Raw genomic sequence first — 227,951 nt, 5'->3', positions numbered from 1 at the left:
CGAGGGTGTCGTCACCATTGCCGGCGTCCGCCTGAACGACCTCGGCGAGGACGAGCTGACCCGACTGCGGCGGGACCGGATCGGCTTCGTGTTCCAGGCGTTCAACCTGGTGTCCACACTGACCGCCGCGCAGAACGTCGAGTTGCCGGCACGCCTCGCCGGTCGCCGTCCACCGGCCCGGGACGTCGCCGCCGCGCTCGACGCCGTCGGCCTCGCCGACCGGGCCGGGCACCGGCCGGGCGAGCTGTCCGGTGGCGAGCAGCAGCGCGTCGCCGTGGCGCGGGCCCTGCTCACCCGTCCGGCGGTGCTCTTCGCCGACGAGCCCACCGGGGCGCTCGACAGCGCGGCGTCCCGGCAGGTGCTGCGACTGCTGCGCGCGCTTGTCGACGACCACGGGCAGACCGTGGTGCTGGTGACCCACGATCCCACCGCCGCCGCGTACGCCGACCGGGTGCTGCTGCTCGCCGACGGGCGCGTGGTCGACGAGATGACCGACGGGATCACGGCCGCTGCGGTCGCGGCCCGGATCGCCGAGCGGGAGACCGCCGGGGAGCCGTCGTGGTGAGCATCCGGCGTTCGGCCAGCGCGTTCGTGGCCGTCGCCATCGGGGTCTCGCTGGTCGCGGCGGCCACCCTGCTGCTCGCCTCCGGGCGTTCCCAGGTGCCGAACCGCCTGGCGCGGGCGGCCGTCGTGGTGCAGAGCCCGGAGGCGGGCGCCGCCGCCGACTCGTTCGTGCCCACCCGCCCCTGGTCGGCGACCGTGACGGCGACCCTCGTCACCCGGCTGGCCGCCCTGCCGGGCGTGACGGCGGCGGTACCGGACCGGACCTTCTACGCCCAGCCGCTCGTCGACGACCGTCCCCCGGCGGTCGACAGTCGCCGCGAGGACGCCCACCAGGGGCACGGCTGGTCCAGCGCCCAGCTCGGTGGACTGCGTCCCACGACCGGCGAGCCGCCCCGCAGGGCCGACGAGGTGGTCCTCGACCGTGCGCTCGGGCTGCCGACCGGCGCGTCGGTCACCGTGCTCACCGCCTCGGGACCGCGGCCGTACACCGTGAGCGGTCTGGTCGACGCGCCCGGCGTCCACGTCGCGGACGAGGTCGCGGCCGAGCTGGCCCCCGGCGTCCGGGCGATCGGTCTGCTGCTCTCGTCCGACGCCGATCCGTCGGAGGTCGCCGTGGCGGCCCGGGGCGTCGTCGGCGGCGACGGGCGCGTGTTGACCGGCGACGAGCGCGGCGCGCTGGAGCCTCGCGGTGACGCCCGCAGTCGATGGATCGGCATGCAGGTGCTCACCGCCACGGCGGCCCTCGCCGGCTTCGTCACCGTGTTCGTGGTCGCCTCCACGTTCGCGTTCACCGTCGGGCAGCGCCGCCGCGAACTCGGCCTGCTGCGCGCGGTGGGCGCCACCGGACGCCAGGTCCGCCGCATGGTCTACGCCGAGGCTCTCGTCGTCGGGTCGGCGGGCGGAGTCGTCGGTCTGCTCGTCGGCGCGGCGCTCGCCCCGGTGGTGGCCGGTCTGCTGGTCGACGCCGGTCTGGAGCCGGTGACGTACGCGGTGCGCTACCAGCTCTGGCCGGTCGCGGTCTCGCTCGTCGCCGGGCCGGCGATCGCGCTGCTGGCCGTCTGGTCGGCGTCCCGCCGGGCGGCCCGGGTCCGCCCGTTGGAGGCGTTGCGCGAGGCAGCGGGGGAGCAGCGGCCGATCGGGCGGGCGCGGGTCGTCACCGGGGCGCTGCTCGTGACGACGGGAGTCGCGCTCAGCATCGGCACGGCGACCGCCGACCAGGCCCGGATCGCCGCACAGTACGCCCTGTACGCGGTGATGGCCCTGGTGGCCGGCGCCACCGTGCTCGCGCCGGCGGTGGTCGGACCGGTCGTACGGCTCCTGCGTTCCCCGGTGCGGCTGCGCGGGGGCGCCATCGGGATGCTGGTCCGGGGCGCCGCGTTGACCGCCACCCGACGGACCGCCGCCATCGCCGCGCCGGTGCTGCTCACGGTCGCGTTCGCGGTGCTGGTGTCCGGGATGGTGCGGACCACCAGCGCCGCGTACGCGGCAGGTCGGGCGGACAACGTGAACGCCGGCTGGATCGTGCTGCCCGACTCGGGGCCCGGCCTGTCGGACGCGGCGGTCGCCGAGACCGGCGGCACCGCCCTCCTGCCGACCACCGTCTACCGCACCGACCCCGGGGCGGCGTTGCCGGCGAACCGTCCACTCACCGCGCTCGGGGTGGACCCGGCGGGCTTCGCCGCCGCGAACAAGGTGCTCACCGTCGTCGCCGGCTCGCTTGACGACCTGCGGGGCGACGACACGGTGGTGGTCACCGCCGCGACGAACCTGCGCCCGTCCGCGCCGTACGAGGTGGTCTTCGCCGACGGGACGACGGTGCCGTTGCGCGTCGTCGCCGTGGTCACCGACGACTCGCTCCCCGGTGACCTGCTGCTGCCCCGGGCGGTGGTGCGGACGCACGACCCCTCTGCCCTGACGTCCACGGTGTACGTCCGGGACCGGATCGCACCGCCCGTCGGCGCGCGGGTCGTCGACGTGGCCACCTGGGCGGCCGAGGCGGACGCCGCCGAGGACCGCCTGGTCTGGCTGTTCACGGTTCTGCTGATCGGGGTGTCCGCCGGATACGGGGCGATCGCGGTCGCCAACACGTTGGTGCTGGCCGCCGCCGGTCGGGCCGCGGACCTGCGGCTGATCCGGCTGGCCGGGGCCACCCGACGGCAGGTCGTCTGGCTCGTCACGGCGGAATCCACGCTGGTGGTGCTGATCGGCGCGCTGCTCGGTGGCGCGGTCGCGTTCGTCGGCCTGCTCGGCATCCGGGCCGGCCTCGCCGAGCAGGTCGGGGCCCCGGTCGACCTGGTGGTGCCGTGGACGGTCGTCGGCGCGGTGGTGGGGCTGTGCCTGCTGCTGGCCGTGCTCGCCAGCGTCCTGCCGACGTGGCGGTCACTGCGGCGCGGCCCAGGTCGGTCCCCGCTCGGCGTGGTCGCATGACCGGACCCAGGATCGGTCTCGCGACCCGGTCACTCCGCGACCGGCAGCACGACCTCGTTGCGGCGCAGGAACCACGGTTTCCACGGTGGGTCGAAGCGCGCGTACCGGATCGCCCCGGCGGGTTGCAGCCCAGCGGCGGTCACCGCGCGGCCGAGCATGGTGGCCCGCTGGCCGAACGCCCGCTCCGTCCACCGGCCGGAGAACCGCATCGCCGCCGCCAGTTCGGCCGCGACCTCGTGGATCCGCACCCGGGCGTCCACCGGCTCGGGCACCGTCGCGGCGGTGACGGTGGCCGGCAGGACGAACTGGATCAGGTACGCGCCCGGCCGCTCACCCTCGACCTGGACGACCGGCAACGTCATCGGGATCTTCGTCGCGCCGTCAGCCGTCGACGTCGCCGGCACCGCCGAGCCGACCGGCTGCCGGGCCCGGTTGGCGCCCCCGACGTACGCGGCCAGCGGTCGGAACGCCTCCATCGGCGCCCGGGTGAACGACGCCTGGACCCGCATCTCGGCCACCAGGTGGGCCGGATAGCGGCGCAGCTCGAAGCCGGGGTGTCGGGACACCGTCCGGTACGGCTGCTGCTCGGTCATCGCGCGCTCCCAGGATCTCCTGGGACTGACGCTACCGCCCCTCCGGCTCCCGCTCGGCCGAAGTCGGCCGTCCCGCCTGCCCGGCGACGGTCCGCCAGTACTGGCGGCGGCCCTCGTCGCGCAGCACCACGCCGAGCCGGCCGAGTTCCCGGCGCAGCTCCCGCGCGTCGTCGCGGCGGTCCCGTTCGAGTGCCCGCTCGCGGGCACGCAGCAGCGCGTCCGCGCCGACCGGCAGGCCGGGCAGGTCGGGCACCCACAGCCGGTACGCCGCGCGGTGCGGGTCGTCGTCCGTCCAGGCCCAGCCGTGCGCGCGGAACGCCGCCGCCAGGTGGGTCGCCGGCAGGTCGGTCGACTCCCGGACGAGTTCCGCGCCGTCGCCGTCGAGCAGCACCAGGTGCTTGTCGGTCAGGAAGGCGACCCTGGTGTCGGCCCGTGCGACGGTGCGGACCTGGTCGGCGCGGCGCAGCCGGACCTGCGTGGAGTCCACGGTGACGATCAGCCGTTCGGCCGTGCCGACCCCGGCGACGACCAGGCCGCCCAGGACGCCCACGGCCACCGCGCCGAGGGTCGCCTGCGGCTCCGGCAGCCGGTCCAACCAGCGGATCAGGTCGCCGAACGGCACCCAGGACAACCGGGTCAGCCACCCCGTCGACGCGGCGAGGAGCCAGCCCGCCCCCGCGCCGAGCAGCGGGAAGCCACCCCAGAGGACCGCCAGTTCCAGCGGGCCGCCGCTGACGGTGGTGCGGGGACGGTAGCCGGCGGTGTCCATGGTCAGGACACCTCGCGGCGCAGCGTACGGACCAGTCCGGCGGCCAGCGGAAGGACCATCCAGACCAGCAGGGACACCGCCAGCCGTCCCCACTGTTCGCCGGTGAGCGCATCGTTGCCGAACAGCGGCTCCATGGTCCGGCTGGTGTCCAGCCACTCGGCCGGACCGCGCAGCGGCCGGACCATCCCGCCGAGCACCGACCAGAGGGTCGGCAGCAGCAGGTAGCCGACGATCGCCAGCGGCGGGTTCAGCAGCAGCAGACCGAAGGCGGCACCCATCAGCACTCCGGTCACCTGGACGAGCGCCCCGTTCAGGATCAGCGTCGCGTCGACCTGCCAGGTGCCCGCACCGCCCGTGGCTGACGCGACGAGCGTCCCGACGGCCGCGACGGCCACGGTGACCAGCAGGGAGGCGAGCGCGGCCAGCACCACCGCGAGCAGCTTCGCGGTCACCACCCGCTCCCGGCGGGGTACCAGCGCGTACGTGGTGAGGGCGGTGCGTTGGGACCACTCGCTGGTGATCGACAGGATGCCCAGCACCGGCAGCAGCACGTTGACCGGTAGCAGCGAGGTGACGAAGAACGTGAAGAAGGTCTGCTCGGCGTCCTCGGCGTAGATCAGCAGGAGGGTGACGACCGCGACGACGATCAGACCGATGGTGATCAGCATCCAACGTCCGGCCCGGGTGTCGACGAGCTTGCGCAGCTCGACGGCGGTGAGTCGGAGCAGTGACGGTCGGCGTACCCCGGATTGGCGCCGGGGGGCGACGGTGCCGGCGGCGGGTGCGGTGGTGGTGGTCATCGGACGGCCTCCCTGGTGGATTCGCCGGCGGTCAGGGTGAGGAAGAGCTGTTCCAGGCCGCCGCTGCCGGCTGCGCGCAGCTCGGCCAGCGCGACGCCGGCGTCGGCCGCGGCCTGGCCGACGGTCTCGGCGTCGGCCTGCACGAGCAGGCCGTCGGCGCTGTCGGTGGCGGTCAGGCGAGCCGCGTCCAACGCGCGGCGCAGCGCCGCGTCGTCGCGGGCCCGCACCACCGTGCCGCCGCCGGCCAGCAACTCGTCCTTGCCGCCCTGGGCCACGATCCGGCCACCCCCGATCACCACCAGCCGGTCCGCGACCGCCTCCACCTCGCGCAGCAGGTGGGAGGAGAGCAGCACCGTGCCGCCCCGGTCGGCGAAGTCGCGCAGCAGCCCGCGCATCCAGAAGATCCCCTCCGGGTCCAGGCCGTTCGCCGGCTCGTCGAGGATCAACACCCGGGGGTCACCGAGCAGCGCATGCGCCAGGCCGAGCCGCTGGCGCATGCCCAGCGAGTACGCCCGTACCCGACGCTTCGCGGCCACCGCGTTCAACCCGACCAGGTCGAGCTTCGCGGCGACCTCGCGCTTGTCCAAACCCATGGTGTACGCGGACAGCGTCAATGCCTCGCGGCCCGTGCGACCCGCGTGCTGGGCGGAGGCGTCCAGCAGCACCCCGACCTCCCGCCCCGGGTTGGGCAGCTCCCGGTAGAGGTGCCCGGCGACGGTGGCGCGACCGGCGGTCGGTGTGGTCAGCCCGCAGATCATGCGCATGGTGGTCGACTTGCCGGCGCCGTTGGGCCCGAGGAAGCCGGTGACGGTGCCCGGCTCGCACTGGAACGACACGTCGTCCACCGCCGGGTGCGGCCCGTACCGTTTGGTGAGGTTCTCCACGGTGATCATGCGGTCGAGCCTGCCGCCGCCGCCCGGCCATCCGCTGCGGCCGCCGGTCGGCGTCGCGTCGACCTTGGTCGACGCTCGGGTCGAGACTTTGGTAGCTGGTTGTCGACGCCTGTTGCTGCCTAGCATGGGCGCGTGACCAGCATCGCCGTCCCCGAGCACCCCTGGCTGCTGCCGGGGGAGCTGGTGGTGCCGGCGGAGCCCGAGCGCGCCCGTCCGCGGCGCACCACCCGCGACTGGGTGGTGGACAGCCTGGCGTTCCTGATCAGCCTGCTCTGGGTGCTGTTCGCCACCGCCGACGGCCTTTCGCCCACTCCGGAGGCGGCCGTCCCGCTACCGCACGACTGGATGGTGGGTGCCGACGCCCTGATCGGGCTGGTCTGCTGCGGTCTGCTCTGGCTGCGCCGCCGGTGGCCGCTCGGGCTGGCGCTGGCCACCCTGCCGTTGAGCACGTTCTCGATGGCCTCCGCGATCCCGCTGCTGATCGTGTACTTCACCGTCGTGGTGCACCGCCGCACCGCCGTCGCGGTGGCGGTGACCGGTCTCGGCCTGCTCACCAATCTGCTGTTCAGCTGGTTCCGGCCGGACCCGGTGATGCCGTACTGGCTCACCGCCACCTGGGGCGTGGTGATCACCCTGGCCGTGCTGGCCTGGGGGATGTTCGTCCGGGCCCGGCGACAGTTGATCGTCTCGCTGCGCGAACGCGCCGAGCGGGCCGAGGCCGAGCAGCAGCTGCGGGTCGCCCAGGCCCGCCACCTCGAACGCACCCGCATCGCACGGGAGATGCACGACGTGCTGGCCCACCGGATCTCCCTGCTCAGCCTGCACGCGGGCGCGCTGGAGTTCCGCCCGGACGCGCCCGCCGAGGAGGTGGCCCGCGCCGCCGGGGTGATCCGGGGCAGCGCCCACGCCGCCCTGCAGGACCTGCGGGCGGTCATCGGGGTGCTCCGGGCCGAGGGCGACGACTCCGGCGACGCGCCCGAACCGCCGCAGCCCACCCTCGCCGACCTGCCGGCCCTGATCGACGAGTCGCGGACGGCCGGTGTGCGGGTCAACGTCAGCGACAGTGTGGCCCGGTCGGAGGAGGTGCCGGCGGCGCTGGGCCGGGCGGCCTACCGGATCGTCCAGGAGGGGTTGACCAACGCCCGCAAGCACGCGGCCGGCGCGGCCGTCACCGTGGACGTGACCGGTGGTCCGGGTACCGGTCTGACCGTGGCGATCGCCAACCGGTGGCCGGTCGGCGTCCCGGCCGGCGGCACGCTCCCGGGCGCGGGCACCGGTCTGGTGGGCATCAGCGAACGGGTCACCCTGGCCGGCGGTCGACTCGCCTACGGTCGGGACGACACCGGTGACTTCCGGCTGGCGGCCTGGCTGCCGTGGCCGGCGTGACCACTCCCGGCGGCGGGCCGGCGCCGGTGCGGGTGCTGATCGTGGACGACGACGCGCTGGTCCGGGCGGGGCTCTCGATGATCCTCGGCGGCCTGCCGGACCTGCGGGTGGTGGGCGAGGCCGCCGACGGGGGCGAGGTGCCCGCGGCGGTCGCCGCGTACGCCCCGGACGTGGTGCTGATGGACATCCGGATGCCCCGGGTGGACGGGCTGGCCGCCACCGAGGCGCTGCGCGCGCAACCGGACCCGCCCGAGGTGCTGGTGCTGACCACCTTCGACGCCGACGAGCAGGTGTTGCGGGCCCTGCGCGCCGGCGCGGCCGGATTCCTGCTCAAGGACACCCCGCCGGCCGACATCGTGCACGCCGTACGCCGGGTCGCCGCCGGCGAGACGATGCTCTCCCCGTCGGTGACCCGCACGTTGATCAACCACGTGACCGCCGCCACCCCGGGCCCGTCCGGTCCCGACCCGCGACGCGAACGGGCGCTGCGCCTGCTCGCCGCGCTCAGCGAGCGGGAACGGCAGGTCGCCATCGCGCTGGGTCGGGGCCGCACCAACGCGGAGATCGCGGGGGAGCTGTTCATGAGCGTGGCGACGGTGAAGGCGTACGTCTCCCGGCTGCTGAGCCGACTCGACCTCAACAACCGGGTCCAGGTCGCCCTGCTCGTGCACGACGCCGACCTCGTCTGAGCCCGACCGTCGGCGTGCTGTCGCCGGAGGATCTGCTTACCGCGTACCGGAATTGAACCTTCGTCCGACTCCGGCCGTACCACTGCCCGAGGATGTCGGTGCGGTGGGTCCGCCGTACCGCTGCCGAGCTGCGGGAGGCCTGCCGTGCGTGTTGGTGAGCAGTCGACGGATCCCATCGACCAGGTGCTGGGTGAGGTGCCGGTGCCGGCGCCACTGACCCCCGAGGATGTCCGGCTCGCGGTCCGGGCGGTGGTCGTCCACACCGCCGAGGAGTGGCCGACCGGGCCGCTGTGCCGTAACGACGGCGCGTCCTACCCGTGCCGGCTGCACCGCTGGGGGCGTCGGGTGCTGACGGAGCACGGTCTCAACGAGCGGCAGATCGAGGCGCTGATCCGGCACGGCAACCCGTTCGTGCACGTGCCCTTCCCGTTCACCGCGACCGGGCCGTCGTCCGCGCGCCCCGCCGGCGCGCGACCGGCCACCACCCCCGGATATCCGGCGCCGGCGCCTGGCCGGGCCGGGCTGCCCGGGCGACACCAGGCCGCGCGGGCCACCCCCACCGGGGTACGACCCGCGCCTTCCGGCCGGCCGGTGAGCCCCGGTGTCACCGCGCCGCGCTGGCCCCGGGCGAGCTGAGCGGCGTCACCCCACGGCCCGCTCTGCCCGGGGCGACACGACGTCGGCCCGACGCGGAGGTTTCCCCACCCGCGTCGGGCCGACGTCACGCCCACCGGCCGGTTCAGTCGTTGCCGGCGCCGATCCCGCAGTCCGGAGCGGACCAGCTCGTCGTGTTCAAGCTGCGGTCGCTGTTGTTCTCGCGGCGCGAGTCGACGTGCACGTGGTCGTCGTGGTCGGGGTAGCCCGGCCCGTAGATCCCGCTGAAGCCGCGGTTGCGGGCGTCCCGGGCCACCGTGCACAGCGACGACGTCCGTGAGGTGACATCGGCCGCGTTGCCGTACAGGTGCTGGCTGTCCGACGCCCCGCCCACCTGGTTGTTGCAGGCCCGGCTACGGAAACCGCTGGTCACGTTCAGCGGCTTGTCGCCGAGGCTCTTGCGCAACGCCTCCAACTTCCACATGGTGCGCAGCGCGTTCTGCTTGGTCTGCGCCGCCGACAGTGGGCCGCCGCTCCAGCCGCTGCCGCCGCACCCGTTGTCCAGCTCGGTGTAGCTGAAATGTGCGGGCGTGCAGTCGTTGTCCTGGAGTTGGTACAGCTTGGCGTACGTCTGCGGGCCGGCGACGCCGTCGGCGCGCAGCCCGTACGCCTGCTGGAACCGCTTCACCGCGGCGGCGGTCTTTGGTCCGTAGCGGCCGTCGTTCTCCACGATGTCCCGGTAGCCGGCCCAGCCGGCGACTCGGATCTGCAACTGACGGACGTCGTCGCCCGAGCGCCCCTGGTACAGGTTGCGGTTCCAGGTGTAGCAGCCGTCCGCGTACGCTGCCGGCGCGGCGACCACCGACGCGATCGCTGCCCCGGGCAAGGCCAGGGCGAAAGCGACAGCAACTCGCTTCAAGGTGTTTACGCGCACAGAAAGTCCTCCCGATAGGAGAGCGATTGGGGTGGCTTTGGGACATCGACCGGGACGTCCCGCGATTTCCACCATCGCACTGATCAGTGCGCTTGGCGGCAATAACGAGAATTGTCCTCACGATTCGCCCTGTTCCTGGGCACCGCCTGTGAATTCGGCTGATTTGCGAAACAGCCATTCCCCCCGATCGCCCCGAGAGCGCGGGAACCGCACCGAACGTCGCATTCGGCAGCACCCAGGGTGATGTTGCTCGCCGCCGGAGGGCCGGTAACGTCAGCCCCGGGCGGCGGACTGGCGGAGGTGCGGGTGGCACGCGGTGGCGTCTTCTGTGTCGAGGGTCAGTGGCACCGTGACCTCAACGAGCGCGGCTCCGTGCTGCCCACCCTCGAACTGCTGGAGCGGCTCGGCAAGATCCGCTTCATCCACAAGGACGCGGCCACCCGCGACGAGTTGTTCTACTTCCTGGACCGCTGGCTGCTGAAGCAGTACGCCGACCACCGCGTCGGCTTCTTCGCCATGCACGGCGAGCCGAGCCGGCTCTGCCTCACCGACTGGCAGTCGGTGGAGTTGAACGAGGTGGCCGAGTTGATGGCCGGCCGCTGCGAGGGGCGGCGTCTCTATTTCGGCAGCTGCTCGGTGCTGCGCGCGTCGGACGCGGTGCTGCGCGAGTTCCTGGAAGTCACCGGAGCGGCCCTGATCTGCGGTTTCACCCGGGACGTGGACTGGGTCGAATCGGCCGCATTCGAAACCGTCCTGCTCGACGTGCTGGCCAACGGGCAGCGGCACAACGCCGCCGAACTGCGGATGGGCTCGGCGCACTGGGCGCCACTGGCCGCGTACCTCGGCTTCCGGGTCATCTATGCCAACGGCCGGGCGTGGCGGCCGGCCGGCCGGCCCCGCGTGCCCGCCCAGGCGGTGCACCGCGCCGCCGCCGATCCCCGGTGATCGACCCCCACCGCCCGCGGACCCGCCGCCGGCCTGGTAGGAACGGGTGATGGCGCGCAGCATTGCGAAGAACACCCGGGTCGACCGGGACACCCTGCTCGACTTCCTCCGGCCGCGACACCGGGTCGTGCTGATGACCACCCGGGCCGACGGCCGGCCGCAGTCGTCCCCGGTCTCCGCCGGCATCGACGGCGAGGGCCGGCTGGTGGTGTCCACGTACCCCGAGCGGGCGAAGGTGACCAACATCCGCCGTGACCCCCGGGTCTCGGCGTGCGTACTCTCCGACGACTGGAACGGCCCCTGGGTGCAGCTCGACGGCACCGCCGAGGTGCTGGACCTGCCCGAGGCGCTGGAGCCGCTGGTCGAGTACTTCCGGAGCATCTCCGGCGAGCACCCGGACTGGGACGACTACCGGGCGGCGATGGTGCGCCAGGGCAAGTCGCTGATCCGGGTCACCATCGACGCCTGGGGTCCGATCGCCACCGGAGGCTTCCCGGCCCGCCTCGCCGACTGACCGCGCACTCCGCTCAGTCCGCCCGCCCTGGCCAGGCAGGTGCGCTGTCGAGCTGCCCCAAATGTGGGGCGGGCGACGGTGCTGGGGTTCGGGTGTGGGGCGGGCGACGGTGCTGGGGTTCGGGTGTGGGGCGGGCGACGGTGGTGTGGGTTCGCGGTGTGGGGGTGGCGTCCTGTCGAGCTGCCCCGGATGTGGGGCGGGCGACGACGGTGCCGTGCGATCCGCCCGGATGCGGGCGGACGCGGGTGCCGGTGCGGATGCGGATGCGGCGAGTGCCGGTGCGGATGCGGCGAGTGCCGGTGCGGATGCGGATGCGGCGAGTGCCGGTGCGGATGCGGCGAGTGCCGGTGCGGATGCGGATGCGGATGCGGCGAGTGCCGGTGCACGGGTGCCGTGCTGTTGCCCGCGAAAGTCCTCTCCGGCCTCGCGGCGTCTGCCCCATATTTGGAGCAGCTCGACAGGGGCCGACCGCCGACCGCCTGGCCGCCGACCGACCCGCCCGTCAGTAGGCGGCGGTGAAGCGGGTGTTGACGTACCGGGGCTGCTCGATCTCGTCGACGATCGCGACCGCCAGATCCTCGTAGGTGAGCACCGACCGGCCCTGGTCGTCGGTGACCGGCTCGTCGGTGCCCGTGCGGTAGTGCCCGGTGCGGTCGCCGGGGTGGAACTCCAACGGCGGCGGCGAGACGTACGTCCAGCGCACCCCGTCTGCGGAGCTGCGGTAGTACTCCAGCGCGTCGGCCTGGCCGAGCGCGGAGTCCCGGTACTGCTCGGGGAAGTCCGGCTCGTCGAGGAAGCGGGTGCCGCGTGGGGTGAGCAGGGTGGACCCGCCACCCAGGTGGATGATCCGGGGCGCGGCCGGCAGGGACCGCAGGGTGGTCACCAGGGTCTCGGCGGCCGAGCGCCAGAGTCCGCGCTCGCCGCCACCGATGGCCACCACCAGCGCGTCCGCGTCCGGTGCCAACTCCCGGACGCTGCGTTCGCTGGTGGCGTCGCCGGTGACCGTGCGCACCCCGTCCGGCAGGTACGAGGTCGCCTCCGGCCGACGGACCGCGGCGATCACCCGGTGCCCCCGGTCGGCGGCCTCGGCGACGACCCGCGACCCGGCGGTGCCGCCCGCGCCAAAAACGACGATGGTGCTCACCAGCCCAGGCTAGGGACCGGGCCCCTCGCCCGCCGGTCAAACGGCGATCCCGGTCAGTCGACCAGGGCGGCGTAGACGAGTTGGCGCAGCTGGGAGCGGAGTGGGTAGGTGCTCGACGGCAGGAGCTGGGTGAACAGCAGCGCGGTGATCTCCTCGGTCGGGTCCACCCAGAAGGCGGTGCTGGCCACCCCGCCCCAGTAATACTCGCCGACGCTGCTCGGCACCCGGCTCGGGATCGGGTCCTCGACGACCGCGAAGCCGAGGCCGAAGCCGACCCCGTCCAGGGTGCTCTCGGCGAAGCCGCCGGTGGACAGGGTCCCCAGGTCCTGCCCGCCGGGCAGGTGGTTGCGGGCCATGAAACGGACCGTGCGCGGTCCGAGCAGACGTACGCCGTCCAACTCGCCGCCGCGCAGCAGCAGCTGGGTGAAGCGGTGGTAGTCGGCGGCGCTGGAGATCAGCCCACCGCCGCCGGAGAGCAGGCCGGGCTTGTGGTGCGCGAGGGCGCCGAGGTGGTCGTAGCGGACGGCCTGCCCGCTGCGCGGGTCCGGCGCGTACAGCGCGGCCAGCCGCTCGGCCTCGTCGCCCTCGACCCACCAGCGGGTGTCCGTCATGCCCAGCGGGGTGAAGATCCGGTCGGCGAAGAAGGCGTCGAGGCTCTGTCCGGAGACCACCTCGACCAGCCGACCGAGCACGTCCGTGGCGACCGAGTAACCCCAGGCCGAGCCGGGCTGGAACAGCAGCGGCAGTTCGCCGAAGGCCGCGCAGGCGGTGGCCAGGTCGACGTCCGCGGGCGGGTACAGGTCGTAGCCGGCGGCCCGGTAGAGCCCGTCGACCACCGACGTCTGCATGAAGCCGTACGTCAGGCCGGCCGTGTGGGTGAGCAGGTGCCAGACCCGGATCGGCTCGGTCGCCGGCACCGTGTACGGCTTGAGCGTCGAGCCCTTCGAGTAGACCCGCATGTCGGCGAACTCGGGCAGCCAGCGGCTGATCTCGTCGGTCAGCTCGAAGCGGCCCTCCTCCCACAGCATCATCGCCGCGACCGAGGTGACCGGCTTGGTCATCGAGTAGATGCGCCAGAGCGTGTCCGCCTCGACCGGCGCACCCGACTCCCGGTCCCGCAGGCCGTACGTCGAGGAGTGCGCCACCTCGCCGCGGCGGGTGACGACCACCTGCCAGCCGGCAAGCCGGCCGGCGTCGACGTACCTGCCGAAGTGTTCGTCGATCCGGGCCAGCCGCGCCGGGTCGAAGCCGATCTCGTCGGGGTCCTTGCTCCGCGCCACACTCACGCCGCCGAAACTACTCGCCGGTACGCCGCCATCGGAAGGGGGCGGCTCCCCGGTGGTGTCGGTCGCCGGCACTAACCTGGCCGAATGCCGGAGTCGACCGAGGACGTGACCTTCCGCGACGAGGACTGGTACGGCGAGGAGCTGGCCGACCGTCACTTCGTGGCCTGCGAGTTCTTCGACGTGGACCTGACCGAGGCGATCACCCGGGGCGCGGTCTTCACCGGCTGCACCTTCGGCAACGTGCGGTTCAACGCGTCCCGGCACCTCGACTCGGCGTTCACCCGCTGTGTCTTCACCCGCTGCAACTTTTTCGAGGCCGAGTTCACCGGCTGCAAGCTGGTGGGCAGCACCTTCGTCCAGTGCGAGCTGCGCCCGTTGCGTGTCGACGGCGGAGACTGGTCGTTCGTCGCGCTGCCCGGCGCGGACCTGCGCGCCGTCCGGCTGACCGACGTGCGGATGCGCGAGGTCGACCTGACCGGCGCTAACCTCACCGGGGCCACCGTGACCGGCGTCGACCTCTCCGGAGCGCAGCTTCAGCGCTGCCGCCTCGGTGGCGCCGACCTGCGGCGCAGTGATCTCACCGCGCTGGACCCGACCTCGGTCGAGCGGGCCGGCGCGCTCGTGGACGCCGAGCAGGCGCTCGTCATCGCACAGGCGCTCGGCTTCCGGATCGGCTGACTCCCGGTCGGCCAACCGCTGTCCCATACCGTCCCGATCCGGACTGGACACGCCATGCTGTCCCGATTTAGCGTGTCGACCACGCCGGTGCAATCGTGAACGACCCACAGTGGACGGTCGATCCGTCATGTGCGGTGGCGGTCGGGCGGCAACGTGGAGGAGTCGGTGGCGGACGAGGACCGTACGCGGGATGGTTCGCGGGCCGGGGACGAGCCGGCAGCTCGACCGGCGTCGCACCGGCCGCGATCCGTCGCCGGCCTGAACCACCGAGCGCTGCGCCGGCTCGCCCGCTCCCGCCAACGGCGGCTCTGGGCGCTGGAAGGAGTCGGCGCGGTCGTCTGTCTGGTGGTGCTCGTCGCGTACCTCGGCACCCGGTCCGGCCCGGATTCGGGTGACGGGACGATCGGCGGCTCGGGTGGTGTGCCCGCCGGCGCGGCCCGCCCGACCGGCCTGCCGGGCGCGGACGGACGGACCAGCGAGGCCGGCCCGGCGCTGCCGGGTCTACGGCCTCGGCAGCGGCCGCCCTCGCCCGACCCGAGCCCGTCGACGAGCCCGCCCGCCGCCGAGACGGCGAAGCCGTCCGCGCCGCTGCTGTCGGTGACCCGCGCCGAGGTACCCGCCGAGGTCGACCTGACCGCCGTGGGCACCCGGGACTGGATGCACTGGGGGCTGCGTGGCGGCAACTCGACGGTCCGCAAGAGCGCCGGCTCCGGGGAGATCGTCGACGGGGGCGGCAAGGGCCGCCGGATCGGCTGGGACGGCAACCAGGAGGTCGTCCGCTGGTCCGACGGCGCGCCCGACCGGTGGGACCGGGGCAGCTCCGACGGGGTCTACACCTGCGGCGTGGGCAACGGGTTCAGCCTGACGGTCGCCGGCAGCGGGGCGCCGCGCACCGTCCAGGTCTACGCCGGTATCTGGATGGCGCGGGGTCGGCTCGACGTGCGGTTGTCCACCGGTGGGCCGGTCAGCACCCTGCGCCTGGAGGATCCGTACACCAGCCAGAGCGCCCAGTTCGTCATCCGCTTCGCGGCGCCGAAGGACGCCCGGCTGGTGGTGACCTGGACGGTCGAGAAGGTCTTCACCGAGCACTGCGGCAACGTCGGCCTCCAGGCTGTCGCGCTGCGCTGAGCGGGACAGTTTGTCCGTCGCCCTGCGTCGCCGGCGACGTAACTTTCTGCTGTCCCCGTCCACCTTCCACTGTGGAGGCAGCGCAGATGAGCAGCGGTACCGCCGTTTCCCCCGGCGTCGACGACCCGGAGGTGCTCCGCGACATTCCCCTGCCGCCGTACGTGACGGGCGAGGACGCCCAGTTCGCGGTCCGCGCGGTGGTGGTGCACGCGCCCCGGCGCTGGTCCGGTGGGGTGGTCTGTCGCAACGACGCCAGCCCGCACCCGTGCCGGCTGCACCGCTGGGGTACCCGGGTGTTGACGCTCCGCGGGCTGCACGCCGCCGAGATCGCCGCGCTCATCGAACGCGGCGACCCGGCGGCGGTGCCACCCACACCGAAGCGTCCGGCCTGACCGGGTCCCGTTGTCAGCAGGTGATCGGCTTGACCCAGGAACATTCGACGCCCTCCGGCGTACGCGGAGCCTGGGGCACCTCGGGCGCGGCGACCCGAGCCGTGCTCGCGCCGTCCTCGTGGTGCCCGGCCAGCGTCACCGCGATCTGGTCCTCCAGCGTCTTGACCGACGCCGTCAGGTAGTTGTTGAGCAGGATGGAGAACGCCAGCAGGTGGCCGTCCGCGCTGGTGACGTAGCCGGACAGCCCCGATACGCCGGTCAGGCTGCCGGTCTTGGCGTGGACGTTGCCCGCTGCCGGGGTGCCGGCCATCCGGCTGCGTAGCGTGCCACCGACGAACCGCTCCGGTTGCCCCGCGACGGGCAGTGCCTCGTACCAGGTGGCGAACCAGGGTTGGGCGCGTACGGCGGTCAGCAGGTCGACGAACTCCGCCGCCGGCACCAGGTTGCGGCGGGACAGGCCCGACCCGTCGCGTTGGCGCAACGTTCCGGTGTCCATTCCGGTGTCGGCGACGTACTCGCTGATGGCGGTGAGACCGGCGGACCAGGTGCCGGTGCCGGAGAGCACCCGGCCGATCTCCTTGGTCAGGACCTCGGCGTGCCCGTTGTTGGAGAGCTTCAGGAACGGCGTCATCAGCTCGCCCAGGCTCATCGATTCGTGGCTGGCCACCGGGTGGGCCGTCGTCGGGGTGGGCTGACCGAGCACGGTCCGGCCGAGCACCCGTACGCCGTGCCGGTGCAGCGCCGCCCGGAACACCTCGGCGGCGAGGCCGGTGGGCTCCCAGACGGTCACCCAGTCGCTGGCGGGTTCGTCGCCGACGGCGATCTGTCCGGTCACCACGATCGCGTTGCTGCCGTGCTCGCGCTCGATGGAGATCGAGGTCTCGCCCGCGCTGACCGTCTCGGCGCGGTTGTCGACGCGGAGGTAGCCGGTGGGCGGCGTGGTGGTGACCACCGGCGGGGCGCCGGCCCGGTCGGCCGGCGCGGCGTGCACGATCACGGTGCCCGCGTCGTAGTCGGTGTCCGGGGCGACGGTCAGCGCGGAGACCTGCGCGGCGTAGTAGTAGGGCTCGTCGTCCCACGTCCAGTCGGGTCCCAGCCGGGTACGGTCGTAGCGGGTGTCGTCGGCGACCAGGTTGCCGGTGACGACCCGGACGCCGGTTGCGGCGACCTGCGCGGCGAGCGCGTCGTAGTCGGCCGCGAGCATGGTCGGATCGCCGCCGCCGCGCAGGTAGAGACTGCCGGCGAGCAGCCCGGCGCGGCGCGCGCCGGTGCTCTGCACGTCGGTGCGGAAGTGGTGGCCGGGACCGAGCAGTCCCAGGGCGGCGGTCGAGGTCAGCAACTTGGTGTTGGAGGCGGGGACGAGCCGCCGTTCGCCGTTGCGGTCGTAGAGGGTCTCCCCGGTGCTGGTGTCGACGACGACCACCGACGTCTGTGCGCCGGCGAGCCGACTGTCGGCGAGGATCGCGTCGATGGTGGCGCGCAGCCGGGTGGTCGCGGGGGTGGGCGACTCGGCGGTGGCACCGGACGCGCCGACGGTGGCCACGGTGGCGACCAACGCGAGCAGCGCGACGGCGCGTGGAAAGAGACGACGATGCATGCGCCGATGCTGCCATGAAGGTAATCGCCGGAAAAGAGGCGCGGACGAAGGTTATTGCCCTTCGCGATGTCCCGGTCGGCCGAGCGCTCGCTCGTGGCCGCCCCAGTAGTGCCGTTGCCCGCCCATCACCAGCGGCGCCACCAACGCGGCGAGTGCCCCGCCGAGCAGTGGAAAGACGATGAACACCCAGAGTTGGCGCAGCGCCGTGCCGCCCTCGAAGACGGCCGGACCGAAGGCGCGGGCCGGGTTGACCGCCGCGCCGGTCAGCGTCAGGCCGACGAGTTGGGTGGTGGCCAGGGCCAGCCCGATCGCCACGCCGGCGATGCCGGGGTTCTCGCTGCGGCTGGTCACGACGAGGACGACCAGGACGAACAGGAAGGTCAGCACGATCTCCAGCACGGCCGCACCACCCCGGTTGATGTGCGCGCCGTACCCGTTCGAGCCCAGCGCCCCGGTCTGGTCCACGACGTCACCCCAGCGGGTCAGCGCCCAGAGCAGGAAACCGGCCACCGTCGCCCCGGCGAACTGCGCGATCCAGTAGGCGACAGCGCCGAGCACCGAGATCTTTCCGGAGAGCAGGACGCCCAGCGTCACCGCCGGGTTGACGTGACTGCCGGAGAGCGGGCCGATCGTGTAGACGAGCGCCAGCAGGACGAACCCGAAGGCCAAGGCGACGACCACCACGCCGCCCTGGACGCGCGCGGCGACGGCGGCACCCACACCGAAGAAGACCAGCAGCAGCGTGCCGAGGAATTCGGCGGCGGCGCGACGGGCGTCATCCATCATTTACTCAGCGTAAGGATAGTTCCGCTCATTGGTGGGCAAATGAAGGCCGTGACCAGGGCTGGAGCGGGTGCTGGACTGATCCCGCTCTATTTGACGGATCGCGCGGCGGCGGGCACCGTGGGCAGGGAAGGGGCCCGTCAGCTGCCCCGATTCGATGCGACGGCGATGACCGTCCGTTCCCTCCCGTCGCCTCCCACGCGTGCTCGTACGCGGGCCGATCTCCCGGTCTGCGCGACTACCGACCGCGAGCCGAGAAACCACGAGGAGTTCCACCGATGCTCACCATGACCGACAACGCCGTGCTCGTCATCCGTGACCTCGCCAACCAGCAGGACGTGGCCCAGGACGGTGGCGTGCGGATCGCCGCCGACACCGACGCCGGATCGCTCACCGTCGAGCTGGTGCCCGAGCCGGAGCAGGGCGACCAGGTCGTCGACAACCAGGGGGCGCGGATCTTCCTCGACCCGGACGCCGCCGAACTGCTCGGTGACGCCTCGGTGGACGCCACCGTCGACGACGAGGGCATCATCCAGTTCGGCTTCACCGAGAAGCAGTAGGGGTTCTCACCGGGGCGATCGACCCCGCTGCGGCGGTCCCGGCCGGGCGTCCCACCCCGACCGGCCGGGGTCGTCGGGCCGCAGCAGTGCGGCGAGCACGTGCGCCAGATGGTGCGACGTGCTCCACGCCGTCCAGTTCGCGGCGGACCCGGCCCCGGCCCCTCGGCGGGCACGGCGCAGCAACTCGTGGTCCCCCCAGGACAACGCCGCCCCGACGCTCGAGAAGTGCGGCGCCGCCACCAGCGTCCGGCACAGGTCGGCGAAGCGGTCGTCGCCCCGGCCGCCCCGGCGCGACCAGCGGTAGACCCACCAGCCGTCGTCGGCGGTGTACCGGACCGTGGGTAGCCGGTCACCGGGGTCGCCCGAGTCGGGCAGCGCCGAGCCGACGCCGTAGTCGCCGTAGTCGACCCCGACGTCGGCCAGTCGCTGCCAGAGCTGCCAGTCCCAGCGTTCCAGCCGTACCGGCTCGTCGGTGGGTAGCCGGGACAGCGTCGGCGGCATACCGCCCGCCGCCACCGTCGCCGACCGCCAGGCGTGGCGACGGGCCCAGTCCAGCAGCCGTCGTACCCGGGGTTCCGCCACCCGCACGTCCGCCGGGCAGCAGACGTCACCCGCGTCCACCAGCAGATGGCACTCCTCCGGCGCGAGGCCGGTGTACCGCCAGATCCGCTCGACAGCGGTCGTGTCCGCGTCCGGGCCCGCCCGGTCGTGCGCGGTCCGCACCCGGACCAGCGCCCGCCGGCCGTACGCCCGGGCCGCTGCGCCGTGCGCGACGAGCCGCCGCTCACTCTCCGCGAGGCCGATGACGGGCATCAGCGGTACGCCCCACCGGACCAGCTCCGTGTCGATCGAGTCGGGCAGGGCGCTCACGTCGATGGCCGGCAGCAGGCCGACCGGTAGTCGCCGCAGACCGTCCATCGTGGACCGGTCGACGGTGTCGACCTCCAGGATCGGCGCGACGAGCGGGGCGGTCGCGGGATCGAGGTGGGTGAGGGCTTCCAGCTCGCCGCGTCGGCGGCTGGCGAGGATGGGGCGGTAGACCGGCGCCACTGCCCGGCCCCCGTGGGCGGGCACCATACTTCAATCTAGTCAGGCATTCGCATGCCTACCCACTTTCTGGTACCGAAAATCTGCTGTCCGGCTGTCGGTTCGGCGACTACGCTCGCCCGATGTCCGCGCCGCCGTACCGTTACCGCTCCACCGACGAGGACAGCGCCCGCTGGGTCGGCTTTCCGTTCCGGGCCGGCGACATCGTGATCAGCACCCGTTCCAAGAGCGGCACCACCTGGATGCAGATGATCTGCGCGTTGCTGGTGCTGGGGACTCCCGAGCTGCCGGCGACACTGTCCGAGTTGTCGCCCTGGCTGGACTGGTTGGGCGAGCCGCGGGACGTGGTGTACGAGCGGTTGGCCGCGCAGCCGCACCGCCGGTTCATCAAGACGCACACCCCGCTGGACGGGGTACCGCTCGATCCCCGGGCGCACTACGTGGTGGTGGCGCGGCATCCACTGGACATGGCCGTCTCCCTCTACCACCAGGCGGGCAACCTCGACCGGACCCGGGTCGCGGAGCTGACCGGCCAGCCGGCGCCGGCGGGGCCGCCGCGCGTTCGTCCGGTGCTCGGGCAGTGGCTGCCGAGCTGGGTCGACCACGAGGTGGACCCGCGCGCCGAGTTGGACTCCCTGCCCGGGGTGTTCTGGCACCTGCGGGACGCCTGGGACCGCCGGCACGAACCGAACGTCACGCTGGTGCACTACGACGATCTCCGGGCCGACCTGGGCGCGCAGATGCGACTGCTGGCCGACCGCTGGGGTGTCGAGGTGCCCGCCGGGCGCTGGCCCGCGTTGGTCGAGGCGGCCACGTTCGACCGGATGCGGGAGCGCGCCGACCAGCTCGCCCCGGACACCCTCGGGGTGTTGCGGGACCGCCGGGCGTTCTTCCGGCGCGGCGGCTCGGGGCAGGGCCGTGACCTGCTGGACGCGGCCGCCCTGGAGCGCTACGAGCAGCGGGCGCGGACGCTGGCCCCACCGGATCTGCTCGCCTGGCTGCACCGCGACGCCTGAGGCGGACGGGAGAACGAGCGCGCGGCGCCGCTCCGACCGGTGGTCGCAACGTCGCCGCGCTCTGGCCGTCTCCCACCATCGCAGCCGTTCGGCGGTACGCCAGTGGGGACCTGGCTCGACCGGCCGTCCGCGCCGGTCAGCGTTGTCGATCCCCGGTCGGAGCGGACTCAAACCTGCCGAGCGTGGGGAATTCCACCATCTGCCAGTCCCGGCGTGACGCGGGACCGAACGGGGTATGAGCGGGCCATGGAGCATTTCACGATCGCGACCGTTGCCGAGAAGAGCCCCGACTTCCGGCGGGTGCTGTGGACCGGCGAGCACACCCAGTTGGTGATCATGACGATTCCGCCGGGCGGTGAGATCGGCGAGGAGGTGCACGAGGGCATCGACCAGATCCTGACCTTCGTCAGCGGAACGGGCGAGGCCCGGGTCGCCGGTGCGAAGCGTGAGGTCGTCGCGGGTGACCTGGTCGTCGTGCCGTCCGGCACGAAGCACAACTTCGTCAACACCGGCCCGAACCCGCTGGTGCTCTACACCGTCTACGGCCCTCCCGAGCACGCCGACCAGGCGGTGCACCACACCAAGGAGGAGGCCGACCGGGCCGAGGAGGCCGGCGAGGACGAGCCGCCGACCGCGTGACGCCGGCGGCCTGAACCGGGCCGATCCGGGTACGCGCGGTGGGTGACACAGCCGCCGATCTCCGACTACGGGTTCCTCTCGGACTCCCGTTCCGGAGCGCTGGTCGGCATCGACGGCTCGATCGACTGGTGGTGTCCGCACCGGTTCGACGGCGCTTCGGTCTTCGGCCGGCTGCTCGACCCGGACGGCGGACACTTCCGGTTGGCGCCGGTCGGTGCCGGCGGTCCGGGGTACCGGGTCGAGCGCGCGTACCGTCCGGACACGCTCATCCTGCGCACCGTGCACCACACGCCGCACGGGAGCGTGGCGGTGACGGACGCGCTCGCCGCCGAGGTGGGTGCCCGAGCGCACGAGCTGGGCATGAACTCGCCCGCCGTGCTCGTCCGAGTGGTCGAGGGCCTGTCCGGGCGGGTACGGATGGCGCTGGACTTCGCCCCGCGCCCCGAGTACGGGCTGGTCACGCCCTACCTGCACGAGCGGCCCGGCGGCGCGGTGGTGGCCAACGCCGGCCCGGTGATGCTCGTGTTGCGCGGCAGCGGCCTGCCGCTGCGGGCGGGCCGCGACCGGGTGACCCACGAGTTCGAGGTCGCCGCCGGCCAGGTGGTGGGTCTCGACGTGGCGTTCGGGCAGGTGTACGGGAAACCGCCGGTCGAACTGGACCCACTGACCGCCCTCGCCAACACGACCCGTACCTGGGAGGCGTTCCGGGAGACGCACCGGTACCGGGGCCGGTACCCCGAACTGGTCCGTCACAGCGCGACGGTGCTGGCCGGTCTGACCTATGCCCGCAGCGGGGCGGTGGCGGCGGCGTTGACCAGTTCGTTGCCGGAACAGATCGGCGGCGACCGCAACTACGACTACCGCTACTCCTGGTTGCGGGACTTCTCGTTGACGATGCGCGCCCTCTGGGTGGCCGCCTGCCCGGACGAGACGTCCCGCCTGTTCGCCTGGGCGGCCCGGTCGATCGGCCAGTTCGGCGACGAGCCGGTGCCGGTGCTCTTCGGGTTGGAGGGCGAACGGGACCTCTCCGAGCACCACTGCACCCACCTGCGCGGGTACCGCGACAGCCGCCCGGTGCGGGTCGGCAACGACGCCTGGAAGCAGCGGCAGCTCGACGTGCCGGGTGAGGTGCTCTCGGCGGTGTGGCGGCTGCGCGACTACCTCGGCACGGAGTTCGAGTCGGAGCTGCGGGAGATGGTGCTCGGGCTGACCGAGCAGGTGGCGGCGACCTGGCACCTGCCGGACCGGGGGATCTGGGAGACCCGGGAGGACGAGCGGCACTACCTCTCCTCGAAGGTCTCCTGCTGGTTGGCCATGGACCGGGCGGTGGGGCTCGCCGACCGGCTCGGTGAGCGGGCCGACCCGCGTCGCTGGGCCGTCGTGCGGGACGAGATCCGCGAGGCGGTGCTGCGCGACGGCTGGAACGACCGGATCGGCGCGTTCACCGGCTCCTTCGGCTCGGCCGAGCTGGACGCCTCGGTGCTCGCCCTGCCGGTGGCGCACTTCCTGCCGGCGACCGACCCCCGGATGCGCTCGACCATCGCGATGGTGGAGCGGGAGCTGGGTACGGAGGACGGGCTGGTCCGGCGCTGGACGAGTGACCCGGCCGGGTTCCTGCTGTGCTCGTTCTGGCTGGTGGAGTGCCTGGTGATGGCGGGTGAGCCGCGACGGGCCGAGGAGTTGTTCGAGCGCGTGGTGGGCCACGCCAACGACGTGGGCCTGTTCAGCGAGCAGATCGACCTGAGCACCGGGGCGCAGCTCGGCAACATGCCGCAGGCGCTGTCCCACATCGGGCTGATCAACGCCGCCTGGCGGCTCACCGAGCCGAACAGCTTCTGAGCCGGGCCGCGGAAATCCTGCAACAGACCTGCAAGCGCCAGGCATTGACGCTGCTGTGTGGACGGTCCTAGCCTCGGAGAGACGGGAAAGCCCTTTCCCAGGGCTTTCGTCCCGCTTCACCCCGCTGTCGGATCCGGGCGTCCGACGGGGCACACCGATTCCCGCTCTCCCGCCAGCGCGCCGTGCCGGCACGTCCCCGCGCGGCCGGATACCGGGATCGCCACCACGCGCGTCAAGGAGGACAACCGTGCACAGGAGACGACGACCACTGGTGCTGGCGGTCTGCGCCGGCGTGACCGTGGCGGCCCTCGCCGCCACCATGACCTCGGCCTTCGCGGCCACCATCTTCACCGACACCTTCAGCGACGGCGACACCTCCGGCTGGTCCAAGTCCGGCGGCACCTGGGCGGTCGACGGCGCCGGGGTGTTGCAGCAGTCCAACGCCGGCAGCGAGCTGGCCCGGCAGTTCGCCGGTGACACCGGGTGGACCAACTACTCGGTGCAGGCCCGGGTCCGGCCGGCGAGCTTCGGCTCGTCCAGCGCCCTGGTCGGGCTCGCCGCCCGGTCCACCAGCAGCACCAGGATGTACCGGCTGGCCCTGCTCGGCTCCGGACGGGCCGAACTTCAGGCCGTCAACGGCAGCAGCGTCACCGCGCTCGGCTCGGCCTCGCTCGGTGTCACGACCGGCACCTGGTACACCCTGCGCGTCGAGGTCAGCGGCAGCACCATCCGCGGCTACGTCAACGGCACCCAGATCGCCTCCGGCAGCAGCAGCCTTGCCGCCGCCGGGCGGATCGGCCTGGTCACCGCGTACGCCAGTGGCGGCTTCGACGACGTGGTGGTCGACTCGTCCGGTGGCGGCACCCCGAGCACACCGCCGGCCACCACGGCGGCGCCGACCACCCCGCCGCCGACCACCCCGCCGCCCTCCGGGTGGCCGACCCCGACCAGCAGCCAGAAGGTGGACGCGACGATCCCGGTCTCCGGCACCTTCGACGGCGGGCTGAGGCGCTACTACGGCATCGGCGACGGTGGGCAGAGCGAGAGCCAGGACCCGATGTTCGAGCTGGCCGCCGGCGCCACCCTGCGCAACGTGATCATCGGTGCGCCGGCCGGTGACGGCGTGCACTGCGAGGGGAACTGCACCCTGGTCAACGTCTGGTGGGAGGACGTCGGCGAGGACGCGGCCACCTTCCGGGGCGGCACCACGTACACCGTCGACGGCGGCGGCGCGCGGTCGGCCAGCGACAAGGTCTTCCAGCACAACGGCACGGGCACCGTCTACATCAGGAACTTCCGGGTGGAGAACGCCGGGAAGCTCTACCGGGCCTGCGGCAACTGCTCCACGTCGTACCAGCGGCACGTGGTGATCGACAACGTGGTCGTCCGGGACACCGACACAATCGCCGGCATCAACACCAACTGGGGCGACACCGCCCGCTTCAGCCGCGTCACCATCGTCGGCGACCCGGACCGGGAGACCTCGATCTGCGTCAAGTACAAGGGCGTACCCAAGGGCAGCGAACCGACCAAGATCGGCGAAGGGGCCGACGGCGTCAACTGCCTCTACACGCCGTCCGACATCACCTACCAGTAGGGCACGGCACGCCGGCATCCCGCGCCGCGCGGGATGCCGGCTCAGCCCAGCACGGGTACGCCGGAGACGTCGACCGTCTCCGGATACTTCAGCCCCGCGCCGGTGTTGAGCACCACCACCCGTTCGCCGGCCCGGATCCAGCCACCGGCGCGCAGGTGGCGTGCCGCGGTCAGGCAGGCCGCGCCCTCCGGGCAGAGCAGCAGCCCTTCCCGGGCCGCGAAGTCCCGCAGGTCGGTCAGGATCTCGGCGTCGTCGACGGCGACGGCGGTGCCGGCGGACGCCCGCAGCGCCGCCAGGATCAGCTCGTCACCCAGCGGCGCCGGCACGGTGATGCCGAACGCCACCGTGTGCGCGTCCTCCCACGGGCGGGCCCGATCCTCACCCGCGGCGAAGGCCCGCACGATGGGAGCGCAGCCGGTCGACTGCACCGCCACCAGCCGGGGCAGCTTGTCGCCGACCCAGCCCAGCTCGCACATCTCGTGCAGCGCCTTGTGGATGCCGATCAGGCCGACCCCGCCACCCGTCGGATAGACGATCACGTCGGGCACCTGCCAGCCGAGCTGTTCGACGATCTCGTACCCCATCGTCTTCTTGCCCTCGAGCCGGTAGGGCTCGCGCAGCGTGCCGGCGTCGAAGATCGCCCCGTCCGACTCGGCGACCAACTCGGCCACCCGCCGGCCGGCGTCGCTGATCAGTCCGTCGACCAGGCGCAGGTCGGCGCCGGCGGCCACGCACTCCCGCCGGCAGATGGTCGGCGCCGCCAGCGGCATGACGATGGTGGCGCCCATGCCGGCGCGCGCCGCGTAGGTCGCCCAGGCCGACCCGGCGTTGCCGTTGGTGGGCATCGCGATCCGCTTGACACCCAGCTCGCGGGCCCGGCTCACGCCGACCGCCGCGCCACGGGCCTTGAACGAACCGGTCGGGATCAGCCCTTCGTCCTTGACCATCAGGTCCGCGATGCCGATCTCGGCGCCGTACGCCGGAGCGCGCAGCAGCGGCGTCCAGCCCTCGCCGAGGGTGGTGACGTGCCGGGGGTCGGTGACGGGCAGCAGCTCCCGGTACCGCCACAGGTCGGCCGGGCGCAGCGGGAAGCGCTCCGGGGTGACCGCCTTCGCGACCGCCGGCAGGTCGTAGCGGGCCAGCAGGGGCGAGCCGCAGTCGCAGAGGTTCTGCACCTCGTCGGCGGCGTACTCCAGGCCGCAGCGCGGGCAGTCCAGGTGGGTCAGGTACACGTCGCTCCTCGCCGTCAGGCCGCGTCGATACTCCACCAGCGCCGACTCCGTGCGCCCGGCTCGTAGACCGAGTCGAGTCGCTTTGCGATCACACCGGGCAGCCCCTGCTCCCGCCCGGTGCGCAGGGCCTCGTCGCCGGCACCGGAGAACCACGGCGGAGTCTGCCAGTGCGTACCGGCCAACGCCAGCCCATCGAGCAGTTCCCGGCGTTGCGCGTACGGGACGTCTACGCTGCTCACGCCCTCCAACCAGAGCAGGTCGACGAGGAGGAACTGCGCGCCGGCCGGCACCCGACCGCCGCTGGTCGGGCGGGCCGGACGCACCCGGCCCGAGCCGTCGACGCGGACCAGCACGCCGTCGAGCACCGCCTCGGTCGGCGCCAGCGCCTCGGCCATCGCACGCAGCCACGGGTACCCGCCGGTGATCTCCTCGTCGGTCGCGGAGAGCAGCCGCAACCGCCCGCCGGAGACGTACGCCATCGCGCGGACCCCGTCCCAGCGCAGCTCGTACCCCCATTCGGCGGCGTCGCGCGGCAGCCTGGCGGCGGGCGTGGCGTGCATCGGGCGGACCAGCTCGGGCATCGGTGTCCAGCCCGGCGGCGCGGGATCGGTACGGCGGATCATCCAGTCCCGGCCGCCGGTGGCGAACAGCGCGTACCGGCCCTCGGTGCGCTCGCCGAAGAGCGTCACGACGACCTCGTCGTCGCGCCACTTCTCGCGGCGGTACGTGCCCCGGTCGTGGATGACCATCCGACCGCCCCCGTACTCGCCGGCCGGGATCTCGCCGGCGAAGTCGAGGTACTCCATCGGGTGGTCCTCGGTGTGCACGGCGAGGTGGTTGCGGCCCGGGTCGCGGGGCAGGCCGCGCGGCACCGCCCAGGACGCGAGCACACCCTCGTGTTCCAACCGCAGGTCCCAGTGCAGGCTGCGGGCGTGGTGCTGCTGGATGACGAAGCGCGCGGTGCCGCCGTCGCCGTCGGCCGGTCGGGGCGTCGCCGGCGGCACGGGCTCCGGCGTGCGGGCCGCGTCGCGCTTTCGCCGGTACTCCCGGAGCCGGTCGGTCACCTCCGCATTCTCCGCCACACCGGCGGGCCGCGCTGGCAGCCGGAGTGTCCGGTTCGCTCGGCGTCGGGGCGCGTGGCGGGGTAGAACGGATCACATGGATCTCAGCGACCAGCCCACCGCACTGCTCCCGGGCGACGTGCGGATGCCCCTGCTCGGCTTCGGCACCTGGCAGGCCACCGGCCAGGCGGGCTACGACGCCGTACTGGCCGCGCTCGACACCGGCTACCGCCACCTCGACACCGCCACCGTCTACGGCAACGAGCACGAGGTGGGCCGGGCGGTCCGCGAGAGCGGGCTGCGCCGGGAGGACGTCTTCATCACCACCAAGCTCCCGGCGAACCGGGTGGGTCAGGAGCGCGCCACGCTGGAGGCCAGCCTGGAGGCGCTCGGTGTCGACCAGATCGACCTCTGGCTGATCCACTGGCCGCCGTCGTCGCCGGCGGACAGCATCCCGCTCTGGCGGGAGCTGATCGCCGCGCGGGACGAGAACCTCACCCGGGCGATCGGTGTGAGCAACTACAGCACCGCGCAGATCGACGAGCTGATCCAGTCGACCGAGGAGAACCCGGCGGTCAACCAGATCGAGTGGAGCCCGGCGCTGTACGACCGGCAGCGGCACGCCGAGCACCGGGACCGGGGCGTGGTGCTGGAGGGGTACAGCCCGTTCAAGACCAGCGACCTCAGCGATCCGGTGCTGGTCCGGATCGCCGCCGCGCACGGTGTCTCCCCGGCGCAGGTGGTGCTGCGCTGGCACATCGACCACGAGATCGTCGCGATTCCGAAGTCGGTCACGCCGGAGCGGATCAGCGCGAACTTCGACGTCTTCCACTTCTCGCTGACGGCGGAGGAGATGCGCGACATCGACGCCCTCGGCGACGCCTGAGGCGGCATATTTCTTCAGGCTCGGGCTGCATGGTGAAGGGTATCGACATCGACGTGCGTGACGGTATAGCGTGCCGTCATCACGTTCGTCGATCCCTTCCCCACCCGCCCTCGCTGGAGGATCGCCATGGCCCGACCACCGTCCATCCGTCTGCGCCGTCGTGGGGTGCTCGGCATCCCCGCCCTGGTGGCCGCCGCCCTGACCGTCGTGGTCCGGCCCGCCCCGGCGAGCGCCGCGCCGAAGGAACCCGAGTGCCTCGCCGACCTGCTCGGCGGGTCCTGATGGCCACCATTCCCTGGCTCGTGGACGTGCTGCGCGGCGCCGGGGTGCAGGTCGTCGTCGAGGGCGACTGGCTCAATCGGATGCGGCCCGGCTCCTTCGACCCGATCGGGGTGCTCTGGCACCACACCGCCTCGACCTCCAGCGCCAGCAACCCGCACCCCGCGCTCGGTATCTGCATCAACGGGCGCACCGACCTGGCCGGCCCCCTCTGCCAGGCGCTCGTCGACTACAACGGCGTCTTCCACGTCATCTCCGCCGGCCGCTGCAACCACGCCGGGGTCAGCGGCGGGAGCGGACCCATCCCCGCGGGGGACGGCAACACCCTGATGATCGGGTGGGAGATCGACTACAACGGCGTCGACCAGCAGATGACGACCGCGCAGTACACCGCGTCGATCGCCGCCACGGCCGCCGTGCTCACCCGGCTGGGCCGCGACAGCAGCTACGCGCGCGGGCATCGGGAGACCAGCACCACCGGCAAGATCGACCCGTCCTTCATCGACCTGAACGTGATGCGGGCCGACGTCGCCGCGAAGATGGCCGGCGGCAGCACGGCCTGGTCGTCCATCGTGGACAACACGACCTCCGGGCGCTTCACCGCCAGCGCCAACTGGGGTGTGTCGACGTTCTCCACCCAGCGGTACGGCGCCGACTACCGCTACGCCGATCCCGTCGCGGCCAGCGACCCGGCCTGGTACCGGTTCAACGTCCCGGCGACCGGCAACTACCGGGTGGAGGCGTGGTGGCCGACGAACAGCGGCTACAACAGCGCCACTCCGTACATCGTCGCCACCACCACCGGCAACCGGACGGTCTACGTCGACCAGCGGGCGACCGGTGGGCAGTGGCGCGTCCTCGGCACGTTCACCCTGCCCGCCGGGGACGCCAACCGGGTGGCGGTGAGCCGCTGGAGCAACGCGACGGGGCTGGTCATCGCCGACGCCGTACGCCTCACCCGCGTCTGACCCGGCGTGACGCGTCCCGTCCCGGCGTGACGCGTCCCGTCCCGGCGTGACGCGTCCCGTCCCGGCTTGATCGACTCGACTTCCCGGACGTCGGGGTGTCCCTCGTGCGAGGATGCCCCGACCTCACGGGATCGGAGTGTGCCGGGGCGGCGGCAACTCGTGACGGGTCGGCCCCTGCGCATCCGCAGACCGACGACCCCGAGTCACGCACGGGGAGGTGCGTTTGCCGGTGCCGAGCCCGTCGGTGCCCGCACGATGCAGCCACGAGCCGTGCACCTCGCTGACCCGGACGCTGCCACCGGACCTCGTGTAGGACGCCTGCCAGTCGCGGATGGCCTCGTAGGCGCCGTGGTCCAGATAGTCGAGGTGAAGCTCGAGTGCGACGTGCTGCCCCGGAGGCAGGGCGGCCAGTCGGCGGGTCAGTCGTCCGCAGGCGACGAAGGCGAGGGTTCCGGTGATCGACACGAGCCAGGCGCCGGGGTTCGGCTCGGTGACGTGGATCTCGCAGCGGGCCAGCCGCCACAACATGAACAGCGCCGCCGTCGCCATGCCCAGCCCGACACCGATCAGCAGGTCCGTCGCGGCCACGCCGACCGCGGTGACCACGTAGACGGGCAGCTCCCGGTGCCGGGCGTACGTGCGGATCTGGGCGAGGCTCACCAGCCGCAGACCGACCACCACGAGGACGGCGGCGAGGGCGGCCATCGGGATCATCTCCAGCAGTACGGCGCCGGCCATCACGAACCCGGCGATCCAGACGCCGTGCAGGATGGTCGACGCGCGGGTGCGGGCTCCGGCGGCGACGTTTGCCGAGCTACGCACGATGACGCCGGTGACCGGGAGGCCGCCGAGCGTTCCGGAGACGGCGTTCGCGGCGCCCTGGGCGATGAGTTCGCGATCGAGGTTCGCCCGTGGGCCGTCGTGCATGCGGTCGACAGCCACCGCCGAGAGCAGGGATTCCACGCTCGCCACCAGGGCGATGGTGACGACTGCCGGGAGGACCTCCCACGCCGGCGAGTCGGGCCAGCGGGGGAAGGTGAGCGCACTCAGGGGGTCGGCGGGCAGGTTCACCCGCTCCACGTCAGCGTCGAGAACCGCCGCGACCACGGTGGCGACCACCACCGCCACCAGGGTCGCCGGCAGCATGGTGGTCTTGACCAGACGTGACCAGACGAGCAGCAGCGTGATGGTCAGCAGGCCGAGCAGCACGGACACGCCGTGGTGGTCGGCGACCTGGCCGGGTAGGTCGCGCAGGTTCGCCCAGGCGGAGCTCTGCGGCGCGCCGCCGAGCGCGACGTGCACCTGGCTCAGCGCGATGACCAGGCCGATGCCGGCCAGCATTCCGTGTACGACCGTCGGCGACAGCGCGAGCGCGGCCCGCCCGAGTCGGGTGATGCCCAGCACGATCTGCAGCAGTCCGGCGACGGTCACGATGGCGGCGGTGCCGGCGAAGCCGAACTCGGCGATGGTGCCCGCGACGATCACGGTGAGCCCAGCCGCCGGTCCGCTGACCTGGAGCGGCGCGCCGCTGAGCATGCCGGCGACCATCCCGCCCACGACAGCGGCGATCAGCCCGGCCAGCAGCGGTGCCCCGGAGGCGGCGGCGATGCCCAGGGACAGCGGGATGGCGATCAGGAAGACCACGATTGACGAGGGGATATCGTGCCGAAATAACGCTAAAGCCGACATCTTTGGAAAGATACTGAGATAATATTAATGCATAGTTAAGCGTGATTCTTTCACCCTCGATACGGAACGGGGCGCGACCGCTTGGGTCGCGCCCCGTCGTTGTGCCGTCGACTCAGTTACGCGTACAACTCCTGCCGTTCAGCGAGAAGCTGCTCGGGGACGAGTACGACCCGCTCAGCGTCCCCTGGTAGCCGAAGCTGGCCGTACCGCCGGGGGCGATCGACCCGTTGTGGCTCACGTTCCGGGCGGTCACCGCGGATCCGCTCTGGCTCACCGTGGCGTTCCAGGCGTTGGTGACCGTCTGCCCACCGGGCAGGTTGTAGGTGAGCGTCCAGCCGTTGATCGCGCTGGAACCGGTGTTGGTGATCTGCACGTCGGCGGTGAAGCCGTTGTTCCACGAGTTGGCCGTGTACTTCACCGCACAGGCGGAGGTGCCGCCCGGCGGCGGGGTGGTCGGCGGCGGGTTGGTGGGGTTGCCGCCGCCGTTGACGTTCGCCGAGAACGAGGTCACCGCGAGGCCGACGCCGCCCTGCCACGGCTCGAAGCCGGCCTGGATGCTGGTCAGGTACCAGGAGTTCGTGATCGCGCCCCGGTTGCGGGTGTCGTTGATGAAGTCCATGACGCTGAAGTTCAGGCTGGAGATCGCGGACGACGCGACGTACGAGATGACGTTGTTGGAGCCGTTGCTGCCCCGCCAGACCTCCCAGGTCCGGCCGGCCAGGTTCGTCGTGCCGACCACCGAGCCGATGGGCTGGATCGGACCCTGGCGGTTGAGCCAGATCATGATCTCCATCTGGTTCACGCCGTCCCGCTTCGGCGACGGGTCCAGCCAGATGTCGTACGACGCGTTGTAGGTCGCGCCGCTCACGTACCGGTAGCTGATGCTGCTGGTGGCGCTGCTGATCTGCGACACCTGGATCGGCAGGTTCGTGCCGGGGGAGCAGTTGGTGTAGTGGCAACCGAAGAAGATCGAGGGGTACGCGGTGGGCGCGCCGTTGGTGGGGCTGCTGCCGTTCAGCGTGGTGATCTCGAAGCCGTTGCTGGTGGCGTTGATGCACTGCTGGGCGGTGGTGCCCCAGCGGTTGTTCTGCACCACGTAGCGGCCCTGGATCACGGTGGAGCCGTACTGCTCGCAGATCAGGGTGTCGGCGGAGGCGCTGCCGCCGAGGGCCACGGCGACGAGGGAACTGGTGAGCAACAGCCCGGCGGCGGCCAGGGCTCGGAGGTGACGTTTCATGACGCTCCTTGACTCGGCGCAAGCTGGGCGCCGGCTGTGGTGGGGTGGTGCGGGAGCGCTCCCACGCTCAACGACACATTTACATGTCTGAAACTATGGCGCAACTGCGCAGGTCAAACTGGCGAATTGTGAGGATTGCCACGCCCGCTCCGGACGGCTGTCGGTCGACGTCCCGGTCAGCGACGACGGCCGCCGGCGAGCGGTTCGCGCCGGGCCGATCGGCTCTGGTGTGCGTCGATCGCTCCGAGTAGCGTGTTGCCTCCAACGCGTGCCGTTCCCCTCCGGAGGCGTACACCACCATGCGTAGCTCCCCCCTGCGCATCCTCATCGTCGGCGCGGGCCTCGCCGGCCTGGCCGTGGCCCGGGCCCTGCGCCTGGCGGGCTTCCGGCCGGATGTGACCGACAAGCTGCCGGCAGGGGAGTCGACCGATGCCGGTCTCTACCTCCCCGGAAACGCCGCCCGTGCACTGCACCGGCTGGACCTGCACGATCCCGTCCGTCCCCTCGGGCAGGTGATCCACCGGCAGCGCTTCTTCGACGCCGCCGGGGCCCCGCTCTGCGAGGTCGACCTGGACGCGCTCTGGGCCGGCGTCGGGGAGTGCCGGGCGTTGCCCCGCGGCGACCTGCACCGGGTCCTGCTCAGCGGCGCCGGGGGCGCGGTCCGGCACGGCGCCGAGGTCCGCACCCTCGAACTGCTCCCGGGCGCCGTCGGCGTCACCTTCACCGACGGCACCCGCACCGAGTACGACCTGGTCATCGGCGCCGACGGGCCGCGTTCGTCGGTGCGCACCCTGGCCGCGCTCGGCGGCCCGCCCCGCCCGGCCGGGCACGTCGTCTACCGGGCCGTCCTGCGCGACGGACCGACCCTCACCGACTGGACCGGCCTGCTCGGGCAGCGCTGTGGCCTGCTGCTCGTGCCGATCGGGGAGGGCCGCCTGCACTGCTACGCCGACGAGGCGGGCACCGAGCCGCCCGCCGACCCGCTGGCCCGACTGCGGGAACTCTTCGCCGACTACCGGGGCCCGGTGCCCGAGGTGCTCGACACGCTCGACCGGGTGGACGTCGGGATCACCGACGAGGTCGACCTGGGCCGCTGGCACCGGGGCCGGGTGCTGCTGGTCGGCGACGCCGCCCACGCCACCGCGCCGACCCTGTCGCAGGGTGCGGCGATGGCCCTGGAGGACGCCGTGGTGCTGGCCGAATCGCTGCGCGCGGCCGGCAGCGTCGAGTCGGCGCTGGTGGCGTACGAGAGTCGTCGTCGCCCGCGTACCCGATGGGTGGCCGACCGGACCCGGGACCGCAACCGGACCCGGGACGTGCCGCCGGCGCTGCGCGACCCGTTGCTGCGCGGACGCGGCGGACGGATCTTCGGGGAGCACTACCGGCTACTGGTCGGCCCGCTGTAGGCCCGTTGTAGATCGTGTCACGCCACCCCACGCGGCGCTGCGACCTGCCGGGGACTATCCTCCTTGCGGATGACGGCCCGCCGATAAACAGCGTGAGCCGAGCGGGACAACCGAGAACCGGAGGCCACTCGTGACCACCGTCGCACCCAAGCCGGTCGTGACCCGGCCCTGGCCGGTCCGGGAGCCGGTCAAGGGGTCGGCCATCGCGCGGCTGCTGCGAACCACGGACGCGAAGCAGATCGGGATCATGTACATGATCACCGCATTCGTGTTCTTCCTGATCGGTGGCGTGATGGCCCTGATCATGCGGGCTGAGCTGGCCCGACCCGGGCTGCAGTTCCTGTCGCCCGAGCAGTACAACCAGCTCTTCACGATGCACGGCACGATCATGCTGCTGTTCTTCGCGACGCCGATCGTGTTCGCCTTCGCGAACTACATCGTGCCGATCCAGATCGGCGCGCCCGACGTCTCCTTCCCCCGCCTGAACAGCTTCGCCTACTGGCTGTACCTGTTCGGCGGCACGATGGCGACCGCCGGCTTCATCACCCCGGGTGGTGCCGCCGACTTCGGTTGGTTCGCGTACGCGCCGCTGAGCAGCGTCGAGCACTCGCCCGGCGTCGGTGCCAACATGTGGATCATGGGTCTGGCCATCTCCGGTCTGGGCACCATCCTCGGCGCGGTGAACATGATCACCACCGTGCTCACCCTGCGTGCGCCCGGCATGACCATGTTCCGGATGCCGATCTTCACGTGGAACATCCTGGTCACCAGCCTCCTGGTGATCCTGGTCTTCCCGCTGCTGGCCGCCGCGCTGTTCGCGCTCGCCGCGGACCGCATCCTCGGCGCCCACGTGTACGACGCGGCGACCGGTGGACCGATGCTCTGGCAGCACCTGTTCTGGTTCTTCGGGCACCCCGAGGTGTACATCGTCGCGCTGCCGTTCTTCGGCATCATCAGCGAGATCATCCCGGTCTTCTCCCGCAAGCCGATCTTCGGCTACAAGGGCCTGGTCGCCGCGACCGTCGCGATCGCCGCGCTCTCCATGAGCGTCTGGGCGCACCACATGTTCGCCACCGGCCAGGTGCTGCTGCCGTTCTTCAGCTTCCTGAGCTACCTGATCGCGGTGCCGACCGGTATGAAGTTCTTCAACTGGATCGGCACCATGTGGCGCGGCCAGATCAGCTTCGAGACGCCCATGCTCTGGGCGGTCGGCTTCCTGGTCACCTTCCTCTTCGGTGGTCTCACCGGTGTGCTGCTGGCCAGCCCGCCGCTCGACTTCCACGTGTCGGACTCGTACTTCGTGGTGGCGCACTTCCACTACGTGCTCTTCGGCACCATCGTGTTCGCGGTCTTCGCCGGCATCTACTTCTGGTTCCCGAAGATGTTCGGCCGGATGCTCGACGAGCGCCTGGGCAAGGTGCACTTCTGGCTCACCATGATCGGTTTCCACACCACCTTCCTGGTGCAGCACTGGCTCGGCGCCGAGGGCTTCCCCCGGCGGTACGCCGACTACCTGCCCGGCGACGGCTTCACCACGCTGAACACGATCTCCACGATCGGCGCGTTCATCACCGGTATCTCCACGCTGCCGTTCATCTACAACTGCTGGAAGTCGTACAAGACCGGCCCGGTGGTCGAGGTGAACGACCCCTGGGGTCACGGCAACTCGCTGGAGTGGGCGACCAGCAGCCCGCCGCCGCTGCGCAACTTCGACCGGATGCCGCGGATCCGCTCCGAGCGGCCGGCGTTCGACGCGAAGTTCCCCGAGCTGGCCGCCGGCCAGAGCGTGGCCGGCCCGCCGGAGGGTGGCGCCAAGCCGCTCACCAGCGAGTCGGACGGCGGCGCCACCTACACCGAGGACACCGCCAGCAACGTCGACCGCAACTAGAGCTCAACCCAGCTCGTACGACGGGCGCCGCCCCCGGAACCCCCGGGAGCGGCGCCCGTCGCGTTGCCCAACCGCCCTCACCTCGCCGTGTAGCCCCGCCCTCTGCCCCCGCCCCGGGTTCTGCCCCGCGCTCTGCCCCGCGCGCTCGGCGCGCCGCGCCACCCGGGCCCCGCGCTCTGCCCCGCGCTCTGCCCCGCTCCCCGCGCCACCCGCTCCGCGCGCCGATCTTGCACTTTCTGTCCTCACCAACGGGGATGAAGCTGGCAAAACGGCGACAGTTTCTGCAAGATCGACGCGGGGGAGGGTGGGCCTCTCGACCGTGGGCACGGTCCCGGGGCAAGATCCGCGCAACTTCAGGGATGTTGCTGCCTCCCGCGCTCACGAAGCAGCAACATCAGGGAAGTTGTGCGGATCTTGGTGCCGGGTGCCGGGTGCCGGGTGCCGGGTGCCGGGTGCCGGGGTGCCCGGGGTGCCGACGTGCCGGTGTGCCGGGGTGCCGGACGTGCCCGGGGTGCCCGGGGTGCCGAGGCATGCCCGCGGTGCCTGGGGTGCCGGGCGTGCCCGACGTGCCGGGCGTGCCCGACGTGCCAGGGGTGGCCGGGGTGCCGAGGCATGCCGGCGGTGCCTGGGGTGCCGGGTGCCTGGGGTGCCGGGGTGCGCGGGGCGCTGGGGAGAGGGCTAGTGGATTGCGGGGGCGGGCTCGTGGTCGATGGGGGTCGGTGCGGGCGGGGTGTCGGCGCTGCGGCGGCGGCGTAGCTCGACGGGGAGCACGGCCAGGGTGGTCAGCGCGCCGAGCGCCCCGGTCACCACGAAGCCCCACAACGGCGCGCTGGCGTCGATCACCGCGCCGGCGAGTGGTGCGCCGATCGCGATGCCGACGGTGACGGCCGAGCCGTGCAGGCCCATCGCCTCGCCGCGTACCTCGGCCGGGGCGAGCCGGCTGACGGCGTCGGCGGAGGCCGCGATGGTCGGCGCGCAGAGCGCCCCGGCCGGGATCAGCGCCAGGCACAGCAGCCACCAGTGTGCGCCGCCCAGCCCGACCGGGATGGTGCAGAGCGCGAGCGCGGCGGTCAGGGTGAGCGGGGAGAGCGAGCGGTGCACCGCCCCGTAGGCGAAGCCGCCGATCAGGGAGGCGATCGCCCAGCCGGCCAGCACGGCCCCGGTCCAGCCGGCCTCTCCGCTGGCCCGCAGGACGGCCACCACCGCCACGTCGGTGCCCCCGAGGACCAGGGTTGCGGCGGTGCTGAGCGCCAGCACTGCGAGCAGCCGGGGCGTCAGCCACTCCCGGCGGGACACCTGGCGTCGTGGGCCGACCGGCTCGGCAGCGCCACGGATCGGCGGGTTCAGCAGCCACAGGGCGGCCCCGGCGGCGACGATGCCGCCACCGACGAGGTACATGGTGGTCTGCGCCGAGATCGCGGTGACCAGGGCCACCGCCAGCGCCGGGCCGATCATGAAGGACAGTTCGACGGACATGGAGTCGAGGGCGTACGCCGGCCGCCGTTGATCTTCCGGTACCAGCGCGGCGATCGACTGACGGACCACCGAGAAGATGGGCAGGGCCAACGAGCCGGCCACGAACGCGGCCGGCAACAGCACCGGGTACGCCAACGAGGGCGCCGTGGTCCAGAACACCGCCTCGGCGATCCCGGTGAGCACCAGCACCGGCCGCAGGCCGCGCCGGTCGACCAGGCGGCCGAGCAGCGGGCCGCCGATCGCCGCACCGATCGTGATGGCGGCACCCACCAGGCCCGCCGCGCCGTAACCCCGGTCGAGGTCGAGCACCACGTGGAAGGTCAGGGTGACCCCGGTGGCCGTGAGCGGAATGCGGGCGAGGACGGCGACCAGCAGCAGTGACCGCAGGCCGGGCAGGGCGAGCGCTGTCCGGTAAGGCTTGATGTTCACGTTGGTCCGTACCTCCGGCGACATCCTCGACGGATCGCGGACCGTTGGCCAACCAATTACCGCGTCATGCGGTCCTGATCACAGGTTCACCGTGCAGGACCACTCCGGCGCCGTCCATCGCGCGCAGTGCCACGTCGGTGGTCTCCGGGGCGACCGCGGCGGTCAGTTCCAGCAGCACCGTGGTGGCGAAGCCCTCCCGGGCGGCGTCCAGCGCGGTGGCGCGGACGCAGTGGTCGGTGGCGATGCCGACCACGCCGACGGTGTCCACGTCGTGCCGGCGCAGCCAGTCCGCCAGGCACTCGCCGTCGTCGGCGTGCCCCTCGAACCCGGAGTACGCGGCGGCGTGCTCGCCCTTGTGGAAGATCGCCTCGACCCGTCCGGTCTCCAGCTCGGGGTGGAACTCCGAGCCGCTGGTGCCGACCACGCAGTGCCGGGGCCAGGACTCCACGAAGTCCGGCGGATCGCCGAAGTGCGCGCCCGGATCGATGTGGTAATCCTTCGTGGCGACCACGTGCCGCCACCGGTCCGGCTCGCTGGCGAGCAGCCGGGAGATACCGGCCGCCACCCCGGCGCCGCCCGGGACGGCCAGCGAGCCGCCCTCGCAGAAGTCGTTCTGCACATCAACGATGATCAGTGCGTTGGTCATCGGGGTCCCTTCGAGTTCGGATCGGCGGGCTCAGCCGGCGGGTACGACGGTGACCGGCACGGCGGGGTCACCGGCCGAGAGCTTCAGCCCCTCCCACGGGATGGAGATGAGGCATTCGCGCAGGTGCTCCCGGGACTCGTCGAGGGTGGGCAGGGCCACCGGTTCGCCGTCGACCACGTACGAGCGCTGGAGCATCCGGTCGTTGGCCTGCCGGTCCGGCACCCCCTGCGGGACGATGATCTCTTCCGTGGCGGTGCCGGTGGGCTTGTGCCGGCGGACCGCCACCTTGCGCCCCCCGATGGTGGCCTTGTGCTCGGAGCGCTTCACCACCGGCCGGCCGTCGACCTCGACGAGCTTGTAGACCAGCCCCGCGGTGGGCGCACCGGAGCCGGTGACCACGGCCGTACCCGCGCCGTAGATGTCGACCGGCTCGGCGGCCAGCGCGGCGATGGAGTACTCGTCCAGGTCGCCCGAAACGATGATCTTGGTCTCGGTCGCGCCCAGGGAGTCGAGCAGTTCCCGGGACTGCTGCGCGATCACCGCCAGGTCGCCCGAGTCGATCCGGACCGCTCGCAACTCCGGGCCGGCCACCGCGATGGCGTTCCGGATGCCCTGCGAGATGTCGTACGTGTCGACCAGCAGCGTGGTGTCCTTGCCCAGCGTGGCGACCTGCGAGGCGAACGCCGCCCGCTCGTCGTCGTGCAACAGCGTGAACGCGTGCGCCGCCGTGCCCGCCGTGGGGATGCCGTAGCGCTCGCCGGCGGCGAGGTTGGAGGTGAACCGGAAACCGGCCAGGTACGCGGCCCGCGCCGCCGCCACGGCCGCCTCCTCGTGCGCCCGCCGGGACCCCATCTCGATCAGGGCGCGGCCCCGGGCGGCGGTGACCATCCGCGCGGCGGCGGCCGCCACCGCGCAGTCGTGGTTGAGCACGGAGAGCGCCACCGTCTCCAGCACCACACACTCGGCGAAGCCGCCGGAGACGGTCAGGATCGGCGAACCGGGGAAGAACAGCTCACCCTCGGCGTACCCGTCGATGTCGCCGGTGAAGCGGTAGTCGGTGAGCCAGGCCGCCGCCGCGTCGTCGACCACCCCGGTGCGGCGCAGGAAGTCGACCTCGGCCGGGTCGAACCGGAAGTCGCGGATCAGCTCGATCAGTCGCGCGGTGCCGGCGACGACGCCGTACCGCCGACCGGTGGGCAGCCGCCGGCTGAACACCTCGAAGACGCACCGGCGGTCGGCCGTGCCGTCCTTGAGTGCCGCGCTGACCATGGTCAGCTCGTAGTGGTCGGTCAGCAGCGCGGGGCGGTGGGTGCTCACCGTCCCAGCCTAAGGTTCAGCCGGAGTCGTCGCCCTCGTGGCCCGGGATCGACCGTAGCGCGGCCCACAACTCGGCCCGGCCGGTCACCCCGAGCTTGGCGTAGATCCGCTGCAGGTGGTTCTCCACGGTGCGGGCGGACAGGTACAGCCGTTCGGCGATGGCCTTGCTGGTCGCGCCGTGCGCGGCGAGACGCGCCACCTGCCACTCGCGTTCGGTCAGCACCGGTGCTCCGGCCCGCAGCGCCGGCGTCCGGATCAGGTCGCACCGCCCGAGCAACCCGGCGAGCCGTTCGCGGGCCGCACCGGCCGCCGTCGAGTGCTGCTGACGCAGCCGGTGCAGGGCCTGGGCGGTGGCCTCGGCGGCGTACACGGTCAACTCCAGCGCCGCGTAGTCGTCGGCGACCGAGAGTAGGTCCGGGGCCGAGTCGGTCACCGCCGCCCGGGCGTGCCGGGCCAGCAGCGGCGGCAACACCCCGTCCACCTGCTCGGACAGCTCGGCGAGGCGCTGCGCCACGGTGCGCCGCCCGCCGTCGGAGCAGGTGGGCCCGATCGGCGCGCCGGCCTGCTCCAGCCGGACCAGGTCGTGCAGGACGTGCACCTCGTGCCCGGCGAAGCCGTCCGCACGCAGCCGGTCGGCCAGATCGCTGAGCTGCTTCACCGCGCCGGGCAGGTCACCCGACGCGGCCAGCACTGCGCCCCGGGCCTGCTCCAACCACGGGTAGAGCACCGCCATGCCCGGCGCGTGGGTACGGTCGGCCTCGGCCATCGCCTCGGTAGCCTGCTCCGCGTCGCCGCGCAACGCCGCCGCCTGGGCCCGCTCGGCCTGGGCCAGGCCGGCGTAGACCCGGCTGGTCGCCAGCACCGCGCAGGCGCCCAACGAGGTACGCATGGCCGCGTCGCTCTGCCCCCGCAGCCGGGCCGCGTACGCCGCGAGGATCGCCAGGTAGCCGGTGCCGAGCCGGAAGTCGCCTGCGCCCGCCAGGTCGGCGAACTCGTCGGCCACGATCGCGTCGATCCCGACGAGGTCGCCGGTGAGCATGAGCCGGGTGCCGCGTGCCAGCTCCAGGGCCAATTGCAGGTACGGCATGTCGGTGCGCCAACTCGCCGCGGCGGAGTGCACCTGCGCGATGGCCGCGCCGCTGCGCGTCAGCTGACCCTCGGCGGCCTGGACGTACGCGATGGTGCTGCGGGCCAGCTCGCGGGCGGCGATGCTGGCCGCCGGCCGGTCGAGCACGGTCTGGCTGAGCCGGACGGCGGTCGCCGTGTCGAGTCGGTGCAACCGCATGATCGCCTCGAAGGCGTGCACCCGGGCCCGGTCGGCGGAGTCGCCCAGCTGCTCGACGCGGCTGGCGATCTCCTCCACCGTGGACTCCCGGCTGAGGCCCCAGTAGCTGACCATGCCACGGACGGTCAGCCACCGGCAGAGGCGGCGCTCGTCGCCGGGCTCCAGGGTCACCGCGTCGAGAACGGTGAGCGCCTCCTCCGGCCGGTCGGCGAACATCAGGATGGTGGCCAGCAGCTCCGCCGCGTCCGAGCCGCCGTCGGCGTGCAGCGCCGCCCGGGCCAGCCGGGTGGCCAACGGCACGTCGTACCGGGTGAACGCCTGCATCGCGGCGTCCACGAGCAGGGCGGCGTCCTGGGCGGTGCCGGAGTCGAGCCGCCAGACCGCCACCCGCAGCAGGTCGTCGCGGCGGCGCTTGCCGACCTGCTCCAGCAGCTCGGCGAGGTGCGCCTGGAGGCGTCGGGTGCGGCTGACCGGGCAGCGGCGACGCATCACCTCGCCGTAGAGCGGGTGCGCCAGGCGTACGTTGGTCCGCCGGTCGTGCTGGACGACCGTGATCAACCCACGCTCCTCGGCGAACTCCACATCGGACTGCTCGGCGGCCTGGTTGAGCAGGTGCAGCCCGAGTGGCTCGCCGAAGGCGACCAGCTCGACGACCGTACGGACGCCGTCGGTGAGCTGCCCGACGCGGGTGTCGATCAGGTCGGTGAGACTGGGTGCCAGCTCCAGCCGCCCGGTCCACTTCCAGATGCCGTAGGTGCGCTTGAGCTCCGCGCTGCCGTTGGCGGCGTGCACCAGCTCGCGCAGCAGCAGCGGGTTGCCCGCCGACAGCCGGCCGAGCCGGTCGGCCGAGTTGGCGTCGACGGGCCCGCCCAGTATCTCGGCCAGCAGGCCGGCGGTCTCCGACGGTGGCATCGGCGTCAGCTCGACGTGCTCGACCAGATCGTCGGTCCACAGCGCGCGGATCGGCAGCGGGATCTGCTCACCGTCGCGCAGGGTGCCCACCACGGTGGCGTTGTCCGCGCGGGCGACCAGGTGCACGAGCGCGGCCGACGGCGGATCGAGCAGGTGCGCGTCGTCGATGGCGAGCACGATCCGCCGGCCGGCGGCCTGCTGTTGCAGCACCCCCAGCGCCCAGCGCAGAATGCCGGCGGGGGAGAGGCCCTGCGGCTGCTCCGCCGGGAGGACCTGCACCAACCCGCCGAACGGCAACGCCGCGGTGGTGGCACTGGCGGCGATGGACCAGATGGCGTACCGGTCGGTGGGCAGGGTGTTGACGCCCTCGCGCAACAGCCGGCTCTTGCCGATGCCGGCGCTGCCGCTGAAGAAGAGCCCACGACCGGCCTCGCCGGTAACCGCCGCCAGCAGGCGGTTGAGTTCATCGGTCCGGCCGACGAACTTCCATCGACTCATTTGGGCAGCATATCCATCGAATTCCGTCCGCGCCCGTACCATCACGCAGCGAAGTTGAGTAGTCGCACAATTACCGGTGAGTATCCATGGTGTTCGGCCTGGTCGGCGGGCCGCACGTACTCTTCGGGCATCCGGGTAGCGTTACCGGAATTTCCGCCCGACCGGCGTGCCGGTCGCCAGCCCCGGGAGGCCACCCGATGCAGCAGGGCCCTCTCCCCTCGCTCGACTCGCCCGGCGACATGGCCAGCTCAGCCGACCTGCCGAGCTGCGGCCCGCTGCCCACCGAGCTCCAGATGGCCGATCCCCGGGCGGACGAGCCGCTCGGCGTGGTCGCTGTCGGTCCGGCCGGCGCCGACCGGCGTGCCGTGCTCGCCGCCCTCGTCGGTCTCGACCCGGTGATGCTCACCGTGCCGGCGGGCAGTTGGCTGGTGGTCCGGCACGCCAAGGTGCCGACCCGGGCGGCGTTCGTCCCGGGCTACCGCCAGCCGCACTCGTACGGCGCGGACCGGGACGCGGCCGGCCCGGCGTTGGCCCGCCCGCCCCGGCGGGTCGAGTTGAGCGTGCCCGAGCCGCTGCTGCGGCACTTCACCCTGATCGACACGCCGGACACCGGCGCGCTCGGGGTGGCCGGCGTGCGGGTGTTGCGGGACGCCGTCGGCCGGGCCGGCGCGCTGCTCTTCGTGATCGCGGCCGACCAGGCGTTCACCGCCCAGGAGTTGAACCTGCTCGCCGAGGTGGCCGCGGCCCCGGTGGAGGTCGTCTTCGCGGTGACGCCCGGCACGGCCGGTTGGGCACCGGTGGCCGACGGCACGGCGACGACGGAGGACACGGGGGCGTCCGTTCCGCCGGCGGTCGGTCGGTCGGGGGAGGTGGACCCGGTGGCGGTGACCGTCGCGGCGCACCGGGCGGCGCTGCTGGCCGCCGTACCCGCCCTGGCCGGCGCGCGCTGGTTCCCGGTCGACGGCGTCGACTCCGCCGCCGACCTGCGGCGGGCGCTGGTGGGGTGGTCGGCGACGGAGGGGTTGCAGCGGGCCAGCGCCGAACCGCCCGTGCTGCCCGGGCAGCACGATCGGGTGGCGGTCGCCGCCGACCCGGGAGACTGGTCCGAACGGCTCGACCGGCAGACCCGCTCCTGCTCCCAGCGCATCCGCCAGCACCTCGCCCTGGAGCTGGCGAACATCCATCTGCGAGCCGTTCAGGAGATCGTCTTCGGGGTCGGCTGTGCCGGCCTGCCCGACCTGCTCGACCGGGAGATGGCGGCGCTGTCGCTGCTGGCCACCGCGCAGTGCGACCACGCGGTGCGGGGCATCGTGGCCGACACCACCGCCCAGGTGCTCGGCGCGCCACCGACGGAGGGTGTGCGGCGGCGGATCGCCACCGCGGTGCAGTACGGCCTGACCGACCACCGCTCGGGACGCGACCTGGACCGGGTTCTGCTGGTCACCAGCACGGCGGGGGTGGCCGGACTGACCGGCGCAGAGGCGATCGACGCGCTGGCCGGTTATCCGACGGCGACCCGTGACGAGGTGCTCCCGCCGATCGCGGTGGCGCTCTCCGGCGGCTGCTGGCAGCAGTGGCGTACCCCGGGAAACGACGACCACAGCGCGGCGCGGGCCTGGTCCCAGCGAGCGCTGCGGGAGGTCGAGCTGGAGCTCTCCCGCGAGATCTCCCGGCGGTTCGAGGTGATCCGTCTCTCCCTGGGAGTGGTGCTGTCCGATGCGGTCGACCACGGCATCCTGCTCGCCTGACAGCGTGCCCGCCGTACGGCTCGACCTCGCTGGGTGCCCCGCCTCCGGGCAGGCGCGAGGCGGCTCGGCGGTGGCCACGACGGGCGATCCGCATTCGTCCGGCGTTCCGGTTCCTCGGTTCCGGGAAACCGGTGGCACGATGGGGGGCATGGCGGCTCCACAGGTTGCACCGGTCGAGACGCCGGCTACTGATGAGGTGCCGGCGCCCGACCGGCAATGGGTGACGATCGTGTGGGACGACCCGGTCAACCTGATGACGTACGTGACCTGGGTCTTCCAGAAGCTGTTCGGCTACAGCCGGGAGAGGGCGGAGCAGCTCATGCTGGACGTGCACCACAAGGGCCGCGCCGTGGTCTCGACCGGCGCCCGTGAGCGCATGGAGCACGACGCGTCGCAGCTGCACGCGTACGGGCTCTGGGCAACGGTGGACCGCTCGTGAGCATGTTCCGGCGGCAGGCGGGCCGTTACGTCGCCACCTTCGCCGTGGACGAGGTGCGGGTGCTGCGCAAGGTCGCCTCCGAGGTGGTCGGTCTGCTCACCGACGGCTTCGACCACACCGACCCGGTCGTCGGCCGGCTGTTCCCGGCGGCGTACCCCGAGGACGCGGCCAGCACCTCGGAGTTCCGTCGTTACACCGAGGGCGACCTGAAGACCGCGAAGATCGACCAGGCCGGGGCGATCCTGGCCGCGCTGCCCGACGAGGCCGGCGGCGAGGTGCGGTTGGACGCCGAGGCGGCCGAGGCGTGGCTGCGGGCGCTCAACGACGCGCGACTGGCGATGGGCGTCCGGTTGGATATCAAGGACGGCACCGACCTGGGCGAGGAGTTGGACGACGCGGTGACCGAGGATCCGGGTTCCAGCCGGGTGTTCCAGCTGTCGGTCTACGCGTACCTCGGATATCTCCAGGAGTCCCTGCTCAACGCCTTGATCGACTAGGCGTGACCCGCACCACTTCAGGGCCCGCCCGGTAGGCGTTAGGCTGGTCCGGTGCTGAGCATCGACCGGTCGATCATCGACGCGATCGTCGCCCACGCGCGCCGGGATCACCCCGACGAGGCGTGCGGCGTCGTCGCCGGTGCCGTCGGCAGCGACACCCCGACCCGGCACATCCCGATGGACAATGCCGCGCGCTCGATGACCTTCTACGAGTTCGACTCGATGGAGCATCTGCGCGTCTGGCGGGAGATGGACGACCGCGACGAGGAACCCGTGGTCATCTACCACTCGCACACCGCCACCGAGGCGTACCCGTCGCGTACCGACGTCTCCTTCGCCGGCGAGCCGAACGCGCACTACCTGCTCGTCTCGACCCGTGAGCCCGACTCGGAGGAGATCCGCTCGTTCCGGATCGTCGACGGCGTGGTGACCGAGGAGCCGGTCCAAATCGTGGAGGCCGGGGTCGACCCGCACGCCGTGCAGTCCTACATGTTCGGGCAGAGCCCGGCGACGGTCGACTACGAGTGTTCCGGCCGCTGACCCGTCAGCGTCCGCACCCGTTTCCTCCCGTCACCGTTGGCACACCCGATCAAGGAGCACGACATCATGGCCATCGAAGTTCGTATCCCCACCATCCTGCGTAGCTACACCGGCGGCGCCAAGGTCGTCGAGGGCGCCGGCGACACCCTGGCCGACCTGCTCACCGACCTGGACTCCCGGCACGCCGGGCTGCGCGGCCGGCTGGTCACCGACGCCGGGGCGCTGCACCGCTTCGTCAACGTCTACGTCAACGACGAGGACGTGCGCTTCCTCGGCGCGCTCGACGCCAAGCTCTCCGACGGCGACAGCGTCACCATCCTCCCGGCCGTGGCCGGCGGCGCGTTCGGCTTCGCGGCGGCAGCCGCGATCAGCTCGCACAGCGCGGCGGCTGCCGCGATCAGCTCGCACAGCGTCAGCCGGGACAGCGCCAGCCGGGACAGCGCCGCCGCGGTCCGCGACGCCGTCGCCGCTCACTGAGGGCGGCCGTCGTGGCGCGGTACGACAGCCTGCTCGACGCGTGCGGAGGTACGCCCCTGGTGGGGCTGCCCCGGCTCTCCCCGACGGTGCCCGACGGCGCGCCGCCGGTGCGGCTCTGGGCCAAGCTGGAGGACCGGAACCCGACGGGCAGCATCAAGGACCGCGCGGCGTTGTTCATGGTCCGTGCGGCGGAGGAGGCCGGCCGGCTCCGGGCGGGTGACACCATCCTGGAGCCGACCAGCGGCAACACCGGTATCTCGTTGGCCATGGTGGCGAAGCTGCGCGGGTACCGGCTGGTCTGCGTGATGCCCGAGAACGTCTCCACCGAGCGGATCCAGCTGCTCCGCATGTACGGGGCGGAAATCATCTTCTCGGAGGCGGCGGGCGGCTCCAACCAGGCCGTCGCGACGGCCAAGCAGATCGCCGCCGACCACCCCGACTGGGTGATGCTCTACCAGTACGGCAACGAGGCCAACGCGCGGGCGCACTACGAGACGACCGGCCCGGAGCTGCTGCACGACCTGCCCACCATCACGCACTTCGTGGCCGGGCTGGGCACCACCGGCACCTTGATGGGTACCGGGCGCTACCTGCGCGAGAAGGTCGAGGGCATCCAGGTCGTGGCGGCCGAGCCGCGCTACGGCGAGCTGGTCTACGGGCTGCGCAACATCGACGAGGGGTACGTGCCGGAGCTGTACGACGCCTCGGTGCTGTCCCGCCGTTTCTCGGTCGGTACGCGGGACGCGGTGCTGCGCACCCGTCAGCTGGTGGAGGTGGAGGGCATCTTCGCCGGGTTCTCCACCGGCGCGATCCTGCACGCCGCGCTGGCGGTGGCCCACGAGGCGGTCCGCGCCGGCCGGCGTGCCGACGTGGCGTTCGTGGTCTGTGACGGCGGCTGGAAGTACCTGTCCACCGGCGCGTACGGCGGCACGCTCAGCGATGCCGAGGACGCCCTCGAGGGTCAGCTCTGGGCCTGAGGGCCGGGATCTCAGGCGAACGGGCCGTCGGCGTACGCGTCGACGGCCCGTTCCGCGTCCGGCTCGCTGTGAGCAGGTGTCACGTTAGTGACAACTTCCAACGGATGATTCTTGTCCTCGGGTACCCCAGCGTAGGCTGCGCAGCGTGGCGTACGCGTCGGTAGAGATCATGGCCGGTACGACCGCCGGCAGCGACACTACTGACAGTGACAGTGAGAAAACCCGATGCGACTGACCGTCCTTGGGTGTGCCGGCAGCTTCCCCGGCCCCGAGTCACCGTGCTCCGCCTACCTCGTCGAGGCGGACGGCTTCCGTCTCCTGGTCGACTTCGGTTCGGGCTCGTTGTCGAGCCTCCAGCGCTACGTGGGGCTGCACGCCCCGGACGCGATCCTGCTGACCCACCTGCACTGCGACCACATCCTCGATGCGGTGACGTACGTGGTGGTCCGCCGGTACGCCCCCGAGGGCCCCTATCCGGCGCTGCCGGTGTATGCCCCGGCCGGCGCCCCGGACCGGCTCAGCGCCGCCTACGGAGACGACGGCACGGTGGACGACGTCTACCAGTTCTACGCCCTCCAGCCGGGCACGTTCCCGATCGGGCCGTTCACGGTCACCGTCGACCGGGTCAACCACCCCGTCGAGACGTACGGCGTGCGGCTGGAGCACGACGGCCGGTCGCTGTGCTACTCGTCGGACACCGCTCCCTGCGACGCGCTGCTGCGGCTGGCCCAGAACGCCGACGTGTTCCTGTGCGAGGCCAGCTACCTGGACGGCGTGGACAATCCTCCGGACCTGCACCTGACCGGGCGGGAGGCGGGTGAGATGGCGACCAAGGCGGCGGTGGGTCGGCTGCTCCTCACCCACCTGGTCGCGGCCTGGGGCAGCGAGGCGCACACCCTGGAGTCGGCGGCAGCCGCGTACTCCGGGCCGCTCGAAGTGGTCCGGGCGGGCGCCAGCTACGACATCTGACCGCGTCGCAGCCACCCGGCACGTCGCGCCAGCTACGACATCTGACCGCTTCGCGGCCACCCGGCGCGTCGTCGATGGCCCGGTGTTGTGCCGTACTGTTCGCCGGCCGGTCAGCGGCCGGTCGCCTGGCGCACCCGTGACACCCGCACGGTGTGCACATGCGGATCGCCATCGTGACCGAGTCGTTCCCGCCGGACGTCAACGGCGTCGCGCACTCCGTGGTGCGCACGGCCGAGCACCTGCTGGCCCGGGGCCACGAGCCGGTCGTCATCGCACCCGCGCCGGCCGGGGCCGACCGGCGGCGCGTCGACCGCCTGCCGTACCCGGTGGTGCGTATCCCCAGCGTGCCGTTGCCCCGCTACCAGGGCTTCCGGCTGGGCGTGCCGACGGGCACCCGGCTGGCCGGGGCACTGCTGTCGGCGGCTCCGGACGTGGTGCACCTGGCGAGCCCGTTCGTGCTCGGCGCGCGGGCGGCAACCCTCGCCGACCGGTACCGGCTGCCGATGGTGGCGGTCTACCAGACCGACGTGGCGGCCTACGCCCGGGCGTACCGGGTGAGCTGGGGTGAGGCGGCCGCGTGGCGACGACTCCGGGAGATCCACAATCTGGCCCAGCGGACGCTCGCGCCGTCGACCCGGGCCGCCGCCGACCTGATCGCCAACGGCGTGCAGCGGATCTGGTTGTGGGGTCGGGGTGTGGACGCCGTCCGGTTCGACCCGGCCAAACGCTGCGCCGACCTGCGACGTCGGCTGGCCCCGGGCGGGGAGCTGCTGGTCGGCTACGTGGGCCGGTTGGCCCCGGAGAAGCGGGTGGAGCTGTTGGCGGCGACGTCCCGGCTGCCGGGCGTACGGGTGGTGGTGGTCGGCGACGGCCCGGCCCGCCGTCAGCTCGAGCGGGCGTTGCCGGGGGTCACCTTCCTGGGGGTACGGCACGGCGAGGACCTGGCGCGGCTCTACGCCAGCCTGGACGTGTTCGCGCACACCGGGCCGCACGAGACGTTCGGCCAGACCGTGCAGGAGGCGTTGGCGTCCGGGGTGCCGGTGGTGGCCCCGGCCAGCGGCGGACCGGTCGACCTGGTCGACTCGGGCCGGACCGGGCTGCTGGTCCCGCCCGGCGACGGGGACGCCCTGGCCGCCGCCGTGGCCGAGCTGGCCGGGGACACCGACCGGCGGCGGGCGTACGGGGTGGCGGCCCGGGCCGCGGTGCGCCGGCGTAGCTGGGCGGCTGTCGGCGACGAGCTGGTCGGGCACTATTCCGCAGTACGCGCCAGCGCCGCCACCGTCGGCCTGCCGGCCGCGTCGTGACGGCACCGGGGCTGCGGATCGTCCGGCTCGCGAACTTCGTCACCGAGCGCTCCGGCGGCCTGCGTACCGCGCTGCGGCACCTGGGCGAGGGGTACCGCGCGGCGGGGCACGATCCGGTGCTGGTGGTGCCCGGTCGACGCAGCGCCCACGAGTGGCACCCGTGGGGTCGGGTCGTCACCCTGCCGGGCGTGGAGCTGCCGGGCACGGGTGGGTACCGGCTGCTGGCCGGCCGGCGGCGGCTGGCGCGGGTGCTCACCGAACTGGCGCCGGACCGGCTGGAGGTGTCCGACCGGTCCTCGCTGCGCTGGACGGGCGCCTGGGCGAGGGCGCACGGGGTGCCGTCGGTGATGGTCTCGCACGAGTCGCTGACCGGGCTGCTCGGCCAGTGGGGGGTGCCGGACGTGCTGCGCCGGCCGACCGCCGACCGACTCAACCGGGCCACCAGCCGGGCGTACGACCGGATCGTCTGCACGACCCGCTGGGCGGCCGAGGAGTTCGCGCGCATCGGGGCCGACAACGTCCGGCTGGTGCCGCTCGGGGTGGACCTGGACACCTTCCGCCCGGACCGGGCCGACCCGCGACTGCGGGAACGCTACGCCGACCCGACCGAACTGCTGCTCGTACACTGCGCCCGGTTGTCTCCGGAGAAGCGGCCGGAACTGGCGGTCGACGCCCTCGCCGAGCTGCGCCGGGCCGGCGTGCCGGCGGTGCTCGTGCTGGCCGGGGACGGTCCGTTGCGCGCGTCGCTGGCCCGCCGGGCGGCCGGCCTGCCGGTGACCTTCACCGGCTTCCTGCCCGACCGCGCCGCGGTGGCCGCGCTGCTGGCCAGCGCGGACGTGGTGCTGGCGCCCGGCCCGGTGGAGACTTTCGGCCTGGCCGGGCTGGAGGCGCTGGCCTGCGGCACGCCGGTGGTGGTGAACGCCGCGAGCGCGCTGCCCGAGGTGGTCGGCTCGGCAGGGTTGGCCGGGTACGGCTCCGGGGCGTCGCTCGCCGAGGCCGTGCGGCGCCTCGTGGCCCGCCCGGAGGCGCAGCGGCGGCGGGCCGCGCGGGCGCGGGCCGAGGAGTTCGGCTGGCCCGCGGCGGTCGCCGGGTTCCTGGCGGCACACGACGCGGACGTGCCGCAGGGCACCCGGGGCGAGGTGGATCGCCGCACCGCATAGGGTGCAGGCATGGCGCGACCTGACGGGCGAGGGCCCTCTCAACTCCGACCGGTGACCCTGACCCGAGCCTGGAGCACCCACCCGGAGGGGTCGGTGCTCGTCGAGTTCGGCGGCACCCGGGTGCTCTGCACGGCGAGCGTCACCGAGGGCGTGCCCCGCTGGCGCAAGGGTTCCGGGCTCGGCTGGGTGACGGCCGAGTACGCGATGCTGCCCCGGGCCACCAACACCCGCTCCGACCGGGAGAGCGTCAAGGGCCGCGTCGGTGGCCGTACCCACGAGATCTCCCGCCTGATCGGCCGCAGCCTGCGCGCCTGCATCGACCTCAAGGCGCTCGGCGAGAACTCGATCGTGCTCGACTGCGACGTGTTGCAGGCCGACGGCGGCACCCGGACCGCGGCGATCACCGGCGCGTACGTGGCGCTGCACGACGCGGTGGGCTGGTTGGCCGCCCGCAAGGCCCTCGCCGGCAAGCCGGAGAAGGTCATGCACCGTTCGGTGGCTGCCGTCAGCGTCGGGATCATCGCCGGTGAGGCCCGCCTGGACCTCTGCTACGAAGAGGACGTGGCTGCCGAGGTGGACATGAACGTGGTGTGCACCGGCGCGGGTGACTTCGTCGAGGTGCAGGGCACCGGTGAGGCGGGCGTGTTCGCCCGGGACCAGCTCGACAGCCTGCTCGACCTGGCCGTGGCCGGGTGCGCCGAGTTGGCCGAAGCCCAGCGCAAGGCACTCGCGTGAGCGCGAGGAGTGAGCTTGCGAGCCCCGCAGTCGTGAACAGAGGTTATGCCGTGAGCGCGAGGAGTGAGCTTGCGAGCCCCGCAGTCGTGAACAGAGGTTATGCCGTGAGCGCGAGGAGTGAGCTTGCGAGCCCCGCAGTCGTGAACAGAGGTTATTCAGCATGAACAAGGTCCTGCTGGCCACCCGGAACCGCAAGAAGCTCATGGAGCTCCAGCGGATCCTGGACGGCGCGCTCGGCGCGCACCGGATCGCGCTGCTCGGCCTCGATGACGTCGAGGAGTACCCGGAGCTGCCCGAGACCGGCCTCACCTTCGGCGAGAACGCGCTGATCAAGGCGCGGGAGGGCTGCCGGCGTACCGGCCTGCCGACGATCGCCGACGACTCGGGCATCGCGGTGGACGCGCTGAACGGCATGCCGGGGGTGTTCAGCGCCCGGTGGGCCGGCAAGCACGGCGACGACCAGGCCAACCTCCAGCTCGTGCTGGACCAGATCGCCGACGTGCCGGACGAGCACCGGGCGGCGTCCTTCGTCTGCACGGTGGCGCTGGTGCTGCCCGGCGGCAAGGAGCACCTGGTCGACGGCCGGCAGCCCGGTCGGGTGCTGCGCGCGCCGCGCGGCGACGGCGGGTTCGGTTACGACCCCATCTTCCTGGGCGACGGTCAGGACCGGACCAACGCCGAGCTGACCCCGGCCGAAAAGGACGCGGTCAGCCACCGGGGCAAGGCGCTCCGGGAGCTGGCCAAGCTGGTCGCCAAGGTGCTGCCGCCCGCCGCCTGACGGGCGCGCGGTGCTGCCGCCCGCCGCCTGACCCGCGGCGGACGACAGCGACCCGGCAAGGTCAGCCCAGCGGGCCGACCTCCCGCTCGATGGCGGCGCGCAGCTCGGGCCCGGCGACGACGGCCCGGGCCGCCTCCAGCACCGGGGCGAGGAACACGTCCGGACCGGGGTCGCCGGCCGCCGCACCGAGGGCGGCCACGGCGGCCCGGCCGGCCGGCGACGGCACCAGCGGTTCGCGCAGCTGCAGACCTCGTACGCCGGCCAGCAACTCGACGGCGAGCAGGCTGGTCAGGTTGTCCAGCACGGTCCGCAGCTTCTTCGCGCCCGCCCAGCCCATCGAGACGTGGTCCTCCTGCATGCCACTGGTGGGCAGCGAGTCCACCGACGCGGGCGCGGCCAGCCGCCGGTTCTCCGCGACGATCCCGGCCGCCGTGTACTGGGCGATCATCAGGCCCGAGTTGACCCCGGCGTCGGGGGAGAGGAACGCCGGCAGTTCCCGCGAGCGGGTGACGTCCAACAGCCGGTCCACCCGCCGCTCGGCGATCGCGCCCACCTCGGCGGCGGCGATGGCGAGGAAGTCGGCGGCGAAGCCCAGCGGCGCGCCGTGGAAGTTGCCGGTCGACTCCACCCGCCCGTCCGGCAGCACCACCGGGTTGTCCACGACCGACACCAGCTCCCGGCCCGCGACCGTACGCACGAAGTCCAGCGTGTCGCGGGCCGCGCCGGCCACCTGCGGCGCGCAGCGCATCGAGTACGCGTCCTGCACGGCGTGCGCCAGGTCGTCGCGGTGCGAGTCCATCACCCGTGAGTCCTGCAACAGCCGGTGGATGTTCGCCGCCGACGCCGCCTGGCCGGGGTGCGGTCGGATGGCGTGCAGTTCGGGCAGGAACGGCCGCTCCGAACCGAGCATCGCCTCGATGGCCAGCGCGGCGGTCACGTCCGCCATCGCGAAGAGGTGCGCCGCGTCGTGGATGGCCAGCAGCAGCATGCCGAGCATGCCGTCGGTGCCGTTGATCAGCGCCAGCCCCTCCTTGGCGGCCAGCTCGATCGGCTCGAGCCCGTTGGCGGCCAGCACGTCGGCCGCGTCCTGCCGCTCGCCGCCCGGGCCGAGCACCCAGCCCTCACCGAGCAGCACCAGCGCGCAGTGCGCCAGCGGCGCCAGGTCACCGGACGCGCCCAGCGAGCCGTGCTCCGGCACCCACGGGGTGATGTCGTGGTTGAGCAGGTCGACGAGGGCCTCCGCGACCAGCGGCCGGACCCCGGAGCGGCCCAGGGCGAGCGAGCGTACCCGCAGCAGCATCATGGCGCGGACCACCTCGCGCGGCATCGGTGCGCCCACCCCGGCGGCGTGCGAGCGGATCAGCGCGTGTTGCAGCTCGGCCCGCCGCTCCGGGGCGACGAAGGTGTTCGCCAGCGCCCCGAAGCCGGTCGACACCCCGTACACCGGTCGTCCGGCCGCCTCGATGCCGTCCACGATCGCGCGGCTGGTCGCCATCGCGTCCCGGGCGGCCGGGTCGAGGACCACCGTGGCGGTGCCACGGGCCACCGCGAGCACGTCGTCGGGACAGATCCCGGTGGGCTGGATGGTCACCTGCGTCACTGCGGCACTCCGTTGCGAATTACCTGGCGGATCAGGGGGACACCGGGCCGGTAGGCCAGGTGCAGGTAGGACGGCGCGTCCAGGACGATCAGGTCGGCCCGCGCGCCGGGGGTGAGGACACCGATGTCGTCGCGGCGCAGCGCCCGCGCGCCACCGGCGGTGGCGGCCCAGACCGCCTCCGCCGGGGTCATCCGCATCTCGCGGACCGCGAGGGCGATGCAGAAGGGCATCGACGAGGTGTACGACGAACCGGGGTTGCAGTCCGTCGCGAGCGCCACGGTCACCCCGGCGTCGAGCAGCCGGCGCGCGTCCGGGTACGGCGAGCGGGTGGAGAACTCCGCGCCCGGCAGCAGGGTGGCGACGGTGCGGGTCCCGAACCCGTCGCTGTGCGCCGTACCGGCCAGCGCATCGACGTCGGCGTCGCTCAGGTGGGTGCAGTGGTCGACGCTCGCCGCGCCCAGCTCCACCCCGAGCCGCACGCCCGGTCCGGGGCCGAGCTGGTTGGCGTGCAGCCGTACGCCCAGCCCGACGGCCTGCCCGCAGGCGAGGATGGCGCGGGCGTGGTCCACGTCGAAGGCGCCCCGCTCGCAGAACACGTCGATCCACTTCGCGTACGGCGCGGCGGCGGCCAGCATCGGCCCGCAGACCAGCCCGACGTAGTCGTCCGGCCGGTCGGCGTACTCGGCGGGGACCACATGCGCGCCCAGGAAGGTGGTCTCGGGGCTGGTCTCGGCGGCGATCCGCAGCGAGCGGGCCTCGTCGGCGACGCTCAGCCCGTACCCACTCTTGATTTCCATGGTCGTGGTGCCCTGGCGCAGCGCCTCCCCGCGCAGCCGGCGCACGGTGGCGCGCAGTTCGTCGTCGGTGGCGGCCCGGGTCGCGCCCACGGTGGTCCGGATGCCGCCGCCGGTGTACGGCTCGCCGGCCATCCGCGCGGCGAACTCGGCGGCCCGGTCCCCGGCGAAGACCAGGTGCGCGTGGCTGTCCACGAAGCCGGGCAGCACGGCGGCCCCGCCGACGTCGATCCGATGGTCGGCGGCCGGCGCGTACGCGGCCGGCCCGACCCAGGCCACCTGGTCCTCCTCGACGAGCACGGCCGCCTTGCGGCGGATGCCCAGCGGGTCCGCGCCGATGCCGTTGGTGACCAGCTCCCCGATGTTGTGGACGAGCAGGCTGCTCATGAGGGCGTCACCGCCTCGATCGACGCCGACAGCTCGGCCGGCACGTCGACGCTCAGGTGCCGGCCCTCGGCCACCACCACCCGGCCGTCCACCACGACCTGGTCGACGTCCGCCGCGCCGGCCGCGAAGAACACCCCCACCGGCGGTACGCCGGCGGTGCGGGCGCTGTCCAGCCGTACCGTCACCAGATCGGCGCGGGCGCCGACGGCGATCCGCCCGGCGTCGGCCCAACCCAGTGCGGTGTGCCCGGCGGCGGTGGCGGTGGCGAACAGGTCGACCGGGGCGAAGTGGCCGCGGCGGCGGCTGCGCAGCCGTTCGTCCAGCTCCACGGCGCGGACCTCCTCGAACATGTCGACCACCGCGTGACTGTCGCTGCCCAGGCTCAGCCGGATACCCGCGTCGGCCATCCGGCGGGCCGGGCCGATGCCGTCGGCGAGGTCCCGTTCGGTGGTGGGGCAGAGGCACACGCCGGTGCGGCTGTCGGCGAGCAGGGTCAGGTCGGCGCTGGTCGGATGGGTGGCGTGGACGGCGGTGGTGTCCGGCCCGAGCACTCCGTGGTCCGCGAGCAGCGCGGTGGGCGTACGCCCGTGCACGGCCCGGCACTCGTCGTTCTCGGCGGGCTGTTCGGAGAGGTGTACGTGCAGCGGGGCCTGCCGGTCGCGGGCCCAGTCGGCGACCGTGCGGAGCTGGTCGGCCGGGACCGCCCGCACCGAGTGCACGGCCGCACCGACCCGCACGTGCGCGTCGATCGGTGCGAACGCCCCCGCCCGCCGCGCCCAGCCGGCCGCGTCGCCGTCGCCGAAGCGCCGCTGCGGCCCGGCGAGGGGCTGACCGTCCGTGGTGGAGGTCAGGTAGCAGGTGTCCAGCAGGGTGAGCCGGACGCCGGCGTGTGCGGCGGCCTCGACCAGCGCCGCGCCCATCGCGTTCGGGTCGTCGTACGCGCCGCCGTCGGGCCGGTGGTGCAGGTAGTGGAACTCGCCCACGCAGGTGATCCCGGCGAGCGCCATCTCGGCGTACACCGCCCGCGCCAGCGCCAGGTAGGTGTCCGGGTCCAGCCGGTCGGCGACCGCGTACATCCGGTCCCGCCAGGAAAAGAAGTCACCCCGCCCGTCGTGGGTGCGCCCCCGCAGGGCCCGGTGGAAGGCGTGCGAGTGCACGTTGGCCAGGCCGGGCAGGGTCAGACCGGGCAGCGGCACGGCGTCGGCGTACACGTCGAGGCCGGCCGGCGGTCGGCTTCCGGGGGTCAGCGGTGTCACCGCGCTGATCCGGCCGTCCTCGACCTCGATCAGCACGTCGGGCGTGGGCTCGGCGTGCGCCGGGAGCCAGGCGTACTCGGCCAGCCAGCGGGTGGGTTTCAGCGGCACGTCAGCTCCTCCAGCACGCGGGCCAGCGCGCGAATCCCCGCCGCGCAGTCGTCGTCGCTCGCGGCCTCGGCGGGGGAGTGCGACACCCCGGTCGGGTTCCGCACGAACAGCATCGCCGTGGGCAGGTGCGCCGCGAGCACCCCGGCGTCGTGTCCCGCGCCGGTGGGCAGCACCGGCGCGTCGAGCAGTCCCGCCAGCCGTCCGGCCAGATCGCCGTCGAAGGAGACCAGCGGGGTCACCGACTCCTCGGTGAACCCCACCTCCGTGCCGTCGCGGCGGGCCCGTTCGGCGAGCTTGGCCCGGACCGCGTCGACCAGCCCGGTCAGCGTCTCCGGGTCGGCGGCGCGGGCGTCCAGCCAGCCGGTCACCCGGGACGGGATGGCGTTCGTCGCGTTGGGTTCCACGGCGACCCGGCCCACGGTCGCGTGCGCGCCGCGCAGCCGTGCCTCCTTGTTGGCGGCCAGCACCCCGAACGCGTAGGTGAGCATCGGGTCGCGGCGGTCGGCCATCCGCGTCGTACCCGCGTGGTTGCCCTCGCCGACCACGTCGAACCGCCAGCGGCCGTGCGGCCAGATGGCGCTGGCCACCCCGACCGGCGCGTCCGCGTCGACAAGCGCGCGGCCCTGCTCGACGTGCAGCTCCACGAACGCGGCGAACCGACCCAGCAGCTCCGGGTGGGCGCCCGCCGGCCGCCCGCCGAGCGCCTCGGCGAAGCTCACCCCGGCCGCGTCGCGCAGGCCAGCCGCGCGGTCGGCCGCCAGCACGCCGGTGAGCAGCCGCGACCCCAGGCAGGGTACGCCGAAACGCGCGCCCTCCTCCTCCACGAACGCGGCCACCACCAGCGGCCGGACCGGAGTGACACCGGCGGCGCGCAGCTCGTCCACGGCGAGGAACGCGCTGACGATGCCGAGCGGCCCGTCGTACGCCCCGCCGTGCGGCACCGAGTCGAAGTGGCTGCCGGTCAGCACGGCGTCCGTGCCCTCGGGGTCACCCCAGTGGGCGAACAGGTTGCCGTTGCCGTCCTCGGTGACCGGCAGGCCGCGCCGCTCGGCCTGGGCCCGGAACCAGGCCCGTAGCTGGAGTTCCGGCTCGGTCAACGCGTACCGCAGGTAGCCGCCGCTGTCGGCGTCCCGCCCGAGGAGCGCGATCTCGTCCCACGACGCCCGGAACCGGCCGGGCAGGTCATCGGTCACGGGTGCGTGCCCTCGGTCATGGGCACCCGGACGCCGGTGCGTTCGGCGACCTCGCGGGCGCTGTCGTAGCCGGCGTCGACGTGCCGGATGACGCCCATCGCCGGGTCGTTGGTGAGCACCCGTTCGATCTTCTGCCCGGCCAGGGCCGTGCCGTCGGCCACGCAGACCTGCCCGGCGTGGATGGAGCGGCCGATGCCGACACCGCCGCCGTGGTGGATGGACACCCAGGACGCCCCGCTGGCGGTGTTCACCAGCGCGTTCAGCAACGGCCAGTCGGCGATGGCGTCGGAGCCGTCGGCCATCCCCTCGGTCTCCCGGTAGGGGCTCGCCACGCTGCCGGTGTCCAGGTGGTCGCGGCCGATCACCACCGGAGCGGAGAGCTCACCGGCGGCGACCATGTCGTTGAAGCGCACGCCCGCCCGGTCGCGCTCGCCCTGGCCGAGCCAGCAGATCCGGGCCGGCAGACCCTGGAACGCGACCCGCTCGCCGGCCAGCTTGATCCAGCGGGCCAGCGACTCGTTCTCCGGGAACAGGTCCAGGATGGCCCGGTCGGTGGCGGCGATGTCGGCCGGGTCGCCGGAGAGCGCCGCCCACCGGAACGGGCCCTTGCCCTCGCAGAACAGCGGCCGGATGTACGCGGGCACGAAGCCCGGGAAGTCGAACGCCCGCTGGTAGCCGCCGAGCTGCGCCTCACCCCGGATCGAGTTGCCGTAGTCGAAGACCTCGGCGCCGGCGTCGAGGAAGCCGACCATCGCCTCGACGTGCCGCGCCATCGACGCGCGGGCCCGGTCGGTGAACTCGGCGGGCTTCGCGGCGGCGTAGTCCCGGGCGTCGGCCAGTTCGACCCCCACCGGCAGGTACGCCAGCGGGTCGTGCGCGCTGGTCTGGTCGGTCACGATGTCGATCTCGACGCCCCGGCTCAGCAGTTCCGGGAAGACCTCGGCGGCGTTGCCGACCACCCCGACGCTCAACGCGCGCCGGTCCCGCTTCGCCGCGCGGACCCGCGCGACCGCGTCGTCCAGGGAGTCGGCCACCTCGTCCAGGTACCGGTCGTGCACCCGGCGGTCCAGCCGGGTCCGGTCGACGTCCACGATCAGGCAGACCCCGCCGTTCATGGTGACCGCCAAGGGCTGCGCGCCACCCATTCCGCCGCACCCGGCGGTGAGCGTCAATGTGCCCGCGAGACTTCCCGCGAACCTCTTGGCGGCCACCGCCGCGAACGTCTCGTAGGTGCCCTGGAGGATGCCCTGCGTGCCGATGTAGATCCACGAGCCGGCCGTCATCTGCCCGTACATGGTCAGGCCGAGCTGCTCCAGGCGACGGAACTCGGGCCAGGTCGCCCAGTCGCCGACCAGGTTGGAGTTCGCCAGCAGCACCCGGGGCGCCCACTCGTGCGTCCGCAGCACACCGACCGGCCGCCCGGACTGCACCAGCATCGTCTCGTCCGCGCGCAGGTCGGTCAGCGTACGCACCAACGCGTGGTACGACGGCCAGTCCCGCGCGGCCTTTCCGGTGCCGCCGTAGACCACCAGGTCGTCGGGGCGTTCGGCCACCTCCGGGTCGAGGTTGTTCATCAGCATCCGCAGGGCGGCCTCCTGCTGCCAGCCACGGGCGGTGAGCTGGCTGCCCCGTGCGGCACGGACGGGTTGGGTCATCTCCGGTCTCCTCCTCATCCGAGGAACAACTGTCGTCGGGCCGCGGAGGCTTCGAACGCCTCCAGGCGGCGCTGGGTGTCGGCCGGCGCGGCGTCGCAGATCGCCTGCAACAGGACCATCGCCAGGGTCATCGGGGCGGTGTGCAGGTCGAAGACGAGTTGGGCGCCGACGGCGGCCGGCAGCACCACGTCGGCGTGTTCGGTGGCCGGGCTGACCGGCGAGTCGGTGATCGCCACGACGGTCAGCCCGCCGGCACGCGCGTCGCGCAGGGCGTCCAGGGTCTCCCGGGGGTAGCGGGGCAGCACGAAGGCGAGCACGGCCGACGCCCCGGCCTCGGCGGCCTGCTCCAGCCGGTCGGTGAGCAGGCTGCCGCCGTCGTTGAGCACCCGCACGTCCGGGTGGACCTTGGCGGCGAAGTAGGCGAAGTACGCGGCCAGCGGCGCGGCGGCCCGCAGGCCCAGCACCGGCAGCGGCCGGCTGGCCGCGAGCAGGCGACCGGTCTCGGCGATCCGGTCGGTGTCGGCGAGCTGTCCGGCCAACCGGTCCAGGTTGCCCATCTCGGCGCGTACCGCCTGCTGGAGCTCGTTGGCGGCGTCCGCCGGCCCGCCCGCCGTGCTGGCGGTGAGGTCCCGCAGTCGGCGGCGCAGCGCCGGATAACCGTCGTGGCCGAGCGCGACGGCGAACCGGGTGACCGAGGGCTGGCTGACCCCGGCCAGTTCGGCGACCTCGGCGGCGGAGAGGTACGCCACGGTCGGCGCGTGCTGCACGAGACAGTGCGCGATCCGGCGCTGGGTCGGGGTGAGTCGCACCCCGTCGAACAGGTCGAGGACCTGCTCGGCCGTCGCCTCGGCAGCACTGTCATTCACGCTGCGACTCTATGCATGAAAACTTTCAGAGGGCAACCGTCAGGCGTGGCTCGTCGTCGCACCGGAGGCGAGCAGCCTGGCGCGCGCTCGGTAGTATCCGCACGGCGGTCGAGCGGAGGAGTGCGGATGCAGCCGGATGGCCCGTACAGGTTCACCCACGTGCTGGGCGGCAGCCAGGTGGGCAAGGCGTGGGCGGCCATCGACGGGCAGGGCCGGCTGGTGACGGTGGCTGTCCTGGACGCGAACGTGGCGGCCACGCCGGCCTGGCGGGAGGCGTTCTCCGCCACCGCCAACGCCCTCGCGCAGACGCAGGGCGGTCAGACCTTCGTCTACGCCGACTTCGGCGCCGCCGCGCCGTGGGTCGCCTACCCGGCCGAGGCGGGGCCGGGCGCGGAGAAGCTCTTCCGGGCCCTCGGCGTGGACTACCAGCCGGTGCCGGAGGATGCCGGAGCACCCGTCTCCGCGCCGCCACAGCCGGTCTCCGGGATCCCCCAGCAGGCCGGGCCGCCGCACCCCGTCTCCGCGCCGCCGCAGCCCGTCTCCGGTGCGCCGCAGCCCGTGTCGGGAGCACCGCAGGTCTCCGGACCGCCACAGTCCGTCTCGGGTGTGCCGCAGGTGTCCGGGCCGCCGTACGCGCCGTGGGCCATGCACGGCGGCCCGATCCCCGGGCAGCCGGTCAGCGCCGCGCCGCATCCGGTCTCCGGCGCCGGTGGGAGTGCGGCGTCCACCGTGGACCCCGTACTCCCGGACGACGACCGGTCGGCACCCGATCCGTTCACCGCACCGGTCCGCAGGATCAAGCCGTCGGCGCCACCGCCGCGCCGTACCGGTCTCTGGGTCGGTGTTGCCGCCGCCGCCCTGGCGGTGGCCCTGGCCGCCGGCGCCACCGTCTGGGCAGTCACCGGTGACGAGGAGCCGACCGTCCCGCAGACCCTGCCCACGGCGTCCGGCGCGTTCCCCAGCGCCCCGGCGATCAACCCGGGCCTCAAGCCGTGGGCGCAGGCGGCGCCGTACAGCGCCGAGGAACGGGCCCTCGCCGTCGCCGGTCCGTCCATGGTGTTCGTCGAGGCCGTCTTCACCGGCACCCTGCGGGAGGCGAAGTCCAACGTTCCGTTGAGCGTGACGCCGGTCACCTTCAAGCGGCGGTGCAGCGGCTTCGTGGTCAATCCGGACGGCCACATCGTCACCAACGGCCAGTGCGTGCGGCCCGCTGCCGACGCGGCCCGCGAGCGCGCCCTCTACACGCTCGGCCGGATCCTGATCGAACAGAAGAAGCTGACCACGCCCCAACTCGACGGCTACGTCCGGAGCAAGCTGAACAGCACCGTCTTCACCGGCGCCGAGCCCGGCTCGGAGCCCACCAGTCAGGTGTTCGGCCAGTTCAACGTGGCCCGGGGTGACCTCACCGCCAGCCCGGCCATCCCCGGCCAGGTCGTCCGGGTCCTCGAACCCGATGCCGGCAACCTCGCCCTGGTGAAGCTGACCCAGGCCAGCCTGCCCTCGGTGGAGTTGGCCGACGGCGGCGCGCCCGCACCGGGCGCCGCGCTGCTCGTGCTGGGCTACCGCACCACGGACGCGGACTTCCGGGCCGCGACCTACACCGTGGAGAGCAAGCCGGCCCAGGTCGCCGGCACCGCCAACCAGGGTTCGGTGGCCATCTCCCGGCTCAACGACGACGTCGGCATCTACTCCGCCGGTGGGATGGCGCTGGACACCGCCGGCCGGGTGGTCGGCGTGCTGGACACCGACCGCGCGGCCAGCGGGGGCGCCAACCGCGCCCTGGTGCCGGTGTCGGTGGTCACCGGGCTGCTCGGCGCGGGTGGCACCAGCAGCAGCCGCGCCGACACGGACCGGGTGTACCGGGAAGGGCTCGACGCGTTCTTCGCGGGCCGCAACGACGACGCCATCGCCAGCTTCGACCGGGTCGCCCAGGCGTCGCCGGTCAACCTCCTGGCTCAGGCGTACCGGCAGAACGCCGTCGACCGCGCCCGACTCGCCGGCGAGTCGGACGGGGCGCCCCGGCTTCTGTGGGCGTCGCTCGCCGGGCTCGGCGGTCTGCTCCTGGTCGGCCTGGTCGTGCTGGTCGTGGTGCTCCGCCGCCGTCCCCGCTACTGACCGGGTGCGGCGCGGGCGCGCTCAGCGCGTCGAGTTGTCCCGCCCCCACCCGTCGCGCGGATGCCGGCGGGCCCGCAGCGCGGCCGCGACGGTGAGCGCCACGTAGACCGTGGCCGCGGGGGCGAGCCATGGTCGGGGCAGGACCACGTCGCGCAGCCAGGAGGACGGGACCGACGCCCGGACGCCCTCGTGGGTGGCCCGCAGCATGGTGTTGCCGGCGCGCACCCGCGCCAGGGTGCGGAGCAGATCCCGGGTCCGGCGAGGCGCCTGGACATACGAGGTGGCGTCGCCGACCTCGCGCTTCTCGCTCGACGCGAACAGTGAATCCAGAAAGAGGTCGTCGGCGATCTGCTCCGGAAATTGGGTGAAACGCTCGCGGCCGGCCGCCGAGATACCGACCGCGCCGCGTCCGAACAGCGCGTCCGCGAAGATCGGCAGTCGGGTGTTGATGGCGTAGTAGGCGTGCACGGCCAGCGGGCGGCCACCGGTCACCATCTGCCGCCGGGGCATCACCGCCAACGGCGGGGAGTCGCCCTCGGTCAGGGTCGCGGCCATCCGGCGCAACGCTCCCGGGCTCAACACGACGTCGGCGTCGAGATAGATCCGGGGGAAACCGCGTGCGGCCGCGTCACCCACGTTGAGCGCGTTGGCCTTACCCGCCTCGGGTACCTCGATGACCCGTACCCTCGGCCGCGCGGCGGCGACCCGGGCCGTGTCGTCCGTACAGCCGTTGGCCACCACCACGATCTCCAGGCCGTCCGGGCCGGCGTCGGCGAGCAGCGCGTCGAGGCAACCGCCGATGACCCGCGCCTCGTTGTGGGCCGCCATCACCACGGAGATCATCGAAATGTCACACCGTCCACAATCGATCGCTCTGATCGGATCCTGCCGGCGGCAGGTCGGGCCCCGACGACCGGTCGACGCACGGCGGTCAAGCTTGCCGGAGACGCCATCACCCATGCAAGACGGAGGGAAAAAGGGGTCGAATAAGTGAATCGGAAATGTCCGGCCAACCCGGCGATGCGCGATGTCGGAGGGCACTGACGGGTCGGCGACCGGGGCCCCGGAGAAACGCCGGGCGCTGGTATCGTCCTCGTGATTCTGAGGCCGGGCTGCGGTTGAGCGCTGTGGATGTCCTTTCCCGACATTCGGCTCAGTCTCCGCCTGTCGGCAGGTGCCGTCGGCCACTGATCAACGGTCGGACGGCATTGCCGAAGCGGCGGCGCGTTCACGACGCCGGCCGCCGCCCACGGCGGACACTGATATGAGGAGAGACACCCCCGATGGGAACCATGACCACTCCGGCCTCGGGACCGCGGCCGGAGGTGGGGCACCGGGACGGGCCTACGCCGCGCCACGAGCAGATCGCCAGCTACCTGGCCATCGCCGCGCTGGCCCTCGTCGCGGTGAAGCCGCTGTTCGACATCGGTGAGAAGAAGGGCAGCAGCGGGATCGATCTGGGCGTGGTGCTCACGGCCGTCGGCGCCGTCCTGATGATCGCCGCGTACGGGCTGGTCGCCCTCGGCGCCCGTCGGCTGCCACCCAGGCCGCTGCTGGTGGTGGCAGGTGCGGTGGTGCTGCTGCTGGTCAGCTCGGCGGTCAGCTTCCTCCTCGTCGGCGCACGCGCCGATCTGCTGGACCTCTTCGACGTGCGGCGCTACCCGATCTACGGCGCGCACCTCGAGCCGCGTTCGGCGATTCCCGCCGAGGCGATGCGCCTGGTCGTGGGCTTCGCCCCGATCGCGCTGCTCGGCCTGATGCTGATGCGGCGGTCTCTGCTCTCCTCACGGCGTCTCGTCCTCGTCACCGGGGTGATCCTGCTCGGCGCGATCGTCCACTGTGTGCTGGCCTGGCTGCAGGTCGCCGGTGTCATCCCGTACTCGTTCTACTTCGAGCTGGCCAACTGGCAGAAGATCGGGCGCGCCTCGGGGGGCTACTACCACCCGATGTCGCTCGGCCGGCTGCTCATCTTCTCGGTCTTCCTGATCTACGTGCTGGGCGACCGTCTTCGCATCTCGGCTGCCGTGCGGTACGCGCTCATCGTGCTTTTCGTCGCCACCGGAGCCGTCTCCCTGCACCGCTTCACGATCCTCTGCCTGATCGTCATCGTGGCGGCCTTCGAGGCGCGGCGGGTCCGTGACCTGGTCGCGTCCCGTCGTGCCGGCCGCCGGATCGACCGCCGGCCCACGCTCCTGGTCGGCGGTGCCGTGGTGGCGGTCGCCGCCGTCGCCGGCGGGCTCTGGGGCGGTGCCATCTGGGAGCGGGTGCGGGTCGCCCTCACCGAGGTGGGCTCGCTCGACGTCCGCTCCGACACGTTCATGCACGGACGGGGCGCCATCTGGAACGACGTCGCCGACATCCTGGGTCGCTCGTCGGCGGACGTGTGGCTGTTCGGTTTCGGCTACGAGCCGTGGGACATGCACAACGACCTGATCCGCATCATGGTGATCTGGGGGATCACCGGTCTCGTGCTGGTCGGCGCGATCCTCGTCGGGTCGTACCGCCTCGCCCGCGCACAGGTCGGCACGGCCGGTCGGCTGCCGCTGCTGGTGCTCTTCGCCACGCTCCTCATCTTCGGGCTCACCCAGAAACCCCTGGGCTACCCGTACTTCCTCTGGCTGTTCTTCCTCGGCGTGCTGGCGGTGCTCGCCGTCGACGCGGAGACCGACGACGCCGGAACCGACGACGGGGTGCGCGCGGAGCCGTCGGTGCGGTCCGGCGACGGCGACCCGGTGGCGGCGGGCGGGCCGACGTGACCAACTCCTCGCCGCCCGCGCCCGTCCGTGGGGATCACCCCCACCCGCCCCGCCAGGGCGGTCGGGTCGTCGAACCCTCCGACCGGGTCGAGACGGACGCGCCCACCACACCTGTCGTCCGGCCCACCTTCACCGTCTGCATCGTCGTACGGGACCGGGCCACCCTGCTCGTCAACGCGGTCCGCAGCGTGTTGGCCAACACCTACCAGGACTTCGAGCTGGTCATCGTCGACGACGGGTCGCAGATCCCGGTCGGGCAGGTGATCGCCGAGGCCGGCCTCGCCACGGACCGCCGGATCAGGGTGCTGAGCCAGCCGCCCACCGGCATCGCCGAGGCCCGTAACCGTGGGCTGCGCGCCGCCGTCGGGCGGTACCTGACCGTGCTCGACTCCGACGACGAGCTCACCGAGGACGCGTTGGCCCGGCTGCACCAACTGCTCACCACCACCGGGCGGCGCTGGGCGTACGCCGACTACACCGAGATCAACCAGGGCACGCAACGTCCCATCCGGCTGCCCGAGTACGCCTCGGCGGAACGCATGCTGCTCGGCGTCCTCACCCGTCCGCGCCTTCCGTTCAAGCACTCCGGCACCACCATCGACCGGCAGGTGCTGCACACCATCGGCGGGTACGACGAGACCTTCCGGCTCTTCGAGGACATCGAGCTGGTGCTGCGGACGCTGCGTTCGGGCGTACAGCCCTGCCATCTGGACCATCCGATCGTGCGCTTCCAGCGCCACGACGGCAACGTCACCCGGGGTCGTCTCGGCGGCCTGGTCTTCTGGTTCCGTCTGATCGACATGTACCGACCGTGGCGGGTTCCCGGGGTGGGTCTGGGCATGAAGGCGCTGCGGACGCTGAGCGAGACGGGCAAGTGGTTTGTCACCCGCATCCGTTGACCTCGACCAGGGCGGCCCGGCGCGTCCGGTGGCGGCGCGCGGGCGGGTGGCGCGGGTCCTGATCCACCTGAGCATGCTGGGCCTGAGTCAGGTCGGTGTCACCGTCGCGGCCTTCGTCACCCAGATCCTGTTGGCCCGCAGCCTCCCCCAGGCCGCGTTCGGGACGATGACCGCCGCGCTCGCGGTGGTGTCCCTGACCGCGCCGTTGGCGGTCTTCGGCGTCTCCGAGCTGTGGTTGCAGCGGTTCGGGCAGGAGGGGGAGCGGGCGTACCGCTGGGTGGGCCCGTCGCTGCGGCTGGTGCTGATCGCCTGTGTGCTGATCGTCGCGGGCATGCTGGCGTGGGCCGTCGCCGAGCTGCGTGACCCGGCCGAGGGCGGGGTGCGGGCGCTGCTGGCCTGCGTGGTCGTCGCGCAGGCGGCTCTCGCGCTCGTCGCATCGGTGCAGCAACTGCGCGGCGCGTACGGTGGGCTGTCGGCGTTGCAGGCCGCGCCGCACCTGGGCCGGGTGCTGGTGGTGCTCGCCGTGTGGCTGTTCGGCCTCTCGGTGCTCTCGGCAGCCGCGGGTTACGCGGTGGTGGCGGTGCTGACCGTGGTGGCCTGCGCCGTCGTCATGCGGCCCTTCGTCCGAGGGGAGATGCCGCTCGAGGGTCACCCGCGTACGGCCGGTGCTGAGCCGCCGGGCCCGGCGGTGCCGGTGACCGCTGTCGCCCGGGCCGCCACCCCGTTCGTGCTGGGCAACGTGTTCTACCTGCTCGGGATCTATCTCGGCACCGTGGCGGTGGCCGAGCTACGCGGTCCCGAGGCGGCCGCGGTGCTGTCCGTGCCGATGTCCGTGCTGACCGCTGTGTACCTCGTCCCCCGGGTGGCCTTCCAGCAGTACTTCCTGGCCAAGCTGCACCGTTGGTCGCAGACCGACCGGGACGCGATCCTGATGGCGTACCGCTACGGCGGCACTGGGATGCTCGCGCTGGGCGCGGTCATCGCGGTGCTGGTGGTGCTCTGCGGGCTGCCGGGGCTGCCGTTCCTGCTCGGCGCCGAATACCGGGAGTCCGCCACCGTCCTGGCGGTGCTGGCGCTGGCGATCCCGTTCCGGTTCGCCGGTGCGGCGGTGGCCTCGCTGCTCACCAGCGGCGGCCTGCTCCGTCGCAAGGTCGTCTACCAGGGGGTGGGTGCCCTGGTGTTCGTGGTGGCCCTGGCCGTCGCCACGCCGTTCTGGGGCATCATGGGTGCGGCGGCGGCGACCGTCGTGGCGGAGATCGTCCTCTGTGCTCTGTTCTGGATCGCGGTCCGTCGACGGGTCGTCGGTGACGCCGATCTGCCGTCGTGGCACGATCTGCGCCTGCGTTTGACGAGGGGGACCCCGCGTGCGTCTTGAACCGAGTGCGGCGGCTCGGCGTCCCCTCGTGGTCGGGTACTACGGCATGGAGAACGTCGGGGACAACGCCTTCTGTGTCGTCCTGGACTGGGCGACCCGCACCTACTGGGGTAGCGCCAACCCGGTCTTCGCCGCGCCGCCGATGGTCGACCTCCCCGCCGCGAGCGTGGGGATGAGCCCCCGGTGGTACCGCGGTCACGGTGCCACCAACCGGGCCGGGGCGCTGTTGAGCAAGGCCGCCCTGCTGAGCCGCTCCTCGATGCTGCTCTTCGGTGGTGGCTCGGTCTTCCGGGACATGGGCCCGCTGAGCGAGAAGAGGATGTTCGCCCTCTTCCGTCGCTTCTCCGGGCGTCCGATGGCGGCGGTCGGTGTCTCGATCGGACCGTTCCTGTCCGCCGCCGCCGAGCGCCGCCTGGTCGAGGTGCTGCGGCAAATCGACGTCATCGGGGTCCGCGACGCGGCGTCCGCCGAGGTCCTGCGCCGGGCGGGCTACCCGGGCCGGCTCATCCCGGCGGGTGACCTCGCCGGTCTGCTGCCCGAGTCACTCGGCGAGCCGATTCCTCCTCGCCGGCCCCGGCCGACGCCGGGCGCCCGGGCCCGCCTCGGGGTGACCCTGCTCGGCGTGGACTACGAGGCGGCCGCGCCGGACGTACGGCGACGGGAGGACGCCCTTGTCGAGGGCGTACGGGCGCTGGTGCTCAAGGAGCCGGTGGACGTCACCGTCTTCGTCTTCAACACCCATCCCGAGCACGGCGACGAGCAGGTCAGCGAGCGGCTGCGCGCGGCGGTGGCCGGCACCTGTGACGTGCGTGTGGTGACGGCGCGGGACGGCGTACGGGCCTGTTGGGACGAGATGAAACGGTGTGACCTGGGGTTGCACATGCGGTTGCACGGGGCGGTCTTCGCCTACCTGGCCGGTGTGCCCTTCGCGCTGGTGCCGTACCAGCAGAAGTGCGACGACTTCCTCGACGACATCGACCAGCCCGCGTCCCTGCGACTCGCTCGGGTTCCCGAGGATCCCGCCGAGGTGACCCGGGTGCTGGCCGGCATGCTCACCGACGACGCGGTACCCGGCCTCAGCCGCGAGGACTTCGCGGAGCGGGCACGTCGGAACTTCACCGAGGCGCCGTGGGCGCTCCGGGCCGTCGCGGACACCTCCGCAGGGTGAGCGAGCGGGTGTTCATGCGGGAGCGCGAGCCGGCGGTGCCGGCCGCGCCCCGGCCGCCTGCCGTGGTGCCGGTGACCGTCACCGCGGCGCGACCGCGTCGGGCGGTGCTGCCCGTGGCGCTCGCGCTGGTGGTCGTCGCGCTGCTGGCCACCGGTCTCGCGGTGGCCTACGGAATCGACCGGGAACCCCGGAACAACGCTGCCCCGGGCGTGCCGACCGTGCCGGCGCCCACGGTGTCCCGGCCGCCGGCCCTGCGCGACCTGATGCCGACCACGGTCCGCGTCGGCTCGGCCGCCGACGGCCGCGGGTTGAGTCTGGACGCCGAGTACGGCGAACTGCTGGGCTCCGAGTTCAACGCGATCACCCCCGAGAACGCCATGAAGTGGGGAAACCTCGAGCCGTCGCCCGACGTGTACGTCTGGGCCGGCGCGGACCAACTTGTCGACTTCGCCGAGCAACGCGGCCAGGCGGTCTACGGCCACACGCTCCTGGGGCGCACCGACGTGCCGAAGTGGGTGGATCCGCAGTGGTCGGCGGAGCAGCTCCGGGCGGCGCTGCGGGACCACGTGACCGCCGTGGTGTCCCGCTATCGCGGGCGGGTCTGGGCGTGGGACGTGGTCAACGAGGTCCTCGACGAGGACGGTTCGCTGCGGGACACGCTGTGGCTGCGCAAGCTGGGCCCCGGCTACGTGGCCGAGGTGTTCCGGTGGGCGCACGCGGCCGACCCCGGCGCCCGACTGTTCATCAACGACTACGGCGTCGAGGGCCGGACCCGTAAGGCCGACGCGCTCCTCGACCTGGTGCGCGAGCTGCGCCGTGCCGGCGTACCGGTGGACGGGGTCGGCTTCCAGAGCCACCTGCGCTGGGACGAGCAGCCCCGGGACATGGTCGGCAATCTGCGGCGGTTCGCCCAGCTGGGCGTCTCGGTGGCGATCACCGAACTCGACGTACGCATCGCACTGCCCGAGACCGCCGCCAAGCGGGAACGCCAGGCCGCCCTCTACCGGCAGGTGCTGCGGGCCTGCCTCGCCGTGCCCGCCTGCGTCTCGTTCACCGTCTGGGGCTTCACCGACGCGCGGAGCTGGATCCCGGGATACCACGCCGGTTACGGTGCGGCCTGCCTCTTCGACGCGGCACTGGTCCCCAAACCGGCGCACGCCGCCCTCATCGACGAACTCCGTCGGATTCCACCCCCCACCGGAGCCGGTCCCGGCCCGGGCTGAGCTCACCTGTTCGCTGGCGCCGAAAGACGCAGTGCCACCTCCCGGACGTTCACGACATGCGGCGGTGAAAGGAAGATCGTGTCCGCGCAGACCCAGTTCCTCACGGCTGTCACCTCCCAGCAGGCACCCACGTTCGACCCTGACCTGGGGGTCATCACGCCCCCGTCCAACGGCATGGCCCGGTCCGTGTTCGCGCGCCCAGCGCCGCGGGCCAACTGGCGTCGGCGGTACGTGGCCTGGCTGGTGCTGCTCGACGTCCTCGCCGCCCTGGCCGCCAGCCGGACGGTGGTCGCCCTGCTCGATGAGGCCGACGCCGGCTTCTGGGACCAGCGGGTCCTGGGTGACGTCAGCTCCTTCACCCTGGTGACGAACGTCGGGGTGCCGCTGGGGTGGCTGCTCCTGCTCGTGGCCGCCGGGGCGTACGACCGGCGGGCGCTCGGGCTGGGCACCGAGGAGCTGAAGAGGGTGGCCAGGGCCAACCTCGCGATGGCCGCCATGGTGTCCTTCCTGGCGCTCGGCTTCAAGAAGGACCTGTCCCGGGCCACGGTCGCCGCCATCATCATCTGCCTGCTGCTGTACACGCTGGTGGCACGGTTCGTCGCCCGGGTGGTGCTGCGCCGGATCCGGCGTACCGGGCGAGCCGCGCACAAGGTGCTGCTGGTCGGCCGCCTCTCCGACGCGCTCGCCCTGCACGAGGTGGTGACCCGCAACTACGGCGCCGGACTGCACCCGGTCGCCATCCACCTGCCTCGGCACCCGAGCCCGGGCTCGCGGGTGACGGCCCCGGTTCCGGTGTACGTGGGCTGGGACCTGGTCCCGCTGGTCCAGCAGCTCGGCGCGGACACCATCGCGGTCTGCGGCCCCGCCAGCCTGGAGTCGTACGAGCTGCGCAAGCTGGCCTGGCAGTTGGAGGGCACCGGCCTGAACCTCGTGGTGGTCCCGCAGGTCACCGACGTGACCGGTCCCCGGATCCACGTCCGGCCGATCGAGGGCCTGCCGCTGCTCAACGTGGACGAGCCGACCATCTCGGGCCTGTCGCTGCTGGCCAAGAACGTGCTCGACCGGGTCACCGCCCTGCTCGGTCTGGTCATCCTGAGCCCGGTGCTGCTCGCGATCGCCGTGGCGATCAAGGCCAGCGGCCCGGGCCCGGTGCTGTTCCGGCAGACCCGGATCGGCCACGAGGGCCGGGCCTTCAAGGTCTGGAAGTTCCGGACCATGTACATCGACGCGGAGGAGCGGCTCGCGGCGTTGCGGGACCGGAACGAGAGCGACGGACTGCTCTTCAAGATCAAGGACGACCCTCGGGTCACCCCGATCGGCCGGCACCTGCGGGCGCTCTCACTGGATGAGCTGCCTCAGCTGATCAACGTGTTGCGGGGGCAGATGTCGCTGGTCGGCCCGCGCCCCCTGCCCACCGAGGACGACGACTACCGCGGCGACGTACGTCGACGGTTGCTGGTGCGGCCGGGCATCACCGGGCTCTGGCAGATCTCCGGCCGCTCCGACCTGACCTGGGACGACGCGGTCCGCCTCGACCTGCACTACGTGGACAACTGGTCACTCGTGTACGACCTGGCCATCCTCTGGAAGACGCTCAGCGTCGTACTGGCCCGCCGGGGCGCGTACTGATCGGACGGGCGGCGGCCACGCGGCCACCGCCCGTCGCGCACACCTACTTCTTGCTGCCGAGGCTGACGATCTCGCCGACCGAGTCCCGCCGGACCGCGTCGTAGAACGTCTTCACCCGTGCCTTGTCGGCGAACACCACGCTCTCCGAGCCGACCTGACCGGTGCCCTTGGTGGGGCTGGTCAGGAACGTCATGTTGCCGCCCCGGACCCCGCGCAACTGCGTCGCCATGTCCAGCAGGGACAGATCCTTGTCCACTGAGACCGAACTCGAGGTGGCCTTGAGGAAGTCGTTGAGCTTGACCGGGTTCGTGATGATGCCACCGGACGACGCCTTGTCGATGATCGCGCGGATCACCTGCTGCTGGTGGCGGATCCGGGCGAAGTCGCCGTCGGCGAACTGCTTGCGCTGACGTGAGTAGTCCAGGGCGGTCTCACCGTCCATCCGCTGCACGCCCTGCTTGAACGTGCGGAACGGCTCGTGGATCGAGGTGAAGCTCTTCTCGGAGTCGATCTCGATGCCGCCCAGCGCGTCGATGATCTCCTTGAAACCGGCGAAGTCGATCACGGCCACGTGATCCACCCGGACCCCGGTGAACGACTCCACGGTCTGCACCATGAGCGGTATCCCACCCCAGGCGTACGCCGCGTTGACCTTCGCGTCCCGGCCGCCGTGGTTGCCGTCCTTCGACTTCGGCACCGGCACCCAGGTGTCCCGCGGAATCGAGATCAGCTGCGCGCTCGACCGGTCCTTCGGCAGGTGGGCGAGGATGATCGTGTCGGTGCGCGACCCGCTCGTCCGCTCCGGATCCCGCGAATCACTGCCGAGGATCATGATGTTCGTGGCGCCCGTGACGACCGGCTGCGGGCGCGACTCCTCCGGAACGCCGTCGAAGGCGTCGACCCGTTCGATGTCCGACTCGACCGACCGTAGATAGAGCCCGCCGGCCACCACACCACCGGCACCCAGCACCACCAACACCAGCAGGCTGATCAAGAGGACGCGCCGCCAGCGGCGAGGCCGTCGCGGACCGCCGGACGTCGGCTCCTCGACGGGCTCCACAGCGGCGGGCGCACCGGTCGTCGGCTCCGTCCCGGGCTCCGACGTCTGTTCACGATGTGGCATGGGCGCGATGCTACTGAAGCCACTTCTTCGCCGGGTACCCTCGTGCGGCCAGTGCCACCAATCGGTCGGTGCGACCGGCCGCCGACCACCGGTAACCCGGCGACCGCATCGGCATGTCATGGTGAACGGGTGCGGCTGACCTCGATTCACACGTACCCCGTCAAGGGTTGTCACCGGCTCGACCACGACGGCGCGTTCGTGCAGCCGTGGGGCCTGGCCGGCGACCGGCGCTGGATGGTGGTGGACGCCGACGGCGTCGGCGTCACCCAGCGGGACACGACCCGACTGGTCGGCCTGCGGGCCAGCGTGCGCCCGGGCGGCCTGGTGCTGCACGCCGACGGGCAGCCCGACCTCGACGTCCCGGAACCGGCCGGCGGCGACCCGGTACGGGTACGGACCTTCCGCAGCCGGACCACCTCCGTCCCCGCGCTGCCCGCCGGCCCGGCAGCCGACGCCTGGCTCGGCACCCTCCTCGACCGGCCCGTCCGGCTGGTCTGGTTGGCCCACCCGACGCGACACCTGGCCGCCGCCGACCGCGAGTACGACACCGGCGACCAGGTCAGCTTCGCCGACGCCTACCCACTGCTGCTGACCAGCACCAGCTCCCTCGACGCCCTCAACGACTGGCTCGGCGACGCGGGGGAGGAACCGGTGCCGATGACCCGGTTCCGGCCCAACCTGGTCGTCGACGGCGCGCCGGCCTGGGCCGAGGACGGTTGGGCCGGCCGGTCGCTGCGCGTCGGCGACGTGCGGTTGCGCGCCGCCGGGCCGTGCGACCGCTGCGTGGTCACCACCACCGACCAGGAGACCGGGGTACGCGCCAAGGAGCCCCTGCGCACCCTCGGCCGCCACCGCAACATCCGGCAGAAGCTCCTGTTCGGACTGAACGTGGTGCCCGTCGACAGTGGACCGGTACGGATCGGCGACCCGATCGTCATCGACCCCTGACCGGCCAGCGGTGGACTCGTCACCGTCCGTCGATGCTCTCTTAGCTTTCGCTTAGCCACCTTGTTCCGCCACACGCCGGTCCGGCAGCATCGCGACGTGACCGACGGAAGCGCTCCCGGCGGCGTCGAGGGTCCCGCCGTCGCCGTCAAGGACGTCGACATCGACCTCGACCTGGACCGTGCTCCGGCCGACCCGCCCGCGTCCTCGTCCGGCCCGGTGCCCTGGCTGGTCGCCACCGGCGTCACCGTCCTCGCGGCGGCGCTCGGACTCACCCTGGCCCTGCGGTCCGGCTCCACCCCGGCCTGCGCCGCCGGGCGAACGCTCGCCGCCGCGCCACCCACCGGCACCGCCACCCACAGCGGCAAGGCCACCTTCTACGACTCCCAGGGCGCCGGCGGCAACTGCTCGAACCCGGCCGCCCCGGCCAACCGGCTCTACGTCGCCCTCGGCCCCACCGAGTACGCCGCAGGCGCCGCCTGCGGCGGTTTTCTCGACGTCACCGGCCCGAAGGGCACCGTCCGCGTCCTGATCATGGACCAGTGCCCGGAGTGCGAGCCGGGACACCTCGACCTGTCCCGGGAGGCGTTCGCCCGGATCGCCGACCCCGTCCAAGGGCTCGTCCAGGTCACCTACCGCGCGGTGGTCAACCCGCCGCTGCCCGGCCCGCTGACCTTCCGCATCAAGGAGGGCGCGTCGCAGTTCTGGTTCGCCGTCCGGATCGGCAACCACGGCAACCCGCTGCGCTCCGTCGAGGTACGCCAGGGCAGCAGCGGCCCGTGGCGGGCAACCGCCCGGCAGGACTACAACTACTGGCTGCTCGCCTCGGGGGCGGGCCCCGGCCCGTACAGCGTGCGGGTCAGCGACGTGTACGGACACCAGGTCACCGTGTCCGGCATCCGGATGGCACCGGGCCAGGTGCAGACGAGCGTGGTGCGGATGTACGAGCGGGGCGTCGTCGCCCCCACCTCGCGTCCGCCCGCGACGGCCCGCCCGCCGGCCGCCCGGCCCAACAGCACTCCGACACCGGCCCGCCGCTCCGACAAGGTGGCCGTGGCGAGCGCGCCGGCCACGCCGGCCGCCGACAAACCCGCCACCCGCCCGGCCGGCGCGACCGCCCGCTGGTGCGGCTGAGTCGCCCGCGGCGGCGCCCCGGCTTCCTGGCGGCCCTGCCCGGCCTCCTGCCGGCCCGGCCTGGCTTCCTGGCGGCCTGGCCTCCTGGCGGCCCGGCCTGGTAGCTAGTCGTTCGTCAGGCGGCCGGCGTCAGGTCGAGCCACATGAGGATTTCGTCGCGGTCGTCGCCCGGCGCCACCCGCAGCGCGCCCGGCAGGCGGCCGATCTCCCGGTACCCGAGGCGGCCGTAGAACCCGTCCAGCCCCAACCCGTCGCGCACCGTCACGTGCAGCGCCTCGTGGCCCAACTCGCGGCCCAGCCGGGCGGCCTCGCGCATCAGCGCCGACCCGTACCCCGCGCCCTGGGTGTCCGGGTGGACCATCACCCGCTTCAGCACACACCAGTGCGCCTTGAGCCCGAACCGGTTGTCGCAGAAGATCAGCACCGCGACTGGCCGGTCACCCTCGTACCCGACCAGCAGCCGGTCCGGTCCGTCGGCGATGCCCGCGAACGTCGGGTCGGCGATCGTACGGACGTCGGTGGCGGTGACCGGCGGGACGAAACCGACCGCGCCACCGGCGTTGCTGACGTCCACCCAGAGGGCGACGATGTCGGCGCGCAGGCGCGGGGTCAGCTCGGGATCCAGGACGAAGCGCAAACTCACGGTGCCCATACTGGCTGCTCGATCGCGCTCATGGCCTACGACCGTGAGGCGGTCGACACCCAGCTCCCGCGCACGCGGTGGTCGTTCATTGGTGCGGGAGAGGGGATTCGAACCCCCACATCCTTCCGGATACAGGTTCCTAAGACCTGCGCGTCTGCCGTTCCGCCACTCCCGCCAACTCGCTGAGTCTAGAGCGTCTGGCTTCGACGGTGTTGAGCCCGGCCTCCTTCAGGATGGCTGAGATCGTGCCGTGACCCACCCGGCATGTCCCGTTGGGCACGTTACGCAGGATCTCTGCGAGCCGCTTCGGACCGACGTCCGGATTGGCCAGCGCCTGCTGTGTCACCGCGTCCCGATGAGCCCTCGAACGCCAGCTACGGTCCGGACGCGGCGTCAACACGCCTTCCTGCTCCAGTAGTCGCCGGACCTTGTGCAGGTATGCCGGGGGGCAGCCCAACTGCCGTGCCGCCTCCGAGGCGGTGATCTGCTGCGCGGCGATTCGGTCGAACATCTCGAGGAGTTCCTGCCGCGTCGGCGGCCGGCGGTCGGAACCAGCTGTCCCGGGGCGTTCCTCGACGCTGTCCGCCTTGAACGCGGAAACGGCCAGACTGCGGACCCGCTTCCCTCGGCCGGCGAAGGTTTCGGTCTGGCTGTGGCAATTCGGGCAGAGCAGTCGTAGGTTGGGCGGCCGATTGTCGAGGAAGTCCCCGTTGATGTGGTCGACGTGCAGGGTGAGTGCGGCACCTTGCCAGAAAGGCCCCGTTCCGCATCCCTCGCACTCCTCCGGCACGCCGAGCTCCCCGAGGGCCCACTTCAAGCGCACGCCGGGCGTCCGCCGGGATCCTTGCGGCAGCTGAATCAGCAACTGTGCTGATGTTGTCCGCCGTGCGCTGCGGTTGTGTGCCTGACCGGTGAAGTGCGACGTGTCGATGCCGAACTTCTTGAGCTGACGGCTGATGTGCGCGTGCGAGCCACCGCTGACGCGCACACCGAGCATCCGCATCACCTCGGTGATGTTGCGGGCGGCGGCGGCCGCCTCGGCGAGCAACTCCGGTGTGTATTTGTATCGGACCATTGACGCACGGTAGCGGCCCGGTGTGACGGTCTCAGTCGAGCCCGAGGTCGCGGCGGAGCTTGGCGACGTGCCCGGTGGCCTTGACGTTGTAGAGCGCCCGTTCGATCTTGCCGTCGCCGTCGATGACGAACGTGGAGCGGATCACGCCGGTGACGGTCTTGCCGTACAGCTGCTTCTCGCCGTACGCGCCGTACGCGGTGAGCACCGTCTTGTCCACGTCCGACACCAGCGGGAACGTGATGGCGTCGCGGTCGCGGAACTTCGCCAGCTTCTCCGGCTTGTCGGGGGAGATGCCGACGACCTCGTAGCCGGCCGCCTGGAGCGAGGCGAGCGAGTCGCGGAAGTCGCAGGCCTGCTTGGTGCAGCCAGGGGTCATCGCGGCCGGGTAGGCGTACAGGACCACCTTGCGGCCCCGCAGGTCGGCGAGGGAGAGCTGGTCGCCGGTGTCGGTGGGCAGGGTCCACTCGGGCGCGGGGTCACCGGGGGAGAGACGATCGGGCGCGGTCATGGCCCCGACCCTACCGCCGGGCGTGCCGGTGTCGGCGTCGGCGGCGCGCGCCGGCTCGTCGTCCGGGAAAGCGGGGTGTCCCGGAGCCGTGGACACCCCGAGGTCAGCGAAACCGGGCCGTCAAGGTGATCAAGGCCATGCGTTGTTGCCAGACTCTGGCAACAACAAGTCGTAGGAAATAGGCTGACCCCCGCCGGGTCCGGACGGGTCCGCTGACGCGTGGGAGGTCGCGTGGAAACACTGGCGATGCACATCTCGAACGGGATCATCGACGGTCCGGTGGCAGCGGTCTTCGCCGCGCTCGCGCTCGTCGCGCTCACCTACTGCGTCCTGCGCGGGCGGCGGGACCTGGACGACCGGCTCGCTCCGATGGCCGGCCTGGTGGCGGCGTTCATCTTCGCCGTGCAGATGCTCAACTTTCCGATCTTCACGGCGGGGGTGAGCGGTCACCTGCTCGGTGGCGCGCTCGCCGCGATGCTGGTCGGGCCGTGGGTCGGCGCGCTCTGCGTGGCCGTGGTCCTCGTCGTGCAGGCTCTGGTCTTCGGTGACGGTGGGGTGGCGATGCTCGGCCTCAACATCACCAACATGGCGCTGCTCGGCACCGCCGCCGCGTACCTGTTGATCTCGCTGCTGCTGCGGGTGCTGCCCCGCACGCGGGCGGGCCTGGGGGTGACCGCGTTCGTCGCGGCCCTGGTCAGCGTGGTGGTCGCGTCCCAGGGCTTCGTCCTGCAGTACTGGCTTGGCGGCACCACCGACCTGGGCGGCAACCTGGCCGGTCTGGCCGGCACGATGGCCGGTGTCCACCTGCTGATCGGCATCGGCGAGGGCCTGATCACCGCGACCACCGTGCTCACCGTCGCGAAGGTCCGCCCCGACCTGGTGTACGCGCTGCGGTCCCTGCGTACCTCGACCACCACGCCCGCCGTCCCGGTCTCCGGAGGTGTCCGATGAAGAACCGTTCCTGGGCCTTCCTGGCCGGTGGCCTGCTGGTCGCCCTGCTGCTCGCCGGCGTGGTCAGCAACTACGCCTCGTCGCACCCGGACGGGTTGGACTCGTCCCTGCTCAAGGGGTGCACCGTCGACGCCGACGACACCATCGTCGGTGGCAGTTGCCCGGCCCAGCAGGCCAAGGACCACGAGTTGGGCGACAGCCCGCTGGCCGACTACGGCGTGCGGGGCGTGGAGAACAGCTTCCTCTCGACCGGCCTCTCCGGGGTGCTCGGCGTGCTGGTGACCTTCGCCATCGGCCTCGGCGGCTTCTGGCTGCTGCGCCGCCGGGACACCGGGTCGGACACGGGCGACGGCGGCACGTCCGCCGAGCGCACGGCGGTCGCCGCCGGTGGCGGCAGCACCGGCACGAGCGACTGAGCCGGGGGTACGCGATGGGCGCCGGTCACGGGCACGTGCTGTACCGCGAGTCGACCTCGCCGGTGCACCGGCTCCCGCCCGAGGTCAAGATCGTGGCGATGGTGGTCTTCACGGTTGCCGTGGTGGCCACCCCGCGCGAGGCGTTCTGGGCCTTCGGGGCGTACGCCCTGCTGGTGGCAGTGGTGGCGGCGCTGGCCCGGGTGGGGCCACGCTGGCTGCTCAGCCGTGCGTTGATCGAGCTGCCGTTCGTGCTGTTCGCGGTCGCGCTGCCGTTCCTCGGCGCGGGCGAGCGGGTCGAGGTGCTGGGTCTGCGGCTGTCCGAGGACGGCCTGCACGGCGCGTGGAACATCCTGGCCAAGGGCACCCTCGGTGTCCTCGCGTCGCTGCTGCTGGCCGCGACGACCACCACCCGGGATCTGATCGTCGGGTTGGACCGGCTGCACTGCCCGCAGATTCTCACCCAGATCGCCACGTTCATGCTGCGCTACCTCGACGTGCTGGTGGGCGAGGCGCGGCGGATGCGGGTGGCGCGCATCTCCCGGGGTGACGACCCGCGCTTCCTGTGGCAGCTACGTGGCTTTGCCGCCGGCATCGGCGCGCTGTTCCTGCGCGCTTTCGAACGGGGTGAGCGGGTCTACCTGGCGATGCTGTCGCGGGGCTACACCGGGCGGATGCCCGCCGTGTGGCAGGGCGACGGCGCCGCGACCGCCGGTCAGTGGCTGGTCGCGGCGACCGTGCCGGTGGTGGCGGCCTCCATCGCCGCGACCGCCGTCGTGCTGACATGATCGGGGTCGTGCAGACCGCCCTCTCGCTGGACGTTCGTGGCCTCCGGTACGCGTACCCGGACGGGCATGTGGCCCTGCACGGCGTGGACCTGGCGGTGCCGCGCGGCGAGCGGGTGGCGCTGCTCGGTCCCAACGGGGCCGGCAAGACCACGCTGGTGCTGCACCTCAACGGCATCCTCACCCCGGCCGAGGGCAGCGTGAGCGTGGGTGGCCTGACGGTCACCCCGGACCGGGCGACGCTGGCCGAGGTGCGCCGCCGGGTGGGGATCGTCTTCCAGGACCCGGACGACCAGCTCTTCCTGCCCACGGTGGCGGAGGATGTCGCGTTCGGGCCGGCCAACCTGGGCCTGCGCGGCGCGGAGTTGACGGACCGGGTCGACGAGGCGCTGGCCGCCGTGGGGATGAGCGAGCACCGGGACCGGGCCCCGCAGCACCTGTCCTTCGGGCAGCGCCGCCGGGTGGCGGTGGCGACGGTGCTGGCCATGCACCCGGAGATCCTGGTGCTGGACGAGCCCTCGTCGAACCTGGACCCGGCGGCCCGCCGTGAGTTGGCCGAGATCCTGCGGGACCTGCCGGTGACCCTGCTGATGGTCACTCACGACCTGCCGTACGCGGCGGAGCTGTGCGAGCGTTCGGTGATCCTGGACGGCGGCCGGATCGTCGCCGACGCCCCCACCGGCGCGCTGCTCGGCGACGCCCCCCTGCTGGCGAAGCATCGCCTGGAGCTTCCGCACGGCTTCACCGCGCATCCCTAGGCGCGTACCTGGAACCTGTCCCGGTCGATGACCCGGTTGTCGAGGAAGAACGACTGTAGGTCGGAGCCGCCGAGGCTGTTCTCGGCTGCGGGGATCATGCACGCGCTGTAGCCGCGGTTGGTGGTGCTGCGGTGTTCCTCCAGCCAGGGCACCTGGCAGTTGAGCCGTCCCAGCCGTTTGGTGTCGAAGCGGAAGGTGAACCCGGCGGGGTTGGCGGCGGCACCCTGGGTGGTGACGGCGAAGGGGTACTCGTCGCAGGTGTAGCCGGTCGGGCGGGGGTAGCTCGCGCCCTCGGGGCAGGCGACACGGCGGTTGGCATCCCTCAGTGCGCTGTCGGTCGTGCGGGTGAGCAGCGACGGCAGGTCGGTGGTGTGGATGGCGTTCCGGACGTGCGCGGCGTACATCGGGTAGCGACTCTCGGGGACGTCGAGGGTCGGGACGAAGTCCTGGTTGGCGCAGCCCGCAGCGCCACCCGGCAGCGCGTCGTCGCAGCGGTGACCCGGGTAGTTGGTCCAGAGGGTGAGGGTCACCTTGTTGGCCGTCGCCGGGTTGACGATCCAGAACCCCCAGTCCGAGCTGGCGCCCCAGACCTGGCCGGGCAGGCTGGTCGAGGTGAAGGTCGCCGTACCGGACAGACTGCTGAACGGGCTGCCGGTCGGCGGGGTGCCACCCACGAGGGAGCAGTTGAACATGCAGTCGGGGACGGACCAGAGCGTCGGCGTGCCGAGCACTCCCCAGGCGTAGGTCGGGGTGTAGTCGAAGGACTGCGTCCACCGCAGTTCTCTGGCTTGCAGCGTGACCATGCTGGAGTAGTTGAAGTAGATCTCGCCCACCACGGTGCCGCCCTGGGTCAGGATCACCTGGTAGACGCCACTGGACGCCTTGCACATCACGAAGCGGGACAGGTTGGCCCACGCGCCGTTGCCGCAGCCCGCCGGCGCTGCGGCGGACGCGGCCTTCGTCCGGGCGGAGGCGGGCGGGCTCACCCCGAGCCGGAGGCAGCCCAGGGTCCCGTCCGGTGCTCCCGAGGCGGTGCATCCCGCGGGCGCCTCCACCTTCGCGGGTGCCGCGTCCACCGGGCTGACCGGCAGGGCCGTGCCCGCGGCCAGGAGCAGTCCGACGCCCAGGCGGGCGAGCCATCTCGACGGCGCTGTTCTCATCGATACCTCCAGAAGAATCGATTGCCGCGGGCAGTCTGGCCCGGGCGGTCTTCCGGAGGTCCGGTAATCCGTACATCGCCGTACACCGGCGAACGTCTGTGGGACGTCAGGGGGCCGGCACGGTGGAGCGGGCGGCGGCCCGGGAGGCCGCGTGCAGCCGCAGGACGCCGGCGGCCGTCGCGCCGACGCCGGTGATCAGGACCACCGCCACCATGACCCGGGCGAGGTGGGGTGACCAGGGCACCGGGGCGACGGACCGGGCGAACACGGCGGCGTTCGCCACCCCGGCGAAGAGCGCCAGACACGCCCCAGCGAGGGCCACCGCGAAGTCGGCTGCCGGGCGGCGGGTCAGCGCGTACCAGCCGGCGGCGACCGCGCCGAGACCGGTGAGCAGCGACCAGATCTGCCCGGACAGCAGCCCGGCCAGCACCCCGCCGACGCCCTGGGCGCCCGCGTCGATCTCCCGTCCCACCGGGTAGGCGACCGCGACCGCGCCGCCGACGACGAGCAGCGCGCCGAGCGTGGCCAGTGCCCGGGCGCCGGCGGGCGCGGCGGCGGCGAACAGGCCGAGCGCGCCCACCGCGAGGAGTCCGACGATGCTCACCGCCCACCAGGTGTACGCGTCCGGCGGCGGCACCCAGTCCAGGGTGCCGCCGATCGTCAGCGGGTCGGTGCCGTCGCGCAGCGGCACCGTCCAGTCCCGGACCCGATGCTCCTGCTCCGGCGCGGCGCGGACCTGCGCCGGTGGCGTCGACTCCGGCCACAGCGCGCGCTGGTCGTGCCAGCGTGCGGTCACGCCGTCGGCGATGCGCCGCCAGGTCGGTGGCGCGGCCGGGTCGGCCTCGGCCGGGAGCGCCGTGTCACCGGCGAGGGTCCGGTTCAGGTACGTGGCGGGGGAGCGGGTGTTCTCGAAGACGCCGTCGGGGCCGATCCGCAGGTACGGCTCGCCGGAGTAGCCGATCACCTCGACCGCCCGGCCGGTGTCGTTCGTCAGTTCCAGGCGGGCGCCCGCCTCGATGACCCGTACCGTCAGGCCGGGCCGGGCGGGCGTGACGCCGGTGACGCGGGCGCGGTAGTCGGTGCCGTCCGGGGCGTCCGCCCCGTGCGCGGCGGCGGGCGCCGCGGTGAGCAGCGTTGCCGCGCACGCGGCGGCGGCGACGAGGCCGGCGCGCGCCAGGGCGGTACGGATCACTTGCCGGCCGCCGCCACGGCTGCGGTGAGGCCCTGCGGGGTGCGGTCGGCGAGCGGCTGACCGTTGACCAGGATGGTGGGCGTGCCGGTGACGTCGCTGCGGCTGGCCTCCTCGGTGACGTGCTCGGTCCACGTCTTGTACGTGCCGTCCTTCACGCAGGTGCCGAACGAGCCCCGGTCCAGTCCCACGCCGACGCCGATGTCGATCAGTTCGTCGTCGCTGAGCCCGGCGCTGCCCTCGGGCGGCTGCTTGGCGAAGAGCGCCTTGGCGTACTCGCGGAACTTGCCGCCGGCCGCCGCGCAGCCGGACGCGGCCGACGAGCGGGTGGAGTACTGGGTGCTGGAGAAGCGGTTGAGGTACGCGACGGGGTGGTACACCACCTTCGCCTTGTTCTCGGACGCCAACTGCTCCAGCGTCGGGCCGCTGCTCTGCTCGAACTGGTTGCAGACCGGGCAGAGGAAGTCCTCGTAGACGTCGACGGTGACCGGCCCGCCGCCGGTGACGATGCCGGTGCCCGGCCCGTTGGCGCCGGGCGGGGTGGTGTAGCTGTCCGAGCGCTGGCTGGACCAGACACCCCAGCCGATCAGGCCGGCGATGACCAGGACGGCGACGGCGGCGGCGGACACCCAGATCGTGCGGCGGCGGCGTCGTTCGCGGGCCAGTTGCTCGCGGACCACCCGGGCCGCGTCCCGCTGACCCTTGCGACTACTCATCCTCGTCCTCCACGGCGGGTTCGGCGGACAGCCACCCGTCCACTGATACGGGCGTACGCGGCCAGATCAACAGAAATCCGGCCAGTACCAAGAATCCCAGGTCCCGCAGGATCTCCGGGAGATAACTCGGTGCCTGCCCCTCGGCGAGCTGCCCGCCGCTGCCGAAGCAGCCGCAGTCGATGGCCAGGCCACGCGTCCAGGCCGAGGAGATCCCGGCGATGAAGACCAGCAGCAGGGCGGCGGAGATGGCTGCGCTGAGCCGGGTGGCCAGCCCGAGCAGCAGGAGCAGGCCCAGGGCCAGCTCGACGAAGGGCAGCGCCGCGCCGAGCACGGTGGCGGCGTCGTACGGCAGCACCTGGTACGCGTTCACGGCCCGACCCGAGGCGGCCAGGTCGCCAACCTTCGACGCCCCGGCGACCAGCCAGACGGCGGCGAGGCCGAGGCGGGCCGCCGTGCCGAGCCACGGCCGGACGGCCGCCCACCGGCCGACCCGCGTGGGGGGTGCAGTCACGCTCATTTGTCGTCCCGTCTCCGCCGGAAGTTCCCGACTCAGCCGGTGCGGGCGTCGTCGACGGCCTCGACCAGCTCGTCGCGGGCCCGGGCGACCCGGGACCGGATGGTGCCCACCGGCACTCCCTCGACGGCGGCGGCCTCGGCGTACGAGAGACCGAGCAGTTGGGTGAGTACGAACGCCGCCCGTCGCTCGGGGCTCAGCCGGCGCACGAGGTCGTTGGCGCCGAGCTGCCCGGCCGGATCCGGGTGCGGACGGTCGGTGTGCGCGTTCGCGGCCAGCCGCTCGTCGAGGCGACGGCGGCGGATCACCGTGCGGAGGTGGTCGGCGCAGGCCCGCCGGGCGATGCCGAGCAGCCAGGTACGGGCGCTGGACCGGCCCTCGAACGCGGGCAGCGCCTTGAACGCCCGCAGGTACGTCTCCTGGGCGAGGTCGTCGGCGCTCTCCGGGCCGACCAGGGCGGCGACGAAGCGCCAGACCTCGGCCTGGGTCGACCGCACGAACACGGCCTGAGCGGTGGGGTCGCCGTCGCGCGCGCTCAGCGCCGACCGGGTCGCCGGGTCCGGGGCGGCGTCACCGGACGGACCAGCGGGACCGCTGGGGCCGGCGGGGCCGGTGTCACGCGGGACGGGGATCACGACACACCAGGTTACGCGGCGCCGGGTGTGACGTCAGGGTCCTTCGGCCCTTGGATGGTCTGCAACACGTCGGGAACTTTTCCCCGTCCTCGATCGACTACCTGCTCATGACACGCGACCTGGCCCGCGCGGCGCTGGCGGCTGAGCGGAATTGAGCCGCCCGTCCGACTCGGCTCGCCGAGATCCAGTGGGGTCGGCGACCATGGCAGGCATGATTGTCGCCCCCCGCCGCTGGGCCGCCCGGTTGGCTGCCGCCGCCGGCCTCCTGGTCACTGTCGTCGCCCTGTTGATCGCGCCGGCCACTCCGGCCAGCGCCCACGCGGTGTTGTCCAGCAGCAGCCCGGCCGCCTCCTCGGTGGTGCCGAACAACCCGTCCGAGGTGGTGCTCACCTTCAGCGAGTCGGTGCGCAAGGTCCCCGACAAGGTCCGGGTGATCGCTCCGGACGGTTCGCGGGCCGACCGGGGGGAGCCGTCGTTCGAGGGCGCCGTGGTGACCATCCCGGTGGACCCGGCCGCCGGCCGTGGCACCTACCTGGTGAGCTTCCGGGTGATCTCCGCCGACAGCCACCCGGTCTCCGGCGCGTTCACCTACTCGGTGGGCGCGCCCTCGACGCCGCCGGTTGACTCCGGCAGCGACAGCCGGGCCAACCCGGTGGTGGGCACGGCCGTGAAGGTGGCCAAGTTCCTCGGGTACGCCGGTCTGGTGCTGCTGGTCGGGCCGGTCCTGGTGCTCGCCGCGCTGTGGCCGCAGCGGCTCTCCCGGCGCGGGCCGAGCCGCCTGGCGTGGGCCGGTCTCGGCCTGACGGCGCTGGCCACCCTCGCCGACCTGTGGTTGCAGGTGCCCTACACCGCCGGCGGTGGCCTCTTCGACGTGACCGGCGCGGGGTTCGGCAGCGTCTTCGGTAGCACCTTCGGTGCCGCCCACCTGGTCCGGCTCGGTCTGCTGGCCGCGGCGGCGTTCCTGCTGCGGCCGTTGCTGGACCGGCCGGCCGGTCGTACCGACGCGATCATCCTGGCGGTGCTCGGCGGCGCCGCCCTGCTGACCTGGCCGCTGGCCGGGCACCCGGCGGCCTCCCCGGCGCCGGCGGTGTCCGTGGTGGTCGACGCGGTCCACCTGGGCAGCATGGCGGTCTGGCTGGGCGGCCTGCTGATGCTCGCGGTCTTCCTGCTGCGCCAGGCGGACGAGCGGGAGTTGAGCGCGATCCTGCCGATCTGGTCGCGCTGGGCGGCGCTCGCCGTCTCGGCGCTGCTGCTGGCCGGCACCGTGCAGGCGTTGATCGAGGTGGCGACCCTCGACGCCCTGGTCAGCACCACGTACGGGCGGCTGCTGCTCGCCAAGATCGGACTCTTCGCGATCGTGATCGCCGTGGCCGCGTACTCCCGGCACCTGGTCCGTCGGCGGGTGGCCGCGCAGCGACCGGTGCCGGTGCGCCGGGCGGTCCTGGTGGAGTTGGCCGTCACCGCCGTGGTGCTGGCCGTGTCCGCGACCCTGGTGCAGACCACGCCCGCCCGCACGGCGGCGGCCGAGTCGTCCGGCGTCGAGGCCGGCCTCTTCACTACCACCCTGAACAGCTCGCTCTTCACCATGCAGGTCGAGCTGAGCCCGGCCGAGCGGGGCAACAACTCGGTGCACCTGTACGCGTACAGCAAGGACAACCTGCCGCTGCCGGTGAAGGAGTGGCGGGCGACCGCCGCGTTGCCGTCGGCCGGCATCGAGCCCATCGACGTGCCGCTGCTGCCGCTGACCGACAACCACGCGTACGGCGACATCAGCCTGCCGGCCGCCGGCGAGTGGCAGTTGAAGATCACCGCTCGCACGACCGACATCGACCAGGCCACGGTGACCGCCACCGTGCCCATCCGTTAGAGAGGCCCACGACACCCATGACCCGACTCCGGCGTACCGCATCCGCCGCTGCCGCCCTGGCGATCACCGCCGTCGCCACCGCCGTGCTCGGCTTCGCCGGGCCGGCCTCCGCCCACGTCACGGTGAACCCGAAGGAGGCGACCCAGGGCGGCTACGCCCGGGTGGCGTTCCGGGTGCCCAACGAGAGCGACACCGCCTCGACCACCAAGCTCGAGGTGGTGCTGCCGGAGAACGCCCCGGTCGGCTCGGTGTCCACCATCCCGGTGCCGGGCTGGACCGTGGCCACGGAGAAGCGCAAGGTGGACCCGCCGATCGAGGTGCACGGCAGCCAGCTCACCGAGGCGGTCTCGAAGATCACCTGGACGGCCACGGGTGACGCGGCGGTCAAGCCGGGGCAGTTCCAGGAGTTCGGCGTCTCGATGGGACCGCTGCCGAAGGTCGAGTCGATGGTCTTCAAGACCCTCCAGACGTACTCCGACGGCAACGTCGCGCGCTGGATCGACGAGCCGCAGCCGGGCGGCGAGGAGCCGGAGAAGCCGGCTCCGGTGCTCACCCTGACCGCCGCCGCGCCGTCGGCGTCGTCCGCCCCGTCCGCCGCGGCCGTCGCCGCGAAGGACGACGATGACGACGAGGGCAACGGCGCCGCGATCGGCCTCGGCGTCGCGGGTCTCGTCGCCGGCCTGGCCGGCCTGGTGCTGGGCGGGTTGGCGTTCGCCCGCACCCGTCAGACCCCGGTCGCCAGGTCCTGATCCGGTCGTTCCCCCGCTGGCCCGCCGGAACATCCGGCGGGCCAGTGTGCTTCCTGCGGCCGAAGGCGGCCGTGCCGTGGATATCCCCTGATCAGCACGCCTACATCGGTAAGGTCGGCCGGGTATCTGGCTACGGAGGGGGACGGTGCGAATGCGGTTCGTGCGGGTGATCACCGGAATGCTGCTGCTGGCCATCGGGATTCCGGCCCTGCTCGCCGGCGGTGGGCTGTGGCTGGTCGCCCGGCACGCCGATCCCGGTGGGACCTTCGCCGCCCGGTTCGAGACCCTGGAGCTGCACGCCGAACTGCGCGCGAGCTGGGTCGGCCCGGCCACCTGGGGCCTGCTGGCGGCAGGGGTGCTGCTGGTGGCGTGCGCGGTGCTGCTCCTGCTGCGTCCACCGCGTCCGCGTGAGGTGGTCTTCGTGGTCGAACCGGATCAGGTGCCGGTCCTTGCCGGCCGGCTCGGGGTCACCTCACTCAGCGGTCTGGGCGTCCGCGACCCCCGCCCGGGCGGGTCGGTGCCGACCGCGCGGCAACTCGCCCCGGTCGGCTCCGGCGCGTCCGAGTGGTCCCGGTCGGCGATCGGCGCGGCGCCGGCCCGGCCGACGCCGGAGGACTGACCCGGCAAGTGGCCCTCCGCGCTGCCGACGCGGAGGGCCACTCTCACCGGGGGAGCGGTGCTACCCGAGCGACGCTTGAGGTAGGTGGGTCCAGATTAGCGCCGATGGTCGTTACTGGGGAGTTGTGTCCATTTGGTGCGACTTTTCAGTGGTGGTGGTGGCCGGCTGGGTGACCCGGATTGGCAGGACCACCAGCAGCAGCAGGCTGAGCAGCACGTAGCCGTTGCGCAGCACGAAGTCGACCGGGTCGTCGGTGCGGACCGGCGCCACACCCCAGTCGTGGAACGACACCACGCCGTAGATGATCAACGCGGCCGTGCCGATGGCGAGCCCGGCGAGCCATCTCCGTCGGCGGAACTCGGCCGGCGAGTTCGCGCTCAACGCCGCGTCCGCCAGCAGCACGACCGCCGGGACGAACCAGTAGATGTGGTGGGTCCAGGTGATCGGGCTGACCAGCGCGCCGACCAGGCCGGTCAGGGTCAGGCCGGTCAGCGCGTCACCGGCGCGCGCCGCCCGGACCGCCCGCCACAGGCCGTACCCGGCCACCACCGCGACCAGGACCAGCCACAGCAGCCGGTCCGGCTTCTCCGGCGCGGTGAGGCGACTGAGCAGGCCGAAGAGCGACTGGTTGCCGGTGTAGTCGGTGCGTCCCACCCGGTCGTTGTCCCACAGTTCCTGCGTCCAGAACCGCCACGAGTCCCCGGGCGCGACCGCCGCCGCCAACAGGGTCGCCGCCGCCGCCGTCGCGCTCGCCACCACGGCCGCCCGCCAGCGGCGGGTGGCCAGCAGGTACACGATGAAGATGCCGGGGAACAGCTTGAGCGCCGTCGCCAGCCCCACGCCGACCCCGGCCCAGCGCCGCGCCTGCGGTACGGCGAACAACAGGTCGGCCAGGATCAGCACGACCAGCAGCATGTTGATCTGCCCGAACGTGATCGTCTCGCGGGTGCTCTCCACGGCTAGCACCAGCAGCACGGCGACGGTCAGCGTGAACGTACGGGGCAGGGCGTGGCGGGCGATCACGGGCAGCACCAGCCACCGGGTGGTCAGCACCACGGCCGCCACCGTGAGCACCGTGAAGATCGCCACGGTGGCGCCGAGCCGGAGCAGGCCGAACGGCCACAGCAGGAGGGCGCTGAACGGCGGGTACGTGAAGTACAACTCCCCCTGCACCCGGTCCGGCTGGACGTAGTCGTAGAGCGGATGACCGGCCGTCCACCAGTCCATCGCCGACATGTAGATCTTCAGGTCGAAGAAGTTGTGCACCAGACCGGGCAGGTAGAGCGCCGGCAGCACGGCGAGCAGCGCCACGATCGTGACCAGCCGACGGACCGTACGGCCGCCGGGATCGTCGTCGGTGACGGCGGGCGGTGCGATGGGTTCGGCTGGCACTTGAGAAACCCTAGCGGTCCACCCGCTCCAGAGCCCGCAGCAGCGGGGCGTGGGCTGCGCGTAGGCTGTCCCGGTGGCTGATCTCCTCGTCTGGATCGACTGTGAGATGACCGGTTTGGACCTCGGCAGTGACAAGCTGATCGAGGTCGCGGCGCTGGTCACCGATCCCGATCTCAACGTGCTCGGTGATGGTGTCGACGTGGTGATCCACGCCGACGAGGCGGCGCTGGAGGCGATGCCGGAGATCGTCCAGACGATGCACGCCAAGTCCGGTCTCACCGAGGAGGTCCGTCGGTCGGCGGTCACCCTGGCCGAGGCCGAGGACCGGGTGCTGGAGTACGTCAGCACCTTCGTCAAGGACCCGCGTACCGCGCCGCTGTGCGGCAACTCGATCGCCACCGACCGCGGCTTCATCGCCCGGGACATGCCCCGCCTCGACGCGCACCTGCACTACCGCATGATCGACGTGTCGTCGATCAAGGAACTCTGCCGGCGCTGGTACCCCCGGGTGTACTTCGGCCAGCCGCAGAAGGGCCTGGCGCACCGGGCGCTCGCCGACATCCGCGAGAGCATCCGCGAGCTGGAGTACTACCGGCGCACCATCTTCGTCCCGCTGCCCGGCCCGGACGTGGAGACCGCCAAGGGCATCGCCGCCGAGCTCTGACCCGGTGCCGTCCGGCCGGCGGGGAACCCGCTGGACGCCGTGCACGGTGGTGGGGCTATTATTGGTCCGCACGACGCCCGGGGCGACAGACCTGGTGTCGGAGGCATGGTGGCTGTAGCTCAGTTGGCAGAGCACCGGGTTGTGGTCCCGGTTGTCGTGGGTTCAATTCCCATCAGTCACCCCAATACGCAGGCCCCCTCTCCGGAGGGGGCCTGCGTCGTCGTAGGGGTTGATCCACTCCGTTTCCAGGAATCCGGGGTGTCCCGTCGGCGGGGACACCCCGGATTCCTGGAACCCGGGTCGGTCTGGGTCAGGCGGTCGGCGTGGGCGTCGGGGTGGCCGCGTCGTCCGCGCCCGCCGCCGGAGCATCCGGGTCGTACGGAAGGGCGCTGCCCTTGACGTACTCGTCCCAGCTCATGTTCCAGTCGGTCCAGCCGTTGCCGTTCTGGAGCTTGCGCTCGGTGCCCTTGACGGTGATCGGGTCACCGACCTCGGTGTTCTTGAACAGCCAGTCGCCGTTCGCCATCGACACGTTCACGCAGCCGTGCGAGACGTTGACGCTGCCCTGCTGGCCCTCGGACCAGGGGGCCGCGTGGATGAACTCCCCACCCCAGGTGAGGCGCTGCGCGAAGTCAATCTTGGTGCGGTAGCCGTCCTCGGGGCCCAGCTCCTCGAACGTGTCGAAGACGGTCTTGCGCAGCTTCTCGATCACGACCATGGTGCCGCTGGACGACGGGGTGCTCTTCTTGCCCAGGCTGACCGGGATGGTCTTGATCACCTTGCCGTCGCGGGTCACGGTCATCCGCTTGGTCTTGTTGTCGACCGTCATGATCAGCTTCGGGCCGATCTTGATGTCCACCGACAGGTCGGCACGGCCGTAGTAGCCGTCGCCCATCGGCAGGCCACCCGCCTGGACGCGGTACGACACCTTGCTGTTCGCCTGCCAGAACTCCTTCGGCCGGTACCGGATCTCGGTCGGGCTGACCCAGTGCCAGATGCCCTCCTGGGCCGGCGTCGAGGTCACCGTCATGCGGCGCTGTACGTCGTCGCGGTAGTCCTCCGGGATGTCCCGGCTGAACTTCACGATCAGCGGCATCCCGACACCGACCTGCTGGTTGTCGCCGAGGAAGCTGCTCACCCGGATCTGCTTGTCGGGCTTGGCCATGGTGGTGAAGGTGCTGGTCGCGGTGGCCGGCCGACCGTCGTCGCCGGTGGCCGTGACCGTGGCGGTGTAGCTGGTGCCGTACTCCAGGGCGCCGCTCGGCAGCCACGACTTGCCGTCCGCCGCGAGCTTGCCCTCGACGGCCTTGCCGGCCGCGTCCTTGAGCTCGACGGTGGTCTCCTGGGCGTCCTTCGCGGCGAAGGTGATCCCGGTGGAGGCGGGGACGTCCTTGGCGTCGGCCGCCGGCTCGCTGATGGTCGCCGACGCCTTGGGGGCCGGGGTCTCGGCGCCGCCCTGCCAGGAGGACGGCTTGCCGCCGTCGCCGTCGGTGCAGGCCGAGGTGAAGGCCAGCGCCACGGCGAGGAGCCCCGCCGCGAGCGCGCGGCGTCGCCCACGGGGCCGGATCAGCTGGTCCTGGCTAGCTCGCATGATGTCCTCACAGTCGTGGTCGCTGACCCATCGTCTCCTAAAGACGTGCCAGAACCGGTCCTGGTTGCCGAGGGTGGGCAGGAACACGCCGACCGCGATGTCGGATTTTTGTTACTATCCGGCGTTTCGTGATTGAGGCTCGTCTTCCGGTCGGAGTCGACGGGTCGTCGCCGCCGTCACGTCGCGGGCAGTGCAAGGGTACGCGCCGGCCCGTGCCATCGGCAGGGCCGGCGCGACGACGCCGGGCGCTCAGAGCGCCGGGCCGGACCCGCCCTGGGGTACCGGCAGCGCACTGCCCTTGATGAACTCCGACCAGCTCAGGCTCCACGCCGTCCAGCCGTTACCGGCGGCGATCTTGCGCTCGGTGCCCTTGATCGTGATCGGGTCACCGATCCGGGTCTTGTCGAACAGCCACTTGGCGTTCGCCATCGACACGTTCACGCAGCCGTGCGACACGTTCTGCCGCCCCTGCACGTGCTCCGACCAGGGCGCGGCGTGGATGTACTCGCCGCCCCAGGTGAGCCGCTGGGCGAACTGGATGTCGGTGACGTAGCGATTGGCCGGGTCCGGATCGTCGCGGGTGTCGAAGACGGTGGCTTCCTTCTTCTCCATCACGACCATCGTGCCGCTGGACGACGGGGTGCTCTTCTTGCCCAGGCTCACCGGGATCGTGCGGGTCAGCGCGCCGTTCTCGTACACCGACATCTTCTTGGTGGCGTTGTCGACCTTCATCACCAACGACCGGCCGATCTTGGCGGTGGCCTTGCGGTCCATGTCGCCGTACCTGCCGTTGCTCAGCGGTACCCCGGCCAACGCGATCCGCACGCTGATGGTGGTGCCCGGCTTCCAGTACTCCGGCGCCCGGTAGTACGCCTGCGTGCCGTTGTCGACCCAGTGCCAGGCACCCGGCTGCGGCGGATCGGTCTTGACGAACATCCGCTTCTGCACCGCCGCCCGGTCCTTCTTGGGGATGCCCGGGTGGAACTCGGTGACCACCGGCATGGCGACGCCGTAGCTCTTGTCGTCGAACAGGTACAGGCCGGAACCAATGGTCGACTTCGGCTTGGCCATCGTCGTGAAGGTGCTGGTGCCCTGGCTGCTCGTGCCGTCCGGCGTGCTCGCCGTCACCGTGGCCGTGTACTTCGTACCCCACTTCAGGGGCGTGGACGGCACCCAGGCCGAACCGTCGGCACGGAGCTTGCCCTGCACGGTGCCCCCGCCGGCCGCGGTCAGGGTGACCGCGGACACCTTCGCCCCGTCCGGCAGCTTCGCGCTGATCTCCGTACTGACCGGCTTGTTCTTCGTGCCGTCGGCCGGGCTCAGCGTCAGCGCCGGACCACTGGGCGCGCTCGGCGCACCGGACGTCGACGGCTCGGCCGAGTCGGGCGCGGCACTGGCGTCCGCCGACGTCCCGCCGACGAATTCTGGTTTCTTCTGCTCGTCGCCGCACCCGGTCAGTGCCAGCGACATCGCCAAGGTCAGCGCGCCCACCACCGCCCCGGCTCGCGTGAACCGTGCCATCCCCACCTCTGTTCTCGCGTACCTGGCGGACATCGTGCCGTATCAGTGCCCGGACCCACGCCCCCGTCCCAGGCGGGACGATCAATTTGTGGCTGTATGCCCGTTAAGCTCGACCGAAGGGGGGAGTCGGGTAACCGGATTGGAGCCCGGGTTGGCGGGGTGCTAATGTTCTCTCCGTTGCCGACGAGCGCCGCTAGCTCAACTGGCAGAGCAGCGGACTCTTAATCCGCGGGTTCGGGGTTCGAGTCCCTGGCGGCGCACCAACGAGCAAGGCCCTGAACTGGCAGATATCTGCCGGTCAGGGCCTTTTTCGCGTACGGCGGGGCGACGAGGTGCGATGCATGCCCTAGAGGCGCAGTGCCGCTCGGACCAGATCAGCGACGGCTCGGGAACGGCTGTGCGGGGGCCAGGCGATGACCGTGGTGACTTCCGGCGCGTCCACGATCGGCACGGCGACGAGATCGTCGTTCAGCTGGGATCGGGCGGAGTCCGGCACGACCAGCACGGTCCGGCCGAGGGCGGTGAGCTGGAAGAGCTGTGAGTGGCTCTGTGCCTCCGGACCTGGGCCGTCGGGATAGGTGCCGTCATTCCCGGGCCAACGCGGCAGAGGCAGGTCGGGCAGCTCGGTCACCTCGCTCAACCGCACACTGCTGCGCGTGGTGAGGGGATGACCGGCCGGCAGGATGGCGACCTGGCCCTCGGTGCGCAGTTCCTCGGTGTCGAACCCGCTCAGGTCGTCGAACGGGTGGTGCAGGATCGCGACGTCGGCACGGCCGGTCCGCAACAGTCGTTCCTGTTCGCCGGGGCCGCACAGCACCACGTCGACGTCGACCGATCCAGGTTCGGCGGCATAGGCGTCCAGCAGCTTCGCGAGCAGCTCGCCGGACGCTCCAGCCTTGGTCGCCAGGACGACTCCGGCCTGACCGGTGACGGCGAGAGCTGCGCGGCGGGTGCGATGTTCGGCTGCTTCCACAGCGTCCAGCGCCGCTCGTCCTTCGTGCAGCAGGACCGCACCGGCTTCGGTCAGGCTCACCGACCGGCTGTCCCGCTTCAGCAGGGCGGTGCCCAGACGGCGTTCGAGCTGACTGATCGCCCGCGACAGTGGCGGCTGGGCCATGCCCAGGCGTTGGGCCGCTCGGCCGAAGTGCAGCTCCTCGGCCACGGCGACGAAGTACCGCAGCTCCCGTGTCTCCACCTGTGGAGCCTAGCCGGGAACAGAGGTGCAGCAATACCGTGCGGGTATCGCTCATGACTCAGGTGGTCTTGGACGCCTTACGGTCCGTGACTCACAGTCGAAGACATGAGTGACAAGAAGATCGCCCTGGTCACCGGGGCCAACAAGGGCATCGGGTACGAGATCGCGGCAGGCCTGGGTGCGCTCGGCTGGAGCGTGGGTGTCGGGGCGCGCGAGCAGACCCGGCGGGACGCGGCGGTGGCACGACTGCGGGACGCCGGGGTCGACGCCTTCGGTGTCCCGTTGGACGTCACCGACGACAGCAGTGCCGCCGCCGCAGCCGAGCTGATCGCCGAACGCGCCGGACGCCTCGACGCCCTGGTCAACAACGCCGGCATCACCGGGGGCAGGCCGCAGCAGCCAAGCAGTGTCGATCCGGCCGTCATCCGCACGGTGGTGGAGACCAACGTCATCGGCGTCATCCGGGTGACGAACGCCATGCTGCCGTTGCTCCGCCGGTCGGCCTCGCCGCGCATCGTGAACATGTCCAGCAGCGTCGGTTCCCTGACCCGACAGTCCGGCCCCGGTGGTGAGACCTCCACGGGTCCGGTCGCGGTGGCCTATGCGCCCTCCAAGTCGTTCCTGAACGCGGTGACCCTTCAGTACGTCCGGGAACTGGCGGACACGAACATCCTCATCAACTGCGCCTGCCCGGGCTTCGTCGCCACCGACCTCAACGGCTTCCGCGGCGTGCGCACTCCCCAGGAGGGCGCGGCGACCGCCATCCGCCTGGCCACACTGCCCGACGGGGGCCCCACCGGCGGGTTCTTCGAGGACGCCGGTGTGGTGCCCTGGTGACGGCTCGCGGCTCTCACCGCCACCGCTGCTCGGTCCAGGCCCGCAACAGCCACTCCATCGGCCCGTACCGGAACCGGCTCAGCCACGCCGCGCTGGCCGCGACCTGCATCCCGTAGATCGCCACCGCGACGAGGAGCACGACCGGCGGTGCGACGGCACCGGCGAGACCCAGGCCGACGCCGGTGAAGACCAGGACGCAGAGCAACGACTGGCCCAGGTAGTTCGACAGGGACATCCGTCCGGCCGGTGCGAGGACGGCGACGACCCGCCGTCCCCGGTCCGTCTCGAAGAACTCGAGGAGGGTGGCGGCGTACGCGGCCGCGAGCAGCGGCGCGGTGAGCACGCCCACCGTCAGTCCGGTCAGGTTGGCGGTGCCGCCGCCCGAGGCGAAGACGACCGCGCCGGCCAGGCCGACCGGATAGCCCACCCGCTGCACCCGGCGCAGCAGCTGCCGGTTCCCCGCGACGTCGGTGAGCAGCCGGCGACGTCCCGCCGCGTACCCGACGAGGAAGGCCGAGAGGGCGAGCGGCCCCTGCACGACGAGCGCGCCGATCATCGCCGGCAGCTGACGTACGTGCTCGGCGATCACCGTTCCGAGCCCGCCCTGTAGCGCCTCGGTGGACCGCTGCCCCGCGGCGAGCGCCGCCGCCGGATCGGTGACCAGTTGGGTGCCGCCGACAGCCGCGAGCGCCAGGACGAAGCCGATCGCACCGGTCAGCAGGACGGCGACGCGGACGGCGGTTTCGACGCGCACTCTCCGCATGGCGAGCAGGACCAGACCGAGCAATGCGTACGTGGTCAGGATGTCGCCCTGGAACAGCAGTACCGCGTGCAGGACGCCGAGCACGAAGAGCCCGGCCAGCCGTCGCCGGAACCGGGGGACGATGTCGACGCCGCGCCGGGCGGCCGAGTCGAGCTGGAGCGTGAAGCTGTAGCCGAACAGGAAGGCGAAGAGCAGGTACGCCTTCATCGTGACCAGCGCCTCGACCGTCCATCCGACCGCCTGGTCGCCCCACGAGTCGTGCGCGGGGTCGGGGACCAGGTGGAAGGAGTAGCCGGAGGCGAAGTAGGCGATGTTGACGACCAGGATGAGGAACAGGGCCACGGCGCGCAGGGCGTCGACGCCGGCGATCCGGGAGACCGCCCCGGGTGACCGTTCGACGATGACTGGCGGGTCTTTCCTGGAGAACGCCACGCGACCACCCCCGTAATCGACAGGAACCGTATTCGTAGGCTAGGAAGCGGCCTGCCCAGGTGACAGCCGGTGAGCGGGACCGTCGTAGGTGGGGCAGGCCCTACCCCGGCAGCGACCGGTCCCCGACAGAGCGCGGGAATCCCGTCCGCGCGCCCCTACAGTCCCCACCATGAGGTGGACGCTGCGCTCGGCTGCCGGACTCGTCGTACTCGTGACGGCCCTGGTGGCCGGGGCGGCGAGCGCCGCCGCGGCGCCCGACGACGGCGGCCTGGGCCTGGCTCTGCGCCCCGGGCAGGCCGACTACCGCGCCGGTGACCAGGTCCGCCTGGACCTCACCGTCACGAACTCCACCGGGTCGGCCTGCGCGCTGCCCACCACGGCCGTCGGCACCGTCCAGATCGCCGGGGTACGCCGGGACGGGCGCGACCTCACGCCCACGCTCGCCCGCAGCTTTCACGACGACGGGATCGCCGCAGCGGCCACCGCCGGTCTGACCACTGTGGAGCCCGGAGCGACCGCGATCGTGACGCTCACCGGGGTGCGGCTGGGTCACGCGCCCGGCGACGTCGTGCTCCGCTCGGTGGCCGCCACCGGGGACGGCGGGGGTCTCGACTCGCTCTGGCCGGTCGGCGCTCCGGGCAGGTACGAGGTGACGGCCGGCTACGTGCCACTGTCGGTCACCGGCGCGGTCGACCCTTGTCCGGGCGCCACGGCCCTGCGGACCACCACGTTCACGGTCGGTGACGGCGACGGCGGCGGATCCGGCAGACGTTGGCTCTGGGCGGCGGCCGGCGCGTTGCTGCTGGTACTGCTCCTGGTCGCGCTGGTGATCCTGTGGCGCATACGCCGCCGGCCGACCGCCGCCGCCGTGGTCCTGCTGCTGGTGGCGGTCGGTGCGCTGGTCGGTGGCGGGGCCCGCCCGGCCCGGGCCGACTACTCGGTCGACCCGACCTCCGGTGTGCCGATCAAGGGCGTCGACTTCCAGGCCGCTGTTGACGGCTGCCTGAGCGGGTTCGCCGCTCCCGGCGGTGACCCGTCCGGCCTGCTGCCCCGACTCAAGGACAAGAAGAGCCCGAAGGTGCGGATCATCCCCACCCCGGGCGGCTCCGGCGCGTTCGAGACGCCGGACAGCCCCGACGGCAAGGGCTCGTCCACTGTCACCTGGAATCCGACCTCCACCGACCCGTACGACGACGGGGTGGCCCGGGACCCCTGCGCCGCGCTCTACCACGAGTTGAACCACGCCGACGACATCTCCCGCGACGCGGTGCCGGCCGGCGAGTGCGGGAGCACCGGCATTCCGACCGCCGAGGTGCGGGCGACGTTGGCCGAGAACCGTTACCGGGTGGCGAAGGGCCTACCGCCGCGTACGGAGTACAAGGGCAAGCCGCTGCCCAAGAGCCTCGACGAGTGCAAGAAGAAGCCGCCGAAGAAGACGCCCCCGCCGAAGGGGCCGGTGAAGCTCTGCGAGGACGGCGCCGACTGCGGCGGCAGCAACGGCGACCCGCACCTGGTCACCTTCGACCGGGTCGCCTACGACTTCCAGGCCGTCGGTGAGTTCACCCTGGTCGCCGCCACCGGCGGTGAGCCGCTGGAGGTCCAGGTCCGGCAGTCGCCGATGGCGGGTTCCCGCTCCGCCTCGGTCAACTCGGCGGTCGCGTTCCGGATCGGCGCCCACCGGGTCGCGCTCACCCTCACCGAGGGCACCACCCGGGTGCACGTCGACGGCACGCCGGTCGCCGCGCCGCCCGAGCGGACCGACCTGGCCGGCGGCAACCTCACCCGCCGCCCGTCCGACACGGGCGAGACCGACGGGTACGACGTGACGTGGCCGGACGGCTCGGCGGCGGCGGTGGACCAGATCGGCCGCTACGGCTACCGGGTGCTCGTGCGGCTCGCCGACGGCCGGGCCGGGAAGGTACGCGGCCTGCTCGGCGACTTCGACGGCGACCCGGCCGACGACATCGCGCCCGCCGGCGGCGCGGCCCTCGCCCAGCCCGTGCCGTTCGCCGCGCTCTACCCGGCGTACGCGGACAGTTGGCGGATCGCCCCGGACCGCTCGCTGTTCTCCTACGGCGACGGGGAGGACACCGGCTCGTTCACCGACCGGACCTTCCCAGAGCGGGAGGTGACCGTCGCCGACCTCGACCCGGCCCAACGTGCCGCCGCCGAACGGATCTGCCGGTGGGCCGGCGTCACCACCGCAGGCCCGCTCGCCGACTGCGTCTTCGACGTCGCCGTGAGCGGACGTGGTGAGTTCGCCGTCGCCGGGGCCACCACCGAACGGATCGCCCCGCCGACCGGCGCGTCGATCACCGCCGTACCGTTCGCGACCGCCAGCCTCACGCCGGGCGGCGAGCCACTGACGTTCAGCGGCCGCGCCGGGGACTCCGTCTTCGTCGACGTCACCGCGCCGGGCATGGCCGACCGCTGCTCGCCGTACGTGCTCGTCGACCCGGATGGGCGGGATATCGCCAGCGGCTGCGTCATCAAGGGCGTCGGCTACGTCGACCGGGTGGACCTGACCGTCGCCGGCACCTACGCGCTGCGGGTCACCGCCGCCCCCGGGGACACCGGCCGGGCCGCCGTCCGGGTCTACGCGGCCCGGGACAGCGGCGGCGCGCTGCAACCGAACGGTCCGACCGTGACCGCCTCGATCGAGCAGCCCGGCGCGCGGGCGCGCTACCGGTTCACCGGGCGGCAGGGGGAGCGGGTCTACGTCGAGGTGCCGGAAAGCACGCTCACCGATCAGTGCTCCCCATTGGAGTTGCGCGACGCCGAGGGGCAGTTGGTCCGCAGCGGTTGCGTGATCAACGGTGTCGGAGAGGTCGACGGCACGCTCCTGCCCGCCGACGGGACGTACACCGTGGTTGTCGACCCGGTGGAACGCGGCACCGGCACGGCCACGCTGCGCCTGGTCGTCGGCCGCGACCGGGACGCGACGATCGCGCTCGGCGGACCGCCGATCGTCGCGGACGTGGACCGCCCCGGCGCGGTCACCGGCTACCGGTTCACCGCGACCGCCGGCACCCCCGTGACGGTGACCGCGACCGCCGCCACCCTGCCCGACCAGTGCGGCGTGCTGGTGCTGCGCGCCCCGGACGGCAGCACCCTCGCCACCGGCTGCGTGATCAACGGAACCGGCGGCATCACCGCGACCACGCTGCCGGCGGCGGGGGAGTACACGTTGCTTGTCGATCCCTCGGGGCCCGCGACCGGCCGGGTCACGCTGGCGGTGCGGTGATCGGTGGCTGCCGAGCGATACGACACGCTGGGCGGCGTGCTGCTGAGCAGCCACCGATCGACTCGTCGGGCGGCACGGGTCTAGGTTCTTCGCGGTTGGTGTCGACGACGGCGGGGGTACGGGGTGGGCGACGAGAAGCTGGACGATGCGGGTGTCAGGGACGGGTTCGACCTGCTGGTCACCCCCGACGTCCGGTACACGCGACTGCTGCGACGGGAGATGCGGCGGCTGAGTTTCCTGTTCGTCATCTCGGGCCTGCTGTTGTCGATCACGAGTCTCGGTACGTTCACGGCCGATGGTGGCTGGCTCTTCGCCGGGCTGTTCGGCCTCCCGTTCGGGGTGGTCTGGTTCATCGCGGGGCTGATCAACGGCGCGGCGTACCTGCGACGGCACGTCGAGTTGAGCGCGCCCGTGCGGTACGTGTTCACCGCGGAGGCCATCGAGTGGCACACCGCCCATGCGGCCTTGCGGTTGCCCTGGACGGCGATCAGGCACGCCGTTCGGATGCGGGAGGCGTACCGTCTGGACTGCGCGGACCAGCAGCCCCGCTACCTGTGCCGGACGACACTGACGCCGGCTGAGGACGCCCGGGTGACGGCGTACCTCGATGAGCGCTTGGCCGCACGGCTGGCCACCGAGGCGTCCGTGCGGCCGATGCCTCCGGTCGGTGCCGGCTCGTAGTCGGGCCGGCCGGGCGAGGCCCGGGCCGTCGGCCGACCATCGGCGCGCAGCTACTGCCGCTTGGGGAGCAGCAGTTCCTCGTGGTCGAGTTCCCGCTCCAGGATCCGCAGTTCCTCATCCGGCAGCCGCCCGGAGTCGCGCCAGCGCACCAACTCCTCGCGCTGCGCGTCCAGGGCCGTACGACGGACCCGCAGCGCCGTCTCGTACTGCGGTGACGTGGGCAACTCCGTCGATCCACTCTGTTCGAGCAGATCGAGTCGGCCACGGTAACGCGCGAGGCGGGCCAGCAACTGGGTACGCGTCGTGTTGACGGCCACCGCGCTGTCCGGCTCGGCGGCGGCGACCTCGTCGAGCCGGGCCAGCGCCGCCTCGACCGCTGCGGAGCGGGCCTCGTTCCGTACGCGGGCCTGGTCGGTCGCGTTGGCGCGCAGGCCGAGCCTGCGCACGAGCGGCGCGAAGGTCAGACCCTGCCCGACGAGCGTCACGAGGACGACCACGAAGGTACAGAACAGCAGGAGGTCCCGGTCGGGAAAGGGTGACCCGTCGTCGGTGGTCAACGGCAGGGTGAAGATCGCGGCCAGGCTGATGACGCCGCGCGTGCCGGACCAGCTCAACGCCACCACCTCGCGGGAGCTGAGCCGGCGGGCGTTGCGGTCGGCCCGGGCGACCTGCCGGGCGCTGCCGGCTTCGTCGACGTCGTCCTGCTCGGAGATGCCGCCCAGGCGGGTGTGCAGGGACCGGGGGAGCGACTGGGTCATCACCAGCCAGGCGGGACGCAGGAGCAGGACCACGCCCACGGACACCGCGACAGCGATGACGATCGTCGACGTGTCGTACTGGCGCAAACCCTTCACGACCTCGGGAAGCTGCTGGCCGATCAGCAGGAAGACGAAGCCTTCGAGGAGGAAGTCGACCAGTCGCCACACCGCGCTGGTCTGGAGGCGGGCGGCCCCGGACCCGACCTGGGGCGTCTGGTGGCCGACGATCAGCCCCGCGATCACCACGGCGAGCACCCCGGAGACGTGCAACGCCTCGCCCAGCAGGTACGCCACGAACGGTGTCGCCAGCGAGATCGCGTTGGACAGCAGCGGGTCCGCGGTGAGCGGGCGGGCCAGGCGTTTCGCCCAGGCCACGGCGACCCCGACGGCCACCCCACCGACCGCCGCCAGCACGAACTGGGCCACGGCGGCGGGGAACGAGAAGGTGCCACCGACGGCGGCGGCCACCGCGACGCTGAGCATCGTCAGCGCGGTCGCGTCATTGAGCAGCCCTTCACCCTGGATGATCGTCACGATCTTCGGCGGCAGGCTGACCCGTCGGCCCACCGCCAGGGCGGCCACCGGGTCGGGAGGGGCGATGGCGGCGCCGACGGCGATACCGGCGGCCAGCGTCGCCCCCGCCACGAACAGGTGGAACCCGAGACCGACGAGCAGCCCGGTGAGGAGCACCAGCACCACGGAGAGGCTGACCACGATCCGCAGGTTCCGGCGGATGTCGAGCAGCGAGGAGTCCAACGCGGCGCTGTAGAGCAGTGGCGGCAGCACGACCATGAGCACCAGCTCGGGATCGAGGCCGACGTTGGGGCCGGGTAGCAGCGCGTACACGATGCCGATGAGCGGCAGCAGCGCGGCCGCCGGCAGGCCGGTGCGGGCCGCCACCCACCGGACGGCGACGATGACCGCCACGGCGGCGAGCACGAACAACACCATCGAATGGGCGCTCACCTGGTGTCGTCCCCCTGGATCGGCGCGTGGATCTCGTATCGACCCTACCCGTCACCGGAGCACGGGGACCCGTCGCGCGTGTCCGGCCTTGCCCGAGCATTGGTGCGCTTCTATAGTTGCGCGATCACCACATTCATGGCCGTGGTCATCGCGGTAGGTCGTCGAAGCGCTTCGACGATTCGTCGTTCAGGCCCGTCAGCCGGGTGTCGAGCCTGGCCACGCCGGTCTTGGCGCTGAATCGCGCCTGTCGTACGACATGAGGAGAACCGCATGCGGAAGTGGCGCCTTCGGCGCGGAATCACCGCGCTCGCGCTCGCCCTGCTCGCCCTGCCGACCGTTCCCGGCACGGCACACGCCGACCCCGCCTACCCGTTCCGTGACCCCAGCCTGCCCGTCCAGGTCCGGGTCGACGACCTGCTCGGCCGGCTCACCCTGGACGAGAAGATCTCCTGGCTGCACCAGTACCAGCCGGCCGTGCCCCGGTTGGGCATCGGCCTGTTCAAGACCGGCACCGAGGCGCTGCACGGCGTCGCCTGGTCGACCGACATCGACAACAACGGCGCGGTGGTCAAGGCCCGCGGCACGTCCTTCCCGCAACCGGTGGGCATGGCGAGCACCTGGAACCCGGATCTGATCCAGCGGGTCGGCTCGGCCGTGGGTGACGAGGCGCGCGGCTACCACGCGCAGAACCCGCGGGTCTGGGGTCTCAACCTCTGGGCGCCGGTGGTCAACCTGCTCCGCGACCCGCGCTGGGGTCGGAACGAGGAGGGCTACTCCGAGGACCCGCTGCTCACCGCGAAGATCTCCACCGCGTACGGCTCGGGAATGACCGGCGGCGACCCGGACCACCTGAAGAGCGCGCCGACCCTGAAGCACTACCTGGCCTACAACAACGAGGTCCGGCGCGACGTCACCTCGTCGAACGTGCCGCCGCGCGTGCTCAACGAGTACGACCGGGCCGCCTTCAAGCCGGCCATCGCCGCCGACGCGGCGACCGGCGTGATGGCCTCGTACAACCTGGTCAACGGCCGTCCCGCGACGGTGGACCCGGACCTGGCGACGGTGGTGCGGAGCTGGACCGACCAGCCCCTGATGAACGTGACGGACGCCTGGGCGCCGAACAACCTCGTCGCCTCGCAGGGGTACTACCCGACCCAGGCCGAGGGGAACGCCGCGATCGTCAAGGCCGGCCTGAACAGCTTCATCACCGACGACACCAACGCGCAGCCGACCGTCACCGCCATCAAGCAGGCCCTCGCCAGCGGTCTGCTCACCGAGGCGGACATCGACGCCCGGATCGCCGAGATCCTGAACCTGCGCTTCCGCCTCGGCGAGTTCGACCCGGGCGGCGGCCGGTACGGCGGCATCACCCCGGACGTCATCAACAGCCCGGAACACCAGCGGCTGGCCCGTCAGGCCGCCGGCGAGGCGATGGTGCTGCTCAAGAACTCGCGGCAGGCCCTTCCGCTGGACCCGGCCCGGACCCGCAAGGTGGCCGTGCTCGGCCCGCTCGCCGACACCCTCTACACCGACTGGTACGGGGCCGACCTGCCGTACCAGGTGACCGCGCTGGACGGCATCCGCGAGCGGCTGGGCAGCTCGGCCAGCGTCGACGGGCTCGACGGGGCGGACCGGATCGCCCTGAAGGACCCGTCCACCGGCCGGTACCTGACGGCCACCGGCATCACCGACGCGGACCCGGTCTCCGTCACCGGCACCGACGCCTCGCTCGCGGCCCAGTTCGACAGCGTCGACTGGGGACAGAACGTGGTGACGCTGCGCAACGCCGCCAACGGCCGCTACCTCGGCTACAACTGGGGGCCGTTCGTCACCCGTGACGAGCAGCCGAACGGTTGGTACGTCCAGCAGCAGTTCTCGCTGGAACCGCAGGCCGACGGGACGGTCGCGGTGCGCTACGCCGGCTACGAGACGACGGAGAGCTGGTTCGGCGTCAACACCTACCTCACCGTCGGCGACGACGGCGCCCTGAAGCTCGGCGCGTCCACCGCCGCGGACGCGACCCACTTCCAGCGCGAGGTGATCAGCAGCGGGGTCGACCGGGCCGTCGCGGCGGCCAAGGCGGCCGACACCGCCGTCCTGGTGGTCGGCAGCAACCCGTTCATCAACGGGCGCGAGGCGCACGACCGTACCTCGATGGCGTTGAGCGCCAGCCAGGAGGCGCTGGTCAAGGCCGTGACCAAGGCCAACCCACGGACGGTGCTGGTGCTCCAGACCAGCTACCCGGTCACCATCGGGTGGGAGCAGGAGCACGTGCCGGCCATCGTGTGGACCACCCACGCGGGCGCGGAGACCGGTCACGCCGTCGCGGACGTGCTGTTCGGCGACCGCAACCCGTCCGGCAAGCTCACCCAGACCTGGTACCGCTCGGACCGACAACTCCCGCCTGACCTGCTGGAGTACGACATCATCTCGTCCGGGCAGACCTACCTCTACAGCAGCGCGAAGCCGCTCTACCCGTTCGGCCACGGGCTGTCGTACACCGGTTTCCGATACGGCCAGCTCCGCGCCGACGCCCGGTCGGTCGCGGCGGACGGCACCATCACGGCCCGCGTCGACGTGACCAACACCGGCACCCGCGCCGGCTCCGAGGTCGTCCAGCTCTACACCCACCAACGCACCTCGCGGGTGAAGACGCCGATCCGGGCGCTCAAGTCGTTCGAGCGGGTGCAGCTCGCCCCCGGGCAGACTCGTACCGTGACGCTGCGGGTGCGGGCCGCCGACCTCGCGAACTGGGACGTCACCCGGAGCCGCTGGGTGGTGGAGTCGTCCACGTACGACCTGATGGTCGGCGCGAGCGCCGGGGACGTCCGGGCCCGGACGGCGGTCGCGGTGCGCGGTGAGACGATCCCGGCCCGGGACCTGTCCCGGACGACCCGCGCCGAGAATTTCGACGGGTACGCGGGGGTCCGGCTCGTCGACGAGACGAAGGTACGCGGTACGGCCGTGGGCGCCACCGCCGCCGGCCAGTGGATCTCCTTCGCGAAGTCCGCCCTCCGCCCGGACAGCCGCACCTTCTCGGCGCGGGTCGCCAAGGCCACGGCGGGCACCGGCACGATCCAGGTCCGGCTGGGCTCGCCCACCGGCCGACTGCTCGGTACGGCCACCGTGCCGAGCACCGGTGACGACTACCGGTACGTCAGCGTCCGGGCCGAGCTGGCCCGGACCGCCGGCACCCACGACGTCTACCTGGTGTTCGACTCTCCACTGCGGCTGGCGGACTTCTCGCTGCGCTGATCCGGACGGCTCGGGCCGGGGTGCTGGTGCGCCCCGGCCCGAGCCGTTTCCGGATTCATCAGATGATTGACGATCAAGCTTCGTGCCCTGTGCCTGATTCGCGGCTTTAATAGTGCTTTAGGCATAGATGGGACCCAATCTCGTATTGCATTCGTCACACGTCTGACATACGCTCCGCCTCAAGACTTCGTAGCGATTGGCAAAAGAGTGCGGTGGGGCGGCATCCCCCGTCCCCCCGCCGACCCTCGGTGGCGTCGCTGTTCCCTGCTCGTCGCTCGATGCACGTCCCAGGCACCACGTCGACGACAAGTGAGAAAGGACAGCACGTGAGATCAGCCGTATCCACCACCCGCACGGCCCTGCTCGCGGCGGCGCTCGTCGCCGCCACGCTGCCGGCCGTGGTGATCAGTCAAACGCCGGCCTCGGCCGCGGTCCAGGCCACGTACTACGTCGCCCCCGACGGTAACGACTCCAACGCGGGCACCCAGGCGTCACCGTTCAAGACGGTGCAACGCGCCCGGGACGTCGTCCGTACTGTTAACGCGAACATGTCCGGCGACATCAACGTCTACCTGCGCGGCGGCAGATATCCGGTCACCAGCACCGTCGAGTTCGGCGCCAGCGACTCCGGCACCAACGGGTACCGGATCAGCTACGCCGCCTACCCCGGCGAGACGCCGGTCCTCGACGGCGGCGTTCCGGTCACCGGGTGGACCCAGCACAGCGGCAACATCTGGAAGGCGCCGCTGAACCGCAGCACCAAGCTGCGCACGCTCTACGTCAACGACAAGCGCGCGCAGATGGCCACCAAGACGGTCAACTCGGCGGGCTGCTACGGGACGTACAACGTCACCGCCGGTCAGGCGTCCTGGGCGTGGGAGTCGGGCTCCCAGTGCGACGGCGCGAAGTACAGCCAGAACGACTTCCCCGCCATCCCCCGCAACCAGGACGACATCGAGATCGAGACGGGCACGACCTGGACCACCGCCATCGTGGGGGTCCGTCAGGTGACCACCGACGGCTCGAACCGGGTCGCCCTGTTCCAGCAGCCGGGTGCGGCGATCGCGCAGGGCGCGTTCAACGGCAACGCCCAGATCAACGGCAGCCACAAGCTCATGAACGCGTACGAGTTCCTGGACGCGCCCGGTGAGTTCTACTTCGACAAGGGCACCCAGACGGTCTACTACTACAAGGCCAGCTCCGAGGACATGACGACCGCGTCGGTCTACGCGCCGAACAACGTCACCACCGTGCTGCGGGTCGCCGGCACCTCGACCAGCAGCCACGCGCGCAACATCACGTTCGCCGGCCTGACCGTGCAGCACTCCGACTGGAACCTGTTCAACGTCGCCGGCTCGTCGTTCAAGCAGGCGCAGCAGGGCAACCTCGGCGCGCAGGCGTACGCGAAGGGCAACTTCCACGTCTACTACTACCGCAACGTCGACGTCACGCCCGGCGTCGTCCAGGTGCAGAACGCCGACGGGATCCTGCTGCAACGCAACCGGGTCCAGCACACCGGCGCCGACGGCATCAGCATGGTCAACGACGTGCAGAACTCGCAGTTGATCGGGAACTACACCAACGACATCGCCGGGTCCGCCATCGACGTCGGCCATCCCCAGCACGTCTTCATCGGAGACGGCACGTCGAGCAACCGGGAGAAGTACCTCCCGCAGGTCGAGGGGCTGCCGAAGAACATCGAGATCAAGAACAACTACCTGTACGACAGTGCGGTGCTGTTCAACGGGCACAGCCCCATCTCGGCGTACTTCGTCGACACCCTGACGATCCAGCGCAACCGGATCGAGAAGGCCCCCTGGTCGGGCATCACGATGGGCTGGGGCTGGTGGAACTTCGACGGGTCGTCGGGCTCGATCGCGCCCAACCGGCCGACCACGACGGCGCGGAACAACACCATCAGCTACAACCACATCATCGACACGGTCCAGCGCCTCAGCGACACGGCGCCCATCTACACGCTGGGCAGCCAGCCCGGGACCACGATCACCAACAACTACCTCCAGGGCGTGCCCTCGGGTCACAAGTACGGACTCCACCCCGACGAGGGCTCGGCGTACATCACCTTCCGGGACAACGTCCTGAGCATCGACAAGAACGTCACCTGGATGATCAACTCCGACGACTTCGGTCGGAAGCACGACCTGAGCATCACGCAGATCTACGGCCCGATCAACAAGGTGTCGAACAAGAACCTGCCGAACAGCACGGTCGCCGACATCCTCGTCTCCTCCGACTACGTCTGGCCGGCGGCGGCGTACGGCATCGCGGTGAACTCCGGCCTGGAGGACGCCTACCGGGACATCATCCCGGCCAGCAGGTTCTCCGCGCCGAACTACGTGCTGCCGGCCAGCACGTACGTCACCAGCGCCACGGCGACGATCCCGATCCGGAGTACCGGCGACGCCACCAAGTCGGTCTGGCTGGCACCGTTGGGCACGACCACCTTCACCGCCGGGGCGACGATGACCAGGGCGGCCGGTGACGCCACGTCCATCGCCGTGCCGGCGACCCAGGGCGAGTACCGCCTCTACGTCGTCGACGCCCAGGGCAACCGGTCGGCCGAGTCGACCTCCCTCGTCCGGCAGCAGAGCGGCGGCGGCACCCAGCAGGGCGGGCAGCTCGTGGGCGGTCAGTCCGGCCGCTGCATCGAGGTGCCCAACTCGTCGACCACGAACGGCACCCAGGTGCAGCTCTGGGACTGCGGCAGCGGCGCCAACCAGCGGTGGACCGCCACCTCCAGCAAGCAGCTGATGGTGTACGGCAACAAGTGCCTGGACGCGTCCGGGGCGGGCACGGCCAACGGCACCCAGGTCATCATCTGGGACTGCCACGGCGGCGCCAACCAGCAGTGGAACATCAACGCCAACGGCACCATCACGAACGGCCAGTCCGGGCTCTGCCTCGATGCCAACGGCGCGGCCAGCGCCAACGGCACGAAGATCATCCTCTGGTCGTGTAACGGTGGCGCCAACCAGCGGTGGAGTCTGCGCAGCTAGGTGGTTGTCAGCCGGGGTCGGGCCGATTTTCGGTCCGACCCCGGTTACTTCTGGTAGCCGTAGTTGTCGCAGGTCCGGCGTCCCAGGACACAGTTCTTGGTGCGCTTGTTCATGGTGTTGACGTCCCACATGACGAACGCGTCACCGTGCATCGACGAGGCGCTCTTGCCCGCCTTGTCGGACGAGAGGTAGTAGCCCGCCGGGGTGCCCCTGGCCGGGTACTGGATGTCGAAGGTGATCGCCGGGATCCGTACCGGGTGGCTGGTCGGGCAGGTGTTGCCGCTGCCGTACGCCACATGGTCCTTGTGGTTGGGGCTGTCCAGGTGCTTGCCGTCCCAGCAGTCCGGGAACTGGAGCATGAAGTGCAGCGTCGCGGTCCCACCGCAGATCGGCCAGTTGCCGTTGGTGCTGCGGGCGATGCCGTCGAGGTCGCCGGGACCGTAGAAGGCGCAGTAGAACTGGCCAGGTGTGCCGCGCGGCGTCGGCTTCTTCTTCTTGGCGTCCCCGGAGATCATGCGCAGGCCGTTGGGCATGGGCATCTGGCCTGTCGAGGTCTTCGCGAGCGAGCGGTAGTAGACCCGGAAGCCGCTGGTCTCGACCGGCTTACCGGTCGCGTTGTCGTAGAGCGTGGGCACCCAGTACGCGGAGTGATCCTGGACCGGCTTGCAGGACGTGGCCGTGAACTTCGTCAGGTCCCCGGCGACGGTGTTCGCGTCGACGGCCTTGTTGCCGACGAAGGAGTGCATGTGCGAGGCGCCCGGTAGACCGGGAGCGACGATCGGGTCATCCGGCAGTCGGTGGCTGTACTGGCAGTCCGCCCGGAACTCCGGGAGGTCGCCCACACCGGCCGGGACGGGGTCGATCTTCAGCGCCCGGTACGCGTCGGCCTGCGCCTTCCAGGCCGCACGGTCGACCGGAACCCAGCCGGTCACGGGGGTCTTCGGCGCCGCAGTGGTGGAGGGCGTCGCGCCTGTCGACGCAGTCGTGGAGACCGAAGGTGTCGCGGAGGCCGACATCGCCGGCCCGGACGACTCCGCCTGTCCAGCCGACGTCGGGGGGTATCCGAGGGCGTTGGCCGCGTTCGACGGCTCGGGCTGCGCTGAGCCGTTGCCCAGGTAGACGGCCCCGGCCGCGACGACGAGCACGACGGCCACGCCCGCGGCGACGCTCAGTCTCTTGTGGGTGGCCCACCCCGGGCGACGATGACGTGACGGCGGCGGGCCTTCGTACGACACGGGTCGCTCCCAACGAACAGACGACAGGCCGACCCGGACGGTCACGGCCGCCGTATGGTAGGCAGTCGCCGGCCGTACCGGACAGGGTCTTTAAACACTCTTAATCGAGCCGGTCCGCGCGTACGTCTGGACGAAAAATGGGTAATGGTGGGCGATGAAGTCGACCTGGAAACCCCACGAGAAGCACGGCGGCCTGACCGACAAGGACAAGCGCGAGCTGCCGGAGACCGTCTTCGCGTTCCCCGGCAAGCGCAAGGAGCCGATGACCGACGCGGGCCACGTCCGCAACGCCATCGCCCGCTTCGACCAGGTGCAGGGCGTCACCGACGCAGACCGCGACCTGGCCTTCCAGAACATCCTCGCCGCCGCCAAGCACTACGGCGTCGAGGTCGCCGAGACGAACTGGAAGCAACTCGGCAAACTGCCGCACACCCCGAACCCCGCGCACTGAGCGCGGGGGCCGGCCGGTCCGAGAGACCGTTGGCGGGCGTGTTAGCGTGCTCGTCGTTGTCAGCGAGCGCCGCTAGCTCAACTGGCAGAGCAGCGGACTCTTAATCCGCGGGTTCGGGGTTCGAGTCCCTGGCGGCGCACCACTGAGATAGGCCCTGACCCGGGTTTCCACCTGGTTCGGGGCCTCCTTCATGTTCTGTGGCCATAGCCGGGTGCTCGGCAGCCGTTGGACCGCTCCGTGCCTGGAGCGACAGGGCCTGCGTTGGTGGACGTCTTTGAGTAGGGCGCCGTGTTCGTTGAGCAGTCGTTCGAGATCGCCGGAGCTGTTCAGGTCGTGGTGCCGCTCGGAGCCACCGGCGCGTTCGCCCACTGGGCGAGCAACTTCAGTGCCTCGTGGGATGAGCTGTCTGGTTCGGCGGTGAACACCACGAGGTGCTGGTCGGACTTGCCGCTGACGTCGAATTGCTGCGAATCGAGGGTGAGTGGGCCGACCAGCGGATGCTGGTAGATCTTGCGGCGCAGCGTGGCGCCGGTCACGAGGTGGCCGCCCCACCATGTGCGAAAGTCCGCGTCTTTGACGGAGAGAGTCCCGACAAGTTCGGCCAGGCGCTGATCGTTCGGGTAGTTCCGGGCCTCCATACGTAGATAGGCGACGCATTCCTGGGCGGCCCTGGCCCAGTCGGTGTTCAATTCCCGGTAACCCGGATCGAGAAAAGTGAGCCAGAGAAGGTTGCGGTGCCGCTCCGGCAGCGCCCCATAATCGGTGAACAAGGCAGCGGCCAGGGGATTCCAGGCGAGGATGTCCAGTCTCCGGCCGAATACGTAGGCGGGAACTTCGTACAGGCTATCGAGCAATCGCTGAGTCTGCGGGTCAACTCGCGATGTGGTCTGAGTACGTGATCCTGGGCGCTGTTTCGGCCCTGCGATCGAGTGCAGGTACTCTCGGCCGTCGCGGTCGAGGCCAAGCGCGTCCGCGAGGGCGTCGAGGACCTCGGGTGACGCAGTGGTGACGCGTCCCTGCTCGAGCCGGGCCAGATAGTCCGCGCTGACATTGGCCAGCTGGGCGACCTCTTCACGGCGCAGCCCGGGAACGCGGCGCCGCCGGCCGCCGTCGGGTAGGCCGACGTCGTCCGGCCGGATACGTGCACGACTGGCCCGCAGAAACTCAGCAAGCGGATTGCTCACGCTGAACTCCGGGCGCTTGGACATGAAACCCAATCTACCCCCGGGCCTCGGCGGATACCTGGGACTGTCTTTCCCATGATGAACCTTCCCCTGAAGAACCGAACCTGGCCGGCCCGATGAACCGCGATGACACTTGGGCGCATCAGCGAGCCACTACTTGCCCGGACAGCAGCAACGCCAATAGAGGGCACGGATGTCCGGGCCGGGACTAATGGGAGAGGAAGCCCTCCATGTCGAAAACGATCGTGGTGACCGGTACCGCAACTGGAATAGGCCGGGCCATCGTGGACAAGTTCGCCGCCGAAGGCTGGAACGTGGTCGCGACGGTCCGCAAGGAGGCCGACCTGACGGTGCACGATGGATTGGAGCGGGTCAGGACGCTGCTGCTGGACGTCGATGACGAGCAGGCGGCAGGGCCCTTCGCGCGGACCGCGGTGGAGCAGTTCGGACAGGTCGACGTCTTGGTCAACAATGCGGGTTTCTACCAGATGGGGCCGGTGGAGGTGAGCAGCATGGACCAGATCCACCGGCAGTTCCAGACCAACGTGTTCGGACTGATCGCGCTCAGCCAGGCATTCCTGCCGATCTTCCGCGCCCAGCGCTCCGGAACGATCATCAACATCTCCTCGTTGACCGCCGAGCAGGGTTATCCGTACAGCGCCGTCTACGCTGCCTCTAAGGCAGCCGTGGCGGCCCTGAGTGAGGGGATGAGCCTGGAGGTGGCCGGTTTCGGCATCGCGGTCAAGGCCGTCCTGCCCGGACAGCACTCCACCCGCATCTTCACGAAGATCGACATTGCGCAGGACGTCCCTGCGGACTATCAGGCTGGAATCGATGCGTTCTTCTCCAAGAACGCGCCAACCGGCTCCGACCCGTCGATTACCGCCGACGTCGTGTACCGAGCCGCCGTCGACGGGGACAACACCAAGGTGCGTTACTACTCCGCACCGGATTCGGCCGCCATTCCCAGGGCCAAGCAGATCCTGGGCACCGACGGCTACTGGGCGGAGTTCCGTACCGCCGTCCTCGCGGAGCCCAGCCCGCTGTTCACTGCGTTGATCCCGCGCCCGGGCGAGCATCCGATCGATTGGCAGATCTCCTGACCATGCGCTGACTCCCTCTCGGGTAACAGGCGGCTCGGTCGGCTGGCTGATCCCGGCAACCGCCACCGGGGCCGGCCAGCGGCCGTCAGCCATGGCTCTCACAGCGAGACGCTGCCCGGTCCCGACATGCGACTTGATCAGTTCGACTGAGGTGACGATCCTCAGTCACCTTCCAAATGCCGGATCTCGCCTCCTTTGTCCTTAGAGATGGAAGAGTGATTATCGTGACGACGAACCATCAGACAGACCCGGGGTACGCCGCCGCGCTGGACACGGCTGAGCGTCTGCTGGGCTTCCGCTTGGAGCGCTTTCTTGGTGCCACGCCTGGTGAGCCAGCTAACGGCGCAGACTTCAAACGGATCGCGACGATGCACGCCTTCGGCGACGTCTGGCCGCGCACCGAGCACCTGGATACACGGACGCGAGCACTGGTGTCCGTCACCATCGCGGCGACACTCGGCGTCCTGGAGCCCCTCCGTGGTCAACTTCGCATCGCGCTCAACGCCGGCGCCGCCAAGGAAGAGATCGCCGAAGTCTTTCTTCAGGTCGCGGCCTACGCTGGCGTAGCACGCGCGTTCGACGGCTACCAGGTCGCGGCTCAGGTCTTCGCAGAGAACACGCAAAGCTCAGACTCTGGTAAGTAAGGGGTTCAGGGGTCAGGCCCGGTCCGGTTGGACCGGGCCTGACCCCTTCCGGCCAGCGCCATGAGCCGGACGAAGTGCCGGTTCAGGTTCCGCGGCTCGATGGGGTATCGATGCCGGTTGTGAAGACCAGGTCGAAGTCCAACCGCCGGCCAACTCGGCTGGCTTCCGTGTCGGGTCCGCCACGATGTGCGGGTGCTCGTCGGGCGCTCGCTCGCCGGGACAGGTAGCTAGCGGTTGGCACCCAGCGGCCCCAGACGCTGGATCAGCACGGGCACGTGGGACGGTCGATGCCACGTGGGACCCATGAACACGACATAGGCGGGGCTCTTAATCCGCGGGTTCGGGGTTCGAGTCCCTGGCGGCGCGATGTCCGGCTGTCTTTCCCGCCGTACGCGGTCGCGGAATCTCTCGGCGTGGCGTCGGCTGGTGAGAGTGACTGAATCGCCGCGCTGACCGCGGTTTCCCGTCGTCTCACCGCTCTCTCCTTCTACCGCCTTCTCGGCCGTGACCACTGATCACTGACTCCTCCGTGACGTCTGGTGACGTCGGTGCCGTGCCGGTAGGTTCAACCCTCCTGAGAGCTCTCGCGGTCAGGTGGAGGGATCCGGCGGCGTGTCGCACGTCGAGAAGATCACTACAGAGCTCCGTACGCTGGCGGCCGGGGTTGAACGTGCAGACGGTCTGGCTGCCGCTGCTGATCAGCAGGCGCAGGAGATCGCGCTGCGCGCGGCGGGGGCCGGGTTCGCCGCGGTCGCTGCCGGTATGGCGCGGGTGCGCGGAGCCATCGCCACCGTCCGGGGTGGACTGGGTGGTCTGACCGGGGCTGTCGGTGATGCCACGAAGGTGGCCGCTGGTGTCCCGGAGCAGGCCAGTCCGGGAGAGACCATCAGCGGGCTGACTCCGCTGCAGACTGCGGTCGACGGCATCCGTGACCAGACGGCCGCCACTGTCACCCAGGTCGGTGAGGCACAGCAGCTTGTCGTCGGGGTCTTGCAAGGTGGACAGCCGGGCCCGCTGCTGCAGGCCCTGGAGAGCATCAAACAGGTGCTTGTCTTGCTGGTTCAGCGCACCGCCACCACCCGCCAGGCCGTTGACGCGGCGATCGCCGAGGCACGACAGTTGGGAAACTGAGCGGGGCTGGCGGTGCCGTACCGACCAGCCCTGCCTCGGTTTCCACCTCGCCCTCTGGCGGGGGCGTGGCGACGGCGTGGACGCGCAAGCCGACCGGAGAGCGGGGTGGTTCGCCGACTGGTCGGCGTACCCGGATTCCTCCGAGAGAGGACGAACGCGTGCGGCGCTCCTTGGAACTGGAGAACCAGTGCGCCGATACCGTCGCTGCCCAGGGGTACCGACTCCATCAGAACCCGACCCGGCAGGAGATCGCTGACGCCCGGCTCGGTACCGGTGATTCCGGGAAACCGGGCAAGGATCCCGACTACCTGATCGAGGGACACGTCTTCGACTGTTACTCCCCGATGCCGGCGAAGAGCGTGCGAGGCGTGTGGAGCGGGGTATCCGACAAGGTCACCAGCGAGCAGACCCAACGGGTGGTGGTGAACCTGCACGACTGGCGTGGCGATCTCGGGGCGTTGCAGAGACAGTTCGACGACTGGCCGATCGCAGGGTTGAAGGAACTGGTGGCGGTGACGCGAAGCGGGGCGATAATCCAGATCCTGCGACGAGACTGAAGGGCTACCCATGGCGACCGAGTACCGCTTGACGCTGGCCGGCGACGTTCCGCTCGATGTGCTGGCCAGTGTCGTCGCTCCGGAGGGTGCCGAGGAGTCGGCGGTAGATGGCAGGCCCCGGGTGTTGAGTGCGGACCTCAGCGATCGGTGTGGTTACACGGTGAACATCCACGCCGGATCCCACGGCTACTTCGAGGCCGAAGATGGTGACGGCTCGATGTGGGAGTGGGAACCGGATCGGTACGTCACCATCGGCTTCCGGCTGGGGAAGGACGAATCCTCCGACCGGGCGACGCGGGAGATGCTCACGTCCGTGGCCCGGGTGCTGGACGAGCGGTCGGAGGACGCCGCGCTGATCCTTGACGCCGACTGGCTGCTGCTGACTCGCTTTTCGGGAACGCTGCGCCGGCACGCACTGAGCTGGTGGGGCGTTCACGGCGAGGACGATCTTCTCAGCCGGTAAGAGGCTCGGCGGCCTGCCTATTCCGCGACTGGCAAGGGCCTCGCCCTGACGCGCCCTCAGACGCAAGGACTTGGTCGGCCGGCCGCGGGCGGTACGGACCGTGCGACTAAGTCTGCAGGCCGTGCCCCAGTTGCCGCCTAGACTCGACCGGTGATGACGGGGCGCTTCGTTGACAACGGACGGCGGTTGGCCGCGTTCTCCGGTGAGTTCATCGTGCGGTGCCCACAGTGCGGCGCGGCAGGGAAGGTCCTGCGGGACTGGGACGGTGTCAGGCGGACCTGGCGGCCGGCGACAGTCGCCTGCGTGACCTGCGGTTTCTCCCGCCGGCAACACAGGCCTGCGGGCTGTGAATGCGGCCGCTGCCGACGTCAGCTCCCCACCAGTTGGGCTGGGCCGGTGGTCATCACCGTGTCACAACGGTGCAGGCAGTGCGGTCGCCGGATGCGTGCCGAGCGACGGGCGAAGGCGGCACCGCAGCACCGCTTCGTCGTCCTGCACTGCGATGGCTGCGGGGCGGCGACCAACGCAAGCTATGAGCTGCGCCCGGTCATGGTGCCGGCCGCCCTGGTGGACAACTGCTTCGGTCTACCGCTGTGGCTGCAGACCCCGTGCGTCGGTCACACGTTGTGGGCCTTCAACCCGCGCCACCTCGCTTACCTCAAGGAGTTCCTGCGGGCCGGGCTGCGAGAAAGGCACAGCACGGCGAACGCCTCAGTGGTGTCCCGACTGCCTGGCTGGCTGAAGCAGGCCAAGCATCGAGGCGAGGCCCTGGGTGCGGTCGAGCGTCTGGAACGACTGCTTCTGCGCTGAAGGCACGCGCCCTTCTGCCGACAGCGAAGAAGGCGTCCTGAGGTCTCGCCCACTGGCCATGCTGGCTCGATGGATTCGCCAGAACAGGCTCTGCTCACCAACCTCTACGCGGCCTTCAACGAGCGCGACGTCCCCACCCTGCTCGCGGCCCTGACGCCGGACGTCTCCTGGCCCAACGGTTGGGAAGGGGGTGTGCTCCACGGCCGGGAGGTGGTGGGTGCCTACTGGCGTCGACAGTGGGAGCAGCTTGATCCCACCGTCACGCCGACGGCGTTCAGTACGGAGGGCGACGGTCGTATTGCCGTGACCGTTCACCAGGTGGTACACGACAAGACCGGAGCGAAACTCGCCGACCACACCGTCACGCATGTGTACCGCTTCGACAGGGGTCTGGTGACCGAGATGGAGATCCGGGAGTGACCTAAGGAGCCGAGGAGGCATCGTGGTCGCGGAGCCCACCGGCAGCCCGGACACGATCCTCGTCTGCATCCGGGGCAACTCCGGCTCGGGTAAGAGCAGCATCGGCCGTGAGCTACGACGCCGGCACGGCCGGGGCTGCGCCCTCGTCGAGCAGGACTACCTGCGCCGCATCCTGCTGCGCGAGCGGGACAAGCCCGGCGGGGCGGCGCCCGCCTTGATCGGGCAGACCGTGCGGTTCGCGCTGGATCACGGCTACCACGTGGTCATGGAAGGCATCATGCACACCAGCCGCTACCGAGGCATGCTGACCGCGCTGCGGGACGGCCATCGCGGTCGGTCGCTGTTCTGCTACCTGGACGTGTCGCTGGCCGAGACCCTGCGCCGGCACCTCAGCCGCCCGCAGGTCAGTGAGTTCACCGCCGAGCAGATGAGCGGCTGGTACGCCGGTCACGACGTCCTGGGCTGGCCCGACGAACTCGTCCTGCCCGAGACGACCGGACTGGACGAGGCCGTCGAGGCCATCGCCGCTGCCGCCGGGCTGCCCCAGACCGGATGCGACGACGACCGGTAGAGCTGCCCGGCCGCCTTCCGGTGTCGCCGTGCGCCGCACCGCTGCCAGCTGTGGCAGCATCGACCGTGTTGAACGAAGGTGGACCGCTTAACAGGAGTGCGGATGGCGCTGGGTCCCGTACTGGTGATTGGTCTTGATCCCGAACGGATCTCGGGCTGGGATCCGGCGCCGGTGGTGGCGGCGATAGCACAGGGTCAGGCCCGTTTCGTCGAGCATGGCGTCGAAGCCGACCTGTGTCTGGTGGCACCCGACGACGACGCCGAGTCCGCTGTCGTCGAGGCATTACGACGCAAGGAGTACGCCTGTGTGGTGGTTGGCGGTGGCCTCCGCAAGCACGAGCCGTTGCTCCTGCTCTTCGAGAAGGTGGTGAACCTCGTCCGGCAGTGGGCGCCCGGCGCGGCGATCGCCTTCAACGGCAGCCCGGTGGACACCGCCGACGCCGCGCTGCGGTGGTTGCCCCGCGATGCGGGCGAGCGTCGTACCCCTTGATGTGGTGCCCCCAAAGCTCTCAGGCTTTGGCGAATCTCGTGGTGAGTCGCGGGGTCGCCTTGACCTCGTACTTCATGTGGTAGCCGGCGGCGATCACCATCGCCTCGGCGACCTTCGCCGCGTGCTCGTGGCCCTTGACGGCGGCGTTGGCGGCCAGGTCGACGGGTTGCCCGGTGGCGAGGCTGCCGGCCAGGGCGAGCAGCCGTTGATCGTCGGCGGACAGCTGCTCGACCGCCGGTAGCGCGAGCAGTGCAGCCCAGTCGCGGATGACCGCCACCTGGATGTCGTGGCCGTCGTCGTACTCGGGGATCTGCACGACCTCGATGAGTTCCGCGAAGCCGGGCTGGTCCGGCAGCTTGGTGAAGGTCAACAGGTGCACCGCCGCCTTGCGGGTGTCCGGACGGTCGATCCAGGCGCCGGCGCGGATCAGCGTACGCAGGCTGTCGGGGCTGAACTCGGAGCTGGACATGGCACGGAGCCTCCTTCGACGAGGGCCGGGGGAATCCTCGCTGTCGAGTACAGCAGACGTTGACAAGCATGGATTCCGTACGTCTGGGCGCAGCGCCGGATAGGTTTCCGCACGTCGGGTAAGCGGCGCGGATGTCTGCCCACCAGGAGTCGCAGGCCGGCGGCGAACCGACGGACCACCGGAAGTCCCGGATCGACCGCCTCCGAGCGCGGGCCCACCACGCGCTGCGCTCGCGCGCCTGGCGGATACGCCTGTTCGGCCTGCTCGCGGTGCAGGCCGGCATCGCCGCGGCGATCGCCTGGTTCGTGGCGTACCAATTCCTGGGCAATCCTTCCCCCGTCCTGGCGCCGACCACGGCGGTCGGCATCGTGGCCGCCTCGATGGGGTCACGCCTGCGGCGGACCATCGAGCTGCTGGCCGGGGTGACCCTGGGGCTCGCCGTCGGTGACACGTTGATGCCGTTCTTCGGCATCGGGCCCTGGCAGACCGGTGTGGTCGTCGTGCTGGCGATCGGGGTCGCCATCCTGCTCAAGGGAGGTGGCTCGCTGCTCACCCAGGCCGGCGGCACCGCGGTGCTGATCGCCACGCTGGAGCCGCCGCTACGCGAACTGTCCATCCCCCGCTTCGTCGACGCGGCGGTCGGTGGGCTGGTCGGTCTGGGGGTCGGTCTGCTTGTGGCGCCCATCAACCCGCAGCGGACGCTGCTGCGGCTGGCCGAGCCGGTGGTCGGGCCGGCGGCCGACATCATGCACGACCTGGCGACGGCGCTGCGCACGCGCGATCTCGGGGACGCCGAACGGAGCCTGCGCCGGTTGCGAGGGCTCGACCCCCGCCTGGCGGCTCTCGACGACGGGCTCAGCGCGGCCCAGGAGGTGACGCGGCTGGCGCCCCTGCGGTGGCGTGAGCGCGACTCCCTGGACTTCCACACCACGGCGATCCACCACCTGGAACGGAGCCTGCACGGTTGCCGGTCACTGTGCCGGCGCCTGACCACTGCCCTGAAGGACGACGAGCCGATTCCCGAGGAGTTTCCGCAGGCCATTGATCTGCTGGCCGACGCGCTGCCGACGCTGCGCCGAGCGGTCCAGGTCGGTCGGGAGCCTCGGGAGGCCCGCGACAAGATCCTGGCGGGCGTCGAGCTGGTCGGGCGTGCGCAGGGGTTTGTAGGGGACCCGACCCGCCCGCACATCCATCGTCTCGGCTATTCCGGGCTGGTCGCGGTGGGGGAGTACCGGGCGGCCGCCCACGACCTGCTCATCACCAGCGGATTGGAGACCGAGATGGCGGCGGCGCTGGTGCGGCAGGCAGTGGACCAGCACTGACAGGATCGAGCGGCGGAAACGGGGACGGCGACCTCAGACCGTGCGATGTGCGGCGAGCATGTCGAGGTAGTGCGGGTTGGTCATGACGCCCAGCACGTTGCCGAAGGGGTCCACCACGGCCGCCGTCACGAAACCCGTGTCTCCGCGGGGTGTGATCGGCTGGTACTCCGTGGCACCCAGCGCCAGGAGCCGGTCCACGGTGGCGCGGAGGTCGTCGACGTGCCAGTGCATGACCGCGCCCCCGGGCCCGCTCGCCGCGCCGGGGGGCGCGTAGCGGCGGTCGATGATGCCCAGTTCCGCCTGGTAGTCGCCGAGGCGGAACTCGGTGTAGGCGGGACGCCCGTCGGGGCCGGGCCGCGAGAAGTACGCCGCCTGGCCCAGGAATCGGGCGTACCAGTCGGTGGCGGCTGCCACGTCGTCGGCCCAGATGTTCAAGGTGGCGAATCCGCGCAGGCTCATCAGTTGTCCCTCCGTCGATGTCGTCCAGCGCGCACGCTATCGGCGGCCACCGACACCCTCGCCCCGGGCTCGGGGCCGGCGTTCGTGTAGCGCGCGGTTTCCGGGGTAGTCGCCGTCAGCCTGACGAGGGGGGTCGGTGTGCAGACACGATATCCGGGGGTCGAGGAGCACGGCCTGATCGGTGACCTGCAGACCGCCGCGCTGATCAGCAAGCACGGGACGATCGACTGGTTCTGCGCGCCGCGCTTCGACTCACCGAGCGTCTTCGCCGCCCTGCTCGACCGCGACAAGGGCGGGCACTTCCAGCTCTCGCCCGACGGTATCGAGTATTCGAGCAAACAGCTCTACCTTCCTGGCACGCCGATCCTGATCACCCGCTTCCACAGCGCCGAAGGCGTGGGCGAGGTGTTGGACTTCATGCCCGTCACGGGCGAAGAGGCCACCGACCGGCACCGAATGGTGCGGATGGTCCGCATGGTCCGGGGGACCATGCCCTTCCGCTTCGACTGCCGGCCGCGGTTCAACTACGGGCGAGATCCGTACGAGTTGGAGGTCCATCCGGAAGGGGACGTCTTTCGCAGCTCTACCCTTTCGCTCACCCTGACCCCGTTCAAGGACTCGGAACGGCTCGTCGACCGGAGGCTGGTCCAGCGCGACGAACAGGGCGTCTGCTTCCGCAACGTGCTGCACGAGGGCGACATCGGTGGGGTCGTGCTGGAGACGGCCTGCCCCCACGCGCCCCGGGCCCTCACCACGAAGGAGGCCTGCGAACTGCTCGCCGAAACCCGGGACCACTGGCGTCGGTGGGCCCTGCGAACCTCGTACACCGGTCGCTGGCGGGAGATGGTCGAGCGGTCGGCCATGACGCTCAAACTCATGACGTACGCCCCGACGGGCGCCCTGGTCGCCGCGCCGACGATGGGGTTGCCGGAGCAGATCGGCGGGCCGCGGAACTGGGACTACCGCTACACCTGGATCCGCGATGCCTCGTTCTCGGTGCACGCGCTGCTCAGCGTCGGTTTCACCGAGGAGGCCGAGAAGTATCTGGCCTGGCTCGAGGCGCGCATCCGGGACGCCCACGACGGTGACGTGCCGCTGCAGATCATGTACCGCATCGACGGCTCGCCGGACCTTTCCGAGGAGGTGTTGCCGCACCTGGAGGGGTACCGTCGCTCGGCGCCGGTGCGGATCGGCAACGGCGCGGCGGGCCAGCTGCAACTGGACATCTACGGCGAGGCGCTGAACTCGCTGCATCTCGCCGACCAGAGCGGGCTGATGACGTCGTACGAGGGGTGGCGCAAGACCGCCGGCCTGATGGACTGGCTCTGCGACCACTGGGACCAGCCCGAGGACGGCATCTGGGAGACCCGGTCCGGCCGGCAGGACTTCACCTACGGGCGGATGATGTGCTGGCTCGCGTTCGACCGTGCCATCCGCATCGCGCACGCCCGGGGGCGTCCCGCGAGCATCACCCGGTGGGCGGACCAACGCAACGCCGTCTACGAGCAGGTCATAGCTCGGGGATTCCATCCGGGACGGCAGGCCTTCGTGCAGCACTACCGCACCGACATCACCGACGCCTCACTGCTCGCGATGCCCGGGGTCGGTTTCATCGCACCGAACGATCCGATGTGGCTGTCGACGTTGCGGGCGATAGACAACGAGTTGGTGTCGGACAGTCTCGTCTACCGCTATGACCCGGAAGCCTCGCCCGACGGGCTCGCCGGCTCCGAGGGAACCTTCAGCATGTGCACCTTCTGGTACGTGCAGGCCCTCGCCCAGTCGGGCCGGCTCGACGACGCCCGGCTGACGTTCGAGAAGATGCTGACCTACAGCACGCCGTTGGGGCTCTACTCGGAGGAGATCGCCCCCACCGGCGAGCAGATCGGCAACTTCCCGCAGGCGTTCAGTCACCTCTCGCTGATCAGCACGGCCCACCACCTCAACGCGCTGCTCGACCGAGAGCCGTGACACGGGTGCTCAGAAGAGGGTCAGCGGCTCGACGGGTATCGGGTCCGGCAGCGGGTCGAGGCCCGGCACCTGGGCGCGTACCTCGTCGTGGAACCGGCGGGCGAGCCCGGGCGCGTCGGCGTTGTCCGGCGTGTGGACGAACATGGTGGGGGAGCGTCCCTCGCGCAGCCAGCCGGCGGTGACCTCGACCCAACGCTGCCAGCCCTCGACGGTGCGGGTGTCGTCGTCGCGGCCCAGGTAACGCACGATCGGGCGGTCGGTCAGCGCGACGGACCGCAGCGGCACCCGCGGCTTCTTCATCCAGGCGTCGCGCTCGGCGTCACTCGTCGGCGGGCGGCTGAAGAACGCGGTGGTGTCGAAGGGGATCCACTCGGCCGACGCCGTGGTCAGGGTCTCCTCGAGCAGCCGGGTCGCGCGGGGCTCGGTGAAGAACGCGGGATGGCGGACCTCCACGGCGTACCGGTGGGAGCCCGGGAGTTGGGCGAGGAATCGGCCGAGCGTGGGTACGTCGGCCGGCGCGAACGACCCCGGCAGTTGGATCCAGAGGGCGTGGACGCGCGGGCCGAGCGGTTCGATCGCGTCCAGGAAGGCGCGCAACGGCTCGCCGGCGTCGGTGAGCCGCCGTTCGTGCGTCACCACCTTGGGCAGCTTGAGGACGAACCGGAACTCGGGATTCGTCTGCGCCGCCCACGACGCCACCGTGTCGCGGGCCGGCGTCGCGTAGAACGTGGTGTTGCCCTCCACGGCATCGCACCAGCTGGCGTAGTGCCGCAGGCGCTCCCCGGACGGCAGCGAGTGACCCGGCCACGACCGGTGGCTCCACATCGCGCAGCCCACGTGCAGACGCATGCCCGCCTCTCCTCCCGCGTTGACGCCGCGCCCACGGTATCCGCTTGCGCGAGCGGGCTCTCGTCAACCACGGGTTGACGAGATGCATGCGTCAACCTATGGTTGACGCATGACCGAACCTTTCCAGATGAGCAACCCCGTCAAGCTCGACGACCTGATCCAGGCGATCAAGAAGGCGCACACCGACGCGCTCGACCAGCTCACCGACGCGGTGATCGCCGCCGACCATCTTGGTGAGGTCGCCGACCATCTGATCGGGCACTTCGTCGACCAGGCCCGTCGCTCGGGCGCCTCCTGGACCGACATCGGTCGCAGCATGGGGGTCAGCAAGCAGGCCGCCCAGAAGCGCTTCGTGGCGAAGGGTTCCACCGACGCGGCGGCGCTCGACCCCAACGCCGGCTTCGGCCGGTTCACCCCGCGGGCCCGCAACGTGGTGATGGCCTCGCAGGAGGAGGCCCGCGCCGCCGGGAACTCCGAGATCGGCCCCGCGCACCTGGTGCTCGGGCTGCTGGCGGAGCCGGAGGGGTTGGCCGCCCGGGTGCTGGTCGGTCGGGGCGCCACCCCCGAGGCGGTGCGGGCCGCCGTCGGTGCCGTTCTTCCGCCGCGGGTCGACCAGGTCCCGGACCTCATCCCGTACGACGCGCGTGGCAAGAAGGCGTTGGAGCTGACCTTCCGGGAGGCGCTGCGCCTCGGGCACAACTACATCGGCACCGAGCACATCCTGCTCGCCCTGCTGGAGCAGGAGGACGGTGCCGGCGTGCTCACCGACCTCGGTCTGGAGAAGGCGGCGGTCGAGGCCGACCTGTCCGCCGCCCTCGCCGCCGCCGTCGCGCAGAAGTAGGGACCGGGGTCAGGGCGCCTCGGGGAAGCCGTAGCGCAGGGCGTGCTCCGGATCGGTGGGGTCGATCTGGCGTACGCCCGCGTCCGCGAGCCGCTTGTTGACCTCGTCGAGCTGCTCGCGGACGAGTCGGGCCTCCTCCTCGGTGACCCGGCCCCGGTGCGGCTTGCCGGCGTGCTCCAGCGTGCCGTAGTCGATCTTCTCGGCGCTCTTGCGGGCCTTGGGCGGGCGGACCCGCTCGGCCGTCTTCAACAACTGCGCCATCGGGACGTCGGTGGCCATCGCGTCGAACTCGCTCGCGGTGAGGACGACCCGCCGAGGCTCACCCCCGCCGTGCCGGTCGTGGATCTCGACCACCGCCACGTCGAGCGCGGCGTCGTCGATGTCCTCCACCTCGCCCGGGGTGGCGTCGAGCTGCACGGGCCCGGCGACCAGGTCCGGGTGCTCCAGGACGACGACACGAACCACCTCGTCGTCCTGCTGCAGAACGGTGCCGGTGAAGTCGGAGACGTGAATCGTCTTCTTGCCCATGCGCGGAGCTTCTCCTGTCGTAGGCCGGGTTGCCGGACCTCGAAGAAATTACCCGACAGGTGTGCGAAAGCCGTCGCTGGTCCGCCCGCGGTGTGTCGTCCCCGACCCCTGCCGCGCTCGGGTGCCGGGTCGGCGTTCAGTGCCGGTCGAGGCCGTGCCGGCTGGAGCCGGCCGGCAGCTCGTTCAGTCTCGCCCAGGGCAGCCCGCCCGCCGCTCGGACCACCCGGTAGCGCGCCTGCGTCGGGGCGTCCGTGGCGGCCTCCGCCGCTCGCCAGAGTCGCCCGGGGTGCTGGTGGAAGCGGTCGTTCGGCTGAATCGGCATGCCCCATACCGTCGCAGAGAAAGGTGTCCAGATATGGAAATACCTATGACGGTCGATATGGCGAGCCGAATCCCAGATCTCGGGCGGCGTCCCACGCTGGCGCGATGGCCCGCCCGGTCGGGCGGTCCAGGCGTACGGTGATCACGACGGCTGGGGTGACGGGGAGGTGCGCATGCTCGACCGGCGGTTGCACCTGCACCTCGCCTCCTGGCTCGGTCAGTGGCCGGCCGCCTCGGGGCTGCACGTGGTCGCCTCGCATCGGCGGGCCCGGCCGGCCTGGGACGGCCGACTGCGACCGGCCCTCGCCGTGGACACCGGCCGGAGCGCGGTGCTCTCCGTCGCGCCGGACCGGGTCACCGCGGTCCGGGCACTGATCGAGCGCACGCCGCAGCGGATGCTCGCGACGCTGCCGGAGGTCGTCGGCCACCCCACCTTCTGCGTGCACGACGGTCCGTTTCGCTGGACCAGCGCCCCCGCGCCCCTGCCCGACGTAGGGGAGTGGATCGCGCCGACCACGCCCGGACTGCCGCCCTGGCTGCGGCTCTTCGACCGGCCGGTGCTCGTGGTGCGCGATGCCGACGGCGGCTACCTGGCCGGCGCCGCCATCAAGCGCCACGACGCGTACGGGCACGAGTTGGCCGTCGGCACCGTGCCGGCGGCCCGTGGTCGCGGTCTCGCGCGTCGGCTGGTGGCGCAGGCGGCGCGGCGGGTCCTGGACGAGGGCGCGGTGCCGACGTACCTGCACGAGAAGGAGAACCACGCCTCGGCCCGGGTCGCGGAGGCGGCGGGCTTTCCGGACCGGGGTTGGCGGGCGTACGGGGTGTATCCGCGCTGACCGGGGCGCCCGCCCGGGCTCAGTGCGCGGACCGTGGATCCCGGGCCGGATCCACGGTCCGCAACCTGCCCCCAGGTCCCGGTCTCGCGAGATCGGCCGCGTCGCTGGGCGGGCCGATCCGATATCGATCACGCTACGTATCGAAACTGCAAGCTGCAAGATGCGAGGTGTCGAGTCGGAGTGTCGAATTGTGGACTTGACCTGGGACAAAGCGCGGTGGCGCTGGTGCTCCGATCAGTGACTCAGGGTCAACCCGTCAGGCCAAGCGCCTCAGCCGCCGCCCGGCCGTTGGCGTGGCTCGCGCCGTACGTGGTGACGAACGCCCGTGCGCCGGACGGTCGCCACGTTCCCGGCCAGCCCATCTCCACGACGGTCACCGGGTGCGCGGCGGCCAGCGCGTCGATCAGTTCCGGGCCGCCGGGCAACCGATGCAGATGCCGCCCGACCAGCACGATCGGCCGATCCCCGGCCACCTCGCGCAGGGCCGCCTGATCGGTCTCGGTGGCGACCACCCGGATCTCGCGTCCACCGTCGAGGTGCGGGCCGAGGCCCCACGGCACCCGGCCCTCGGCCATCGTGGACTCGGTGTGCAACTGCACCACCAGCGGCTGGTCCAGGCCGGTGAGCAGCCCCTCGACCCGTACCGCCCGGCGGGCCACCGCGTACCCCAGATCGGGGTCGGGGGTGGCCGACGACCGGCCGGCGGCCCGGGTCCAGGCGGCGAGCGCGGCGGCGCGGCCGGCCGCCTCCTCCACCCGGGCGAGCGGCAGCCGACCGTCGGCGGTCGCCTCGACGATCTCGGCGGCCACCCGCTCGACCAGGGCGGCGTCGACCTGTGCGCCGATGCAGAGCAGGTCGGCGCCGGCCGACAGCGCCCGCACGGCGGCCGGCCCCACGCCCCCGGCGGCCACCGCCGCGCCCTTCATCTCCAGGGCGTCGGTGATCACGGTGCCGGTGAAGCCGTACTCGTCGCGCAGCAGGTCGACCAGGACAGCCCGGCTGAAGGTGGCCGGGCCGTCGCCGGTCAGCTCCGGCACCCGGATGTGCGCGGTCATCACGGCCTGCGTGCCGGCCGCCACGACCGCGGCGAACGGCGGCAGGTCGCGCTGGCGGAGCACGTCCAGCGGTACGTCCACCGTGGGCAGCTCGTGGTGGGAGTCGGTGACCGTCGCGCCGTGACCGGGGAAGTGCTTGGCGCAGGCGGCGACCCCGGCGGCCTGGAGGCCGCTGACGGCAGCGGCCGAGTGCGTGGCGACCCGCAGCGGGTCGGCGCCGAACGAGCGGGTGCCGATCACCGGGTTGTCGTCGGCGGTGTTCACGTCGACCGTGGGGGCCAGGTTGACGGTGACGCCCAGCGCGGCCAGTTCGGCGCCGATCGACTGGTAGACCCGGCGGGTGAGCGCCACGTCGCCGACCGCCCCGAGGGCGGCGTTGCCGGGGTACGGGCTGCCGGTGGCGTGCGCCAGCCGGGTCACGTCGCCACCCTCCTCGTCGATGGCGATCAGCACGTCCGACCGGCCGGCGCGCAGCGCCGCCGTGCTCGCCGCCACCTGCGCGGGGTCGTGCACGTTCGTGCCGAACAGGGTGTGCCCGGCCAGCCCGTCGGCCACCAGGTCGACCGCCCACCCCGGCGGGACCGCTCCCGGGTACGCGGCGAGCAACGTGCCCAGCGCGAGCCGGCGCAGTCCTGGATCGAGCCCCACGAGATCTCCCCCTTCACTCCCCGTGGGTACGAACGTGTACCCGCGGTGGTCATCGCCCTGCCGGGTCGGCCGAGCACTCTGCCTCCGGGTGGCCGATACGCTACGGCTACCCGTTCGCAGGTCGGTTTACAGTTAGCAAAGTTTACTAAAACTAGAGGACGTGGCATGAGTGCGACCCGGCTGCCCGGCACCCCCCGCCTGTTGCGGGCGCTCAACGACCGTGCGGCGCTGGAACTGCTCCTCGAGCGCGGACCGCTCACCCGGGCCCGGCTCGGCGAGCTGACCGGCCTGTCCAAGGTCACCGCCTCGCAGCTCGTCGAGCGCCTGGAGGAGCGCGGCCTGGTCAGCCGGGTCGGCGAGCAGGCCGGCGGGCGGGGGCCTAACGCCCAGCTCTACGCGGTACGCCCGAGCAGCGCGCATGTCGTCGGGGTGGACGTCGGGCCGGACCGGGTGGTCGCCGCCTGCGCCGACATCACCGGTGCCGTGATCGGCCGGGTGGAGCAGTCGACGCGGGACACCGACGATCCGGTGGGTGTGGTGCACAACGCCGTGGTGCAGGCCGCCAGCAGCGCCCAGGCGCAGCTCAGCAGCGTCCGACGGATCGTGCTCGGTACGCCGGGTCTGGTCGATCCGCAGACCGGGGACATCACCTTCGCGTTCAACCTGCCGCGCTGGCACAGCGGTCTGCTGGCCGCGCTGCGGGACGACCTGCACACGTCGGTGGTCTTCGAGAACGACGTCAACCTGGCCGCGGTGGCCGAGGCGCAGTCCGGTGCCGCGCAGGGCGTGGCGGACTTCGTCCTGGTCTGGGTGGGTGCCGGTGTCGGTCTGGCGATCATGTTGGGTGGCCGGCTGCACCACGGCAGCAGCGGAGCGGCGGGCGAGATCGGCTACCTGCCGGTGCCCGGCGCACCCATCCCGCGGGACGTCTCGCGGCGCGCCAAGCCCGCCTTCCAGCAGGTGGTCGGCGGCGACTCGGTACGCGCGGTGGCCCGCGAGCACGGCTTCTCCGCGCCGGACGCCGCCAGTGCGGTACGGGCGGCGGTCGCGGCCGGCACCGCCGGTGGTCCGATGCTCGACGAGTTGGCCCGCCGGCTCGCGCTCGGCGTGGCCAGCACCTGCGTGGTGCTCGACCCGCCGTTGGTCGTGCTGGCCGGTGAGGTCGGCCAGGCCGGTGGCGCGGCGCTCGCCGACCGGGTGCAGCGGGAGGTGGCGGCGATCACCCTGGTCCGCCCGCGGGTGGTGCCCACCGGTCTCACCGAGGAGCCGATCCTGCGGGGCGCCCTGCGTACCGCGTTGAACGCCGTCCGCGACGAGGTGTTCGGCTCCACCGTCGGCTGAGCCCGCTGGGGCGGTCATGTGAAGGAATATTTCACCGCCGACCGCCCGGCTGCAAGCTCTTGCCGCCGGGCGGTCGCGGGTTGCCTCAGTTCAGCTGGGGGTCGCGGGCGGCCTCAGTTCAGCCGGACGGCCGCTGGCCGCCTCAGTTCAGGTCGCGGCGGCGGAAGGCGGCGAAGGCCAGCACCGTCAACCCACCGGCTACCGCCAGCAGCACCACCAGCGACGGTCTCCAGGTGAGGGTGTAGAAGCCCTGGCAGGACATGTCGTTGAAGCTGTCCCGACAGAGCTGCGAGTCCCAGATCGGCACCTTGCCGTTGAGCCACGCCCCGAGATACGTGGAGAGCATCAGCTGCTCCGGTCGCCGGGCGTCGACGATCGCCAGCACCAGCCGGACGCCCAGCTCCCACACCACCGCGTACGCGGCGACCGCGCCGAGCGCCGCCGACGTGTGCCGGCCCAGCGTCGCGATGGCGAAGCCGGTCGCGGTGGCCAGCAGCACCAGCACCAGGCCACGGCCGTGGATGGCGCCCAGCGAACTCCAGAAGTCACCGTCGAGCCGACCGGCCAACCCGGCGGTCTGCCCGATCACCCAGAAGGTGACCAGGTAGACCACCGAGGCCACCACCGACAGCGCCAGCACCGCGCCGAGCAGGGTGCCCAGCTTCGCGCCCAGCACCGTCAGCCGGCGGGGCCGCCACAGCAGCAGGTTCACCACCCCACCGGAGTTCAGGTCCGCCCCGATGTACGAGGCGCCGACCAGGAACCCGAACATCACCAGGAACGTGATGAGGAAGAAGAGCAGCGGTTTGGCCTGGTCGGCGAAGCTGAACACCCCCTCCAGGTAGTCGGACGCGACCGGCAACCGGTCCTGCTGGGCCGGGTCCATCTCGGAACAGACGGGGGGCAGATAGTCCTGGGTGTCGGGCGTCGAGATCCCGTCCCGTTGGGCCAGGCACTGCTGGTAGTTGACCTCCATGCTCCGCCGCGCCTCGACGGCCTTCTGCCGTGCCGAGGAGACTTCGTCGGCGGTCGGCCGGTGCGACCCGGCCAGGGTCGTCGCGGCCGTGACCCCGAACGCCAGCACCAGCAGGACGACCATGAGCTGCACGAAGCGGCGTGCGGAGAGCCGCTCCAACTCGGCCCGGACCAGGTTCACGCGTCCACTCCCCGTACGTCGAGATCGATCACCGGCGCGCCGTCGGCGCCCACCGGTCGCGCCGCCTCGTCGACCTGGCGGGGCACCGAGGGGTGCTCGCCGGCCCCGGTCAGCTCCAGGAAGACGCTCTCCAGGTCGGGTCGCAGCGGGGTCAGCTCGGCGACCCACAGATCCTGCTCGCCGAGCAGCCGGCTGATCACCGTCGGGTCGGTCGCCCCGCCGACCACCAGCGTCTCGCCCTCGACGGCGGCCGTCAGCTCCGCCGCCCGCAGCAGGTCGGCGGCCCGTTCCGGCTCGGCCACCCGGACCAGGAACTCGTGCCGGTCGTGACCCGCCAGCACCTCGTCCACCCGGCCGGCCGCCACCCGCCGGCCCCGCGAAATGATCGTGACGTGGTCGCAGATCAGCTGGATCTCGCCCAGGATGTGGCTGGACACCAGCACGGTCACCTCGGCCGCCGCGAGCGAACGCATCAGGTCGCGCATCTCGCGGATGCCCGCCGGATCGAGGCCGTTCGCCGGTTCGTCGAGGATGAGCAGCCGCGGGTCCTTCAGTAGCGCGGACGCCACCGCGAGGCGCTGCTTCATGCCCAGCGAGTAGCCCTTCACCCGTTCGTCGCCCCGGTCGCGCAGGCCCACCAGCTCCAGCGCCTCGTCCACCCGGGAGATCGGCACCCCGCCGGCGCGGGCCAGCAGCCGTAGCGTGCGCCGGCCGGTGAAGTTGCCGAAGAACTGTGGGCTCTCCACGATGGCGCCGACCTGGCCCGCCACCCGGGGCAGCAGTTCCGGCGACGGCTCGCCGAGCACGCGCATCTGCCCGCCGTCGGCGCGGACCAACCCCAGCAGGGCACGCAGCGTGGTGGTCTTGCCGGAACCGTTGGGCCCGAGGAAGCCGTGGATCTGTCCGGCCTCGACCAGCAGGTCGAACCCGTCGACCGCCACCCGCTTGCCGTTGCGCACGCTGCGGAAGGTCTTGCGCAGACCCTCGATCTCGATGACCGCGCTCATCCGCGCGGTTCCGAACCTGGACCGGGCATGGGCCGTCCCTCGGGTGTGGTGATCAACGACACGGTGCCTCACCCTAGGGCCAGAGCGCCGCCCATGGGGGGCGCACCACCGCTGCGTGGTTGGATGGGCGGGTGACTGGTGACCTGCTCCCCGGCGCTGCCGGCGCCGCGCCTGCCGCCGCACCCGTGGACCCGGATCTGGTGGTCAGCCTCGACAGCGTGGGCGTACGCCGCTCCGACAACGCCCTGCTGCAGGACCTGACCTGGCGCGTCGAGCTGGACGAGCGCTGGGTGGTGCTCGGCCCCAACGGCGCGGGCAAGACCACCCTGCTCAACCTGGCCGCCGGCCGGCTGCACCCCACCACCGGCGTCGCGCACGTCCTCGGCGAGCGGATCGGCCGCACCGACATCACCGAGCTGCGCACCCGCATCGGGCTCACCACGGCCGAGCTCGCCGCCCGGGTGCCCGCCGACGAGCAGGTCAGCGACGTGGTGGTCACCGCCGCCTGGTCGGTGGTCGGCCGCTGGCGGGAGACCTACGAGAAGGGCGACGTGGCGCGGGCGCGGGCGCTGCTCAGTCAGCTCGGCGTCGGCAACCTCGCCGAACGCCGCTACGGCACCCTCTCCGACGGTGAACGCAAGCGGGTCCAGATCGCCCGGGCGCTGATGACCGACCCGGAGCTGCTGCTGCTCGACGAGCCCACCGCCGGGCTCGACCTCGGTGGCCGCGAGGACCTGGTTGCCCGGCTGGCCGAGCTGGCGTACGACCCGGACGCCCCCGCCATGGTGCTCGTCACCCACCACGTGGAGGAAATCCCGCCCGGGTTCACCCACGCGCTGCTGCTGCGCGAGGGCGCGGTCGTCGCGCAGGGGTTGCTCGCCGAGACGCTGACCGGCGACAACCTCTCCAAGACCTTCGGTCTGCCGCTGGTGGTCGAGCGCTCCGGCGACCGCTACACCGCACGCGCCGCCTGAGCGGGTGACCATGCCGCAGACCCGGGTGGTGGTGGTGGGCAGCGCCAACATGGATCTGGTCGCGATGGCCCCCGCGCTGCCCCGACCGGGCCAGACCATGCTCGGCACCGACTTCGTGATGGTGCCCGGCGGCAAGGGCGCCAACCAGGCCATCGCCGCCGTCCGGGCCGGCGCCTCCTGCGCCTTCCTGGGCGCGATCGGCTCCGACGCGTTCGGCGTGACGCTCCGCGCCCGCATCACGGCCGCCGGCGTGGACACCGGTCACCTGCGGGTCGTGTACGGCGCGTCCGGCGTGGCGCTCGTCATGGTGAACGGCCAGGGGGAGAACGCCATCGTGGTCACCCCCGGCGCGAACGACGCGCTGGTCGGCCTCACCGACGAGGAGTTGGCCACGGTACGCGGGGCGGACGTCCTGGTCGCCCAGTTGGAGATCCCGGTGCGGACGGTGACCGCCGCCGCGCTGGCCGCCCGCGCGGCCGGCACCCGGGTCGTCCTCAACGCCGCACCCGCCCGGGACCTCCCGCCGGAACTGCTCGACGCCGTGGACCTGCTCGTCGTCAACGAGGGCGAGGCGCAGGCGTTCACCGGCCGGGGCCGGGAGGACCCGAAGGCGCTGCTCGACCTGGTACCCCGCGCGGTGCTCACCATCGGTGACGCCGGCGCCTGGTACGTCGACCGGGAGGGTGCCGAGGTGCACGTCCCCGCCGTCCGGGTCGACGTGGTCGACTCCACCGCGGCCGGCGACGCGTTCACCGCCGCGCTCGCGGTCGGCTGGGGCGAGGGGCGGGACGTCGTCGACGCCGTACGTTGGGCGGCGGCGGCCGGCGCGGCCTGTGTCCGCAAGCTCGGCGCCTCGGTGGCCCTGCCGCAGCGGGCCGAGATCGACGCGCTGTACGCGCCGGGCTGATCCGACGTCGAGCGCCCCGACGTCGACCTGCCCGGCCACGTCACGTCGGCCTGCCGGCGTCCGTCCGAAAGGCCCGCCGGTACGCCGACGGCGACGTCAGCATGATCCGTCCGAAGTGGTGGCGGTAGGTGACCGGGGTGTCGAAGCCCACCGCGCCGGCGATCTGCTCGATCGCGGCGTCGGTCTCCTCCAGCAGCGCCAGACTGGCCCGGACCCGCTGGTCGATGAGCCACCGGATCGGGCTGGTCCCGGTGGCCCGGGTGAAGTGCCGCAGATAGGTACGCGGTGACATGTGTGCCCGCCCGGCGAGCCGGGCGACGCTCAGCGGCTCGGCGAGGTGGGCGAGCGCCCAGTCGATGCTGGCGGCGATCCGGTCGTCGGCCGGGTCGGCGGTCACCGGCGCCTCGACGAACTGGGCCTGTCCGCCGTCACGGTGCGGAGGGATGACCAGTCGGCGGGCGACCGCGTTGGCGATCGCCGCGCCGTGGTCAGGCCGCACCACGTGCACGCTGAGATCGAGCCCGGCTGCGCTGCCGGCGCTGGTAAGCAGGTCGCCATCATCGAGGTAGAGCACGTTTGGGTCCACCTCGACGCGTGGGTACCGCCGTGCCAGCAGCTCCGCGTACCGCCAGTGGGTGGTGGCCCGCCGTCCGTCCAGCAGCCCGGCGCCGGCCAGCGCGAACGCGCCCGAACAGATCGACATGATCCGCGCGCCGCGGGCGTGCGCCGTCCGCAGCGCCGCCACCAACGCGGGCGACGGGTCGGCGGTCACGTCCGGCACACCGGGCACGATCACCGTCCGCGCCGCCGCCAGCTCCGCCAGACCGTACGGGGTGTGCAGGCTGACCCCGCCGACCACCGGCACCGGCCCCGGCTTCTCGGCGCAGATCACCAGGTCGTACCAGTCGACGTCGAACTCGGGGCGGGGCAGCCCGAACACCTCGGTGACGATGCCGGTCTCGAACACCGACATCCCCGGGTACGCGAGCACCGCGACGCGGTGACCGGCGGCCGGCTGTCGCGGCGAAGGCAGCGCCCTCGGACGGCCACCCACCGCACTGCTCGACATGGCGGGATGTTAGCGCAGGACGTCGTTACCGCCACTCGTCCCGGCCCGCCCCGCCGACCACGATCAGTGGCATGACCTTCACCTTCGCTGTCCCGCCAGCCGCTCCGGACGTCGCGGCCGCCCACTTTCTCGCCCGACTCAGCGTCCAGACCGACGTCAGTGACGTGTACGCCGACCTGACCGCCCGTACCCCCGGGCTCGTGGTGGTCGACTCCCGGGGGGTGGCCGGTTGGGCGCAGGGTCACCTGCCGGGTGCGGTGCACCTGCCCACCGCCGAGATCGCCGCCCGGGCAGCCGAGAAGATCCCCGCCGGTGCCGCCGTGGTCACCTACTGCTGGGGGCCGGGCTGCAACGGCGCCACCCGGGCGGCGCTGGAGTTCGCCCGGCTCGGCATCGCGGTCAAGGAGATGCTCGGCGGATTCGAGTACTGGGTACGGGAGGGGCTGCCGGTGGAGACCGAGAGTGGGCTGACCCGACGTCCCGTCGACGACCTGACCGCACCCACGACGGCAACCTGCGATTGCTGATCCGGCCGTCTGCGCGCGGGTCAGTCGGCGGGCTCGTCGGTCAGCTTCTCGCCCCGGCGACGCAGCATGCCGAGGCCGGGGATGCCCGCCACGGCGAGCTTGAGGTCACGGGTGACGTCGAGCAGGTCGTGCAGGTCGGGCCCGACCCGGTCCAGGGTCGCGAGGATCGGCAGGATGTCGGCGGTCAGGTGTTCCTTGAGCTTCGGCAGCTCGTCGATCAGGTGGATCGCCGCGGTGATCTCCTCGTGGCTCAACTCCTGCACGAACCTGCCGGTCATCGGCGCGGCCCGGCGCAGCGCCGGCTCGTACGCCGCCAGCAGTTCGGCCGCGGTGGCCGCGGCCTGTGCGGCCGTCTGCACGGTGACCGCAGCGTTGCCGGCCACCGCGTCGGCCTCGGTGACCACCGTGCCCGCGACGCGCGCGACCTTGTCGGCCTCGTTCACCACCACGGCGGCGGCCGCGGCCACCTCGGTGGCCGTGTCGACGGCGGCCGTCGCGGCGGCGCTGATCACCGCCACCTCGCGGACCGCCGTCTCGGCGTCGGTGAGCACCTCGTCGGTCCGGTCCAGGGTCGTCTCGATCCGGTCGACCACACCGTTGATCCTGGCCAGCAGCACCTCCACCCCGTCCAACACCGCGAAGGCGCGGGCGGGCACGGCGGCGAACGAGGCGGCCGAGCCGAGCGCCTGGTCGAGGGCGGAGCGGGTCAGGCCGACCACCGCGGTGGGTGTGGGGAGGGGAAGCGCCATGGCACCAAGTGTGCGTCGGTCCTGCCACAACCGCTCGTCCAGCGCTGCCGGAGCGGTCCGTCGCGGGACGCCCGACGGTAGGGTGCCGGCATGTCGGCCGCACCGCCGCGCCACCCACCGAGCCCTCGGATCGCCGTCCTGCTCGCCGTGCTCGCGACGGTCACCGCCGCGCTCGGCGCGACGGTGCTGGTACGCGCCGACGCCGGCCTGACCGTGCGTCACGTCACCGTCGACGGCGTACCGATGACCGAGGTGCGCGCCGGTCCGCCGAACCCGGAGGTCCGTCGACCCGGCGTGGTGATCGCACACGGCTTCGCCGGCTCGGCACGGCTGATGCGCCCGATCGCCGACACCGTCGCCCGTCGGGGAGCGGTCGCGCTGGTGTTCGACTTCGCCGGGCACGGTGCCAACCCGGCCCGGCTCGGTACCGGCATGTCATCCGTGACGCTCGCCGCCGACCTGGACGTCGCGGTCGGATTCCTGCGGTCCCAGCCGGATGTGGACCCGGCCCAGATCATGCTGGTCGGGCACTCGATGGGCGCGGGCGCGGTCACCCGGTACGCGGTCGAGCACCCCGAGATCGCAAGGACCGTGGCGATCTCGCTGCCCGAGGCCGGCGAGTTGCCGCCCGGGCGTCCGACCGAACTGCTGCTGATCGTGGGAGGCGCGGAGTTCCCCGGGTTCCGGCGGGCCGCCGACGACGCCGCGCGGCGGGGCGCGACGGTGGGTCGCCGGCCCGCCGTCGTGGTGCCGGGGGTGGAGCACATCTCGGTGCTCTTCGCCCCGCGCACCCACGAGGAAATCCTCCACTGGCTGCCCAGCGCGGACGGGAACGCCTCGCCCCGACCGCTCGCCCGTCTCGCCGGCGCGGCGCTGCTGCTGGTGGCGTTCGCCGTCGGCCTGGTGCCGCTGGCGGCGCTGCTCCTGGGCCGCCGGCCTGCCCCGACGTCCGCCGCGGGCCGGCGGGCTGCGGGGGAGCCGGCGTTGCGTGGTCCGGCCCTGCTCGGGTTGGTCGTCGTCGCCAGTGGTCTCGCCGCAGGCGTCGCCACCGTCCTGCCGACCAGCCGCCTTCCGCTCGCGGTCGGCGGTTACGTGACCGGCTTCCTGCTGGTCACCGGTCTACTGACGATCGTCGGTCACCGCTGGCTGCCCGCCGCGACGCGTGCCCCCGAGGTGGTCGAGGAGCAGGTCGGCAGCCGCACGCCGACCCGGACCACCGTCGCGGCGTCGGCGCTGACGGCGTACGCGATTCTCGCCGTGGCGCTGCCGATCCACCTCGGACTGACCTGGGCGCGGCCGGTCGGCGCCCGCTGGTGGCTGCTCCCGTTGGTGGTGGGAGCGTGCCTGGTGTTCCTGCTCGGCGTCGAGGTGGTCGCGGCGGGCCGGACGTGGCGTCGCCTGCTGGCCGTCGCGGTCACCGTGGTCGCGCTGTGCGCGGCGGTGGTTTTCGGTCTGGCACCCGGGTTCGTGCTGCTGGTGGTGCCGCTGTTCGCCGTACTGCTCGGCTGGCATGTGCTGTGGGCGGCGGTGCTGCGCCGGTACGCGAGCCCGCGCTGGCTACCGGCCCTGGTGGGCGCGGCCCTGCTGGGCTGGCCGATCGCCACCACCCTGCCGTTGACCTGACGGCGCGGGGGTGGTCACCGATGGTCGCCCTGCTGTTCGACGGCGCGCTGCACGGCCCGGTAGATCTGCCCGAACCGCAGCGCGTCCGGGGTGCGCAGCAGCAGGTGCTCCTGCCCGTGGTGCTGCACCCACAGCTCGTGCACGTGGCTGCCGCGCTCGTAGGAGCGGTCCAGCCAGCCGAGAGGAATCTCCAGGAAGGGGGCCAGTGCCAGTGCCCCCACCGCGCAGGCGGCGAGGATGATCAACGCCAACTGCCAGTTGCCCCGGTCCTGGGCGGACCAGGCCAGCGACACCACGCAGACCAGCGCCACGAGGGGTGGCAGCGACAGCAGCAGGACCAGCACGCCGCGACCCAGCACCCGGCCGCGTACGGCGAGGGTCTTCGGTCCCCGTTGGTGCCAGACGAACGTCACGTCGGACAGGGCGATCACCTGACCGCCCGCCCGGATCGACTCGGAGGTCACCTGCACCGCGTCGTCCCGGTAATAGAGGGTCATCACTAAGCCTAACCACCGCAAGGCAACCCCGCGCCCCTGCCCGGCGCGCCCTGCGTGCCCCCTGCCTCGTCGATCTTGCACTTTGTGCTGCGACATAACGGGGCATAGACGCCCTTATTGGCAACAGAAACTGCAAGATCGACGGGGTGGGGTGGGGGTGCGGGGCGGGTGCGGGAGGGGTGGGGCTAGCGGCGGGCGGCGGGGCGGGCCGGTTGCGTCGCGTCCATGGCGCGCTGGACCGCCCGGTAGATCTGGCCGAAGCGCAGCGCGTCGCCGGTGCGCAGCAGTCGTACCGGTTGACCCCGCCAGCGGGCCCAGATCTCCAGTTGGCGACTGCCCCTGGCGTACGAACGGTCGAGGTGTTCGAAGAGGAAGTCGGCGACCGGGCCGACGGCCAACCCGACCAGCACCGAGGCGCCGACGATCGCGATCGTCACGGTGGGTGAGCGGTGCAGCCAGACGGCCACGCCGATGCCGATCACCGCCGCCACCAGCGGACCGGCCAGGGCGGCGCCGATCGCGCCCCGCCCGGCGAGCACCCGCCAGGAGCGGCTGCCACGGCGGTGCCAGACCATGGTGATCTCGGCCAAGGGGTAGCTGCGCCCGTCGACCTGGACGGCGGTGGAGGTGACCCGTACTGACCTGTCGTCGTAGAAAGTGATCATGGTTGGACTCCCGCCCGCGGCGCTGACACCACAGTACTTACCCCAACGAGCCGGGTCGTAAGGTTGGCACGCGACTTCGACGAGGAAGTGAGGGCAGCGTGGGCGAGTTCGTTCGGCTGGAGACCACTGACGGCATCGGCACCATCCGGCTGGAGCGGCCGCCGATGAACGCGCTCAACACCCAGGTGCAGGAGGAGTTGCGCGCCGCCGCCACGGCGGCCACCGCCGATCCCGAGGTCCGCGCCGTCATCGTGTACGGCGGGGAGAAGGTCTTCGCCGCCGGGGCGGACATCAAGCAGATGGCCGCGATGTCCTACGTGGACATGGCCGACCGGGCGGCGGCGCTGTCCAGCGCGCTCGGCGCGATCGCCCGCATCCCGAAACCGGTGGTGGCGGCGATCACCGGGTACGCCCTCGGTGGCGGCTGTGAGTTGGCGCTGGCCTGTGACTGGCGGGTGGTCGCCGAGGACGCCAAGCTCGGCCAGCCCGAGATCAAGCTGGGCGTCATCCCCGGCGCGGGCGGGACGCAGCGGCTGGCCCGTCTGGTGGGTCCGGCGCGGGCCAAGGATCTGATCATGTCCGGTCGGATGGTGGACGCCCAGGAGGCGTTGCGGATCGGCCTCGCCGACCGGGTCGTACCGGCCGCGGAGGTGTACGACGCGGCCGTCGCGCTCGTCACGCCGTACCTCAAGGGGCCTGTGCAGGCCCTGCGCGCCGCGAAGCTGGCGGTCGACGGCGGCCTGGACATGGACCTGAATTCGGGCCTGGCCTGGGAGAGTCAGCTCTTCGCGGCGCTGTTCGCGACCGACGACCGGCGCGAGGGCATGGCCGCGTTCGTGGAGAAGCGCAAGCCGGACTTCACCGGCCGCTGACGGCCCGGGGCGGCCGGCCGTCGGCAGCCGCCAACGGCCGAACCGAGAACGGTTCACATTCTGCCTACCGGCCAGTAACGTGTGACGTCGGCCATCTGCGACCAAAGGAGCGGCGATGACGGAGCGGATCGAAGGTCACGGCGGGGAGTTGGCCCTCGCGGCCATACGGGCGCACGGCGTGCGGGAAATGTTCACCCTCTCCGGTGGCCACGTCTTTCCGCTCTACGACGCCGCCCACAAGACCGACTTCCCGATCTACGACGTCCGGCACGAGCAGTCGGCGGTCTTCGCGGCCGAGGCGGTGGCGAAGCTCCAGCGCCGCCCCGGCCTCGCCGTGCTCACCGCCGGCCCGGGTGTCACCAACGGCATCTCCGGCATGACCAGCGCCTTCTTCAACGCCTCCCCGGTGCTGGTGCTCGGTGGTCGGGCCCCCGCATTCCGGTGGGGTTCGGGCAGCCTCCAGGAGATGGACCACCTGCCGCTGGTCGCCCCGGTCACCAAGCACGCCGAGACGGTGTTCAGCACCGACGACATCCCACGCGCGGTCGACGCCGCCCTCACCGCCGCGCTCACCCCGCACCGGGGCCCGGTCTTCCTCGACTTCCCGCTGGAGACGGTCTTCTCGGTCGCCGACGCGGACCTGCCCACGCCGTCCGGCGTCGACGCCGTCGAACCGGACCCGGACGAGGTCAGCCGGGCCGCCACGCTGATCGCCGGCGCGCAGCGGCCGGTCATCATCGCCGGTTCGGACGTGTACGCCGGTGACGCGGTGGCCGCGCTGCGCGAGGCTGCCGAGGCGTTGCAGGTGCCGGTGTTCACCAACGGGATGGGCCGTGGCTCGCTGCCGCCGGAGCACCCGCTCGCCTTCGCCAAGGCCCGCCGCGCCGCGCTCTCCGGCGCCGACGTCGTCGTGGTGGTCGGCACGCCGCTGGACTTCCGGCTCAGCTTCGGCGACTTCGGTGACGCCAAGGTGGTGCACATCGTCGACGCGCCCAGCCAGCGCGCCACGCACGTCCAGCCAGCCGTCGCCCCCGCCGGCGACCTGCGCCTGATCCTCTCCGCGCTGGCCGACCACGCCGGCGACCGGGCCGACCACGCCGACTGGATCGCCGACCTGCGGGTCGCCGAGGACGCGGCGAAGGCCCGGGACGCCGCCGAGATGGCCGCCGAGACCGACCCGATCCGGCCGGCCCGGATCTACGGCGAGCTGCGCCGGGCACTCGCCCCGGACGCCATCACCATCGGCGACGGCGGTGACTTCGTCTCGTACGCCGGGCGCTACCTGGAGCCGTCGCAGCCCGGCACCTGGTTGGACCCGGGTCCGTACGGCTGCCTGGGCACCGGCATGGGCTACGCGATGGGCGCCCGGGTCAGCCACCCGGACCGGCAGATCTGCGTGCTGATGGGCGACGGCGCGGCCGGCTTCTCGCTGATGGACGTCGAGTCGCTGGTCCGCCAGAAGCTGCCCGTGGTGATCGTCGTCGGCAACAACGGCATCTGGGGCTTGGAGAAGCACCCGATGCGCGCCATGTACGGCTACGACGTCGCCGCCGACCTCCAGCCGGAGCTGCGCTACGACACGGTGGTCAGCGCGCTGGGCGGGGCGGGGGAGACGGTCGCCAAGGCCGCCGACCTCGCGCCGGCACTGCAACGGGCCTTCGACTCCGGTGTGCCGTACCTGGTCAACGTGCTCACCGACCCGACCGACGCGTACCCCCGCTCGTCGAACCTGGCCTGAGTCACACCCGCCGCCGTCGCCGCTCCTCGGAGGGCGACGGCGGCGCGCTCACACCTCCGGCCGGTCACCCTCACGGGGCGGCTCGCCGTCGCGCCGGCGCAGGTCGTCCTCGCGCCGACGCAGGTCCTCCTCCCAGCGGCGGAAGAGTTCCGCGTCCTGCTGCTTGGCGCGGTCCTGCACCGAGCGGAGGAACTCCGGGTCGTCGTCGGGAGCGAGGGGACGGCGCTGCTGCCGCTCGGCGGCGCCCGGCCACGCCCTAGGTGTGGAGGTGCCGGGCTCGCGTCCGGCCACGAACCAGGCGATCGACCCGACCAGGGGGAAGAACAGGATGATCAGCACCCAGGCGATCCGGGGCAGGGCGCGGATCTGACCCTCCTCGGCGGACAGGCAACTGATCAGCGCGCAGACGGCGAGGACGATCTGCGCCAGGAAGAGGAGTACGTACAGCCGGGCCATGCACCCATCATGGCGCACGGCGTCGCGTCAGCGTAGTCCGCGAACCGTCAGCAGCACGCCGAGCAGCGCGAGCCCGACCGAGCCCAGCGCGACCAGCGGTAGCGTCCGGCCACCGGTACGGGCCGCGCCGACGCCGGTGGCGCGCGGCCAGCAGAGCACGAGCAGGCCACCCCAGACCAGCACGGCCGCGCCGACGACGAGAGCGCCGAACACGCCGCCGTCCGCCGCCAGCCGGACGGCCAGCGCGGTCACCACGGTCAGCGTCAGCAGGGTGCGCCGCCAGGCCAGCCGGGTCCGCTCCGGTTGCAACCCCGGATCGCGTCCCGTGTTCACCGTTCCCCGACCGCCCGGGCCAGGACCGCGAACACCAGCAGGACGGCCCCCGCACCCACGGCGAGGGCGAGGACGGCGGGGAAGCGGGAGGCGGGCAGCTCCTGACCGAGCCGGATGGCCCGTTCGGTACGCGCCCAGTGGTCCACGGCGCGGATCGCGACGGTGCCGCCGAGCAGCAGCAGCGCGACCGCGATGATCTCCCGCAGGTGGCTCATCGGCAGCGGCGGCAGGAACTGCGCGGCGGCCAGTCCGCCGCCGACCAGTGCGAGCCCGGTGCGCAGCCAGGCGAGGAAGGTCCGCTCGTTGGCCAGGGAGAACCGGTAGTCCGGTGTCTCACCGACGGCGCGCGCCTCCGCCGGGTCGAACCAGCGCCTGATCGCTTCCCACACGCTGGGAGATTATCCGCTTCCCCGGAGCCTTAGCCTGGTCAGGTGACCGATCTTGATGTGAACACGCTGCGCGCCGCCTACGACAACCAGCTCCGCCCGGAGATCCCCGACCCGGTTCCGGCGGGGGTGACCGTCGAGCGGGACGGCCCGCTCGTGCGGATCACCGGACTCGATGCGGGCGGCTTCCTCACCTACCGCGACCTGGGCGGGCTGACCGGCGACGCGCTGGACGAGCTGATCGCCCGGCAGGTGGCGCTGTTCCGCGAGCGCGGCCAGTCGGTGGAGTGGAAGCTCAACGAGCACGACGAGCCGGCCGACCTGGCCGACCGGCTGCGCGCCGCCGGCTTCGTGCCGGAGGACCGGGAGACCGTCGTGGTCGGGCCGGTCGCGCCGCTGGCCGCCGCGCTGCCGGTGACCCCCGAGGGAGTACGCCTGCGTGAGGTGACCGCCCGGGAGGACCTGGAGCGGATCGCCGCCATGGAGGAGGAGGTCTGGCAGGCGGACCGCTCGCACCTGGTGTGGGGCCTGGCCAAGGAGATCGACGCCGACCCGAACTCGATCACCGTGGTGGTGGCCGAGGCGGACGGTGCGGTGGTGAGCGCCGGCTGGGTGCGGTTCCCGGCGAACACCGGCTTCGCCACCCTCTGGGGCGGCTCGACCCTGGCGCAGTGGCGGCGCAAGGGCATCTACCGGGCGTTGGTCAACTACCGGGCGCGGCTGGCCGAGCAGCGGGGTCGCACGCTCGTGCAGGTCGACTGTTCCGAGGACAGTCGCCCGATCCTGCAGCGTCTCGGTCTCGTCGCCGTCACCACCACCACGCCGTACGTCTACACTCCGTGATCATGGAGCAGCGGTTGACGGACGAGGAGCGCCTGACCCTCAAGACGGGCGCGTTCGGCGCGGTCTTCCTGGTCTCGAACGCCGACCCGGGGATGCTGGGCGTGATCCGCGAGAGCGTGGCCGCCTCGGGCGCGCTCGCCGACGCGAGCGGCGTGGTCAAGGAGGCGCTGACCACCGGCCCGCTGCCCCGCCTGCCCCGGGACTCCCAGTTGGAGATCGAGTCGGTGGTGCTGCCGGCGCTCGGTCGGGCGGTACGCATCCTGCGGGAGAAGTCGCCGGCCGACGTCGAGGCGTACCGGTCGGTGGTGCTGAGCGCGGCGGACCGGGTGGCCCGCGCGCACGACGGGGTGGCCCCGGCCGAGGCCGCCGCCATCGAGCAGATCCGGGACGCGCTGGCCGAACCCGTCTGACCTGCGTCGCGCCGGTGACCTGTGTCACTCTGCGTGCCCGGCGACGGTAACCTACTGGCAGGTAACATGGCCGCGTGGGCAACTGCACAGCAGCCCGCGGTTGACCGGGCGTCGACCGACACGCGAGGCTGCGGCCCAGACCGGGCGAGCCAAGGGCAACACCACACAGGAGGGTCGTCGAAGCGCGATGAACATCGTCGTACTCGTCAAGCAGGTGCCTGATTCGGGCGCGGACCGCAACCTGCGCAATGACGACAACACCGTCGACCGCGGTTCGGCGAACAACGTGATCAACGAGATGGATGAGTACGCCATCGAGGAGGCGCTGAAGATCAAGGAGGCGCACGGCGGCGAGGTCACGATCCTGACCATGGGTCCGGACCGGGCGACCGAGTCGATCCGCAAGGCGCTCTCCATGGGCCCGGACAAGGCCGTGCACGTGGTGGACGACGCCCTGCACGGCTCCTGCGCGGTGGCCACCTCCAAGGTGCTCGCCGCCGCCCTCGGGCAGCTCAACGCCGACCTGGTGATCTGCGGCGCGGAGTCCACCGACGGCCGGGTCCAGGTGATGCCGCACATGATCGCCGAGCGGCTCGGCGTCGCGGCGCTCACCGGCGCCCGCAAGCTCACCGTCGACGGCGCGACGCTGACCGTCGAGCGGCAGACCGAGGAGGGCTACGAGGTCGTCACGGCCTCCACGCCGGCCGTGGTCTCCGTGTGGGACACCATCAACGAGCCGCGCTACCCCTCCTTCAAGGGCATCATGGCCGCGAAGAAGAAGCCGGTGCAGACGTACTCCCTGGCCGACCTGGGCGTCGCGCCGACCGAGGTGGGCTTCGACGGTGCCACCAGCGCCGTCGTCGAGCACACCAAGCGTCCGCCGCGCTCCGGCGGCGCCAAGATCACCGATGAGGGCGAGGGCGGCGTCAAGCTGGTCGAGTTCCTCGCCACCGAGAAGTTCGTGTGAGAGGGGCTTTACGACATGTCTGAGGTTCTCGTCGTCGTCGAAGCCACCAAGGAATTCGGCGTCAAGAAGGTCACCCTGGAGATGCTCACCCTCGCCCGTGAGCTGGGCACCCCGAGCGCCGTGGTGCTCGGCGGCCCCGGCGCGGCCGAGGCGCTGAGCGGCAAGCTGGGCGAGTACGGCGCGGAGAAGATCTACGCCGCCGAGGGTGACGACATCGACGGCTACCTGGTGGCCCCCAAGGCGACCGTGCTGGCCGAGTTGGTCCAGCGGGTGCAGCCGGCCGCCGTGCTGCTGGCGTCGGCCCAGGAGGGCAAGGAGATCGCCGCCCGGCTCGCCGTCAAGCTCGACAACGGCATCCTGACCGACGTGGTCGGCCTGGCCGCCGACGGCACCGCCACCCAGGTGGCCTTCGCCGGTTCCACCATCGTCAAGTCCAAGGTCACCAAGGGCCTGCCGCTGGTCACCGTCCGGCCCAACTCGGTCACCCCGAGCCCGGCCGCCGCCACCCCGGCGATCGAGCAGCTCACCGTGTCGGTCACCGACACCGACAAGCTGGCCAAGGTGGTCGAGCGGGTCGCCGAGCAGAAGGGCTCCCGCCCCGAGCTGACCGAGGCCGGCGTGGTCGTCTCCGGCGGTCGTGGCGTCGGCAACGCCGACAACTTCAAGCTGGTCGAGGAGCTGGCCGACCTGCTCGGCGGCGCCGTCGGCGCGTCCCGCGCGGCCGTCGACTCCGGCTTCTACCCGCACCAGTTCCAGGTGGGCCAGACCGGCAAGACGGTCTCCCCGCAGCTCTACGTGGCGCTGGGCATCTCCGGCGCCATCCAGCACCGGGCCGGCATGCAGACCTCGAAGACGATCGTCGCCGTCAACAAGGACGGCGAGGCGCCGATCTTCGAGCTGGCCGACTTCGGCGTGGTGGGCGACCTGTTCAAGATCGTCCCGCAGGCCGCCGAGGAGATCCGCAAGCGCAAGTGACCGTGTGACGCAGAAAGTGGCCGCCCGTCGTGACGGGCGGCCACTTCTTTCGTGGGGAGCTGATCGGCGGGCCGGGGAGCTGAGCCGGCCCGCCGATCAGCCCGTCAGGGTGCCCCTCAACAGGCTGTCGCCGGAGTGGCGGGTGTTGTTGTCGTACTGCTCGGCGGACACGTCGACCACCGAATAGCTCTTGAGGTCGACGTTCGGGGGCAGGGGCAGCAGAGCGTCCGCGTCGCCACCGAGGGTGCCGATCGAGAACATCTCCATCGTCGTCGGATTGATGAGCCAGACCTCGTAGTACCCCGGCACGCGCGGGAGATTCGCCACATGCAGATGCAGTTGGCCGCCCTGGAGGACCCGCGCGTCGCCCTGGGCCGATTTCGGCGTCGAGCCGAACGCCGCCAGTGGCGCGCTGGCCAGCACCGTCGGCGTCTTCGCAGGCTCCGGTTCGGTGGGCCGCAGCACCGTGACCGTACCCACCACACCGATCGCCGCCGCCGCGAGCGCGGTGACCGTGGTGGCCGCCCAGCGGGACCAGCCACGGCTCCGGCGGGACCGACGCGTCGGATCGAGCCGGGTGACCGCCTCGGTCTCCGTCCCGCGGGTCTGTCCAGGCACCTGCTGCCGATCGGTGCCGGTCAGCACCGCCACGGGTGCGGGAGCCGCGGTGCCCTCGGCCGCCCGGATCTGGGCCTCGATGCCCTGCCAGAGGTGCTCCGGCGGGTCGGGCAGGTCACCGAGGCCCTGCGTCTCGGCGCCGAGCCCGGCCACCTGGCGCAGGGTCGTCAGTTCGGCCCGGCAGTGTGCGCAGGTGTCGAGGTGGGTGCGCTCCCCGTCGTCCGCCTCGCTCTCACCGAGCGCCAGAAAGACCAGCCGCTCGTGCTCCAGGTGCTGCACCATCCACCTCCCATCTGCGCTTCAAGCTCGCCATGCCGCGTCGGATGTGACTCTTCACGGTGCCCAACGGCACCCCGGTCACCGCGGCGATCTGCTGGTGTGTCAGGTCGTCGTAGAAGGCCAACTCCAACATGCGCCGCTGGTCGTCCGGGAGGCGTGCCAGTTCGTCCGCGATCACCAGCCGATCCACCACCCGGTCCGGGTCCGGGCCGGTCTGCGCCGGCTCGGGCAGTTGCCGGACCGTCTCCACCACCCGGGTCTCCCGCGCCGAGGCGCGCATCCGGTCGATCACCTTGCGCCGGCCGATCCCGAGGAGCCAGCCGACCAGCGATCCCTTGGTGGGATCGAAGGTGTCCCGGCCGAGCCACGCGCCGACGAACGTCGCCTGGGTCACGTCCTCGGCGTCGGCCCGGTTGGCGAGCATGGAGGTCGCCAGGTGCAGGACGGCGCGGCCGTAACGGTCGTACGCCTCACGCAGCGCCGCCTCGTCGCCGGCCCGGAACCGGGCCGCCAGGTCGTCCGTCGGTGGGTCCGGTTGCGGTGGCAGCGCCGTCATGGGGCGGCCCACCTTCGCTGGGGCATGCCCGACTGTAACTCCCACAGCCCTCGCCCCACTTCCCCGGTCAGAGTCATCTCACCTGCTCTTCGTCTGCCGAGGGTGATCTGGATGCGGCCGGCGCCGAGAAAAGAAAACGCGTTGAGAGCGCATCCACCCGCATCGGAGCCGGCGTAACCCGTTCTGCAAGCCAGGCCTGACGAATCAGCACCAATCACCAGGAGGCAGACATGCAGCTCTCGTACTTCCGTCGGGTCGCCGCGGGCGGCGCGGTCGCCGCGCTGGCCTTCGCCGGTGTCGGCGCGTTCACCGCCACCCCCGCGTACGCCGCCACGTCGAAGGTCTCCGTCGTGCACGGCATCCCGGACACCCCGGTCGACGTCTACGTCAACGGCAAGAAGACGCTCGACAACTTCAAGCCCGGTGACGTGGCCGGCCCGCTGAACCTGGCCGAGGGGGAGTACGACATCGCCCTCACCAAGCCCGGCGATCCGGTCGGCAGCGCGATCCTCAAGGTCGACGACGCCAAGGTGCCGGGCGGGGCGAACATCAGCATCGCCGCGCACCTCGACGCCGCCGGCAAGCCGAAGATCACGCCTTTCGTGAACGACGTCTCCAAGGTCGACGCCGGCAAGGCCCGCCTGATCGTCCGGCACACCGCGGCCGCCCCGGCGGTCGACGTACGCGCCGGTGGCACCCCGGTCTTCAAGGGCCTGACCAACCCGAAGGAGGCCAAGGGCGACGTCGACGCCGGCGAGGTGAAGGCGGACGTGGTGCTGGCCGGCACCGACACCGTGGCCATCGGCCCGGCGGACCTGAACCTCAAGGAGGGCACCGCGACGATCGTCTACGCGATCGGCTCCGCCGAGGGCAAGAACCTGGACGTGGTGGCCCAGACCATCACCGGCCTGCACTCCGCCCCGGGCGGTGTGCCGAGCGGTGACGGTGGCCAGGCGGGTACCGGCGTGAACACCTGGTGGTACGTGCTCACCGGCGCCGGCGTCCTGCTGCTCGTCGGTGGCGGGGCGCGGATGGCGACCGCGCGGACCGGCCGCAGGTGACGGTGCGCAACCGCGGCGCGCTGGCGGCCCTGGCCGCCGGCGTTGCCGCGCTCACCGTCGCCACCCTGGTGGCGTGCAACTCCCAGCCGGCCGAGAACGTCGGCACCGAGGAGGCGACCGCGCTGGCCAGTGCCGCACCGGCCACCGACCCGTCGGCCGCCGCCGTCCCGTCGGTTCCGGTGACCGCCGGCGACCTGCCGGTCGGGGCGGAGACCGTGCCTCCGGTGCGGCTGGTCATCCCGGAGATCGGCGTCACCGCCACGGTCAACGCCGTCGGCATCAACGAGCGCACCAACGAGTTCGAGGTGCCGCCGAGCGTTGACCAGATCGGCTGGTACCGGTACGGCCCCGGCCTGGAGGCGGACGCCGGATCGGTGGTGATCGCCGGTCACGTGGACAGCGCCAAACAGGGCAAGGGGGCGTTCTTCCGGCTGCGCGAGCTGGACCAGGGCGACACCCTGACCGCGACCGGCAGCGACGGCAAGGCCCGGCGGTACCAGGTCGTCGCCCGGGAGGAGTACGCCAAGACCAAGATCCCGTTGGACCGGTACTTCGCCCGGGACGGCAAGCCGCGGCTGACCCTGATCACCTGCGGTGGGCCGTTCGACGCCAAGGCCCGCAAGTACCGCGACAACATCGTCGTCACGGCGGTGCCCGCCTGACCGGGCCGGGTTCGTCTCGTGCCGGGGTGCTCTCCGCGCCCCGGCACGAGACGCGGCGTCCACTCCGCTCTCCGGTCCCCGGCCGGTCGGCCGTACGCTGAGGGGTGATGGCTTACCTGGATCACGCGGCTACCACCCCCATGCTCGACGAGGCACTGGAGGCGTACGTCGCCACCGCCCGCGAGGTCGGCAACGCGTCCTCCCTGCACGCGGCGGGTCGTCGTGCCCGTCGCCGGGTCGAGGAGTCGCGCGAGCGGGTGGCCGCGGTGCTCGGCGCGCGGCCGTCCGAAGTGATCTTCACGGGTGGTGGCACGGAGAGCGACAACCTGGCGGTGAAGGGCATCTTCTGGGCCCGCCGGGACGCCAACGCCGACCGCCGGCGGGTGATCTCCAGCGCCGTCGAACACCACGCCGTGCTCGACTCGGTCGACTGGCTGGCCGAGCACGAGAACGCCGAGGTCGGCCTGCTGCCGGTGGACGCCACCGGCCGGCTCGACCCGGCGGACCTGCGCGCCGAGCTCAGCGCGCACGCTGACCGGGTGGCGTTGGTCACCGCGATGTGGGCCAACAACGAGGTCGGCACCGTGCAGCCGGTGGCCGAGCTGGCCGCCGTCGCCGCCGAGCACGGGGTGCCGTTCCACACCGACGCCATCCAGGCCGTCGGCCAGGTACCTGTCGACTTCGCCGCCAGCGGGGCCGCCGCGCTCACCGTCACCGGCCACAAGCTGGGCGGCCCGATCGGGGTGGGTGCCCTGCTGCTCGGCCGGGAGGTGGCCGCCGTACCGCTGCTGCACGGTGGCGGTCAGGAGCGCGACGTCCGCTCCGGCACGCTGGACACCGCGGGCATCGTCGCCTTCGCGGTCGCCGTCGAGGCGGCGGTCAAGGGCCAGCAGGAGTACGCGGCCCGGGTGGCCGCCCTGCGCGACGACCTGATCGAGCGGGTCCGCCACGCGGTGCCCGAGGTGATCTACAACGGCGACCCGACCGACCGGCTCCCCGGCAACGCGCACTTCTCCTTCCCGGGCTGTGAGGGCGACGCCCTGCTGCTCCTGCTCGACGCCCAGGGCATCGCCTGCTCGACGGGCTCGGCCTGCTCGGCCGGTGTCGCCCAGCCGTCGCACGTTCTGCTGGCGATGGGCGCCGACGACGACCGCGCCCGTTCCTCGCTGCGGTTCACCCTCGGTCACACCAGCACCCAGGCCGAGATCGACGCCCTGGTGGCGGCCCTCCCCGCAGCGGTGGAACGAGCCCGCCGAGCAGCCTCCCCCCGAACCCCCCGCTGACGCCCTACCACCACCCGCGCGCCTCGCCTCGCCGCGCCTTGCCGGGTTGATCATGAAGTTATTGCCCTGCGGATCGGCGTGTCGTGGCAATAACTTCATGATCAACGGGGTGCCGGGGGTGGGTGCGGAGCGGGCGGGGCAGGGTTGGGGGTGGGGGTCGGTCCGGGACGGTGGATAGGGTTGGCGGGGAGGGGGTTTGTGGTGAGAGTTCTGGCGGCGATGTCGGGCGGGGTTGACTCGGCCGTGGCGGCGGCGCGGGCGGTGGCGGCCGGGCACGACGTGACCGGCGTGCACCTGGCGTTGGCGCGCAACCCGCAGACGTACCGGACCGGCGCGCGCGGATGCTGCACGCTGGAGGACTCCCGGGACGCCCGCCGGGCTGCCGACGTGATCGGTATCCCGTTCTACGTGTGGGACATGGCGGACCGGTTCCACGAGGACGTCGTGGACGACTTCGTGGCCGAGTACGCCGCCGGTCGTACGCCGAACCCGTGTCTGCGCTGCAACGAGAAGATCAAGTTCGCGGCGGTGCTGGACCGGGCGATCGCGCTCGGCTTCGACGCGGTGGTCACCGGTCACCACGCCCGGCTCGGCCCGGACGGGCTGTTGCGCCGCAGCGTCGACATCGCCAAGGACCAGTCGTACGTGCTGGCGGTCCTCACCCGCGAGCAGCTGGACCGGTCGATGTTCCCGCTCGGCGACTCGACGAAGGCCCAGGTCCGCGCGGAGGCCGCCGAGCGCGGCCTGGCGGTGGCCGAGAAGCCGGACTCCCACGACATCTGCTTCATCGCCGACGGCGACACCCGTGGCTTCCTCGCCGGCCGGCTCGGCGAGACGCCCGGTGACGTCGTCGACGCGAGCACCGGCGCGGTGGTCGGCAGCCACACCGGGGCGTACGCGTACACGGTGGGCCAGCGTCGCGGCCTGCACCTGGACCGGCCCGCCCCGGACGGTCGGCCACGTTACGTGCTCTCCATCACGCCCAAGACCAACACGGTGACGGTCGGTCCGGCCGAGGCGCTGGAGGTCTCCCAGGTGCGGGCCACCCGCCCGGTGTGGACCGGTGGTCCCCGGCCGGACGCGCCGGTCGAGTGCGAGGTGCAGCTCCGCGCGCACGGCGACGTGGTGCCGGCGACCGTCGACCTCGACGGCGACGCGCTGCACGCCGAGCTGCGCCGACCGGTCCGCGGTGTCGCCGCCGGTCAGGCACTGGTGGCGTACCGGCCGGACCCGGCCGGCGACATCGTCCTCGGCTCGGCCACGATCGCCGGCTGAGCGGGCGGCTCCTGGCCCGCGGTGGATGTCGGACGGTCGTCGCACGGCCGGCCTGGACGCCGGGATAGCCTTCGGCCGTGACAGATCAGGCGTGGCCCTGGCCGGCCGGCGCGGCCACCGGCATCGGTTCGCTGCCCGGCACCGACATCGCTGAGGCCCAGCGGGTGGTCCTCGGCGAGCTTCCCGACCTGCCGCACCTGCCCGAGCTGCCGGCCCGTGGCCCCGGCGCCGACCTCATCGGCCGTAGCGCCGGGCTGCTGGTCGAGCTGCCCGTCGAGCTGTACGCCGGGCGTTGGCGGGTAGCCCCCCGCCCCGGCCGTGACCTGCGCCGGGCCCGGGACCTGATGGAGCGTGACCTGGACCAGCTCACCGAGCAGGCCGAGGGGTACGCCGGTCCGATCAAGGTGCAGGCCGGCGGCCCGTTCACCCTGGCCGCCTCGCTGGAGCTGCCGATCGGTGGCCGGTTGCTGCGCGACCCCGGCGCCGTGCGCGACCTCACCGGCTCGCTCGCCGAAGGGCTGCGCGAGCATGTGGCGGCGGTCGCGCGTCGGCTGCCCCAGGCGTCGGTGCTGCTGCAACTGGACGAGCCGTCGCTGCCGACCGTGCTGGCCGGACGGGTGCCGACCGAGAGCGGGCTGGGCGCGTACCGGGCGGTGGAGTCGGCCGACGCGGCTGCCCTGCTGCGCACGGTCGTCGACGCGGTGGCCGTACCGACCGTGGTGCACTGCTGCGCCCCGGACGTGCCGTTGGAGCTGATCCGCTCCACCGGCGCCGTCGCGGTCGCCCTCGACCTCGACCTCGTCACCGACCTGGATCCGCTGGGCGAGGCGATCGACGCCGGCCTCGGGCTGTTGGCCGGCGCCGCGCCGGCCGGGCCGCCGTCGGCCGGTGGCGCACCGACCTCCGGGCAGATCGCCGAGCGGGTACGCCGGGTCTGGGACCGCCTCGGCTTTCCGCGCCGGCAGCTCGCCCGGCAGGTGGTCGTCACCCCGGCGTGTGGCCTGGCCGGCGCCACCCCCCAGTACGCCCGGGCGGTGCTCGCGGCCTGCCGGGACGCCGGCCGCCGGTTCACCGAGGAGTGACGTTTTCCTGTCGTACCCGCTGGGCAGGATGACCGTCATGATTGGACAGCTACGTTCAGTGGTGATCGACTGCCCCGACCCGCGGGCGTTGGCGGGGTTCTACTCCGAACTGCTCGGCATCCCGCTGTACGAGAACGAGGGCGAGGCCGATGATGAGTGGGTGGTGCTGGGCGGCCCGCCCGGGCATCAGCCCCGCCTGGCGTTCCAGCGTGCGCTCACCCTGCGTCCGCCGGCCTGGCCGGATCCGGAGCGTCCGCAGCAGTTCCACATCGACGTGACGGTCGACGACATCGAGACCGCCGAGAAGGCGGCGCTCGCGCTCGGTGCGCGGCGGCTGCCCGGCGAGGGCGACGGTTTCCGGGTCTACGCGGACCCGGTCGGCCACCCGTTCTGCCTCTGCTGGGACTGACCGCGCAGCAGGGTGGTTGCGGCGGCCGGGCATGATGGCCGCCGTGACCTCCACCGCCGTGCTGCGCGCCTCCGGTTCGCTCTTCGGTCTCGCCTACGGCGACGCGCTGGGCAGGCCCACCGAGTTTCTGACCGTCGCCGAGATCGAACGCCGTTACGGTCCGGCCGGCCCGCGTGAGTTGACCGGCGACCCGGCGCTGGTCACGGACGACACACAGATGGCGCTGGCGGTGGGTGAAGCGCTGCACGAGGCGTCGAGGCTCACCCCGGAGGTGGTGGAGCCGCTGCTGCGACGCCGCTTCGTCGCCTGGTCGGTCAGCCCGGACAACAACCGCGCCCCCGGGATGACCTGCCTGCGCGCCTGCGCCGACCTGGGCCGAGGGCTGCGTTGGCAGGAGGCGACGGTTGCCGGCTCGAAGGGCTGCGGCGCGAACATGCGGGTCACGCCGGTGGGGCTGCTGGACGTCGACCTCGACACGATGGTCGGTCTGGCCCAGCTGCAGGCCGGGCTCACCCACGGCCACCCGACCGGTCTGGCCGCCAGCGAACTCACCGCGTACGCGGTCGTCGCCCTGCGCGGCGGCGTCAGCCTGCCCGAGTTGCCGGCGGTGCTCACCGAGCGGGCGCGGTCCCAGCGCCGGGTCTACCACCAGGACTGGCTGGGCGATCTCTGGCGCCGTCCGGGGGTCGACACGCCGGAGGAGTTCATCGCTCGCGGTTGGGACGAGTGCCTGGCGGCGCTGCGCCGGCTGACCACCGCCCTGGCTGCCCCGGACGACGGCGGAGACCCGTGCCGGGCCACCGGGGAAGGCTGGGTGGCCGAGGAGGCGCTGGCCACCGCGCTGTTCTGCGCCGTACGCCACGCCGACGACCCGGTCGCCGCCCTGGCCCGGGGCGCGACCACCGCCGGCGACTCCGACTCGATCGCCGCCCTGGCCGGCGCCTTCGTGGGCGCGGCAGTCGGCATGGCCGCCTGGCCGTCCGAATGGGCCGAGCGCATCGAGTACGCCGACCGACTCGCCACCCTCGGCAAGAGCTGGGACTGACCGCCCGTCCCGGCGCGGCCTGCCCTGGCGCGGCCCGGCCCGGTGGCGCGGCCAGTCGGCGGTGATCGACTCGGGTTTCTGGAAGTCGGGGTGTTACTGGCGGGTGGACGGGCCGTTTTCCGGGATGTCGAGTGGATCACGGAGTAGGCCCCGGTGACCTCGCCCGGCCTGGCGCTCAGCCGGTGGGCAGGTGGCGCAGGCTGCGGACCGTGCGCCACAGGTCGGCGTCGCAGCGGCCGGCGCGGTCGGCGAAGTCCGCCGAGCTGATCCGGACCGGCTCGGTCAGGCTGAGGTAGCTGTCGTGCTCGGCACCCGGATCCCAGTCCCGGGTGGGGATCCGGACGTGGTCGTCCCGGTCGCTCTTGTCCTGGCTCGTGATCTTGAGGACGTCTGCGCCCCGCGAGTCGGCGCGTAGCACCAGGCAGGGGCGGACCTTGGAGCCGCTGCCGTCGGCGTACGGCACGTCGGCCCACCAGATCTCACCCGCCGCCGGAGCGTCGGTGCCCCGATCGGTGCCCCGGGAGCGGGGCGTCGCGTCCGACCGATCGGTGCCCCGCGGCCTCGGCGGCGCGGAACGTCGGTCACCCGGGCGAGTCGTGGCACTTCGACCGGGCCGGTCGGTCGCGCGCCGGTCGGTCGAGCGCCGCGCGGCCGCCCGGTGCCGCCAGCTGTTCCATGCCCAGCCGGCCGCCACCGCCAGCAGGATCGCCGCCGCCCAGAGCAGCGCCTCGGTCATCGCCACCTCCGTGTCAGGGCGGCACACCGGCCGCTTCGTGCGGCGATCCTCGCACGTCAAAGCCCTCGCCGCCCCCCGCGCCCCGGGGCGGTGCGGACCGCCACGCTCTCAAGCAGCCCTCCCGCGTCCCGCCCCTGGCCCGGCCGACCCTCACCCGCGCCGATCTTGCACTTTCTGTTGCGGCATTCCGGGCATACCGCCTTCTATCGACGACAGAAACTGCAAGATCGGCGGGAGTTCGGCGACGGGCCTGGGGTGGCCGGGCCGCCTTCGCCGATCTGGGGGCGTGCTGACGATGGGACACCCACGACATCGGCGATGTGGATTCGATCAAGACGGGCGAGTTCGGTGGCGACACGCAGCGTGGCATTGAGGTCGGGCGCGTGGGGCCGCATCGTCGGTGCGGGTGGGCGGCGGATTGTCGGCCCGGACCGATACCGTGCCTTAGTAGCGTGATCAGGGAGGTCGCAGGCGTGTCCGAAGGTGGCGGGGTGTCCGAGGAGCAGATCGGTCAGCAGGTCAGCCCGGCTCAGGAGGCGGCGGCCGGCGCGGAGCCGACGCCGCAGGCGCGGGAGCGGCACGCCACGCTCAGCCGTGAGCTGACCGAGCATCAGTACCGCTACTACGTGCTGGACTCGCCGATCATCACCGACGCCGAGTTCGACAAGCAGCTGCGCGAGCTGGAGGCGTTGGAGCAGGAGTTTCCCGCGCTGCGTACGCCGGATTCGCCGACCCAACGGGTGGGTGGCACGTTCTCCACCGACTTCACCCCGGTCACCCACGCCGAGCGCATGCTCTCGCTCGACAACGCCTTCGCCGACGAGGAGCTGGCGGCCTGGGCCGAGCGGGTCGAGCGGGACGCCGGCGGTCCGGTGCCCTACCTCTGCGAGCTGAAGGTCGACGGTCTGGCGATCAACCTGACCTACGAGGCCGGTCGGCTGGTCCGGGCGGCCACCCGGGGCGACGGCCGCACCGGCGAGGACGTCACCGCCAACGTGCGCAGCATCCGGGACGTGCCGGGCCAGCTCACGCCGTCCGCCGAGTTCCCGACGATCCCCGAGCTGCTGGAGGTCCGCGGCGAGATCTACTTCCCGGTCGCCGCGTTCGCCGACCTCAACGCGGGTCTGGTCGAGCAGGGCCGGGCGCCGTTCGCCAACCCGCGTAACGCCGCTGCCGGCAGCCTGCGGCAGAAGGACCCTCGGGTCACCGCTTCCCGGCCGCTGCGTCTCGTGGTGCACGGCATCGGCGCCCGCCAGGGGTTCCAGCCCGTCGCGCAGTCCGAGTCGTACGCGGCCCTGAAGGCGTGGGGGCTGCCGACCAGTGACCGGTGGCGGGTCGTGCCGGACCTGTCCGGCGTCGCGGAGTACATCGCCTACTACGCCGAGCACCGGCACGACGTCGAGCACGAGATCGACGGTGTGGTGGTCAAGGTCGACCCGGTCTCCATCCAGGGCCGGCTGGGCTCGACCAGTCGTGCTCCGCGCTGGGCGATCGCCTTCAAGTACCCGCCGGAGGAGGTCACCACCAAGCTCATCGACATCGACGTCAACGTGGGGCGTACCGGTCGGGTCACCCCGTTCGCCGTGCTCGAGCCGGTGCGGGTGGCCGGCTCCACCGTCGCGCTCGCCACCCTGCACAACGCCCGGGAGGTGGAGCGCAAGGGCGTGCTGATCGGCGACACGGTGGTGCTGCGCAAGGCCGGCGACGTGATCCCCGAGGTGCTCGGTCCGGTGGTCGACCTGCGGCCCGCCGACGCCCGCCCGTTCGTGATGCCGACGACCTGTCCGTCCTGCGGCACCCCGCTCGCGCCGTCCAAGGAGGGCGACGTCGACATCCGCTGCCCGAACACCCGCAGTTGCCCGGCCCAGCTCCGCGAGCGGGTGTTCCACCTCGCCGGCCGTGGCGCGTTCGACATCGAGGTGCTCGGCTACAAGGGCGCGGCGGCGCTGCTGGACGCGGAGATCATCGCCGACGAGGGTGACCTCTTCCAGCTCGACGCCGATCAGCTGTCCCGGTTGCCGTTCTTCGTCAACAAGGACGGCAGCCTCGGCAGCAACGCGGTCAAGCTGCTCGACAACCTGGCCGTCGCCCGGGAACGTGACCTGTGGCGGGTGCTGGTGGCGCTCTCCATCCGGCACGTCGGTCCCACGGCCGCCCAGGCGCTGGCCCGGCACTTCCGCTCGATGGAGGCCATCGAGGCGGCCAGCGAGGAGGAGTTGTCCTCGGTCGACGGGGTCGGGCCGACCATCGCGGCCAGCATCCGGGAGTGGTTCGCCGTGGACTGGCACCGCGAGGTGGTCCGCAAGTGGGCCGACGCGGGCGTACGGATGGCCGAGGAGGCGGTCGACGAGGGCCCGCGTCCGCTGGAGGGGCTGACGGTCGTGGTGACCGGGACCCTCGCCGGCTTCTCTCGTGACCAGGCCGCCGAGGCCGTGCAGAGCCGGGGCGGCAAGGTCAGCGGCTCGGTCTCCAAGCGGACGAGCTTCGTGGTCGTGGGGGACAACCCGGGTTCCAAGGCCGACAAGGCGGCCAGCCTCAAGGTGCCGGTGCTGGACGAGGACGGGTTCCGGCTGCTGCTGGACGCGGGTCCGGATGCAGCGCGGGAGGTCGCCCGCGTCGAGGGCTGACGCCGGTACGTCGCCGAGGTGGCCGCCGCGTATACCAACTTAATTACGACTACTACCGATTCGTGACTGTCATACCGGGAAACCCGGGGCCGAGGGCGTTTCATTGGGTCACGACGTGCTCACCGACACGTCGACCGTCCTCGGGAGGTGTGATGGAGGTCGCCGACCCGCGTAACTCCCTCCCACCTGGGCGGGTGAGGCCGTTCGCCACCTTCGTCGTCGGCATCCTGGTGGTGGCGGCGCTGACCGCCGCCGGTCCACTCACGACGCTTCCCGGGGACCTGTCCCAACTGCCGGCGGCGTTCTGGACGATGGCCGCGCTCGCGGTGATCTGCGACGCGCGTCCGTTCGTCCCGCCCGGGCGGAGGCAGACCTCGGCGGTCTTCCCGTCCACCTGCTTCACCTTCGCGATCCTGCTCGGTTGGGGGCTGGGCCCGGCGGTGGCGGTGCAGGCCGTCGGGGTGATCGTCTCCGGCTGGCGGATGGGCAACGCCGCCTGGCGGACCGCGTTCAACGTCGGCCAGTACGCCTGTGCGCTCGCCGCCGGGTACGCAGTCATCCGGCTCGGGCCGGGCACGATCTTCTCCGGTGGACGCCTGCACTGGACCGACGTGGCCGCCGTCGGCGGCGCGACGCTCGCCTGGTTCGTGGTGAACTACGGGCTGGTGAGCTGGGCGGTACGACTGCGCTTCGGCGGCCGTTGGTGGCCCACCGTCCGCCGGGGCGTCGGGTTCGAACTGCTCTCCACCGGCTCGCTGCTGCTGCTCGCGCCGGTTCTCGTCGCCGCCGCCCGGCTCAGCGCGGCGCTGATCCCGCTGGTGCTGGTGCCGCTGTTCGCCGTGTACCGGATGGCCCGGTTGACCGTCGAACAGCAGCACCTCGCGGCCGCCGACCCGCTGACCGGTCTGCCCAACCGCAAGGCGCTGCTGGCCGAGGTGGCGGAGCAGGTCCACCTGCACGCCGAGCGGACCGCCCGGGGCGAGCCCGACGGACATCTGGCGCTGCTCCTCATCGACCTGGACCGCTTTAAGAACGTCAACGACGCGCTCGGGCACGCGGTGGGCGACCGGCTGCTGGTCGAGGTCAGCGCCCGGCTGGTGGACGTGGAACCCCGGCCGCAGATGATCGCGCGGCTGGGCGGGGACGAGTTCGCCATCGTGATGACCGGGCTGACCGAGGTCGGTCAGGCGCGTGAGCTGGCCGACCGGGTGGTCGCGGCGCTGGCCGAGCCGGTGGCGTTGGACGGCCTGCCGCTCGACGTCGGCGGCTCCATCGGGATCGCCCTCTTCCCCGAGCACGGCGAGGACTTCGCCACCCTGATGCGGCACGCCGACGTGGCGATGTACGACGCCAAGCACCGCAACGACACGGTCGCCGTGTACGCCCCGGAGTCCGACCACAACTCGGCCGAGCGTCTCGGACTTCTCGCCGACCTCCGGCGGGTGCTCGAAGCCGGCGCGTCCGCCGACGACGCGACCCACGCCGCAGAGGTAGACCACGCCGTCGACGCGACCCACGCCGTCGAGGCGACCCCCGCCGTCGGGCGCAGCCACGCCGCCGAGACGGGCCACGCCGTCGAGGCCGAGCAGGTCGTGCGGGCAGGGGAGGCCACGCGCGCCCGGCACACCGAGCGGAGTGGGGCGGAGCGGACGGCAGACGTACCCCTCGCGGTGGAGGCCGAGGTGCGCGGCGGTGACGGCGCCGCGCTGCCGGCCGGGGCCGCGCCGGTGATCGCCGCACCGACCGCGACCGGCGGGCGGTGGTGGGGTCGCCGTCGCCGGGCCGGTGACGAGGTGGCGCACGCCGATGAGTTGATCAACCGGATCGCCACCGGGGCCGATCCGATCCGGGGTCGCAACAGTCGCGCGACGATTCCCGGCACCCGGCCCGGCCCGAGCCGGGACCGGCGTGCCGGTGGGCACGGGCGGCGCTCGCCGAACGGGGGCGTGCTGCCGCCGGTGGGCGACCGCCGTCCGGGGCGCGACGCCGGGTCCGCCGCGGGCGGGCGGACGGTCGCGCCGACCGGGTGGGTACGCGACGGCGACGAGCCGGTCGAGGACGCCGGTGAGATCACCATGTACTACCAGCCGCAGATCGCCATCGCGACCGGCGAGGTGGTCGGTGTCGAGGCGCTGCTGCGGTGGCGGCACCCGCGCCGGGGCATGGTCGACCCGGAGGAGCTGATCCGGGTCGCCGAGCAGAGCGCGGTGATGCGGCTGCTCACCCGCCGGGTCGTGGACGACGTGGTGGAGCAGCTCGCCAAGTGGTCGGCGGCCGGTATCGGGCTGCGCGCGGCGCTCAACGTCAGCGTGCGTGACCTGCACACCGGCGAGATCGCCGACCAGATCGCCGACCGGTTGGCCCGGTACGGGGTGCCGGCCGAGCGGCTGCAACTGGAGATCACCGAGGGCGCGTTGATGGCCGATCCGCGCCGGGTGCTGGCGACGATCACCCGGTTGCACCAGATCGGGGTGGCCATCGCGCTTGACGACTTCGGCACCGGCTACTCGTCGTTGCAGCACCTGCGTCGGCTGCCGTTGTCCGAGGTGAAGGTGGACCGGTCGTTCGTGCTGGGCATGGCGGACGACGCCGACGACGCGGCGATCGTCCGTTCCACGATCGAGCTGGCGGGGGCGTTGGGCCTGCGGGTGGTCGCCGAGGGCGTGGAGGACGAGCGGACCTGGCGGATGCTGTACGCGGCCGGCTGTGACGCGGCCCAGGGCTGGTTCTACGCCCGTCCGATGCCCGCCGAGGAGTTGGTCACCTGGCTGGCCCGGTACCGGCCGGTGCGCCCCAGCGGTGGCCCGGAGCCGGACGCCGGTCGCCGACGTACGCGCTGACCGACCCGAGCAGCCGGCGCGGGGCGCGGAACAATAGACTCGCTCCGGTCACCGCGCGTCACACTGCATCCGCCGCGCGGCCGGCACAACGCCCGACCAGCAGGACATCAGAAGGGGGCACGGATGGCCGCCATCTCCCGCGAGGAGGTCGCGCACCTGGCGCGCCTGTCGCGGCTCGCCGTCACCGAGGAGGAGCTGGACACGTTCGCCGGCCAGCTCGACGTGATCCTCCAGGCGGTCGCCCAGGTCGGCGAGGTCGCCGCCGCGGACATCCCGCCGACCTCGCACTCGGTGCCGCTGACGAACGTCTTCCGCGAGGACGTCGTCACGCCGTGCCTGACCCCCGAGGAGGTGCTGTCCGGTGCGCCCGACGCCGAGGAGCAGCGGTTCCGGGTACCCCGGATTCTGAGCGAGGACGTGGCGTCATGAGCGATTTGACCAGAATGACCGCGACGGAGATCGCCGCCCTGGTCGCCGGCGGGGAGACCTCCGCCGTCGAGGTGACCCAGGCGCACCTGGACCGGATCGCCGCGGTCGACGACCAGGTGCACGCCTTCCTGCACGTGGACACCGACGGCGCCCTCGCGGCCGCCCGCGCCGTGGACGAGCGCCGGGCCGCCGGCGAGGAGTTGGGCCCGCTCGCGGGCGTGCCGGTCGCGGTGAAGGACGTGCTCGCCACCCGTGGCGTGCCGACCACCGTCGGCTCGAAGATCCTCGAAGGCTGGCGCCCGCCGTACGACGCGACGATCGTGCAGCGGCTGCGGGACGCCGGCACGGTGATGCTGGGCAAGACGAACATGGACGAGTTCGCGATGGGCTCCTCCACCGAGTACTCGGCGTACGGCCCGACGCACAACCCGTGGGACCTGAGCCGCATCCCGGGTGGCTCGGGTGGGGGCAGCGCCGCCGCGCTGGCCGCGTACGAGGCGCCGCTGGCGATCGGCTCGGACACCGGCGGCTCGATCCGCCAGCCCGGCGCGGTCACCGGCACCGTCGGGGCGAAGCCCACCTACGGCGGCACCTCCCGGTACGGCCTGGTGGCGTTCTCCTCGTCGCTGGACACCCCCGGCCCGTGCGCCCGCAACGTGCTCGACGCGGCCCTGCTGCACCAGGTGATCGGTGGGCACGACCCGCGTGACTCGACCTCGATCCCGCAGCCCGTGCCGGACGTGGTGGCGGCGGCGAAGCTCGGCGCGACCGGTGACCTGACCGGCGTACGGCTCGGCATCGTCAGCGAGTTCGTCGGCGAGGGCGCCGAGCCGGGCGTGATGACGGCATTCCGCGAGTCGGTGGACGCGCTGACCAAGATGGGCGCCGAGGTCGTCGAGGTCTCCTGCCCGACGTTCGCGTACGCGCTGCCGGCGTACTACCTGATCGCCCCGAGCGAGTGCTCCTCCAACCTGGCCCGGTTCGACGGTGTCCGGTTCGGCCTGCGGGTCGGCGACGACGGCAACCGGTCGCTGGAGGAGGTCATGTCGCTGACCCGCGAGGCCGGCTTCGGCCCCGAGGTCAAGCGCCGCATCATGATCGGCACGTACGCGCTGTCGTCGGGCTACTACGACGCGTACTACGGCCAGGCGCAGAAGGTCCGTACGCTGATCACCCGGGACTTCACGGCCGCGTTCGAGCGGGTCGACGCGTTGATCTCGCCGACCACCCCGTTCACGGCCTTCCCGATCGGCGCGCGCACCGCCGACCCGTACCAGATGTACCTGGCCGACCTGTTCACCATCCCGACCAACCTGTACGGCGGTCCGGGCATCTCGGTGCCGTGTGGTCTCTCCGAGGGGCTGCCCGTGGGCCTGCAGGTGATGGCCCCGACGATGGCCGACGACCGGATGTACCGGGTCGCGGCCGCGCTGGAGTCCGCGGTCGGCACGTTCACCCCACCGGCACTGTGAGGCAGGAGCCCAGATGACGACGACGCTGCCCGCGTACGACGAGGTCGTCGCGCGCTACGAACCGGTGATCGGCCTGGAGACCCACGTCGAGTTGGGCACGAACACCAAGATGTGGTGCGGCTGCCCGACCGACTTCGGTGGCGAGCCGAACACCCGGGTCTGCCCGGTGTGCCTGGGCCTGCCCGGGTCGCTGCCGGTGGCCAACAAGGCCGCCATCGAGGCGATCATCCGGATCGGTCTGGCGTTGAACTGCTCGATCGCCGAGTGGTGCCGGTTCGCCCGGAAGAACTACTTCTACCCGGACATGCCGAAGAACTTCCAGATCAGCCAGTACGACGAGCCGATCTGCGTCGACGGCTACCTGGACGTCGAAGTGAACGGCGAGACGGTCCGGATCGAGATCGAGCGGGTGCACCTGGAGGAGGACACCGGCAAGACGCTGCACGTCGGCGGCGCCACCGGGCGGATCCACGGCGCGACTGAGTCGCTCGTCGACTACAACCGGGCCGGCATCCCGCTGGTCGAGATCGTCACCAAGCCGGTCGTGGGCACCGGCGCGCTCGCCCCCGAGGTGGCCCGGGCGTACGTCGCCGAGCTGCGTGACGTGATCCGTACCCTCGGCGTCTCGGACGTGCGGATGGAGGAGGGTTCGCTGCGCTGCGACGTGAACACCTCGCTCAACCTGCCCGGCCAGGAGTGGGGCACCCGCACCGAGACCAAGAACGTCAACTCGCTGCGGTCGGTGGAGCGGGCGGTCCGCTCGGAGATGCTGCGGCAGGCGGCGGTGCTCGACGCGGGCGGGCGGATCACCCAGGAGACCCGGCACTTCCACGAGGACACCGGCGACACCACCCCGGGCCGCTCGAAGGAGACCGCGACCGACTACCGGTACTTCCCGGAGCCGGACCTGGTGCCGGTCGCCCCGGACCCGGCCTGGGTCGCCGAGCTGAAGGCCGCCCTGCCGGAGCTGCCCCGGGTGCACCGGCGTCGGCTCCAGCAGCAGTGGGGCCTGTCCGACCTGGACATGCAGTCGGTGCTCAACGCCGGCGCGGTGGAGCTGATCGAGGCGACCGTGGCGGCCGGCACGACCCCGGCGGCGGCCCGCAAGTGGTGGTTGGGTGAGCTGTCCCGCCGGGCCAACGAGACCGGCGTGGAGCTGGCCGACGTCGGGGCCACCCCGGCGCAGGTCGCCGAGCTGCAGGGCCTGGTCGACGCCGGCAAGCTCAACGACAAGCTGGCCCGTACGGTGCTGGAGGGCGTGGTCGACGGTCAGGGCTCGCCCACCGAGATCATGACCAGTCGGGGCCTGGAGGTCGTCTCGGACACCGGCGCGTTGACCGCCGCCGTGGACGAGGCCATCGCCGCCAACCCGGGCATCGCCGACAAGATCCGCAGCGGCAAGGTCGCGGCGGCCGGCGCGCTGGTCGGCGCGGTGATGAAGTCGACCCGTGGTCAGGCCGACGCCGCCGCCGTCCGCACGCTGATCCTGGAGCGCCTGGGCGTCCAGGGCTGACACCCCGTTCGGAACAGGCCGCCGCCGCGACCCGGCGGCGGCCTTCTCCTCACCTCTGTCGACCACGCGGCCACCCCGCACCCCTCGTCGAGGGCGTCATCGTCGACGCCCGGATGGAGCCACCGTGACCCAGCACGACCTTGACGTTCTCGACGAGATCCAGCGGCGGGTGCTCTGGCTCGCCACCCGGATCGTGGACGCCGCCAACCACGACCGGGCCACCGGCGACGGCGTCAAGGTCGGCGGGCACCAGGCGTCCAGCGCGTCCCTGGTCACGGCGATGACCGCGCTGTGGTTCGCGCACCTGGACGCCGAGGACCGGGTCGCGGTGAAGCCGCACGCCTCCCCGGTGTTCCACGCCATCCAGTACCTGCTGGGCAACCTGGACCGCTCCTACCTGCCCCGGCTGCGGGCGCGGGGCGGCCTCCAGTCGTACCCGTCGCGCACCAAGGACCCGGACGAGGTGGACTTCTCCACCGGCTCGGTCGGCCTGGGCGCGGCGGCGCCGCTCTTCGCCGCCGCCACCCGCCGTTACGTCGACGCCCACTTCGGGGCCCGCCCGCACTCCCGGTTCGTGGCGCTGATCGGTGACGCCGAGCTGGACGAAGGCAACATCTGGGAGGCGGTGGCCGACCCGGCGACCACCGGCCTGGGCAACGTGATGTGGCTCGTCGACTTCAACCGGCAGTCGTTGGACCGGGTGGTGCCCGGCATCCGGATCAACCAGTGGCGGGGCCAGTTCGAGGCCGCCGGCTGGCACGTCGTGGAGGTCAAGTACGGCCGCAAGCTCGCCGAGGCGTACGCCCGGCCGGGTGGCGAGGCGTTGCGCGACTGGATCGACGCGATGCCCAACGAGCAGTACCAGTCACTGTTCGGGCTGACCGGGCCGGCACTGCGCAAGCAGTTCCTGGACGGCGCGCCGGCCGGCATCGCAGAACTGATCGAGGGCGTGAGCGACGAGGATCTGGGTCCGCTCGTCACCGACCTGGGCGGGCACGACCTGTCCGCGATGCTCGACGCGTACGCCCAGTGCGACGCGGTCACCGACCGGCCCAGCGTCGTCTTCGCGTACACCGTGAAGGGTTGGGGGTTGCCCATCGCCGGCAATCCGCGCAACCATTCCGCGCTGCTCAGCACCGAGCAGATCGACGCGCTGCGCAGCGCGCACGGCCTGACCGCCGAGACCGAGTGGGACCGCCTCGACCCGGCGTCGGAGGCCGGCATCCGGGCCGGCGCCCGCCGGGAGGCACTGTCCCGCGCGCCGCGCGAGCGCGCGCTCGGGGTCACCGTTCCGGAGAGCACCGGAGTACGCGCCAACAAGCCCATCTCCACCCAGGAGGTGTTCGGTCGGGTGCTCGTGGACCTGGCGCGGGACCGGGAGGTCGGCCGTTACCTGGTCACCACCGCTCCGGACGTGGCCACCTCGACCAACCTCGCCGGATTCATCAACAAGACCGGAGTCTTCGCCCCCACCGAGCAGCGGTCCTGGACCGAGGACCGGATGCTGCGCTGGACCGAGAGCCCCACCGGGCAGCACATCGAGCTGGGCATCTCGGAGATGAACCTGTTCCTGCTGCTCGGCCAGCTCGGCCTGTCGTGGGACCTGTCCGGGCAGCCGCTGCTGCCGGTGGGCACGGTCTACGACCCGTTCGTGCTGCGCGGCCTCGACGCGTTCCTCTACGGCACGTACTCCGGCTCGCGGTTCGTGGTGGCCGGCACCCCGTCCGGCATCACCCTGGCCCCCGAGGGCGGCGCCCACCAGTCCACGATCACCGCGTCGGTGGGCCTGGAGCTGCCCGGCGTGACGTTCGTCGAGCCGGCGTACGCGGGCAGCCTCGACTGGCTGCTCTGCGACGCGCTGGGGCAGATCGCCGGCGGGGCCGCCCCGGCCGCGACCGCCGCCCCCGCCGAGGACGGCGCGTACTACTTCCGGCTCAGCACCCGGCCGCTGGACCAGGCGCCGTTCGAGGCGGCCCGGGCCCGGCTCGGTGACGCGGTGCTGCGCCGGCAGGTGGTCGCCGGGGCGTACCGGCTGGTCGACGCGCACCAGGCGTACCCGCACCTGGCCGACGCGCCGGTGGTGCAACTCGCCGCCTCCGGCGCGGTGCTCCCCGAGACGCTGGCCGCCGCCGCCGAACTGGCCGAGGAGGGCATCGCCGCGCACGTGGTGGACGTGACCAGCCTGGACCGGCTCTACCGGGCGTGGCAGCGCACCCTGCGTCAGGGCGTACGCACCGCCACCGTGCCGAGCGTGCCCGGCGCGCTGCGGTCCGCGTTCGCCGACCGGGTGCCGGTGGTGACCGTGCACGACGCGGCGTCGCACGCGATGGCCTGGCTCGGCTCGGCGGTCGGCGCCCCGGCGGTGCCGCTCGGCGTGGACGAGTTCGGCCAGTCCGGCAGCGTGGCCGACCTGTACGAGCTGCACGACCTGCTGCCCGGCAGCATCGTCAACGCCGCCCTGGCCGCGCTCGCCCTGCGCTGACCGCGCCCGCGAGGGCGGGCTCTTCCCCGCCTGCCGGCTCGCGTCTGCCGGCTCGCGTCTGCCGGCTCGCGTGTGCCGGCTTGCGTACGCCGGCCTTCGCGTCCCACCGCCGCCGCGACTGACAGTGCGGGGCGTCCGCCTACCTACCGGGCTCTCTTCGCCCTTTGCTCTGCTTCAACATACGCAACACCCGCGCTGAGCTGCGGAAATTCGGGTGCGCACACCGGAAGCGGAGTAACCCGTCGTAACTGTTGCGTCCGTTGAAGCAGAGCAAAGGCTGCGCACGCACCTCCCGCTCCCGCTCCTGCTCCTGCTCCGGCACCGGCACCGGCTCCGGCTCCGGCTCGGGCGCGGGCTCGGCTGGGTGGGCCGGGACCGCCGAGTCGGTGGTGAGCCGACGGCAGCCCGCGCTCAGCGGGTCGGGGTGGGGGTGACCGAGGCGGGCGCGCCGGCGTTCGGGTCCTGCACGATGTGGCGTTCCAGGTTGACCTGGGCCTGGCCGGTGCCGCCGACGGTGATGTCGTCGTACGCCTGGAGCATCTTCTGCTGGTCGAAGTAGAGCACGGTCATCGACAGCGGGGTGGGCTTCTCACCCTCCAGGCCGCGCAGCCCGGCCCCGCCCGTCGAGCCCTCCACGAACAGGGCGGTGGGCTGCTGACCGGGGGCCTGCGGCAACTTGGCGACCTGCCGGGCGTGGGTGTGCCCGGCCAGCACCAGCGGGCAGGTGCCGGCGAGCGGCCCGGCCGACGCCGGGTCGTGCACCAGCGCGATGTTGACCGGCCGTGGCGAGTTGCGGATCGTCGTGGCGAGCTGCTCACCCGCGCCGATCACCTGGTCCGCCACCTCCTGGGTCAACCCGCTGCCGGCCGGTGAGGTGTTCTTGTCCGGGGTGAAGCGCGGGTCGCCGATGCCGGCGATGGTCAACCCCGCGACCGTGGTCGTCGAGTTGTTCAGCACGATCGCGTTCGGCTGACGCGCCACCGCGGCGCTGGTCTTGCCCGAGTCGTGGTTGCCCCGGATGAACACGTACGGCTTCTTGAGCAGGCTGATCGAGCCGACGAACGACGCCTCCGGCTCGCTGCCCCAGTCGGTGATGTCGCCGGTGTCGATGACCACGTCGATGCCGAACTGCTCCACCACCGTACGGATCAGCTGCCAGCCGGTCGGGTTGAGGTGCATGTCGGAGACGTGCAGGACCCGGGTGGTGCCCGGCGCGGGATCCAACACCGGCAACGCCGACACCGTCGTGTAGAGCTGACTGACGTTGCCAACGATGCGTTGCAGCTGCTCGGCGTACTTGGTGTAGTCGTTGGCGATGCGGCGCGCGTCACCGACGATCGCCGGGGCGTTCACCAGCAGCCCCTCGTAGCGCGGCTCCTCGATCGCCTGCGGGCGCAGCGTCGCGGCGGCCGTGCCGAGGCTGCCGGCGGTGACCAGCAGCGCCAACCCGCCCGCCCAGGCCGTCCGCCGCACGTCCCGAAAGACCAACGCGGCCAGGATGAGGGTGACCAGCACCGCCGAGGCGAGGGTACGCAGGCCGAGCCGCATCACCCCGGAACGCACGTCCTCCACGGCGCTCTGGCTGGCCCGGCTGATGCTCGCCGGGTCGTCCAGCAGCGCCTCGGTGCGGCCCTGGTCGAGCGCGCCGAGTCGTACCGTGAGGTGCGTCGGCCCGCTGTGGCTGTCGATCAGCAGCGCGCCCAGCGGCGGCACGTCGATGGTGGTCCCGCCCTCGCTGGCCGGGGAGAGGGTGAGGTTCGCCCGGAACGGCCCGATGTCGGTGTTCACCCGGCCGCCGGCCAGCACACCGAGTGCCGCCCCGGCCAGGGCCACCACCAGGACGGCGAGGATCATGCCGGTACGCCGTACCGGCCCGCCGGGGCGGCCGAGCCGTCGGCGGGCCGGGCGCGACGGCGCGCCGCCGGTCACCGGGTCGTCCCGGTCCTCGGCGTCGCCGTGCTGCTCGTCGCGTTGCCCGTCCATGCTGAGATTCTGACCTGCCCGTCGAGGGATCTTGGCAAACCTGGGCGGAAGGTGACGGAGGTCAGCTGCGTCCGCCGTCGCCGCCGGCGAAGACCACCCGCAGGAGGCGGTCGTCGTCGGCCGCCGGATCACCCCGCCCGTCGTGGTTGGAGGTGCTCACCCAGAGCGAGCCGTCGGGCGCGGCGGCCACCGCACGCAGCCGCCCGTACCGGTTGGTCAGCAGCTCACTGGGCTGCCCGAGCAGCGTGCCGGTGTCGGTCAGCTCCATCACCCAGAGCCGCTTGCCGCGCAGGCAGCCGGTCACCAGCAGCCGGTCCGCTGCGGCCAACCCCGAGCAGGACGCGTCGGAGGTGGCCCACTGCGTGATCGGGTCGGTGTAGCGCTTGTCTCCGGCCCGCCCCTCGACCTCCGGCCAGCCGTAGTTGCCGCCCTTGGTGATCTGGTTGATCTCGTCCCAGGTGTTCTGGCCGAACTCGACGGCGTACATCCGCTTGGCCGCGTCCCAGGCGAAGCCCTGCACGTTGCGGTGGCCGAACGACCACACCGGCGAGCCGGGGAACGGGTTGCCCGGCGCGGGCTTGCCGTCGGTGGTGATCCGCAGGATCTTGCCGCCGAGGCTCTTGGTGTCCTGCGCGTTGGGCCGCTCACCGGCGTCACCGGTGCTGACGTAGAGCTGCCCGTCCGGTCCGAAGCCCAACCCGCCGCCGTTGTGCACGTTCGCCTTCGGGATGCCGGTGAGGATCGGGGTGGGCTGCCCGCCGATCTGCAGGCGGGCGACCCGGTTGTCCTGCTCGGCCGTGTAGTAGACGAAAACCGTCCGGTCCTGGGCGTAGTCGGGGGATACGGCGATGCCGAGCAGGCCGCCCTCACCCGCCGCGGCCACGTCGTTGATCGTCTGCACCACCCGGACCCGTAGCCCGTCCGGGCCGGACTCCGGGCCCACCTGGAGGATCCGGCCGCTGTCCCGCTCGGTGACCAGCGCGCCGCCGTCCGGCAGGAACGCGATGGCCCACGGCACCCGCAGCCCCTTGGCCAGCACGGTCGTCACCGCCTGCTGGCCCGCGCCGCCGGCGTTCGGCGACGCCGACGGGGTCGGCAGGTTGGGTGGCTCGCCCGCCGGGTCGGGTTCCGGCTCGCCGAAGCTGCAACCCGAGGCGAACAGCAGCGCCGCGCAGGACGCCGCGAGGACCGTCCGGAGACGGCGGACGCGAGGGTACGGGGGACGGGCTCTCACCCGGCCCAGGGTAGCCCGCCGCGCGGTCCGGCCGGACCCGCTGCGCTCAGCGGGCCCGGACCGCCAGCAGCGCCGTGTCGTCCTCGCGGCGGTCGATCGAGGCGAGCAGCAGGTCGCACAGTTCGTCCAGGGGCAGCCCGTCGGTACCGGTCAACCGGCCCACCAACTCGGCGAGCCCGTCGTCGATGGACCGGTCCCGACGCTCGACCAACCCGTCGGTGTAGAGCAGCAGCGTGTCACCGGTGGCGAGGCTCGTCGACCGGCTGGTCCGGGGCGTGGGTCGGGCCAGCCCGAGCAGCGGCTCCGGCGCCGCCTCGAGCACGTCCACCGCGCCGCCGGCACGTACCACCAGGGCCGGCGGATGTCCGGCGTTGCACCACGTCACCTCCCGGACACCGGAGCGCTCCGGGCGGATGCGCACCAGCGTGGCGGTGGCCGCGATGGGCAGCCGCAGACCGCGGATCGCGTCGTCCAGGTGGCTCACCAGTTTCCCGACCTCGTCATCCCGGCCGAACGCGTTGCCGCGTACCAGGTTGCGGAGCTGGCCCATGGTCGCGGCGGCCTCGATGTCGTGCCCAGCCACGTCCCCGATCGCCGCGATCAGGTCACCGTCGGGCTGCACGAAGGCGTCGTACCAGTCGCCGCCGACCTCCACCCGGTCGGCGGCCGGCTGGTAGCGGGCGGCCAGATCCAGCCCCGTCACGGCAGGCAGCCGCGGCAGCATGCTGTGTTGCAGGACCTCGGCCACGTGCCGCTGCTCCCCGTACATCGAGCTGTTGCCGATGGCCTGCCCCGCGCGGCGGCCGATGTCCACGGCGGTGAGCAGGTCGCGGTCGTCGAACTGCTGGCGGCCGGGCGCGTTGACCAGGGTGATGGCGCCCAACACGGTGCCCCCGGCGGCCCGCACCGGCACGCTGAGGTACGACGCGATGCCCAGCCGCTCGGCGATCGCCGGCAGCTCCGGACCGGTGGTGCCCCGGGCCACGTCGTCCGGCGACGCGACCCCGCCGAGCCGGGGCTGACCGGTCCGGAGCACCGACCGGATCACCGACTCCTGGTTCAGGCCGGTCCGCAGCAACGCGGCGAACCGGTCGACGTCCGGCGTCCGAGCCTGGTCCTGGTGCGCCGCGACGACTTCCCGAGGCTGTCCCGTCGGCCCGACGAGGATGAGCACGCACCAGTCGGCGAGCAGCGGCACCATGGCGGCGGTGAGCCGGCGCAGCGACGTGCCCACGTCCAACGTGCCGGCCAGCGTCTCGCTCACCCCGGCCAGCAGCTCCAGTCGCTGGTGCGCCTCCTGAGCGCCGTCCAGCGCGATCCGCAGGCGCAACTCCGAGGAGCAGGCGGCGGCGAGGTCGGACAGCGTCCGCAGTTGTCCGGCGGTCCACGCCCGGGGCTTGTTGTCGATGGCGCACAGCGAGCCGAGCACCCGGCCGGAGAGGTCGGTCAACGGCATCCCGGCGTACGCGACGACGCCGAGGTCGTCGATGGCCAGGTTGTCCCGGACCCGGGGGTAGAGCCGGGCGTCCGGCAGCACCATCGGCACCTCGATGTCCACCACGTGCTGGCAGAACGAATGGCTCAACGGGGTCTGCCGCCGCTGCGACCACGGCTCGGGCAGACCGACCGCCCCCGGGAAGAACTGCCGGTCGGCGGAGACCAGCGAGACCAGCGCGACCGGCACCTCCAGCAGGTCGCTGACCAGTCGGGCGAACCGGTCGAACGCCTCGTCCGGAGCCGCGTCCAGCCCGGTGTCGGCGAGCGCGCGCAGCCGCGCCGCGTCGCCGAGCGCCGGAGGTGAGGCGTTCGAACGTCGCGCGCTGGCGGGGGAGCCGTCGGTCATCGAGCACCTGTCTGCCGGGGTGGGGGCCGAGAGGGCCCCCGACCCTCGGTTATACCTCGCCGTGGCCGGGTCCAAAACCGGTGTGTCGCGTCTCGCCCGGGCGCAGGTTCCGGGCGTGCCCGCGCCGACCGTCGTGGCGACGGCTATCGTCGGCGGACGTGAAGGTATGGATTCCGCACCCGGCCGGCCTGGACCTCGTCGGTGAGCTGCCCCCGGGCGTGACGCTGGAGGTCGCCGAGCACGCCGACCGCCTGCCGTCCGCCGTGGCCGACGTCCGTTTCTGGGTGCCGCCGTTCCTGAGTGGCTCGGACGCCACCGCGCTGCTCGGTGAGCTGCCCGACCTGGCGGTGGTGCAGCTGCTCTCCGCCGGGGCGGACGCCTGGGCGGGCCGGATGCCCGACGGGGTCACCCTCTGCGATGCCCGTGGGGTGCACGACCCGTCCACCGCCGAGTGGGTGGTCACCGCGATCCTGGCCCAGCTCCGGGCGTTCCCCGCCTTCGCCCGCGCGCAGGCGCAGCGGCGCTGGGCGTACGACGGCAACGCGCCGACCGATGAGTTGACCGGCAAGCGGGTGCTGATCGTCGGGGCCGGCTCGATCGGCACGGCGGTGCGCGACCGGCTCGCGCCGTTCGGGGTGAGCTTCACCCTGGTCGCCCGCAGCGCCCGGCCGGAGCAGTCGGTGCACGCCGTCGCGGAGCTGCCCCGGCTGCTGCCGGACGCCGACGTGGTGGTGGTGCTGGTGCCGCTCACCGACCAGACCCGCGGTCTGATCGACAAGGACTTCCTGGCCGCGATGCCCGACGGAGCGCTGCTGGTCAACGCGGCCCGAGGTCCGGTGGCCCGTACCGACGCGCTCGTCGCCGAACTGGCCACCGGTCGGATCTCGGCCGCCCTGGACGTCACCGATCCGGAACCGCTGCCTGCCGAATCTCCCCTGTGGACGATGCCGAACGTGCTGCTCACGCCGCATGTGGCGGGGTCGGTGCGAGGGCTGCTGCCGCGGGCGTACCGGCTCGTCGGCGAGCAGGTACGGCGGTTCGCCGCCGGTGAACCGCTCATCAACCGGGTGGTCGACGGCTACTGAGCCGCCGGGCGGTCCCGAAGTGGGTTACGCGCCGGGCGTCCCGGCTGCCTCGTCCGGCAGGGTCTGGCCGGTGGCCGAGACCAGCCGGGGCAGGTCCGTGCCGCGTACCGCCGGCAGGACGACCTGCTGGCCGTCGTCGAGGCGGGCGACGGCCCGGCCGCGTGCGTCGGTGGCGAACTCGACGACGTGCTCCCAGCCGATCCGGCGTTGCCCGAACAGCGCCCGCAGGCGCAGCTCCCGAGGGTCGGCGTCGGTGCCGGCCCGCCAGGCCCACACCCCGACGCCGAGCGGGACGAGCAGCACCGGCAGCAGGTACGCCCGGGCGTTCGCCAGCGGCAGCGCGCCGATGAAGGCGATGACGGCGGCGGCCAGGATGGCTTGGTTGAACCGGAAGCGGATCGTGTCGGGCGTACTCACCCTGCGATGATCCCACCCCTGGTCGGCGGGGGTCGCGGCGGGCGGCGTCACGCCGGCCGGACGCCGTACAGTGACAGGGGTCACTGCTTCGTGCCGATGACCGACGCGTAACCAATTTCGTCACCGGTCGTTTCCCAGTGTTGGGCAGCGGACTCGCAACATCCGCCGTCCCGCACCACCACCGCACCACCCGCACCGCCGCACCGCCCCGTGCCCCCTCACGAAGGCGACCGCCGTGCTCCTCGCGTACCCGTTCCGTTTTCTCGTCCCCCGCCGGGCGGCCCCGGAGGCCGCCGTGTCCACGGCCGTGGCGCTGCTCGTGCTCGCCGGCGCGGCCGGGCTGGTCCCGACCCCGGTGGTGATCGCGCTGGCCGGTGGCGCGGGCGCCACCCTCGCCGGCGTCCGACTCTCCCGGCTGGCCGCCGGCCGTCCCACCGCACCACCGACCGGCGCCTCGTGGCGGTTGCCGACGATCGCGCTCGACGCGGCGGTGGTGGCGGCCGGCTGGGTCGCGGCCGTGCAGCCGCTTGTCGACGCCGGGCAACGCGTGGTCGCGCTGCTCGGATCGCTTGCCGTCGCGGTGCTGTCCGTGGCCGGGCTGCGTGGGCTCCCGGCGCGGCCCTCCGCGCCGGCCCGACTGCGGGAGCTGGTCGAGGCGACCGGCCCGACGGTCGGTCTGACCCTCGCCGGCTGGTTGCTCCTGCCCGTCGACGCGCTCCCCGCCCCGGCCCGGCTGGTCGGCGCGGCGGTGCTGGCGGGGTTGGGCATCGCCGCGCTCGGCGCGTTCACCGGCACCGGACGGCACCCGGGCCACCCGACCTGCCGGGGCGGCGTCCTGCTCACCCTGGCCGGGCTGGCGCTGCTGACGATCCTCCCGCCCGCGTCGACCGGGCGCGCGTCCCTCGTCGCCGTGCCGCCGCTGGTGCTCGGCATGCTGCTGACCGCGCTCGGCGCGACATCGGCGGTCACCACGGCCGGCGCGACGCGGCCGCCCGGTCCGCCCACCACGACCTGGCCACGGGCGGTGCTCCCGGCGTCGGTGCTGCTGCTCGCGGCGGGCCTGCACCTCGGTTCCGGCCGCACCCCGGACCGGACGAGCCTGCTGCTCGCCCTGGCGGCGGTGCCGCCCCTGGTCCTGCGGGAACTGCTGCGTGGGGGTGCCGAGGGCGGCACCGAGCGGCCCGCCGCGCACCGTCGGGCCGCCGACCACACGATCCACGGCCGGGAGCAGCAACCGCCGTGGCAGGCCGCGACAGCGGAGTCGTGGGCTCCCGCGGCCGACGTCGACCCGACCTGGCCCGACTCGGGTGTCGCCTGGTCCGGCCCGGGCGTCGGCCCGACCGGCGACGGACCGGGGGACCGGTCCGCCCTGCTCGCGGCCCTCGCCGCGATCGGCGACGTGCCCGCGCCGGCCGGGGCGCTGCTGCTGGTGGAGTTGCACGGCATCGAAGGGCTGGGCCCGGTGGCCCGCGAGGACGCGCTCGCCGAGGCGGCCCTGCGGGCCCGGGCGGTCGTCGCACCCGGCGACCTGGTGACCACCTGCGCCGGCCCCGGCTTCGCGGTGGTCACCGGCGCCGGGCCGGTGCTGGCGTACGCGCTGGGCACCCGGCTGTTGGGCACGCTCACCTCGCCGTACCGGCTGGCCGGGTCGGTGCTGCGGGTGCAGGCGAGCATCGGGCTGGCCGAGGTGGGTGGCGCGCAACCGGCCGACGTGCTCCGCCAGGCCGAGCTGGCCCGGCGGCGGGCGGTGCAGCTCGGCCGGGACCGGGTCGAGTGGTACGACGCGTTCCTGGAGGAGCAGTTGGTCCGTCGGCTCGACCTGGAACGCGAGCTGCCCGGCGCGGTCGCCCGGGGCGAACTGGACCTGGTCTACCAGCCGGTGCTCGACCTGACCGACCGGCAGCCGGTGGGCGCCGAGGCGCTGCTGCGCTGGCGTAGCCCGGTGCTCGGTACGGTGCTCCCGGCCGAGCTGCTGCCGGTCGCCGAGGATCTGGATCTGGTCGGCGAGTTGGAGTGGTGGGTGCTGGACCGGGCCTGCCGGCAGTTGGCCGCCTGGTCGGCGGGCTCCCGGGAGCTGTGGATGGCCGTCAACGTGACCACCCGGGAACTGACCACGCCCGACTTCGTGCAGCGCGCCGCGGCGGTCCTGGCCGCGTACGGGGTGCCGCCGGAGCGCCTGGTGGTGGAGGTGGCCGAGCCGAGGGTCGCCGCCGACCTGTCGACGGTGGTCGCCCGGCTGGCGGGTCTGCGGTCCCTGGGCGTACGCACCGCGCTCGACGACTTCCGGCCCGAACACGCCTCGTTGGCCCACCTGCGCCGGCTGCCGATCGACCTGCTCAAGGTGGGGCCCGACCTGGTCGGGGCGGAGCCGACGGGGCAGCCGCCGCTGATCGACGTGGTGGTCAACGTCGGTGAGCGGTTGGGCGTGGAGATCGTCGCCGAGGGGTTGGAGTCGCCGATCCAGGTCGAGGGGGCGCACCGGGCCGGCTGCCGGTACGGGCAGGGCTTCGCGCTGTCCCGACCGGCCACCGCCGAGCGCGTCGAGGCGTACTTCGAGGAGTTCCCCTCGGCGTACCGTTAATGAACCGGTTCACCTCTGCCCGGGCGGTGCGGTGCTGCCGCGCGGCGTCAACTGCGGGGTCTCGTCGCGTACCCGCGTCGCCGGCTCGCCCGCGATGACGCCGAGCAGGTGGCGGGCCGCGTGCGCGCCGTACGCGGAGATGTCGCGGCCCAGCGCCGTCAACGGCGGGTGCACCAGCCGGCACAGCGGCGAGTCGTCCCAGGCCACGATGGACAGGTCGGTGGGCACGGTCAGCCCCATCTCCTGGGCCACCGACAGCCCCGCGATGGCCATCACGTCGTTGTCGTAGATGACCGCGGTCGGCCGGGGGTTGGCGCTGAGCAACCGGCGGGTGGCCCGCCCGCCCTCCTCGCCGGTGTAGTCGGAGAAGACGGTGACCGCCTCGGCCAGACCGAGACGCCGGCACACCGCCGTGAAGGCCTCGGTACGGATCTCGGTGTGCCGCAGGTCGGGCAGGCCGCCGACCCGGGCGATCCGGCGGTGTCCGAGCGCGACCAGGTACTCCACCGCCTCGGTCAGCGCCGCCGCGTCGTCCGAGAAGAGGCTGGCCAGCTCCCCGGTGCCGCCCGGCCCGCCGATGACCACCGCCGGCAGGCGCAGCTGCTCCAGGGCGGGGATGCGCTGATCGTCGGTGCGCAGGTCGCAGACGAGCACCCCGTCCACCCGACGCTCGCCCCACCACCGCCGGTAGACCGCGATCTCGGCGTCGTGGTCGGCCACCACCTGCAACGTCAGCGCGTACGAGCGGGCCGACAGTTCGGCCTCCACGCCACTGATCAGCGCCATGAAGAACGGCTCGACGCCCAGCGTCCGTGCCGGCCGGCACAGGGCCAGGCCGACGGCCTTGGCGGTGGCCGCGGACAACGCCCGCGCGGCGCTGCTGGGACTGAACCCGATCTCGGTGGCGATGGCGAGAATGCGCTGCCGGGTGGCCTCGGAGACGCCGGGCTGCCCGTTCAGCGCGTACGACACGGCGCCCTTGGACACCCCCGCGCGTCGGGCGACGTCCGCGATGGTCGGCCGCTTCACCGGCGTGCTCCTTAGCCGTTCAGGGGCTTTGACACCCCAGAGGTCGGATCGTACGGTGGCTGAGCTTATCCGGTTCAGCTAACGTCTCGATCACGAAGGTGCGGTGAATCGTGAGCCGACAGGCCCTGCACGACGGCTGGACGCTGCGCGCGACCTCGGGGGCGGAGGTGCCGTCGGAGATCGCCGACCGGACCATGCCGGCGACCGTGCCCGGGTGTGTCCACACCGACCTGCTCGACGCCGGGCTGATCCCCGACCCGTACCTCGACGACAACGAGCTGTCCCTCGCCTGGATCGGCCGCACCGACTGGCGCTACCGGACGACGTTCCGACCGCCGGCCGGCCACCACGACCGGGTCGACCTGGTCTGTGCCGGCCTGGACACCGTCGCCACCGTCAGCGTCAACGGGGCCGACGTCGGCCGCACCGAGAACATGCACCGGGGCTACCGGTTCGACGTCCGGGCGCTGCTGCGCGCCGGTGACAACGAGCTGACCGTCGCGTTCGACTCCGTCTACCGCTACGCCGAGGCGCAACGGGACCGGCTCGGCGACCGACCCAACGCGTACCCGGAGCCCTTCCAGTTCGTCCGCAAGATGGCCTGCAACTTCGGCTGGGACTGGGGACCGACACTGGTCACCGCCGGCATCTGGCAGGACATCGGCCTGCACGCCTGGTCCACCGCCCGGCTGGCCACCGTCCGCCCGCTGGTCACCCTCGACGGCCGCGACGGCCGGGTCGAGCTGCACGTCGAGGTCGAACGGGCCGCCGACGTCCCGCTGACCGTCCGGGCCACCATCGGCGGCGTCCGCGCCGAGACGGTCGTCGAGACCGGCCAGCGCACGGCCGTGCTGACCCTCGCCGTCCGCGAGCCCGCGCTCTGGTGGCCCAGGGGGTACGGCGAGCAGGCCCGCCACCTGCTCGAGGTGAGCCTGCACGCGCCGGGCGGGGACACCCTGGACACCTGGGACCGGCGGATCGGCTTCCGTTCCGTCCGGCTGGACACCACCCCCGACGCGCACGGCACCCCGTTCGTGCTCTCGGTCAACGACGTGCCGGTCTTCGTCCGGGGCGTCAACTGGATCCCCGACGACACGTTCCCCACCCGGATCACCCGCGCGCGGCTCGCCGAGCGGTTCGACCAGGCCGCCGCCGCCAACGTCAACCTGCTGCGCGTCTGGGGCGGCGGCCGGTACGAGTCGGCGGACTTCTACGACCTCGCCGACGAACGCGGCCTGCTCGTCCAACAGGACTTCCTCTTCGCCTGCGCCGCGTACCCCGAGGAGGAGCCGTTCGCCACCGAGGTGGCGGCCGAGGCCGCCGAGCAGGTGACCCGCCTGACGCCGCACCCGTCGCTGGTGCTTTGGACCGGCAACAACGAGAACATCTGGGGCTGGCACGACTGGGACTGGCAGGAACCCCTCGCGGGGCGCACCTGGGGGCGCGGCTACTACCTCGACGTGCTGCCACGCATCGTCGGCGAGCTGGACCCGACCCGCCCGTACTGGCCGGGCAGCCCCTGGTCGGGCACCGAGGCGATCCACCCCAACGACCCGGCGCACGGCACGACCCACATCTGGGACGTGTGGAACACCGACGACTACACGAAATACCGGGAGTACGTGCCGCGCTTCGTGGCCGAGTTCGGCTACCAGGGCCCACCCGCGTACGCCACCCTGCGGCGGGCACTCAGCGACGAACCGCTCGCGCCCGACTCACCGGGCATGGCCCACCACCAGAAGGCGGTCGGCGGTGACGCCAAACTCCGGCGCGGCCTCGACGCCCACCTGCCGGTACCGGCCGACTTCGACGACTGGCACTACCTCACGCAGCTCAACCAGGCGCGGGCCATCCAGCTCGGCGTGGAGCACTTCCGCTCCCACCGCGACGTCTGCGCCGGCACGATCGTCTGGCAGCTCAACGACTGCTGGCCGGTGACCTCCTGGTCGGCCGTCGACGGCGACGGCCGCCGCAAACCCCTGTGGTACGCGCTGCGCCACGCGTACGCCGACCGGCTGCTCACCGTGCAACCCCGCGACGGCGGGCTGGCCCTGGTGGCCGTCAACGAGACGGCCGAGGCGTGGACCGCGCCGGCCACGGTCACCCGGGTCACCCTCACCGGGGAGCCGAGGGCGAAGACCTCGGTCGACCTCGACGTCCCGCCGTACTCCTCGGTGGTGCTGGCGCTGCCGGCGGAGCTGGCGCGGCCGGACGAGAGCCGCCGTGAGCTGCTGGTCGCGGAGGCCGGCGACACGGCGGAGCGTGCGCTGTGGCTCTTCGCCGAGGATCGGGAGGTCGACTGGCCGGCGGCGGCCTGGGACGCGACGGTCGAGCCGGTCGAGGGTGGCCAGCGGGTTCGGGTGACCGCGCGCACGGTGCTGCGCGACCTGACCCTCTTCCCGGACCGGCTGGACGCCTCGGCATCCGTCGACGAGGCCCTGGTCACGCTGCTACCGGGTGAGTCGGCCACGTTCACGGTGCGGTCCGAGGCCGCGCTGGACGCCGACGCGCTGACGTCGCGCCCGGTGCTGCGCTGCGTGAACGACATCGCCTGACATTCCACGATCGCGCTCGATCCATGAAGTAGTGGCCTCCTGTCGACGAGGAGGCCACTACTTCCACGTTCAAGCACGATCATCCTCAATGGCGAGGATGGCCCGGAGCCCTGCGCGCCCATGACAGCAGTTGAAGACTTCTTCAAGTGATAAAGTATTCGTGTCGAGGGGGAGGGTGTTCATGTCGGTGCCGCTGTACCAGGCCAAGGCGGAACTGTTCCGTACTCTCGGGCATCCGGTGCGCATCCGGGTGCTGGAGCTTCTCCAGGACGGTCCGAAGCCGGTACGCGACCTGCTCGCCGCAATCGATGTCGAGGCATCGAACCTCTCCCAGCAACTCGCCGTGCTGCGCCGCACCGGAATGGTCACCTCGCACCGCGACGGTCCCCTCGTCATGTACGCGCTCAGCACCCCCGACGTGGCCGACCTGTTGGCCGCCGGTCGGCGCATCCTCGGGGCGGTCCTCACCGATCGGGACGGACTCCTCGACGAGCTGCGCGCCACCGGCGGGGACAGGTGAGCGGCGTCGTCCCTGTCGTCCGTGCGCGGCTTCTCGGGTTGCTACCCGGCCGGGCCGACTGGGCGGCCGTCCACCGATCACCGCGCCGGGACCTGCTGGCCGGGCTCACCGTGGCGGTGGTGGCGCTGCCACTGGCCCTGGCGTTCGGCGTCACCTCCGGGCTGGGCGCCCAGGCCGGGCTGATCACCGCCGTGGTCGCCGGCGCGGTGGCCGCCGTGTTCGGAGGCTCCAACCTCCAGGTCTCCGGGCCGACCGGGGCGATGACCGTGGTGCTGGTGCCGGTGGTGCAGCAGTTCGGGGCGACCGGCGTGCTCATGGTCGGGGTGATGGCCGGCCTGCTGCTCATCGCGTTCGCCGTGGCCCGCCTCGGAGGATACGTCCGCTACCTGCCCACCCCGGTGCTGGAGGGTTTCACCGCCGGCATCGCCGTGGTCATCGCCCTGCAACAGGTGCCTGCCGCGCTCGGTGTCACCGACGCACACGGGGAGAAGGTCTGGGCCGTCGCCGCCGACGCGGTCGCCCGTTTCGTCGTACACCCGAAGCCGGCCGCACTCGCGGTGGCCCTCGCCGTGGCGGCGCTGATGCTGCTCGGCGCCCGCTGGCGGCCCGGCCTGCCGTTCTCGCTGCTCGGCGTGGCCGCCGCCACGGTCCTCGCCGAGGTCACCCCGGTCGAACTGGTGCGGATCGGCGCGTTGCCGCAGGGCCTGCCCACGCCCTCGCTCGGCTTCCTCGACCTCGGGGCGCTCGGCGTGCTGCTGCCCAGCGCGCTCGCCGTGGCCGCGCTCGCCGCCCTGGAGAGCCTGCTCTCCGCGACGGTCGCCGATGGCATGACCGTCGGCGAACGGCACGACCCGGACCGGGAGCTGTTCGGTCAGGGGCTGGCCAACCTCGCGGCCCCGCTCTTCGGCGGCATTCCCGCGACCGCAGCCATCGCCCGTACGGCGGTCAACGTCCGCGCCGGAGCGGCCTCGAAGCTGGCGGCCCTCACCCACGCCGTCGCCCTCGCGGCGATCGTGCTGGTCGCCGCACCGTTGGTGGGCCGGATCCCGCTCGCCGCCCTGGCCGGGGTGCTGCTGGCGACCACGGTCCGGATGGTGGAGGCCGGCTCGCTGTGGGCGTTGGCGCGGGCCACCCGGGGCGACGCGCTCGTGCTGGTGCTCACCTTCGCCGTCACCGTGATGTGGGACCTCGTCACCGCCGTCGCGGTCGGCGTCGGCGTCGCCGTGGTGCTCGCCCTGCGCGCGGTCGCCCGCAGCGCCCGGCTGGAACAGGTGCCCCTCGACCCCGGGGAACACAGCGCCGAGGAGTACGCGCTGCTTACCGAACACATCGTCGCGTACCGGCTGGACGGGCCGCTCTTCTTCGCCGCGGCCCACACGTTTCTGCTCGAACTGTCCGAGGTCGCCGACGTCCGCGTCGTCATCCTGCGGATGTCCCGGGTGACCACCATGGACGCCAGCGGCGCGCACGTCCTCGGTGACGCGATCCGGCGGCTACGGGGACGCGGGATCACCGTCCTGCTCTCCGGCATCACCGCCGCCCACGACCAGGTCCTGGCCACCCTCGGCGTGGTCGACGACCTGCGCCGCGAAGGGCTGGTCTTCGCCGACACCCCGGCCGCGATCCGGCACGCCCGCGCGGTCGCGCTCTCCGCGACGGCCCACCCGGGCGAACAGAGGGTCTGACCGAGGAGTCTCCTGCAGACCCGCCGCTCGTCGAACGCACCGCCGGTCAAGCCCGGGCGGCGGTACGCGCGCTCCGGCCTCCCCTGGTGGGTGATCGACGGACGCATGCTCGACCAAGAGAGTGGACCGGTCGGTTGTCAGGGGAAGCCGCCTAGGTTGAGCAGGGGTTGCCGGACGGAGATGCGGGCGTCGCCGGTTCGGCCCTTGTTGGTGGTTCTGTCCGGTAACCGACTGCTGCTGCTCTTTGGGTGGGATCAGGTGGTGGCGTGCCGGTGCCCTGTGGCAGACGGAAATCGCCTGATGCTGGGAACCCTTGTGCGGCAAGTGGCGACTACGGTGATGGCGGTACGGATACCTGACCGTCGCGCACGAGGAGACAGCACCAAGCATGACCTATGACCGGACCGCGCATGACTGATCGTTATGCACGGGCTTCCGCCGCCGCCCGTGACACGCTGCCCATCCCGCTCACCCTGCCGGAGTTGGAGCAGTATCTCGCCAGGGCGGCGGATCTGCTGCGCGGAAGCATCGACCAGGCGGACTTCAAGGCTTACATCTTCCCGCTGATGTTCTTCAAGCGGATCAGCGACGTCTATACCGAGGAGTACCAGCGCGCGCTGGCGGAGTCAGATGGCGACCACGAGTACGCCTCGTTCGCCGAGAACCACCGCTTCGGTATCCCCATCGGCAGCCTCTGGGAAGACGTACGCGCGCGCACCGAGAACATCGGTCAGGCTCTGGTGACCGCCTTCCGGGCAATAGAGAAGGTCAACCCGGACGTGCTGTACGGCATCTTCGGCAGCGCGGCCTGGACGAACAAGGACAAGCTGCCCGACGCCAAGCTGCGTGACCTCATCGAGCACTTCTCGACGCGGACGCTGAGCAACGCGGCCGTCCCGCCGGACGTGTTCGGGCAGGCGTACGAGTACCTCATCAAGCGGTTCGCTGACCAGTCCAACAAGAAGGCCGGTGAGTACTACACGCCACGCTCGGTGGTGCGACTGCTCGTCGACATCCTCGACCCGCAGGAGGGCGAGACGGTCTACGACCCGGCCTGCGGCACAGGCGGCATGCTCATCGAGGTCATCGAGCATGTGAAGCGCCAGGGCGGCCGACCGCAGACCCTCTTGGGCAAGATCTACGGCCAGGAGAAGGTGCTCGCCACCTCCGGACTCGCCAAGATGAACCTTTTGCTGCACGGTGTCGACGACTTCGACATCGCTCATGACGACACCCTCCGCGCTCCCGCGTTCTTCACCGGCCCGCGCCTCACGCAGTTCGACTGCGTGATTGCGAACCCGCCGTTCTCGCTCAAGAACTGGGGCGAGGTGGCGTGGAGCACCGACCAGTGGGGACGTAACCGGCTCGGAGGCGTGCCGCCCAAGGGGTACGCAGACTGGGCCTGGGTCCAGCACATGATCACCTCAGCAGCGCCCGGCACGGGTCGAGTCGCCGTCGTGCTCCCGCAGGGCGCGCTGTTCCGTCAGGGCGCTGAGGGGCGCATCCGCGAGTTCATCCTGAAGACCGACCTGGTCGAGGCCGTAATCGGTCTGGCGCCCAACCTCTTCTACGGCACCGGCCTGGCCGCGTGCGTGCTGATCCTGCGCCGCCGCAAGGCCGACGATCGCCAAGGCAAGGTGCTCTTCGTCAACGGCGGAACGCTGTTCAAGCGCGGCCGTAACCAGAACAGTCTCGAACCCGAGCACCTCGACACCCTGCTGCGCACCGTTCAGACATTCGCCGACGCACCCGGCCTGGCGGCGGTCGCCACGCTTGACGACATCAAGAACAACACCTTCAACCTGAACATCCCGCTGTACGTCGCACCCGTCGACGACGGCGAACACCGGACGCTGGAGCAGGCCCTGACTGACCTCGAAGTGGCCCACGCCGCCTCCCGCGAGACCCGCGCCGCGCTAGAAGTCGAACTTGCCAAGTGGGGCCTGAGCCCGAGCGTGGTGACGGCGTGAACGCCCGCATTACCCAGCGCGAGCTGGAGTCCTACCTGTGGGGCGCAGCCGTCGTGCTGCGCGGCCTCATCGATGCCGGGGACTACAAGCAGTACATCTTCCCGTTGGTCTTCCTCAAGCGCCTCTCCGACGTGTACGACGAGGAACACTCCGCTGCACTGGCCATCTACGGTGACGACGAGTTGGCCGATCTGCCGGAGAACCACCGCTTCGCCATTCCTGACGGCGCTCACTGGCAGGACGTCCGCGAGGCCGGCAGCAATGTCGGTGCGGTGATCCTTGCTGCCATGCGGGCGATTGAGTCGGCCAACCCGGATACCCTCACCGGCGTCTTCGGTGACGGCGACTGGGGCAACAAGAATCTGCTGCCCGACCGGACCCTCAAGGAACTCGTCGAGCATTTCTCCACCAAGACGCTCTCGGTGGCCAACCTCCCCGAGGACGAACTTGGCCAGGGGTACGAGTACCTGATCAAGAAGTTCGCCGACGACTCGGGCCACACCGCGCAGGAGTTCTACACCAACCGCACCCTCGTCCACCTGATGACGATGATGCTCAAGCCTGAGCCAGGAGAGTCGATCTACGACCCGACCTGCGGCACCGGGGGGATGCTCATCTCCACGGCCGCCGAGCTGCGCCGGCAGGGCAAGGAGTGGCGCAACCTGCGCCTGTACGGGCAGGAACTGAACTACGGGACGTCGGCCATCGCCCGGATGAACCTGTTCCTGCACGGCATCGCCGACGGAGACGTCGCGCACGGCGACACGCTCACCAAGCCAGCCTTCCTCGACGGTGCCCGGCTGCGCACCTTCGATGTGGTGCTTGCCAACCCGCCGTACTCCATCAAGGCGTGGAACCGAAGCGCGTTCATCAACGATCCTTACGGTCGCAACATGTGGGGCGTTCCGCCGCAGGGCCGCGCGGACTATGCCTTCTTCCAGCACATCGCCGCCAGCCTCGATCCCAATAGGGGGCGGGCCGCAATCCTCTTTCCTCATGGCGTTCTGTTCCGTCATGAGGAGAGCGGACTACGGGAAAAATTGGTAAAATCGGATATGCTTGAAGCCGTTATCGGGCTCGGAGCAGGTCTTTTCTACAATTCGCCCATGGAAGCTGTGGTCGTCACACTGCGCGCCAATAAGCCCGCCGAGCGGCGTGGCCGGGTTCTTTTTATAAACGGGGTAAATGAAGTTGCCCGCGAGCAAGGTCAGTCGTACCTCCGCGAGCAGCATCAGCTTAGGATCCTTGCAGCGTACGAATCATTCAGTGGGGATGGCAATTTCGCCGCCGTTGTTGGCATCGACCATATTGCCAGCAATCAGTACAATCTCGCGATTCAGCATTACGCGGCTGGTGTGAAAGCAAGGATCGACCGGGTGGGCTTGAGCGTGGTCGAATCAATTGAGGCATGGCGGTTGACTGCACGTAAGACGGACATTGCAATCAATAAGGCGCTTTCCTGCGTCCGCCAGGAGGTGGGACGGTGACCTTTAAGTTAGACAAGTCTGCATGGAAGCGAATCACCCTCGGTGAGGTGGTCAAGAATCATAATGATTACTTCGATCCGAACAGAGATGGCACGCTGCCATATGTTGCTGGTCCTCATATTGACCGTAGATACCTACCGATCCGTCGATATGGATCGACGGCCGATGAGGATTTTCCGCCGACTTTCAGAAGGCTATTCAGGGCGGGTGACGTTCTTCTTCACTCGCGCGGTATTGAGAAGATTGGAGTCGTCGATCGTCGCGGTGTCACCGGCGAAAAGCTTTTCGTTCTCCGGACGATCGACCCGGACGTTCTGGATCAGCGATTCATTCCCTGGCTCCTGAGCTCTCAAGCCGTGCAAGGGTATTTCCGAGCCAATTTCTCCGGTTCCGTAAACAAGTTCTTGAATTGGCGCCCACTGGCTGCCATGGAGTTCACCCTGCCCCCCCTCGACGAGCAGAGGCGTCTTGCTGATCTCTTGTGGGCGGTAGAGGCCACACAAAAGTCGGGCCTTGCCCTGCTGGAAGCTGGTCAGGCGGCGGAGGTGGAGCTGTTGAAAGACGCTTTTAGTTCGCATTGGCCTTACGTCACGGTCGCTGAGTTGGGCGACGTTCAACTGGGCCAGCAACTGCATCCAAAATATCGGACGGGTTCAAAAGTGCGCCCGTATCTCCGGGTTGCTAACGTTGGGGATAACCATCTGAACCTGGATGATGTGGCCAGTATGGACTTCAGTGATTCCGGCGCCGAGCGGTTCCGGCTGGAGCCCGGCGACGTGTTGCTCAACGAAGGGCAGAGCATCGAGCTCGTCGGCCGCTGTGCGATGTTTCGGGGCGAGATTCCCGACTGCTACATGCAGAAGACACTGCTTCGTTTCCGGGCAGGCCCTGACCTGATTCCCGAATTCGCTCTTGCCTGGTTTCGTCGTTGTTTCCACCTCGGGAACTTTGCTGAAGTCGCCAACAGGACAACTTCCATGGCCCACCTCACTGCAGTCCGTTTCTCAGCAATGCAGATGCCTTGTCCATCGATGGTCGAACAGCAGGCAGTTGTCGATATGATGAAATCCATTGGAGAAATGTTGGCGACAGGTCACGAGGAGCTCACTGCCACGCGGGGCATGCGGTCCTCCCTCCTCACTGACGTCTTCGGAGGAGAGTGATGGCTCAGTTCGCCGAGGGCAGGACCGTTCGAGACTTCGTGCGGGACCTTGTTAAGTCGCCCGACATCCAATTCGTGCCCGGCAAGGAGCTGCCGCGTCGGGAGGACGAGGTGCTGCTGGACGGGTCAGTCAAGGAGGCCCTGAAGCGGTTGAACCCGGTTATCGAGGCCGACCCTCGGCTGGCCGACGAGGTGATCTACCACCTGCGGGCGGTCATTCTGACCGCTCGGCGTACGCCGAATCCCGTGGTGGCAAACGAGCAGTTCGCCGCGTGGCTGACCGGGCAGAAGTCGATGCCGTTCGGCCCGGCCGGAGAGCACGTCACCATCCGGCTCATCGACCTCGATAATCCCGAGCCGAGCGCCAACCAGTGGATCGTCTCCACGGAGGTGACGTATCGAGTCGGGCAGGTCGAGCGTCGCTTCGACCTGGTGGTGTGGTGCAACGGTTTTCCGCTGGTCGTCGGTGAGGCAAAGTCGCCGGTCCGGCCGGCATATACATGGATCGACGCGGCGGCGCAGATCAATGAGGACTACGAGGTCAACGTCCCGGCGTTCTTCGTCCCCAACGTGTTCAGCTTCGCCACCGAGGGCAAGGAATTCCGGTACGGCTCGGTCGGTATGCCGGTCGACCTGTGGGGGCCGTGGCGGGAAGAGACCGACGACGACGCACCGGCGCGGATCGGTTTAGCGGTGGTGCGCGAGGCCGTGAAGGGCGTGCTGTCGCCGGCGGCGGTACTGGACTTCCTGCGGTTCTTTACGGTGTTCGCCACCGACAAGAAGCACCGGAAAATCAAGATCATTGCGCGTTTCCAACAGTTCCAGGCGACGAACCTCATCGTCGAGCGGGTGTTGCACGGCGAGATCAAGCAGGGCCTGATCTGGCACTTTCAGGGTTCGGGCAAGTCGCTGCTCATGGTGTTCACCGCGCAGAAGTTGCGCGCGACGGCCGGCCTGACGAACCCCACAGTGATCATCGTGGTGGACCGGATCGATCTGGACACCCAGATCACCGGTACCTTCAACGCCTCGGACGTACCGAACCTCGTCTCGACCGACAGCCGCAAGGAGTTGCAAGTGCTCCTCAAAGCCGGCGCTCGCAAGGTCATCATCACCACCGTGCACAAATTCGGTGAAGCGCCCGGGGTGCTGGATGACCGCGACAACGTCATCGTCATGGTTGACGAGGCCCACCGGTCCCAGGAGGGCGACTACGGGCGCAAGATGCGCGAGGCCCTGCCGAACTCCTTCATCTTCGGCTTGACCGGTACCCCCATCAACAGGCGAGACCGCAACACCTTCATGTGGTTCGGGTCTACGCAGGATGAGGGTGGCTATCTCTCCCGGTACTCGTTCCAGGATTCGATCCGAGACGGGGCGACGCTGCCGCTGCACTTCGAGCCGCGCCTGTCGGAAATCCACCTCGACGCGGCCGCGATCGATGCCGCCTTCGCCGAGCTGGCTGAGCAGCACCGGCTCACCGAGGCCGACAAGACGACGCTGTCGAAGCGGGCCGCCTCGCTAGAGGTGCTGATCAAGGCCGACGAGCGGGTTCGCAGGATTGCCGCGGACATCGCCGAACACTTCCGCACCAAGGTCGAGCCGCAAGGGCTCAAGGCGCAGGTGGTCGTCTACGACAAGGCGACCTGCGTCGCATACAAGGCGGAACTCGACAAGATCCTCGGACCGGACGCGTCGACCGTCGTGATGAGCGCCGGTGACTCGAAAGAGTGGAAGGAATACACTCCCGGCCGGGACGAGCTGGAGCGCATCACTGCCCGGTTTAACGACCCGGCCGACCCACTGAAAATCATCATCGTGACGGCCAAGCTGCTCACCGGCTTCGACGCGCCGATCCTGTATGCGCAGTACCTCGACAAGCCGCTCAAGGAGCACAACCTGCTCCAGGCGATCACCCGCACCAACCGGGTCTACCCGCCAACCAAGACGCATGGGCTGATCGTCGACTACCTGGGCATCTTCGACGACGTCGCCAAGGCGTTCGCCTTCGACGAGAAGAGCGTCCAGCAGGTCATCAGCAACATCGACGTGCTGCGAACTCAGCTCGGACCGGCCATCGAGACCGCATTAGCTTTCTTTCCCGGCGTCGACCGGACCGTGGGCGGTTATGAGGGGCTCATCGCCGCTCAAACCGCGATCAGCAGTGACGATGCACGCGACCACTTCGCGGCAGCCTTCAGCGTCGTCGCCCAACTCTGGGAGACCCTCAGCCCGGACCCGATCCTCTCGACTCATGCCACCGACTACCGGTGGCTCACCGATGTGTACGAGTCGGTTCGGCCGCCGGACATCGCCGGTCGGCTGGTGTGGCACACCCTTGGCGCCAAGACGCTGGAACTCATAAACGAGCACGTCACGGTCGAGGTGCCCCGCAGCGACCTCGACATGATCGTCCTCGACGCCCAGGTGATCGAAGACCTCATGACGGGCCGGCGGAAGGACGTCGACCCGGTCGAGGTCGAGAAGTGGATTACCGCCCGTATCGCCAGGCACATCGGTAATCCTGTCTTCATCGAACTCGGCAAGCGGTTGACTGCCCTGCGGGAGAAGTACGTCCACTCCCAGCAGGCCAGCCTGGACTTCCTCAAGGAGCTGTTCGCTCTCGCCCGGGATACCGTGGCCGCAGAGAAGGCCGCCGCCGAGGTGCCCCGCGAGGACCAGGGCAGGGCGGCGTTGACGGAGCTGTTTCAGTCACTCAAGGGCAACGGAACGCCGATCATCGCCGAGAAGATCGTCGACGAGGTCGACGAGGTCGTTCGAGCGGTGCGGTTTACCGGCTGGCAGGACACCCGCGAGGGAGACCGCCTCGTCCAGCAGTCCCTCCGCAAGACGCTCTGGACGAAATTCAAGATCCGCGACAACGACGTGTACGAGCGCGCACTCGGCTACATCCGCGAGTACTACTGACGACCTCGCTTCAGGGCGCGGGGTTAGAGGTATTCGGCGGCTGTCCGCTGCACGTCCGCGACGAACTCCTCCAACTGCGCCTCGTTGGGGTCGCGGTCCTGAAGCAGCTTGCCGAGGAAGACGATCTGCATCTGGAGCGCTGTCTCTGAGTTGAGATTGTCGATGAGGCCGACTTCGCCGAGGGCCGCGCGGACGAGACCTTCCATCTGCAGAGTGGGCAGCGACTGGGCTCCGGGGAACTGTGTGCACGTCTCGGTGACAAAGCGGGCGACCTCGGCTGGGGAGTGGTCGGTGGCGAAGCGGTCGTTGACCGCGATAGCGAACGCAGCGCCGATCACCTGGGTACCACCACGCCAGCCGGAAGTCTCCAACCCGTCCAAGAGTTGGTGCACCGCGCCCCATTCACGCCTCGCCATGGCGCGGATCAGGTCGCCGAACTCCGCCTTCGCCCTCAAGAGCAGCTCACACCCGGCTGGCGAGGTCTGCCGCCTCGGCGAGGAGCGCGTCCAGATCTTCGTCCGAGGTGGCAGCACCGTGACCCAGAATCTGCAAGATCACCAGACCCTGGACTCGTCCGGCCATCTCCGGATCGATGTTTGTCTCGATGTCCGGGTTCAGTGCAGCGTGGATTAGCCGCTCGGCCGCGTTGGCGTCGATCTCTGGTGTGTCGGCCGGTGTGCTTGCCCGCATGTCGGCCACGAACCGCACGATCTCACCAGGGGCGGTCTGCTCGTCGAAGCGTCGGTTGACCGCGAAGTAGAAGACAGCGCCCAGCAGGGTCGGAAAACCATCCCAGCCAAGCTCGTCAAGGCGGGCCTCGGCCCGATCGTTGGCCTCGTGGTCACCTCTGATCATCGTCCGGATGTAGTCGACCATCTCAGGGCTGCTCATCAGCTCGCTTCCTTTCGCGGCGCTTCTTTGCCATGTTCCAGACCCCTCGAAGTCCTACGACGACCGCGCCAGCAGCCATGATGACTGATGTGACGGGGTGCTCCAACTGGGGACGATCAGCCGGCGTGCCGGGGTTTGCGGAGGTCGACGTCGTGCTGCCAGTCGACCCCGAGCCCTTCAGACTCTTCTGTAGTGCGCGAAGGCCGGCGGTGACCGACTGCTCGGTCTGCTTGAGAGTGTCCTCGGAGTCGTCCGCCTTCTTGACGTGACGACGGAGGAACGCCTCTGCCTTGCTGCTGCGGCCTTCGGCTTCCTCCACCAGCCGTTCGCCCGACGGTGATGCGACATCGTCTGGCCCGGATGTCGCGGCGCCGGGGGCGATGGTGTTGATGTAGAGGGTGATGTGCCGGGACGCTTTGGACAGGAGGCGGGCATAGCGCTCGGATTTGTCCCGGGCCACCTCGGCATCGGTGGCGGCCTCCCGCAACTGCGGGTCGCTGCTACCCCGCCGGACATCCTTCAGGAGGGCCAAGGCATGCTCCGCGTCCGCGCGGGCGCGTAAGGCCCTGACGGCGGCGGCGTCGAGTTGCCCGCGTACGGCGAGAAGCCGCGCGACGAGTTCGCCGATGCTGCCGCTCATCCGAGTTGATTAAGGTATCGAGTTGTGTGTTCCGCGATGTTGACGAATCGGCGGCGGGTCGGCTCAACCTCGGCCCTCGCGGTGTGGAGTGCCTGCTGAGCGGCGCTCACGTCCTCGTTTTGGCTGCCGTTGAGGATGGCTTCTGCGGCCGCGCTCGCTGCGTTCGCCCCGGCGGATGCCCGATCGAAGGTGTCCCTGCCGTGGAGGGCCGCTTCGATGGCCGCACGAAGGGCTTCCTTGACCTCGCCGACGCTCATCGTGGCGGTTGGGTGTTCAGCCGAGCACGGCGATGTAGCGGCGTGCCGCTTCCGCGCTGCCCTGCACCAGGGTCATGGCCTCGGCCAGACGCTGTTTGCTCTGCTCGCCCCGGGCGATGGCTTCGGCGATTGTCGGGTGTCCGGTGCCGGCGGCGATGGCGCGTAGCCGGGCCAGCATCTGCTCGGTGTTCTCGGCGGCGGCGCGGATCTGGTTGACCGAGACGTTGCCCTGTTCGGCGGCCTGCATCAGCGCCGCCTTGACTTCCTCGATGCTGGCCATGCCGCCTCCGTCTGCCGATCGCGCAACGAGTTCACGTTTGCGTGGTCGGACGGACACTATCGGAGATGAAGGTGGGGCGCAGCCCCGCTGCTCACAGGTGCTGGCGTCCGTTTCATGCCTCCGATTTCAGTGTGGAGGGCGATTGAACGCCGGAAAGCTGGACGCGAGTCGTAGGTGACGATCCGGGCCACCTTAATCGGGAAGCTCCCTCAGTCGATCCGCGCAACATCAGGGTTGTTGCTGCCTCGCGCCCGCCGCAGGCAGCAACAGCAGGGAAGTTGCTCGGATCTTGATGCATTCGAGGGTCGGGGGTGGGTGTTGAGGTGCTGGCGCGCTGAGGTGAGTTCCCGCTTACCGGGCGGCGCTGCGGCGTGCCTGTCCGCGGCTATGGAGTCGGTGGGTGTTCCCTGCGGCGGCTGGGGACACCCACCGAAGCCTCAGCGGAAGGTGACGGTCGCTTGGACGAAGGTGGCCCAGGCGGCGGGAGTGAAGGCGAGAGCCGGGCCGTGCGGGTCCTTGCTGTCGCGTACGGCGACCACACCGGGCAGGTTGTCGGCGACCTCGATACACTCGCCACCGTTGCCCGCGCTGCGGGTGCTCTTGCGCCAGTGGGCGCCGGTCAGGTCAACCACGGTGAACCTCCCCGATGATCTTATTGATCAGTTGGAACGATTGTCCCTCATCGAGAGTGAGTGAGAGCAGGCTCGACCAGACCTTCTCGTAGGTCGCGAACTCGTGAGGCCGGTCGAGGTAGAGCGCGCCGGTAATCGCCTCGCTGTAAACCAACGGAGGCTCGGGGGTGGTTCGGTTTCCGAGCGGGAAGTCAAGGAGTACGAACTCGCCCGCCACAGTGCCGTGATGCGGCCCTGCGGTCAGCGGCAACACGCGTATCGAGACGTTCGGCAAGCGGGACAGTCGTAACAAGTTGTGGAGTTGCCCGGCCATGGTCTCGGCGTCGCCAACCGGCCGGAGCAGGACCGACTCGCAGAGCACCACCTGCACCTGCGGAGCCCGTGGCAGGCGACGGGTCAGCAGGGACTGTCGTTGCAGGCGAAGGTCGACTGCGCGCTCCCGGTCGTCGTCGGTCATGTCGGGCTGGTCGATGCGGTAGATGCCTCGGGCGTAGTCCCGGCTCTGAAGGATGCCGGGCACGAGACTGTTCTTGTAGAAGCGGAGTTTCGACGCAGCGGATTCGAGGCCCACGTACAGCTCGAACCATTCGGGGACGGCATCGCCGTACGCGTGCCACCAGCCCTTCGCTCTCGTCTCGCCGGCCAGGGAGATGAGCGCCCGGGTCAGCTCGCCCGTCGCCCCGTACAGCTCGCACATCGCTCGGACGTCGACGCCGCGCACCGAGCCGAGCCCGCTCTCGATCCGCCACACCTTCTGGCGGCTGCACTCCAGCGCCTCGGCGACCGCGTCGAGGGTCGCCCCCGCCTCGGTGCGCAGGTCACGCAGCGCCCTGCCGAGCTGGCGTCGGGGCACCGTCGAGCCCATGTCATCGGTCACCCGGCTCTCCTTCCTGTTGAGTTTTGCAACATCCCGACAGCCGTACTGCAACAGAGGAATGTTGCGCACAAATAGCGGAACAGTGTGGGTCGACATTCATTGCGATGGTGCTTCCGACCTTACAAGATTGGTCCGACAAGGGCGATGGACGCGCAATTCCCGCGCCGCCGAACGTCGAACAATTACGAGGAAGGGTGGTGCTGCCTCGTGCGCGCATTTCTCCGTCATCTGGCGGCCCGCCGGTGAGCGCCCGGTGGGTGGCGCATCTGCCGTTCACCGCCGCCGACCTGCCGGCCGCCCAGCACTTCGCCGGCACCCTGGCCCGCTCGCTGAGCTTCCTGTCCGAGGTGGACCCGGGGGAGACCACCGTGTCCGCCGAGGACGCCCAGGGCCTACGCCATCGGGTCTTCTGCGACCTGCCGCTCGACGGCGGCCGGCGGTGCGTGCGGCGGGTGGACCACGACGGTGGCTGCGCGGCCCGGCGGCGCGGGTGAACCCCGTCGTCACCTGCCCCGACTGCGACGGGATGACCTTCACGCTGGAACCGTGCCGGTGCACCACCTACGGCGATCGGTTTCTCGTCGCCGCTGACGACGTGCTCGGGCCACGCCGGGAGGCGTACCGGAACTGCGAGCAGTGTCGCGGCGCGGGCAGCGTCGCGTACCCCTGTCACCGCTGTGGTCGGCGCGGCCGGCGGCGGGCGCAGCTCGTGGTCTCCGTCGCCAACCTGGACACCGGCGCGGTCGCGTCCCACCAGGTCGTGCCCGGCGGCCTCGAACCCCGCCGCGACCCGGCGGGCGCGTGGGTGGTCGACCTGGCCGATCGGGTACGTGACCTCGCCGCCGACGTCGGCGCGATCGTGTCGGAGACCGACCTGCCGTCGCTGTGGCTGACCGCCGAGTGGCGACCCGAGTTGCCGGCCGCGCGGCGGCACGAGTTGGAGGCCGAGGCCATCCTGCGGGCCGATCACGCGCCCTGGCGGTTGGTGCTGGGCCGGTCCGTGGCCGTGCCTGTGGTCGACCCGGCCGCTCGGCTGGCCCGGCTCTGCGCGCTGGCCGATCTGCTGCTGCTCGACCTGGTCGTCGAGGCCCGCCGGCAGGGTGCGGGTTTCGGGTGGGACATCCGGTACGAGGTGCCCGGCACCCCCGTGCCGGTCGGCACGACCGGCTGGTACCTCAGCCTGGCGGAGGCCCTGTCCCGCTGTGACGTGGCCGGCGCGCTGACCGGCCTCACCGAGCGTGGCCTGGCCGTGCCCGCCCGGAGGCTGCGACCAGACTCGCCGCGCCCGCTCGCCGTCGCTGCCGTCGACGTCGATCAGCTCGAGCGCCGGATCCTCGCCGACTGCGTTGATCCGGCCAGCGGCGACGACCTGCCCGGCGCGCAGGCCATCTGGCGTGACGGCCGGTGGTGGTACAGCACCCTGCGCCCGGGCGAGCCGGTGGAGGTCCTGGCGGAGCAGCCCACCGGTCAGGTGGTCCGCCGCGTACGGGTGCCGCTGACGCGTGGCTACGAGCCACCGGCTCCGCCCTGGCTGGGGGAAGCCGTCGAGTGGCGGCCCTGCCCCGACTGCCAGCCAGACAGCCGGTTGCGTGCCTGCGACTGCCGGGTCGGTGGTCACCCGGCCGACCCCGACTGTCCGCACTGCTGCGGGGCCGGTCTCCGCCCGTCCGCGCTGCGCTGCCTCACCTGCGGCGGCACCCACCGTCTGTATCGGACTGTGTCGATCACCGTCACTGACCTGCGACACCGGGTGGTGCACCTGACCTGGCAGGCCGGCACTCTGGAGGTCGCCCCGCTGGTCGCCACCCAACCCGGCGGCAAGCCCGTCGTGCAGCTTCCCGACCGCTACCGGCTCGGCTCATGGGCGGCCGTCCTCGACGGGCGACCCGAAGACCTCGCCGACGCCGACGGCGGGTTCGAGATCGACCGGAACCTGCGCGACGGGTACGTCACCCTCCCCTGGGCCGGTGCCGACCCGGTCGGGGAGTACGTGCGCAGCGCCGGGCGAGGCGCGCCTGCCGGTCGGCTGATCGTCGTGGCGGCACGCCCCGAAGCGCCGCCGCTGCCCGAGGTGCTGCGACTCGCCCTCGGCCTCGACTTGGCCCTCGCGGTGGCCGTGTGGGACCTGCGGCACAACGCTGGCGATCCACTGCGGGCTGACGGTCTGCGCTGGTCGGTCGAGGTGGAACCGCGCGATGCACCCCCGCATCCCGACGACCTGCCGCACCAGCCGAGCCTGGCCGCTGCCCTTGCTTGGTGCGTCGAAAGCCTGACCGATGCTGTCGCCGGGGCCGTCCCGGCCGACCCTGCGACACCTATACCGGTGCCCTGCTCCGGCGCGTACGGTTTTGTCATCGACCCCGAGCCGGACCTGTTGCGACTCGCCGCCCGGCACGCGGGGCAGGCGGTCACCGTGCGCTTCACCCGCGCCGGCTGCGCCGTGCATCGCCATGACGCCGACGGCGTACGCCTCCTCGCCCAAGTTCCCGACCTGCGCGACCTGTGGTGCTTATGAGGACTGTCGGCGGCCTTGATCCACACGAGTTCGCCGATGTCGCGGTATCCCGTCGAGCGGACACCGCGACATCGGCGAAGTCGCGTCGATCAAGCAGGCTTACTCGGGGACGCGGCGGTAGGCGCCGTCGCTGGCCGAGGTGGCCATCGAGGCGTACGCGCGCAGCGCCGCCGACACCGGGCGCTGCCGGTCGGTCGGGGTGTACGGCTTGTCGCGCTTCTCCTCCGCCACCCGCCGCGCCTCCAGCTCGTCGGCGGGCACGTTCAGCTCGATCGACCGGGCCGGGATGTCGATGACGATCTCGTCGCCCTCGCGGACCAGCGCGATCAGCCCGCCGGAGGCGGCCTCGGGGGAGGCGTGCCCGATGGAGAGGCCGGACGTGCCGCCGGAGAAGCGGCCGTCGGTGAGCAGCGCGCAGGACCGGCCGAGGCCGCGTCCCTTGAGGAACGAGGTGGGGTAGAGCATCTCCTGCATGCCGGGGCCGCCCTTGGGGCCCTCGTAGCGGATCACCACGACGTCCCCGGCGACGACCTCCTTGGCGAGGATCGCGGTGACGGCGTCGTCCTGCGACTCGTACACCTTGGCCGGGCCGCGGAAGGTCAGGCAGTCGTCCGGCACTCCGGCGGTCTTCACGACGCAGCCGTCCGGGGCCAGGTTGCCGTGCAGGATGGCCAGGCCGCCGTCGGCCGAGTACGCGTGCTCGCGGTCGCGGATGCAGCCCTCGGCGGCGTCGGTGTCCAGGGACGACCAGCGGTTGGTGGTGGAGAAGGGCTCGACGGTACGCACCCCGCCCGGCGCTGCGTGGAACAGTTCGACCGCCTCCGGCGTCGGCGACCCGCCGCGCACGTCCCAGTCGGTCAGCCACTGGGCCAGCGAGGGGGAGTGCACGGCGTGCACGTTCCGGTTGAGCTGCCCGGCCCGGTCCAGTTCGCCGAGGATGGCGGGGATGCCGCCGGCGCGGTGCACGTCCTCCATGTGGTACTTCGGGGAGTTCGGGGCGACCTTCGCCAGGCAGGGCACCCGCCGGGAGATGGCGTCGATGTCGGCGACGCCGAAGTCCAGTTCCGCCTCGCGGGCGGCGGCGAGCAGGTGCAGCACCGTGTTGGTGGAGCCGCCCATCGCCACGTCGAGGGCCACGGCGTTCTCGAACGCGGCCTTGGAGGCGACAGTGCGCGGCAGGACCGAGTCGTCGTCGCCGTCGTACCAGCGCTTGGCGATCTCCACGACGGTCCGGCCGGCCTCGACGAAGAGCGACCGGCGCGCGGCGTGGGTGGCCAGCGTCGAACCGTTGCCCGGGAGCGCGAGCCCGATGGCCTCGGTGAGGCAGTTCATCGAGTTGGCGGTGAACATCCCGGAGCAGGAGCCGCAGGTGGGGCAGGCGGAGCGCTCGATCTCGCCGAGCTGGTCGTCGGTGACGGCCTCGTTCGACGAGGCGATCATCGCGTCGATCAGGTCGATCTTGCTGTGCACGATGCCCTCGATGGCCGCCGTCTTGCCGGCCTCCATCGGGCCGCCGGAGACGAAGACGGTCGGGATGTTGAGGCGCAGGGCGGCCAGCAGCATGCCTGGGGTGATCTTGTCGCAGTTCGAGATGCACACCAGGGCGTCCGCGCAGTGCGCGTTGACCATGTACTCCACCGCGTCGGCGATCAACTCGCGGCTGGGCAGCGAGTAGAGCATGCCCCCGTGCCCCATCGCGATGCCGTCGTCGACCGCGATCGTGTTGAACTCGCGCCCGACGCCGCCGGCCTCGGCCACCGCGTCCGCGACCAGGCCGCCCATGTCCTTGAGGTGTACGTGACCCGGCACGAACTGGGTGAAACTGTTGGCGATGGCGACGATCGGCTTGCCGAAATCGTCGTCGGTCATCCCGGTGGCCCGCCAGAGGGCCCGGGCGCCGGCCATCGTCCGACCGTGTGTGGACGTCCTCGATCGCAGCTCAGGCATGCGTACCAGCATGACACCGCCGCCGCGAAGGGCCCTGCGGGAGAGGGGCGTGTCCCAACAGATGCACATCCGGTCTCCCGCGACGTGCGCTCATCCGGCACTCTTGTTGTCGTGCATCTCCCCCCGGGCATGGTCGCCGTCGCGGCGCTGAGCGGGCTGGTCGCGGCTGTGGCCACCGCGCTGCTGACCGTGGCCGCCCGGCGGCGGACCGGGCCGCGTCGACCGGCGCACCTGCTGCTCGCCGCGGCCGCCGGGGTGTCCCTGGTCAGCCTGCTGGCCGGGGTGGCGGCGGTGCTGTCGGCGAGCGACCACTGGGCTCACCAGCAGGGGCAGCGGACCGGATGGGCGACCGCCGTGGCGGTCGGTATGGCGGTGGCCGGGCTGGCCTTCGCGGCCGGGCTGCTCCGGCTGCCGGGGGTCGCCGCCACCGCCGCGGGGACCGCCCGGCTCGCGCTGGACGGCGTCACCGTGGCGGCGGCGCTGTGGTTCGTCGGCTGGGTGCTCTTCTCCGAGCCGACCCGCCTGCTCGGCGCCGCCACCCCGATGGCCTGCCCGGCGATCCTGGTCACGACGGTGAGCGCCGCGCTCGGCGCCGGCCTCGCCGTGATCGTCGTGTTCCGGGCCGCCGCGCCGCGTCGCCGGCTGGCCGTGCTCGCGACCGGCAGCACGGCGGTGAGCTGCGGCGGGCTGGGCCTCAGCGCGGGGCTCTGCCAGGCCGGGCCGACCATGGCGCTCACCGGGGCGACGCTGCTCGCCGCCGGGCTGCTGACCGTCGCGATCGAGGTACGCCGGGCCGACCAGCCGGGCGAGATCGCGCTGGACCTCGTCGGTCGGGACGGCGAGTACGCTCTTGCCCCGATGCTGGCGATGGCGGCCTCGGCGATGTACCACCTGCTCCAGGACGGCCGCTTCACCGCCCCGGGCATCCTCGCCGGCAGCGTGGAGGGCTTCGCCCTGGTGGCCCGGCAGTACCTTACCCTCAAGGACGTCCGCGACTACGCCGGCCGGCTGGCCGAGCGCGAGGCGCACTTCCGTGAGCTGGCGCACACCGACCCGTTGACGTCGTTGGCGAACCGGCGCGGGCTGCTGCGGGCGTTGCACGACGGTGCCGCGGCGGGTACGCCGTGTGTCCTGCTCGGGCTGGACCTGGACGGCTTCAAGAACGTCAACGACATGCGTGGGCACGACGTGGGTGACGCCGTGCTGGCCGAGGTGGGCCGGCGGCTGCGCGGCAACCTGCGTCCGGGCGACGTGGCGGCGCGGCTCGGCGGCGACGAGTTCGCCGTGCTCATGCCGGCCCGACCCGCCGAGGCGGACCGGGTGGCCGAGCGGCTGCTCGGGGTACTGAACCGCCCGTACGACCAGCCGGAGGGCCCGGTCTTCCTGTCCGTGAGCATCGGCGTGGCCGGCTGGACCACCGAGCCGGACGTGGAGCTGCTGCTGCGCCACGCCGACCTGGCGCTGCGCTACGCCAAGCAACGCGGCAAGAACCGGATCGAGCGCTACGACGCGGCGTACGACCAGTTGCTGCGTCGCCGCACGACGGTCGAGCACGAGCTGCGGGGCGCGATCGACCGCGACGAGCTGCGGTTGGCCTTCCAGCCGGTGGCGTCGCTGCCGTCGGTACGGCCGGTCGGCGCCGAGGCGTTGCTCCGCTGGCACCACCCCGAGCTGGGCAACGTCCGTCCGGACGAGTTCATCCCCCTCGCCGAGGAGTGCGGGATGATCTCCACGCTCGGCGCCTGGGTGCTGCACCAGGCCTGCTACCAGCTCTCCCGCTGGCTGGCCGACGGGCACGACGTCTGGGTCTCGGTGAACGTCTCGCCGCGCGAGCTGCACGCCCCGGAGTACGTGGTCCAGGTCGCCGAGGCGCTGCGCGCGCACCACGTACCGCCGCAGCGGCTGGTGCTGGAGGTCACCGAGCACGCGGTCGCCACCGACCTGGACGAGCTGATCCGTCGGCTGACGGCGCTGCGGCTGACCGGCGTCCGGATCGCGCTCGACGACTTCGGCGCCGGGTACTCGTCCCTGGGGCAGCTACGCCGGCTCCCCATCGACATCCTGAAGATCGACCACAGTCTGGTGGCCGAGCACGAGCCGGTCCGTCCGGTGGGCCAGGACGGTCCGGCGTTCGCGCCCATGGTCGACATCGTCATGCGGCTGGGCCACCAGTTGGGCATGGAGGTCATCGCCGAGGGCGTCACCACGCCGACGGAGTTGGCCGCGGTGGTCGCCGCCGGTTGCCGGTTCGGTCAGGGGGCGCTGTTCGGCTGGGGGGTGCCCGCCGAGCACCTGGAGGCGATGCTGGAGGCGGCCACCTCGCCGGGCGCCCGACCCGGTCCGGTGCCCGCGCAGCGTCGGGCGACCGGCGGGTCCGGGCAGGTCATGCCGCCTGTCAGCGGCGCGGCGTCGGCCGACGCGCCGCCATCCGTTAACCAACATGTGGGATCAGTTGACTCATCGCGTGAGATGCGTCAGGCTTAGCCGCATGTCGTCGTACCGGTCGCTGCGAGTACTTATCTGAGCGCACTCTCCTCCGTTGAGAGTGCGCTGGCCCCGTGCATCTGCACGAGGGCCGTTTTTATTGCCGTCGGAATCTGTCGCGACGGGCCCACGCCCACGTCGCATCGCTGAACAAGCCCCAGCCACTCCAGCCGAAGGCCAGAACCACCATGACGAGACCAACGCCCGAGACCCTCGCCCACACCGCCCGCCGGGCCCGCGCGACCGCCGACCCGGCCGGCGCCGCCGACCCCGCCCGCGCCGCCGCCACGCCGGCAGCCCCGGCCGTACGGACACCCGCCCCGGCCCAGGTCTCCGGCGCCGGCTCGCTGGTGCGGTCCCTCGAGGCGCTCGGCGTCGACGTCGTCTTCGGCATCCCGGGCGGCGCGATCCTGCCGGCGTACGACCCGCTCTACGACTCCGCCGTCCGGCACATCCTGGTCCGCCACGAGCAGGGCGCCGGTCACGCGGCGACCGGGTACGCGCAGGCCACCGGCAAGGTCGGCGTCTGCATGGCGACCTCTGGGCCGGGCGCGACCAACCTGGTGACGCCGATCGCCGACGCGTACATGGACTCGGTCCCGATGGTGGCGATCACCGGTCAGGTGGCCCGCCCGTCGATCGGCACCGACGCCTTCCAGGAGGCGGACATCCAGGGCATCACGCTGCCGATCACCAAGCACAACTTCCTCGTGCAGACCGCCGAGGAGATCCCGCAGGTGCTGGCCGAGGCGTTCCACCTGGCCAGCACCGGCCGGCCCGGCCCGGTGCTGGTCGACATCCCCAAGGATGTGCTCCAGGCGTCGACCACCTTCACCTGGCCGCCCACACTGGACCTGCCCGGCTACCGGCCCACCCTGCACCCGCACGGCAAGCAGATTCGCGAGGCGGCCCGGTTGCTGGCCGGCGCCCGGCGGCCGGTGCTCTACGTGGGCGGCGGGGTGCTCAAGGCCGGCGCCACCGACGGGCTGCGTCGGCTCGCCGAGCTGACCGGCATCCCGGTCATCACCACGCTGATGGCGCTCGGCGCGTTCCCCGACTCGCACCCGCAGCACCTGGGCATGCCCGGCATGCACGGCACCGTCGCCGCCGTGTACGGCCTGCAGAAGGCCGATCTGATCGTCGCGCTGGGCGCGCGGTTCGACGACCGGGTCACCGGCAAGCTCGACTCGTTCGCCCCGGACGCGGCGGTCGTGCACGCCGACATCGACCCCGCCGAGATCGGCAAGAACCGGCACGCGGACGTCCCGATCGTCGGTGACGCCAAGCACGTCATCGACGAGTTGATCGCGGCGGTCACCGTCGAGCGTGCGGCGGGGCGGGTCACCGACCTGGGTGACTGGTGGTCCCAGCTCGACGACCTGCGCAACCGTTACCCGCTGGGCTACGACGAGCCGTCCGACGGCACGCTCGCCCCGCAGTACGTGATCAAGCGGCTGGGGGAGATCGTCGGCTCCGACACGATCTTCGTGGCCGGGGTGGGGCAGCACCAGATGTGGGCGTCCCAGTTCATCTCCTACGACAAGCCGTACACCTGGTTGAACTCCGGCGGTCTCGGCACCATGGGTTACGCGGTGCCGGCGGCGATGGGCGCGAAGGTCGGCAAGCCGGACGCGGTGGTCTGGGCGATCGACGGTGACGGTTGCTTCCAGATGACCAACCAGGAGCTGGCGACCTGCGCGCTGGAGGGCATCCCGGTCAAGATCGCCGTGATCAACAACGGCAACCTCGGCATGGTCCGGCAGTGGCAGACGCTGTTCTACAACGAGCGTTACTCCAACACCGAGCTGGGCACCCACAAGCACCGCATCCCCGACTTCGTCAAGCTCGCCGAGGCGCTGGGCTGCGTCGGGCTGCGCTGCGAGACCGCCGAGGACGTGGACAAGACCATCGCCGCCGCCATGGAGATCAACGACGCCCCGGTGGTGATCGACTTCGTGGTCGGCAAGGACGCCATGGTCTGGCCGATGGTCGCCGCCGGCACCAGTAACGACGAGATCATGTTCGCCCGCGGCGTCCGCCCGGTCTTCGACGAGGATGACATCTGATCATGACCATGCACACTCTGTCCGTGCTCGTGGAGAACAAGCCGGGCGTACTGGCCCGGGTCTCCGGCCTCTTCTCCCGACGCGGTTTCAACATCGACAGCCTGGCCGTCGGCGAGACCGAGAACCCGGACGTCTCCCGGATCACCATCGTGGTGAACGCGGACTCGTCCCCGCTGGAGCAGGTCACCAAGCAGCTCAACAAGCTGGTCAACGTACTCAAGATCGTTGAGCTGGATCCGCAGGTCTCGGTCGCCCGGGAGTTGCTGCTGGTGAAGGTCCGCGCCGACCGGGCCGCCCGGTCCCAGGTGCTGGAGACCGTCAACCTGTTCCGCGCCCGCGTGGTGGACGTCGCACCGGACACGCTCACCGTCGAGGCCACCGGCACGCCGGACAAGCTCGACGCGCTGCTGCGCGACCTCGAGCCCTTCGGCATCAAGGAAATGGTCCAGTCCGGGCTGGTGGCCATCGGGCGCGGCTCGCGCTCGATCACCGCCGGTCCCGCGCTGCGGGCCGCCTGACCCATCCGCACAGACCACGACGGGCACTCAGGCCGTCGTACGAAAGGGAAGTTCTCATGAGCGTTGAGGTGTACTACGACGACGATGCCGACCTCGGCCTGATCCAGGCCAAGAAGGTCGCGGTGATCGGCTACGGCAGCCAGGGTCACGCCCACGCGCTGTCGCTGCGTGACTCCGGCGTCGACGTGGTGATCGGTCTGCCGGAGGGCTCGAAGAGCCGTCCCAAGGCCGAGGAGCAGGGCCTTCGGGTGCTCACGCCGGCCGAGGCCTCGGCCGAGGCGGACGTGATCATGGTGCTTGCGCCGGACACCGCCCAGCGCAAGATCTACGCCGAGTCCATCGAGCCGCACCTGGCTCCCGGCAAGGCGATCTTCTTCGGCCACGGCTTCAACATCCGGTACGGCCTGATCAAGCCGCCGGCCGAGGTGGACGTCGCCATGGTCGCCCCCAAGGGCCCCGGCCACCTGGTGCGTCGCCAGTACGTCGACGGCAAGGGCGTGCCCTGTCTGGTGGCCGTCGAGCAGGACGCCACCGGCACCGCGTTCGCCCTCGCCCTCGCGTACGCCAAGGGGATCGGCGGCACCCGGGCCGGCGCGATCAAGACCACCTTCACCGAGGAGACCGAGACCGACCTCTTCGGCGAGCAGGCGGTGCTCTGCGGCGGCGCCTCCGCGCTGGTGCAGACCGGTTTCGAGGTGCTCACCGAGGCCGGCTACGCCCCGGAGGTCGCCTACTTCGAGTGCCTGCACGAGCTGAAGCTGATCGTCGACCTGATGTACGAGGGCGGCATCGCCAAGATGCGGTACAGCATCTCCGACACCGCCGAGTACGGCGACCTCTCCCGGGGCTCGCGCATCATCGACTCCCGGGTCAAGGAGGAGATGCGCAAGATCCTCGGCGAGATCCAGTCCGGCGAGTTCGCCCGCGAGTGGGTCGCCGAGGACGAGGCCGGCCGGCCCAACTTCGCCAAGTGGCAGGCCGAGGGTGCGGCGCACCCGATCGAGGAGACCGGTAAGAAGCTGCGCGGCATGATGAGCTGGGTCGACCGCCCGATCACCGAGACCGCCTGACCCACCCGAAAAACCCGGTCCTGCGGCCCCCGGGTCGCGCGCTCTCCCTCCCCAGCGCGCGCCCGGGGCCGTGCTCGTGCCCCCGCCCCACCCCACCCCTCGCCGATCTTGCACTTTGGGATGGCGATTTGTGGGGGTTGGCCCCTTAGGTCGCAGCAGAAAGTGCAAGATCGCGGCGGTGGGGGTGAGGTGCCGCGCGTTTCGGGGTGGTGAACGGTCGATGTCGGTCGGTTGGCCGGGCTGTGAGGGCACTCACCCCGCAGACCGGAACACGCCGGCCAGCGCGGCCCCTACGATCGCGGGTAGGTGCGCTGCGCCGGCACCTGACGGCCACGGCACGGATCAGCACGGGGTGCAGTGCGGCGCCCCGCCACCCGCGCCGATCGCAAACACGACCTCTACGAGGACCGATGAATCCTGTCGTACTGATCGCCGAAGAACTCGCCCCCGCCGCCATCGAGGTGCTCGCCCACGACTTCGACGTCCGTCACGTCGACGGCACCGACCGTCCGGCCCTGCTCTCGGCGCTCTCCGAGGCCGACGCCGTCATCGTGCGAAGCGCGACCCAGATCGACGCCGAGGCGATCGCCGCCGCTCCGCGACTCAAGGTGGTCGCCCGCGCGGGTGTCGGGCTCGACAACGTCGAGGTGCCGGCAGCCACGGCGCGGGGTGTGATGGTCGTCAACGCGCCCACCTCGAACATCGTCTCCGCCGCCGAGCAGGCCGTCGCACTGCTGCTCGCCGTCGCCCGCAACACCGCCAGCGCCAGCGCGGCGCTCAAGGCGGGCGAGTGGAAGCGGTCCAAGTACACGGGCGTCGAGGTGCAGGGCAAGACCGTCGGCGTGGTCGGGCTCGGCCGCATCGGGGTGCTCTTCGCGCAGCGGATCGCCGCGTTCGGCACCCGGCTGATCGCGTACGACCCGTACATCCAGCCGGCTCGTGCGGCGCAGCTCGGCGTACGTCTGGTCGGGCTGGAGGAGCTGCTGCGCGAGAGCGACTTCATCTCGATCCACCTGCCGAAGACCCCGGAGACGGTCGGCCTGATCGGCGAGAAGGAGCTGGCGCTCGTCAAGCCCGGCGTCCGCATCGTGAACGCCGCCCGCGGTGGCCTGGTCGACGAGCAGGCGCTCGCCGACGCCATCGCCGAGGGCCGGGTGGCCGGCGCCGGCGTCGACGTGTACTCCAAGGAGCCCTGCACCTCCTCGCCGCTGTTCGCCTTCGACAACGTGGTGGCCACCCCGCACCTGGGCGCCTCGACGCACGAGGCGCAGGACAAGGCCGGGCTGGCGGTCGCCAAGAGCGTGAAGCTGGCGCTGCAGGGCGAGTTCGTGCCGGACGCGGTCAACGTCCAGGCCGGCGGCGTGGTCGCCGAGGACGTCCGCCCGCTGCTGCCGCTGGCCGAGAAGCTGGGCCGGGCCTTCACCGCCCTCGCCGGCGGGGTCGCGGCCAGCGTCACCGTCGAGGTACGCGGCGAGGTCGTCGGCCACGACGTGTCGGTGCTCAAGCTGGCCGCGACGAAGGGCCTGTTCAGCTCGGTGGTCGAGGAGCAGGTCACCTACGTCAACGCCCCGCACCTGGCCGCCGAGCGCGGCGTCGAGGTCACTCTGGACAGTCAGGTCGAGACGGCCGACCAGCCCCTGCTGGTCACGGTGCGCGGCGCACTGCCGGACGGCCGGGCGGTCAGCGTCTCCGGGACGGTCACCCACTCGGGCGGCCGGGACGTTCCGCGACTGACCGAGGTGGACGGTTTCGACGTGGAGATCGGCGCCGAGGGCATCCTGCTGTTCCTGCGGTACGCCGACCGCCCGGGCGTCGTCGGCACGGTCGGTACGCTGCTCGGCGAGTCGGGTATCAACATCGCCGCGATGCAGGTGGCCCGGCGCGAGGCGGGCGGCGAGACGCTGATGACCCTCACCGTCGACCAGGCGCTCGGCGCCGACCTGTTGACCTCGGCGGCCGACTCGATCGGCGCGACCGCGGCCAGCGCGGCGGATCTGCGCGACGAGTAGTCGGCGGCCGCCGCCCGACCGGCGGTGGCGGCACGGACGGCAGCACCACGGGGGGCCCGGCGACAGCGCCGGGCCCCTTCGTCGTACGCCGGGAGGTGTTCCGCCCCGGGAACGGTCAGTTCGGCAGCCGGGCCGGGGGCGGGTAGACCGAGCCGTCCTGGGGGTCGAAGAGCATCAACCCGTGCTCGCCGGCCAGCCGCTCGATGTCCAGCAGCACCTGGTCCGGGCAGGTCGGGTGCAGGTTCAGCTCGACGTGATCGTGCGCGGCGTGCAGCGGCGCGACCGCCCAGGGGCTGTCCGGGCCGGGGTGACGGTCCGGATAGGACGCGGTGATCGCCCGGTAGAAGCCGACGACGCGCGGGTCCGGGTATCGGTCCACGTGCCGCCCCTGCCGGCAACCCTCGACCGCTGCCCGCACGTCCTCGGGCGTCGCCCCGTCCTCCAGGGCCCACACACTCAGATCGAAACTCACGGCGGACAGCGTGCCATCCGTCGTTCACCATGTCGAAACTGCCTCGCCGCAGGCCAATCGTGGAGCCACTGCGGTGGCGTCCGAAGGAGTCCGCTGTGGAGACTCTTGCGTCGAGTTGCGTCGATTCGCTAGCGTACGACTGCGGTTACTGGCCGCCAGGCCGTGGCGCCGGCCCGTCTTCGGGTGGCGCGGCCGACGTCCGGCCCGACCGGTCCGCACCCCTCGATTGTGCGAGCCACGCGCACTCGTCGCTGATCGGCCCCCACAGCCGTTGCCGAGGCGGTGGGGGCCGATCGCAATCCTGGTGGCGACGGACGCTCGACGCAGCTCTCACCTGTGACTCCACGGCCGGTCGGGCGGCTATGATCGGCCGCCGTGACAGGCACTCGGCGCGGCGACGGCGACACCCGGCAGGGCGGTCGACGGGTGCGGCCGCGCCTGCTCCTCGCGGCTCTGACGGCGGTGCTGGTGACGGCCGGCTGTTCGACCGGTCCGACGACGCCCGAGGGCTCTGCGGTGTCCACCGGTGCCACCGAACCGCGATCGACGAGCGGGCTGGGCCCGGCCGGCGGCCGGCAAGCCGGCACGGTCAGCGCCGACGAGGCGCAACGCCGACGCTTCGCGGCGACCGCCGCCCTGCTCAAGGGCAAACCGGGAGTCCTCGGGATCCTGGTACGGGACCGGCGCACCGGCGAACTCTGGCGGGCGGGGACCACCGACCACCCGATCTGGACGGCCTCGACCATCAAGCTCGCGATGGCCGTCGGGCTGCTGGAGCGGTCCCGTGCAGGCGAGATCACGCTCGACGCCACCGCGCGTCGACAGATCGCCGACATGTTGAACTTCTCCTCCGACGACGCGGCCACCGCCCTGTGGAATCGCTACGGCCGTGACCAGCAGCTCAACCGCTTCCGGCAGCGCTACGGGATGACCGGGCTGACCACCGTGGCCGGATACTCGCGCTTCTGGGGGCACCTCAAGTGCACGGCGGACGACCTGCAACGGTTGATGTCGTACGTGCTGGACGACCTCGACCCGGCCGACCGTGCCTACCTGGTCCGCGCGATGCGGTCGGTCGGCTCGATCCAACGCTGGGGTGTCTGGGCGGCGGGGGCGGACCAGCGACCCGGCACCAAGGACGGCTGGTCGATCGAGCCGGATCCGGGAGGCGAGCACTGGGTCACCAACACGGTGGGCTTCGCCGGCGACGACCAGCGTTACGTCGTCGCGGTGATGTACCAGCTGCCACCCGGCAAGGGCATCGACGTCGGGGTGCACACGGTCAGCGATCTGGTCGCCACCGTCTTCGGGGCGCGGACCCCGGCGCGGGTCACCGTGCCGGACCCCAGCACGGGTCGCTAGCGTCCGGAGTTGTCGCGGCGGTCAGCGTCGGTGGGCGAAGAGCGCCCGGTACTCCGAGCCACCCCGGAACCAGGCCAGCCCGGTGGGGCCGGCGGCGTACAGCGCGGTGGCGTACGCGTCGGCGACGGTCAGGTCCGGGCCGACGACGGTCGCGGCGACGAGGTGGTTGGCCGGCTCACCGGTGTGCGGGTCGACCACGTGCCCCTGCCGCCCGGACACGCCGGACGTGCCGACCGCGCCGGAGGTCATCTCCAGCACCAGCGGCGCACGGTCCGGCGCCGTCGGGTGGTGGATCGCCACCCGCCACGGTCCGCCGTGCGGCGCGCGGCCCCGGACCACCAGGTCGGCGCCGGTGAGGACGGCGTAGTCGTGCACGCCCGCGGCGCGCAGCCGGGCGGCGGCGCGCTCGACGGCCCAGCCGCCCAGCAGCCCGCCCGGGTCGAAGCCGCCGGGCACCGCCCAGGCGTCGAACCAGCCGTCGGTGGCGGCGCGCATCGCCGCGCAGCGGTCCACCAGGTCGGCCAGCGGGGGGTACGACTCGGGGCTGACCTCGTCCCGACGCAACCGGGAGACCAGGCTCTCCGGGCGGTTCGGTCCGTACGTCAGGTCGACGGCGCGCAGTTCGGCGACGGCGTCCCGCAGTGCTTCGCCGACGCCCCGACGACCGAGCCGCTCGGACGCGTTGAGCAGCAGCGTGTACTCCGCCGTGGCGGTGCGTACGGTGTGCTGCACGGCGATGCGACCCTGGGCGGCGCCGGCGGGGTCGAACCGACGACGGCGGCTGCCGAGGCGGAGGTCCGGCCTGCGGTGCCGGAACGTCGACAGATCCGGCCAGCGGGTCCGTGGCTGCTCGTCGATGCGCATGGCGTCTGCCCCCCTCGCCGTTGACGTCGCGTCGTCACGACCACTGCTCGCGGGCCCCCTGACCCGCTGCCCCCTACCGTAGGCAGCGCACATGATCGCTACATGAGTCCCAGCTGAGAGGGTGCTGTGCATTCGCCCGTCCCGAATGGTGGAAGCATCGTACCGGGGGGCGGGACGGCGACGTACCGTTGCCGGACAGGGCAGTCGAGCGTGGGGAGAGCGGGCGTGGCGCGGATCGCGGTGGTGGCCGGGGACGGCATCGGGCCCGAGGTGGTCGCGCAGGCCCGCAAGGTCCTCGACGCGGTGCTCCCCGGTGTGCAGGCCACCGAGTACGACCTCGGCGCTGCCCGCTGGCACCGTACCGGAGAGGTCCTGCCCGACTCGGTGCTGACCGAGCTGGCCGGGCACGATGCGATCCTGCTCGGCGCGGTGGGTGACCCCACGGTGCCGCCAGGGGTTCTGGAGCGTGGCCTGCTGCTCAAGCTCCGGTTCGCCTTCGACCAGTACGTCAACCTGCGCCCCTCGCGGCTCTGGCCCGGCGTCGCCGGTCCGCTGGGCAACGTGAAGCCCGGTGAGGTCGACCTGGTGGTGGTCCGCGAGGGCACCGAGGGGCTGTACGCCGGCGCGGGCGGGACGCTGCACCGTGACACGCCCGCCGAGGTTGCCACGGAGGAGAGCCTGAACACCCGGCACGGCGTGGAGCGGGTGATCCGCGACGCGTTCGCGCGGGCCGGTCGTCGGGAGCGGCGCAAGGTCACGCTGGTGCACAAGACCAACGTGCTGACCCACGCCGGGTCGCTGTGGTCAAGTGCCTTCGCGGCGGTCGCCGCCGAGCACCCGGACGTCACCACGGAGTACCAGCACGTCGACGCTGCCGCGATGTTCCTGGTGACCCAGCCGCAGCGCTACGACGTGGTGGTCACCGACAACCTGTTCGGCGACATCCTCACCGACATCGCCGCCGCCGTCACCGGCGGCATCGGGCTGGCCGCGAGCGGCTGCATCAACCCCGAGGGCGCGTACCCCTCGATGTTCGAGCCGGTGCACGGCTCGGCGCCGGACATCGCCGGGCAGGGCGTCGCCGACCCGGTGGCCGCGGTGCTCTCGGTGGCGCTGCTGCTGGAGCAGCTCGGGCACGTCGAGGAGGCGGCCCGGGTCAACGCGGCGGTCGCCGCCGAGCTGGCCGGCCGTACCCCGGGTACGACGCTGCGCACGGCCGAGGTGGGCGACCGGCTCGCCGCCCACGCCGTAGCCTGACCGTCCCGGCCGGTTCACGGCCGGGGCGGATTCCGCCTGTCCGGGCAGTCCACCCGGTCCCGAGCGGCGCTACCTTCTGAACGACCGTTCGGGGTAAGTTTCTGGCACAGCCATGTCGGCGTGCGGTCCCGCACGCCGTTGTCCCGCAGGGAGGTCAGCGCGATGAGCGGTGGTGACAAGCTCGACTTCGAGATCCGTCCGAATCCCGCGCCGGTATCCGCCGCCGACCGGGCCGCCCTGCTGGCCAACCCGGGGTTCGGCCGAGTCTTCACCGACCACATGGTCACCATCCGCTACGCGGAGGGCAAGGGCTGGTACGACGCCCGGGTGGAGGCGCGGGGGCCGATCCCGATGGACCCGGCCAGCGCGGTGCTGCACTACGCGCAGGAGATCTTCGAAGGGCTCAAGGCGTACCGGACGGCCGACGGTGGCGTGACGATGTTCCGGCCGGACGCCAACGCCGCCCGCTTCGTCGAGTCGGCGCAGCGGATGGCGATGCCGGCGTTGCCGCCCGAGGTGTTCGTCGACTCGCTGCACAAGCTCATCGAGATCGACCGGGACTGGATCCCGACCGGCGAGGACGGCAGCCTCTACCTGCGGCCGTTCATGTTCGCCAGCGAGGTCTTCCTCGGCGTCCGCCCGGCCAACGAATACCTCTACCTGGTGATCGCCTCGCCGGCCGGCGCGTACTTCACCGGTGGCGTCAAGCCGGTCACGATCTGGGTCTCCCCGGACTACACCCGGGCGGCGCCCGGCGGCACCGGCGCGGCCAAGTGCGGTGGCAACTACGCGGCGTCGCTGGCGGCCCAGGCCGAGGCCATCGACGCCGGCTGTGACCAGGTGGTCTTCCTCGACGCGGTGGAGCGCCGCTACGTCGAAGAACTGGGCGGCATGAACGTCTTCTTCGTCTACGACGACGACACGGTGGTCACCCCGCCGTTGAACGGCACGATCCTGCCCGGCATCACCCGGGACGCGGTCATGACGCTGGCCGACAAGGCCGGGCACCGGGTGCAGGAGCGGCCGGTCTCGTTCGCCGACTGGCAGGCCGACGCGGCCAGCGGCCGGCTCCGCGAGGTCTTCGCCTGCGGCACCGCCGCGGTGATCACCCCGATCGGCGGGGTGCGCTTCCCCGACGGCGAGTTCCTGATCGGTGGCGGCGAGCCCGGCCGGGTCACCATGTCACTGCGCCAGCAGTTGGTCGACATCCAGCGCGGGAAGGCCGCCGACCCGCACGGTTGGGTCCGGCAGGTCCTCTGACGTCGCTCGGCTGACCGGCCCGTCCCGACGGGCCGGTCAGCCGACCTGACCGTCGTCGAGCAGGTGGTCGCGCAGGGCCGCGAGCTGTTCGTCGGTCACCCCGGCATGCCGCAGGTACGCCTCGACCGAGCCGTGCCCCGCGCGCAGCTCGTCCAGGAAGATCTGCATGGCCTCGGCGGGCGACGCCAGGAACGGCGCCGGCACCTCTGCGGCGTCCGGCATGGTGGCGGCCAGCCAGGCGCTGAACCGGGCCGACGCCTCGGTGCTCAAGGCGTAGTCGGCGGTGATGTCGGCGTCGTCGACGCCCAGCACGGCGAGGGTCAGGGCGCACACGATGCCGGTACGGTCCTTGCCGGCCACGCAGTGCACGACGGCCGGGGCGTTCGCCGAGTCGGCGATCAGCCCGATCGCCTCGCCCAGGCCGACGGTCCCGGTCTGGGCCAGGTCGGCGTAGCGGTCGGCGAGGTAGCGGGCCAGGTCGGTGCCCTCCTCGTGCGGCGTCAGCGACCAGTCCGCGTGCTCCGGGTGGATGTGCCGGTAGGTCAGCCCCGGATACGCCGGCACCCGGCCGTCGCGCTCCACCTCGGTGGGGCGGCGCAGGTCGATGACGGTGCGGATGCCGATCGCCGCGAACGCCGCCCGGTCCTGCTCGTCGAGCCGGTGCAGGGAGTCGGAGCGGTAGAGGCGACCACGGCGTACGGTGCGGCCGTCGTGGCCGAGGTAGCCGCCGACGTCCCGGAAGTTGAAGGTCGCGGGCAGCGTGATGTGACGTTCGTCGTCGATGGCGTCCACGTGCCCACGGTAACGGCCGGCGGGCTCGTGTCCCACCGGCCGTCGGGTCGGATCGGTCAGCGCGCGGTGCCCGGGGGGATGGCGCCGTACGTCTCGTCGTAGTAACCGCCGAGCTGGTCCCGGTACGCCGGGTCGCTGTGGCTGGTCTCGTCGTACTCCGGGGCGGCCTTGATCTGGTCGCGGGTGCGGTCGACGGAGACGGTGCGTTGGTCGTGGTCGACCTGGTTGACCGTGCCGGCGGGCAGCATCACCTTCTTGCCGAAGATCCACGGCCCGGTGTCCACGACCAGGTAGCTGCCGCCGACCTCGTGGCTGGCGCTGTCGATCTTGCCGACACCGCCGTCGGTGGCCTCCACCTTGTAGCCGACCAGGTCGGCGTCGGCCACGCCCGCGGTGTCCCGGTAGCGCCACGGGTCGAACGTGCCGGCCGGCGCTCCGCTGGGCACCGCGCCCTGGTCGCCGCCGCGCAGCGGGTCCGGCCCGGCGTGGGCGGCGTGCGGGTCGATCCTGTCCATGCCGTTCACTCCTGACTGTCGCCGATCGTCTCGGCTTCGGTGTCGGTGTCTCGTGACGGGCTACCCGGCGGCGAGCCCTCGGAAACGGCGACCGCCCGGGAGGCGGCGGCAGGTCGGGGTGGGGGTCGATCGCGTCGAGCACCGTGCTCACGGCCCCGGGCCGGGGGACGGACCCTCAGGCCAGGGCCGCCTCGGCGTCCAGCGTGACCGCCGCCGCGTGCACGACGGCCGCGATCCGCAACGCCTCGTGCACCTGCTCGCGCCCGAAGCCACGGCGGCGCAACGCCTTCTCCTGCGTCTGGAGGCAGATCTCGCAGCCGTGGATCGCCGAGACGCCGAGGCACCACAACTTGAAGTCGCCCTTGTCCACGCCCGGTCGCGCGATGATCTGCATGCGGAGGCGGGCCGGCATCGAGGCGTACTCCTCGTCGCCCACCAGGTGGGTGGCCCGGTAGTAGATGTTGGTCATCGCCATGACGGCCGCCGCGCCCTTGGCCGCCGCGACGCCGTCCGGCCCGAGATGCTCCAGGGCCTCGGCGGCGATCTCGCGCAGCACCAGTGGGTTGCGGGCGGCGACCGCGCAGGCCAGGGCCGTACCCCAGGTCTGTGCCGGGGTCAGTGTCGACGCGCCGATGGTGGAGTCGAGGTTGTGGGCGATGTCCGTGGCGTAACCGGGCAGGGCCGCCCGGACGGTGTCCAGTCCCACGGGTCAGGCTCCTTACGTTCGCCGGCCAGGGCCGGGATGTCCCACCATATGGATTGTCTCTCCCAAAAGCGGGAGTGGGTGGCAGAGTGGCGATCGTGACCAGCACCGCCCTGATTATTGCGACCTAGCGCGCCGGCTCTCCCCTCCGCCGAGCGCGCAGACCTCCCGCATCCCGCGGGGGGTCTTTTTGTTGCTCCGAGAAAGGATCCTGATGACGTTCCAGGTCTACGACACCACGTTGCGAGACGGCGCCCAGCGCGAGGGGCTCACCTACTCGGTGGTCGACAAGCTGGCGGTGGCCCGGCTGCTCGACGAGTTCGGTGTCGGGTTCATCGAGGGCGGTTGGCCGGGTGCCGTGCCCAAGGACACCGAGTTCTTCCGTCGCGCCCGTACCGAGCTGACCCTGCGCCACGCTGTGCTGGTGGCGTTCGGCGCCACCCGCAAGGCCGGTGTCGCGGTCGCCGACGACCCCCAGGTGCGCGGCCTGCTGGACGCGCAGACCCCGGCGGTGGCCCTGGTCGCCAAGGCCGACATCCGTCATGTGGAGCGCGCGTTGCGCACCACCGGCGCGGAGAACCTGGCGATGATCCACGACACCGTCACCCACCTGGTCGCCGAGGGACGCCGGGTGTTCGTCGACGGCGAGCACTTCTTCGACGGCTACCGCCACGACCCCGCGTACGGCGCCGCCGTGGTGCAGACCGCGCTCGCCGCGGGCGCCGAGCGGATGGTCCTCTGCGACACCAACGGCGGCATGCTGCCGTCCCAGGTGACCGCCGCGATCAACGACCTGACCGACCGGCTCGGCGTCGACGCCGCGCTGTTCGGCATGCACGCCCAGAACGACACCTCCTGCGCGGTCGCCAACACGATCGCCGCCGTCGAGGCGGGTGTCCGCCACGTGCAGGGCACCGCCAACGGGTACGGCGAACGCCCCGGCAACGCCGACATCTTCGCGGTCGTCGCCAACCTCCAACTCAAGCTCGGCATGCCCGTCCTACCGGAGGGCTGCCTGGCGCAGATGGTGCGGGTCTCGCACGCCATCGCCGAGATCGCCAACATCGCCCCCGACACCCACCAGGCGTACGCCGGGGCCGCCGCCTTCGCCCACAAGGCCGGGCTGCACGCGAGCGCGATCAAGGTCGACCCGTTGCTCTACAACCACGTGGACCCGTCGGTGGTGGGCAACGACATGCGGATCCTGGTGACCGAGATGGCCGGCCGGGCCAGTGTCGAACTCAAGAGCCGGGAACTCGGCCTGGACCTGGCCGGCCGTCCGGAGGCGCTGACCCGGGTCACCAAGCGGGTCAAGGAGCTGGAGGCCGGCGGTTGGTCCTTCGAGGCCGCCGACGCGTCGTTCGAGCTGCTCGTGCGCTCCGAACTCCCCGAGGGCGGCCCGGCGCGGCCGTTCACCCTGGAGTCGTACCGGGTGCTGGTGGAGCATCGTGAGGACGGCGCGGTCGTCTCCGAGGCCACCGTGAAGATCCGGGTACGCGGCGAGCGGGTCATCGCCACGGCCGAGGGCAACGGCCCGGTCAACGCGCTGGACGAGGCGCTGCGGGTGGGGCTGGCCCGGCACTATCCGCAGTTGCGCGACTTCGAGCTGGCCGACTACAAGGTGCGCATCCTGGAGGGCAGCCACGGCACCGGCGCGGTGACCCGGGTCCTGCTGGAGACCGCGAACGGCGCCGGCCGGGACTTCACGACGGTGGGCGTGCACCCCAACGTGGTCGAGGCGAGCTGGCACGCCCTGGTAGACGCCCTGACCTACGGCCTGGCCCCCACCCCGGTCTAACCCCCACCCCCACCCCCACCCCGCGCCGATCTTGCACTTTCTGTGGCGGCATAGGCGACGAAAGCCGCAAACCGTCGACACAAAGTGCAAGATCGACGGGGTTAGGGGCGGGGTTAAGGGCGGGGTTAGGGGGTGGGGAGACGGAGGGTGGTTAGGACGGGGCGGTGGTCGCTCTTGGGGAGGGGGAGTACCTGCACCTTGTCGACGGCTATGCGGCGGTCTGCCAGCACGTGGTCGATGGTGACCGGGGGGATGAGGTCGCCGTCGTACGGGCCCCAGGTGCCGGTCAGCCCCTTTCCGGTGGCGTCGGCGGCGTCGACGTAGCCGGTGCGCAGCAGCGCCCTCAGTGGACCGTGGTCGAGGGTGGCGTTGAAGTCCCCGGCGAGGATCCGCAGCTCACCGTCGGGCGTGGCGGGTGGTTGGGCGGTCAGGTCGGTACGCCACGCGTCGACCTGGTCCAGCGCGGACGGCGCCGAGGGGTGGGCCGACTCGACGCGGACCGGTGGCCCGCCGGGAACCGTGACCGTGCCGTACGCCTGGGTGAATCCCCAGCCGCCCTGGCCCCGGTTGTGCCGGATGCCGACGTCGCTGATCGGCCAGCGCGAGTAGAGCCCGGAGCCGGGCGTGCCGTCCTGCGCGTTGAGCTGCCGGTGGGGGAGCAGCCGGTCGAGGCCGAGCCGGTCCAGCGCGGCCTGCGCGTCGGGCGTGAATTCCTGCACGGTGAGCACGTCGACCCGGTGCCGCCGGACGAGTTCCACGAGCGCCGACGCGTCGGCGGACCCGGCGAGCAGGTTCGCGGTGAGCAGCCGGATCGTCGGGCCGGTCGCCGTCGGCTGCGGCGCGGCCAGCGCCCGGGGCGCGACCACGCCGAGCAGCGCCACCGTGGCCAGGGCCGCGACCGCCGCCGGCCACCAGCGCCGCAGGGCGACGCTGAGCCCGAGGGTGACCACGCTTCCGGCAGCGACGTACGGGGTGAAAGCGAGCGCCTGCACGAGTGGCCCCCGGTCCAGCCCGGCCAGGCGGACGACCGCCCAGGCCGCCGTGGGCCCGACGACCACCCAGCAGAGGGCGGTCCGGAGCGTCGCCCGGCGGCGGGTCGGCGCGGGCGGGTCGTCGGTGACGATCATGCCGCTCAGCCTAACCGGCGTCCCGCCCGAACAATTTCGTGAATGGCTTTCCGTTCATCTTTCACAATTATCTGACGGCTGGGCGACAGGCCGATAATGCGAGATCAACTATTGACCTGCGGCTTAGCGCGGTGCTACGTTCCATCTGGTTGAAACGACGCAACTCTGAGTAGTAATCCCAGCTCAGAGCCGGTTAAATTCACCGAGAAAATCAACCGTATCTTCCATTGTCGGCAGTTATCCGTCCCGCCCCGCGGGTCGGCCGAATTCGCACGGTCACACAAGGGGGACCTGTCATGAGTACATCCTTCCGACGCAAGGCGGCAGCGATCGGGTTCGCGGTCGCGGCACTCACCCTGGCGGGTGGGGGCATCGCCGTCGCCCAGCCGTCGGCGAAGGCGCCGCAGGCGGCCGTCCAGCCGGCGTCCCGCGCCACGAACACCCAGCCACCGGTGACGGCGGAGTCGGCCCGCAAGGCCAAGGCCGCGCTGAAGGCCGGCGACGCCAGCACGCTGGCGACGGCCACCTACTTCACCGTCGTCAACGCCAACGGCACCAAGGTCCGCGGCACCGGCACGGTCATCAAGTACGGCGCCGGCCAGTACGAGGTCCAGTTCGGCGTGAACGTCTCGACCGGCGCCTACCTGGCGACCATCTCGAGCGCCAACGCCTGCTGCGTCCCGCCCGCCGGCGAGGCCACGGTCGCCCCGCGGCTGAGCACCCCGAACGCGGTCTTCGTGCAGACGTACAACTCGGCCGGCGTGCCGACCGACCTGGGCTTCACGCTGCTCACGCACACCTTCTGAGCGAGGTGACGAGGACCGGCCCCCGCGCACCCGCGCGGGGGCCGGATCGCGTTCGCGCCCTGGACGCTGTCGACGTCTGTGCCGTCCGGGACGGTGTCGACGTCTGTGCCCTCCCGGCCAGCCCGGGGTGATTCGGCCCCGCGCGACCGGCTCGCGTGGCTCGTCACTCTTTCGCGCGGCCCGTGCCCGTTGCGGGCGCTCCGGCCCGGTCCGGCCCGCACAATCCGACGTTTGTCGGGGGTCCCGCCCGGGAAGCAAGCACCGTGACGGACATCTCGGACACCCTGGCCAGCATGCCCACCCCGGTCGATCCCGAGCCGACCGGCGCTGAGCTGGAACAGACCCTCTTCGAGGTCAAACGCGTGATCGTCGGGCAGGATCGGCTCGTCGAGCGTCTGCTCACCGCACTGCTCGCCAACGGGCACTGCCTGCTGGAGGGCGTGCCCGGCGTGGCCAAGACCCTCGCCGCGCAGACCCTCGCCACCGTGGTCGGCGGTACCTTCTCCCGGATCCAGTTCACCCCGGACCTGGTCCCCTCCGACATCGTCGGCACCCGGATCTACCGGGCCTCGAAGGAGACCTTCGACATCGAGCTGGGTCCGATCATGGCGAACCTGGTGCTGGCCGACGAGATCAACCGGGCGCCCGCGAAGGTCCAGTCGGCGTTGCTGGAGGCGATGGCCGAACGGCAGGTCTCCATCGGCGGGCGCAGCTGGCCGGTACCGGCGCCGTTCCTGGTGCTGGCCACCCAGAACCCCATCGAGTCCGAGGGGGTCTACCAGCTCCCCGAGGCGCAGCGCGACCGGTTCCTCATGAAGGTGGTCGTCGACTACCCCAGCGACGCCGACGAGCTGGCGATCCTCTACCGGATGAGCAGCGACCGGCCCAGCCCGCGCCAGGTGCTCGACCCGGAGCGACTGCAACACCTCCAGGGGCTCGCCGAGCGGATCTTCGTGCACCACGCCCTGGCCGAGTACGTGGTACGGCTGATCCTCGCCACCCGCGACCCGGCCCGGTTCGGCCTGGCCGACATCGCCCCGCTGCTCGCGTACGGCGCCAGCCCTCGGGCCACGCTGGGCCTGGTCGCCGCCGCCCGGGCGCAGGCGCTGCTGCGCGGGCGGGAGTACGTGCTGCCCGAGGACGTCCGGGAGTTGGCGGTGGACGTCCTGTCCCACCGGCTGGTGCTCTCCTTCGACGCCGTGGCCGATGGGGTCTCGGCCGAGAGCATCATCCGGCGGCTGGTGGAGGCGGTGCCACCGCCCCGGGTGGCCACCGGGCACCCCCAGCAGACCGCCGACCTGGCGGCGGCATGAGGCGCGCCGGCCGTCCGTCGGTGGACACCCCGCCCCACCCCGGCCTGGCCGAGCTGACCCCCGATGCGCGGCTGCGCCGGCTCGAACTGACCGTCACCCGGCGACTCGACGGTCTGCTGCACGGTCAGTACCGTGGCCTGCTGCCCGGGGCGGGAAGCGAACCCGCCGGCAGCCGGGAGTACCGGCCGGGGGAGGACGAGGTCCGCCGGATGGACTGGGCGGTGACCGCCCGGACCGCCGTGCCGCACGTCCGCCAGGTCGACGCCGACCGGGAACTGACCACCTGGCTGCTCGTCGACTCCAGCGCCAGCATGGAGTTCGGCACCGCCGAGCTGGACAAACGGGAGTTGGCGGTGACCGCGGTGGCGGCCGTCGGCTTCCTGACCGCCGGCGTCGGCAACCGGTTGGGCGCGCAGGTGCTGAGCGCCGACGGGATGCGCCGTTTCCCGGCCCGCTGCGGGCGTACCCATCTGCTCGGTCTGCTGCGGGCGTTGCTGGCGGCCCCGCGAGCCACCGTGCCCACCCACCGGCCGGGGCCTCGGTCGGCGACGCCGGCTCCGGAGCTGGCCGACGGGCTGGACGCGCTGCACCGGGTGGCCCGCCAGCGTGGACTCGTCGTGGTGGTCTCCGACTTCCTCGACGGACTGCCGGACGATCCCGACGAGCCGCCGCCCTGGGAGCGGACCCTGCGCCGGCTGTCCGCGCGCCACCAGGTGCTGGCGATCGAGGTGACCGACCCGCGCGAGCTGGAACTGCCCGACGTCGGCCTGATCACGCTCGTCGACCCGGAGACCGGCCGCCGCCGCGAGGTGTGCACATCGGACCGCCGCCTGCGAGAGCGCTACGCCGCGGCTGCCGCCGCCCAGCGGGACCAGGTCCGAGCGGCGTTGCGCCGGAGCGCGGCGACCCACCTGGCGCTGCGGACCGACCGGGACGTCAGCGCGGACATCGTCCGGCACGTGCACGCCCAGCGCCGGATGGCCGCCGCGCCGGCCGGGGCCGCCCGGGGAGGTGTCGCGTGAGCTGGGAGTCCCCGCTGCGGCTCTGGCTGCTGGTGGGCGTGCTCGCGCTTGTCGTCGCGTACCTGGTGATGCAGCGTGGACGCGCCCGCTACGCCGTCCGTTTCACCAACCTGCGGCTGCTCGACCGGGTGGCGCCCGAACGACCGGCCTGGCGGCGGCACGTACCGGCCGGGCTCTTCCTGGCCATGCTGGCACTGCTGGTGGTCGGCTTCGCCCGGCCCACCGCCGAGGTACGGGTACCCCGCGAGCGCGCCACCGTGATGGTGGCCGTCGACGTGTCCACCTCGATGCTCGCCACCGACGTCGAGCCGGACCGGCTGGCGGCGGCGAAGCAGGCCGCCCGGCGGTTCGTCGACGGCCTGCCCGACGAGTTCAACGTGGGGCTCGTCGCGTTCGCCGGCAGCGCCGCCGTGCTGGTGCCGCCGGGCACCGACCGGGACGCCCTGGACGAGGGCATCGGTCGGCTGGCCGAGGGGGTGACCGGGGTCCAGGGCACCGCCATCGGTGAGGCCATCAACACCTCGCTCGGTGCGGTGAAGAGCCTGGACAGCGCGGCCGCGAAGGAACCACCGCCGGCCCGGATCATCCTGCTCTCGGACGGGGCCAACACGTCGGGAATGGACCCGATGGAGGCGGCGGCGGAGGCCGTCGAGGCCAAGGTGCCGGTGCACGCGATCTCCTTCGGCACCCCGTCCGGGTTCGTGGACCGGGGCGGACGGCCGATCCAGGTACCGGTCGACGGGCAGACGCTCCGGGCCGTCGCCGACGAGACCGGCGGGATGTTCCACGAGGCCAGCACCGTCGACGAACTGCGCGCGGTCTACGACGACATCGGCAGTTCGGTCGGCTACCGCACCGAACGCCAGGACGTCTCGGCGCGGTTCATCGGCCTCGGACTGGTGTTCGCGATGGGGGCCGCCGCCGGATCGATGCGCTGGTTCTCCCGGCTGCCCTGACCCGCAGCGTCGACGTCGACCGTGAGGAGTACGCATGGCAGTGCAGACCGGACTGGGCGAACCGCGCGGTCCCTGGTTCATCTCGCCGGATCTCGACCCGGACGGGCGAGGGTGGTGGGACGCGCCCGGGTCGGGACGTGACCCGGGCGGGCGGCGGCCCGGTCGGTTGCTCGCCGCGCTGGCGATCGTGGCGGTCTCCGCCGTCTCGGGCGCGCTGGCCGGGGGTGTGGTGGCCAGCCGGGACGGCGCCGGCGGGCCCGCCGCCGCGTCCGCCGCACCGGTGCCGGCGGAACTGGTCACCGCCGCCGAACGGACCGTGCCCGGTGTGGTGTCGGTGCTCGCCGGCGGCGCGAACGGCGGGTCCGCGACGGGCTCGGGTTTCGCCATTGACGACCAGCAGCACCTGGTCACCAACGACCACATCCTGGCCAAGGGCGGTGGCGGGCCGGTGACGGTGGAGCTGCCCGACGGCCGCCGGTACGAGGCCGAGGTGGTCGGCCGGGAGGCGCGCAGTGACCTGGCGGTGCTGAAGGTGCCACCGTCGGCCGGGCTGGCGCCGTTGCCGCTGGCCAAGCCGGGCGCCACCCGGGTCGGTGAGCCGGTGCTCGCGGTGGGTTCACCGTTGGGCCTGTCCGGGACGGTCACCGCGGGCATCGTCAGCGCGCTGGACCGGCAGGTGCGGTTGGGTAACAACCGGCATCGGGCGGTGCAGACCGACGCGTCCATCAATCCCGGTAACTCGGGCGGGCCGTTGGTCAACGCCCGGGGCGAGGTGGTCGGGGTGAACACCGCCATCGCCACCATCGACGGCAACGGCTCGATCGGAATCGGCTTCGCCATCCCCATCGACCAGGTCCAGCAGACCGCCGACACGATCATCGGCAAGGGCGGCTGAGCAGCACGAATGGCCCCACCGGCCGCCGCCAGTGTCGGATATCCGGCCGGACGTCATCGGACCATGGAAATATGACGCTCGGTCTGGATACTGGCTGAGGTGGAGCGTCCTCTTCTTCCGGTCCTCCTGCTGGTGGGCCTGGTCATCGGATGGGCGGTGGGGTCGGCGTACGCCCGCGCACGGCGCGGGTGGACCGATTACCGGACCGCGAAGAACTCGGTGCCCGGCGCTCGCCGTGGCGCGTGGTTGCTGATCCGCGGGGTGGCCGTGAAGGCCGCGGTGGTGGGGTTGCTGCTGTTCGGCGCGGTGGCGTACGCCGCGGTGGGTTCGGACGACGAGACCGCCGGCCCGGCGCCCACCTCGTCCACGACGCGGGGTGAGCCGTCGCACCGGTGACCCGGTGCGACCGCCGGCGGGCTAGCCTCGGGACGTGGACGACGGACTGCGGGTGACCGACCGGTGGGTCGTCCCCGCCGGCGAGCTGCGGGAGCGCTTCTCCCGTTCGTCGGGCCCCGGTGGGCAGGGCGTGAACACCGCCGACTCCCGGGTCGAGCTGAGCTACGACCTGGCGAACTCACCGGCCGTGCCCGAGTCGCTGCGGGCGCGGGCGTTGGCGCGTCTGGCCAACCGCCTGGTGGACGGCGTGTTGACGATCGCGGCCAGCGAGCACCGGGCGCAACTCGCCAACCGGGAGGCGGCCCGCGAGCGGATGGTCGCGCTGCTGCGCGAGGCGGCCGCCCCGCCGCCGCCCCCGCGCCGGGCGACCAGGCCGTCACGGGGCGCGAAGGAACGCCGGTTGGCTGAGAAGAAGCGCCAGTCGCAGCGCAAGCGCGACCGCCGCGTCGACGGCGAGTAGCCGGAACCGAGCTTCACCTCGACGGCATCCGCGCGCTATTGAGTGACAGAATCTGGAATCTGTCAGCCGATCGGTGTACTGTCTCTCGGGTACCCCACGTGAGAGGAAGACCCATGGACACCCGCACCCTCGGCAGCACCGGCCCCACCGTCTCCGCCCTCGGGCTCGGCCTGATGGGCATGTCCGACCTGTACGGCCCCGCCGACGAGGCCGAGAGCATCGCCACCATCCACGCCGCCCTGGACGCCGGCATCACCCTGCTCGACACCGGCGACTTCTACGGCATGGGTCACAACGAGATGCTGCTGCGCGACGCCCTGCGCGGCCGCAACCGGGACAACGCGGTGATCAGCGTCAAGTTCGGCGCCCTGCGCGACGTCGACGGCAACTGGATCGGCCACGACCTGCGACCCGCCGCGATCAAGAACTTCCTGGCCTACACGCTGCGCCGACTCGGCACCGACCACGTCGACATCTACCGCCCGGCCCGGCTCGCGCCGGACGTGCCGGTCGAGGACGTGATGGGCACCCTGGCCGACCTGGTCAAGGCGGGCCACATCCGGCACATCGGGCTGTCCGAGGTGAGCGCCGAGACGCTGCGGCGGGCGCACGCCGTGCACCCCGTCGCCGACCTCCAGATCGAGTACTCGTTGATCTCCCGCGACCCCGAGACCGCGATCCTGCCCACCGCCCGTGAGCTGGGCGTTGGCATCACCGCGTACGGGGTGCTGTCCCGGGGCCTGATCAGCGGTCACTGGACGCCGCAGCGGCAGACCACCGCCCGCGACTTCCGCACCGACCTGCCCCGGTTCACCGGCGCGAACCTGGACCGCAACCTCGCCCTGGTGGACGCCCTGCGCGCCGTCGCCGAGGCGCGGGGCGTGACCGTGGCACAGATCGCCATCGCCTGGGTGCTGTCCCGGGGCGAGACCATCGTGCCGCTGATCGGCGCGCGCCGCCGGGAGCGGCTGACCGAGGCGCTCGGCGCCGCGACGGTCACCCTGACCGAGGCCGACCTGGCCGCGATCGAGGCCGCCGTACCGTCCGACGCGGTGGCCGGCAGCCGCTACGGCGAGGCGCAGATGGCGATGCTGGACAGCGAGCGGGCATGAACGTCCCGTCGTGGCGCGACCGCTCGCCCGGGGGTCGCGCCACGACCGGCGGCGGCGTCAGGGAGGCTGGGACGATGAGCGACGCCACCGCCCTGACCGCCGATCGCATCCTCGACACCGCCGAGGAGGTGCTGCGCCGGTACGGCCCGGCGAAGGCCACCGTGCTCGACGTGGCCCGCGCGCTGAGCGTCAGCCACGGCAGCGTCTACCGGCACTTCGCCAGCAAGGCCGCGCTGCGCGAGGCGGTCGCCGAACGCTGGCTGGCCCGGGTGTCGACCCCGCTGATCGACGTCGCCACCGGCTCCGGGCCGGCCGCTGAGCGGCTGCGCCGGTGGCTGGCCGAACTGAGTGGCACCAAGCGGCGGATGGCCCGCGAGGACCCGGAGCTGTTCGACAACTTTCACCAGCTCGCCACGCTCTCCGAGGGGGCGGTCGCCAACCACCTGGAGGTCCTCGCCGGTCAGCTCAGCCTGATCGTCGCCGACGGGGTGGCCACCGGCGAGTTCACCGTGCCCGACCCGGCGGTGGCCGGCCGCGCGCTGCTCCAGGCCACCGCCCGCTTCCACCACCCGTCGCACCGACCGGAGTGGGACGAGCCGGGCCTCGACGACGATCTCGACGCGGTCGTCGCGCTGCTCCTCGACGGCCTGCGGGCCCGCCCGCGCTGACACCCCGTCCGCTAGGGGATGGCGGCGAGCAGCCGGTCGCGGAGCACGGCCGCGCGGTCGGCGAAACCGCGCTGCGCCGTCGCGTACTCGGCCCGACCCTCCGGCGTCTCCACCCGCACCGGCGGGTGACCGAGCGCCGCCAGGTCGTACGGGCTGGCCCGCATGTCCAGCGTGCGGATCTCGCGGGCCAACTCGAAACAGTCCGCCACCAGCTCGGACGGGACCAGCGGCGACAGCTTGTACGCCCACTTGTAAAGATCCATGTTGGCGTGCAGGCAACCCGGCTGCTCGTTCGCGTGCTGCGTCTCGCGGGTCGGGTTGAGCAGGTTCAACGGCCGGGCCGGTGGGGTGAAGAACCGGTACGCGTCGAAGTGGCTGCACCGCACGCCGCGCTCCTCGACCACCGCGGCGGTCCGCTCCGGGTCCAGCCGCAGCGGCCAGGCGTTGTGGCGCAGCTCCTCGCGGGTCTGCCGGTACACCATCGCCCACTCGTGCATCCCGAAGCAGCCGAAGTGCGGCGCCCGGCCCGCGGTGGCCTCCAGCAGCGAACGGATCCACGCGATCGAATCGCCGCGTCTGACGCGTACCCCCTCGGTGTCGAGGGTGACCCCGACGGACGTGGCGCGGTAGTCCCGGCCGAACTCGGCCGGGTCGGCGTCGCGCAGCTCGACCCCCGCGCCGGGATGCCAGCGGCGTAGCTGGGCCGGCCGGTGCGAGTAGTAGGTGAAGAGGAAGTCCGCCACCGGATGCCGCTCACCCCGACGCCGCCGCGCCAGGTGCGGCGTCAGCCAGGCGTCCGCCCGCTCCTCGTGGGCCCGGCGACGGGCCTGCCAGGTCGCCGCGTCGAGCACGGCGGGGGCGAGGGCGGCGGTCACGGAACCCAGGGTACGACCGCCGCCCGCACACCGGTCAGGGCATCTGCACCCGGACGCCGGCGGAGAACACCCCGCTGCGCAGCTCGAGCTGCCGGGGCGGGTCCCGCCCGTCGACGGTGAAGACCAGCGGGAGCACCACCCGACTGCCCGCCGCCACCGGGTTGGCGAAGACGTCCCGGCCCAGGTTGGCCGCCCGGGTGGCCGACTCGTCCGTGCTCACCCACCGGTTGCCGGGCAGGTAGGCGCGTTGCAGCTGGCCGTGCCAGGGCTGCTGGGCCCCGGTGAGGTTGCGCACACCCACGGTGGCCTGACAGCTCCGCGCGCCCGGAGGGGGAGCGCTGGCTCCCGGGGCGGTGGCTGCGCTGCCCGCCGCGCCGCACGTCATCCGGTAGACGGTGAACTCGAACGCGGACTCCCGCAGCGGCACGCCCATCGGTCCGGAGACCCCGGTGCCCCGCCACGCGCCGCTGGTCGGCTGCTTCTGGGTGTCGATCGACGAGACCTGCCGGGTCGCCGTCCAGCCGGCCGTGCCGATCACCCCGGCCAGGACCACCACCGCGCCGCCGACCAGCAGCCAGACCGGCGGGGTACGCCGACGTCGGCGCGGGCTCGGCGTCGCCGGACGCGGGTAGATCGTGCCGCGTCCACCGTCCGCCGCCCCGCCGGCCAGGGCGGCGGCGGTGACCCGCGGTCCGCGTCGTCGACGACGCCACACCCAGGTCACGACGGTGCCGATCAGCAGCAGGATCCCCAACCCGGCCAGCAGCACCGGGTACCGCCGCCACGGCGGCGCCTCGGTGACCTCCGCGGCCGGTGCGGCGGCCGCCGCCTGCCAGGTGGCGGTGGCGCAGTCGTACGGTCGGCTGCCGTCACTGGTGAACGCGCAGGCCGGCGCGGTCAGCGGCTGGCCCGGCGCGGTCGCGGTCAGGGCCGTGCCCAGTGTCGTGCTGCTGTGCGCCGGCAGCCGCAACCGCCACGTCACCTCGGCCGACCCGCCGGAGCGATTGGACCGTCCGCCCGCGCTGATCGCGGTCGCCGACGACCCGGACGGCAGCTCCTGACGGACCGTGGTGTCGACCGGCGAGTTGCCCACGTTGCGGACGTGGATCCGGTACCGCGGCGCCGGGCTGCTCTCCGGCGCGACCGCCACCGTGACCGGCGGCGGGGGCGCCGGCACGACCGCCCGGGTGGGCGTCGCCACCGCCGGTGGCGCCGATGGCGGCGTGGGCTCCGCGCTGGTCGCCCGCGCGGCCACCGGCACCGCCGGTCCGACCGCCGTCGGCCCGGTCGTCGCCGGCGGCGCGGCTGTGGGCGGCGGCGCGGCTGGTCGTGGTGTGCCGGCCGCCGGTGGTGGCACGGTCGGCGGTGGCGTGACGGCCGCCGGTCGTGGCGCGGCCGCCGCCTCCGGGGCCGCCGCGGGCAGGGCCGGCACGGCGGCGAGGATGCCGAGGCAGTGTACGAACACTGCGAGGGCTCTGTGGTGTCGTGTCGATGCAGGCATACGAACGAACCTCCGGAGCCGACGCTAGGGCGGCCCGGCCTCCGTGCGGGTACGAAGTGCGGAATCCCGCCTCCGCCGTCCCGACCTGCGCTAGGGTGCCGCGCCGGTGACGGGTTGCGCACACCCGCCCGGCGTTGTGGCCGGTGGACGCGTTCGCGGGGCTAGATTGGCCGGGTGCGTATCGCTCGTTTCGCTCATGCCAAGGGAATGTCGTTCGGGGCCGTCGAGGGTGAACCGGAGGCCGGGCCGCAGGGCCTGACCATCGCCGAGATCGAGGGTCACCCGTTCGGCCAGCTCACCTTCAGTGGGGCCCGCTGGGCCCTCTCCGACGTCCGGCTGCTCTCGCCGATCCTGCCCAGCAAGGTGGTCTGCGTGGGCCGCAACTACGCCGACCACGCCGCCGAGCTCGGCAACGACGTGCCCAAGGAGCCGCTGCTCTTCCTGAAGCCGTCCACCTCGGTGATCGGTCCCCGGGACGCCATCCGGTTGCCGATCTTCTCCAAGCAGGTGGAGCACGAGGCGGAGTTGGCCGTCGTGATCGGCGCCCCGGGTGCCCGCCGGGCCGACCGCGCCGCCGCCGAACGCGCCATCTTCGGCTACACCTGCGCCAACGACGTGACCGCCCGGGATCTGCAGCGCACGGACGGGCAGTGGACCCGCGCCAAGGGCTTCGACTCGTTCTGCCCGATCGGGCCCTGGATCACCACCGGGCTCGACGTCTCCGACCTGGAGATCCGGTGTGAGGTCGGTCGCAACCCCGACGAGATGGAGGTACGCCAGCTCGGCCGGACGAAGGACATGGTCTTCGACGTGCCCGGCCTGGTGTCGTACATCTCGCACGTGATGACGCTGCTGCCCGGCGACGTCGTGCTCACCGGCACGCCGGCGGGGGTTAGCCCGCTCGTCGAGGGGGATACGGTCACCGTGCGGATCGAGGGCATCGGCGAGCTCAGCAACCCGGTGGTGCCTGTCGCCTGATCGGTCCGATGCCCCTGTTTCCGCAGCTCAAGGGTGGTTCGGGGGGATCGGATTTGGCCTGTCGGCACCGGGAGGGTAATGTTCACTCCCGGCGCCGCAAGGGGCCGATGGGGTATGGGGTAATTGGCAGCCCGACTGATTCTGGTTCAGTTAGTCTAGGTTCGAGTCCTGGTACCCCAGCGCAGCTGGGATTCGCGAGAATCCCGGACGCTGGATTCTGACGGAGTTCTCCTCCGTCCCCACGGGGGCGGAGGGCGGTCTTCGGAAGAGTGCAGCTCCTCCACCCGTTCGGGTGGGGGAGCGAATGTTGTTCTGGCCCCGTCGTCTAGCGGCCCAGGACGCCGCCCTCTCAAGGCGGTAGCGCCGGTTCGAATCCGGTCGGGGCTACATCGTGCACAGCCCGTCTCACTGCGGTGAGGCGGGCTGTTTCGTGTCCTCGGCCGGGTCTGTTCGCGGCCCTGCTTGATCGACTCGGCTTGCAGGAAGGCGTGGTGTCCTGAGCCCGCTGATCGGCCGAGTTCACGGAACCCGAGTCGATCTGGGCGGTGGCACACGCGGCCGTTGCCCGTACCCCGTTCCCACCCTCGCGGGCGGTGCCGCTAGACTACGAGCCGCACCGCCCGCGAGGGTGGTGAACAGGAAAGTTCTGGCCCCGTCGTCTAGCGGCCCAGGACGCCGCCCTCTCAAGGCGGTAGCGCCGGTTCGAATCCGGTCGGGGCTACAACCGAAGGCTCACCTCGCCCAGCGAGGTGAGCCTTCCTCGTTCCCACCCCTGGCCCGCCACCCCCACCCCACCCGGCCTCCGCCCCCCGGAGGGTCCGGACCGCCCCGGTGATCAAGAGGTTCGCGTCACCGAGACGGCGTGTCGTGACGCCAACCTCTTGATCACCAGGAACCCAGGCGGGCGGACCCCCGAGAACCGGCCCTGCCCCCGTTGATCATGAAGTTAGCGGCGCGACACGCCGGCGCGGGTGGCGATAACTTCATGATCAACCGAGGGGCCCAGGGTGGGGGACGGACGGTAGAGGGGTTAGAGGCCGGAGAGGCGTTGGCCGGCTCTCACCACGGCCATGGCGTGGCGTTCGCCGGGGCGGCGGCCGAGGCGTTCGATCGGACCGGAGATGCTGATCGAGGCGATCACGCGGCCGGTGCGGTCCCGGATCGGCGCGGAGACGCTCGCCACACCGGCCTCTCGCTCGGCGACGCTCTGCGCCCACCCCCGGCGGCGTACCTCGGCCAGCGTGCGGCCGGTGAACTTGCTGCGCGGCAGCAGCGGCATCACCGCCTCCGGCGGCTCCCAGGCGAGCAGGATCTGGGCTGCCGAACCGGCCGTCATGGGCAGCACCGAGCCTACCGGGACGGTGTCCCGCAGGCCGCTGGCGCGCTCGGCGGCGGCCACGCAGATGCGCTCGTCCGCGCGGCGCAGGTAGAGCTGGGCGCTCTCACCGGTGGCGTCCCGCAGCGCGGCGAGCAGCGGCTCGGCGGCGGTCAGCAGGACGTCCGGTGCGGCGTTGGCCAGCTCGCCGAGCCGGGGCCCGGGGCGCCAACGGCCCTGTGTGTCCCGGACCAGCATCCGGTGGATCTCCAGGGCCTGCGCCAACCGGTGTGCGGTGGCCCGGGGCAGCTTGGTGCGTTCAACGAGTTCGGCAAGGCTGGCGCCGTCGACACAGGCGGCCAGGATGACCACCGCCTTGTCGAGAACGCCGACACCGCTCATACTGTGTCCCACAAGCCGAAACTTACCTCCCAGAATTTAGGATGTCCAGATGGTGGGAGTCACTCCTGAGCCGAGGACCCTGGCCGAGAAGGTCTGGGACGCGCACGTCGTACGGTCCGCCGCTGGTGAGCCGGACCTGCTCTTCATCGACCTGCACCTGCTGCACGAGGTGACCAGCCCGCAGGCGTTCGACGGGCTCCGGCTCGCCGGGCGCCGGGTGCGTCGTACCGACCTGACCCTCGCGACCGAGGACCACAACACCCCGACCGGGTACGCCGATCCGTCGTTCCGGTCCCGCCGTGGTGACCTGCTCACCATCGCGGACCCGACGTCGCGTACGCAGATCGAGACGCTGCGCCGCAACTGCGCCGAGTTCGGGGTGCGACTGCACCCGCTCGGCGACGACAACCAGGGCATCGTGCACGTCATCGGCCCGCAGCTCGGGCTCACCCAGCCGGGCATGACGATCGTCTGCGGCGACTCGCACACCGCCACCCACGGCGCGTTCGGGGCGCTCGCCTTCGGCATCGGCACCAGCGAGGTGGAGCACGTGCTGGCCACCCAGACGCTGCCGCAGAGCCGACCGAAGACGATGGCGGTGAACGTCACCGGCCGGCTCGCGCCGGGCGTCACCGCGAAGGACCTGGTCCTCGCGCTGATCGCCCAGGTCGGCACCGGCGGTGGCCGGGGGCACATCGTGGAGTACCGCGGTGAGGCGATCCGCAACCTCTCCATGGAGGGGCGGATGACGATCGCCAACATGTCCATCGAGTGGGGCGCCAAGGCCGGCATGATCGCGCCGGACGAGACCACCTTCGCGTACCTCAAGGGTCGGCCGAACGCGCCGCAGGGCGCCGACTGGGACGCGGCGCTCAACTGGTGGCGGACGCTGCCCACCGACGAGGGCGCGCGCTTCGACGCCGAGGTGACGCTGGACGCCAGCCGGATCACGCCGTTCGTCACCTGGGGCACCAACCCGGGGCAGGGTGCGCCGCTGAGCGCGCCGGTGCCCGACCCGGAGGAGTTCACCACCGACGCGGAGCGCGCTGCCGCCCGTCGGGCCCTGGAGTACATGGATCTGCGCCCGGGCACCCCGCTGCGGGAGCTGCCGATCGACGTGGTCTTCGTGGGCTCCTGCACGAACGGCCGGCTGGAGGACCTGCGGGCCGCCGCCGACGTGCTGCGCGGGCACCGGGTCGCCGACGGGGTCCGGATGCTCGTGGTGCCCGGCTCGGCCGCCGTCCGCGAGGCCGCCGAGGCCGAAGGGCTGGACAAGGTCTTCGCCGACGCGGGCGCCGAGTGGCGGTTCGCCGGTTGCTCGATGTGCCTGGGCATGAACCCGGACACGCTCAAGCCGGGGGAGCGCTCCGCCTCCACCTCCAACCGCAACTTCGAGGGCCGGCAGGGCCGGGGCGGACGTACCCATCTGGTGTCCCCGCCGGTCGCCGCCGCCACCGCCGTGGTCGGCCGGCTGGCCGCCCCCGCCGACCTGTAGAAGGGACCGACGAGATGGACAAGTTCACCACCCACACCGGTACGGCCGTGCCACTGCGCCGGTCCAACGTGGACACGGATCAGATCATCCCGGCGGTGTACCTCAAGCGGGTGACCCGAACCGGCTTCGCCGACGGGCTGTTCAACGCCTGGCGGGAAGATCCGGCATTCGTGCTCAACGATGAAACCTATTCCGGGGCGTCGATCCTCGTCGCCGGGCCGGAGTTCGGCACCGGATCCTCGCGCGAGCACGCCGTCTGGGCGCTGCGGGACTGGGGCTTCCGCGCTGTGGTGTCGCCGCGCTTCGGTGACATCTTCCGCGGCAACGCACTCAAGGAGGGCCTGCTGCCGGTCGAGCTGGAATTGAAAGCCGTCGAGGAGTTGTGGGATCTCGTCGAGGCCGATCCGACCACGCCGGTGACCGTCGACCTGACCGCCCGACAGCTCCGGGCCGGGGACGCGACCTGGTCGTTCCCGCTGGACGACTTCAGCCGTTGGCGGCTGATGGAGGGCCTGGACGACATTGGACTCACCCTCCGACACGCCGCCGACATCGACTCGTACGAGGCCACCCGACTGCCGTTCCTGCCCTCGGTGGCATAGCCGTACGCCCACCCACACATCGGATTTCGCCCTCACCGGTCCAACCGGTGGGGGCGAATCCGTTACGACACAAGGGCTTTTTTCCGCCGAATGTTTGTGTCCAGGCACTACAGGGCATACGGTGCGCGCAGAATGGCTCGCGTCGAGTCAGTTGCACAATCGGGAGGAAGTCGTGAACAAGGCCGAGCTCATCGAGGCGCTCGCCGTTCGCCTGGGGGACCGGAAAACGGCGACGGCCGCGCTCGACGCGGTCCTCACTGAGGTCCAGGCGGCGGTCACCAAGGGCGAGAAGGTGGCGATCACCGGATTCGGAGCATTCGAAAAGCGTGTCCGTGGCGCACGAACAGCGCGCAACCCGCGTACCGGCGAGGCGGTGAAGGTCAAGAAGACATCTGTCCCGACCTTCCGTCCCGGCGCCGGGTTCAAGGAGATGGTGGCCAGCGGCAAGGTGCCGAAGGCCACGGTGGCGGCGAAGAAGACGGCGACCACCACGGCCAAGGCGACCGGCACCAAGGCCACCGGCACCAAGGCGACGGGCACCAAGGCCACCGCCACCAAGGCGGCGAGCAAGAAGACCGCTCCGGCCAAGGCGAGCAAGACCGCCACGGCGACCAAGGCGGCGAGCAAGAAGACCGCCCCGGCCAAGGCGAGCAAGACCGCCACGGCCACCAAGGCCGCCAGCAAGAAGACCGCCCCGGCGAAGAAGAGCGCCGCGGCCACCAAGTCGACCACGGCGAAGAAGACCACCGCGGCGGCGAGCAAGAGCACGGCGGCCAAGAAGGCTCCGGCGAAGAAGGCTCCGGCCAAGAAGGCGGCCAGCAAGCGCTGACCGAGCGACGAGGGGCGTCCACCGGGTGGTGGGCGCCCCTCGTGCGTGCCGGAACCGTTGACCCGACCGGACCGTACGCGCAGAATCGCCGTGCCGGTTCCCCCTTCGGACCGGTCCGTCGACGGGAAGTGGGGCGCCGGTGCGCTACCGCCAGCTCACCACCTCATCGCTCGCGTTGGGCGTCATCCTGCTCATCGACGTGCTGCGCGTCTGGCTACCCGGGATCATCACCATCTTCGGGCAGGCCGCCTCCACCCCCGCCGAGCTGATGGGCGCGTTCGCGCTCGGCTGGTTCGTCCTGGCGCTGGCCGCTCCGGCGCTGGTCCGCCGGGTCGGTGCCCGTCCGGTGACGGTCGTCGCGGCCGTGGTGCTGGCCGTGGCCCGTCTCGCCCTCACCGCGACCCCCGGCGGCCGTCCGCAACTCTGGTTGGCCAGCACGGGGCTGCTGGCCGGGCTGGTGTGGCTGGTCGGCGTCGCCGCCGGCACCGACCGTCCGGTGCCGGGGCTGGCGCTCGGGCT

Annotated in this window: 207 protein-coding genes and 7 tRNA genes (2 of these 214 only partly in view); 131 read left to right on the top strand and 83 right to left on the bottom strand. The window is 71.9% G+C overall.

Going from position 1 to position 227,951, the window contains the following annotated elements; translation table 11 throughout:
- Positions 1-565: the 3' portion of an ABC transporter ATP-binding protein gene (locus AC3EN4_RS04500; protein ID WP_435204640.1), read on the top strand. The gene continues 188 nt to the left of window position 1, outside the view; 565 of the gene's 753 nt are visible here — the last part of the coding sequence; its start codon lies beyond the left edge, outside the window; it ends in the stop codon at positions 563-565.
- On the top strand, positions 562-2,991 hold the full coding sequence (locus AC3EN4_RS04495; RefSeq protein ID WP_435204639.1) for an ABC transporter permease: 2,430 nt from the start codon (positions 562-564) through the stop codon (positions 2,989-2,991). The genes AC3EN4_RS04500 and AC3EN4_RS04495 overlap by 4 nt, the downstream gene beginning before the upstream one ends.
- 29 nt (positions 2,992-3,020) lie before the next feature.
- Here the strand turns inward: AC3EN4_RS04495 and AC3EN4_RS04490 are convergent, their stop codons facing one another.
- The 4 genes from AC3EN4_RS04490 to AC3EN4_RS04475 are packed head-to-tail and all read right to left on the bottom strand — an operon-like array spanning position 3,021 to position 6,046.
- Positions 3,021-3,584 carry an SOUL family heme-binding protein gene (locus tag AC3EN4_RS04490; protein WP_435204638.1) on the bottom strand — a complete coding sequence of 188 codons (564 nt, stop codon included), beginning with the start codon at positions 3,582-3,584 and terminating at the stop codon, positions 3,021-3,023.
- A gap of 31 nt (positions 3,585-3,615) precedes the next feature.
- Positions 3,616-4,353: a YqeB family protein gene (locus AC3EN4_RS04485; RefSeq protein ID WP_435204637.1), complete on the bottom strand. Its 738-nt coding sequence runs from the start codon at positions 4,351-4,353 to the stop codon at positions 3,616-3,618.
- Between the two features lie 2 nt (positions 4,354-4,355).
- Positions 4,356-5,153, bottom strand: a complete 798-nt coding sequence (locus AC3EN4_RS04480; protein ID WP_435204636.1) for an ABC transporter permease — start codon at positions 5,151-5,153, stop codon at positions 4,356-4,358.
- Positions 5,150-6,046: an ABC transporter ATP-binding protein gene (locus AC3EN4_RS04475; protein ID WP_435204635.1), complete on the bottom strand. Its 897-nt coding sequence runs from the start codon at positions 6,044-6,046 to the stop codon at positions 5,150-5,152. The genes AC3EN4_RS04480 and AC3EN4_RS04475 overlap by 4 nt, the downstream gene beginning before the upstream one ends.
- Before the next feature lie 132 nt (positions 6,047-6,178).
- On the opposite strand from AC3EN4_RS04475, the gene AC3EN4_RS04470 reads away from it, so the two are divergent.
- From AC3EN4_RS04470 to AC3EN4_RS04460, 3 genes are all read left to right on the top strand, one after another.
- On the top strand, positions 6,179-7,432 hold the full coding sequence (locus AC3EN4_RS04470) for a sensor histidine kinase (protein WP_435204634.1): 1,254 nt from the start codon (positions 6,179-6,181) through the stop codon (positions 7,430-7,432).
- Entirely contained in the window at positions 7,411-8,121 is a 711-nt protein-coding gene (locus AC3EN4_RS04465) for a response regulator (RefSeq protein ID WP_435204857.1), read from the top strand. Before AC3EN4_RS04470 ends, AC3EN4_RS04465 begins: the two co-directional genes overlap by 22 nt.
- A gap of 144 nt (positions 8,122-8,265) precedes the next feature.
- Positions 8,266-8,757, top strand: coding sequence for a hypothetical protein (locus AC3EN4_RS04460; protein ID WP_435204633.1), 492 nt, complete (start codon positions 8,266-8,268; stop codon positions 8,755-8,757).
- 103 nt (positions 8,758-8,860) lie between these two features.
- Here AC3EN4_RS04460 and AC3EN4_RS04455 read toward each other — a convergent pair whose 3' ends face one another.
- Positions 8,861-9,649 (bottom strand): D-Ala-D-Ala carboxypeptidase family metallohydrolase, encoded by a 789-nt coding sequence (locus AC3EN4_RS04455; protein WP_435204632.1) that lies wholly within the window; start codon positions 9,647-9,649, stop codon positions 8,861-8,863.
- A gap of 306 nt (positions 9,650-9,955) precedes the next feature.
- On the opposite strand from AC3EN4_RS04455, the gene AC3EN4_RS04450 reads away from it, so the two are divergent.
- The gene (locus AC3EN4_RS04450) at positions 9,956-10,594 is read left to right on the top strand and encodes a DUF6642 family protein (protein WP_422738525.1); all 639 of its coding nucleotides are present in this window, start codon (positions 9,956-9,958) and stop codon (positions 10,592-10,594) included.
- Between the two features lie 49 nt (positions 10,595-10,643).
- A complete protein-coding gene (locus AC3EN4_RS04445; protein ID WP_422738526.1) occupies positions 10,644-11,108 on the top strand; it encodes a PPOX class F420-dependent oxidoreductase in 465 nt (154 codons plus the stop codon).
- A gap of 502 nt (positions 11,109-11,610) precedes the next feature.
- Here the strand turns inward: AC3EN4_RS04445 and AC3EN4_RS04440 are convergent.
- Positions 11,611-12,252 (bottom strand): NAD(P)-dependent oxidoreductase, encoded by a 642-nt coding sequence (locus tag AC3EN4_RS04440; protein ID WP_435204631.1) that lies wholly within the window; start codon positions 12,250-12,252, stop codon positions 11,611-11,613.
- A gap of 53 nt (positions 12,253-12,305) precedes the next feature.
- Positions 12,306-13,538, bottom strand: coding sequence for a serine hydrolase domain-containing protein (locus AC3EN4_RS04435; RefSeq protein ID WP_435204630.1), 1,233 nt, complete (start codon positions 13,536-13,538; stop codon positions 12,306-12,308).
- 84 nt (positions 13,539-13,622) lie between these two features.
- Between AC3EN4_RS04435 and AC3EN4_RS04430 the strand changes: the two genes are divergently transcribed.
- The 3 genes from AC3EN4_RS04430 to AC3EN4_RS04420 all read left to right on the top strand — a co-directional run bounded on the left by AC3EN4_RS04430 (position 13,623) and on the right by AC3EN4_RS04420 (position 15,736).
- The gene (locus AC3EN4_RS04430; RefSeq protein ID WP_435204629.1) at positions 13,623-14,216 is read left to right on the top strand and encodes a pentapeptide repeat-containing protein; all 594 of its coding nucleotides are present in this window, start codon (positions 13,623-13,625) and stop codon (positions 14,214-14,216) included.
- A gap of 165 nt (positions 14,217-14,381) precedes the next feature.
- Positions 14,382-15,344: a hypothetical protein gene (locus AC3EN4_RS04425; protein WP_435204628.1), complete on the top strand. Its 963-nt coding sequence runs from the start codon at positions 14,382-14,384 to the stop codon at positions 15,342-15,344.
- Positions 15,345-15,430: 86 nt separating this feature from the next.
- Positions 15,431-15,736, top strand: a complete 306-nt coding sequence (locus AC3EN4_RS04420; protein WP_435204627.1) for a hypothetical protein — start codon at positions 15,431-15,433, stop codon at positions 15,734-15,736.
- Between the two features lie 13 nt (positions 15,737-15,749).
- Here the strand turns inward: AC3EN4_RS04420 and dacB are convergent, their stop codons facing one another.
- Together dacB and AC3EN4_RS04410 are read right to left on the bottom strand one after the other, a co-directional pair.
- A complete protein-coding gene (dacB, locus tag AC3EN4_RS04415; RefSeq protein ID WP_435204626.1) occupies positions 15,750-17,333 on the bottom strand; it encodes a D-alanyl-D-alanine carboxypeptidase/D-alanyl-D-alanine endopeptidase in 1,584 nt (527 codons plus the stop codon).
- 51 nt (positions 17,334-17,384) lie between these two features.
- Positions 17,385-18,119, bottom strand: a complete 735-nt coding sequence (locus AC3EN4_RS04410; protein ID WP_422738534.1) for an MIP/aquaporin family protein — start codon at positions 18,117-18,119, stop codon at positions 17,385-17,387.
- Positions 18,120-18,394: 275 nt separating this feature from the next.
- Here AC3EN4_RS04410 and AC3EN4_RS04405 point away from each other — a divergent pair, with 275 nt between their 5' ends.
- Positions 18,395-18,676, top strand: coding sequence for an adhesin (locus AC3EN4_RS04405; protein ID WP_355051907.1), 282 nt, complete (start codon positions 18,395-18,397; stop codon positions 18,674-18,676).
- A 6-nt stretch (positions 18,677-18,682) separates the two neighbouring features.
- On the opposite strand, the gene AC3EN4_RS04400 is transcribed toward AC3EN4_RS04405, so the two are convergent.
- The gene (locus AC3EN4_RS04400; RefSeq protein ID WP_435204624.1) at positions 18,683-19,753 is read right to left on the bottom strand and encodes a beta family protein; all 1,071 of its coding nucleotides are present in this window, start codon (positions 19,751-19,753) and stop codon (positions 18,683-18,685) included.
- Between the two features lie 92 nt (positions 19,754-19,845).
- Here AC3EN4_RS04400 and AC3EN4_RS04395 point away from each other — a divergent pair, with 92 nt between their 5' ends.
- The 4 genes from AC3EN4_RS04395 (at position 19,846) to AC3EN4_RS04380 (ending at position 24,814) form a co-directional block, all read left to right on the top strand.
- A complete protein-coding gene (locus AC3EN4_RS04395; RefSeq protein ID WP_435204623.1) occupies positions 19,846-20,739 on the top strand; it encodes a sulfotransferase domain-containing protein in 894 nt (297 codons plus the stop codon).
- A 246-nt stretch (positions 20,740-20,985) separates the two neighbouring features.
- The gene (locus tag AC3EN4_RS04390; RefSeq protein ID WP_422738538.1) at positions 20,986-21,378 is read left to right on the top strand and encodes a cupin domain-containing protein; all 393 of its coding nucleotides are present in this window, start codon (positions 20,986-20,988) and stop codon (positions 21,376-21,378) included.
- A gap of 42 nt (positions 21,379-21,420) precedes the next feature.
- A complete protein-coding gene (locus tag AC3EN4_RS04385) occupies positions 21,421-23,217 on the top strand; it encodes a glycoside hydrolase family 15 protein (protein ID WP_435204622.1) in 1,797 nt (598 codons plus the stop codon).
- A gap of 247 nt (positions 23,218-23,464) precedes the next feature.
- On the top strand, positions 23,465-24,814 hold the full coding sequence (locus AC3EN4_RS04380; protein ID WP_435204621.1) for a pectate lyase: 1,350 nt from the start codon (positions 23,465-23,467) through the stop codon (positions 24,812-24,814).
- 41 nt (positions 24,815-24,855) lie between these two features.
- Here the strand turns inward: AC3EN4_RS04380 and AC3EN4_RS04375 are convergent, their stop codons facing one another.
- Complete coding sequence (locus AC3EN4_RS04375) at positions 24,856-26,046, bottom strand: threonine synthase (protein WP_435204855.1); 1,191 nt, start codon at positions 26,044-26,046, stop codon at positions 24,856-24,858.
- Between the two features lie 14 nt (positions 26,047-26,060).
- The gene (locus AC3EN4_RS04370) at positions 26,061-27,110 is read right to left on the bottom strand and encodes a DNA polymerase ligase N-terminal domain-containing protein (protein ID WP_435204620.1); all 1,050 of its coding nucleotides are present in this window, start codon (positions 27,108-27,110) and stop codon (positions 26,061-26,063) included.
- Positions 27,111-27,204: 94 nt separating this feature from the next.
- Between AC3EN4_RS04370 and AC3EN4_RS04365 the strand changes: the two genes are divergently transcribed.
- The 3 genes from AC3EN4_RS04365 to AC3EN4_RS04355 all read left to right on the top strand — a co-directional run bounded on the left by AC3EN4_RS04365 (position 27,205) and on the right by AC3EN4_RS04355 (position 29,240).
- Positions 27,205-27,993 carry an aldo/keto reductase gene (locus tag AC3EN4_RS04365; protein WP_435204619.1) on the top strand — a complete coding sequence of 263 codons (789 nt, stop codon included), beginning with the start codon at positions 27,205-27,207 and terminating at the stop codon, positions 27,991-27,993.
- Positions 27,994-28,119: 126 nt separating this feature from the next.
- Complete coding sequence (locus AC3EN4_RS04360) at positions 28,120-28,275, top strand: hypothetical protein (protein WP_435204618.1); 156 nt, start codon at positions 28,120-28,122, stop codon at positions 28,273-28,275.
- Complete coding sequence (locus tag AC3EN4_RS04355; protein ID WP_435204617.1) at positions 28,275-29,240, top strand: golvesin C-terminal-like domain-containing protein; 966 nt, start codon at positions 28,275-28,277, stop codon at positions 29,238-29,240. Before AC3EN4_RS04360 ends, AC3EN4_RS04355 begins: the two co-directional genes overlap by 1 nt.
- 123 nt (positions 29,241-29,363) lie before the next feature.
- On the opposite strand, the gene AC3EN4_RS04350 is transcribed toward AC3EN4_RS04355, so the two are convergent.
- Positions 29,364-30,929: a SulP family inorganic anion transporter gene (locus AC3EN4_RS04350; protein ID WP_435204616.1), complete on the bottom strand. Its 1,566-nt coding sequence runs from the start codon at positions 30,927-30,929 to the stop codon at positions 29,364-29,366.
- A 112-nt stretch (positions 30,930-31,041) separates the two neighbouring features.
- Positions 31,042-32,166 (bottom strand): glycoside hydrolase family 12 protein, encoded by a 1,125-nt coding sequence (locus AC3EN4_RS04345; protein WP_435204615.1) that lies wholly within the window; start codon positions 32,164-32,166, stop codon positions 31,042-31,044.
- A gap of 299 nt (positions 32,167-32,465) precedes the next feature.
- Between AC3EN4_RS04345 and AC3EN4_RS04340 the strand changes: the two genes are divergently transcribed.
- Positions 32,466-33,572 (top strand): FAD-dependent monooxygenase, encoded by a 1,107-nt coding sequence (locus AC3EN4_RS04340; RefSeq protein WP_435204614.1) that lies wholly within the window; start codon positions 32,466-32,468, stop codon positions 33,570-33,572.
- A gap of 130 nt (positions 33,573-33,702) precedes the next feature.
- Positions 33,703-35,460: an aa3-type cytochrome oxidase subunit I gene (ctaD, locus tag AC3EN4_RS04335; RefSeq protein ID WP_422738550.1), complete on the top strand. Its 1,758-nt coding sequence runs from the start codon at positions 33,703-33,705 to the stop codon at positions 35,458-35,460.
- Between the two features lie 678 nt (positions 35,461-36,138).
- Here the strand turns inward: ctaD and AC3EN4_RS04330 are convergent.
- From AC3EN4_RS04330 to AC3EN4_RS04315, 4 genes are read right to left on the bottom strand one after another with little or no spacing between them, the layout of a single operon-like run.
- Positions 36,139-37,389 (bottom strand): MFS transporter, encoded by a 1,251-nt coding sequence (locus tag AC3EN4_RS04330; RefSeq protein ID WP_435204613.1) that lies wholly within the window; start codon positions 37,387-37,389, stop codon positions 36,139-36,141.
- A 40-nt stretch (positions 37,390-37,429) separates the two neighbouring features.
- Complete coding sequence (locus AC3EN4_RS04325) at positions 37,430-38,011, bottom strand: isochorismatase family protein (protein ID WP_435204612.1); 582 nt, start codon at positions 38,009-38,011, stop codon at positions 37,430-37,432.
- A gap of 30 nt (positions 38,012-38,041) precedes the next feature.
- Complete coding sequence (locus AC3EN4_RS04320; protein WP_435204611.1) at positions 38,042-39,328, bottom strand: nicotinate phosphoribosyltransferase; 1,287 nt, start codon at positions 39,326-39,328, stop codon at positions 38,042-38,044.
- A 16-nt stretch (positions 39,329-39,344) separates the two neighbouring features.
- The gene (locus AC3EN4_RS04315; RefSeq protein ID WP_435204610.1) at positions 39,345-42,023 is read right to left on the bottom strand and encodes a LuxR C-terminal-related transcriptional regulator; all 2,679 of its coding nucleotides are present in this window, start codon (positions 42,021-42,023) and stop codon (positions 39,345-39,347) included.
- A 197-nt stretch (positions 42,024-42,220) separates the two neighbouring features.
- Here AC3EN4_RS04315 and AC3EN4_RS04310 point away from each other — a divergent pair, with 197 nt between their 5' ends.
- From AC3EN4_RS04310 to rdgB, 11 genes are all read left to right on the top strand, one after another.
- Positions 42,221-43,771 (top strand): hypothetical protein, encoded by a 1,551-nt coding sequence (locus tag AC3EN4_RS04310; RefSeq protein WP_435204609.1) that lies wholly within the window; start codon positions 42,221-42,223, stop codon positions 43,769-43,771.
- 148 nt (positions 43,772-43,919) lie between these two features.
- The gene (gene clpS, locus AC3EN4_RS04305; protein WP_234581506.1) at positions 43,920-44,210 is read left to right on the top strand and encodes an ATP-dependent Clp protease adapter ClpS; all 291 of its coding nucleotides are present in this window, start codon (positions 43,920-43,922) and stop codon (positions 44,208-44,210) included.
- A gap of 2 nt (positions 44,211-44,212) precedes the next feature.
- Entirely contained in the window at positions 44,213-44,707 is a 495-nt protein-coding gene (locus AC3EN4_RS04300; RefSeq protein WP_435204854.1) for a DUF2017 domain-containing protein, read from the top strand.
- A gap of 51 nt (positions 44,708-44,758) precedes the next feature.
- Positions 44,759-45,247 (top strand): M67 family metallopeptidase, encoded by a 489-nt coding sequence (locus tag AC3EN4_RS04295; protein WP_355052048.1) that lies wholly within the window; start codon positions 44,759-44,761, stop codon positions 45,245-45,247.
- Between the two features lie 66 nt (positions 45,248-45,313).
- Positions 45,314-45,724: a MoaD/ThiS family protein gene (locus AC3EN4_RS04290; protein WP_435204608.1), complete on the top strand. Its 411-nt coding sequence runs from the start codon at positions 45,314-45,316 to the stop codon at positions 45,722-45,724.
- A gap of 11 nt (positions 45,725-45,735) precedes the next feature.
- Positions 45,736-46,701, top strand: coding sequence for a PLP-dependent cysteine synthase family protein (locus AC3EN4_RS04285; RefSeq protein WP_435204607.1), 966 nt, complete (start codon positions 45,736-45,738; stop codon positions 46,699-46,701).
- A gap of 225 nt (positions 46,702-46,926) precedes the next feature.
- The gene (locus tag AC3EN4_RS04280) at positions 46,927-47,670 is read left to right on the top strand and encodes an MBL fold metallo-hydrolase (RefSeq protein WP_435204606.1); all 744 of its coding nucleotides are present in this window, start codon (positions 46,927-46,929) and stop codon (positions 47,668-47,670) included.
- A 158-nt stretch (positions 47,671-47,828) separates the two neighbouring features.
- The gene (locus AC3EN4_RS04275; protein WP_435204605.1) at positions 47,829-48,974 is read left to right on the top strand and encodes a glycosyltransferase family 4 protein; all 1,146 of its coding nucleotides are present in this window, start codon (positions 47,829-47,831) and stop codon (positions 48,972-48,974) included.
- Positions 48,971-50,134, top strand: a complete 1,164-nt coding sequence (locus AC3EN4_RS04270; protein ID WP_435204604.1) for a glycosyltransferase — start codon at positions 48,971-48,973, stop codon at positions 50,132-50,134. The genes AC3EN4_RS04275 and AC3EN4_RS04270 overlap by 4 nt, the downstream gene beginning before the upstream one ends.
- Before the next feature lie 9 nt (positions 50,135-50,143).
- The gene (gene rph, locus AC3EN4_RS04265; protein ID WP_435204603.1) at positions 50,144-50,869 is read left to right on the top strand and encodes a ribonuclease PH; all 726 of its coding nucleotides are present in this window, start codon (positions 50,144-50,146) and stop codon (positions 50,867-50,869) included.
- A gap of 160 nt (positions 50,870-51,029) precedes the next feature.
- Positions 51,030-51,647 (top strand): RdgB/HAM1 family non-canonical purine NTP pyrophosphatase, encoded by a 618-nt coding sequence (gene rdgB, locus AC3EN4_RS04260; protein ID WP_422738565.1) that lies wholly within the window; start codon positions 51,030-51,032, stop codon positions 51,645-51,647.
- 61 nt (positions 51,648-51,708) lie between these two features.
- On the opposite strand, the gene hutH is transcribed toward rdgB, so the two are convergent.
- From hutH to AC3EN4_RS04230, 6 genes are read right to left on the bottom strand one after another with little or no spacing between them, the layout of a single operon-like run.
- Positions 51,709-53,247 carry a histidine ammonia-lyase gene (gene hutH / locus AC3EN4_RS04255; protein ID WP_435204602.1) on the bottom strand — a complete coding sequence of 513 codons (1,539 nt, stop codon included), beginning with the start codon at positions 53,245-53,247 and terminating at the stop codon, positions 51,709-51,711.
- Complete coding sequence (gene hutI, locus AC3EN4_RS04250) at positions 53,244-54,428, bottom strand: imidazolonepropionase (RefSeq protein ID WP_435204601.1); 1,185 nt, start codon at positions 54,426-54,428, stop codon at positions 53,244-53,246. Before hutI ends, hutH begins: the two co-directional genes overlap by 4 nt.
- Positions 54,425-55,786: a formimidoylglutamate deiminase gene (locus AC3EN4_RS04245; RefSeq protein WP_435204853.1), complete on the bottom strand. Its 1,362-nt coding sequence runs from the start codon at positions 55,784-55,786 to the stop codon at positions 54,425-54,427. Before AC3EN4_RS04245 ends, hutI begins: the two co-directional genes overlap by 4 nt.
- Positions 55,783-56,985 carry an allantoate amidohydrolase gene (locus AC3EN4_RS04240; RefSeq protein ID WP_435204600.1) on the bottom strand — a complete coding sequence of 401 codons (1,203 nt, stop codon included), beginning with the start codon at positions 56,983-56,985 and terminating at the stop codon, positions 55,783-55,785. Before AC3EN4_RS04240 ends, AC3EN4_RS04245 begins: the two co-directional genes overlap by 4 nt.
- A complete protein-coding gene (gene hutU / locus AC3EN4_RS04235) occupies positions 56,982-58,640 on the bottom strand; it encodes a urocanate hydratase (RefSeq protein ID WP_435204599.1) in 1,659 nt (552 codons plus the stop codon). The genes AC3EN4_RS04240 and hutU overlap by 4 nt, the downstream gene beginning before the upstream one ends.
- A 14-nt stretch (positions 58,641-58,654) precedes the next feature.
- Positions 58,655-59,506, bottom strand: a complete 852-nt coding sequence (locus tag AC3EN4_RS04230) for a MurR/RpiR family transcriptional regulator (protein ID WP_435204598.1) — start codon at positions 59,504-59,506, stop codon at positions 58,655-58,657.
- A gap of 126 nt (positions 59,507-59,632) precedes the next feature.
- On the opposite strand from AC3EN4_RS04230, the gene AC3EN4_RS04225 reads away from it, so the two are divergent.
- The gene (locus tag AC3EN4_RS04225) at positions 59,633-61,621 is read left to right on the top strand and encodes a trypsin-like peptidase domain-containing protein (RefSeq protein WP_435204597.1); all 1,989 of its coding nucleotides are present in this window, start codon (positions 59,633-59,635) and stop codon (positions 61,619-61,621) included.
- Positions 61,622-61,642: 21 nt separating this feature from the next.
- On the opposite strand, the gene AC3EN4_RS04220 is transcribed toward AC3EN4_RS04225, so the two are convergent.
- On the bottom strand, positions 61,643-62,464 hold the full coding sequence (locus AC3EN4_RS04220) for a glycosyltransferase family 2 protein (RefSeq protein WP_435204596.1): 822 nt from the start codon (positions 62,462-62,464) through the stop codon (positions 61,643-61,645).
- A 440-nt stretch (positions 62,465-62,904) separates the two neighbouring features.
- On the opposite strand from AC3EN4_RS04220, the gene AC3EN4_RS04215 reads away from it, so the two are divergent.
- The 6 genes from AC3EN4_RS04215 to AC3EN4_RS04190 all read left to right on the top strand — a co-directional run bounded on the left by AC3EN4_RS04215 (position 62,905) and on the right by AC3EN4_RS04190 (position 70,671).
- On the top strand, positions 62,905-64,377 hold the full coding sequence (locus tag AC3EN4_RS04215; protein ID WP_435204595.1) for a hypothetical protein: 1,473 nt from the start codon (positions 62,905-62,907) through the stop codon (positions 64,375-64,377).
- The gene (locus AC3EN4_RS04210; RefSeq protein WP_435204594.1) at positions 64,374-65,276 is read left to right on the top strand and encodes a glycosyltransferase family 2 protein; all 903 of its coding nucleotides are present in this window, start codon (positions 64,374-64,376) and stop codon (positions 65,274-65,276) included. The genes AC3EN4_RS04215 and AC3EN4_RS04210 overlap by 4 nt, the downstream gene beginning before the upstream one ends.
- Complete coding sequence (locus AC3EN4_RS04205; RefSeq protein ID WP_435204593.1) at positions 65,257-66,651, top strand: lipopolysaccharide biosynthesis protein; 1,395 nt, start codon at positions 65,257-65,259, stop codon at positions 66,649-66,651. Before AC3EN4_RS04210 ends, AC3EN4_RS04205 begins: the two co-directional genes overlap by 20 nt.
- On the top strand, positions 66,641-67,819 hold the full coding sequence (locus tag AC3EN4_RS04200) for a polysaccharide pyruvyl transferase family protein (RefSeq protein ID WP_435204591.1): 1,179 nt from the start codon (positions 66,641-66,643) through the stop codon (positions 67,817-67,819). The genes AC3EN4_RS04205 and AC3EN4_RS04200 overlap by 11 nt, the downstream gene beginning before the upstream one ends.
- A complete protein-coding gene (locus AC3EN4_RS04195; protein WP_435204590.1) occupies positions 67,816-69,042 on the top strand; it encodes an endo-1,4-beta-xylanase in 1,227 nt (408 codons plus the stop codon). The genes AC3EN4_RS04200 and AC3EN4_RS04195 overlap by 4 nt, the downstream gene beginning before the upstream one ends.
- 174 nt (positions 69,043-69,216) lie before the next feature.
- The gene (locus AC3EN4_RS04190; RefSeq protein ID WP_435204852.1) at positions 69,217-70,671 is read left to right on the top strand and encodes a sugar transferase; all 1,455 of its coding nucleotides are present in this window, start codon (positions 69,217-69,219) and stop codon (positions 70,669-70,671) included.
- A gap of 43 nt (positions 70,672-70,714) precedes the next feature.
- Here the strand turns inward: AC3EN4_RS04190 and AC3EN4_RS04185 are convergent, their stop codons facing one another.
- Positions 70,715-71,794, bottom strand: coding sequence for an LCP family protein (locus tag AC3EN4_RS04185; RefSeq protein WP_435204589.1), 1,080 nt, complete (start codon positions 71,792-71,794; stop codon positions 70,715-70,717).
- A 129-nt stretch (positions 71,795-71,923) separates the two neighbouring features.
- On the opposite strand from AC3EN4_RS04185, the gene AC3EN4_RS04180 reads away from it, so the two are divergent.
- Together AC3EN4_RS04180 and AC3EN4_RS04175 are read left to right on the top strand one after the other, a co-directional pair.
- Complete coding sequence (locus AC3EN4_RS04180; RefSeq protein ID WP_435204588.1) at positions 71,924-72,742, top strand: MOSC domain-containing protein; 819 nt, start codon at positions 71,924-71,926, stop codon at positions 72,740-72,742.
- Positions 72,743-72,838: 96 nt separating this feature from the next.
- Positions 72,839-73,873, top strand: coding sequence for an expansin EXLX1 family cellulose-binding protein (locus tag AC3EN4_RS04175; RefSeq protein WP_435204587.1), 1,035 nt, complete (start codon positions 72,839-72,841; stop codon positions 73,871-73,873).
- A 115-nt stretch (positions 73,874-73,988) separates the two neighbouring features.
- On the opposite strand, the gene AC3EN4_RS04170 is transcribed toward AC3EN4_RS04175, so the two are convergent.
- The 4 genes from AC3EN4_RS04170 to bcp all read right to left on the bottom strand — a co-directional run bounded on the left by AC3EN4_RS04170 (position 73,989) and on the right by bcp (position 76,099).
- A complete protein-coding gene (locus AC3EN4_RS04170; RefSeq protein ID WP_435204586.1) occupies positions 73,989-74,516 on the bottom strand; it encodes a GNAT family N-acetyltransferase in 528 nt (175 codons plus the stop codon).
- 89 nt (positions 74,517-74,605) lie between these two features.
- Positions 74,606-74,691: transfer RNA gene (locus tag AC3EN4_RS04165), tRNA-Leu, on the bottom strand.
- A complete protein-coding gene (locus tag AC3EN4_RS04160; RefSeq protein ID WP_435204585.1) occupies positions 74,656-75,591 on the bottom strand; it encodes an HNH endonuclease signature motif containing protein in 936 nt (311 codons plus the stop codon). The genes AC3EN4_RS04165 and AC3EN4_RS04160 overlap by 36 nt, the downstream gene beginning before the upstream one ends.
- 31 nt (positions 75,592-75,622) lie before the next feature.
- Positions 75,623-76,099, bottom strand: a complete 477-nt coding sequence (bcp, locus tag AC3EN4_RS04155; RefSeq protein WP_435204584.1) for a thioredoxin-dependent thiol peroxidase — start codon at positions 76,097-76,099, stop codon at positions 75,623-75,625.
- A 231-nt stretch (positions 76,100-76,330) separates the two neighbouring features.
- On the opposite strand from bcp, the gene AC3EN4_RS04150 reads away from it, so the two are divergent.
- Genes AC3EN4_RS04150 through AC3EN4_RS04135 form a run of 4 tightly spaced genes read left to right on the top strand, consistent with a single transcriptional unit; the run spans position 76,331 to position 79,006 of the window.
- Positions 76,331-77,050 carry an energy-coupling factor ABC transporter permease gene (locus AC3EN4_RS04150; protein ID WP_435204583.1) on the top strand — a complete coding sequence of 240 codons (720 nt, stop codon included), beginning with the start codon at positions 76,331-76,333 and terminating at the stop codon, positions 77,048-77,050.
- The gene (locus tag AC3EN4_RS04145; RefSeq protein ID WP_435204582.1) at positions 77,047-77,466 is read left to right on the top strand and encodes a PDGLE domain-containing protein; all 420 of its coding nucleotides are present in this window, start codon (positions 77,047-77,049) and stop codon (positions 77,464-77,466) included. The genes AC3EN4_RS04150 and AC3EN4_RS04145 overlap by 4 nt, the downstream gene beginning before the upstream one ends.
- Before the next feature lie 14 nt (positions 77,467-77,480).
- Complete coding sequence (cbiQ, locus tag AC3EN4_RS04140; protein ID WP_435204581.1) at positions 77,481-78,251, top strand: cobalt ECF transporter T component CbiQ; 771 nt, start codon at positions 77,481-77,483, stop codon at positions 78,249-78,251.
- Positions 78,248-79,006, top strand: coding sequence for an energy-coupling factor ABC transporter ATP-binding protein (locus tag AC3EN4_RS04135; RefSeq protein ID WP_435204580.1), 759 nt, complete (start codon positions 78,248-78,250; stop codon positions 79,004-79,006). Before cbiQ ends, AC3EN4_RS04135 begins: the two co-directional genes overlap by 4 nt.
- On the opposite strand, the gene AC3EN4_RS04130 is transcribed toward AC3EN4_RS04135, so the two are convergent.
- The 5 genes from AC3EN4_RS04130 to AC3EN4_RS04110 form a co-directional block, all read right to left on the bottom strand.
- Positions 79,003-80,166 (bottom strand): NucA/NucB deoxyribonuclease domain-containing protein, encoded by a 1,164-nt coding sequence (locus AC3EN4_RS04130; protein WP_435204579.1) that lies wholly within the window; start codon positions 80,164-80,166, stop codon positions 79,003-79,005. The two genes, AC3EN4_RS04135 and AC3EN4_RS04130, sit on opposite strands and share 4 nt — an antisense overlap.
- 106 nt (positions 80,167-80,272) lie before the next feature.
- The gene (locus tag AC3EN4_RS04125; RefSeq protein WP_435204578.1) at positions 80,273-81,358 is read right to left on the bottom strand and encodes a hypothetical protein; all 1,086 of its coding nucleotides are present in this window, start codon (positions 81,356-81,358) and stop codon (positions 80,273-80,275) included.
- On the bottom strand, positions 81,355-82,071 hold the full coding sequence (locus tag AC3EN4_RS04120) for a DsbA family protein (protein WP_435204577.1): 717 nt from the start codon (positions 82,069-82,071) through the stop codon (positions 81,355-81,357). The genes AC3EN4_RS04125 and AC3EN4_RS04120 overlap by 4 nt, the downstream gene beginning before the upstream one ends.
- A complete protein-coding gene (locus tag AC3EN4_RS04115) occupies positions 82,064-82,588 on the bottom strand; it encodes a MauE/DoxX family redox-associated membrane protein (protein ID WP_435204576.1) in 525 nt (174 codons plus the stop codon). The genes AC3EN4_RS04120 and AC3EN4_RS04115 overlap by 8 nt, the downstream gene beginning before the upstream one ends.
- A gap of 32 nt (positions 82,589-82,620) precedes the next feature.
- Entirely contained in the window at positions 82,621-83,220 is a 600-nt protein-coding gene (locus tag AC3EN4_RS04110; RefSeq protein ID WP_435204575.1) for a sigma-70 family RNA polymerase sigma factor, read from the bottom strand.
- Between the two features lie 202 nt (positions 83,221-83,422).
- On the opposite strand from AC3EN4_RS04110, the gene AC3EN4_RS04105 reads away from it, so the two are divergent.
- The 3 genes from AC3EN4_RS04105 (at position 83,423) to AC3EN4_RS04095 (ending at position 86,455) form a co-directional block, all read left to right on the top strand.
- A complete protein-coding gene (locus tag AC3EN4_RS04105; RefSeq protein WP_435204574.1) occupies positions 83,423-85,087 on the top strand; it encodes a copper resistance CopC/CopD family protein in 1,665 nt (554 codons plus the stop codon).
- Between the two features lie 17 nt (positions 85,088-85,104).
- Positions 85,105-85,836 carry a YcnI family copper-binding membrane protein gene (locus AC3EN4_RS04100; protein WP_435204573.1) on the top strand — a complete coding sequence of 244 codons (732 nt, stop codon included), beginning with the start codon at positions 85,105-85,107 and terminating at the stop codon, positions 85,834-85,836.
- A 145-nt stretch (positions 85,837-85,981) separates the two neighbouring features.
- A complete protein-coding gene (locus AC3EN4_RS04095) occupies positions 85,982-86,455 on the top strand; it encodes a hypothetical protein (RefSeq protein WP_422738604.1) in 474 nt (157 codons plus the stop codon).
- A 111-nt stretch (positions 86,456-86,566) separates the two neighbouring features.
- Here the strand turns inward: AC3EN4_RS04095 and AC3EN4_RS04090 are convergent, their stop codons facing one another.
- The gene (locus AC3EN4_RS04090; RefSeq protein ID WP_435204572.1) at positions 86,567-87,847 is read right to left on the bottom strand and encodes a glycosyltransferase 87 family protein; all 1,281 of its coding nucleotides are present in this window, start codon (positions 87,845-87,847) and stop codon (positions 86,567-86,569) included.
- Between the two features lie 73 nt (positions 87,848-87,920).
- Between AC3EN4_RS04090 and orn the strand changes: the two genes are divergently transcribed.
- Positions 87,921-88,511 carry an oligoribonuclease gene (gene orn / locus AC3EN4_RS04085; RefSeq protein WP_308195323.1) on the top strand — a complete coding sequence of 197 codons (591 nt, stop codon included), beginning with the start codon at positions 87,921-87,923 and terminating at the stop codon, positions 88,509-88,511.
- A gap of 108 nt (positions 88,512-88,619) precedes the next feature.
- Positions 88,620-88,695: transfer RNA gene (locus AC3EN4_RS04080), tRNA-His, on the top strand.
- A gap of 126 nt (positions 88,696-88,821) precedes the next feature.
- Here the strand turns inward: AC3EN4_RS04080 and AC3EN4_RS04075 are convergent.
- A complete protein-coding gene (locus AC3EN4_RS04075; protein ID WP_422740594.1) occupies positions 88,822-90,102 on the bottom strand; it encodes a L,D-transpeptidase in 1,281 nt (426 codons plus the stop codon).
- Between the two features lie 249 nt (positions 90,103-90,351).
- On the bottom strand, positions 90,352-91,623 hold the full coding sequence (locus AC3EN4_RS04070) for a L,D-transpeptidase (RefSeq protein WP_435204571.1): 1,272 nt from the start codon (positions 91,621-91,623) through the stop codon (positions 90,352-90,354).
- Positions 91,624-91,810: 187 nt separating this feature from the next.
- Here AC3EN4_RS04070 and AC3EN4_RS04065 point away from each other — a divergent pair.
- Positions 91,811-91,886, top strand: a tRNA-Lys gene (locus AC3EN4_RS04065).
- Between the two features lie 83 nt (positions 91,887-91,969).
- Here AC3EN4_RS04065 and AC3EN4_RS04060 read toward each other — a convergent pair.
- Entirely contained in the window at positions 91,970-92,818 is an 849-nt protein-coding gene (locus AC3EN4_RS04060) for a LysR family transcriptional regulator (protein WP_435204570.1), read from the bottom strand.
- 105 nt (positions 92,819-92,923) lie between these two features.
- Between AC3EN4_RS04060 and AC3EN4_RS04055 the strand changes: the two genes are divergently transcribed.
- Positions 92,924-93,655 carry an SDR family oxidoreductase gene (locus tag AC3EN4_RS04055; RefSeq protein WP_435204569.1) on the top strand — a complete coding sequence of 244 codons (732 nt, stop codon included), beginning with the start codon at positions 92,924-92,926 and terminating at the stop codon, positions 93,653-93,655.
- A 13-nt stretch (positions 93,656-93,668) separates the two neighbouring features.
- Here the strand turns inward: AC3EN4_RS04055 and AC3EN4_RS04050 are convergent, their stop codons facing one another.
- On the bottom strand, positions 93,669-94,850 hold the full coding sequence (locus tag AC3EN4_RS04050) for a DUF418 domain-containing protein (RefSeq protein ID WP_435204568.1): 1,182 nt from the start codon (positions 94,848-94,850) through the stop codon (positions 93,669-93,671).
- A gap of 169 nt (positions 94,851-95,019) precedes the next feature.
- On the opposite strand from AC3EN4_RS04050, the gene AC3EN4_RS04045 reads away from it, so the two are divergent.
- Together AC3EN4_RS04045 and AC3EN4_RS04040 are read left to right on the top strand one after the other, a co-directional pair.
- Entirely contained in the window at positions 95,020-98,094 is a 3,075-nt protein-coding gene (locus AC3EN4_RS04045; RefSeq protein WP_435204567.1) for a VWD domain-containing protein, read from the top strand.
- A 123-nt stretch (positions 98,095-98,217) separates the two neighbouring features.
- Complete coding sequence (locus AC3EN4_RS04040; protein WP_435204566.1) at positions 98,218-98,775, top strand: hypothetical protein; 558 nt, start codon at positions 98,218-98,220, stop codon at positions 98,773-98,775.
- 50 nt (positions 98,776-98,825) lie between these two features.
- Here the strand turns inward: AC3EN4_RS04040 and AC3EN4_RS04035 are convergent, their stop codons facing one another.
- Positions 98,826-100,499 (bottom strand): Na+/H+ antiporter, encoded by a 1,674-nt coding sequence (locus AC3EN4_RS04035; protein WP_435204565.1) that lies wholly within the window; start codon positions 100,497-100,499, stop codon positions 98,826-98,828.
- 270 nt (positions 100,500-100,769) lie between these two features.
- On the opposite strand from AC3EN4_RS04035, the gene AC3EN4_RS04030 reads away from it, so the two are divergent.
- Positions 100,770-103,754 (top strand): glycoside hydrolase family 3 protein, encoded by a 2,985-nt coding sequence (locus AC3EN4_RS04030; RefSeq protein WP_435204564.1) that lies wholly within the window; start codon positions 100,770-100,772, stop codon positions 103,752-103,754.
- Positions 103,755-104,080: 326 nt separating this feature from the next.
- Entirely contained in the window at positions 104,081-106,771 is a 2,691-nt protein-coding gene (locus tag AC3EN4_RS04025; protein WP_435204563.1) for an RICIN domain-containing protein, read from the top strand.
- Positions 106,772-106,815: 44 nt separating this feature from the next.
- Here the strand turns inward: AC3EN4_RS04025 and AC3EN4_RS04020 are convergent, their stop codons facing one another.
- Positions 106,816-107,703, bottom strand: coding sequence for a DUF1996 domain-containing protein (locus tag AC3EN4_RS04020; protein WP_488179804.1), 888 nt, complete (start codon positions 107,701-107,703; stop codon positions 106,816-106,818).
- Positions 107,704-108,160: 457 nt separating this feature from the next.
- Between AC3EN4_RS04020 and AC3EN4_RS04015 the strand changes: the two genes are divergently transcribed.
- On the top strand, positions 108,161-108,457 hold the full coding sequence (locus AC3EN4_RS04015) for a DUF6582 domain-containing protein (protein ID WP_435204561.1): 297 nt from the start codon (positions 108,161-108,163) through the stop codon (positions 108,455-108,457).
- Positions 108,458-108,523: 66 nt separating this feature from the next.
- A tRNA-Lys gene (locus AC3EN4_RS04010) sits at positions 108,524-108,599 on the top strand.
- 184 nt (positions 108,600-108,783) lie between these two features.
- Here the strand turns inward: AC3EN4_RS04010 and AC3EN4_RS04005 are convergent.
- A complete protein-coding gene (locus AC3EN4_RS04005; RefSeq protein WP_435204560.1) occupies positions 108,784-109,665 on the bottom strand; it encodes a helix-turn-helix transcriptional regulator in 882 nt (293 codons plus the stop codon).
- Between the two features lie 206 nt (positions 109,666-109,871).
- Between AC3EN4_RS04005 and AC3EN4_RS04000 the strand changes: the two genes are divergently transcribed.
- From AC3EN4_RS04000 to AC3EN4_RS03960, 9 genes are all read left to right on the top strand, one after another.
- Entirely contained in the window at positions 109,872-110,744 is an 873-nt protein-coding gene (locus tag AC3EN4_RS04000; RefSeq protein WP_435204559.1) for an SDR family NAD(P)-dependent oxidoreductase, read from the top strand.
- Positions 110,745-110,959: 215 nt separating this feature from the next.
- Positions 110,960-111,388: a carboxymuconolactone decarboxylase family protein gene (locus tag AC3EN4_RS03995; protein WP_435204558.1), complete on the top strand. Its 429-nt coding sequence runs from the start codon at positions 110,960-110,962 to the stop codon at positions 111,386-111,388.
- Between the two features lie 612 nt (positions 111,389-112,000).
- Positions 112,001-112,519 (top strand): DUF6244 family protein, encoded by a 519-nt coding sequence (locus tag AC3EN4_RS03990; RefSeq protein ID WP_435204557.1) that lies wholly within the window; start codon positions 112,001-112,003, stop codon positions 112,517-112,519.
- Positions 112,520-112,677: 158 nt separating this feature from the next.
- A complete protein-coding gene (locus AC3EN4_RS03985; RefSeq protein WP_435204556.1) occupies positions 112,678-113,076 on the top strand; it encodes a CdiA C-terminal domain-containing protein in 399 nt (132 codons plus the stop codon).
- Between the two features lie 10 nt (positions 113,077-113,086).
- Positions 113,087-113,539 (top strand): SitI3 family protein, encoded by a 453-nt coding sequence (locus AC3EN4_RS03980; RefSeq protein ID WP_435204555.1) that lies wholly within the window; start codon positions 113,087-113,089, stop codon positions 113,537-113,539.
- A 441-nt stretch (positions 113,540-113,980) separates the two neighbouring features.
- Positions 113,981-114,349, top strand: coding sequence for a hypothetical protein (locus tag AC3EN4_RS03975; protein ID WP_435204554.1), 369 nt, complete (start codon positions 113,981-113,983; stop codon positions 114,347-114,349).
- A 69-nt stretch (positions 114,350-114,418) separates the two neighbouring features.
- Positions 114,419-114,769 carry a nuclear transport factor 2 family protein gene (locus AC3EN4_RS03970; RefSeq protein WP_435204553.1) on the top strand — a complete coding sequence of 117 codons (351 nt, stop codon included), beginning with the start codon at positions 114,419-114,421 and terminating at the stop codon, positions 114,767-114,769.
- Between the two features lie 22 nt (positions 114,770-114,791).
- Positions 114,792-115,340 (top strand): kinase, encoded by a 549-nt coding sequence (locus tag AC3EN4_RS03965; RefSeq protein ID WP_435204552.1) that lies wholly within the window; start codon positions 114,792-114,794, stop codon positions 115,338-115,340.
- A 102-nt stretch (positions 115,341-115,442) separates the two neighbouring features.
- Positions 115,443-115,829 (top strand): hypothetical protein, encoded by a 387-nt coding sequence (locus AC3EN4_RS03960; protein WP_435204551.1) that lies wholly within the window; start codon positions 115,443-115,445, stop codon positions 115,827-115,829.
- A 19-nt stretch (positions 115,830-115,848) separates the two neighbouring features.
- Here the strand turns inward: AC3EN4_RS03960 and AC3EN4_RS03955 are convergent, their stop codons facing one another.
- Entirely contained in the window at positions 115,849-116,298 is a 450-nt protein-coding gene (locus tag AC3EN4_RS03955) for a hypothetical protein (protein ID WP_435204550.1), read from the bottom strand.
- A 131-nt stretch (positions 116,299-116,429) separates the two neighbouring features.
- On the opposite strand from AC3EN4_RS03955, the gene AC3EN4_RS03950 reads away from it, so the two are divergent.
- Complete coding sequence (locus tag AC3EN4_RS03950; RefSeq protein WP_435204549.1) at positions 116,430-117,620, top strand: FUSC family protein; 1,191 nt, start codon at positions 116,430-116,432, stop codon at positions 117,618-117,620.
- 33 nt (positions 117,621-117,653) lie between these two features.
- Here the strand turns inward: AC3EN4_RS03950 and AC3EN4_RS03945 are convergent, their stop codons facing one another.
- Positions 117,654-118,079, bottom strand: a complete 426-nt coding sequence (locus AC3EN4_RS03945) for a VOC family protein (protein ID WP_435204548.1) — start codon at positions 118,077-118,079, stop codon at positions 117,654-117,656.
- Positions 118,080-118,217: 138 nt separating this feature from the next.
- Here AC3EN4_RS03945 and AC3EN4_RS03940 point away from each other — a divergent pair, with 138 nt between their 5' ends.
- Positions 118,218-120,050 carry a glycoside hydrolase family 15 protein gene (locus AC3EN4_RS03940; protein ID WP_435204547.1) on the top strand — a complete coding sequence of 611 codons (1,833 nt, stop codon included), beginning with the start codon at positions 118,218-118,220 and terminating at the stop codon, positions 120,048-120,050.
- Positions 120,051-120,059: 9 nt separating this feature from the next.
- Here AC3EN4_RS03940 and AC3EN4_RS03935 read toward each other — a convergent pair whose 3' ends face one another.
- Positions 120,060-120,899 carry a DUF72 domain-containing protein gene (locus AC3EN4_RS03935; protein ID WP_488179803.1) on the bottom strand — a complete coding sequence of 280 codons (840 nt, stop codon included), beginning with the start codon at positions 120,897-120,899 and terminating at the stop codon, positions 120,060-120,062.
- Positions 120,900-121,008: 109 nt separating this feature from the next.
- Between AC3EN4_RS03935 and AC3EN4_RS03930 the strand changes: the two genes are divergently transcribed.
- Positions 121,009-121,740 carry a Clp protease N-terminal domain-containing protein gene (locus AC3EN4_RS03930; RefSeq protein WP_435204546.1) on the top strand — a complete coding sequence of 244 codons (732 nt, stop codon included), beginning with the start codon at positions 121,009-121,011 and terminating at the stop codon, positions 121,738-121,740.
- A gap of 9 nt (positions 121,741-121,749) precedes the next feature.
- Here the strand turns inward: AC3EN4_RS03930 and AC3EN4_RS03925 are convergent, their stop codons facing one another.
- A complete protein-coding gene (locus AC3EN4_RS03925) occupies positions 121,750-122,268 on the bottom strand; it encodes a hypothetical protein (RefSeq protein WP_422738654.1) in 519 nt (172 codons plus the stop codon).
- A gap of 136 nt (positions 122,269-122,404) precedes the next feature.
- On the bottom strand, positions 122,405-122,590 hold the full coding sequence (locus AC3EN4_RS03920) for a DNA repair protein (RefSeq protein WP_435204545.1): 186 nt from the start codon (positions 122,588-122,590) through the stop codon (positions 122,405-122,407).
- Positions 122,591-122,762: 172 nt separating this feature from the next.
- On the opposite strand from AC3EN4_RS03920, the gene AC3EN4_RS03915 reads away from it, so the two are divergent.
- Positions 122,763-123,425, top strand: a complete 663-nt coding sequence (locus AC3EN4_RS03915) for a GNAT family N-acetyltransferase (protein WP_435204544.1) — start codon at positions 122,763-122,765, stop codon at positions 123,423-123,425.
- A gap of 248 nt (positions 123,426-123,673) precedes the next feature.
- Here AC3EN4_RS03915 and AC3EN4_RS03910 read toward each other — a convergent pair whose 3' ends face one another.
- Positions 123,674-125,128, bottom strand: coding sequence for a glycoside hydrolase family 3 protein (locus AC3EN4_RS03910; RefSeq protein WP_435204543.1), 1,455 nt, complete (start codon positions 125,126-125,128; stop codon positions 123,674-123,676).
- 165 nt (positions 125,129-125,293) lie between these two features.
- On the opposite strand from AC3EN4_RS03910, the gene AC3EN4_RS03905 reads away from it, so the two are divergent.
- Positions 125,294-126,469 (top strand): ROK family transcriptional regulator, encoded by a 1,176-nt coding sequence (locus AC3EN4_RS03905; protein WP_435204542.1) that lies wholly within the window; start codon positions 125,294-125,296, stop codon positions 126,467-126,469.
- A gap of 142 nt (positions 126,470-126,611) precedes the next feature.
- Here AC3EN4_RS03905 and AC3EN4_RS03900 read toward each other — a convergent pair whose 3' ends face one another.
- A complete protein-coding gene (locus AC3EN4_RS03900; RefSeq protein ID WP_422738659.1) occupies positions 126,612-127,625 on the bottom strand; it encodes an ABC transporter permease subunit in 1,014 nt (337 codons plus the stop codon).
- Entirely contained in the window at positions 127,622-128,632 is a 1,011-nt protein-coding gene (locus AC3EN4_RS03895) for an ABC transporter ATP-binding protein (RefSeq protein WP_435204541.1), read from the bottom strand. The genes AC3EN4_RS03900 and AC3EN4_RS03895 overlap by 4 nt, the downstream gene beginning before the upstream one ends.
- 131 nt (positions 128,633-128,763) lie before the next feature.
- Here AC3EN4_RS03895 and AC3EN4_RS03890 point away from each other — a divergent pair, with 131 nt between their 5' ends.
- Together AC3EN4_RS03890 and AC3EN4_RS03885 are read left to right on the top strand one after the other, a co-directional pair.
- Entirely contained in the window at positions 128,764-129,606 is an 843-nt protein-coding gene (locus AC3EN4_RS03890; protein WP_435204540.1) for an ABC transporter ATP-binding protein, read from the top strand.
- 10 nt (positions 129,607-129,616) lie between these two features.
- Positions 129,617-130,513: a ribokinase gene (locus AC3EN4_RS03885; RefSeq protein WP_435204850.1), complete on the top strand. Its 897-nt coding sequence runs from the start codon at positions 129,617-129,619 to the stop codon at positions 130,511-130,513.
- Positions 130,514-130,553: 40 nt separating this feature from the next.
- On the opposite strand, the gene ftrA is transcribed toward AC3EN4_RS03885, so the two are convergent.
- Positions 130,554-131,582: a transcriptional regulator FtrA gene (gene ftrA / locus AC3EN4_RS03880; protein ID WP_435204539.1), complete on the bottom strand. Its 1,029-nt coding sequence runs from the start codon at positions 131,580-131,582 to the stop codon at positions 130,554-130,556.
- A 71-nt stretch (positions 131,583-131,653) separates the two neighbouring features.
- Between ftrA and AC3EN4_RS03875 the strand changes: the two genes are divergently transcribed.
- The gene (locus tag AC3EN4_RS03875; RefSeq protein ID WP_435204538.1) at positions 131,654-132,109 is read left to right on the top strand and encodes a rhodanese-like domain-containing protein; all 456 of its coding nucleotides are present in this window, start codon (positions 131,654-131,656) and stop codon (positions 132,107-132,109) included.
- Positions 132,110-132,129: 20 nt separating this feature from the next.
- Here AC3EN4_RS03875 and AC3EN4_RS03870 read toward each other — a convergent pair whose 3' ends face one another.
- Positions 132,130-132,858: a hypothetical protein gene (locus AC3EN4_RS03870; protein WP_435204537.1), complete on the bottom strand. Its 729-nt coding sequence runs from the start codon at positions 132,856-132,858 to the stop codon at positions 132,130-132,132.
- A 90-nt stretch (positions 132,859-132,948) separates the two neighbouring features.
- On the opposite strand from AC3EN4_RS03870, the gene AC3EN4_RS03865 reads away from it, so the two are divergent.
- Positions 132,949-134,481 (top strand): dienelactone hydrolase family protein, encoded by a 1,533-nt coding sequence (locus AC3EN4_RS03865; protein WP_435204536.1) that lies wholly within the window; start codon positions 132,949-132,951, stop codon positions 134,479-134,481.
- A gap of 14 nt (positions 134,482-134,495) precedes the next feature.
- Here AC3EN4_RS03865 and AC3EN4_RS03860 read toward each other — a convergent pair whose 3' ends face one another.
- Together AC3EN4_RS03860 and AC3EN4_RS03855 are read right to left on the bottom strand one after the other, a co-directional pair.
- Complete coding sequence (locus AC3EN4_RS03860) at positions 134,496-134,978, bottom strand: DUF6232 family protein (RefSeq protein WP_435204535.1); 483 nt, start codon at positions 134,976-134,978, stop codon at positions 134,496-134,498.
- Between the two features lie 185 nt (positions 134,979-135,163).
- Positions 135,164-135,643 carry a DUF6232 family protein gene (locus AC3EN4_RS03855; protein ID WP_435204534.1) on the bottom strand — a complete coding sequence of 160 codons (480 nt, stop codon included), beginning with the start codon at positions 135,641-135,643 and terminating at the stop codon, positions 135,164-135,166.
- A 98-nt stretch (positions 135,644-135,741) separates the two neighbouring features.
- Here AC3EN4_RS03855 and AC3EN4_RS03850 point away from each other — a divergent pair, with 98 nt between their 5' ends.
- Together AC3EN4_RS03850 and AC3EN4_RS03845 are read left to right on the top strand one after the other, a co-directional pair.
- On the top strand, positions 135,742-136,515 hold the full coding sequence (locus tag AC3EN4_RS03850; protein WP_435204533.1) for an enoyl-CoA hydratase/isomerase family protein: 774 nt from the start codon (positions 135,742-135,744) through the stop codon (positions 136,513-136,515).
- Positions 136,516-136,630: 115 nt separating this feature from the next.
- Complete coding sequence (locus AC3EN4_RS03845; RefSeq protein WP_435204532.1) at positions 136,631-138,253, top strand: acetolactate synthase; 1,623 nt, start codon at positions 136,631-136,633, stop codon at positions 138,251-138,253.
- A gap of 48 nt (positions 138,254-138,301) precedes the next feature.
- On the opposite strand, the gene AC3EN4_RS03840 is transcribed toward AC3EN4_RS03845, so the two are convergent.
- Genes AC3EN4_RS03840 through AC3EN4_RS03830 form a run of 3 tightly spaced genes read right to left on the bottom strand, consistent with a single transcriptional unit; the run spans position 138,302 to position 139,431 of the window.
- A complete protein-coding gene (locus tag AC3EN4_RS03840) occupies positions 138,302-138,709 on the bottom strand; it encodes a PLD nuclease N-terminal domain-containing protein (protein ID WP_435204531.1) in 408 nt (135 codons plus the stop codon).
- 27 nt (positions 138,710-138,736) lie between these two features.
- Positions 138,737-139,042 carry a DUF202 domain-containing protein gene (locus AC3EN4_RS03835; RefSeq protein WP_435204530.1) on the bottom strand — a complete coding sequence of 102 codons (306 nt, stop codon included), beginning with the start codon at positions 139,040-139,042 and terminating at the stop codon, positions 138,737-138,739.
- Complete coding sequence (locus AC3EN4_RS03830; protein ID WP_435204529.1) at positions 139,039-139,431, bottom strand: YidH family protein; 393 nt, start codon at positions 139,429-139,431, stop codon at positions 139,039-139,041. Before AC3EN4_RS03830 ends, AC3EN4_RS03835 begins: the two co-directional genes overlap by 4 nt.
- Before the next feature lie 42 nt (positions 139,432-139,473).
- On the opposite strand from AC3EN4_RS03830, the gene AC3EN4_RS03825 reads away from it, so the two are divergent.
- The 4 genes from AC3EN4_RS03825 (at position 139,474) to AC3EN4_RS03810 (ending at position 142,623) form a co-directional block, all read left to right on the top strand.
- Positions 139,474-140,271, top strand: a complete 798-nt coding sequence (locus tag AC3EN4_RS03825; protein ID WP_422738672.1) for a GNAT family N-acetyltransferase — start codon at positions 139,474-139,476, stop codon at positions 140,269-140,271.
- Positions 140,268-140,681 (top strand): hypothetical protein, encoded by a 414-nt coding sequence (locus AC3EN4_RS03820; RefSeq protein WP_422738673.1) that lies wholly within the window; start codon positions 140,268-140,270, stop codon positions 140,679-140,681. Before AC3EN4_RS03825 ends, AC3EN4_RS03820 begins: the two co-directional genes overlap by 4 nt.
- Before the next feature lie 187 nt (positions 140,682-140,868).
- Positions 140,869-141,648 (top strand): electron transfer flavoprotein subunit beta/FixA family protein, encoded by a 780-nt coding sequence (locus AC3EN4_RS03815; RefSeq protein ID WP_435204528.1) that lies wholly within the window; start codon positions 140,869-140,871, stop codon positions 141,646-141,648.
- 15 nt (positions 141,649-141,663) lie between these two features.
- Entirely contained in the window at positions 141,664-142,623 is a 960-nt protein-coding gene (locus AC3EN4_RS03810) for an electron transfer flavoprotein subunit alpha/FixB family protein (RefSeq protein WP_435204526.1), read from the top strand.
- Between the two features lie 96 nt (positions 142,624-142,719).
- Here AC3EN4_RS03810 and AC3EN4_RS03805 read toward each other — a convergent pair whose 3' ends face one another.
- Positions 142,720-143,520, bottom strand: a complete 801-nt coding sequence (locus tag AC3EN4_RS03805; protein WP_435204849.1) for an anti-sigma factor — start codon at positions 143,518-143,520, stop codon at positions 142,720-142,722.
- Positions 143,474-144,076 carry an RNA polymerase sigma factor gene (locus AC3EN4_RS03800; protein ID WP_422738676.1) on the bottom strand — a complete coding sequence of 201 codons (603 nt, stop codon included), beginning with the start codon at positions 144,074-144,076 and terminating at the stop codon, positions 143,474-143,476. The genes AC3EN4_RS03805 and AC3EN4_RS03800 overlap by 47 nt, the downstream gene beginning before the upstream one ends.
- A gap of 230 nt (positions 144,077-144,306) precedes the next feature.
- Here AC3EN4_RS03800 and AC3EN4_RS03795 point away from each other — a divergent pair, with 230 nt between their 5' ends.
- From AC3EN4_RS03795 to AC3EN4_RS03765, 7 genes are all read left to right on the top strand, one after another.
- Positions 144,307-145,137, top strand: a complete 831-nt coding sequence (locus AC3EN4_RS03795; protein WP_435204525.1) for a DUF4397 domain-containing protein — start codon at positions 144,307-144,309, stop codon at positions 145,135-145,137.
- The gene (locus AC3EN4_RS03790) at positions 145,134-145,799 is read left to right on the top strand and encodes a class F sortase (RefSeq protein ID WP_435204524.1); all 666 of its coding nucleotides are present in this window, start codon (positions 145,134-145,136) and stop codon (positions 145,797-145,799) included. The genes AC3EN4_RS03795 and AC3EN4_RS03790 overlap by 4 nt, the downstream gene beginning before the upstream one ends.
- A gap of 107 nt (positions 145,800-145,906) precedes the next feature.
- On the top strand, positions 145,907-147,082 hold the full coding sequence (locus AC3EN4_RS03785) for a cysteine desulfurase family protein (RefSeq protein ID WP_435204523.1): 1,176 nt from the start codon (positions 145,907-145,909) through the stop codon (positions 147,080-147,082).
- A 201-nt stretch (positions 147,083-147,283) separates the two neighbouring features.
- Positions 147,284-148,357: a tRNA 2-thiouridine(34) synthase MnmA gene (mnmA, locus tag AC3EN4_RS03780; protein WP_435204522.1), complete on the top strand. Its 1,074-nt coding sequence runs from the start codon at positions 147,284-147,286 to the stop codon at positions 148,355-148,357.
- A gap of 77 nt (positions 148,358-148,434) precedes the next feature.
- A complete protein-coding gene (locus AC3EN4_RS03775; RefSeq protein ID WP_435204521.1) occupies positions 148,435-149,439 on the top strand; it encodes a uroporphyrinogen decarboxylase/cobalamine-independent methonine synthase family protein in 1,005 nt (334 codons plus the stop codon).
- Positions 149,440-149,476: 37 nt separating this feature from the next.
- On the top strand, positions 149,477-149,848 hold the full coding sequence (locus AC3EN4_RS03770) for a VOC family protein (protein WP_422740600.1): 372 nt from the start codon (positions 149,477-149,479) through the stop codon (positions 149,846-149,848).
- 31 nt (positions 149,849-149,879) lie between these two features.
- Positions 149,880-150,893 carry an ADP-ribosylglycohydrolase family protein gene (locus tag AC3EN4_RS03765; RefSeq protein WP_435204520.1) on the top strand — a complete coding sequence of 338 codons (1,014 nt, stop codon included), beginning with the start codon at positions 149,880-149,882 and terminating at the stop codon, positions 150,891-150,893.
- 175 nt (positions 150,894-151,068) lie between these two features.
- Here AC3EN4_RS03765 and AC3EN4_RS03760 read toward each other — a convergent pair whose 3' ends face one another.
- Positions 151,069-151,629: a type II toxin-antitoxin system PemK/MazF family toxin gene (locus AC3EN4_RS03760; protein ID WP_435204519.1), complete on the bottom strand. Its 561-nt coding sequence runs from the start codon at positions 151,627-151,629 to the stop codon at positions 151,069-151,071.
- A 491-nt stretch (positions 151,630-152,120) separates the two neighbouring features.
- Between AC3EN4_RS03760 and ligA the strand changes: the two genes are divergently transcribed.
- From ligA to AC3EN4_RS03730, 6 genes are all read left to right on the top strand, one after another.
- Positions 152,121-154,256 carry an NAD-dependent DNA ligase LigA gene (gene ligA / locus AC3EN4_RS03755; protein WP_435204518.1) on the top strand — a complete coding sequence of 712 codons (2,136 nt, stop codon included), beginning with the start codon at positions 152,121-152,123 and terminating at the stop codon, positions 154,254-154,256.
- A 152-nt stretch (positions 154,257-154,408) separates the two neighbouring features.
- On the top strand, positions 154,409-157,096 hold the full coding sequence (locus AC3EN4_RS03750) for a putative bifunctional diguanylate cyclase/phosphodiesterase (protein ID WP_435204517.1): 2,688 nt from the start codon (positions 154,409-154,411) through the stop codon (positions 157,094-157,096).
- Between the two features lie 123 nt (positions 157,097-157,219).
- Positions 157,220-157,525 carry an Asp-tRNA(Asn)/Glu-tRNA(Gln) amidotransferase subunit GatC gene (gene gatC, locus AC3EN4_RS03745; protein WP_355052147.1) on the top strand — a complete coding sequence of 102 codons (306 nt, stop codon included), beginning with the start codon at positions 157,220-157,222 and terminating at the stop codon, positions 157,523-157,525.
- Positions 157,522-158,997 (top strand): Asp-tRNA(Asn)/Glu-tRNA(Gln) amidotransferase subunit GatA, encoded by a 1,476-nt coding sequence (gene gatA, locus AC3EN4_RS03740; protein ID WP_435204516.1) that lies wholly within the window; start codon positions 157,522-157,524, stop codon positions 158,995-158,997. The genes gatC and gatA overlap by 4 nt, the downstream gene beginning before the upstream one ends.
- Positions 158,998-159,010: 13 nt before the next feature.
- Positions 159,011-160,510, top strand: a complete 1,500-nt coding sequence (gatB, locus tag AC3EN4_RS03735; protein ID WP_422738686.1) for an Asp-tRNA(Asn)/Glu-tRNA(Gln) amidotransferase subunit GatB — start codon at positions 159,011-159,013, stop codon at positions 160,508-160,510.
- A gap of 124 nt (positions 160,511-160,634) precedes the next feature.
- Positions 160,635-162,992 carry a transketolase-like TK C-terminal-containing protein gene (locus tag AC3EN4_RS03730; RefSeq protein ID WP_435204515.1) on the top strand — a complete coding sequence of 786 codons (2,358 nt, stop codon included), beginning with the start codon at positions 160,635-160,637 and terminating at the stop codon, positions 162,990-162,992.
- 411 nt (positions 162,993-163,403) lie between these two features.
- Here AC3EN4_RS03730 and AC3EN4_RS03725 read toward each other — a convergent pair whose 3' ends face one another.
- The 3 genes from AC3EN4_RS03725 to AC3EN4_RS03715 all read right to left on the bottom strand — a co-directional run bounded on the left by AC3EN4_RS03725 (position 163,404) and on the right by AC3EN4_RS03715 (position 168,052).
- Positions 163,404-164,975: a metallophosphoesterase gene (locus tag AC3EN4_RS03725; protein WP_435204514.1), complete on the bottom strand. Its 1,572-nt coding sequence runs from the start codon at positions 164,973-164,975 to the stop codon at positions 163,404-163,406.
- A 61-nt stretch (positions 164,976-165,036) separates the two neighbouring features.
- Positions 165,037-166,209 carry a PQQ-dependent sugar dehydrogenase gene (locus AC3EN4_RS03720; protein ID WP_435204513.1) on the bottom strand — a complete coding sequence of 391 codons (1,173 nt, stop codon included), beginning with the start codon at positions 166,207-166,209 and terminating at the stop codon, positions 165,037-165,039.
- Positions 166,210-166,255: 46 nt separating this feature from the next.
- On the bottom strand, positions 166,256-168,052 hold the full coding sequence (locus AC3EN4_RS03715) for a SpoIIE family protein phosphatase (protein ID WP_435204512.1): 1,797 nt from the start codon (positions 168,050-168,052) through the stop codon (positions 166,256-166,258).
- 158 nt (positions 168,053-168,210) lie between these two features.
- Between AC3EN4_RS03715 and AC3EN4_RS03710 the strand changes: the two genes are divergently transcribed.
- Entirely contained in the window at positions 168,211-169,137 is a 927-nt protein-coding gene (locus AC3EN4_RS03710; protein ID WP_435204511.1) for a 2-hydroxyacid dehydrogenase, read from the top strand.
- A 24-nt stretch (positions 169,138-169,161) separates the two neighbouring features.
- Here AC3EN4_RS03710 and AC3EN4_RS03705 read toward each other — a convergent pair whose 3' ends face one another.
- Entirely contained in the window at positions 169,162-169,554 is a 393-nt protein-coding gene (locus AC3EN4_RS03705) for a PH domain-containing protein (RefSeq protein WP_435204510.1), read from the bottom strand.
- 235 nt (positions 169,555-169,789) lie between these two features.
- Between AC3EN4_RS03705 and AC3EN4_RS03700 the strand changes: the two genes are divergently transcribed.
- Positions 169,790-172,135, top strand: coding sequence for an EAL domain-containing protein (locus AC3EN4_RS03700; protein ID WP_435204509.1), 2,346 nt, complete (start codon positions 169,790-169,792; stop codon positions 172,133-172,135).
- A gap of 9 nt (positions 172,136-172,144) precedes the next feature.
- Here the strand turns inward: AC3EN4_RS03700 and AC3EN4_RS03695 are convergent, their stop codons facing one another.
- A complete protein-coding gene (locus AC3EN4_RS03695) occupies positions 172,145-173,164 on the bottom strand; it encodes a LacI family DNA-binding transcriptional regulator (RefSeq protein WP_435204508.1) in 1,020 nt (339 codons plus the stop codon).
- 110 nt (positions 173,165-173,274) lie between these two features.
- Between AC3EN4_RS03695 and AC3EN4_RS03690 the strand changes: the two genes are divergently transcribed.
- From AC3EN4_RS03690 to AC3EN4_RS03660, 7 genes are all read left to right on the top strand, one after another.
- On the top strand, positions 173,275-175,719 hold the full coding sequence (locus AC3EN4_RS03690; RefSeq protein WP_435204507.1) for a glycoside hydrolase family 2 protein: 2,445 nt from the start codon (positions 173,275-173,277) through the stop codon (positions 175,717-175,719).
- Positions 175,720-175,900: 181 nt separating this feature from the next.
- Positions 175,901-176,239, top strand: coding sequence for an ArsR/SmtB family transcription factor (locus AC3EN4_RS03685; protein WP_435204506.1), 339 nt, complete (start codon positions 175,901-175,903; stop codon positions 176,237-176,239).
- A complete protein-coding gene (locus AC3EN4_RS03680) occupies positions 176,236-177,924 on the top strand; it encodes a SulP family inorganic anion transporter (RefSeq protein WP_435204505.1) in 1,689 nt (562 codons plus the stop codon). The genes AC3EN4_RS03685 and AC3EN4_RS03680 overlap by 4 nt, the downstream gene beginning before the upstream one ends.
- 395 nt (positions 177,925-178,319) lie before the next feature.
- A complete protein-coding gene (locus tag AC3EN4_RS03675) occupies positions 178,320-179,894 on the top strand; it encodes a type I restriction-modification system subunit M (RefSeq protein WP_435204504.1) in 1,575 nt (524 codons plus the stop codon).
- A complete protein-coding gene (locus tag AC3EN4_RS03670; RefSeq protein ID WP_435204503.1) occupies positions 179,891-181,381 on the top strand; it encodes a type I restriction-modification system subunit M in 1,491 nt (496 codons plus the stop codon). The genes AC3EN4_RS03675 and AC3EN4_RS03670 overlap by 4 nt, the downstream gene beginning before the upstream one ends.
- The gene (locus tag AC3EN4_RS03665; protein ID WP_435204502.1) at positions 181,378-182,544 is read left to right on the top strand and encodes a restriction endonuclease subunit S domain-containing protein; all 1,167 of its coding nucleotides are present in this window, start codon (positions 181,378-181,380) and stop codon (positions 182,542-182,544) included. The genes AC3EN4_RS03670 and AC3EN4_RS03665 overlap by 4 nt, the downstream gene beginning before the upstream one ends.
- Complete coding sequence (locus AC3EN4_RS03660; protein WP_435204501.1) at positions 182,544-185,471, top strand: type I restriction endonuclease subunit R; 2,928 nt, start codon at positions 182,544-182,546, stop codon at positions 185,469-185,471. The genes AC3EN4_RS03665 and AC3EN4_RS03660 overlap by 1 nt, the downstream gene beginning before the upstream one ends.
- Before the next feature lie 23 nt (positions 185,472-185,494).
- Here AC3EN4_RS03660 and AC3EN4_RS03655 read toward each other — a convergent pair whose 3' ends face one another.
- From AC3EN4_RS03655 to AC3EN4_RS03625, 7 genes are all read right to left on the bottom strand, one after another.
- Complete coding sequence (locus tag AC3EN4_RS03655; protein ID WP_435204500.1) at positions 185,495-185,926, bottom strand: hypothetical protein; 432 nt, start codon at positions 185,924-185,926, stop codon at positions 185,495-185,497.
- Positions 185,927-185,933: 7 nt separating this feature from the next.
- Positions 185,934-186,362 carry a hypothetical protein gene (locus AC3EN4_RS03650; RefSeq protein WP_435204499.1) on the bottom strand — a complete coding sequence of 143 codons (429 nt, stop codon included), beginning with the start codon at positions 186,360-186,362 and terminating at the stop codon, positions 185,934-185,936.
- Positions 186,349-187,002, bottom strand: coding sequence for a hypothetical protein (locus AC3EN4_RS03645; protein ID WP_435204498.1), 654 nt, complete (start codon positions 187,000-187,002; stop codon positions 186,349-186,351). The genes AC3EN4_RS03650 and AC3EN4_RS03645 overlap by 14 nt, the downstream gene beginning before the upstream one ends.
- Positions 186,999-187,259: a hypothetical protein gene (locus AC3EN4_RS03640; RefSeq protein ID WP_435204497.1), complete on the bottom strand. Its 261-nt coding sequence runs from the start codon at positions 187,257-187,259 to the stop codon at positions 186,999-187,001. Before AC3EN4_RS03640 ends, AC3EN4_RS03645 begins: the two co-directional genes overlap by 4 nt.
- A 16-nt stretch (positions 187,260-187,275) precedes the next feature.
- Positions 187,276-187,539, bottom strand: coding sequence for a hypothetical protein (locus AC3EN4_RS03635; protein WP_435204496.1), 264 nt, complete (start codon positions 187,537-187,539; stop codon positions 187,276-187,278).
- Between the two features lie 437 nt (positions 187,540-187,976).
- Entirely contained in the window at positions 187,977-188,171 is a 195-nt protein-coding gene (locus tag AC3EN4_RS03630; RefSeq protein WP_435204495.1) for a DUF397 domain-containing protein, read from the bottom strand.
- Positions 188,164-189,048, bottom strand: a complete 885-nt coding sequence (locus tag AC3EN4_RS03625; protein ID WP_435204494.1) for a helix-turn-helix domain-containing protein — start codon at positions 189,046-189,048, stop codon at positions 188,164-188,166. Before AC3EN4_RS03625 ends, AC3EN4_RS03630 begins: the two co-directional genes overlap by 8 nt.
- A gap of 242 nt (positions 189,049-189,290) precedes the next feature.
- Between AC3EN4_RS03625 and AC3EN4_RS03620 the strand changes: the two genes are divergently transcribed.
- Both AC3EN4_RS03620 and AC3EN4_RS03615 read left to right on the top strand, forming a co-directional pair.
- The gene (locus AC3EN4_RS03620; RefSeq protein WP_435204493.1) at positions 189,291-189,542 is read left to right on the top strand and encodes a hypothetical protein; all 252 of its coding nucleotides are present in this window, start codon (positions 189,291-189,293) and stop codon (positions 189,540-189,542) included.
- A 32-nt stretch (positions 189,543-189,574) separates the two neighbouring features.
- Complete coding sequence (locus AC3EN4_RS03615) at positions 189,575-191,563, top strand: hypothetical protein (RefSeq protein WP_435204492.1); 1,989 nt, start codon at positions 189,575-189,577, stop codon at positions 191,561-191,563.
- A gap of 99 nt (positions 191,564-191,662) precedes the next feature.
- On the opposite strand, the gene ilvD is transcribed toward AC3EN4_RS03615, so the two are convergent.
- Entirely contained in the window at positions 191,663-193,510 is a 1,848-nt protein-coding gene (gene ilvD, locus AC3EN4_RS03610) for a dihydroxy-acid dehydratase (protein WP_422738699.1), read from the bottom strand.
- A 129-nt stretch (positions 193,511-193,639) separates the two neighbouring features.
- Between ilvD and AC3EN4_RS03605 the strand changes: the two genes are divergently transcribed.
- From AC3EN4_RS03605 to serA, 5 genes are all read left to right on the top strand, one after another.
- Complete coding sequence (locus tag AC3EN4_RS03605; RefSeq protein WP_435204848.1) at positions 193,640-195,994, top strand: putative bifunctional diguanylate cyclase/phosphodiesterase; 2,355 nt, start codon at positions 193,640-193,642, stop codon at positions 195,992-195,994.
- 188 nt (positions 195,995-196,182) lie between these two features.
- Positions 196,183-198,060, top strand: a complete 1,878-nt coding sequence (locus AC3EN4_RS03600) for an acetolactate synthase large subunit (RefSeq protein ID WP_435204491.1) — start codon at positions 196,183-196,185, stop codon at positions 198,058-198,060.
- A 2-nt stretch (positions 198,061-198,062) separates the two neighbouring features.
- Positions 198,063-198,578, top strand: a complete 516-nt coding sequence (gene ilvN, locus AC3EN4_RS03595) for an acetolactate synthase small subunit (protein ID WP_422738701.1) — start codon at positions 198,063-198,065, stop codon at positions 198,576-198,578.
- A 56-nt stretch (positions 198,579-198,634) separates the two neighbouring features.
- The gene (gene ilvC / locus AC3EN4_RS03590; protein ID WP_422738702.1) at positions 198,635-199,648 is read left to right on the top strand and encodes a ketol-acid reductoisomerase; all 1,014 of its coding nucleotides are present in this window, start codon (positions 198,635-198,637) and stop codon (positions 199,646-199,648) included.
- 410 nt (positions 199,649-200,058) lie between these two features.
- Positions 200,059-201,657: a phosphoglycerate dehydrogenase gene (gene serA, locus AC3EN4_RS03585; RefSeq protein ID WP_422738703.1), complete on the top strand. Its 1,599-nt coding sequence runs from the start codon at positions 200,059-200,061 to the stop codon at positions 201,655-201,657.
- A 115-nt stretch (positions 201,658-201,772) separates the two neighbouring features.
- On the opposite strand, the gene AC3EN4_RS03580 is transcribed toward serA, so the two are convergent.
- Complete coding sequence (locus AC3EN4_RS03580) at positions 201,773-202,129, bottom strand: hypothetical protein (protein ID WP_355052173.1); 357 nt, start codon at positions 202,127-202,129, stop codon at positions 201,773-201,775.
- Between the two features lie 375 nt (positions 202,130-202,504).
- On the opposite strand from AC3EN4_RS03580, the gene AC3EN4_RS03575 reads away from it, so the two are divergent.
- The gene (locus AC3EN4_RS03575) at positions 202,505-203,491 is read left to right on the top strand and encodes a serine hydrolase (RefSeq protein ID WP_435204490.1); all 987 of its coding nucleotides are present in this window, start codon (positions 202,505-202,507) and stop codon (positions 203,489-203,491) included.
- A 21-nt stretch (positions 203,492-203,512) separates the two neighbouring features.
- On the opposite strand, the gene AC3EN4_RS03570 is transcribed toward AC3EN4_RS03575, so the two are convergent.
- Complete coding sequence (locus tag AC3EN4_RS03570; RefSeq protein WP_435204489.1) at positions 203,513-204,355, bottom strand: FAD:protein FMN transferase; 843 nt, start codon at positions 204,353-204,355, stop codon at positions 203,513-203,515.
- Between the two features lie 225 nt (positions 204,356-204,580).
- Here AC3EN4_RS03570 and AC3EN4_RS03565 point away from each other — a divergent pair, with 225 nt between their 5' ends.
- Positions 204,581-205,612 carry a 3-isopropylmalate dehydrogenase gene (locus AC3EN4_RS03565; protein WP_435204488.1) on the top strand — a complete coding sequence of 344 codons (1,032 nt, stop codon included), beginning with the start codon at positions 204,581-204,583 and terminating at the stop codon, positions 205,610-205,612.
- Between the two features lie 162 nt (positions 205,613-205,774).
- On the top strand, positions 205,775-206,872 hold the full coding sequence (locus AC3EN4_RS03560; protein ID WP_422738707.1) for a branched-chain amino acid aminotransferase: 1,098 nt from the start codon (positions 205,775-205,777) through the stop codon (positions 206,870-206,872).
- A 36-nt stretch (positions 206,873-206,908) separates the two neighbouring features.
- On the opposite strand, the gene AC3EN4_RS03555 is transcribed toward AC3EN4_RS03560, so the two are convergent.
- The 3 genes from AC3EN4_RS03555 to ahpD form a co-directional block, all read right to left on the bottom strand.
- Positions 206,909-207,664 carry a tyrosine-protein phosphatase gene (locus AC3EN4_RS03555; protein ID WP_435204487.1) on the bottom strand — a complete coding sequence of 252 codons (756 nt, stop codon included), beginning with the start codon at positions 207,662-207,664 and terminating at the stop codon, positions 206,909-206,911.
- Between the two features lie 56 nt (positions 207,665-207,720).
- Positions 207,721-208,179, bottom strand: a complete 459-nt coding sequence (locus tag AC3EN4_RS03550) for a PRC-barrel domain containing protein (protein ID WP_435204486.1) — start codon at positions 208,177-208,179, stop codon at positions 207,721-207,723.
- A 175-nt stretch (positions 208,180-208,354) separates the two neighbouring features.
- On the bottom strand, positions 208,355-208,885 hold the full coding sequence (gene ahpD / locus AC3EN4_RS03545) for an alkylhydroperoxidase, AhpD family (protein ID WP_435204485.1): 531 nt from the start codon (positions 208,883-208,885) through the stop codon (positions 208,355-208,357).
- A gap of 211 nt (positions 208,886-209,096) precedes the next feature.
- Between ahpD and cimA the strand changes: the two genes are divergently transcribed.
- Positions 209,097-210,680, top strand: coding sequence for a citramalate synthase (cimA, locus tag AC3EN4_RS03540; RefSeq protein WP_435204484.1), 1,584 nt, complete (start codon positions 209,097-209,099; stop codon positions 210,678-210,680).
- A 125-nt stretch (positions 210,681-210,805) separates the two neighbouring features.
- Here cimA and AC3EN4_RS03535 read toward each other — a convergent pair whose 3' ends face one another.
- A complete protein-coding gene (locus AC3EN4_RS03535) occupies positions 210,806-211,807 on the bottom strand; it encodes an endonuclease/exonuclease/phosphatase family protein (protein ID WP_435204483.1) in 1,002 nt (333 codons plus the stop codon).
- A 296-nt stretch (positions 211,808-212,103) separates the two neighbouring features.
- Here AC3EN4_RS03535 and AC3EN4_RS03530 point away from each other — a divergent pair, with 296 nt between their 5' ends.
- The 9 genes from AC3EN4_RS03530 to AC3EN4_RS03490 all read left to right on the top strand — a co-directional run bounded on the left by AC3EN4_RS03530 (position 212,104) and on the right by AC3EN4_RS03490 (position 219,435).
- A complete protein-coding gene (locus tag AC3EN4_RS03530) occupies positions 212,104-212,613 on the top strand; it encodes a hypothetical protein (protein ID WP_435204481.1) in 510 nt (169 codons plus the stop codon).
- Between the two features lie 263 nt (positions 212,614-212,876).
- Positions 212,877-213,926 (top strand): AAA family ATPase, encoded by a 1,050-nt coding sequence (locus tag AC3EN4_RS03525; RefSeq protein WP_435204480.1) that lies wholly within the window; start codon positions 212,877-212,879, stop codon positions 213,924-213,926.
- Entirely contained in the window at positions 213,923-214,948 is a 1,026-nt protein-coding gene (locus AC3EN4_RS03520; RefSeq protein WP_435204479.1) for a DUF58 domain-containing protein, read from the top strand. The genes AC3EN4_RS03525 and AC3EN4_RS03520 overlap by 4 nt, the downstream gene beginning before the upstream one ends.
- Positions 214,945-215,904 (top strand): VWA domain-containing protein, encoded by a 960-nt coding sequence (locus AC3EN4_RS03515; RefSeq protein WP_435204478.1) that lies wholly within the window; start codon positions 214,945-214,947, stop codon positions 215,902-215,904. The genes AC3EN4_RS03520 and AC3EN4_RS03515 overlap by 4 nt, the downstream gene beginning before the upstream one ends.
- 34 nt (positions 215,905-215,938) lie before the next feature.
- On the top strand, positions 215,939-216,799 hold the full coding sequence (locus tag AC3EN4_RS03510; protein ID WP_435204477.1) for a S1C family serine protease: 861 nt from the start codon (positions 215,939-215,941) through the stop codon (positions 216,797-216,799).
- 99 nt (positions 216,800-216,898) lie between these two features.
- The gene (locus AC3EN4_RS03505) at positions 216,899-217,195 is read left to right on the top strand and encodes a hypothetical protein (RefSeq protein ID WP_422738718.1); all 297 of its coding nucleotides are present in this window, start codon (positions 216,899-216,901) and stop codon (positions 217,193-217,195) included.
- Between the two features lie 34 nt (positions 217,196-217,229).
- Entirely contained in the window at positions 217,230-217,655 is a 426-nt protein-coding gene (gene arfB / locus AC3EN4_RS03500) for an alternative ribosome rescue aminoacyl-tRNA hydrolase ArfB (protein WP_344353450.1), read from the top strand.
- A gap of 113 nt (positions 217,656-217,768) precedes the next feature.
- A complete protein-coding gene (locus AC3EN4_RS03495; RefSeq protein ID WP_435204476.1) occupies positions 217,769-218,767 on the top strand; it encodes an aldo/keto reductase in 999 nt (332 codons plus the stop codon).
- 74 nt (positions 218,768-218,841) lie between these two features.
- On the top strand, positions 218,842-219,435 hold the full coding sequence (locus AC3EN4_RS03490; RefSeq protein WP_435204475.1) for a TetR/AcrR family transcriptional regulator: 594 nt from the start codon (positions 218,842-218,844) through the stop codon (positions 219,433-219,435).
- A gap of 11 nt (positions 219,436-219,446) precedes the next feature.
- Here AC3EN4_RS03490 and AC3EN4_RS03485 read toward each other — a convergent pair whose 3' ends face one another.
- The gene (locus tag AC3EN4_RS03485; protein WP_435204474.1) at positions 219,447-220,310 is read right to left on the bottom strand and encodes a 3-methyladenine DNA glycosylase; all 864 of its coding nucleotides are present in this window, start codon (positions 220,308-220,310) and stop codon (positions 219,447-219,449) included.
- Positions 220,311-220,344: 34 nt separating this feature from the next.
- On the bottom strand, positions 220,345-221,811 hold the full coding sequence (locus tag AC3EN4_RS03480) for a hypothetical protein (RefSeq protein ID WP_435204473.1): 1,467 nt from the start codon (positions 221,809-221,811) through the stop codon (positions 220,345-220,347).
- A 174-nt stretch (positions 221,812-221,985) separates the two neighbouring features.
- Between AC3EN4_RS03480 and AC3EN4_RS03475 the strand changes: the two genes are divergently transcribed.
- From AC3EN4_RS03475 to AC3EN4_RS03460, 4 genes are all read left to right on the top strand, one after another.
- Positions 221,986-222,789: a fumarylacetoacetate hydrolase family protein gene (locus AC3EN4_RS03475; protein WP_422738723.1), complete on the top strand. Its 804-nt coding sequence runs from the start codon at positions 221,986-221,988 to the stop codon at positions 222,787-222,789.
- A gap of 108 nt (positions 222,790-222,897) precedes the next feature.
- A tRNA-Gln gene (locus AC3EN4_RS03470) sits at positions 222,898-222,969 on the top strand.
- Positions 222,970-223,103: 134 nt separating this feature from the next.
- A tRNA-Glu gene (locus tag AC3EN4_RS03465) sits at positions 223,104-223,176 on the top strand.
- A 261-nt stretch (positions 223,177-223,437) separates the two neighbouring features.
- Positions 223,438-223,510, top strand: a tRNA-Glu gene (locus AC3EN4_RS03460).
- Between the two features lie 309 nt (positions 223,511-223,819).
- On the opposite strand, the gene AC3EN4_RS03455 is transcribed toward AC3EN4_RS03460, so the two are convergent.
- A complete protein-coding gene (locus tag AC3EN4_RS03455; RefSeq protein ID WP_091671614.1) occupies positions 223,820-224,506 on the bottom strand; it encodes an IclR family transcriptional regulator in 687 nt (228 codons plus the stop codon).
- Between the two features lie 49 nt (positions 224,507-224,555).
- Between AC3EN4_RS03455 and leuC the strand changes: the two genes are divergently transcribed.
- The 4 genes from leuC to AC3EN4_RS03435 form a co-directional block, all read left to right on the top strand.
- Positions 224,556-226,001, top strand: a complete 1,446-nt coding sequence (gene leuC / locus AC3EN4_RS03450; RefSeq protein WP_435204472.1) for a 3-isopropylmalate dehydratase large subunit — start codon at positions 224,556-224,558, stop codon at positions 225,999-226,001.
- A 14-nt stretch (positions 226,002-226,015) separates the two neighbouring features.
- On the top strand, positions 226,016-226,603 hold the full coding sequence (leuD, locus tag AC3EN4_RS03445) for a 3-isopropylmalate dehydratase small subunit (protein ID WP_422738725.1): 588 nt from the start codon (positions 226,016-226,018) through the stop codon (positions 226,601-226,603).
- A gap of 172 nt (positions 226,604-226,775) precedes the next feature.
- The gene (locus tag AC3EN4_RS03440) at positions 226,776-227,432 is read left to right on the top strand and encodes an HU family DNA-binding protein (RefSeq protein ID WP_422738726.1); all 657 of its coding nucleotides are present in this window, start codon (positions 226,776-226,778) and stop codon (positions 227,430-227,432) included.
- 139 nt (positions 227,433-227,571) lie between these two features.
- Positions 227,572-227,951: the 5' end (the start) of an endonuclease/exonuclease/phosphatase family protein gene (locus AC3EN4_RS03435; protein WP_435204471.1), read on the top strand. It continues 1,537 nt past the right edge of the window; 380 of the gene's 1,917 nt are visible here — the first part of the coding sequence; its start codon is at positions 227,572-227,574; its stop codon lies beyond the right edge, outside the window.

Source organism: Micromonospora sp. bgisy143, from assembly GCF_057708145.1.
Note: the sequence above shows the minus strand (reverse complement) of the source record. Positions and strands in the feature narration are given on the sequence as shown.

Coding starts and splice junctions, on each gene's coding strand:
- AC3EN4_RS04490 (WP_435204638.1), bottom strand. CDS start 3,584: ATGACCGAGCAGCAGCCGTACCGGACGGTGTCCCGACACCCCGGCTTC.
- AC3EN4_RS04485 (WP_435204637.1), bottom strand. CDS start 4,353: ATGGACACCGCCGGCTACCGTCCCCGCACCACCGTCAGCGGCGGCCCG.
- AC3EN4_RS04480 (WP_435204636.1), bottom strand. CDS start 5,153: ATGACCACCACCACCGCACCCGCCGCCGGCACCGTCGCCCCCCGGCGC.
- AC3EN4_RS04475 (WP_435204635.1), bottom strand. CDS start 6,046: ATGATCACCGTGGAGAACCTCACCAAACGGTACGGGCCGCACCCGGCG.
- AC3EN4_RS04445 (WP_422738526.1), top strand. CDS start 10,644: ATGGCGCGCAGCATTGCGAAGAACACCCGGGTCGACCGGGACACCCTG.
- AC3EN4_RS04430 (WP_435204629.1), top strand. CDS start 13,623: ATGCCGGAGTCGACCGAGGACGTGACCTTCCGCGACGAGGACTGGTAC.
- AC3EN4_RS04420 (WP_435204627.1), top strand. CDS start 15,431: ATGAGCAGCGGTACCGCCGTTTCCCCCGGCGTCGACGACCCGGAGGTG.
- dacB (WP_435204626.1), bottom strand. CDS start 17,333: ATGCATCGTCGTCTCTTTCCACGCGCCGTCGCGCTGCTCGCGTTGGTC.
- AC3EN4_RS04410 (WP_422738534.1), bottom strand. CDS start 18,119: ATGATGGATGACGCCCGTCGCGCCGCCGCCGAATTCCTCGGCACGCTG.
- AC3EN4_RS04405 (WP_355051907.1), top strand. CDS start 18,395: ATGCTCACCATGACCGACAACGCCGTGCTCGTCATCCGTGACCTCGCC.
- AC3EN4_RS04400 (WP_435204624.1), bottom strand. CDS start 19,753: ATGGTGCCCGCCCACGGGGGCCGGGCAGTGGCGCCGGTCTACCGCCCC.
- AC3EN4_RS04395 (WP_435204623.1), top strand. CDS start 19,846: ATGTCCGCGCCGCCGTACCGTTACCGCTCCACCGACGAGGACAGCGCC.
- AC3EN4_RS04390 (WP_422738538.1), top strand. CDS start 20,986: ATGGAGCATTTCACGATCGCGACCGTTGCCGAGAAGAGCCCCGACTTC.
- AC3EN4_RS04365 (WP_435204619.1), top strand. CDS start 27,205: ATGGATCTCAGCGACCAGCCCACCGCACTGCTCCCGGGCGACGTGCGG.
- AC3EN4_RS04360 (WP_435204618.1), top strand. CDS start 28,120: ATGGCCCGACCACCGTCCATCCGTCTGCGCCGTCGTGGGGTGCTCGGC.
- AC3EN4_RS04355 (WP_435204617.1), top strand. CDS start 28,275: ATGGCCACCATTCCCTGGCTCGTGGACGTGCTGCGCGGCGCCGGGGTG.
- AC3EN4_RS04350 (WP_435204616.1), bottom strand. CDS start 30,929: ATGTCGGCTTTAGCGTTATTTCGGCACGATATCCCCTCGTCAATCGTG.
- AC3EN4_RS04345 (WP_435204615.1), bottom strand. CDS start 32,166: ATGAAACGTCACCTCCGAGCCCTGGCCGCCGCCGGGCTGTTGCTCACC.
- AC3EN4_RS04340 (WP_435204614.1), top strand. CDS start 32,466: ATGCGTAGCTCCCCCCTGCGCATCCTCATCGTCGGCGCGGGCCTCGCC.
- AC3EN4_RS04330 (WP_435204613.1), bottom strand. CDS start 37,389: ATGTCGCCGGAGGTACGGACCAACGTGAACATCAAGCCTTACCGGACA.
- AC3EN4_RS04325 (WP_435204612.1), bottom strand. CDS start 38,011: ATGACCAACGCACTGATCATCGTTGATGTGCAGAACGACTTCTGCGAG.
- AC3EN4_RS04315 (WP_435204610.1), bottom strand. CDS start 42,023: ATGAGTCGATGGAAGTTCGTCGGCCGGACCGATGAACTCAACCGCCTG.
- AC3EN4_RS04310 (WP_435204609.1), top strand. CDS start 42,221: ATGCAGCAGGGCCCTCTCCCCTCGCTCGACTCGCCCGGCGACATGGCC.
- clpS (WP_234581506.1), top strand. CDS start 43,920: ATGGCGGCTCCACAGGTTGCACCGGTCGAGACGCCGGCTACTGATGAG.
- AC3EN4_RS04300 (WP_435204854.1), top strand. CDS start 44,213: ATGTTCCGGCGGCAGGCGGGCCGTTACGTCGCCACCTTCGCCGTGGAC.
- AC3EN4_RS04290 (WP_435204608.1), top strand. CDS start 45,314: ATGGCCATCGAAGTTCGTATCCCCACCATCCTGCGTAGCTACACCGGC.
- AC3EN4_RS04280 (WP_435204606.1), top strand. CDS start 46,927: ATGCGACTGACCGTCCTTGGGTGTGCCGGCAGCTTCCCCGGCCCCGAG.
- AC3EN4_RS04275 (WP_435204605.1), top strand. CDS start 47,829: ATGCGGATCGCCATCGTGACCGAGTCGTTCCCGCCGGACGTCAACGGC.
- rph (WP_435204603.1), top strand. CDS start 50,144: ATGGCGCGACCTGACGGGCGAGGGCCCTCTCAACTCCGACCGGTGACC.
- rdgB (WP_422738565.1), top strand. CDS start 51,030: ATGAACAAGGTCCTGCTGGCCACCCGGAACCGCAAGAAGCTCATGGAG.
- hutI (WP_435204601.1), bottom strand. CDS start 54,428: ATGAGCAGCCTGCTCGTCCACAACATCGGGGAGCTGGTCACCAACGGC.
- hutU (WP_435204599.1), bottom strand. CDS start 58,640: ATGACCCAACCCGTCCGTGCCGCACGGGGCAGCCAGCTCACCGCCCGT.
- AC3EN4_RS04225 (WP_435204597.1), top strand. CDS start 59,633: ATGCAGCCGGATGGCCCGTACAGGTTCACCCACGTGCTGGGCGGCAGC.
- AC3EN4_RS04220 (WP_435204596.1), bottom strand. CDS start 62,464: ATGATCTCCGTGGTGATGGCGGCCCACAACGAGGCGCGGGTCATCGGC.
- AC3EN4_RS04215 (WP_435204595.1), top strand. CDS start 62,905: ATGGGAACCATGACCACTCCGGCCTCGGGACCGCGGCCGGAGGTGGGG.
- AC3EN4_RS04190 (WP_435204852.1), top strand. CDS start 69,217: ATGGCCCGGTCCGTGTTCGCGCGCCCAGCGCCGCGGGCCAACTGGCGT.
- AC3EN4_RS04185 (WP_435204589.1), bottom strand. CDS start 71,794: ATGCCACATCGTGAACAGACGTCGGAGCCCGGGACGGAGCCGACGACC.
- AC3EN4_RS04160 (WP_435204585.1), bottom strand. CDS start 75,591: ATGGTCCGATACAAATACACACCGGAGTTGCTCGCCGAGGCGGCCGCC.
- bcp (WP_435204584.1), bottom strand. CDS start 76,099: ATGACCGCGCCCGATCGTCTCTCCCCCGGTGACCCCGCGCCCGAGTGG.
- AC3EN4_RS04145 (WP_435204582.1), top strand. CDS start 77,047: ATGAAGAACCGTTCCTGGGCCTTCCTGGCCGGTGGCCTGCTGGTCGCC.
- cbiQ (WP_435204581.1), top strand. CDS start 77,481: ATGGGCGCCGGTCACGGGCACGTGCTGTACCGCGAGTCGACCTCGCCG.
- AC3EN4_RS04135 (WP_435204580.1), top strand. CDS start 78,248: ATGATCGGGGTCGTGCAGACCGCCCTCTCGCTGGACGTTCGTGGCCTC.
- AC3EN4_RS04130 (WP_435204579.1), bottom strand. CDS start 80,166: ATGAGAACAGCGCCGTCGAGATGGCTCGCCCGCCTGGGCGTCGGACTG.
- AC3EN4_RS04120 (WP_435204577.1), bottom strand. CDS start 82,071: ATGAGTAGTCGCAAGGGTCAGCGGGACGCGGCCCGGGTGGTCCGCGAG.
- AC3EN4_RS04115 (WP_435204576.1), bottom strand. CDS start 82,588: ATGAGCGTGACTGCACCCCCCACGCGGGTCGGCCGGTGGGCGGCCGTC.
- AC3EN4_RS04105 (WP_435204574.1), top strand. CDS start 83,423: ATGGCAGGCATGATTGTCGCCCCCCGCCGCTGGGCCGCCCGGTTGGCT.
- AC3EN4_RS04100 (WP_435204573.1), top strand. CDS start 85,105: ATGACCCGACTCCGGCGTACCGCATCCGCCGCTGCCGCCCTGGCGATC.
- AC3EN4_RS04075 (WP_422740594.1), bottom strand. CDS start 90,102: ATGCGAGCTAGCCAGGACCAGCTGATCCGGCCCCGTGGGCGACGCCGC.
- AC3EN4_RS04070 (WP_435204571.1), bottom strand. CDS start 91,623: ATGGCACGGTTCACGCGAGCCGGGGCGGTGGTGGGCGCGCTGACCTTG.
- AC3EN4_RS04055 (WP_435204569.1), top strand. CDS start 92,924: ATGAGTGACAAGAAGATCGCCCTGGTCACCGGGGCCAACAAGGGCATC.
- AC3EN4_RS04045 (WP_435204567.1), top strand. CDS start 95,020: ATGAGGTGGACGCTGCGCTCGGCTGCCGGACTCGTCGTACTCGTGACG.
- AC3EN4_RS04030 (WP_435204564.1), top strand. CDS start 100,770: ATGCGGAAGTGGCGCCTTCGGCGCGGAATCACCGCGCTCGCGCTCGCC.
- AC3EN4_RS04015 (WP_435204561.1), top strand. CDS start 108,161: ATGAAGTCGACCTGGAAACCCCACGAGAAGCACGGCGGCCTGACCGAC.
- AC3EN4_RS04005 (WP_435204560.1), bottom strand. CDS start 109,665: ATGTCCAAGCGCCCGGAGTTCAGCGTGAGCAATCCGCTTGCTGAGTTT.
- AC3EN4_RS04000 (WP_435204559.1), top strand. CDS start 109,872: ATGTCGAAAACGATCGTGGTGACCGGTACCGCAACTGGAATAGGCCGG.
- AC3EN4_RS03980 (WP_435204555.1), top strand. CDS start 113,087: ATGGCGACCGAGTACCGCTTGACGCTGGCCGGCGACGTTCCGCTCGAT.
- AC3EN4_RS03975 (WP_435204554.1), top strand. CDS start 113,981: ATGCGTGCCGAGCGACGGGCGAAGGCGGCACCGCAGCACCGCTTCGTC.
- AC3EN4_RS03970 (WP_435204553.1), top strand. CDS start 114,419: ATGGATTCGCCAGAACAGGCTCTGCTCACCAACCTCTACGCGGCCTTC.
- AC3EN4_RS03960 (WP_435204551.1), top strand. CDS start 115,443: ATGGCGCTGGGTCCCGTACTGGTGATTGGTCTTGATCCCGAACGGATC.
- AC3EN4_RS03955 (WP_435204550.1), bottom strand. CDS start 116,298: ATGTCCAGCTCCGAGTTCAGCCCCGACAGCCTGCGTACGCTGATCCGC.
- AC3EN4_RS03950 (WP_435204549.1), top strand. CDS start 116,430: ATGTCTGCCCACCAGGAGTCGCAGGCCGGCGGCGAACCGACGGACCAC.
- AC3EN4_RS03945 (WP_435204548.1), bottom strand. CDS start 118,079: ATGAGCCTGCGCGGATTCGCCACCTTGAACATCTGGGCCGACGACGTG.
- AC3EN4_RS03935 (WP_488179803.1), bottom strand. CDS start 120,899: ATGCGTCTGCACGTGGGCTGCGCGATGTGGAGCCACCGGTCGTGGCCG.
- AC3EN4_RS03930 (WP_435204546.1), top strand. CDS start 121,009: ATGACCGAACCTTTCCAGATGAGCAACCCCGTCAAGCTCGACGACCTG.
- AC3EN4_RS03925 (WP_422738654.1), bottom strand. CDS start 122,268: ATGGGCAAGAAGACGATTCACGTCTCCGACTTCACCGGCACCGTTCTG.
- AC3EN4_RS03920 (WP_435204545.1), bottom strand. CDS start 122,590: ATGCCGATTCAGCCGAACGACCGCTTCCACCAGCACCCCGGGCGACTC.
- AC3EN4_RS03915 (WP_435204544.1), top strand. CDS start 122,763: ATGCTCGACCGGCGGTTGCACCTGCACCTCGCCTCCTGGCTCGGTCAG.
- AC3EN4_RS03905 (WP_435204542.1), top strand. CDS start 125,294: ATGAGTGCGACCCGGCTGCCCGGCACCCCCCGCCTGTTGCGGGCGCTC.
- AC3EN4_RS03895 (WP_435204541.1), bottom strand. CDS start 128,632: ATGAGCGCGGTCATCGAGATCGAGGGTCTGCGCAAGACCTTCCGCAGC.
- AC3EN4_RS03885 (WP_435204850.1), top strand. CDS start 129,617: ATGCCGCAGACCCGGGTGGTGGTGGTGGGCAGCGCCAACATGGATCTG.
- ftrA (WP_435204539.1), bottom strand. CDS start 131,582: ATGTCGAGCAGTGCGGTGGGTGGCCGTCCGAGGGCGCTGCCTTCGCCG.
- AC3EN4_RS03875 (WP_435204538.1), top strand. CDS start 131,654: ATGACCTTCACCTTCGCTGTCCCGCCAGCCGCTCCGGACGTCGCGGCC.
- AC3EN4_RS03870 (WP_435204537.1), bottom strand. CDS start 132,858: ATGGCGCTTCCCCTCCCCACACCCACCGCGGTGGTCGGCCTGACCCGC.
- AC3EN4_RS03865 (WP_435204536.1), top strand. CDS start 132,949: ATGTCGGCCGCACCGCCGCGCCACCCACCGAGCCCTCGGATCGCCGTC.
- AC3EN4_RS03860 (WP_435204535.1), bottom strand. CDS start 134,978: ATGACCCTCTATTACCGGGACGACGCGGTGCAGGTGACCTCCGAGTCG.
- AC3EN4_RS03855 (WP_435204534.1), bottom strand. CDS start 135,643: ATGATCACTTTCTACGACGACAGGTCAGTACGGGTCACCTCCACCGCC.
- AC3EN4_RS03845 (WP_435204532.1), top strand. CDS start 136,631: ATGACGGAGCGGATCGAAGGTCACGGCGGGGAGTTGGCCCTCGCGGCC.
- AC3EN4_RS03840 (WP_435204531.1), bottom strand. CDS start 138,709: ATGGCCCGGCTGTACGTACTCCTCTTCCTGGCGCAGATCGTCCTCGCC.
- AC3EN4_RS03815 (WP_435204528.1), top strand. CDS start 140,869: ATGAACATCGTCGTACTCGTCAAGCAGGTGCCTGATTCGGGCGCGGAC.
- AC3EN4_RS03810 (WP_435204526.1), top strand. CDS start 141,664: ATGTCTGAGGTTCTCGTCGTCGTCGAAGCCACCAAGGAATTCGGCGTC.
- AC3EN4_RS03800 (WP_422738676.1), bottom strand. CDS start 144,076: ATGACGGCGCTGCCACCGCAACCGGACCCACCGACGGACGACCTGGCG.
- AC3EN4_RS03795 (WP_435204525.1), top strand. CDS start 144,307: ATGCAGCTCTCGTACTTCCGTCGGGTCGCCGCGGGCGGCGCGGTCGCC.
- AC3EN4_RS03785 (WP_435204523.1), top strand. CDS start 145,907: ATGGCTTACCTGGATCACGCGGCTACCACCCCCATGCTCGACGAGGCA.
- AC3EN4_RS03770 (WP_422740600.1), top strand. CDS start 149,477: ATGATTGGACAGCTACGTTCAGTGGTGATCGACTGCCCCGACCCGCGG.
- AC3EN4_RS03765 (WP_435204520.1), top strand. CDS start 149,880: ATGATGGCCGCCGTGACCTCCACCGCCGTGCTGCGCGCCTCCGGTTCG.
- AC3EN4_RS03760 (WP_435204519.1), bottom strand. CDS start 151,629: ATGACCGAGGCGCTGCTCTGGGCGGCGGCGATCCTGCTGGCGGTGGCG.
- AC3EN4_RS03750 (WP_435204517.1), top strand. CDS start 154,409: ATGGAGGTCGCCGACCCGCGTAACTCCCTCCCACCTGGGCGGGTGAGG.
- gatC (WP_355052147.1), top strand. CDS start 157,220: ATGGCCGCCATCTCCCGCGAGGAGGTCGCGCACCTGGCGCGCCTGTCG.
- gatA (WP_435204516.1), top strand. CDS start 157,522: ATGAGCGATTTGACCAGAATGACCGCGACGGAGATCGCCGCCCTGGTC.
- gatB (WP_422738686.1), top strand. CDS start 159,011: ATGACGACGACGCTGCCCGCGTACGACGAGGTCGTCGCGCGCTACGAA.
- AC3EN4_RS03725 (WP_435204514.1), bottom strand. CDS start 164,975: ATGGACGGGCAACGCGACGAGCAGCACGGCGACGCCGAGGACCGGGAC.
- AC3EN4_RS03715 (WP_435204512.1), bottom strand. CDS start 168,052: ATGACCGACGGCTCCCCCGCCAGCGCGCGACGTTCGAACGCCTCACCT.
- AC3EN4_RS03685 (WP_435204506.1), top strand. CDS start 175,901: ATGTCGGTGCCGCTGTACCAGGCCAAGGCGGAACTGTTCCGTACTCTC.
- AC3EN4_RS03675 (WP_435204504.1), top strand. CDS start 178,320: ATGACCGGACCGCGCATGACTGATCGTTATGCACGGGCTTCCGCCGCC.
- AC3EN4_RS03660 (WP_435204501.1), top strand. CDS start 182,544: ATGGCTCAGTTCGCCGAGGGCAGGACCGTTCGAGACTTCGTGCGGGAC.
- AC3EN4_RS03650 (WP_435204499.1), bottom strand. CDS start 186,362: ATGAGCAGCCCTGAGATGGTCGACTACATCCGGACGATGATCAGAGGT.
- AC3EN4_RS03645 (WP_435204498.1), bottom strand. CDS start 187,002: ATGAGCGGCAGCATCGGCGAACTCGTCGCGCGGCTTCTCGCCGTACGC.
- AC3EN4_RS03640 (WP_435204497.1), bottom strand. CDS start 187,259: ATGAGCGTCGGCGAGGTCAAGGAAGCCCTTCGTGCGGCCATCGAAGCG.
- AC3EN4_RS03635 (WP_435204496.1), bottom strand. CDS start 187,539: ATGGCCAGCATCGAGGAAGTCAAGGCGGCGCTGATGCAGGCCGCCGAA.
- AC3EN4_RS03615 (WP_435204492.1), top strand. CDS start 189,575: ATGACCTTCACGCTGGAACCGTGCCGGTGCACCACCTACGGCGATCGG.
- ilvD (WP_422738699.1), bottom strand. CDS start 193,510: ATGCCTGAGCTGCGATCGAGGACGTCCACACACGGTCGGACGATGGCC.
- AC3EN4_RS03605 (WP_435204848.1), top strand. CDS start 193,640: ATGGTCGCCGTCGCGGCGCTGAGCGGGCTGGTCGCGGCTGTGGCCACC.
- AC3EN4_RS03600 (WP_435204491.1), top strand. CDS start 196,183: ATGACGAGACCAACGCCCGAGACCCTCGCCCACACCGCCCGCCGGGCC.
- ilvN (WP_422738701.1), top strand. CDS start 198,063: ATGACCATGCACACTCTGTCCGTGCTCGTGGAGAACAAGCCGGGCGTA.
- ilvC (WP_422738702.1), top strand. CDS start 198,635: ATGAGCGTTGAGGTGTACTACGACGACGATGCCGACCTCGGCCTGATC.
- serA (WP_422738703.1), top strand. CDS start 200,059: ATGAATCCTGTCGTACTGATCGCCGAAGAACTCGCCCCCGCCGCCATC.
- AC3EN4_RS03570 (WP_435204489.1), bottom strand. CDS start 204,355: ATGCGCATCGACGAGCAGCCACGGACCCGCTGGCCGGATCTGTCGACG.
- AC3EN4_RS03560 (WP_422738707.1), top strand. CDS start 205,775: ATGAGCGGTGGTGACAAGCTCGACTTCGAGATCCGTCCGAATCCCGCG.
- AC3EN4_RS03550 (WP_435204486.1), bottom strand. CDS start 208,179: ATGGACAGGATCGACCCGCACGCCGCCCACGCCGGGCCGGACCCGCTG.
- cimA (WP_435204484.1), top strand. CDS start 209,097: ATGACGTTCCAGGTCTACGACACCACGTTGCGAGACGGCGCCCAGCGC.
- AC3EN4_RS03535 (WP_435204483.1), bottom strand. CDS start 211,807: ATGATCGTCACCGACGACCCGCCCGCGCCGACCCGCCGCCGGGCGACG.
- AC3EN4_RS03530 (WP_435204481.1), top strand. CDS start 212,104: ATGAGTACATCCTTCCGACGCAAGGCGGCAGCGATCGGGTTCGCGGTC.
- AC3EN4_RS03520 (WP_435204479.1), top strand. CDS start 213,923: ATGAGGCGCGCCGGCCGTCCGTCGGTGGACACCCCGCCCCACCCCGGC.
- AC3EN4_RS03510 (WP_435204477.1), top strand. CDS start 215,939: ATGGCAGTGCAGACCGGACTGGGCGAACCGCGCGGTCCCTGGTTCATC.
- AC3EN4_RS03495 (WP_435204476.1), top strand. CDS start 217,769: ATGGACACCCGCACCCTCGGCAGCACCGGCCCCACCGTCTCCGCCCTC.
- AC3EN4_RS03490 (WP_435204475.1), top strand. CDS start 218,842: ATGAGCGACGCCACCGCCCTGACCGCCGATCGCATCCTCGACACCGCC.
- AC3EN4_RS03480 (WP_435204473.1), bottom strand. CDS start 221,811: ATGCCTGCATCGACACGACACCACAGAGCCCTCGCAGTGTTCGTACAC.
- AC3EN4_RS03455 (WP_091671614.1), bottom strand. CDS start 224,506: ATGAGCGGTGTCGGCGTTCTCGACAAGGCGGTGGTCATCCTGGCCGCC.
- leuC (WP_435204472.1), top strand. CDS start 224,556: ATGGTGGGAGTCACTCCTGAGCCGAGGACCCTGGCCGAGAAGGTCTGG.
- leuD (WP_422738725.1), top strand. CDS start 226,016: ATGGACAAGTTCACCACCCACACCGGTACGGCCGTGCCACTGCGCCGG.